The organism is Streptomyces sp. NPDC085932 (genome assembly GCF_044540525.1).
Classification (GTDB): Bacteria; Actinomycetota; Actinomycetes; order Streptomycetales; family Streptomycetaceae; genus Streptomyces; species Streptomyces levis.
The window spans coordinates 346450-574209 of record NZ_JBITSJ010000005.1; the positions used below are offsets into that span (position 1 = coordinate 346450).

At 74.0% G+C, this 227760-nt stretch carries 198 protein-coding genes and 2 pseudogenes (2 of these 200 cut by a window edge); 94 read left to right on the plus strand and 106 right to left on the minus strand.

From position 1 onward, the window contains the following. Positions 1-678: the 3' end of a glutamate--cysteine ligase gene (locus ACIGAQ_RS25670; protein ID WP_399786516.1), read on the plus strand. 801 nt of this gene lie to the left of the window's left edge; only the last 678 of its 1479 coding nucleotides appear in the window; its start codon lies beyond the left edge, outside the window; the stop codon is at positions 676-678. Between the two features lie 5 nt (positions 679-683). Here ACIGAQ_RS25670 and ACIGAQ_RS25675 read toward each other — a convergent pair whose 3' ends face one another. The 3 genes from ACIGAQ_RS25675 to ACIGAQ_RS25685 are packed head-to-tail and all read right to left on the minus strand — an operon-like array spanning position 684 to position 3379. Next, positions 684-1796, minus strand: a complete 1113-nt coding sequence (locus ACIGAQ_RS25675; RefSeq protein ID WP_399786519.1) for a Gfo/Idh/MocA family protein — start codon at positions 1794-1796, stop codon at positions 684-686. Further along, positions 1766-2476, minus strand: a complete 711-nt coding sequence (locus ACIGAQ_RS25680) for a ThuA domain-containing protein (RefSeq protein WP_399786522.1) — start codon at positions 2474-2476, stop codon at positions 1766-1768. The genes ACIGAQ_RS25675 and ACIGAQ_RS25680 overlap by 31 nt, the downstream gene beginning before the upstream one ends. Positions 2477-2527: 51 nt before the next feature. Then, a complete protein-coding gene (locus ACIGAQ_RS25685; protein WP_399786525.1) occupies positions 2528-3379 on the minus strand; it encodes a class I SAM-dependent methyltransferase in 852 nt (283 codons plus the stop codon). 77 nt (positions 3380-3456) lie between these two features. Here ACIGAQ_RS25685 and ACIGAQ_RS25690 point away from each other — a divergent pair, with 77 nt between their 5' ends. Both ACIGAQ_RS25690 and ACIGAQ_RS25695 read left to right on the plus strand, forming a co-directional pair. Continuing rightward, on the plus strand, positions 3457-3870 hold the full coding sequence (locus tag ACIGAQ_RS25690; RefSeq protein ID WP_399786528.1) for a helix-turn-helix domain-containing protein: 414 nt from the start codon (positions 3457-3459) through the stop codon (positions 3868-3870). Positions 3871-3955: 85 nt separating this feature from the next. Continuing rightward, positions 3956-4978: a LacI family DNA-binding transcriptional regulator gene (locus ACIGAQ_RS25695; RefSeq protein ID WP_399786531.1), complete on the plus strand. Its 1023-nt coding sequence runs from the start codon at positions 3956-3958 to the stop codon at positions 4976-4978. On the opposite strand, the gene ACIGAQ_RS25700 is transcribed toward ACIGAQ_RS25695, so the two are convergent. Beyond that, entirely contained in the window at positions 4975-9147 is a 4173-nt protein-coding gene (locus tag ACIGAQ_RS25700; RefSeq protein ID WP_399786534.1) for a glycosyl hydrolase, read from the minus strand. The two genes, ACIGAQ_RS25695 and ACIGAQ_RS25700, sit on opposite strands and share 4 nt — an antisense overlap. A 219-nt stretch (positions 9148-9366) precedes the next feature. On the opposite strand from ACIGAQ_RS25700, the gene ACIGAQ_RS25705 reads away from it, so the two are divergent. The 4 genes from ACIGAQ_RS25705 to ACIGAQ_RS25720 all read left to right on the plus strand — a co-directional run bounded on the left by ACIGAQ_RS25705 (position 9367) and on the right by ACIGAQ_RS25720 (position 14468). After that, positions 9367-10629, plus strand: a complete 1263-nt coding sequence (locus tag ACIGAQ_RS25705) for an MFS transporter (RefSeq protein ID WP_362278906.1) — start codon at positions 9367-9369, stop codon at positions 10627-10629. A 34-nt stretch (positions 10630-10663) separates the two neighbouring features. Next, on the plus strand, positions 10664-12127 hold the full coding sequence (locus ACIGAQ_RS25710; protein ID WP_399786537.1) for an arabinose isomerase: 1464 nt from the start codon (positions 10664-10666) through the stop codon (positions 12125-12127). A 391-nt stretch (positions 12128-12518) separates the two neighbouring features. Next, positions 12519-13793 carry a cation:proton antiporter gene (locus ACIGAQ_RS25715; RefSeq protein WP_399786540.1) on the plus strand — a complete coding sequence of 425 codons (1275 nt, stop codon included), beginning with the start codon at positions 12519-12521 and terminating at the stop codon, positions 13791-13793. A gap of 393 nt (positions 13794-14186) precedes the next feature. Beyond that, positions 14187-14468 carry a DUF3040 domain-containing protein gene (locus tag ACIGAQ_RS25720; RefSeq protein WP_311681876.1) on the plus strand — a complete coding sequence of 94 codons (282 nt, stop codon included), beginning with the start codon at positions 14187-14189 and terminating at the stop codon, positions 14466-14468. A 17-nt stretch (positions 14469-14485) separates the two neighbouring features. On the opposite strand, the gene ACIGAQ_RS25725 is transcribed toward ACIGAQ_RS25720, so the two are convergent. Then, positions 14486-14986, minus strand: a complete 501-nt coding sequence (locus ACIGAQ_RS25725; protein ID WP_399786544.1) for a hypothetical protein — start codon at positions 14984-14986, stop codon at positions 14486-14488. Positions 14987-15248: 262 nt separating this feature from the next. On the opposite strand from ACIGAQ_RS25725, the gene ACIGAQ_RS25730 reads away from it, so the two are divergent. The 3 genes from ACIGAQ_RS25730 (at position 15249) to htpG (ending at position 18895) form a co-directional block, all read left to right on the plus strand. Beyond that, complete coding sequence (locus ACIGAQ_RS25730; RefSeq protein WP_399786547.1) at positions 15249-16073, plus strand: hypothetical protein; 825 nt, start codon at positions 15249-15251, stop codon at positions 16071-16073. 131 nt (positions 16074-16204) lie between these two features. Beyond that, positions 16205-16912 carry a class F sortase gene (locus ACIGAQ_RS25735; RefSeq protein ID WP_399786550.1) on the plus strand — a complete coding sequence of 236 codons (708 nt, stop codon included), beginning with the start codon at positions 16205-16207 and terminating at the stop codon, positions 16910-16912. A gap of 87 nt (positions 16913-16999) precedes the next feature. Next, positions 17000-18895, plus strand: coding sequence for a molecular chaperone HtpG (htpG, locus tag ACIGAQ_RS25740; RefSeq protein WP_399786553.1), 1896 nt, complete (start codon positions 17000-17002; stop codon positions 18893-18895). Between the two features lie 84 nt (positions 18896-18979). Here the strand turns inward: htpG and ACIGAQ_RS25745 are convergent, their stop codons facing one another. The 3 genes from ACIGAQ_RS25745 to ACIGAQ_RS25755 all read right to left on the minus strand — a co-directional run bounded on the left by ACIGAQ_RS25745 (position 18980) and on the right by ACIGAQ_RS25755 (position 20543). Then, positions 18980-19231 carry a twin-arginine translocase TatA/TatE family subunit gene (locus ACIGAQ_RS25745; protein WP_311681866.1) on the minus strand — a complete coding sequence of 84 codons (252 nt, stop codon included), beginning with the start codon at positions 19229-19231 and terminating at the stop codon, positions 18980-18982. Next, on the minus strand, positions 19219-19881 hold the full coding sequence (locus ACIGAQ_RS25750; protein ID WP_399786556.1) for a hypothetical protein: 663 nt from the start codon (positions 19879-19881) through the stop codon (positions 19219-19221). The genes ACIGAQ_RS25745 and ACIGAQ_RS25750 overlap by 13 nt, the downstream gene beginning before the upstream one ends. Before the next feature lie 86 nt (positions 19882-19967). Continuing rightward, entirely contained in the window at positions 19968-20543 is a 576-nt protein-coding gene (locus tag ACIGAQ_RS25755) for a TerD family protein (protein WP_399786559.1), read from the minus strand. Positions 20544-20703: 160 nt separating this feature from the next. Between ACIGAQ_RS25755 and ACIGAQ_RS25760 the strand changes: the two genes are divergently transcribed. Together ACIGAQ_RS25760 and ACIGAQ_RS25765 are read left to right on the plus strand one after the other, a co-directional pair. Continuing rightward, entirely contained in the window at positions 20704-21090 is a 387-nt protein-coding gene (locus ACIGAQ_RS25760; protein ID WP_311681862.1) for a BlaI/MecI/CopY family transcriptional regulator, read from the plus strand. Positions 21091-21096: 6 nt separating this feature from the next. Then, entirely contained in the window at positions 21097-22044 is a 948-nt protein-coding gene (locus tag ACIGAQ_RS25765) for a M56 family metallopeptidase (protein ID WP_399786562.1), read from the plus strand. A gap of 13 nt (positions 22045-22057) precedes the next feature. Here the strand turns inward: ACIGAQ_RS25765 and ACIGAQ_RS25770 are convergent, their stop codons facing one another. Then, the gene (locus ACIGAQ_RS25770; protein ID WP_399786565.1) at positions 22058-23050 is read right to left on the minus strand and encodes a sporulation protein; all 993 of its coding nucleotides are present in this window, start codon (positions 23048-23050) and stop codon (positions 22058-22060) included. A gap of 198 nt (positions 23051-23248) precedes the next feature. Between ACIGAQ_RS25770 and ACIGAQ_RS25775 the strand changes: the two genes are divergently transcribed. Then, positions 23249-24487 carry a PP2C family protein-serine/threonine phosphatase gene (locus ACIGAQ_RS25775; protein WP_399786568.1) on the plus strand — a complete coding sequence of 413 codons (1239 nt, stop codon included), beginning with the start codon at positions 23249-23251 and terminating at the stop codon, positions 24485-24487. Here the strand turns inward: ACIGAQ_RS25775 and ACIGAQ_RS25780 are convergent. The 5 genes from ACIGAQ_RS25780 to ACIGAQ_RS25800 all read right to left on the minus strand — a co-directional run bounded on the left by ACIGAQ_RS25780 (position 24474) and on the right by ACIGAQ_RS25800 (position 31152). After that, positions 24474-25628, minus strand: coding sequence for an acyltransferase family protein (locus ACIGAQ_RS25780; protein ID WP_399786570.1), 1155 nt, complete (start codon positions 25626-25628; stop codon positions 24474-24476). The genes ACIGAQ_RS25775 and ACIGAQ_RS25780 overlap by 14 nt on opposite strands. A 284-nt stretch (positions 25629-25912) precedes the next feature. Further along, a complete protein-coding gene (locus ACIGAQ_RS25785; RefSeq protein ID WP_362287327.1) occupies positions 25913-27406 on the minus strand; it encodes a tripartite tricarboxylate transporter permease in 1494 nt (497 codons plus the stop codon). Position 27407: 1 nt separating this feature from the next. After that, positions 27408-27947, minus strand: coding sequence for a tripartite tricarboxylate transporter TctB family protein (locus ACIGAQ_RS25790; RefSeq protein ID WP_399786573.1), 540 nt, complete (start codon positions 27945-27947; stop codon positions 27408-27410). Continuing rightward, entirely contained in the window at positions 27944-28927 is a 984-nt protein-coding gene (locus ACIGAQ_RS25795; protein WP_311682302.1) for a tripartite tricarboxylate transporter substrate binding protein, read from the minus strand. The genes ACIGAQ_RS25790 and ACIGAQ_RS25795 overlap by 4 nt, the downstream gene beginning before the upstream one ends. Before the next feature lie 224 nt (positions 28928-29151). After that, positions 29152-31152, minus strand: a complete 2001-nt coding sequence (locus ACIGAQ_RS25800; RefSeq protein WP_399786576.1) for a flavin monoamine oxidase family protein — start codon at positions 31150-31152, stop codon at positions 29152-29154. Positions 31153-31441: 289 nt separating this feature from the next. Between ACIGAQ_RS25800 and ACIGAQ_RS25805 the strand changes: the two genes are divergently transcribed. From ACIGAQ_RS25805 to ACIGAQ_RS25815, 3 genes are all read left to right on the plus strand, one after another. Beyond that, positions 31442-33340 (plus strand): NAD-binding lipoprotein, encoded by a 1899-nt coding sequence (locus ACIGAQ_RS25805; RefSeq protein ID WP_399786579.1) that lies wholly within the window; start codon positions 31442-31444, stop codon positions 33338-33340. 118 nt (positions 33341-33458) lie between these two features. Next, positions 33459-33629, plus strand: a complete 171-nt coding sequence (locus ACIGAQ_RS25810; protein ID WP_031106884.1) for a hypothetical protein — start codon at positions 33459-33461, stop codon at positions 33627-33629. Between the two features lie 79 nt (positions 33630-33708). Then, entirely contained in the window at positions 33709-34200 is a 492-nt protein-coding gene (locus ACIGAQ_RS25815) for a hemerythrin domain-containing protein (RefSeq protein WP_311679249.1), read from the plus strand. 57 nt (positions 34201-34257) lie between these two features. Here ACIGAQ_RS25815 and ACIGAQ_RS25820 read toward each other — a convergent pair whose 3' ends face one another. Further along, a complete protein-coding gene (locus ACIGAQ_RS25820; RefSeq protein ID WP_399786583.1) occupies positions 34258-35808 on the minus strand; it encodes an alpha/beta hydrolase in 1551 nt (516 codons plus the stop codon). Positions 35809-36151: 343 nt separating this feature from the next. Here ACIGAQ_RS25820 and ACIGAQ_RS25825 point away from each other — a divergent pair, with 343 nt between their 5' ends. From ACIGAQ_RS25825 to ACIGAQ_RS25840, 4 genes are all read left to right on the plus strand, one after another. Then, positions 36152-37276, plus strand: coding sequence for a Gfo/Idh/MocA family protein (locus ACIGAQ_RS25825; RefSeq protein ID WP_399786586.1), 1125 nt, complete (start codon positions 36152-36154; stop codon positions 37274-37276). Continuing rightward, positions 37273-38199: a PmoA family protein gene (locus ACIGAQ_RS25830; RefSeq protein WP_399786589.1), complete on the plus strand. Its 927-nt coding sequence runs from the start codon at positions 37273-37275 to the stop codon at positions 38197-38199. Before ACIGAQ_RS25825 ends, ACIGAQ_RS25830 begins: the two co-directional genes overlap by 4 nt. After that, entirely contained in the window at positions 38196-38954 is a 759-nt protein-coding gene (locus ACIGAQ_RS25835; protein ID WP_399786592.1) for a cupin, read from the plus strand. The genes ACIGAQ_RS25830 and ACIGAQ_RS25835 overlap by 4 nt, the downstream gene beginning before the upstream one ends. Positions 38955-39152: 198 nt before the next feature. After that, complete coding sequence (locus ACIGAQ_RS25840) at positions 39153-39605, plus strand: phospholipase (RefSeq protein ID WP_399786594.1); 453 nt, start codon at positions 39153-39155, stop codon at positions 39603-39605. Positions 39606-39693: 88 nt separating this feature from the next. Here ACIGAQ_RS25840 and ACIGAQ_RS25845 read toward each other — a convergent pair whose 3' ends face one another. The 4 genes from ACIGAQ_RS25845 to ACIGAQ_RS25860 form a co-directional block, all read right to left on the minus strand. Then, the gene (locus ACIGAQ_RS25845) at positions 39694-40395 is read right to left on the minus strand and encodes a phosphatase PAP2 family protein (RefSeq protein WP_311679243.1); all 702 of its coding nucleotides are present in this window, start codon (positions 40393-40395) and stop codon (positions 39694-39696) included. A gap of 157 nt (positions 40396-40552) precedes the next feature. Next, positions 40553-41626, minus strand: a complete 1074-nt coding sequence (locus ACIGAQ_RS25850; RefSeq protein ID WP_399786598.1) for a FecCD family ABC transporter permease — start codon at positions 41624-41626, stop codon at positions 40553-40555. Beyond that, on the minus strand, positions 41623-42681 hold the full coding sequence (locus tag ACIGAQ_RS25855) for a FecCD family ABC transporter permease (RefSeq protein WP_399786601.1): 1059 nt from the start codon (positions 42679-42681) through the stop codon (positions 41623-41625). The genes ACIGAQ_RS25850 and ACIGAQ_RS25855 overlap by 4 nt, the downstream gene beginning before the upstream one ends. After that, positions 42671-44305, minus strand: coding sequence for a (2,3-dihydroxybenzoyl)adenylate synthase (locus ACIGAQ_RS25860; RefSeq protein WP_399786604.1), 1635 nt, complete (start codon positions 44303-44305; stop codon positions 42671-42673). Before ACIGAQ_RS25860 ends, ACIGAQ_RS25855 begins: the two co-directional genes overlap by 11 nt. A gap of 133 nt (positions 44306-44438) precedes the next feature. On the opposite strand from ACIGAQ_RS25860, the gene ACIGAQ_RS25865 reads away from it, so the two are divergent. The 9 genes from ACIGAQ_RS25865 (at position 44439) to ACIGAQ_RS25905 (ending at position 68250) form a co-directional block, all read left to right on the plus strand. Beyond that, positions 44439-45782, plus strand: a complete 1344-nt coding sequence (locus ACIGAQ_RS25865; RefSeq protein WP_399786607.1) for a salicylate synthase — start codon at positions 44439-44441, stop codon at positions 45780-45782. Between the two features lie 8 nt (positions 45783-45790). Further along, positions 45791-47080 (plus strand): enterobactin transporter EntS, encoded by a 1290-nt coding sequence (gene entS, locus ACIGAQ_RS25870; RefSeq protein ID WP_399786610.1) that lies wholly within the window; start codon positions 45791-45793, stop codon positions 47078-47080. A gap of 22 nt (positions 47081-47102) precedes the next feature. Then, positions 47103-47915 carry an alpha/beta fold hydrolase gene (locus ACIGAQ_RS25875; RefSeq protein ID WP_399786613.1) on the plus strand — a complete coding sequence of 271 codons (813 nt, stop codon included), beginning with the start codon at positions 47103-47105 and terminating at the stop codon, positions 47913-47915. Positions 47916-47982: 67 nt separating this feature from the next. After that, the gene (gene panD / locus ACIGAQ_RS25880) at positions 47983-48414 is read left to right on the plus strand and encodes an aspartate 1-decarboxylase (protein WP_399786616.1); all 432 of its coding nucleotides are present in this window, start codon (positions 47983-47985) and stop codon (positions 48412-48414) included. Between the two features lie 3 nt (positions 48415-48417). Further along, the gene (locus ACIGAQ_RS25885) at positions 48418-48636 is read left to right on the plus strand and encodes an MbtH family protein (protein WP_311679236.1); all 219 of its coding nucleotides are present in this window, start codon (positions 48418-48420) and stop codon (positions 48634-48636) included. After that, on the plus strand, positions 48636-52205 hold the full coding sequence (locus tag ACIGAQ_RS25890) for a condensation domain-containing protein (RefSeq protein WP_399786619.1): 3570 nt from the start codon (positions 48636-48638) through the stop codon (positions 52203-52205). Before ACIGAQ_RS25885 ends, ACIGAQ_RS25890 begins: the two co-directional genes overlap by 1 nt. After that, the gene (locus ACIGAQ_RS25895) at positions 52202-56749 is read left to right on the plus strand and encodes an amino acid adenylation domain-containing protein (protein WP_399786622.1); all 4548 of its coding nucleotides are present in this window, start codon (positions 52202-52204) and stop codon (positions 56747-56749) included. Before ACIGAQ_RS25890 ends, ACIGAQ_RS25895 begins: the two co-directional genes overlap by 4 nt. Then, positions 56746-64713 (plus strand): amino acid adenylation domain-containing protein, encoded by a 7968-nt coding sequence (locus ACIGAQ_RS25900; protein WP_399786625.1) that lies wholly within the window; start codon positions 56746-56748, stop codon positions 64711-64713. Before ACIGAQ_RS25895 ends, ACIGAQ_RS25900 begins: the two co-directional genes overlap by 4 nt. Positions 64714-64731: 18 nt before the next feature. Next, positions 64732-68250 (plus strand): amino acid adenylation domain-containing protein, encoded by a 3519-nt coding sequence (locus ACIGAQ_RS25905; protein WP_399786628.1) that lies wholly within the window; start codon positions 64732-64734, stop codon positions 68248-68250. Between the two features lie 68 nt (positions 68251-68318). On the opposite strand, the gene ACIGAQ_RS25910 is transcribed toward ACIGAQ_RS25905, so the two are convergent. Both ACIGAQ_RS25910 and ACIGAQ_RS25915 read right to left on the minus strand, forming a co-directional pair. Beyond that, positions 68319-69329 (minus strand): iron-siderophore ABC transporter substrate-binding protein, encoded by a 1011-nt coding sequence (locus tag ACIGAQ_RS25910; RefSeq protein WP_399786631.1) that lies wholly within the window; start codon positions 69327-69329, stop codon positions 68319-68321. 125 nt (positions 69330-69454) lie between these two features. Further along, on the minus strand, positions 69455-70408 hold the full coding sequence (locus ACIGAQ_RS25915; RefSeq protein ID WP_399786634.1) for a methionyl-tRNA formyltransferase: 954 nt from the start codon (positions 70406-70408) through the stop codon (positions 69455-69457). An 84-nt stretch (positions 70409-70492) separates the two neighbouring features. Here ACIGAQ_RS25915 and ACIGAQ_RS25920 point away from each other — a divergent pair, with 84 nt between their 5' ends. Next, on the plus strand, positions 70493-71836 hold the full coding sequence (locus ACIGAQ_RS25920) for a SidA/IucD/PvdA family monooxygenase (RefSeq protein WP_362281555.1): 1344 nt from the start codon (positions 70493-70495) through the stop codon (positions 71834-71836). Positions 71837-71908: 72 nt separating this feature from the next. On the opposite strand, the gene ACIGAQ_RS25925 is transcribed toward ACIGAQ_RS25920, so the two are convergent. Next, positions 71909-74167 carry a heavy metal translocating P-type ATPase gene (locus tag ACIGAQ_RS25925; RefSeq protein ID WP_399786637.1) on the minus strand — a complete coding sequence of 753 codons (2259 nt, stop codon included), beginning with the start codon at positions 74165-74167 and terminating at the stop codon, positions 71909-71911. Positions 74168-74170: 3 nt separating this feature from the next. Continuing rightward, positions 74171-74380 (minus strand): heavy-metal-associated domain-containing protein, encoded by a 210-nt coding sequence (locus ACIGAQ_RS25930; protein WP_311679227.1) that lies wholly within the window; start codon positions 74378-74380, stop codon positions 74171-74173. Positions 74381-74568: 188 nt separating this feature from the next. Here ACIGAQ_RS25930 and ACIGAQ_RS25935 point away from each other — a divergent pair, with 188 nt between their 5' ends. Further along, complete coding sequence (locus tag ACIGAQ_RS25935; RefSeq protein WP_399786640.1) at positions 74569-75528, plus strand: hypothetical protein; 960 nt, start codon at positions 74569-74571, stop codon at positions 75526-75528. Positions 75529-75531: 3 nt separating this feature from the next. Here ACIGAQ_RS25935 and ACIGAQ_RS25940 read toward each other — a convergent pair whose 3' ends face one another. Both ACIGAQ_RS25940 and ACIGAQ_RS25945 read right to left on the minus strand, forming a co-directional pair. Beyond that, the gene (locus ACIGAQ_RS25940; protein WP_399786643.1) at positions 75532-77367 is read right to left on the minus strand and encodes a glycoside hydrolase family 15 protein; all 1836 of its coding nucleotides are present in this window, start codon (positions 77365-77367) and stop codon (positions 75532-75534) included. 64 nt (positions 77368-77431) lie between these two features. Then, entirely contained in the window at positions 77432-78211 is a 780-nt protein-coding gene (locus ACIGAQ_RS25945) for a DeoR/GlpR family DNA-binding transcription regulator (RefSeq protein WP_311679224.1), read from the minus strand. A gap of 151 nt (positions 78212-78362) precedes the next feature. Here ACIGAQ_RS25945 and ACIGAQ_RS25950 point away from each other — a divergent pair, with 151 nt between their 5' ends. After that, entirely contained in the window at positions 78363-79244 is an 882-nt protein-coding gene (locus ACIGAQ_RS25950) for an SIS domain-containing protein (RefSeq protein WP_399786646.1), read from the plus strand. A gap of 13 nt (positions 79245-79257) precedes the next feature. After that, positions 79258-80118 (plus strand): class II fructose-bisphosphate aldolase, encoded by an 861-nt coding sequence (locus tag ACIGAQ_RS25955; RefSeq protein ID WP_362281540.1) that lies wholly within the window; start codon positions 79258-79260, stop codon positions 80116-80118. Here ACIGAQ_RS25955 and ACIGAQ_RS25960 read toward each other — a convergent pair. Then, positions 80108-81238, minus strand: a complete 1131-nt coding sequence (locus ACIGAQ_RS25960) for a methyltransferase (RefSeq protein ID WP_311679295.1) — start codon at positions 81236-81238, stop codon at positions 80108-80110. The two genes, ACIGAQ_RS25955 and ACIGAQ_RS25960, sit on opposite strands and share 11 nt — an antisense overlap. 68 nt (positions 81239-81306) lie before the next feature. On the opposite strand from ACIGAQ_RS25960, the gene ACIGAQ_RS25965 reads away from it, so the two are divergent. The 4 genes from ACIGAQ_RS25965 to ACIGAQ_RS25980 all read left to right on the plus strand — a co-directional run bounded on the left by ACIGAQ_RS25965 (position 81307) and on the right by ACIGAQ_RS25980 (position 84717). Further along, a complete protein-coding gene (locus tag ACIGAQ_RS25965; protein WP_399786649.1) occupies positions 81307-81948 on the plus strand; it encodes an alpha-ketoglutarate-dependent dioxygenase AlkB family protein in 642 nt (213 codons plus the stop codon). Between the two features lie 36 nt (positions 81949-81984). Continuing rightward, a complete protein-coding gene (locus tag ACIGAQ_RS25970; RefSeq protein ID WP_311679220.1) occupies positions 81985-83229 on the plus strand; it encodes an ROK family protein in 1245 nt (414 codons plus the stop codon). 155 nt (positions 83230-83384) lie between these two features. Then, a complete protein-coding gene (locus tag ACIGAQ_RS25975; protein ID WP_362281531.1) occupies positions 83385-84275 on the plus strand; it encodes an NAD(P)-dependent oxidoreductase in 891 nt (296 codons plus the stop codon). Positions 84276-84294: 19 nt separating this feature from the next. Then, a complete protein-coding gene (locus ACIGAQ_RS25980) occupies positions 84295-84717 on the plus strand; it encodes a PPOX class F420-dependent oxidoreductase (protein WP_311679218.1) in 423 nt (140 codons plus the stop codon). A gap of 2 nt (positions 84718-84719) precedes the next feature. Here the strand turns inward: ACIGAQ_RS25980 and ACIGAQ_RS25985 are convergent, their stop codons facing one another. Genes ACIGAQ_RS25985 through ACIGAQ_RS25995 form a run of 3 tightly spaced genes read right to left on the minus strand, consistent with a single transcriptional unit; the run spans position 84720 to position 86781 of the window. After that, on the minus strand, positions 84720-85631 hold the full coding sequence (locus ACIGAQ_RS25985) for a phosphotriesterase (RefSeq protein ID WP_399786653.1): 912 nt from the start codon (positions 85629-85631) through the stop codon (positions 84720-84722). Next, positions 85628-86206, minus strand: coding sequence for a DUF4865 family protein (locus tag ACIGAQ_RS25990; protein ID WP_399786656.1), 579 nt, complete (start codon positions 86204-86206; stop codon positions 85628-85630). Before ACIGAQ_RS25990 ends, ACIGAQ_RS25985 begins: the two co-directional genes overlap by 4 nt. Positions 86207-86217: 11 nt before the next feature. Then, the gene (locus ACIGAQ_RS25995) at positions 86218-86781 is read right to left on the minus strand and encodes a TetR/AcrR family transcriptional regulator (RefSeq protein ID WP_399786659.1); all 564 of its coding nucleotides are present in this window, start codon (positions 86779-86781) and stop codon (positions 86218-86220) included. A 180-nt stretch (positions 86782-86961) separates the two neighbouring features. Between ACIGAQ_RS25995 and ACIGAQ_RS26000 the strand changes: the two genes are divergently transcribed. Next, positions 86962-87240 (plus strand): SHOCT domain-containing protein, encoded by a 279-nt coding sequence (locus ACIGAQ_RS26000; RefSeq protein ID WP_311679213.1) that lies wholly within the window; start codon positions 86962-86964, stop codon positions 87238-87240. 470 nt (positions 87241-87710) lie between these two features. Here the strand turns inward: ACIGAQ_RS26000 and ACIGAQ_RS26005 are convergent, their stop codons facing one another. Both ACIGAQ_RS26005 and ACIGAQ_RS26010 read right to left on the minus strand, forming a co-directional pair. Beyond that, on the minus strand, positions 87711-88241 hold the full coding sequence (locus ACIGAQ_RS26005) for an ATP-binding protein (RefSeq protein ID WP_394814177.1): 531 nt from the start codon (positions 88239-88241) through the stop codon (positions 87711-87713). Positions 88242-88424: 183 nt separating this feature from the next. Further along, complete coding sequence (locus ACIGAQ_RS26010; RefSeq protein ID WP_399786662.1) at positions 88425-88748, minus strand: hypothetical protein; 324 nt, start codon at positions 88746-88748, stop codon at positions 88425-88427. A 452-nt stretch (positions 88749-89200) separates the two neighbouring features. On the opposite strand from ACIGAQ_RS26010, the gene ACIGAQ_RS26015 reads away from it, so the two are divergent. Then, positions 89201-90325 (plus strand): PLP-dependent cysteine synthase family protein, encoded by a 1125-nt coding sequence (locus tag ACIGAQ_RS26015; protein WP_311679211.1) that lies wholly within the window; start codon positions 89201-89203, stop codon positions 90323-90325. A 9-nt stretch (positions 90326-90334) separates the two neighbouring features. Here the strand turns inward: ACIGAQ_RS26015 and ACIGAQ_RS26020 are convergent, their stop codons facing one another. Then, positions 90335-90802, minus strand: a complete 468-nt coding sequence (locus ACIGAQ_RS26020) for an SRPBCC family protein (protein ID WP_399786665.1) — start codon at positions 90800-90802, stop codon at positions 90335-90337. Between the two features lie 66 nt (positions 90803-90868). Then, a complete protein-coding gene (locus ACIGAQ_RS26025) occupies positions 90869-91705 on the minus strand; it encodes a DeoR/GlpR family DNA-binding transcription regulator (protein ID WP_362281514.1) in 837 nt (278 codons plus the stop codon). A gap of 291 nt (positions 91706-91996) precedes the next feature. On the opposite strand from ACIGAQ_RS26025, the gene ACIGAQ_RS26030 reads away from it, so the two are divergent. After that, complete coding sequence (locus ACIGAQ_RS26030; protein WP_399786668.1) at positions 91997-94336, plus strand: hypothetical protein; 2340 nt, start codon at positions 91997-91999, stop codon at positions 94334-94336. A 7-nt stretch (positions 94337-94343) separates the two neighbouring features. Here the strand turns inward: ACIGAQ_RS26030 and ACIGAQ_RS26035 are convergent, their stop codons facing one another. From ACIGAQ_RS26035 to ACIGAQ_RS26050, 4 genes are all read right to left on the minus strand, one after another. After that, on the minus strand, positions 94344-96785 hold the full coding sequence (locus tag ACIGAQ_RS26035) for a right-handed parallel beta-helix repeat-containing protein (protein WP_362281508.1): 2442 nt from the start codon (positions 96783-96785) through the stop codon (positions 94344-94346). 225 nt (positions 96786-97010) lie between these two features. Continuing rightward, on the minus strand, positions 97011-97616 hold the full coding sequence (locus ACIGAQ_RS26040) for a hypothetical protein (RefSeq protein ID WP_311679206.1): 606 nt from the start codon (positions 97614-97616) through the stop codon (positions 97011-97013). A gap of 171 nt (positions 97617-97787) precedes the next feature. Beyond that, a complete protein-coding gene (locus tag ACIGAQ_RS26045) occupies positions 97788-98615 on the minus strand; it encodes an MOSC domain-containing protein (RefSeq protein ID WP_399786672.1) in 828 nt (275 codons plus the stop codon). Positions 98616-98658: 43 nt separating this feature from the next. Then, the gene (locus ACIGAQ_RS26050; protein WP_311679204.1) at positions 98659-99090 is read right to left on the minus strand and encodes a DUF6643 family protein; all 432 of its coding nucleotides are present in this window, start codon (positions 99088-99090) and stop codon (positions 98659-98661) included. A 316-nt stretch (positions 99091-99406) separates the two neighbouring features. Here ACIGAQ_RS26050 and ACIGAQ_RS26055 point away from each other — a divergent pair, with 316 nt between their 5' ends. Then, the gene (locus tag ACIGAQ_RS26055; protein ID WP_399787152.1) at positions 99407-100696 is read left to right on the plus strand and encodes a TerD family protein; all 1290 of its coding nucleotides are present in this window, start codon (positions 99407-99409) and stop codon (positions 100694-100696) included. Between the two features lie 16 nt (positions 100697-100712). Here ACIGAQ_RS26055 and ACIGAQ_RS26060 read toward each other — a convergent pair whose 3' ends face one another. Further along, complete coding sequence (locus ACIGAQ_RS26060; RefSeq protein ID WP_399786674.1) at positions 100713-101906, minus strand: glycosyltransferase; 1194 nt, start codon at positions 101904-101906, stop codon at positions 100713-100715. Positions 101907-101945: 39 nt separating this feature from the next. Between ACIGAQ_RS26060 and ACIGAQ_RS26065 the strand changes: the two genes are divergently transcribed. After that, positions 101946-102731 carry a glutamate racemase gene (locus ACIGAQ_RS26065; protein ID WP_399786677.1) on the plus strand — a complete coding sequence of 262 codons (786 nt, stop codon included), beginning with the start codon at positions 101946-101948 and terminating at the stop codon, positions 102729-102731. A gap of 100 nt (positions 102732-102831) precedes the next feature. Beyond that, positions 102832-103386 (plus strand): hypothetical protein, encoded by a 555-nt coding sequence (locus ACIGAQ_RS26070; protein WP_311679201.1) that lies wholly within the window; start codon positions 102832-102834, stop codon positions 103384-103386. Between the two features lie 229 nt (positions 103387-103615). Here ACIGAQ_RS26070 and ACIGAQ_RS26075 read toward each other — a convergent pair whose 3' ends face one another. Beyond that, positions 103616-104680 (minus strand): O-antigen ligase family protein, encoded by a 1065-nt coding sequence (locus tag ACIGAQ_RS26075; protein WP_399786680.1) that lies wholly within the window; start codon positions 104678-104680, stop codon positions 103616-103618. A 253-nt stretch (positions 104681-104933) separates the two neighbouring features. On the opposite strand from ACIGAQ_RS26075, the gene lnt reads away from it, so the two are divergent. The 4 genes from lnt (at position 104934) to ACIGAQ_RS26095 (ending at position 109957) form a co-directional block, all read left to right on the plus strand. Then, a complete protein-coding gene (gene lnt / locus ACIGAQ_RS26080; protein ID WP_399786683.1) occupies positions 104934-106541 on the plus strand; it encodes an apolipoprotein N-acyltransferase in 1608 nt (535 codons plus the stop codon). A 68-nt stretch (positions 106542-106609) separates the two neighbouring features. Next, positions 106610-107089, plus strand: coding sequence for an NUDIX hydrolase (locus tag ACIGAQ_RS26085; RefSeq protein WP_399786686.1), 480 nt, complete (start codon positions 106610-106612; stop codon positions 107087-107089). Between the two features lie 55 nt (positions 107090-107144). Further along, a complete protein-coding gene (locus ACIGAQ_RS26090; protein WP_399786689.1) occupies positions 107145-107945 on the plus strand; it encodes a 3-hydroxybutyrate dehydrogenase in 801 nt (266 codons plus the stop codon). A 68-nt stretch (positions 107946-108013) separates the two neighbouring features. Continuing rightward, positions 108014-109957 carry a helix-turn-helix domain-containing protein gene (locus tag ACIGAQ_RS26095; RefSeq protein WP_399786692.1) on the plus strand — a complete coding sequence of 648 codons (1944 nt, stop codon included), beginning with the start codon at positions 108014-108016 and terminating at the stop codon, positions 109955-109957. A 182-nt stretch (positions 109958-110139) separates the two neighbouring features. Here ACIGAQ_RS26095 and ACIGAQ_RS26100 read toward each other — a convergent pair whose 3' ends face one another. The 6 genes from ACIGAQ_RS26100 to ACIGAQ_RS26125 all read right to left on the minus strand — a co-directional run bounded on the left by ACIGAQ_RS26100 (position 110140) and on the right by ACIGAQ_RS26125 (position 115927). Further along, positions 110140-111525 carry an MFS transporter gene (locus ACIGAQ_RS26100; protein WP_399786695.1) on the minus strand — a complete coding sequence of 462 codons (1386 nt, stop codon included), beginning with the start codon at positions 111523-111525 and terminating at the stop codon, positions 110140-110142. Between the two features lie 203 nt (positions 111526-111728). Beyond that, the gene (locus ACIGAQ_RS26105; RefSeq protein WP_362281487.1) at positions 111729-112847 is read right to left on the minus strand and encodes an ABC transporter ATP-binding protein; all 1119 of its coding nucleotides are present in this window, start codon (positions 112845-112847) and stop codon (positions 111729-111731) included. A gap of 20 nt (positions 112848-112867) precedes the next feature. Next, positions 112868-113719, minus strand: a complete 852-nt coding sequence (gene modB, locus ACIGAQ_RS26110) for a molybdate ABC transporter permease subunit (RefSeq protein ID WP_399786698.1) — start codon at positions 113717-113719, stop codon at positions 112868-112870. Then, entirely contained in the window at positions 113716-114528 is an 813-nt protein-coding gene (gene modA / locus ACIGAQ_RS26115; protein WP_399786701.1) for a molybdate ABC transporter substrate-binding protein, read from the minus strand. Before modA ends, modB begins: the two co-directional genes overlap by 4 nt. Positions 114529-114701: 173 nt before the next feature. After that, positions 114702-115100, minus strand: a complete 399-nt coding sequence (locus ACIGAQ_RS26120; protein ID WP_311679191.1) for a helix-turn-helix transcriptional regulator — start codon at positions 115098-115100, stop codon at positions 114702-114704. Between the two features lie 32 nt (positions 115101-115132). Continuing rightward, positions 115133-115927, minus strand: a complete 795-nt coding sequence (locus ACIGAQ_RS26125; protein ID WP_399787154.1) for a ribonuclease BN — start codon at positions 115925-115927, stop codon at positions 115133-115135. A 338-nt stretch (positions 115928-116265) separates the two neighbouring features. On the opposite strand from ACIGAQ_RS26125, the gene ACIGAQ_RS26130 reads away from it, so the two are divergent. Further along, positions 116266-117489, plus strand: a complete 1224-nt coding sequence (locus ACIGAQ_RS26130; protein WP_399786704.1) for a glycoside hydrolase family 88 protein — start codon at positions 116266-116268, stop codon at positions 117487-117489. Positions 117490-117564: 75 nt separating this feature from the next. Here ACIGAQ_RS26130 and ACIGAQ_RS26135 read toward each other — a convergent pair whose 3' ends face one another. Next, on the minus strand, positions 117565-118842 hold the full coding sequence (locus tag ACIGAQ_RS26135) for an alginate lyase family protein (protein WP_399786707.1): 1278 nt from the start codon (positions 118840-118842) through the stop codon (positions 117565-117567). A gap of 176 nt (positions 118843-119018) precedes the next feature. Between ACIGAQ_RS26135 and ACIGAQ_RS26140 the strand changes: the two genes are divergently transcribed. After that, positions 119019-119756 carry an NAD(P)H-binding protein gene (locus ACIGAQ_RS26140; protein WP_311679188.1) on the plus strand — a complete coding sequence of 246 codons (738 nt, stop codon included), beginning with the start codon at positions 119019-119021 and terminating at the stop codon, positions 119754-119756. 8 nt (positions 119757-119764) lie between these two features. On the opposite strand, the gene sigJ is transcribed toward ACIGAQ_RS26140, so the two are convergent. Together sigJ and ACIGAQ_RS26150 are read right to left on the minus strand one after the other, a co-directional pair. Then, positions 119765-120679 (minus strand): RNA polymerase sigma factor SigJ, encoded by a 915-nt coding sequence (gene sigJ, locus ACIGAQ_RS26145; RefSeq protein ID WP_399786710.1) that lies wholly within the window; start codon positions 120677-120679, stop codon positions 119765-119767. A gap of 73 nt (positions 120680-120752) precedes the next feature. Continuing rightward, positions 120753-122423, minus strand: coding sequence for an NAD-dependent malic enzyme (locus tag ACIGAQ_RS26150; RefSeq protein ID WP_399786713.1), 1671 nt, complete (start codon positions 122421-122423; stop codon positions 120753-120755). A gap of 175 nt (positions 122424-122598) precedes the next feature. Here ACIGAQ_RS26150 and ACIGAQ_RS26155 point away from each other — a divergent pair, with 175 nt between their 5' ends. Further along, a complete protein-coding gene (locus ACIGAQ_RS26155; RefSeq protein ID WP_399786716.1) occupies positions 122599-123093 on the plus strand; it encodes a DUF6069 family protein in 495 nt (164 codons plus the stop codon). A gap of 68 nt (positions 123094-123161) precedes the next feature. On the opposite strand, the gene ACIGAQ_RS26160 is transcribed toward ACIGAQ_RS26155, so the two are convergent. The 3 genes from ACIGAQ_RS26160 to paaI all read right to left on the minus strand — a co-directional run bounded on the left by ACIGAQ_RS26160 (position 123162) and on the right by paaI (position 126823). Beyond that, positions 123162-124907 carry an enoyl-CoA hydratase-related protein gene (locus ACIGAQ_RS26160; RefSeq protein ID WP_399786719.1) on the minus strand — a complete coding sequence of 582 codons (1746 nt, stop codon included), beginning with the start codon at positions 124905-124907 and terminating at the stop codon, positions 123162-123164. Positions 124908-125078: 171 nt separating this feature from the next. Beyond that, entirely contained in the window at positions 125079-126437 is a 1359-nt protein-coding gene (paaK, locus tag ACIGAQ_RS26165; RefSeq protein ID WP_399786722.1) for a phenylacetate--CoA ligase PaaK, read from the minus strand. Then, on the minus strand, positions 126434-126823 hold the full coding sequence (paaI, locus tag ACIGAQ_RS26170; RefSeq protein WP_399787157.1) for a hydroxyphenylacetyl-CoA thioesterase PaaI: 390 nt from the start codon (positions 126821-126823) through the stop codon (positions 126434-126436). Before paaI ends, paaK begins: the two co-directional genes overlap by 4 nt. Positions 126824-127022: 199 nt before the next feature. Here paaI and paaA point away from each other — a divergent pair, with 199 nt between their 5' ends. Genes paaA through paaE form a run of 5 tightly spaced genes read left to right on the plus strand, consistent with a single transcriptional unit; the run spans position 127023 to position 130761 of the window. Beyond that, positions 127023-128009 (plus strand): 1,2-phenylacetyl-CoA epoxidase subunit PaaA, encoded by a 987-nt coding sequence (gene paaA / locus ACIGAQ_RS26175; RefSeq protein ID WP_383342779.1) that lies wholly within the window; start codon positions 127023-127025, stop codon positions 128007-128009. Further along, complete coding sequence (paaB, locus tag ACIGAQ_RS26180) at positions 128006-128299, plus strand: 1,2-phenylacetyl-CoA epoxidase subunit PaaB (RefSeq protein ID WP_311679177.1); 294 nt, start codon at positions 128006-128008, stop codon at positions 128297-128299. The genes paaA and paaB overlap by 4 nt, the downstream gene beginning before the upstream one ends. Before the next feature lie 10 nt (positions 128300-128309). Then, complete coding sequence (gene paaC, locus ACIGAQ_RS26185) at positions 128310-129137, plus strand: 1,2-phenylacetyl-CoA epoxidase subunit PaaC (RefSeq protein WP_399786726.1); 828 nt, start codon at positions 128310-128312, stop codon at positions 129135-129137. Next, positions 129131-129646 (plus strand): 1,2-phenylacetyl-CoA epoxidase subunit PaaD, encoded by a 516-nt coding sequence (paaD, locus tag ACIGAQ_RS26190; RefSeq protein ID WP_399786729.1) that lies wholly within the window; start codon positions 129131-129133, stop codon positions 129644-129646. The genes paaC and paaD overlap by 7 nt, the downstream gene beginning before the upstream one ends. Continuing rightward, the gene (gene paaE / locus ACIGAQ_RS26195; protein WP_394814175.1) at positions 129646-130761 is read left to right on the plus strand and encodes a 1,2-phenylacetyl-CoA epoxidase subunit PaaE; all 1116 of its coding nucleotides are present in this window, start codon (positions 129646-129648) and stop codon (positions 130759-130761) included. The genes paaD and paaE overlap by 1 nt, the downstream gene beginning before the upstream one ends. Before the next feature lie 37 nt (positions 130762-130798). On the opposite strand, the gene ACIGAQ_RS26200 is transcribed toward paaE, so the two are convergent. After that, positions 130799-132409 (minus strand): PucR family transcriptional regulator, encoded by a 1611-nt coding sequence (locus ACIGAQ_RS26200; protein ID WP_399786732.1) that lies wholly within the window; start codon positions 132407-132409, stop codon positions 130799-130801. 265 nt (positions 132410-132674) lie between these two features. Between ACIGAQ_RS26200 and ACIGAQ_RS26205 the strand changes: the two genes are divergently transcribed. The 4 genes from ACIGAQ_RS26205 (at position 132675) to ACIGAQ_RS26220 (ending at position 138297) form a co-directional block, all read left to right on the plus strand. Then, positions 132675-133928 carry an aspartate aminotransferase family protein gene (locus ACIGAQ_RS26205; RefSeq protein WP_399786735.1) on the plus strand — a complete coding sequence of 418 codons (1254 nt, stop codon included), beginning with the start codon at positions 132675-132677 and terminating at the stop codon, positions 133926-133928. Positions 133929-134022: 94 nt separating this feature from the next. Then, a complete protein-coding gene (locus tag ACIGAQ_RS26210) occupies positions 134023-135462 on the plus strand; it encodes an NAD-dependent succinate-semialdehyde dehydrogenase (RefSeq protein WP_399786738.1) in 1440 nt (479 codons plus the stop codon). Positions 135463-135566: 104 nt separating this feature from the next. Continuing rightward, positions 135567-137534: a heavy metal translocating P-type ATPase gene (locus ACIGAQ_RS26215; RefSeq protein ID WP_399786741.1), complete on the plus strand. Its 1968-nt coding sequence runs from the start codon at positions 135567-135569 to the stop codon at positions 137532-137534. Positions 137535-137895: 361 nt separating this feature from the next. Next, entirely contained in the window at positions 137896-138297 is a 402-nt protein-coding gene (locus ACIGAQ_RS26220; RefSeq protein ID WP_311679165.1) for an SseB family protein, read from the plus strand. A gap of 30 nt (positions 138298-138327) precedes the next feature. Here the strand turns inward: ACIGAQ_RS26220 and ACIGAQ_RS26225 are convergent, their stop codons facing one another. The 5 genes from ACIGAQ_RS26225 to ACIGAQ_RS26245 all read right to left on the minus strand — a co-directional run bounded on the left by ACIGAQ_RS26225 (position 138328) and on the right by ACIGAQ_RS26245 (position 143036). Continuing rightward, a complete protein-coding gene (locus ACIGAQ_RS26225; protein WP_311679163.1) occupies positions 138328-138717 on the minus strand; it encodes a MarR family transcriptional regulator in 390 nt (129 codons plus the stop codon). A 143-nt stretch (positions 138718-138860) separates the two neighbouring features. After that, entirely contained in the window at positions 138861-139892 is a 1032-nt protein-coding gene (locus ACIGAQ_RS26230) for a LacI family DNA-binding transcriptional regulator (RefSeq protein ID WP_311679161.1), read from the minus strand. Next, on the minus strand, positions 139889-140797 hold the full coding sequence (locus ACIGAQ_RS26235; protein ID WP_399786745.1) for a carbohydrate ABC transporter permease: 909 nt from the start codon (positions 140795-140797) through the stop codon (positions 139889-139891). Before ACIGAQ_RS26235 ends, ACIGAQ_RS26230 begins: the two co-directional genes overlap by 4 nt. Next, positions 140794-141720, minus strand: coding sequence for a sugar ABC transporter permease (locus tag ACIGAQ_RS26240; RefSeq protein ID WP_362281442.1), 927 nt, complete (start codon positions 141718-141720; stop codon positions 140794-140796). Before ACIGAQ_RS26240 ends, ACIGAQ_RS26235 begins: the two co-directional genes overlap by 4 nt. Further along, on the minus strand, positions 141717-143036 hold the full coding sequence (locus ACIGAQ_RS26245; RefSeq protein ID WP_399786748.1) for an ABC transporter substrate-binding protein: 1320 nt from the start codon (positions 143034-143036) through the stop codon (positions 141717-141719). The genes ACIGAQ_RS26240 and ACIGAQ_RS26245 overlap by 4 nt, the downstream gene beginning before the upstream one ends. 184 nt (positions 143037-143220) lie before the next feature. On the opposite strand from ACIGAQ_RS26245, the gene ACIGAQ_RS26250 reads away from it, so the two are divergent. The 8 genes from ACIGAQ_RS26250 (at position 143221) to aspA (ending at position 153316) form a co-directional block, all read left to right on the plus strand. After that, complete coding sequence (locus tag ACIGAQ_RS26250) at positions 143221-145242, plus strand: beta-galactosidase (protein WP_399786751.1); 2022 nt, start codon at positions 143221-143223, stop codon at positions 145240-145242. Positions 145243-145356: 114 nt separating this feature from the next. Further along, on the plus strand, positions 145357-146916 hold the full coding sequence (locus ACIGAQ_RS26255; RefSeq protein WP_399786754.1) for an arabinogalactan endo-beta-1,4-galactanase: 1560 nt from the start codon (positions 145357-145359) through the stop codon (positions 146914-146916). A gap of 202 nt (positions 146917-147118) precedes the next feature. Next, positions 147119-147376, plus strand: a complete 258-nt coding sequence (locus ACIGAQ_RS26260) for a winged helix-turn-helix domain-containing protein (protein WP_311679154.1) — start codon at positions 147119-147121, stop codon at positions 147374-147376. Positions 147377-147587: 211 nt separating this feature from the next. Beyond that, positions 147588-148424, plus strand: coding sequence for an undecaprenyl-diphosphate phosphatase (locus ACIGAQ_RS26265; RefSeq protein WP_399786757.1), 837 nt, complete (start codon positions 147588-147590; stop codon positions 148422-148424). Positions 148425-148597: 173 nt separating this feature from the next. Further along, on the plus strand, positions 148598-149299 hold the full coding sequence (locus tag ACIGAQ_RS26270) for a FadR/GntR family transcriptional regulator (RefSeq protein WP_311679289.1): 702 nt from the start codon (positions 148598-148600) through the stop codon (positions 149297-149299). Continuing rightward, positions 149296-150738 (plus strand): amino acid permease, encoded by a 1443-nt coding sequence (locus ACIGAQ_RS26275; protein ID WP_399786760.1) that lies wholly within the window; start codon positions 149296-149298, stop codon positions 150736-150738. Before ACIGAQ_RS26270 ends, ACIGAQ_RS26275 begins: the two co-directional genes overlap by 4 nt. A 32-nt stretch (positions 150739-150770) precedes the next feature. Further along, positions 150771-151790, plus strand: a complete 1020-nt coding sequence (locus ACIGAQ_RS26280; RefSeq protein WP_399786763.1) for an asparaginase — start codon at positions 150771-150773, stop codon at positions 151788-151790. Between the two features lie 113 nt (positions 151791-151903). Next, positions 151904-153316 (plus strand): aspartate ammonia-lyase, encoded by a 1413-nt coding sequence (gene aspA, locus ACIGAQ_RS26285; protein WP_399786765.1) that lies wholly within the window; start codon positions 151904-151906, stop codon positions 153314-153316. A 62-nt stretch (positions 153317-153378) separates the two neighbouring features. Here the strand turns inward: aspA and ACIGAQ_RS26290 are convergent, their stop codons facing one another. Further along, complete coding sequence (locus tag ACIGAQ_RS26290) at positions 153379-154635, minus strand: MFS transporter (RefSeq protein WP_399787160.1); 1257 nt, start codon at positions 154633-154635, stop codon at positions 153379-153381. 447 nt (positions 154636-155082) lie between these two features. Here ACIGAQ_RS26290 and ACIGAQ_RS26295 point away from each other — a divergent pair, with 447 nt between their 5' ends. The 3 genes from ACIGAQ_RS26295 (at position 155083) to ACIGAQ_RS26305 (ending at position 158972) form a co-directional block, all read left to right on the plus strand. Further along, on the plus strand, positions 155083-156015 hold the full coding sequence (locus ACIGAQ_RS26295) for a glutaminase (RefSeq protein WP_399786768.1): 933 nt from the start codon (positions 155083-155085) through the stop codon (positions 156013-156015). Between the two features lie 204 nt (positions 156016-156219). After that, positions 156220-157614 (plus strand): polyprenol phosphomannose-dependent alpha 1,6 mannosyltransferase MptB, encoded by a 1395-nt coding sequence (gene mptB / locus ACIGAQ_RS26300; protein ID WP_362281422.1) that lies wholly within the window; start codon positions 156220-156222, stop codon positions 157612-157614. Continuing rightward, on the plus strand, positions 157611-158972 hold the full coding sequence (locus ACIGAQ_RS26305) for a glycosyltransferase 87 family protein (RefSeq protein ID WP_399786771.1): 1362 nt from the start codon (positions 157611-157613) through the stop codon (positions 158970-158972). Before mptB ends, ACIGAQ_RS26305 begins: the two co-directional genes overlap by 4 nt. Positions 158973-159055: 83 nt before the next feature. On the opposite strand, the pseudogene ACIGAQ_RS26310 reads toward ACIGAQ_RS26305, so the two are convergent. The 4 genes and pseudogenes from ACIGAQ_RS26310 to ACIGAQ_RS26325 all read right to left on the minus strand — a co-directional run. Further along, positions 159056-159892 (minus strand): annotated as a pseudogene (locus ACIGAQ_RS26310) (D-alanyl-D-alanine carboxypeptidase family protein); the annotation flags it as partial. Between the two features lie 87 nt (positions 159893-159979). Continuing rightward, positions 159980-161161 (minus strand): transcription termination factor Rho, encoded by a 1182-nt coding sequence (gene rho, locus ACIGAQ_RS26315; RefSeq protein WP_399786774.1) that lies wholly within the window; start codon positions 161159-161161, stop codon positions 159980-159982. A gap of 215 nt (positions 161162-161376) precedes the next feature. After that, positions 161377-162204 carry a class I SAM-dependent methyltransferase gene (locus ACIGAQ_RS26320; protein ID WP_311679136.1) on the minus strand — a complete coding sequence of 276 codons (828 nt, stop codon included), beginning with the start codon at positions 162202-162204 and terminating at the stop codon, positions 161377-161379. A 278-nt stretch (positions 162205-162482) separates the two neighbouring features. Then, complete coding sequence (locus ACIGAQ_RS26325) at positions 162483-162881, minus strand: nuclear transport factor 2 family protein (protein WP_399786777.1); 399 nt, start codon at positions 162879-162881, stop codon at positions 162483-162485. 69 nt (positions 162882-162950) lie between these two features. Between ACIGAQ_RS26325 and ACIGAQ_RS26330 the strand changes: the two genes are divergently transcribed. After that, complete coding sequence (locus ACIGAQ_RS26330; protein ID WP_399786780.1) at positions 162951-163550, plus strand: PadR family transcriptional regulator; 600 nt, start codon at positions 162951-162953, stop codon at positions 163548-163550. On the opposite strand, the gene ACIGAQ_RS26335 is transcribed toward ACIGAQ_RS26330, so the two are convergent. Then, complete coding sequence (locus tag ACIGAQ_RS26335; protein ID WP_399786782.1) at positions 163532-164152, minus strand: dihydrofolate reductase family protein; 621 nt, start codon at positions 164150-164152, stop codon at positions 163532-163534. The genes ACIGAQ_RS26330 and ACIGAQ_RS26335 overlap by 19 nt on opposite strands. A gap of 79 nt (positions 164153-164231) precedes the next feature. Between ACIGAQ_RS26335 and ACIGAQ_RS26340 the strand changes: the two genes are divergently transcribed. Then, entirely contained in the window at positions 164232-165014 is a 783-nt protein-coding gene (locus tag ACIGAQ_RS26340) for a class I SAM-dependent methyltransferase (protein WP_399786785.1), read from the plus strand. Here ACIGAQ_RS26340 and ACIGAQ_RS26345 read toward each other — a convergent pair. Next, positions 164980-165801, minus strand: coding sequence for an alpha/beta hydrolase (locus ACIGAQ_RS26345; RefSeq protein WP_311679287.1), 822 nt, complete (start codon positions 165799-165801; stop codon positions 164980-164982). The genes ACIGAQ_RS26340 and ACIGAQ_RS26345 overlap by 35 nt on opposite strands. 99 nt (positions 165802-165900) lie before the next feature. Then, positions 165901-166515: pseudogene (locus ACIGAQ_RS26350) on the minus strand (alpha/beta fold hydrolase); the annotation flags it as partial. On the opposite strand from ACIGAQ_RS26350, the gene ACIGAQ_RS26355 reads away from it, so the two are divergent. Beyond that, a complete protein-coding gene (locus ACIGAQ_RS26355) occupies positions 166492-166812 on the plus strand; it encodes a helix-turn-helix domain-containing protein (RefSeq protein ID WP_399786788.1) in 321 nt (106 codons plus the stop codon). The pseudogene ACIGAQ_RS26350 and the gene ACIGAQ_RS26355 sit on opposite strands and share 24 nt — an antisense overlap. On the opposite strand, the gene ACIGAQ_RS26360 is transcribed toward ACIGAQ_RS26355, so the two are convergent. The 7 genes from ACIGAQ_RS26360 to ACIGAQ_RS26390 form a co-directional block, all read right to left on the minus strand. Then, a complete protein-coding gene (locus tag ACIGAQ_RS26360; protein WP_399786791.1) occupies positions 166748-167533 on the minus strand; it encodes a GntR family transcriptional regulator in 786 nt (261 codons plus the stop codon). The two genes, ACIGAQ_RS26355 and ACIGAQ_RS26360, sit on opposite strands and share 65 nt — an antisense overlap. 273 nt (positions 167534-167806) lie before the next feature. Further along, positions 167807-168919, minus strand: a complete 1113-nt coding sequence (locus ACIGAQ_RS26365) for a serine hydrolase domain-containing protein (RefSeq protein WP_399786794.1) — start codon at positions 168917-168919, stop codon at positions 167807-167809. A 249-nt stretch (positions 168920-169168) separates the two neighbouring features. Next, positions 169169-170137, minus strand: coding sequence for an acetylxylan esterase (locus tag ACIGAQ_RS26370; RefSeq protein ID WP_399786797.1), 969 nt, complete (start codon positions 170135-170137; stop codon positions 169169-169171). 230 nt (positions 170138-170367) lie between these two features. Next, a complete protein-coding gene (locus ACIGAQ_RS26375) occupies positions 170368-170955 on the minus strand; it encodes a hypothetical protein (RefSeq protein WP_399786800.1) in 588 nt (195 codons plus the stop codon). A gap of 246 nt (positions 170956-171201) precedes the next feature. After that, positions 171202-171957: a ferredoxin reductase gene (locus ACIGAQ_RS26380; protein ID WP_399786803.1), complete on the minus strand. Its 756-nt coding sequence runs from the start codon at positions 171955-171957 to the stop codon at positions 171202-171204. Continuing rightward, positions 171950-172555, minus strand: a complete 606-nt coding sequence (locus tag ACIGAQ_RS26385) for a sulfite oxidase-like oxidoreductase (protein ID WP_311679118.1) — start codon at positions 172553-172555, stop codon at positions 171950-171952. Before ACIGAQ_RS26385 ends, ACIGAQ_RS26380 begins: the two co-directional genes overlap by 8 nt. Positions 172556-172668: 113 nt before the next feature. Then, complete coding sequence (locus ACIGAQ_RS26390; protein WP_399786806.1) at positions 172669-173106, minus strand: MarR family winged helix-turn-helix transcriptional regulator; 438 nt, start codon at positions 173104-173106, stop codon at positions 172669-172671. A 290-nt stretch (positions 173107-173396) separates the two neighbouring features. Between ACIGAQ_RS26390 and ACIGAQ_RS26395 the strand changes: the two genes are divergently transcribed. Next, positions 173397-174200, plus strand: a complete 804-nt coding sequence (locus ACIGAQ_RS26395; protein WP_399786809.1) for a putative protein N(5)-glutamine methyltransferase — start codon at positions 173397-173399, stop codon at positions 174198-174200. A gap of 51 nt (positions 174201-174251) precedes the next feature. Here the strand turns inward: ACIGAQ_RS26395 and ACIGAQ_RS26400 are convergent, their stop codons facing one another. After that, positions 174252-176330, minus strand: a complete 2079-nt coding sequence (locus ACIGAQ_RS26400; RefSeq protein WP_362281387.1) for a SpoIIE family protein phosphatase — start codon at positions 176328-176330, stop codon at positions 174252-174254. Between the two features lie 237 nt (positions 176331-176567). Between ACIGAQ_RS26400 and ACIGAQ_RS26405 the strand changes: the two genes are divergently transcribed. Further along, positions 176568-176939 (plus strand): hypothetical protein, encoded by a 372-nt coding sequence (locus tag ACIGAQ_RS26405; protein ID WP_311679286.1) that lies wholly within the window; start codon positions 176568-176570, stop codon positions 176937-176939. Between the two features lie 7 nt (positions 176940-176946). On the opposite strand, the gene ACIGAQ_RS26410 is transcribed toward ACIGAQ_RS26405, so the two are convergent. Beyond that, the gene (locus ACIGAQ_RS26410) at positions 176947-178116 is read right to left on the minus strand and encodes a M20 family metallopeptidase (protein WP_399786812.1); all 1170 of its coding nucleotides are present in this window, start codon (positions 178114-178116) and stop codon (positions 176947-176949) included. A gap of 97 nt (positions 178117-178213) precedes the next feature. Here ACIGAQ_RS26410 and ACIGAQ_RS26415 point away from each other — a divergent pair, with 97 nt between their 5' ends. Further along, positions 178214-180229: an NADPH-dependent 2,4-dienoyl-CoA reductase gene (locus tag ACIGAQ_RS26415; RefSeq protein ID WP_362281382.1), complete on the plus strand. Its 2016-nt coding sequence runs from the start codon at positions 178214-178216 to the stop codon at positions 180227-180229. 28 nt (positions 180230-180257) lie between these two features. Next, positions 180258-180812, plus strand: a complete 555-nt coding sequence (locus ACIGAQ_RS26420) for a PadR family transcriptional regulator (RefSeq protein WP_311679109.1) — start codon at positions 180258-180260, stop codon at positions 180810-180812. Positions 180813-181061: 249 nt separating this feature from the next. Here the strand turns inward: ACIGAQ_RS26420 and ACIGAQ_RS26425 are convergent, their stop codons facing one another. Further along, positions 181062-181601 (minus strand): hypothetical protein, encoded by a 540-nt coding sequence (locus ACIGAQ_RS26425; protein ID WP_311679107.1) that lies wholly within the window; start codon positions 181599-181601, stop codon positions 181062-181064. Between the two features lie 191 nt (positions 181602-181792). Further along, the gene (locus ACIGAQ_RS26430) at positions 181793-182770 is read right to left on the minus strand and encodes a fibronectin type III domain-containing protein (protein WP_399786817.1); all 978 of its coding nucleotides are present in this window, start codon (positions 182768-182770) and stop codon (positions 181793-181795) included. A gap of 387 nt (positions 182771-183157) precedes the next feature. Here ACIGAQ_RS26430 and ACIGAQ_RS26435 point away from each other — a divergent pair, with 387 nt between their 5' ends. Continuing rightward, complete coding sequence (locus ACIGAQ_RS26435) at positions 183158-183853, plus strand: glycoside hydrolase family 75 protein (RefSeq protein WP_399786820.1); 696 nt, start codon at positions 183158-183160, stop codon at positions 183851-183853. A gap of 280 nt (positions 183854-184133) precedes the next feature. On the opposite strand, the gene ACIGAQ_RS26440 is transcribed toward ACIGAQ_RS26435, so the two are convergent. The 4 genes from ACIGAQ_RS26440 to ACIGAQ_RS26455 all read right to left on the minus strand — a co-directional run bounded on the left by ACIGAQ_RS26440 (position 184134) and on the right by ACIGAQ_RS26455 (position 187470). Beyond that, positions 184134-184544, minus strand: coding sequence for a PTS fructose transporter subunit IIA (locus ACIGAQ_RS26440; RefSeq protein WP_362281372.1), 411 nt, complete (start codon positions 184542-184544; stop codon positions 184134-184136). Next, a complete protein-coding gene (dhaL, locus tag ACIGAQ_RS26445; RefSeq protein ID WP_311679101.1) occupies positions 184537-185136 on the minus strand; it encodes a dihydroxyacetone kinase subunit DhaL in 600 nt (199 codons plus the stop codon). The genes ACIGAQ_RS26440 and dhaL overlap by 8 nt, the downstream gene beginning before the upstream one ends. Positions 185137-185185: 49 nt before the next feature. Next, complete coding sequence (dhaK, locus tag ACIGAQ_RS26450) at positions 185186-186178, minus strand: dihydroxyacetone kinase subunit DhaK (protein WP_311679100.1); 993 nt, start codon at positions 186176-186178, stop codon at positions 185186-185188. Positions 186179-186444: 266 nt separating this feature from the next. Then, positions 186445-187470 carry a hypothetical protein gene (locus tag ACIGAQ_RS26455; protein WP_399786824.1) on the minus strand — a complete coding sequence of 342 codons (1026 nt, stop codon included), beginning with the start codon at positions 187468-187470 and terminating at the stop codon, positions 186445-186447. Between the two features lie 173 nt (positions 187471-187643). On the opposite strand from ACIGAQ_RS26455, the gene ACIGAQ_RS26460 reads away from it, so the two are divergent. After that, entirely contained in the window at positions 187644-188552 is a 909-nt protein-coding gene (locus ACIGAQ_RS26460; RefSeq protein WP_399786827.1) for a GNAT family N-acetyltransferase, read from the plus strand. Between the two features lie 30 nt (positions 188553-188582). On the opposite strand, the gene ACIGAQ_RS26465 is transcribed toward ACIGAQ_RS26460, so the two are convergent. After that, positions 188583-190034 carry a hypothetical protein gene (locus tag ACIGAQ_RS26465; protein ID WP_399786830.1) on the minus strand — a complete coding sequence of 484 codons (1452 nt, stop codon included), beginning with the start codon at positions 190032-190034 and terminating at the stop codon, positions 188583-188585. A 173-nt stretch (positions 190035-190207) separates the two neighbouring features. On the opposite strand from ACIGAQ_RS26465, the gene ACIGAQ_RS26470 reads away from it, so the two are divergent. After that, the gene (locus ACIGAQ_RS26470; protein ID WP_399786833.1) at positions 190208-191446 is read left to right on the plus strand and encodes a molybdopterin-dependent oxidoreductase; all 1239 of its coding nucleotides are present in this window, start codon (positions 190208-190210) and stop codon (positions 191444-191446) included. Between the two features lie 316 nt (positions 191447-191762). Here ACIGAQ_RS26470 and ACIGAQ_RS26475 read toward each other — a convergent pair whose 3' ends face one another. The 3 genes from ACIGAQ_RS26475 to ACIGAQ_RS26485 are packed head-to-tail and all read right to left on the minus strand — an operon-like array spanning position 191763 to position 193890. Continuing rightward, positions 191763-192539 carry a methyltransferase domain-containing protein gene (locus ACIGAQ_RS26475; protein WP_362281359.1) on the minus strand — a complete coding sequence of 259 codons (777 nt, stop codon included), beginning with the start codon at positions 192537-192539 and terminating at the stop codon, positions 191763-191765. 20 nt (positions 192540-192559) lie between these two features. After that, positions 192560-193198 carry a DUF2064 domain-containing protein gene (locus ACIGAQ_RS26480; protein WP_362281357.1) on the minus strand — a complete coding sequence of 213 codons (639 nt, stop codon included), beginning with the start codon at positions 193196-193198 and terminating at the stop codon, positions 192560-192562. Further along, positions 193195-193890 (minus strand): glycosyltransferase family 2 protein, encoded by a 696-nt coding sequence (locus ACIGAQ_RS26485; RefSeq protein ID WP_311679093.1) that lies wholly within the window; start codon positions 193888-193890, stop codon positions 193195-193197. The genes ACIGAQ_RS26480 and ACIGAQ_RS26485 overlap by 4 nt, the downstream gene beginning before the upstream one ends. A gap of 122 nt (positions 193891-194012) precedes the next feature. Between ACIGAQ_RS26485 and ACIGAQ_RS26490 the strand changes: the two genes are divergently transcribed. Beyond that, complete coding sequence (locus ACIGAQ_RS26490) at positions 194013-194744, plus strand: response regulator transcription factor (RefSeq protein ID WP_311679092.1); 732 nt, start codon at positions 194013-194015, stop codon at positions 194742-194744. Next, entirely contained in the window at positions 194741-195853 is a 1113-nt protein-coding gene (locus ACIGAQ_RS26495) for a HAMP domain-containing sensor histidine kinase (RefSeq protein ID WP_311679089.1), read from the plus strand. Before ACIGAQ_RS26490 ends, ACIGAQ_RS26495 begins: the two co-directional genes overlap by 4 nt. Before the next feature lie 83 nt (positions 195854-195936). Here ACIGAQ_RS26495 and ACIGAQ_RS26500 read toward each other — a convergent pair whose 3' ends face one another. Continuing rightward, positions 195937-196938, minus strand: coding sequence for an NAD-dependent epimerase/dehydratase family protein (locus ACIGAQ_RS26500; RefSeq protein ID WP_399786838.1), 1002 nt, complete (start codon positions 196936-196938; stop codon positions 195937-195939). 201 nt (positions 196939-197139) lie between these two features. Between ACIGAQ_RS26500 and ACIGAQ_RS26505 the strand changes: the two genes are divergently transcribed. Beyond that, the gene (locus ACIGAQ_RS26505) at positions 197140-197703 is read left to right on the plus strand and encodes a DM13 domain-containing protein (RefSeq protein ID WP_399786841.1); all 564 of its coding nucleotides are present in this window, start codon (positions 197140-197142) and stop codon (positions 197701-197703) included. A gap of 31 nt (positions 197704-197734) precedes the next feature. Here the strand turns inward: ACIGAQ_RS26505 and ACIGAQ_RS26510 are convergent, their stop codons facing one another. The 3 genes from ACIGAQ_RS26510 to ACIGAQ_RS26520 form a co-directional block, all read right to left on the minus strand. Further along, on the minus strand, positions 197735-198109 hold the full coding sequence (locus tag ACIGAQ_RS26510; RefSeq protein ID WP_399786844.1) for a fluoride efflux transporter FluC: 375 nt from the start codon (positions 198107-198109) through the stop codon (positions 197735-197737). Continuing rightward, on the minus strand, positions 198106-198636 hold the full coding sequence (gene crcB / locus ACIGAQ_RS26515) for a fluoride efflux transporter CrcB (protein WP_399786847.1): 531 nt from the start codon (positions 198634-198636) through the stop codon (positions 198106-198108). The genes ACIGAQ_RS26510 and crcB overlap by 4 nt, the downstream gene beginning before the upstream one ends. 180 nt (positions 198637-198816) lie before the next feature. Beyond that, positions 198817-199836: a 2-hydroxyacid dehydrogenase gene (locus ACIGAQ_RS26520; RefSeq protein ID WP_399786850.1), complete on the minus strand. Its 1020-nt coding sequence runs from the start codon at positions 199834-199836 to the stop codon at positions 198817-198819. Between the two features lie 389 nt (positions 199837-200225). Here ACIGAQ_RS26520 and ACIGAQ_RS26525 point away from each other — a divergent pair, with 389 nt between their 5' ends. Further along, positions 200226-201104, plus strand: a complete 879-nt coding sequence (locus ACIGAQ_RS26525; protein ID WP_399786853.1) for a universal stress protein — start codon at positions 200226-200228, stop codon at positions 201102-201104. 97 nt (positions 201105-201201) lie between these two features. Here the strand turns inward: ACIGAQ_RS26525 and ACIGAQ_RS26530 are convergent, their stop codons facing one another. Then, positions 201202-201798, minus strand: a complete 597-nt coding sequence (locus ACIGAQ_RS26530) for a hypothetical protein (protein ID WP_399786856.1) — start codon at positions 201796-201798, stop codon at positions 201202-201204. A 116-nt stretch (positions 201799-201914) separates the two neighbouring features. Here ACIGAQ_RS26530 and ACIGAQ_RS26535 point away from each other — a divergent pair, with 116 nt between their 5' ends. Further along, positions 201915-202505 (plus strand): TetR/AcrR family transcriptional regulator, encoded by a 591-nt coding sequence (locus ACIGAQ_RS26535; RefSeq protein ID WP_311679078.1) that lies wholly within the window; start codon positions 201915-201917, stop codon positions 202503-202505. Between the two features lie 80 nt (positions 202506-202585). Here the strand turns inward: ACIGAQ_RS26535 and ACIGAQ_RS26540 are convergent, their stop codons facing one another. After that, the gene (locus ACIGAQ_RS26540; protein ID WP_399786860.1) at positions 202586-202972 is read right to left on the minus strand and encodes an STAS domain-containing protein; all 387 of its coding nucleotides are present in this window, start codon (positions 202970-202972) and stop codon (positions 202586-202588) included. A gap of 154 nt (positions 202973-203126) precedes the next feature. Between ACIGAQ_RS26540 and ACIGAQ_RS26545 the strand changes: the two genes are divergently transcribed. After that, positions 203127-203726, plus strand: a complete 600-nt coding sequence (locus tag ACIGAQ_RS26545) for a hypothetical protein (RefSeq protein WP_399786863.1) — start codon at positions 203127-203129, stop codon at positions 203724-203726. Between the two features lie 326 nt (positions 203727-204052). On the opposite strand, the gene ACIGAQ_RS26550 is transcribed toward ACIGAQ_RS26545, so the two are convergent. Continuing rightward, positions 204053-204511, minus strand: coding sequence for a cyclic nucleotide-binding domain-containing protein (locus ACIGAQ_RS26550; RefSeq protein WP_399786866.1), 459 nt, complete (start codon positions 204509-204511; stop codon positions 204053-204055). A gap of 277 nt (positions 204512-204788) precedes the next feature. On the opposite strand from ACIGAQ_RS26550, the gene ACIGAQ_RS26555 reads away from it, so the two are divergent. Continuing rightward, on the plus strand, positions 204789-205670 hold the full coding sequence (locus ACIGAQ_RS26555; protein ID WP_399787165.1) for a universal stress protein: 882 nt from the start codon (positions 204789-204791) through the stop codon (positions 205668-205670). A 13-nt stretch (positions 205671-205683) separates the two neighbouring features. After that, entirely contained in the window at positions 205684-208065 is a 2382-nt protein-coding gene (locus tag ACIGAQ_RS26560) for a glycoside hydrolase family 65 protein (protein WP_399786869.1), read from the plus strand. Between the two features lie 88 nt (positions 208066-208153). Here ACIGAQ_RS26560 and ACIGAQ_RS26565 read toward each other — a convergent pair whose 3' ends face one another. The 3 genes from ACIGAQ_RS26565 to ctaD form a co-directional block, all read right to left on the minus strand. Further along, positions 208154-208879 (minus strand): SDR family NAD(P)-dependent oxidoreductase, encoded by a 726-nt coding sequence (locus ACIGAQ_RS26565; protein WP_362281329.1) that lies wholly within the window; start codon positions 208877-208879, stop codon positions 208154-208156. Positions 208880-208943: 64 nt separating this feature from the next. Then, positions 208944-209318, minus strand: a complete 375-nt coding sequence (locus tag ACIGAQ_RS26570) for a hypothetical protein (RefSeq protein WP_311679068.1) — start codon at positions 209316-209318, stop codon at positions 208944-208946. Further along, positions 209315-211027, minus strand: coding sequence for a cytochrome c oxidase subunit I (gene ctaD, locus ACIGAQ_RS26575; RefSeq protein ID WP_311679067.1), 1713 nt, complete (start codon positions 211025-211027; stop codon positions 209315-209317). The genes ACIGAQ_RS26570 and ctaD overlap by 4 nt, the downstream gene beginning before the upstream one ends. Positions 211028-211271: 244 nt before the next feature. Between ctaD and ACIGAQ_RS26580 the strand changes: the two genes are divergently transcribed. Continuing rightward, positions 211272-212366 carry a glutamate--cysteine ligase gene (locus tag ACIGAQ_RS26580; RefSeq protein WP_399786873.1) on the plus strand — a complete coding sequence of 365 codons (1095 nt, stop codon included), beginning with the start codon at positions 211272-211274 and terminating at the stop codon, positions 212364-212366. A gap of 21 nt (positions 212367-212387) precedes the next feature. On the opposite strand, the gene ACIGAQ_RS26585 is transcribed toward ACIGAQ_RS26580, so the two are convergent. Next, the gene (locus tag ACIGAQ_RS26585) at positions 212388-212738 is read right to left on the minus strand and encodes a hypothetical protein (protein ID WP_399787168.1); all 351 of its coding nucleotides are present in this window, start codon (positions 212736-212738) and stop codon (positions 212388-212390) included. Positions 212739-212936: 198 nt separating this feature from the next. Between ACIGAQ_RS26585 and ACIGAQ_RS26590 the strand changes: the two genes are divergently transcribed. Beyond that, positions 212937-214223, plus strand: coding sequence for a PP2C family protein-serine/threonine phosphatase (locus tag ACIGAQ_RS26590; protein ID WP_399786875.1), 1287 nt, complete (start codon positions 212937-212939; stop codon positions 214221-214223). A 100-nt stretch (positions 214224-214323) separates the two neighbouring features. Here the strand turns inward: ACIGAQ_RS26590 and ACIGAQ_RS26595 are convergent, their stop codons facing one another. Then, positions 214324-215553: an acyl-CoA dehydrogenase family protein gene (locus tag ACIGAQ_RS26595; RefSeq protein ID WP_399786878.1), complete on the minus strand. Its 1230-nt coding sequence runs from the start codon at positions 215551-215553 to the stop codon at positions 214324-214326. A 344-nt stretch (positions 215554-215897) separates the two neighbouring features. Here ACIGAQ_RS26595 and ACIGAQ_RS26600 point away from each other — a divergent pair, with 344 nt between their 5' ends. From ACIGAQ_RS26600 to ACIGAQ_RS26610, 3 genes are all read left to right on the plus strand, one after another. Beyond that, positions 215898-217004, plus strand: coding sequence for a winged helix DNA-binding domain-containing protein (locus tag ACIGAQ_RS26600; RefSeq protein WP_362281318.1), 1107 nt, complete (start codon positions 215898-215900; stop codon positions 217002-217004). Positions 217005-217111: 107 nt separating this feature from the next. After that, positions 217112-218809, plus strand: a complete 1698-nt coding sequence (locus tag ACIGAQ_RS26605; protein ID WP_399786881.1) for a RecQ family ATP-dependent DNA helicase — start codon at positions 217112-217114, stop codon at positions 218807-218809. Between the two features lie 101 nt (positions 218810-218910). Then, complete coding sequence (locus ACIGAQ_RS26610) at positions 218911-219492, plus strand: hypothetical protein (RefSeq protein WP_399786884.1); 582 nt, start codon at positions 218911-218913, stop codon at positions 219490-219492. 373 nt (positions 219493-219865) lie between these two features. Here the strand turns inward: ACIGAQ_RS26610 and ACIGAQ_RS26615 are convergent, their stop codons facing one another. The 10 genes from ACIGAQ_RS26615 to ACIGAQ_RS26660 all read right to left on the minus strand — a co-directional run bounded on the left by ACIGAQ_RS26615 (position 219866) and on the right by ACIGAQ_RS26660 (position 227449). After that, positions 219866-221113: a cation:proton antiporter gene (locus ACIGAQ_RS26615; protein WP_399786887.1), complete on the minus strand. Its 1248-nt coding sequence runs from the start codon at positions 221111-221113 to the stop codon at positions 219866-219868. 6 nt (positions 221114-221119) lie between these two features. After that, positions 221120-221605, minus strand: coding sequence for a TrkA C-terminal domain-containing protein (locus tag ACIGAQ_RS26620; RefSeq protein ID WP_311679053.1), 486 nt, complete (start codon positions 221603-221605; stop codon positions 221120-221122). A 132-nt stretch (positions 221606-221737) separates the two neighbouring features. Beyond that, positions 221738-222193, minus strand: a complete 456-nt coding sequence (locus tag ACIGAQ_RS26625; RefSeq protein WP_399786890.1) for a hypothetical protein — start codon at positions 222191-222193, stop codon at positions 221738-221740. Positions 222194-222280: 87 nt separating this feature from the next. Then, positions 222281-223543 carry a hypothetical protein gene (locus tag ACIGAQ_RS26630; RefSeq protein WP_399786893.1) on the minus strand — a complete coding sequence of 421 codons (1263 nt, stop codon included), beginning with the start codon at positions 223541-223543 and terminating at the stop codon, positions 222281-222283. Further along, positions 223540-224820: a glycosyltransferase gene (locus ACIGAQ_RS26635; protein ID WP_399786896.1), complete on the minus strand. Its 1281-nt coding sequence runs from the start codon at positions 224818-224820 to the stop codon at positions 223540-223542. The genes ACIGAQ_RS26630 and ACIGAQ_RS26635 overlap by 4 nt, the downstream gene beginning before the upstream one ends. A gap of 156 nt (positions 224821-224976) precedes the next feature. Beyond that, positions 224977-225495, minus strand: a complete 519-nt coding sequence (locus tag ACIGAQ_RS26640; protein ID WP_399786899.1) for a cellulase — start codon at positions 225493-225495, stop codon at positions 224977-224979. Between the two features lie 11 nt (positions 225496-225506). Beyond that, positions 225507-226016, minus strand: a complete 510-nt coding sequence (locus ACIGAQ_RS26645) for a SigE family RNA polymerase sigma factor (protein WP_399786903.1) — start codon at positions 226014-226016, stop codon at positions 225507-225509. A gap of 184 nt (positions 226017-226200) precedes the next feature. Then, positions 226201-226554 carry a hypothetical protein gene (locus ACIGAQ_RS26650; RefSeq protein ID WP_311679043.1) on the minus strand — a complete coding sequence of 118 codons (354 nt, stop codon included), beginning with the start codon at positions 226552-226554 and terminating at the stop codon, positions 226201-226203. A 75-nt stretch (positions 226555-226629) separates the two neighbouring features. Continuing rightward, positions 226630-226995, minus strand: coding sequence for a DUF6479 family protein (locus tag ACIGAQ_RS26655; RefSeq protein WP_311679042.1), 366 nt, complete (start codon positions 226993-226995; stop codon positions 226630-226632). A gap of 37 nt (positions 226996-227032) precedes the next feature. Further along, positions 227033-227449, minus strand: coding sequence for a ChaB family protein (locus ACIGAQ_RS26660; RefSeq protein WP_311679040.1), 417 nt, complete (start codon positions 227447-227449; stop codon positions 227033-227035). A 125-nt stretch (positions 227450-227574) separates the two neighbouring features. Here ACIGAQ_RS26660 and ACIGAQ_RS26665 point away from each other — a divergent pair, with 125 nt between their 5' ends. Further along, a protein-coding gene (locus tag ACIGAQ_RS26665) for a ferredoxin (protein ID WP_094051890.1) crosses the window boundary here: on the plus strand, positions 227575-227760 show its start. Its footprint extends 189 nt past the window's final position; only the first 186 of its 375 coding nucleotides appear in the window; the start codon lies at positions 227575-227577; its stop codon lies beyond the right edge, outside the window.

Here is a 227760-nt window from a genome sequence, read left to right on the forward strand (position 1 = left end):
AGCGTCTTCGACCTCTTCGAGGAGAACGTCCGCTACTTCCCGGCCCTGCTGCCGCTGTGCGAGGACGAGGACCCGCAACGGGAACTCGACAACGGCCGGGTCCCGCAGCTGGGCGAACTCACCCTCCACAACGGCACGATCTACCGCTGGAACCGCCCCATCTACGCGGTCACCGACAGCGGTCCGCACCTGCGCATCGAGAACCGGGTGCTGCCGGCCGGGCCCACGGTGGCGGACATCATCGCCAACGGCGCCTTCTACTACGGCCTGACCCGCGCCCTGGTCGACGAGGACCGGCCGGTGTGGACCCGGATGTCCTTCTCGGTCGCCGAGGAGAACCTGCACACCGCGGCCCGCGACGGCATCGACGCCCGCCTGTACTGGCCCGGGGTGGGCGAAGTGCCCGTCACGGAACTGGTGTTGCGCCGCCTGCTGCCCCTGGCCCACCGGGGCCTGGAACTGGCCGGCATGGACGCCGAGTGGCGCGAACCGCTGCTCGGCATCATCGAACAGCGCTGCGTCACCGCCCGCAACGGTGCGCTGTGGCAGGCGGAGACGGTGCACCACCTGGAGAAGGCAGGTATCTCCGACCGGCGTGAGGCACTGCGGCAGATGACCAGGACGTACATGGACTACATGCACATGAACGCGCCCGCGCACACCTGGCCGGTGGACTGACGGGATCACACGGGGCTGGGAGCGGACCGGCCCCGCCACTCCGCGGCCGCCGTCAGCGGCACGGGCGCGGGCACCACCGCCGACGTCGTCAGCTCCACGCGCCGCCCCTGCGCCGCGGAACGGAGCAGGGCGGTCATCGTCTCCAGGACGTGCAGGGCGACCTCGCCGTTCGCCCGCCGCCCGTCGGCGGAGAGGAAGTCCAGCAGGCCGACGCCGCGCGCCCCGTCCTCGTAGCCGGCCGACACCGGCAGAGCGCGCCACTGGGTGTCGCCGAGGGCATGGACCCGCACCTCCCCGTCGAAGCGGTTCGGATCCGGGACCGAGAGGCTGCCCTGCTCGCCGTGCACCTCGATCGGGGCGGCCGTGGTCGCGACCCCGTCGAAGCTCGTCGTCAGGGTCGTCAGCGTCCCGTTCACGTGCTCCAGCACACCCGAGACATGGCTGTCCACCTCGACCGGTATCCGCTCGCCCGTGCGCGGCCCGGAACCGATGACGCGCTCGTCGCGCAACCGGCCGGCCGCCCCGATCACGGCACGCACCGGGCCCAGCAGATGGACGAGGGACGTGAGGTAGTACGGGCCCATGTCCAGCAGTGGACCGCCGCCGGCCGTGTAGTAGAAGTCCGGGTGGGGGTGCCAGCGTTCGTGGCCCGGGGTGACCATCACGGCCGAGGCGAACTGGGGGCGGCCGATGCTGCCCGCCTCCACGGCCGCGCGGGCCGTCTGCACGCCCGTCCCCAGCACGGTGTCCGGCGCACAACCCACCCGGACACCCGTGCGCGCGGCGGCCGCCATGACGGCCCGGGCCTCCTCCAGGCCCGCCGCCAGGGGCTTCTCCCCGTAGACGTGCTTGCCGTGGGCGATCGCCCCGAGGGCGATCCCGGCGTGGGCGGCCGGCGTGGTGAGGTTCAGGACCGTGTCGACGTCCGGGCTGTGCAGCAGCTCCTCGACGGTCATCGCCCGGGCGTCCGGCAGCGCGGCGGCGGCAGCGGCCGACCGGGCCGCGTCGAGGTCGGCGACCGCGGTGACACGTACGGCGGGATGGCCGGCGAGCGTGTCCAGATAGGCACCCGAGATGACCCCGAGCCCTACGACGCCGACACGGTGCGCGTCGCCCACAGCATGCCCCTCTCGATGATGGTGCGGACGTGGGGGTGCTCCAGCACGTCGAGGCTGTGCCCGGGGGTCGTCACCACGATCCGCCCGGCACCCCAGCGGCGCGTCCAGACCGCCGGTGAGGTGACCGGCCGGTGCCAGGGCTCCCACGCCCGGACCGGGTGCGTGGTGGTCGCCAGGACGTCGACGAGGTCGTCGTGCAGCACCCAGTACTGCTCGGTGTGCAGCGCGAAGTCCTCGATGCCCGCGGTGACCGGATGGGCGCGGCCGGCCTCGGTGAAGGTGATGGTGTGCGGCAGGAAGTTGTCCGCCGCCTCGCCGCGCCGCTCGCACGGCTCCTTGCCGGGGTGGGTGGCGAACTGGCCGCCCACCAGGTGCAGATACTCGGCCGACGCGCGGAACGAGTCGGCGATGCCGCCGTGCCAGCCGGTGAAGCCGGTGCCGGCGACGACCGCCGAACTCAGTCCCGCCAGCTGCTCGGGCGTGATCTGCGACATCGTCACGCACTGCACCACGAGGTCGGTGCCGGCCATCGCGGCTCTGTCGGCGTAGACGTCGGTCGACTCCTCGACCCGGACGGCGTATCCGTGGTCCCGGAGGAAGGGCAGGAACAGCTCCGTCGCCTTGACCGGCTCGTGGCCTTCCCAACCGCCCCGGACCACCAGCGCTCTCTTCTGCGTCATCGTGATCTCACTATGCGCACCGCGCCCGCCTTTCGAAAAGAGGGCGGAGTGTCACGAAAGTTTCGCGGGAGCGGCCTGCGCGGAGACCGTCCAACAGGCCGCCGTGAAACGGACGTCCGGTCCCTGCACGAAGGGCTCGAACGCCGGGCGGACCGCGTCGACGATGCGCGCGCGGGTCGCCTCGTCCACCCCGGGCAGGACCGTGCCGAGGGGCCCGAGCCGGGTGAAGTACCGGACGAGTTCCCTCTCGGGCAGGGTGCAGACCGCGTCGACCGGCCGCAGGTCGATCCCGGCCCATCCGCTCTCCGCGAGGATGCGGTGGACCCGCTGCGGATCGGCGAAGGCGAACTGCCCCGGCTGGTCGGGCCGGCGCGGCGGGAGGTCCGGCACGAAGGGGGCCGCGGCGCGCTCGGCCGTCGTCATGAACGGGTTCTCCTCGGGACCGCGCCACACCACCAGCCGCAGGGCGCCCTCGTCCTTGACCGCACCGCGCAGATTCGTGAACGCCCGGACGGGATCGCCGAAGAACATGACACCGAAGCGTGAGACGACGGCGTCGAAGCCGGCCGGCTCGAACGCGTACTCCTGGGCGTCGCCCCGGACGAAGGACGCCGGCACGCCCTCCCGCTCCGCGTACCCGCGGGCGGCGTCGATCATCGGCTCGGACAGGTCGATGCCGACGCAGTGACCGGCCCGTCGTGCGACGGCCCGGGTCACCGCGCCCGTGCCGCACCCGACGTCGAGCACGCTGCCCGCGTGCCGAGCCGCCACGGCCTCGACGAGCAGCTCCTCGAAGGGCCGGAACATGCCGTCCAGCACCTCGTGGAGGTCCACCCAGGCGTGTCCGGCGGGACCGTTCCAGCGGGCCGTCTGGTCGTCGTCGTTTCTGCGCGGGGCGTTCATCGTCGTCTCTCCTCCTGCTTGCCTACGTCCGGCGGGGATGACAGCGTTCTACTTCAAGCCGACTTGAGGTCAAGGGAATGACGGAGCTGGACATCGCCGAAGTGGCGCAGCGCGCCGGGCTGCCCGCGTCGACCCTGCGCTTCTACGAGGAGAAGGGGCTGATCGCCCCGACCGGCCGGCGGGGCCTGCGCCGCCAGTACGACCCGGGGGTGCTGGAGCGGCTGGCGCTGATCGCGCTGGGCCGCACGGCCGGCTTCTCGCTCGACGAGATCGCCCGCATGTTCGCCCCCGACGGCCGGCCCCGCATCGACCGGCAGATGCTCACGGACAAGGCGGAGGAGCTGGACCGCAGGATCCGCGAACTGGGGGCGCTGCGCGACTCCCTGCGGCACGCCGCCGCGTGCCCAGCGCCCAGCCACCTGCAATGCCCCACCTTCCGCCGCCTCCTCGCCGAGGCGACGGCGCCCGGACGGCGCGTGCCCGGACGCTGACCGGCGAAAAACGTTCCACGTTATACTTGCGGCGCTCCGGGAAGGCCACCGTCGTGCCTGGTCGCACGGCCGCAACAGCGAGGGGGTGGACGCCATTCCGGCTCGCCCCGCCCGCATCCAGGACGTCGCGGCCGCCGCCGGCGTCTCGGTGTCCACGGTGTCCAACGTCCTCAACCGGCCCGAGCGCGTCAACGCCCGTACCGCCGAGCGCGTGCGCGTCGCCGTCGCCGAACTCGACTACGTCCCGCACCCCGGAGCCGCCGCCCTGCGCACCGGACGGGCCGGCGCGATCGGCCTGGTGCTGCCCGACGTCACCAACTCCTTCTACGCGCGCATCGCCCGCGGCGCGGCCGACGCCGCCTACGACCACGGCCACGCACTCGTCCTGTGCCACAGCGGCGACGACCCCGAGCGCGAGCAGGGCTACTTCGGCATGCTCGTCGGGCAACGGGCCGTCGGCGTGGTCGTCGTGCCGCTCGGTGCCGACCCGGGCCGGCTGGCCCGGCTGCGCGAACGGGGCATCCCGCTGGTCCTCGCCGACCGTGCCATGCCCGACCGGGACGGCTGCTCGGTCTCCGTCGACGACATCGCCGGCGGCCGCATCGCCGTGCAGCACCTCTTCGACAGCGGGGCGCGCGACATCCTCGTCGTCAACGGCGAGCGCGGCATCCGCCAGTGCGCCGACCGCTACCAGGGAGCCCGGCAGGCCGTGCGCAGCCGCCGCGAGGCGCGACTGGACCAGGTCGTCGCCGAGCGGATGACCGTCGCCTACGGCACGGACATCGCGCACGGCCTGAAGGACCTGCCCGACGGGGTGTTCTGCACCAACGACTTCCTCGCCGCCGGCCTGTGCCGGGGGCTGACCGAACGCGGCGTGCGCGTCCCGGAGGACGTCCGGGTCGTCGGCTACGGCGACCTCGACATCGCGGACTTCGGCGCGACGACCCTGACCACGGTCCGGCAGCCGGTCGAGGACCTCGGCCGGGCGGCCGTGGAGATGCTGCTCGACGAGATCGAGGCCCGCGCCGACCACGTCCACGAGACCCGCGTGTTCGCCCCGCGCCTGGTCCTGCGCGACTCGACCCGCCCACCCGGCGACCGGCCCTAGGACGTGTCCGCACAGCGCCTCCTGCCTCGCGGCGTCCGGGCGGACGAGGGGGACTTCGCGGACACGACCCAGGACGGGATCCGCAGCGTCACGGGCCCGAACAGACCCGTCGCCAGCTGGGAGTCGAAGGCCCACTGCGTCGGGGTGGCCTCCGCGAGGTACGGCGCCAGCGTCCCCCGCACGGTCACCTCCAGCCGGACGGTCCGCCCGGCCGCACCGCGCAGCGGGAACCGGTACGGCGCGCAGAACGCCTCCCCGGCGAACTCCCCGTCCACCGCCACCTCCACGCTGCCCCGCACCCGCCCGAGGTCGAGCACCGGATCGGGCCCGGGCGGCACCCGGACCTTGCGCGCCCAGGTCACGCCCCCGCTCCAGCTGCCCAGCCCCAGCTCGCGCAAGTCGCCCAGCGGCAGCGGCGCCGGCACGGTCCGCACCCGCACCGGTCCGCGCCAGGCGGAGCCGCCGCGCAGGAACGCCGTCGGCTCCGTGACGACCTCGACCCGGGTCGGCGCCGTCAACGGCTGATCGAGCGTCAGACGCTCGCCCGCCAAGGGGAGCTCCGCGCCGTCACCGACCCGCACGCGCGCGTGCAGCGCCGACGGCAGGCGGAGCGACACCGTTCCCGGGGGCACGGTGAACCGGAAGCGCTGGGGCGAGGCCCGGACGTCGTCGGTGGCCCGTGACGGCCACACGGCACCGCCGAGCACCGGACGACCCGTGAGCCACGCGGTGTCCGGCAGCGGGTGCGGCCGCACGGCGGCGTGGCAGTGCCGCAGCTCCCCGCGCCTGCGCTCGTCCTCGACGGTCCGGCCCCGCCACGCCCCCGCCACGGCCTCCCAGCCGGCGCCGCTGACCAGGGCCCCCACCGCGTCGCCGCTCCCCGCCACCAGGTCGACGAACACCGCGTCCGCGGAGCCGGAGACGACCTCCAGCGTGTGCTCACCCGCCCCGAGCACCGGCGCGTGCCGGAAGAACATGGGCACGGCGCCCCAGTCCGCCTCGTAGTACTCCACCTTCTCCTGCCGGGCCACCACCTCCCCGTCGATCAGCACGGTGACCGCCGACGCGGCCCCCACGACCAGCACCGCCGGGGCGTCGCCGTCCGGGGCCCGGAACTGCGCGCGGTAGGTCACCGGACCGTCCGGCCGCACACCGTCGGGCGGGCGCATGAACCGCGGCCGGGTCCCGGACCCGCCCGGCTCGGACAGGCAGAAGAAGCTGCCGAGCGGCGTGCCGCCGGTTGCGGAGATCGTCGTCGGCCGGTCCTCGGCGCCGGACAGTTCGTACTCCAGGACGTTCCGTGCGCGCACCACGGTCACCGGGGCGCAGGCCACGTACCCGCGTTCCCGCCGGACCAGCAACTCGCCGTTCCACCACACGCGCTTGACCGCCTCCGCGCCCACGTGCAGCTCGGCAGGACCCCGCCGCTCGGTCTCCACGACCGCCCGGACCCGGGCGATCGCCCCGCCGGCCGGCACGGGGACCCGTACGAACTCCTCGTTCACCAGCCCCTTGGTGCCCAGCAGCCCGCCCTGGTCCGGCAGGCCACGGCTCGACGAGTACACCGCGAGGTCCCAGCCCGACTCCGGCGGCGCGAGCGGCAGTTCGCCCGCCAGGACGCGCTCCGCGCCCGCGGCGTCCAGTGGCTCGGGGGCCTCGGCGGCCGGGACCGGGGGCAGGACCCGGACGCGGTTGCCGTACGTGGCCCGGGTCCGTCGCCACTCCGTGTCCTCGGTCCACTCCGTGTCCTCGGTCCCCGCCCTGTCCTCGGTCCACTCCATGGTCCAGATCTGCGGTTCGTCCACGGGCGAGCCCGGGGGCAGGGCGAGGTCGCCCCAGGTGTTGTCCAAGGTGGGGACCAGCCGCCCCTGCCAGCCGGACGACAGGTCGACGACCCCCTCGCACGGCCGTCCCTCGATGGGCATCTCCTCCGCCGAGTACGCGTTCGCGTCCTCGCTCGGCCGCGCCTCGGTCGCTCGGCCCTCGCCCGGTCGGTCCTGGTCCGGCTGCGACAGCCCGGTCGGCGGGGCCGATTCCGGGCGGGTGGCAGGCCCGTGCGGCCCGGGTGTCTCCCGGTCCTCGCGCCAGACGACCAGCACCGCGGGCGCGCCCTCCAGCGGCACCTCGACGTGCGAGAGGCTGCCGTCGCCGGAGACCGTCACGCGCGCGGTGTGGCGTGAGCCGTTCGCCGGGTTCCACACCTCGGCCTCGGCGACCCGGGCCCGTACGGTCACCGTCGACGTGCGGACGACGGCCGGGGCCGTGCCCGGCCGCAGCGGGTGCGGCCCGATCTCCGGGAAGGCCGCCGTCACCAGCGCCACCCCCTCACCGTCCCGCCGCCGCACCAGCAGCGGCACCTCACCCGTCGCGTACCCGGCCACATCGGCCAGCACGGCCGCCGCGGCCTCCGGGTCGGGCACGCGTTCCAGTCGTGGGTGGGCGGTCAGGGAGGCGACGACGGAGTCGTCCCCGTCACGGCCCGCCGCCGTGGCGGGCGGCCGCCCGACGACCACGACCCGGCCGCCCGCGTCGAGCAGTTCGGCCAGCCGCCGCGCCGTCCCCTCCTCCAGCACGCTCGCCGACGGCAGCAGCACCGCGCGGTACGCCAGGTCCCTGATCCGCAGGGCGCCCCCGCGGAGCCCGGCACGCCGCACCGAGTCGTCGTCGATCACGTCGAAGGAGATCCCGTGCCGGTCCAGGGAACCGGCGTGCGGGGCCAGCCAGTTGTTCGTGCCGCACAGGTCCAGGTAGTGCCGCTGCGTCTCGTCGGCGGCGGCGTGGCCCGCACCCAGCCGGCCGTCGCCGAAGTGCCGCACGGGGGCGTCCAGCGGCAGCAGCGCCTGCATGGTCGCGGTGGGGTGCAGCACCGCCACCTCGGCCGCGTAGCCACCCCACGACATGATCGAGCAGATCCGCGCCACGGCCCGGGAGAACGCCGGGTACTGCTTCCAGTACGGCTGGCGCCAGTCCGTCGACGGCGGCGCCCACTCGAACCAGCCGCCCGCGGTGCCGAAGTAACTGGCGTGCGGGTTGTACAGATTGGCGCCGCTGCGCAGGAAGGGCAGCAGCCAGGCGTACGTCTCCTCCAGCGTGCCGCCCCAGCCGGAGGAGTGGAACGCCTCGATCCACACCCGCTCGTGGCCGTAGAGGTGCGCCATGGAGGAGTGCACCTTCGCGTCGCCGTGGTGGTCGCTGCCCGCCGCGCCGTACCAGCGGTGGGTGCGGAAGTAGTCGGTGTAGATCTGTGTCGCCTGGGCCGGGTGGCCCGCGCGGGCCGGATGGCTCTGGTCGCTGCCCAGCAGCAGGCCCCGCTCCCGGTGCCAGTCGGCGAGCGGCCGGAACAGCGCCTCCTCGGTGAGCTGCGCCCGCACGGCGTAGTAGTCGGCGCGGACCTTTCCCTCCGGCACCCCGGCGTCCGTCCCGAACAACGCCGGCAGATGGTCCAGCAGGTCGTAGCCCCGCCGCGTGCGGAACTCCTCGGCGAAGCGGTGGCTCCAGGCGTTCGTGCCGGGCAGCTCGTCCTGGAAGCTGCCCGCGACCACCGTGCCCAGGTACCGGGGCACACGGCGGTCGTACTCGTGGTGCACCGCGTCCATCAACAGGCCGACCGCGTACGGGGCCAGGTAGTCGAACGCGGTCGGGACAGCCGTGACGAGCCGCACCTGCGTTCCGTCGCCGGCTGCGACAGCCCCGTCCGCGTCGACGCCGAGGCGCCGGCCCCGCGCACCGTACGCGGCCAGGAGTGTCTCGGCCTCCCGCAGGGCGACACCGCCCCGGACGACCCGCGCCGCGCGGCAGCGCAAGGCGAGCCCGGCCGCCTTCGGGTGACGCCGCGTCACCTGCCCCTGCACGTTGGCGCCCGAGAAGCCGATCTGGTCGTAGAACCACAGCCGCGTGCCCAGGCCGGCGGCGATCTCGCAGGCGTCGGTGAAGCGCGCCCACCACTCCTCGCTGAACCAGGCGGGGTCGTCCGCCCGGGCGCCGAAGGCCGGACCGGCCGGGGCCAGGTTGATCACCACGAGGTTGTGGACACCGCCCCGCGCGAACGCCCGCAGCTGCCAGGCGAGTCGGTCGCGGGTGACCTTGGCGCCCGACCACCACCACAGGGGAGTGGGGCCGAACGCCCGGGGCGGGTCGTCGAACAGCTGCCGGAGAGCGGGGGAGAGCACGGAGGCGGTCCTTCCCCTGAAACGTTTTCCGTCCGATCTCGGTCCGTCCTCACCGTAGGCGAGCTGGAGAAGTCACGCCAGAGCGCGGGAACGGGAGGACGGTGCCGATGCCGTCCCACGCATCCGTGCGCGACACCTTGTTGCAACGTTTTTACCGCCCTATATTCGCTGCGACCAGGCCCCAGGAACCGCGCTGTCACCGGACGACGGAGTCGCCTCATGGCCGGTACCCGCCCCATCCCGAAACCGCTCTGGAAGGCCGCCGCGCTGTCGGGCATGGCCTCCTACCTCGACGCCGGGCTGATCGTGAGCATCTCCGTCAACCTGGCCATCTACCGCGACAGTTACGACATGGGCGTGTGGACGGCCGGGGCGGTCAGCGCGCTGGTCACCGGCTGCATCGCCGTCGGGTCCCTGGTCGGCGGACGGCTGGCCGACCTGTTCGGCCGCCGCCGCGTCTACAACTGGGACATCTTCTGCTTCGCGCTCGGCGCCCTCGTCATCACGCTGGCACCGGACGACGTCACCCTGCTCGTCGGCGTCTTCGTCGCGGGGCTCGCGGCGGGCGCCGACCTGCCGACCTCCCTGGCGGTGGTGTCGGACGCCGCGCCGTCCTGGGCCCGGGGCAGACTCGTGGCGTTCACCCAGGTCATGTGGATGCTGGGCATCACCGTCGCCGTCTTCCTCGGCTTCGTGCTGTCCACCACCGGGATGACCGGCGCCCGGCTCATCACCGGGCAACTGGCCGTCGCCGCGCTCGTCACCTGGGCCCTGCGCTCCCGGCTGAAACTGCCCGGAGCGCACGAGCCGGACGCTGCGCAGCCGCAGGACGCCCCGCGGGGCATCTCGCTGAAGAACGTGTGGACCCGCGCCGCCCTGCTGCCGATGACCGCGACCTTCGTCTTCTACGTCACGTGGGGCCTGGGCGCCAACACCTTCGGCCAGTTCGGCACCTACCTCCTCGTCACCGTCAGCGACGCCTCCCAGAGCCTGGCCACCGGCATCAACCTGGCCTTCATCCCCATCGGCGTGCTGCTGACCTTCGCATTCGTCCGGGTCGCCGACAGCCCCTGGCGCGACCGGCTCTTCCACGTGGCCGCGGTCGTGCAGATCCTGGCCTTCGTCATCGCCTCCCTCACCGCCGGCGCGCTCGCCGGCATGCTCGTCTTCTTCGTGCTCTACCAGCTCTCCAACCCCTTCGCGGGCGAGGCCAACTACAAGGTGTGGTCGCAGCTCACGCTGCCCGCCGACACCCGCGGCACCACCCAGGGCCTCACCTACGCCCTGTCCCGCGGGGTGTTCGCGATCGCCGCGTTCTTCACGCCCGCCCTCGCCGACCACAGCCCGGCCGTCCTGCTCTGGACGATCACCGCCTGCATGACGGCCGCGGCGTTCGCGGGCGTGTTCATCATCCGCGTCCTGGTCCCGCGTGCCCCCGGTGCGGTGCCCGGCAGAGCGGGACTGCGCGTCCCCAGCACCTGAGTCGCAGCCGACCGACCGACAAGGAGCACCGACCATGGCAACGTCCGCGGACCGCACGGCCGTACGGGCCGCCGCCCTGCACGACCTGCTGCCCCCGGTCACCCGGCGCCGCACCCGCGTCGGGCTGGTCGCCGGCGGACTGGGCACCTACTGGCCACAGTTCCCCGGCCTCCTGCCGCAGCTGCGGGAGTCCGCCGCCCACGTCGCCGAGCGCCTGCGGGCCATGGACACCGAGGTGACCGACGCCGGGTTCGTCTCCGACGCGCAGGAAGGAGCGCGCGCGGCCGAGCAGTTGCGCCGCGCCGACTGCGACCTGATCGTGCTGTTCCTGACCACGTACCTCACCTCCTCGATGGTGCTGCCGATCGCCCAGCGCGCGCACACGCCCGTGCTGGTCGTCGACCTCCAGCCGACCGAGCGGATGGACCACGCCTCCTTCGACACCGGCGCCTGGCTGGCCTACTGCGGGCAGTGCCCGGTCCCCGAGGTCGGCAACGTCTTCCGGCGCGCCGGCATCCCCTTCCGGTCGGTGTCGGGCTGGCTGCGGCAGGAGTCCGCGTGGCGGCGCATCGAGCGGTGGATCCGGGCCGCGCACGTCCGCGCGGCGCTCCGGCACGCCCGGCACGGCCTCATGGGGCACGTGTATCCCGGCATGCTGGACGTGCAGACCGACCCGACCCTGCTGTCCGCGACGTTCGGCTCGCACGTGGAGGTGCTGGAGTTCGACGACCTGCGGCACCGCGTGGAGCGGGTGACCGAGACCGAGACACGGGAGCGGATGGCGCTCGCCCGGCAGGTCTTCACCCTGGACGACAGCGTCGACGAGGAGGACTTCGCCTGGGGCGCGACCGTCTCGGTCGCCCTGGACCGGCTCGTGGCGGACTTCGGACTCGACAGCCTCGCGTACTACCACCGCGGCCTCGACGGCGAACTGCACGAGCGGCTCGGCGCCGGCATGATCCTCGGCGCCTCCCTGCTCACCGCCCGGGGCGTGCCCGCGGCCGGCGAGTACGAACTGCGCACCTCCGTCGCCCAGCTGGCCTCCCAGAGTGCCGGCACCGGCGGGTCCTTCACGGAGATCCAGGCCCTGAACTTCGAGGACGGCGTGGTGGAGATGGGCCACGACGGCCCCGCCCACCTAGCCGTCGCCTCCCGCGACCCGCTGCTGCGCGGCCTCGGCGTCTACCACGGCAAACGGGGCTGGGGCGTCAGCGTCGAGTTCGACGTCCGGCACGGGCCCGTCACCCTGCTCGGACTGGGCCAGGACGCGGATGGCAGCCTGTCGTTCGTCACCTCCGAGGGCACCGTCGTCCCCGGACCGCTGCTGGAGATCGGCAACACCACCAGCCGCGTCGACTTCGGCCGCGATCCCGGCGAATGGGTCGACGCGTGGAGCGCCACGGGCGTGGGCCACCACTGGTCCCTCGCCCTCGGCCACCACGCCGCGGACTTCTCGGCGGCGGCCGGTCTGCTGGGCATCGGACACCGGCACGTGTGACGGGACCACAGGGCCGGATGGGTGTCGTCTCCGCCCGGATATGGGTGCGGCCACCGATGGTGACGCCACCGGCACCCGTGTGAGGCTGGCAACGTCACCCGAGCCGACCTCGCACGGGCCGACCGCGTGTTTCGAGCGAGCAAGTCTCGGCTGCACATGTATCGACCGCACACGTGGCGACAGCCATGTGGCGAGAGCACATGCGGCAACAGCGCATGTGGCGATGACGCACGTGGTGACCCGGCACGTGTGGATTGCCCCTGAGCCGACCGTGTCCGAGCCGCGCGGCGCACGACGCCGCCCGCCGGACCGCCCCACCAAGGAGGAGCCCTTATCCGTCCCCGCACGATGAAACGATCCGCCCGTCGCGCGTCCACGAAGGCGGTGACCCGTGGGACACGCTGACAGCCTGCTCGCCATGGGCGGCGCCTTCCTCGCCGCCGCCCTCCTCGCCCGCCTCGGCGGCAGGATCGGCCTGCCGACGATCCCGCTGTTCATGCTCGCCGGCATCCTGCTCGGACCGCACACCCCGGGCCTGGTCATCGTCGAGGACGCGCACGACTTCGAGATGCTCTCCGCGCTCGGACTGGTGCTGCTGCTGTTCTACCTGGGTCTGGAGTTCCACCTCGACGACCTCAAGAGCGGCGGCCGGCGCCTGCTGACCGCGGGCGGCATCTACCTGCTGCTCAACGTCGGTGCGGGCCTGGCCTTCGGTTTCGCCCTGGGCTGGGGCGTCCGGGAGGCCCTCGTCCTGGCCGGCGTCCTCGGGATCTCCTCGTCCGCCATCGTCACCAAGATCCTCATCGACCTGGGCCGCATCGGCCGCCCCGAGACGCGGCTCATCCTCGGCGTCATCGTCGTGGAGGACATCTTCCTCGCCCTGTACCTCGCCGCGCTCCAGCCGGTCGTCAGCGGCGCCCAGGGCGTGGGCGACACGGTCCTTCAGGGCGCCAAGGCCTTCGGGTTCCTGCTGGTGCTGGCCGCCGCGGCCCGCTACGGCACCCGGCTGGTCGGACGGCTGATCGCCACCCGCGACAACGAACTGCTCGTCATCAGCTTCCTCGGCGCGGCCGTCCTGGTGGCCGGGGTGTCCGAGGTCCTCGGAGTCGCCGACGCCATCGGCGCGTTCATGGTCGGCCTGATCCTCGCCGGCACGCCCTCCGGCCCGCGCATCCGCGACCTGGTGCACCCGCTGCGCGACGCCTTCGCGGCCATCTTCTTCTTCGCCTTCGGCCTGTCCATCGACCCCGGTGACATCCTGTCCGTCGCCGGCCCGGTCGCCGCGGCGGCCGCGCTGACCGTCGTCATGAACGTCGTCGCGGGCCTCCTGGTCGCCCGGGTGTACCGCTACGGCACCGAGACCGCCGCCGAGATCGCCACCACCCTGGTCGCCCGCGGGGAGTTCGCGCTGATCCTCGCCGCCATGGCCGCCACCGCCGGACTGGACCCCCGTCTCGCGCCGTTCATCGCGGGGTACGTCCTCGTCCTCGCGGTCCTCGGCCCCATCGCCGCCGGCCGCGCGCAGCTGCTCGCCCGCGCGCTGCGGGCCGGCCGGGACCTGCTGCCCGGCCGCACGGCCTACGACCGGTCCGCCCCGGATCCGGTGGACGCCACCCCGGCCGACGCCCCGCCCTCCGTGCCGGAACCCGCCGAGGCCGAGCGCTAGCGGCACCCGGGACACCCGGTGTGTCAGGCGCGGTCTGCCCACCGGGTTCCCCGGGGTGTCGCGGTGCCCCACCGGGGGCAGGGCACCGCGCGTCGCCTCCTCGGAGCGTTCCCGTTCAGCGTGTCCTGGTCCGGCCCCCGGCGCCATCCGTGACACGACCCACTTCCGGACCGAACAGCCGCCCCACCGCCCGGCGTTCGTGGGGTGCGGCCACCGGGAAGGATGGGGGCAGGGCCTGATGGCGGACGCCTCTGGAGGGGAGAGACGCTGAAGCCCCGGTGGGACAGCGGCGGCAGGCTGTCTCCCGCATCACAGGGCCCGGCCCCCCAGGACGAGTCATGGCCTCGGCCGTGCCCTGCCCCCCAGCGCTGCCGGGTTCCGGAAGGAGACGCCGTGCCCCCGTCCGAAGACGAACGTCTGGTCGATCTCGCAGCGCGCCTGGAGCGTGAGGACCCCCGGTTCGCCCGCGCCCTGCGGTCCGGCCGCCCGGTCCGGCCCCGGGAGTACCGGCGCACCGGTGCCTGGTGGGGCCTCGCCCTCGGCGTGGCCGTGCTCGGGGCGGGCATCGCCCTGTCCCAGGGCCTGCTCATCGCGTGCGGACTGGTCCTCGTCGGCCTGGCGGCGCAGCTGGTCGACCCGGAGCAGGCCCGCCCGGGCCACCGAGGGCCCGGATAGCCGGCCGGGGCCGCGGGCTACAGGCCGGCCCACTTGCGCAGCAGCGCCTCGCGCTCCTCGCGTGCGGGAGTGCCCTCGGCCGCGTGCTCCCGGCCCCACGCGAGGAGATCGGCGACGTGGGCACCTCCGTCGGCCAGCCGCCGGAGGAGAGCGGTGGACAGTTCGTATTCGGAGGGCAGGTAGATCCCTCCGGTGACGGCCGCGTGCGCGTCGGTCAGGACCGTCTCCCCGGCCGCCGCCACCTCCACGGTGAAGGCCGGGGGCAGCTCGCCGTCCCCCGTGACGGCGACGAGCGCCGCGTCGAACGCCATGGATGCCAGCCTGCGCACCCCCGACCGCACGGGCACGTCGTGCGTCTCGATGCGGTCGACCTCGTCCCAGGCCCAGAACCTGCCCCCGTCGACGCCGACCACCGCGACGCCGCCCTCGGTCAGCCGCACCCCGGAGGCCGCCCCCACGGGCTCGGCCCCCAGGTGCACCGAGTCCTCGCCGATCCAGAACAGGCCGACCATGGCCATGAGCGCCTCCCGCTGCGGTCCGGGGGCCTGCGGATTCACCCCCGTGTCGCCGTAGGAGACGGTGCGCGGGGGCAGGAGGTTGCGGATCTCGCGGAGCGGCCCGGCGAGGGCCGGGGTGCCGCCGTCAGGGTGGGGACGTAACCCGTGTGAACGCCCCGGATGGTGGGACCGTCCGGCATGACTGACGGTGGTTCACGTCGAGACCGGGTCTCGTGAGCTGGCGCGGCGTCAGCTGCCCGGTCGGCGACGGAAGGACTCACCGATGCGCTCTGCCCGCATGCTGCTCGCGACGGCCACGGCCACGGCCGCCCTCGCGATCGCCGCACCCACCGCCTGCGCCGAGGCGATGGGTGACCGGGACCACGACACCACTTCGTACAGCAAGGAGCACCACAAGGACGGGAAGCACCACGAGCCGCGCGGCGGGATGCACACGGGCGGCGGAGCGCTGACCGGGCTGACCGCGGACGACGACTGGAGTCGCGACGAGGACGGCTACGGCGACCACCGCGACGACGAGGGCAAGCACGACGACCACGGCAAGGACGACCACGGCAAGGACTCCTGGAACGGCAAGCACGACCGGCACGACGAGCACGGCAAGGACGGCAAGCACGACAAGCCGCGCGGCGGGATGCACACCGGCGGCGGAGCCCTGGCCGCGGTGAACGCGGACGACGACTGGGACAACGCCGACGGCGAGGACGCCTGGGTCGACAAGCAGGAAGAGGACGCCTACGGCGACAAGCAGGACGAGAACGGCAAGCACGAGGAGAACGGCAAGGAGGAGGAGAACGGCAAGCACGAGGAGGGCAAGCACGACGAGAACGGCAAGCACGACGAGAACGGCAAGCACGACGAGAACGGCAAGCACGAGGAGCACGGCAAGGACGACCACGACAAGGACGACCACGACAAGGGCTCCTGGCACGGCAAGCACGACAAGCCGCACGGTGGCATGCACACCGGTGGCGGCGGGCTGGCCGGCACGCCGGGCGTGACCGCCGGCGGCCTGGCTGTCCTGGCGGTGGCCGGCACCGGCCTGTACGCGCTGCGCCGCCAGCGGGCGTCGCAGGGTGCCGCATGACGGACGCCTGACGCATCAGCCGCCGCGGCCGCCGCACGCCTCTCGCGTCGCGGCGGCCCGGCTCGTCCTCCGCGGGTCGCGCCCGCTGCCGCGCCCGACCCGCCGCCGTGCCCGAATGAGGTGGTATCCGCATGGCAGCCAGCCCTCCCTCCCCGGCCCAGCCTGCCCCCGCACCGAAGCGACGGCGTCTGCGCACCGCCGTGACGGCGATCTGGATCGCGGCCGCGCTCCTGCTCACCGCGCACCTGGTCGCAGGCCGCGGCACCGCGCCGGACGCCGGCGGCCCGCCGCACGCCCCGCCGGCCGTCCCGGCCACCGCACCCGCCGTGCCGGACGTGCCTGCCACCCCGGCGGCGCGGCCGTCCGCCGCGTCCCCGGCCGCCGGCCTGCCGCGTTCCGCGCCGGTCCGCCTGCTCATCCCGAAGATCGCCGTCGACGCGCCCTTCACCGACCTGGCCATCGGCCGGACGGGTCAGCTCGACCCGCCCCCGCCCGACGACACGAACCTGGTCGGCTGGTACGCCAAGGGCCACTCGCCCGGCGAGGCCGGCACCGCGATCATCGCCGGGCACGTGGACACCACCACCTCACCGGCGGTGTTCGCCCGGCTCGGCGAGCTGAAGAAGGGCGACAGGTTCCACGTGAAGCGGGCGGACGGCAGCAGGGCGACCTTCGCCGTCGACCACAAGGAGTCGTTCCGCAAGGACGCCTTCCCCAGCGAGCGCGTCTACGGCGACACCCCCGACGCCCAGGTCCGCCTCATCACCTGCGCCGGCGCCTACGACCACCGGGCCCGGGACTACACCGAGAACCTCGTGGTCTTCGCCCACCTCGTCTGACGTCCGGTCCTCCGCGCCTGACTTGGTGTTTTACAGTGACTGCCACCAGTTCAGGCGACTGTGCGACCTGTGAGGGATGCGCGAACCATGACGACCGAAACGTTTGAGTTCCAGGTAGAGGCCCGTCAGCTGCTGCAGCTGATGATCCACTCGGTCTACTCGAACAAGGATGTCTTCCTGCGCGAGCTCGTCTCCAACGCCTCCGACGCGCTCGACAAACTGCGTCTGGAGAAGCTGCGGGACGACGCGCTCGACGCCGACGTGTCGGACCTGCACATCGAGATCGACGTCGACAGGGAGGCCCGTACCCTCACGGTGCGGGACAACGGCATCGGCATGTCGTACGACGAGGTCGGGCAGCTCATCGGCACCATCGCCAAGTCGGGCACGGCGAGCCTGCTGAAGGAGCTGCGCGAGGCCCAGGACGCGGCCGGGGCCGAAGGGCTGATCGGCCAGTTCGGCGTCGGGTTCTACTCCGGCTTCATGGTGGCGGACGAGGTCACGCTGGTCACCCGCAGGGCCGGGGAGAGCCAGGGCACCCGCTGGAGCTCGCGCGGCGAGGCCACCTACACCCTGGAGCGTGTCGACGACGCCCCGCAGGGCACCTCCGTGACCCTCCACCTCAAGCCCGCCGACCCGGAGAACCAGCTCCACGACTACACCTCCGAGTGGAAGATCCGGGAGATCGTCAAGCGCTACTCGGACTTCATCACCTGGCCGATCCGGATGGTCCCGGCGGCCGGTGAGAAGGACGAGACGCCCGAGCCCGAGACGCTGAACTCGATGAAGGCCCTGTGGGCCCGCTCGCGCGAGGAGGTGTCCGACGACGAGTACCACGAGCTGTACAAGCACATCAGCCACGACTGGCGCGAGCCGCTGGAGACGATCCGGCTCCAGGCGGAGGGCACCTTCGAGTACCAGTCGCTGCTGTTCATCCCCGCGCACGCGCCGCACGACCTGTTCACGCGGGACTTCAAGCGCGGCGTCCAGCTGTACGTGAAGCGCGTCTTCATCATGGACGACTGCGAGGCGCTGCTGCCGCCCTACCTGCGGTTCGTCAAGGGTGTGGTGGACGCTCAGGACCTCTCGCTGAACGTCTCGCGCGAGATCCTCCAGCAGGACCGGCACATCCGGATGATGCAGCGCCGGCTGACGAAGAAGGTGCTGTCCACGGTCAAGGAGATCATGGCCAGGGACGCCGACCGCTACGCCACCCTCTGGCGTGAGTTCGGCACGGTCCTGAAGGAGGGCCTGGTCACCGACTCCGACAACCGCGACGCCCTGCTGGCCGTCGCGTCGTTCACGACCACGCACGGGGACGAGCCGACCACGCTCGCCCGGTACGTGGAGCGGATGAAGGACGGCCAGGAGGACATCTACTACCTCACCGGCGAGTCCCGGCAGAGCATCGAGAACTCCCCGCACATGGAGGCGTTCCGCGCCAAGGGCATCGAGGTCCTGCTGCTCACCGACGCCGTCGACGAGGTGTGGGTCGACGCCGTCGGCGAGTACGAGGGCAAGAAGCTGCGGTCCGTGGCCAAGGGCGAGATCGACCTGGACGCCGAAGGCGCGGAGCAGGCCGGTGAGGAGCGGGAGAAGCAGGCCGAGGAGTACTCCGGTCTGCTCGGCTGGATGCGCGAGCAGCTGGACGAGGAGATCAAGGAGGTGCGCCTGTCGACGCGGCTCACCGTCTCCCCGGCCTGCGTCGTCTCCGACGCGCACGACCTGACCCCGGCCCTGGAGAACATGTACCGGGCCATGGGCCAGGAGGTGCCGCGCACCAAGCGGATCCTGGAGCTCAACCCGGGCCACCCGCTGGTGAAGGGCCTGAACCAGGCCTACCAGGAGAACGCGGACCGCACGGAGCTGGCCGAGTCCGCGGAACTGCTGCACACCCTCGCGGTGCTCGCCGAGGGCGGCCAGCCGAAGGACCCGGCGAAGTTCGTGAAGCTGGTGGCGGACCGCCTGGAGCGCACGCTCTAGCCGTCACGCCGTCACGCCGTCACGCCGTCACGCCGTCTGCCGGGGCGCCGTCGTGGTGTCACGGTAAGGCTGTCCGGGGACGGATCAGTGGTGGTCCGGGGCGTCCGCCGCGCGGGTGCCGGGCGGGGGCGTGCCGGCGCCCGGTGGGACGACCTCGCCCTGGACCACTCGCGGAGCGGGGGCCGTTCCGGCCTCCTCGTCCTTCGCGGCCCGGGCCTCGGCCTTGAGGATGCGGGCCGCCTTGCCGGCCGAGCGCGTCAGCTCGGGGAGCTTCTTGATCCCGATGACGGCTATGACGACGATGAGGATGATCGCGAGCTCGCTCAGTCCGAACATGGTGTCGTGTCCTTTCTCGCCCGGGCCGGGCACGGCGTGAGCGTATCGGCCGGGGAGCGCGGGGTGATCGCCGCCTCGGGACGCGAGGCGAGCAGCTGGCGCAGGTGGGGCAGCACGCCGTGGTCGAGCAGCGCCTGACGCCAGACCCGGCGGGCGTGCTCCACCTGGTCCGGGGCCGGGGGAACCGCGTCGCGGCGCAGGGCCGTGCGCAGCAGGGCGGCCAGGGCGACCAGCCCGGACAGCGCCGCGACGAGCGCCAGGGTCCAGCCGGCCGCGGCGAGGGAGCCGGGCAGCGGGCCGGGTGCGCGGGCCGCCCGCAGGACGCCGCCGACCAGGAGCAGCGCCGCGGCCGAGGTGCCCGCCACGAGCGGGGTGAGCACCGCGAGGGCGGGCAGCAGGCCGCCCGCGCCGCCCGGTGGGGTCTCCCTCCGGGCCGCCCCGCGCAGGGAGAGGTAGACGCGGTACGGCTCGGCGGCGGCCGCCGCGAGGGCGTCGGCCCGGGCGAGGGCGTCGGCGCGCAGGTCCGCAGTGGTCAGACCGCCCGGATCCGCCGCGAGGGCGTCGCGGATGTCCGCGGTGCCGAGCGCCAGGTCCACCGCCGCCGCGAAGTCCGCGCGGTCCTCCGGACGGAGCCGGGGCGGGTGGGTCACAGGGTCTCCTGGTGGGTCGTCGGGCAGGGCACGTGGGGAGGCCGGGCCCCGGCACGTGCCGGGGCCCGGCGGCGCGGGCGTCCGGGTCAGACGCCGACGCCGAAGTCGGAGGCGATCCCGGCCAGCCCGGAGGCGTAGCCCTGGCCGACGGCCCGGAACTTCCACTCGGCGCCGTGCCGGTAGAGCTCGCCGAAGACCATGGCGGTCTCGGTGGAGGCGTCCTCGGACAGGTCGTAGCGGGCGATCTCCTGACCGCCCGCCTGGTTGACCACCCGGATGAAGGCGTTGCGGACCTGCCCGAAGCTCTGGCCCCGGCTCTCGGCGTCGTGGATGGACACGGGGAAGACGATCCGGTCGATGCCGGCCGGCACGGCGGCGAGGTCCACCTTGACGCTCTCGTCGTCGCCCTCGCCCTCGCCGGTGAGGTTGTCACCGGTGTGCTCGACCGAGCCGTCCGGGCTCCTGAGGTTGTTGTAGAAGACGAAGTGCTGGTCCGAGGGGACCTTGCCGGAGGCGTCCAGGAGCAGTGCGGAGGCGTCGAGGTCGTAGTCGGTCCCGGTGGTCGTGCGCACGTCCCAGCCCAGGCCGACCAGGACGGCGGTGAGGCCGGGGGCCTCCTTGCTGAGCGAGACGTTGCCGCCCTTGGACAGGGAAACTCCCACGGGATACTCCTTGTTGCGTGTCGGTGGTGTGCGCCGGGTGAGGTGCGCCCAGCGGTGTGCCTCTGAAATCTACAGCACTGTAGAAGATGGCGGGGCGGGTCCGGCGGATCTATACGATGTCCGCACGGGCAACGCAGGGCGGCGGAAGGGAGGCAGGGCGGTGACGGATCCCCGGCAGCGTCCCAGGCGGGGGCAGGGCGAGCTGGAGGCGCTGGTGCTGTCGGCGCTGCGGGAGGCGGACGGTCCGGCGACGGCCGGCTGGGTACAGGAACGCCTCGGCGGCGACCTCGCGTACACGACGGTGATCACCATCCTGACCCGGCTGCTGGGCAAGGGCGCGGTCACCCGGGAGCGGGTGGGCCGGTCCTTCGCCTGGACGCCCGCCGCCGATCAGGCCGGTCTGGCCGCGCGGAAGATGCGCAAGGTGCTGGACGCCGAGAGCGACCGGGAGGCCGTGCTGGCCAGCTTCCTCACCGGACTCGGGCCGGACGACGAGCGGCTGCTGCGCGAGCTGCTGGAGCAGGCCCACGGCGAGGGGGAAGACTGAAGCCTCATGGGGGTCTTCGTCTTTCTGCCGCTGGTCCTGCCGCTCACGGCCTGGCCGGTCGCGCGCCTCGCCGAGCAGCACCTGCATCCGCGCACCGCGACCCGGCTGCTGACCGCGCTGGCCGTGGTGCTGGCCGTGTGCAGCACGGTGTGCCTCGGGCTGGTGATGGTGGTGGGCACCGCCCAGCTGCCCGGCAACCCGCTGCCCGACGGCTGGTCCGACCCCGAGGTGCGGGCGGCGGTGCCGTACGACGAGGTCGTCGGCAAGGCCGCCATCCCCGCCCTGTGCGCCGTACTGGTGGCCTGCGCCCGGACGCTGGGCCGGCACGCCAGGGTGCGCCGCCGGGCCCACCGCGCGCTGGACGGGCTGCCGGACACGGAGGTGGCCGTCCTGCCCGACGCCGCCCCTTACGCCTATGCGCTGCCGGGCCGGCGGGCCCGCGGGGCGCGGGCCGGCCGTGTCGTGGTGACCACCGCCCTGCTGGACCGGCTGGCGCCGGGCGAGCGCCGGGCCCTGTTCGCCCACGAGCGGGCGCATCTGGCCGGCCGGCACGACCGCTTCCTGCTCGCCGTGCGGCTCGCCGCCCGGGCCAACCCGTTCCTGCGGCCGCTGGGCACCGCCGTGGCGTACACGGCGGAGCGGTGGGCCGACGAGGAGGCGGCCGGGGCGATCGGCAGCCGCCGCACGGTGGCCCGCGCCATCGGCACCGCCGCGCTCGTCTCCCGGGGCACCCCGGCGCCCACGCTCGCGGGCCTCGCCGCACCCGGCCCGGTGCCGCGCCGGGTGGCCGCGCTGCTCGGCCCGGCCCCGGCCGCGCGCACCTGGCCCCCGGTCTTCACCTCGGTCGGGCTGGCGGCGTGGGGCGCGGCGGCCGGGACGGCGGTGTCGGCGCTGTCGTCAGCGAACTCGGCGGTGACGATGGTCTTCATCCTGCACGCGGCGACGCCGCTGTGAGCGTGCTCCGGGGTCAGCCCTCCTCTTCCTCCTCCTCGCCCTCGAAGAAGTCCCCGATCTCGTCGACGACCTCGCCCGCCACCATGCCGCCGGCCACTCCGACGGCCAGTCCGGCCGCGCCCGCGGCGACGGCGGTGCCCACGCCGGGTCGCGATCGGTGGCCGTCGTGGTGGTGTCCCCCGGAGCCGCGGCCGTGGCCGGCCGGGCCGCAGGCGGCGGGGGTGCCGTAGGACGCCCGGTGTTCGACCGACTGGCGGATCCAGCCGTCGACGAGCGCGGGCCAGTCCTGGTGCTCGACCCGGTCGTGGGAGACCGTGAAGCGGGAGAGCGTGTCGTGGCCGGGCGACAGGAAGCCACCGCGCCGGTCCGCCTCCAGCACCACCTCCATGCCGCCGGGGCCGGCCAGGAAGGTCAGCTCGATCTCGTCCACCTGGTGCGCGTACCGGGGTGACGGAACGAGCTCGATCTCCTGGTGGAAAGGCAGCCGCTGGCCCGTGCCGCCGATGCGGCCGTACTCCAGGTCGGCCGAGCGGAAGCCGAACCCGAGCCCGCCGAGCGCCTCCAGGACCGCCTCCTGTGCGGGCAGCGGCGCGACGTTCAGCGGATCCAGGTCGCCCTTGTCCCTGGCGCCCGCCACCGACAGTTCGGTGCGCACACCCAGAAGGACGCCCAGGCTCTGGCCGTGCAGTTCGGTGATCGGTGTCTCCCACGGCACCGTCACGCCGAACGGCACCTCGCGCTCCTCGCCCTCGGCGAGCCGGAAGCCACCGCCGAGGGTGCAGCGGTCGAAGGCGACCACGCCCTCGCTCTCCCCGCCCTCGTGCTCGGCCTCGACGCGGGCCACCAGCTCCAGCGTGATGTGTTCGATCTCGAAGTCGGCGTTGCCGCCCTTGAGCCGGACCCGGCCGGTGAGCGTCCCGCCGGGCCGGACGGGTGCCGGGTCGAGAACCGTGTCGACCGTGGGGCCGCCCACACCGAGCGCGCCGAGCAGTCGTTTGAACACCATGGTGGCGTCCACTCCTTCACAGGGGAGAGCTGTCACAGGGAGGGCCTGCTTTCTTCTACAGGCGTGTAGAAGTCTACCTCTCCCCATGACCCCGTGACCCGGCTCGGCCGAGGACACGGTGGGTGGGCTCATCGGCGGGCGGGCTCGTAGATTGGGGGGAGCGGGCGTCCCGCCCGCGGACCCGAGGAAGCGCCCCTCATGGCAGCGGACATCGACTTCACGGCGTTCTTCGACGCCACCCCGAGCCCGTACCTGGTGCTGGACACGGACCTGGTGATCCACTACGCGAACCAGGCGTATCTGACGGCCACGAACCGCACCAGAGGGCACCTGGTGGGCCGGTACCTCTTCGACGCCCTGCCGGCCAACCCGGGCGCCGGCGGCGACGCGGAACGGAACCTGGAGGAGTCCCTGCGCCGCGTGCTCGCCACCGGCGCCCCGGACATCCTGGTGCTGCAGCGCTACGACATCGCCGCCCCCGGACGGCCCGGCGGCTTCGAGGAGCGCTGGTGGTCCAACACCCACACTCCGATCCCCGCCGCGGACGGCTCGGTGGCGTGGATCGTCCAGCGGTCCGAGGACGTCACCGCCTTCGTCCACTCCAGCCGGGTGCGCCGCCTCACGGAGGAGTTCTCCGAACGGGAGCAGGGCATGGCGGCCGAGCTCTACGTACGGGCCCGTGAGCTGCACCGGCTCAACCGGGAACTGGGCGAGGCCCACGAGCGCGAACGCCGGATCGCCGTCGCCCTCCAGGAAGCGATGCTCCAGGACCGTGACCTGACCCGGCACGACGACAACATCGCCGTGCGCTACCTGCCCGCCACACGGTCGCTCAACGTCTGCGGCGACTGGTACGACGTCGTCGACCTGCCCCCCGACCGCTACGCAGCGGCGGTCGGGGACGTCGTCGGCCACGGTCTGGAGGCCGCGGCCGTGATGGGGATGCTCCGCAGCGCGCTGAGCGCGGCCATCCGGGCCGTCCCGAGCCCCGCCCAGGCCCTGGAGGTGCTCGGCCTGTACGCCCGCTCCGTCGACGGGGCGATGGCGGCCACCGCGGTCAAGGTGCTCGTCGACACCCGCAGCCGGCTGATCGTCTACAGCAACGCGGGACACGTGCCGCCCGTCCTGCTCCACGCCGACGGGACCAGCGAGCTGCTGGACCAGGCCACCGACCCGCCGCTCGGCGCCCGCCCCTACCACGTCCCGCGCCCACAGGCCGGCCTGCCCTACACGCCGGGCGACACCCTCGTGCTCTACACCGACGGGCTCGTCGAACGCCGCGACGAGGACATCGACACCGGCCTGGACCGCCTGGCCACGGCCCTCGCCCGCAACGTCGCCCTCGCTCCCGACCGGCTGGCGGACGCCGTGCTCACCCATCTCGGCGTCACCGGCGGAGCGCCCGACGACATCGCCCTCGTGGTCATCCGGCTGTGACGCCGCCGGCGCTCCGTCGGCCCGCGTCCGGGCGGAACGCCCACGCCATCCCGGGCTCCACCACCCAGCGGAACAGTGGCCGCACCGGCGGGGTGCACAGTGCCGTCACCAGCACAGCGGCGGCGGCCGTCACGACGACCGCGCCCAGCGGACGGTGCACCCACGCCGGGTCGTACCAGCCCCAGAACTTCGATCCCTGGGCCACGAAGCCGTGCAGCAGATAGCCGTACAACGTGCCCGCGCCCAGCGCGGTGAACCATGCGCGGCGCCCCGGCACCCACGCCAGGAAGCACGCCACCAGCACCAGGGAGCAGCCGAAGGTCACCAGGGTCATGACCGGCCCGTACCAGGCGGGCGCGGCCAGTTCCGGGGCGCTGTCCCGGTGGTAGAACCAGGCGCCGCTCATCCGCGGGACCGCCCAGTACGCCACGGCGCCCGCGCAGACGGACACCGGCACGGCGAGGATCCGCACCGCTCGGCGGCGAACCCACCGGAAGTGCTCCGGCCGCAGGAGCAGGCCGAGGACGAAGTACGGCAGGAACTGCAAGGTGCGCTGCAGATCGAGATCGTCACCGATCGACGGCGAGAGTGTCGCGAGCATCGCGACGGCCAGGGCGAGCGGCAGCGGCCACCGCACCCGCTGCCAGAGCGGCGTGGTCAGCCGCCAGATGAACAGGGCCGCCAGGAACCAGGTCAGATACAGGGGGTCCAGCAGGCTGACCGGCCGGTCCGGCTCCTGGTCGGTCCACCGGGTGAACAGGGTGTACGCCGTCTCGAACACGACATAGGGCACCGCGAGGCCGGTCACCAGACGCCGGACGCGCCCCGGGGCGGCGTCGAAGGAGCGCGAGAAGCAGCCGGAGACGACGATGAACGCCGGCATGTGGAAGGCGTACACGAGCAGGTAGAGGGCGCTGACCGTCCGGCTGCCGTCGCGCAGCGGCTCCCAGGCGTGCCCCACGGCCACCAGCACGATGGCCAGGTACTTGGCGTTGTCGAAGTACGCGTCCCGCTGCCCGCCCGGCCGTGCCGCGGGCCGTTCCTCGCGCGCGGTTGCGCCGGTCGGGACCGCACGCAGGCGCAGGGTGTCCTCGCTCACCGGGGCCCCCGCCGGACGTGCGGGAGCCCCGGAGGGGCGCATACGCGTCGTGCCGGGGGTACGGCCCGGGGGTGCCGGTGGGACATCCCCGCCGCCTGACCACTGCGCAGCGGTGTAAACCGCCGGCCCTCGCGGGTGTGGCGCGGATCACGCCGCTCGGGGCGCAGTCAGCGGACATGCTCCCCCGGCTGGAAGCGATCGCCGAAGGGCGTGGACCTCCTTTTCGGCTGACCGCCCGGCCGGAAACGAGCGGCGACCCGTACGCGCGGTGTTCAGGTCCGTGCGTACGGGTCGTCCCGACCGATGGGAAGGCGGTGGTGGCCCGGTCAGGCCGTGGTGCGGCCGCGTGTCAGCGCCTTGCGCAGCAGCGGCCAGGCCAGCAGGACCAGGATCACCGCGTACACGGTCACCGCGAACGGCGTGTCGACCAGCCCCGTGACACTGCCGTCGCTGATCTGCAGGGCGCGGCGCAGCTGTTGCTCGGCGTTCGGGCCGAGGATCACGCCGATGACGGCGGGCAGTACGGGCAGTCCGTAGCGGCGCATGCCGAAGCCGATCAGGCCGATGATCAGCAGGATCACCAGGTCGATCACCTCGCCGCCGACCGCGTACGCGCCGACCGCCGCGAAGAACAGGATCCCGGCGTACAGGTACGGCCGCGGGATGCGCAGCAGCTTCGCCCACACCGGCGCCAGCGGCAGGTTGAGCGCGAGCAGCAGCACCATGCCGACGAAGAGCGAGGCGATCAGGCCCCAGACCAGGTCGGGCTCGCGCTCGAACAGGAGCGGGCCGGGCTGGATGCCGTACTGCTGGAACGCGGCCAGCATCACGGCCGCGACCGCCGTGGTCGGCAGGCCCAGGGTCAGCATCGACACCAGCGTGCCCGCCGCCGAGGCCGACGCCGCCGATTCCGGGCCCGCGACGCCCTCGATGGCGCCCTTGCCCCACTCGTCCTTGTGCTTCGACAGGCGCTTCTCCGTCACGTACGACAGGAAGGTCGGGATCTCCGCGCCGCCCGCCGGGATCGCGCCGAACGGGAACCCGATGAAGGGGCCGCGCAGCCACGACTTCCAGGTGCGCCGGACATCACCGCGCCCCAGCCACGGCCGGCCCACCGGAATCGGTTCGGGCGGCCTGCGCCGCAGGTGCGCCGCGACCCACAGGGCCTCACCGATCGCGAAGAGGCCGACCGCGACGATGACGACGTCGATGCCGTCGGCGAGTTGCAGTGAGCCGAAGGTGAGGCGCTGCTGGCCGGTCATCTGGTCCAGGCCCACCAGCCCCAGCGTGAGGCCGATGAGCAGGGAGGCCATGCCCCGGACCCGGGACGAGCCCAGCACGGACGTCACCGCGATGAACGCCAGCACCATGATGGCGAAGTAGTCCGGCGCGCCGATGTCCACGGCCAGGTCGGCGACCGTCGGCGCGAGCGCCACCAGCAGCAGCGTGCCGACCATGCCGCCCGCGAAGTGCCCGATCGCGGCGGCCGCGAGGGCCTGCGCACCGCGCCCGGACTTCGCCATGGGGTTGCCCTCCATGGCCGCCACCACCGCCGCGCTCTCGCCGGGGGTGTTGAGCAGGATGGACGTGGTCGAGCCGCCGAACATCGCGCCGTAGTAGATGCCGGCGAACATGATGAACGCGCCGGTGGGGTCGAGCCCGTACGTCACCGGCAGCAGCAGCGCGACCGCCATCGCCGGGCCGATGCCCGGCAGCACGCCGATCGCCGTGCCGAGCAGGACGCCGATCGCCGCCCAGAGCAGGTTGATCGGCGTCAGGGCCGTGCCGAAGCCGTCCAGCAGGGAGTTGAGGGCGTTCATGTCACAGCACTCCCATCAGCGGACCACCGGGCAGGGGCACTCCGAGCAGGTTGTTGAAGACGGTGTAGGTGACGAGGGAGAGCCCGGCCGCGATGAGCGGATCGCGGTCGACGCGGCGGCTGCCCAGCGCGAACGCCGCGCCCCAGAAGAGCAGCGCGCCCGCGACGGGGAAACCGAGCGGCTCGATCAGCACGGCCGACCCGAGGAACACCCCGGTCAGCAGCAGCACGGTGCGCCAGTCGGCGGGCTCGGACAGGTCGATGTCCTCGCCGCCCTCGGCCTGGCCCCGGCCGCCGCGCAGCACGTCCACGGCGAGCAGCGCCGCGATCAGCAGCAGGCCGGCCCCGACCACGATCGGCACGGTCCGCGGCCCGACCGGGCCGCGCTGGGCGATGTCGACGTCCATGGTGAGCGCGTCCGTCAGAACGAGCGCGCCGAGCGCCAGCAGCAGGGCGCACACGCCGAGTTCGGAGTGCTCCTTGAGCCACGAGCGCCGGTCGCCGTCCCGCGCGGCGGCAGTGTCGGTGGTCTGCGTCGTCACAGTCCCAGCTCCTTCAGCACCGAAACCACGCGCTTGTCCTCGGCGTCGAGGAACGCGCCGAACTCCTCGCCCGTGAGGAAGGCGTCGTCCCAGCCGTTCTGCTCCATGGCCTTGCGCCACTCGTCGGAGTCGTGGAGTTCCTCGATCAGCCGCACGAGCTTGTCCCGCTCGCCGTCCGTCAGGCCGGGCGGGGCGACGATGCCGCGCCAGTTGGTGAAGTTCACGTCGTACCCCGCCTCCTTCAGCGTGGGCGCGTCCAGCCCCTCCACGCGCTCGGGGCCGGTGACCGCGAGGAGGCGCAGCTCGCCCGCCTTGATCTGGTCGAGGTACTCGCCGACGCCGGAGACGCCGAAGGCCACCTTGCTGCCGAGGATGGAGGCGAGCAGCTCGCCGCCGCCGTCGAAGGGGATGTAGTTGACCTGCTTCGGGGGGATCCCGGCGGCCCGCGCCATCAGCATCGGCGCGAGGTGGTCGGGCCCGCCGGGCGAGGAGCCGCCGCCCACCGGCAGCTTGCCCGGGTTCTCCTTCCAGGCGCCGATCAGGTCGCCGATCGTCTTGTACGGCGAGTCCTTCGCGACCACGACGACGTCCTGCTCCTCGGTGAGCCGGGCGATGGGCGTGGTGTCGCCGAGCGTCTTCGGGGCGTCGTTGGAGCGGACGGCGCCCACGACTCCGAGGCCCATGGACATGGCGAGCTTGCCGTTGCCGTGCTCGCTCACCAGCCGGCTCAGGCCCACGGTGCCGCCGGCGCCGGGCAGGTTGAACACCTCGATGCCGTGGGTCAGTCCGGCGTCCTCGGCGTTCTTCGCGGCGGTGCGGGCGGTGATGTCGTAACCGCCGCCGGGCGTGTTGGGGACCATGAAACGCAGGCCCGGGATCTGTGTGCCGGTCTCGGAGCCGCTGCCGGAGGTCAGCAGCGGCGGTCCGACGAGCACGAGCACGGCGGCCCCGAGCAGGGCGAGGGGGGTGCGCAGGCGCACGAGTGCCACCACCTGTCGGTACGTCGTTGCGGGTAGGTCGATGCCCTGTGGGGGAGGGTGATGCGGGCCACATGGTGCCCGGACGCCGACGAGGTGTCTCGCTTGCGGAATCAACGGAGGTTGTGGTCATTACGGTCACGAGGGGGGCGGCCGCCCCCGTGCGTCGTCGCAAAGACGGCGGAGCCCCGGCGCGCACGCGCCGGGGCTCCGCCAGTCCGCGCCGGCTAATCCGTGTGGACCTCCAGGGCGGCCCGCACGGCGGACTCCAGGGCCCCCTCGATCCACGCCGGCTTGACCGACGTGTGGTCCCCGGCGAAGTGCAACGGCCCCTCGGCCGCCGGGATCGCGGGCAGCAGTTCCGTGTGCTGTCCGGGCAGCAGCACGGACGCCTCCCCGTAGGCGTACGGGTCGCGCAGCCAGCTCTGGGTGCGGCCCGCGCCGGTGTAGAACACCTCGATGCGGTTGCCGTAGACCTGCTGCAGGCCGCACAGCGCGTGCGGGTAGCGTGCCTCGTCGTCCAGGGAGTCCCAGCGCAGGGCGTCGTCCGCCCAGCTGTAGGAGGCCAGGAGTACGCCCCCCGCGCTGCCCGGGACCGGGTGCGAGGGGTTGAACATGAAGCGGTTGGCGTTGTCCGACACCGAGCCGCCGCCCACCACACCGGCCGCCTCCGGCTGGTCGCGGCCGATCGCGCGGTTGGCCGCGTAGTGGGTGCGCTGGGCCGCCGTGATGTGCCCGTCCGGCACGGAGGGATGGCTGCCGAGCAGGCTGCCGTCCGCCGGGGCCCGGCCGGTGCGGTACGCCTCGTACAGGCCCGGCTTCACGGCGTTCAGTTCGCGCTTCCAGTCGTCCTCGTCGAACTCCCACCAGCGGCGGCTGAATTCGAGCAGCACCTTGGTCGCGCTGTCGTAGTGCAGCTCCCAGACCGCGCGGCGCTTGCGGTACGACAGGGGCGGGTCGATCTGCACATGGCGCAGTCCGGAGAACGGCACCGTGACCACGGCGACGTCGGCGGTGAACTGTTCGCGGACGACCGGGCCGTCGCGGCCCTCGGACACGGTGTCCACCCACACGTGCGGGCCCTTGCGCCGTACGTGCCCGCCCTCCGGCGAGGGGCGGTCGGGGTGGTGGTACTGGATGCGTGTCACCCGGCGGTCGAACCGCACCTCCTCGCGCACCCGTTCCAGCAGCGCGTCCGGCAGGACGGCCGTGCCGCCCTCCAGTTCGTAGAAGGGCGTGTCGGGGCTGATGAGGGAGGAGCCGATGAAGCTGTGGATGAAGGACAGGGGCAGGCGCGAGGTGAGGTTCTCCAGGGTGCCGATCAGGTCGACGGTGCGCTCGTCGAGACCGGCGTGCTCGGTGAGGAAGCGGAACATCGACCAGTCGCCGAACCGCTGCACCACGCGGGCCCAGCCCCGCAGTTGTTCGGGCAGGGGCTTGCCGACGCGCTTGCCGTCCGGGCCGACGCGGCTGAACTCGTCGCGCACCGGGTCGAGGGCGGCGCGCAGGATGGCGGCCGCCGGGGTGTCCCAGTGGGCCTTGGGTACGCCGAAGGAGCGGTTCACGCGCCGGGGCGAGCGGGCGTAGTCGGCGCGCCGCACCCGGATGCCGTTGACGTGGATCCAGGTGCGCGCGGCGGGGCGTCCCTCCTCGTCCACGTCGACGTAGTGGAAGCGCCGCTTCTTCAGGTCGAGCTGGTCGATGAGCTGCATGACCAGCGGGTGGCTGCCGGGAATGCGCATCGCGCCCGCCTCGGCGTACTGACGGGGGTCGGCGAACGGCTGCGCGGCGCCTTCGTGCCCGCCCTTGCGGAAGGTCTTGACGCGCCCGCCCGCCCGGTTGCCGTTGGCCTCCAGGACCGTCACCCGGTGCCCGGCACGCTTCAGCAGCCAGGCGGCGACCAGCCCCGCCGGGCCGGCGCCGACGACGAGGACGTCCTTGGGGCGGGTCCTGCGGGCCGGCAGCCCGTCCCGCAGGACGCGCCGGTAACGCGGCACGAGGGGGCGGTCGTCGGAGTCGAGGACGAGCAGGGCGCGGGCGACGTCGAGGCACCGGTCGAGGTCGGCGCCGCGGGCGCCACCGGGGGCGGGTGGCGCGGCAGGCGCGGGAAGCGCCGTGGCGGTGCCGCCGGTCAGGGCCGTCGCGACGGTGGCCGTGCCGGCCACCGTCGCGAAACTCCGCCGGGACAAGCCGCCGTCGGGACGCACCACCGCGTGATCATCAGTCATGGCGATCTTTGTAGCGGCCGCCGCGACGGGGCGCCGCGCTTCGCCCACAGCTTGCCTCCAAGGAGCGAATCCGGGGCAAAACCCGCACGTCACGGGAGACACCGCGTTCTCGGTGGCTCGGTGAACCCGAAGGAATGAATGCGCGACGGAACCGCGCTCACCACCCGGCACCGGCCCCCAGACTTCGACATGCGTACTCACACCCGCGCTCTTTGCCCATCCGCGCGCCGCACGCGCACGGCGGCGCCGACCGGCGCACGGGGAGGGCCGGGGCGACGGAGGGGGAAGAGTGGCGCAGCGGCGCACTTCGTTCGGTGACCGGGCCCGCTACTGGTTCGACAGCACGCTGGCCCGCGGTGCCTCCGCCCTCGTCGGGTGGATGGCGCTGCTGTGCCTGGCCGTCGTCGTCCCGGCCAGCGCGGTGGTGGTGTGGACCGACCCGCACGCGCCCCGGTCCCTGCCGGACCGGCTGGCGCAGGTGTGGCACCTGACGGGCGAGACGCTGCGGCTGGGCGGCGCCACCGGCACGCCGCTGCGCGTGACGATGTCGGTGTTGCTCGCCCTGGTGGCCCTGCTGTACGTCTCGACGCTGGTCGGCCTGATCACCACCGCCCTCACGGAACGGCTCACCGCGTTGCGGCGGGGCCGCTCGACCGTGCTCGAACAGGGCCACGTCGTGGTCCTGGGATGGTCGGAGCAGGTCTTCACGGTGGTCGGGGAACTGGTCGCGGCCAACGCCAACCAGCGGCGCGCGGCGGTGGTGGTGCTGGCCGACCGCGACAAGACCGCCATGGAGGAGGCCCTCGGCACCAAGGTCGGGCCCGTCGGCCGTACCCGGCTGATCTGCCGCAGCGGCCCCACCACCGACCCGGCCGTACTGACCCTCACCAGTCCCGCGACGGCCGGTGTCGTGCTCGTGCTGCCCCGGGACGAGCCCGACGCCGACGCCGAGGTCGTCAAGACGCTGCTGGCGCTCCGGGCGGCGCTGGCCGGTACGCAGAGCCGGCCGCCCGTCGTCGCGGCCGTCCGGGACGACCGGTACCGGCTGGCCGCGTGCCTTGCCGCCGGGCCGGGCGGAGTCGTCCTGGAGAGCGACACCGTCACGGCCCGGCTGATCGTGCAGGCGGCCCGGCGTCCCGGCCTGTCCCTGGTCCACCGGGAGCTCCTCGACTTCGCCGGCGACGAGTTCTACCTGGTCGGCGAAGCGTCCCTGGCCGGCCGCACGTTCGGCGAGGCACTGCTGTCCTATCCGACGTCCAGCGTGGTCGGACTGGTGCGCGGCGACACCCCGCTGCTCGCCCCACCGTCGCACACCACCATCACCGCGGACGACCTGCTCATCGTCGTCTCCCGGGACGACGACACGGCCTGGCCGGGCCCGTGCGGGCAGTGGGTCGAGAAGGCGGTGACGGTGTCCGGGCCGCCCACGCCGGCGCGGCCGGAGCGGGTCCTGGTGCTGGGCTGGAACCGCAGGGCGCCGCTCATGGTCGACCAGCTGCGCCGCCGCGCCCTGCCCGGGTCGGTCGTCGACGTGGTCGCCGACCGCGGCGAGGAGACGGCCCGTCAGGTGCGCGAGTCCGGCTCGCGCCACGGCCCCGGGCCGGTCCTGACCTTCCACCCGGGGGACGTCACCCGCCCCGAGACCCTGGAGCGTCTGGACGTGCACTCCTACGACAGCGTCATCGTCCTCGGTCAGGACCCCGCCCCCGGACAGCCGGAGGACCACCCCGACAACCGCACGCTCGTCACGCTCCTGCTGCTGCGCCGGCTGGAGGAGACCACCGGGCGGGAACTGCCGGTCGTCACCGAGCTGGTCGACGACCGCAACCGGGCCCTGGCTCCCATCAGCCCGGGCGCCGACGTCATCATCAGCGGCAAGCTCATCGGCCTGCTCATGGCGCAGATCTCCCAGAACCGGCACCTGGCAGCGGTCTTCGAGGAACTGTTCTCCGCCGACGGCACGGGCATCCGCCTGCGGCCCGCGGGCGACTACGTGCTGCCCGGGTGCGAGACGGCCTTCGCCACCGTCGTGGCGGCGGCACGAGAACGAGGCGAGTGCGCCATCGGCTACCGCAGCCGGGACGAGGCGTCGGCGGGCCCCGGCCACGGCGTGCGCATCAACCCGCCCAAGGCCGAGCGGCGCCGCTGGACGGACGGCGACGAGGTCGTCGTCGTCGGCCGGGACTGACCTCCCGCGCGCACGGCCGAATCGGCCCTTGTGCCCGCCATCCGCCTGGAAAAACAAAGCAATTTCGCTGTGTGGGGCGAAAAAGCCCGGGCATCAGGAGCTCTGGAGGTAGATAACAATGGTTCCTTTGCTTCTCGTTCTTCTGCTGGCCCTGATCCTTTTCGGCGCCGGCTTCGCACTGAAGGCGCTGTGGTGGATCGCGGTGATCGTGCTGGTGGTCTGGCTGCTCGGCTTCGTGCTGCGCAGCGCGGACACCGGTGGCCGCAAGGGCCGCTGGTACCGCTGGTAGACCCGGTCGGCCCCGTTCCCCGCGCAGGGAACGGGGTAAATGAAAGGCCTGATTCTCCGTACGAAAGGGGTTCCTGCTCATGGCCGATACGCAGGACGTCGTCGATCTCATTCTTCAGGACCATCGGCGCATGGAAGACCTCTTCCGTCAGATGCGCAGCGTCGAGGCCGACCGCGAGAGTGCGCTGCGGGAATTCTCGGACCTGCTGATCGCGCACGCGCTGGCCGAGGAGGCCAAGGTCTACCCGGCGCTCAAGCGGTACAAGAACATCGACGACGAAGAGGTCGAGCACGGCGAGGACGAGCACGACGAGGGCAACAAGGCCCTCCTGGACCTCCTCCAGGTGGAGGAGGTCGGCTCCGACGAGTGGGACGAGAAGCTCGAGGAGCTCGTGCAGGCCGTCACGCACCACGCCGACGAGGAGGAGCGCACCATCCTCAACGGCGCGCGCGAGAACGTGGCCATGGAGCGTCGTGAGGAGCTCGGCCGGGCGTTCTGGCAGGAGCGCGAGCGGCAGCTGGAGGCCGGCTGCGGTTCCGTCGACAACGTGCGCAAGATCGTCGAGTCCTGAGAGCGCCGCTCACTGCTCGGGAGCCCGGACCGGGAACGGTCCGGGCTCCCGCGTGCGCTACCCCCGCTCAGGCGCCTCGCAGTCCACGTCCCGCGCCGGCAGCCGCCCCGTGGCCAGGTACGCGTTGACCGTGTCGTCCACGCACGGCACCCCGTACACGCCGTACACCGCGTGCTGGTCCGCGCCGCGCAGGGTGACCAGGCGCGAGGACGACCACCGGGCGCGCACCGCCCGGGCGCCGTCGTAGCCGGTGCGCGGGTCGCCGGTGGCGTTGACGAGCAGCGCGGGCAGGTCGGCGCGGACCGGGGTCGGGCGTTCGCGCGGCCGGTCCCAGAAGGCGCACGGGTTGATGTTGTGCGTCACGGGAGCGAAGAGCGGGTCCAGGGCGCGGGTGCGCTGCACGTCACGCCAGTAGACCTCCGGGTCGCGGGGTGCGGCACCGTCGGCGCAGAGGATCGCCGTCTGGGCGCTGCCGTACGTGGAGTCGGTCCCGGTGAGCACGAAGTCGAGCACTCCGGCGAGCCACGGGGACGGCGTGACCCGCTGCCCCTCGGCCGCCCGCAGCATGTCCCGCACGCCTCGCGCGAAGTCACCGTAGGCGACGTCGTGGTGCTGCGACAGTCCGTTGAAGACGACGACGGGCAGTACGTGCTCGTCCACGCGGTGGCCGCCGAGCCGCAACGGGGAACGGGCGGCGGCCCGGCGCACCCGCTCCACGGCCGCCAGCACCTCGCCCCGCGTCCGGCCCAGCCCGTGGACCTCGTCGCGGGCGGCGGCCCAGGAGGCCCATCCCTCCAGCGCGCGGCGGTTGGCCCGCTCGGTGCCGCGCAGCAGCCGGGGGCCGTAGCGCTCGGGGTCGATCACCCCGTCCAGGACGACCCGGTCGGTGCGGCCGGGGAACATCGTGGCGTACACCTCGCCCAGGTAACTGCCGTAGGAGTAGCCCAGATAGGAGATCCGGCGCTCGCCCAGCGCGGCCCGGACGACGTCCAGGTCGCGTGCGGTGTTGCGGGTGGTCGCGTGCGGGAGCATGTCTCCGGCGTGGGTCCGGCAGCGCTCGGCGAGGTCCTGCGCGAGGGCGGTCATGCGGTCGAAGCCGGCCCGGTCCCCTCCCGCGGAGCGGAAGGCGGAGCCGGTGGGCCAGCGGCAGTCCAGCGGCGTGCTGCGGCCCACGAAGCGGGGATCCACCCCCACCACGTCGTAGCGTGCCCCGACGTTTTTCATGGCCTTGCGCACCCAGGGCGGGTCGCCGAGCGTGCGCCCGCCCGGTCCGCCGCCGTTGAGCAGCAGCGGGCCGACGCGGCGGCCGGTGTCGGCGGCACGGATCCGGGAGAGGGCGACGGTGATCGTCCGGCCGCCGGGGTCGGAGTAGTCCAGCGGTACGGTCACGTCGGCGCAGCGGGCGCCGGCCTGTTCCAGTTCCCTGCCGGTGGTGTCGTCCGGGCCGAGCACGCAGCTCTTCCAGGTGAGCCGCTGCTGGTGGTAGCGGGCCAGCGGGTCGGGGCCGGAGGCGGCGCCGGCCGTGGCGGGGAGCGCCGTGAGGGCCAGAGCGGCGGTCGTCAGGGCGAGGGCGGCTCGGCGCGGGGTTCCCGGGAAGCGGGATGACACGGGTGGGTGTCCTCTCTGTCGGCGGTGCCCCCTCGGCGGCCGGGCGGGGGCGGGCGCGGCAAGGGGTGCGGTGCGACAGAACGCTAGGGACGGGCCGCCTGCCGGACACTCCGGGCGGCATCCGGTTCCACGGTGGGGTCAGCCCCAGCGCCCAGGCGGGGGAACACCGTTTCCATGGCAGGGGCAACAACCGGAAACTCCCGCCCAAGCTGGGAAAATGCGCCGGCGGGTGGTGCGCAGGTCACTGCAGGGGGGTTGTCCAGACATTCTCGCGCGCCTAGGGTCCCTTCCGAGTGCAAGCGCTTTCCAAGCGTGTGTCCGCCGGCCGTCCGAGGAGCGCCGCATGTCCGTGTCCCCAGGGCCCCCCGCCCGCCGCCGTGTGGCCGTCGTCGGCACCGGGGCCATCGTCGGAGACAGTCATCTGCCCGCGCTGCGCGCCCACTCCGACCGGGTGGAGCTGGTGGCCGCCGTCGACGTGGACCGGGAACGCCTGGACGCCTTCCGCGCGTCGGCCGGCGAACGGGTCGCCGGCTACACCTCGGTGGACGCCATGCTGGACGCCGAACGCCCCGACCTCGTCCTGATCGGCACCCCGCCCTCCCTGCACCGGGACCAGACGGTGGCCGCGCTCAAGGCCGGCGCCTGGGTGCTGTGCGAGAAGCCGCTCACCCTGTCGCTCGCCGAGTACGACGCCATCGCCGCCGCCGAGGAGGCCTCCGGCGCGTACGCGGCGGTCGTCTTCCAGCACCGCTACGGCTCCGGCGCGGTGCACGCCCGGCAGCTGATCACCAGCGGTGAGCTCGGCGCCCCGCTGGTCGCGCACTGCCAGACGACCTGGCACCGCGACGCCGCCTACTACGCGGTGCCCTGGCGCGGGAAGTGGGCCAGTGAGGGCGGCGGCCCGACCATGGGCCACGGCATCCACCAGTACGACCTGATGCTGCACCTGCTCGGCGAGTGGGAGGAGATCCGGGCCATGGCCGCGCGCCTGGTCCACGACACCGAGAGCGAGGACGTCTCCACCGCCCTGGTGCGGTTCCGCAGTGGCGCCCTCGCCACGGTCGTCAACAGCGTGCTGTCCCCGCACGAGGTGAGCCGCATCCGCGTCGACTGCGCGGACGCCACGGTCGAGCTCACGCACCTGTACGGCCACGCCAACGACAGCTGGGTCTACACCCCCGCCCCGCACGTGGCCTGCGAACGCGCCACCGCCTGGCGCACCCCCGCCGAGGACGTGCCCAGCTCCCACACGGCCCAGCTCGGCGCACTCCTCGACGCCTACGACACCGGCACCCGGCCCCCGGGCAGCGGCCCGGACGCCCGCGCCACCCTGGAGTTCGCCGCCGCCCTGTACAAGGCGGCGTTCACCGGCCGGTCGGTGCGCGCGGGGGAGATCGGCCCCGGCGACCCCTTCTACGAGGCCATGCACGGCGAGCACCCCGACTGGGCCCCCAAGGAGCGCGCATGACCATCCGCGTCACCCACACGCACGGCGAGGCCGTCGCCGTCACGGCGGCGAACGGCACGGAGATCCTCCGCTACGTCTACCGGCCCGACCCCGATCCGTTCGAGGCCGGCAAGCCGTACGCCCACCCCCTGCGCACCCTGTCCGGCCGCACGGTCACCGGCTACCGCCCCCGCGACCACCGCTGGCACAAGGGCCTGCAGATGACCGCGAGCCATCTGTCCGGCCAGAACTTCTGGGGCGGCAACTCGTACGTGCACGGGGAGGGTTATCTGCGGCTGCCCGAGCGGGTCGGCTCCATGCGGCACGACGGCTTCCCGGAGTTCACGGCCGGGGAGGACCGGCTCGCGCTCACCGAGAACCTCACCTGGATCGAGAACGGCGGTGAGGAGTGGGCCCGCGAAGTGCGTGGTCTGACCGTCCACTCGGTCGACGAGGAGGCCGGCGCCTGGGCCCTGGACTGGTCGATCCGCCTCACCAACACCCGCTCCGCACCCCTGGTGTTCGGCTCGCCCACCACCGCGGGCCGGGAGATGGCCGGGTACACCGGACTCCAGTGGCGCGGCCCGCGCGACTTCACCGGCGGTACGGTCTTCGCGCCGGACACCGACGCCGGCGCGGACAAGCTGATGGGCAGCCAGGGCCCGTGGCTCGCCTTCACCACCGAGCACGACGACGTCGACGGCCACTCGACCCTCGTCTTCGCGCACGCGCCCGAGAACCTGGACGGCGCGTCTGCGATCCACGACTCGCACTGGTTCGTCCGCGCGGAGCCCTTCCCGACCGTTGCCTTCTCCTGGGCGTTCTTCGAGGAGTTCGCGCTCCCGCCGGGCGAGTCCTTCGCCTACCGCTACCGGCTGGTGATCGCCGACGGCGCCTGGGACCGCGACCGGGTCGGCACCCACCTGGACGACCTGCCGTGGTGAGCGCGCCGAAGCCGGGCCCCGCCCACCCGCTCCCCGGCGCGATCGGCCTGTCCCACATCGGCGCCTACGACTGGGAGGCCGCCGACGGGGTCTGCGGCGGCAGTCCGCACCTGCACCTGGTGTGCACGGAGGCGTACGTCGTCACAGGCGGCCGGGGCGCGGTGCAGACGCTGAGCCCCGACGGCTACCGGGACATCCCCCTGGAGGCCGGCTCCCTGGCCTGGTTCACGCCGGGCACCGTGCACCGCATGGTGCAGGGCGGCGATCTGCGCGTCACCGTGCTGATGGAGAACAGCGACCTGCCCGAGGCCGGGGACGCGGTCTTCACCTTCCCGCCCGAGGTGCTCGCCGACCCCGACGCGTACGCGGCCGCCGCGAGCCTGCCGCCGGGCACGGGGCCGGAGGCCGAGGCGGCCGCCCGGCGCCGCCGGGACCTGGCCGTCGAGGGCTACCTCGGCCTGCGTGAGGCCCTGGTCGCCGGGGACGACGGCCCGTACCGCGAGTTCCAGCGGGCCGCCGCGCGGCTCGTGCGGGACAAGGTGCCCACCTGGCGCGCCCTGTGGCGGACGGGCGCCCTGGCCACCGCCGAACGCACCGGCGCGCGGCTCGACGCGCTGGCCGACGGTGAACCCGCCTACCTCGCCGGTGCCACCGCTCACGAGGCCGCGCCGGCCCGGCGCGGCGGCTTCGGCATGTGCGGCCGCCGCGACGCGTACGCGCTGCCCGGCACCACGCTGCCCCACCGGGCCGAGTAGCCGGGGCCGGCATCCGAGGGACCCGAGGCGGCTGAGGGAGGCTCAGCGTGCCTGAGGGTCCGTTGCCGTTCTCCTTGAACAGCCGAGAGTTAAGGGGCTGTTGGGGCACGGAGGGTGTGAACACCCCGGAGGGACGGACATCCTCTTGTCATGAACCTGCGGCACGATGGACGGGCCGCAGCCTCATGGAGGTGTGGGATGCACCGAAAGACCGCCACGGGTCTCGCCGCCTCGGCCCTGGCCCTCGTCACCGTCGCCGCCACCGCCACGACCGCGAGCGCCGCTCCCGCCGACAAGCCCCAGGTGCTCGCCAGTTGGACGCAGACCAGCGCGTCCAGCCACAACGCCTGGGCCGCCGCCCGGGCGAACCAGGCCGCCTGGTCCGCGTACGCCTTCGACTGGTCGACCGACTACTGCTCCTCCTCACCGGACAACCCCTTCGGCTTCCCGTTCTCCCTGTCCTGTGCCCGGCACGACTTCGGCTACCGCAACTACAAGGCCGCGGGCACCTTCGACGCCAACAAGTCCCGTAGGGACAGCGCCTTCTACGAGGACCTGAAGCGGGTGTGCAACGCCTACAGCGGAGCCACCAAGACCTCCTGCAACGGCACGGCGTGGACGTACTACCAGGCCGTGCGCGCCTTCGGCTGACCGCCGGGACGCACCGGGAGGCCGGGCGCCGGGCGGTGGCCGCGCGCCCGGCCTCCCCGTGGTCCCGGTGGCCGGCGTGCCGTGCCGCTCAGTCGCGCACCAGGCCGGCGACGCGGACGCGCGGCCACGAGCGGGCCGCGGCGAGGAGCGCCTGGGTACGGGCCGAGGGCGTGGTCGCTGCCGCCGCCAGGGCCGCGGCGGCGCTGGCGATGCCGAGGACGGCGCCCGCGGCCACGTCACCCGGATAGTGCACACCCGTGTGGATGCGGGAGTAGCCGACGGCGCCGGCCAGCGCCCCGAGCGGGACCGCGGCCGGAGGCAGGACCACGCCGACCGCGGTGGCGAACGCCACGGCCGACGCGGTGTGCCCCGACGGGAAGGAGGCCGAGGTCGGCATCGGGACGTGCCGGTCCACCGTCACCCGGGCGGCCTCGCGGTCCGGGCGGGCCCGGCGCACCAGGCGCTTGCCGAGCAGGTTCGCCGAGGCCGACGCCACGGCGATCGCCCCGACCCCGGCGAGCGCGGCCCGGCGCGGCCGCTTCCCGGCGAGGGCCAGCGCGGCGGCGATGGCGAACGAGATCTTCGAGTGGTCCGCCGCGTGGGACAGATGGCGCAGCGTCCGGTCGAGGGTGGGGGTCGGGGTGGCGGCCACCGCCGCGTACAGGGCGCCGTCCACAGCCCTGAGATCGCCCATGACGGCGCCCAGGAGCCGGATCGGGCCGCCCGAGGGCCTGCCGTCCCCGGCAAGCGGACGGAGGGCGTTCTCGTCTGTGGTCGTCGGATCGCTCATGTGTCGTTCTCCCCGCAGTGGCCTTCCCAGCACGGTACCGGCTCGCGCCGGGCGCACGCTCGGCACCCCCGCGCGCCGGTACCTCCCGGGTGCCCGGGCAGCGGCGGGTCATCCGGTGGACCGGGCACGCCGCCCTCCCCGCAGGCTCCGGCGGCTGTCAGATCCGCCCGGCGCGTCGCTGACGGCGCAGCAGCAGGGCCAGGTACAGGCCGCCGGCGACCGCGGTGACCACCCCGACGGGCAGCTGGGCCGACTCGTGCAGATGCTGCGAACCGAAGTCCGCGGTGACCACGAGGAGCGCGCCGGTGCAGGTGGCGGCGAGGAGGTTCGGCCCGGGCTGCCGGGTCAGGCGCCGGCCCAGCTGGGGGGCGATCAGGGCGACGAACGGGATCGGCCCGGCCGCGGCGGTGGCCACCGCGCAGGCCGCCGTGGCCAGGACCAGCATCACCAGCCGCGTGCGCTGCACCGGCACCCCGAGCCCGCCCGCGACGTCGTCGCCCATCTCCAGGATCTTCAGCCGGCCCGCGACGCACACGATCAGCGGCAGCACCACGAGCAGGCCCAGCGCGGCCGGCCGCACGTCGGCCCAGCCCCGGCCGTTCAGGCTGCCGTTGAGCCACACCATGGCCTGCGCCGCCTCGGTGAAGCGGGCCTTGGCGAGCAGATAGGCGTTCACGCCCTGGAGCAGGGCGCTGACGCCGATGCCGACGAGGACCAGCCGGAAACCGTGAATGCCCTGCCGCCAGGCGAGGACGTAGACCAGGACGGCGGTGGCGAGGCCGCCGCCCACCGCCCCGAGCGCCACCTGGCCGCCGGTGCCGCCCGCGACGAGAACGACCAGCAGGCCCCCGGTGGCCGAACCGTAGGTGAAGCCGACGATGTCGGGACTGCCCAGCGGGTTGCGGGACAGGCTCTGGAACAGCGCGCCGCTCACCCCGAGGGCGGCCCCGGCCAGGATGCCCGTCAGCAGCCGCGGCAGCCGCAGTTCGTTGACCACGAAGTCGGTGCGGGGGCTGCCGTTGCCCAGCAGGGTGCGCACGACGTCGGCGGGGGAGATCGGGTACTCCCCGGTGCCCAGGGCGAGCACGCCCACCCCGGCCGTGACGGCGAGCACCAGCAGACAGACCGTCAGGGCGCGGACGTCCAGCCGCAAGGACAGCCGGTGGCGGCCGCTGCGGACGACATGGGTGCGGGCCGCGAGCCGCGTGGGGGCGGGCGTGCCCGTGCTCATGACGCCACCACCCTGCGGTGCCGCACCAGCGCGATGAACACCGGTGCCCCGACGACCGCCGTGACCACCCCGGCGTCGAGTTCGTCCGGGCGTACGGCGACGCGGCCGAGGACGTCTGCGAACAGCAGCAGGGCGGGGGCCAGCAGCAGGGACAGCGGCAGGGTCCAGCGCTGGTCGGCGCCGACGATCATGCGGGCCATGTGCGGGACGGCGAGCCCGACGAACACCAGCGGGCCGACCGCCGAGGTCGCCGCCCCGCACAGCAGGGTCACGGCGAGCAGGCCGAGGAAGCGGGTGCGGTGCAGATGGGCGCCGAGCGAGCGCGCGGCGTCGTCGCCGAGGGCCATCGCGTTGAGGGGCCGGACCAGGGCGAGGGCCAGCACCAGGCCCACCACGACGAACGGTGTGATGGTCGTCAGCGTGCCGCTGTCGGCCCGGGCGAGCGAGCCCACGCTCCAGAACCGCAGCTGGTCCAGGGCCTGGGCGTCGAGCAGCATCAGCGTCTGGCCGACGCCGGTGAAGACCGCGGCGATCACCGCGCCGCCGAGCGCGAGCCGTTCGGGCGTGGCGCCGCCGCGTCCGCCGGAGGCCAGCGAGTACACCAGCAGGCCCGCCACGACCGCGCCCGCCATCGCGAACCACACCGAGGCCCACAGGCTCGTCACACCCAGCACGGTGAGGGACAGCACGACGCCGGTGGCGGCACCGGCGTTGACGCCGAGCAGCCCGGGGTCGGCCAGCGGGTTGCGGGTGAGCGCCTGGATCAGCGCGCCCGCGACACCGAGGGCGGCGCCCGCCGCGATGCCCGCGAGGGTGCGGGGCACCCGCACGTCCCAGACGACGGACGCGGCGGTCGAGCCGTCGTCGTGCCGCAGCGCGTCCACGACGACGGACACCGGCAGCGACCGCGACCCGACGGCCAGGCTGAGCAGGACGGCCGCGAGGAGCAGCAGCAGGGCGCCGAGGACGGCCAGGGCGCGGGTGGAGGTCCGGCGGCGGGGCGGCGCGGCGGACGGCTTCTCCGGTCGGACCGGAGCGGTGGTGTCAGCCGGCACCGCTGCCCTCCGCGCGCAGCAGAGCGGCGATCCTGCGCCCCAGTTCCTTCTTGTCGATCTTGCCGACGGAGGTGCGGGGGAAGACGTCGGTCACCTCCACCCGGTCGGGCAGCTTGTACGCGGCGACGCCCCGCTCGGTGAGGAAGGCCGCCAGTTCCCGCTGGGTGGGCGGGACCGCCCGGCCGCGCGGCACGAGGTAGGCGCAGGTGCGCTCGCCCATGGTCGCGTCGGGCATGCCGACGACGGCCGCGTCGTGCACGGCGGGGTGGGCGAGGAGGTGGTTCTCCAGCTCCTCGGCGGAGATCTTGTCGCCGCCCCGGTTGATCTGGTCCTTGGCCCGGCCCTCGACGACCAGGTGCCCTGAGGGCAGGACGCGCACCAGGTCGCCGGTGCGGTAGTAGCCGTCGCCGGTGAAGGAGCGGGCGTTGTGCGCGGGCGCGCGGTAGTAGCCGCGCAGGGTGTAGGGGCCGCGGGTGAGCAGCTCGCCGGTCGCGCCGGGCGGCACGTCCTGCCCGTCCTCGTCGACGACCCGGATCTCGTCGGCCGGGGACATCGGGCGTCCCTGGGTCCGGGCGACCAGCTCCGGCGGGTCGTCCAGACGTGTGTAGTTGAGCAGGCCCTCGGCCATGCCGAACACCTGCTGGAGGGCGCAGCCGAGGGCGGGGGAGACCCGGGCCGCGGGCTCGGCGCCCAGTTTGGAGCCGCCGACCTGGAGCAGCCGCAGCGACGACAGGTCGGCCTCCTCCCACTCCACGGCGTCCAGCCACAGCAGGGCGATCGGCGGGACCACGGCGGTGACGGTGACCCGTTCGCGCTCGATCAGCGCGAAGGCGTCCTCCGGGCTCGGTGTCGGGGAGAGCACGACGGTGCCGCCCACGAGCAGCGTGCCGAGCAGGCCCGGGCAGGCGAGGGCGAAGTTGTGCGCGGTGGGCAGCACCACGAGATAGACGGTGGAGCTGTCGAAGCCGCAGATCTCGGCGCTGGCACGGACGTTGTAGGCGTAGTCGTCGTGGGTGCGGGGGATGAGCTTGGGCTTGCCGGTGGTGCCGCCGGACAGCAGCAGCACCGCCACGTCCGCGGGGTCGGGCACCGGCAGCGGGACGGGGTCGGCGTCGACCCCGTCCAGGGCGGTGAACTCGGCGGCGTCACCGGCCACCAGGACGTGTTCCACGGACGGCACGGCCTTGCGGAGGGCCCGGGCGAGGGTCCGGTGGTCGAAGTGGTCGTGGGTGTCGGGGATGGCGTAGGCCCGGGCACCGGAGGTCTCGGCCACGTGGACGATCTCGCTCTCCCGGTGCGCGGGAAGGGTGAGCACCGGCACGGCGCCGGCCCGCAGCAGGGCGAAGAACAGCACCACGAAGGCGTCGGTGTTGGGGAGTTGGACCACCACCCGGTCCCCGGCCGCGATGCCGAGCCGGCGCAGTCCCGCGGCCTGCCGGTCGGCGCGGGCGTCGAGCTCGGCATAGGTCCACCGGGCCCCCGCGCCGTCCACCAGCGCGACCCGCTCCGGGTCCCGTTCGGCCCGGTCCCGCAGCAGCCGGTCCAGCGGCCGGCCCGCCCAGAACCCCTCGGCCCGATACCTCTGCGCGGCCTCTTCCGGCCAGGGCACCCAACCGTCGAGCATCCTCAACTCCCGCCTGCAGTTTAGGAAAGGCTTGCCTAATGGAAGATCGGGGTCAAGCCTGGACGAGACTTCGATGCGGAGGCTAGGGTCTTCCTTAGGTTAGGTTAACCTAAGCTAGCTCGGGAGGTAGTCGTTGCTGCGGTACCGGAGCGCGCGGACGGAACTGCCGGGAGACCCCGTCCTGCTGGCCGCCAGGCTGGCCGAGTCGGGACTGTTCGACCAGTACGTGGTCTACGAGAGGGACGGCGAGTGGTGGTTCGCCGGAGGCGCGCTCGGTGAGGTCGTGGCCGACCGCTCCGCCGTCCGCCGCCGCTGGCTCACCGAGGAGCACGCGGACCCGGTCGGGCCGCACCCTCTGCGCCAAGTCCAGGAAAAACTCGCGGAGATGGCCGTCGAGGGCTGGCACGCCTACGGCTGGATGGCCTACGAGTTCTCGCAGCTGCACACCGGCCGCCCCGACCGTGCCGGAGACCGGCGCCTGCTCCATCTGGTCGTCCCGCACAGTGAGGTGAGGCTCCGTCAGGGCGGCGCGGAGGTGCGCAGCACCGACGCGGAGACCCTCGAGGCGTTACTCCGGCTGCTGGCCGAGCCCGCCACCCGCGCCCCCGTCGAGGCCCGGCCGATCGACGTCGCCGACACCGACGGCACCTACCCCGAACTCGTGGCCCGGGCGATCGAGGAGATCCGGGCCGGCACGCTGCAGAAGGTCATCCTCTCGCGCACCGTCCCGGTGCCGTTCCCGGTCGACTTCGTCGCCACCTACGTGCACGGCCGCTCCCACAACACGCCGGCCCGTTCCTACCTGATGCACCTCGGCGGACGCCGGGTCGTCGGCTTCAGCCCCGAGACCGTCGCCGAGGTCGGCGCGGACGGACAGGCCCTCACCCAGCCGCTCGCCGGAACGCGCGCCCGGGGCCTCGGCGAGCAGGAGGACGAACGGCTGCGCGCCGAACTCCTCGCCGACCCCAAGGAGATCTCCGAGCACGTGCTCTCCGTGAAGCTGGCGGAGGAGGAGATGGCCACCGTGTGCCGCCCGGGCACGGTGTCGGTGCGCGACCTGCTGAGCGTGCGCCGGCGCGGCTCCGTCCAGCACCTCGGCTCCACGGTCCACGGACAGCTCGCCGAGAACACCACGGCCTGGGACGTGCTGGGCGCCGTCTTCCCGGCCGTGACAGCCTCCGGCATCCCCAAGGAGCCGGCCTACGACTGCATCGCCCGGCTGGAGAAGGAGCCGCGCGGCGTCTACAGCGGCGCGGCCCTCATGGCCGGCAGCGACGGCTCGCTCGACGCCGCCCTCGTCCTGCGCAGCCTCTTCGAGGAGGACGGCCGCACCTGGCTGCGGGCCGGCGCCGGTATCCTCGCCGGGTCGACGCCCGCCCGGGAGCTGGAGGAGACCTGCGAGAAGCTCCGCAGCGTCGCCCCCTACGTCGTCCCCGCGCAACCGGCGCCGCTCACCGCGCCGTCCCTGAGGAGTTAGGTGCGAAGGTGCGACTGGGAGAAGTCGTCGTCGACGTCACACCCCTGCGGACCAGTAGGGACTTCCGGCTGCTGTTCGCCACTCAGGCGATCTCCATGCTGGGCACCCACCTCACCTCGGTCGCGGCCGGCCTCCAGGTCTACGCGCTGACCGGTTCCTCGGTCCAAGTGGGCCTGATGAGCCTGTCGTTGGGGCTGTCGCTGCTGGTCGGGCTGGTCGCGGGCGGGGTGCTCGCCGACCGGGTGGACCGGCGCCGGATCGTGCTCGTCACCCGGGCCGCGACCGCCGTGGTGATCGCCGGCCTGGCGGTGAACGCGGCCCTGCCCGACCCGCGGCTGTGGTTCGTCTTCGTGGCCGCCGTCCTGGCGGGCGGCGCCGCCGGGCTGGGCGGACCGGCCCTGATGGCCGCGACGCCCGCCCTGGTGGCGCCCGGCCAACTGGCCGCCGCCGGGGCCCTGATGACTCTGACCGCCCAGCTCGGCGCCATGGCCGGCCCCTCCCTCGCGGGGGTCATCGCCGCCGGGCCGGGCATCGCGCTGTGCTTCGCGATCGACGCGCTCATCTACGTCGTCGGTCTCGCCCTGCTGGCCCCGCTGCCAAGCCTCGCGCCCGAAGGGGGCGGGGAGTCGCAGCACCCGCTCCAGGCCATGGGGGAGGGGCTGCGGTTCCTGCGGGGCAACCAGGTCGTGGCCGGGCTGCTGCTCATCGACGTGTGCGCGGTGGTCTTCGCGATGCCCTACGCGCTGTTCCCGGAGCTCGGCACCGAGCACTTCGGCGGCGGCCCGTCCACCGTCGGCCTGCTCTACGCCGCCCCCGCCGTCGGCTCCTTCTTCGGGGCGCTGACCAGCGGCTGGACGGGCCGTATCCACCACACCGGGCGGGCCCTGATCGGCGCGGTCGCCCTGTGGGGCGTGGCGATCACCTGCTTCGGCCTGAGCCCGGGCCTGTGGACCGCGCTGGCCTTCCTGGCGCTGGCGGGCCTCGGTGACACCGTCTCCGAGATCCTGCGCCGGGCCCTGCTGCAGCACTACACGCCCGACCGCCTCCAGGGCCGCGTCGGCAGCCTGTGGCTGGCCCAGGCCACCGCAGGCCCCTCCGTCGGCAACGTGGAGGCCGGTCTGGTCGCACGGGGCCTCGGCTCCGCGGCCGGAGCCGCCGCTGTCGGCGGACTGGTCTGCCTGGCCGGTGTGGCGGCGGTCGCCCTCGCCCTGCCGGGGCTGCGCAAGGCGACCTTGCAGGGACCGCCCGCCGGCGAGGGGCGGCCGGCGCCCGTCGAGCCGTCACCGGCCGCCGACTGACCGTGCGCCCGCGAGGAGAGCCATGCCCAGCGCGATCGTCAACGGAGTGCGGATCCACTACGAGGACACCGGCCGGGGCGAGCCCGTGGTCCTGGTCATGGGCCGGGGTGCCCGCGGCCGCGCCTGGCATCTCCACCAGGTGCCGGCGCTGGTCGAGGCGGGGTACCGCGTGGTCACCTTCGACAACCGGGGTGTCCCGCCGAGCGAGGAGTGCCCCGGTGGGTTCACCGTCGACGACCTCGTCGGCGACACCGCCGGACTCGTCGAGCACCTCGGCCTCGCGCCCTGCCGGCTGGTCGGGGTCTCCATGGGGGCCCACGTCGTCCAGGAGGTGATGCTGCGTCACCCCCGGCTCGTGCGGCAGGGCGTGCTGATGGCCACCCGGGGCCGCACCGACCACCTGCGCTCCGCCATGACCGCGGCCGAACGCGCCCTGTACGACGGCGCGGTCACGCTGCCGCCGGCCTACGCGGCGTGGGTGCGGGCCCTGACCAACCTCTCGCCCGCCACTCTCGACGACGAGCGGCGGGTGCGCGACTGGCTGGAGCTCTTCGAGCTGTCACCCGAGCCCGCCGGGCCGGGCGTGCGCGCCCAGCTCGACCTGGAGCTCCCGGAGGGGCGGTTGCGGGCCTACCGGGCGATCGACGTGCCCTGCCTCGTGATCGGCTTCGCGGACGACGTCGTACTGCCGCCGCACCTGGGACGCGAGGTCGCCGAGGCCGTCCCGGGCGCCCTCTACCAGGAGATCGAGGGCTGCGGCCACTACGGCTACCTGGAGCGCCCGGACGAAGTGAACCGCGTGCTGCTGGAGTTCTTCCGCAACTGTTCCGCGTAGCCGTTCTTCCGGACACGGCGAAGTTGATTTAGGTTAGCCTCACCTAAGTGCTACTCCTCAGGGGGTCATGGTGCAGCGCACCTTGCTCAACGGCAAGATCCACCGAGCCACCGTCACCCAGGCCGATCTGCACTACGTAGGGTCCCTGACGATCGATCAGGACCTCATGGACGCCGCCGACATCACCGAGGGCGAGCAGGTCCACGTGGTCGACATCGACAACGGCGCCCGGCTCACCACCTACGCCATCACCGGAGCACGCGGCACCGGCGTCATCGGCGTCAACGGGGCCGCCGCCCACCTCGTCCACCCCGGCCACCTCGTGATCATCATGTCGTTCGCCGCGCTCGACGAGGCCGAACGGGCCGTCCACCGGCCCCGGGTCGTCCACGTCGACAAGGCCAACCGGATCGTCGCGCTCGGCGCGGACCCGGCCGAGCCGGTGCCCGGGGCGCCGGACCAGTACTCCGGAGCCTTCACCCAGCAGGAGGGGAACTGAGCCATGGCCAACCCGTTCGACGACGACAGCGGCGTCTTCCGCGTGCTGGTGAACGACGAGGGCCAGTACTCGCTGTGGCCCGACTTCGCGCCCGTACCGGCCGGCTGGGACAGCGTGCACGGCCCGGACACCCGGGCCGCCTGCCTGGAGCACATCGAGCGGCACTGGACGGACATGCGCCCGCGCAGTCTGGCCGAGGCCATGGGCGGAGCCGGCGACTGATGGCGCCCCGCCCGGTGGTGGAGGACGTCCTGCCCCTGTCCCCGACGCAGGAGGGCATGGTCTTCCACGCCCTGTACGACGACAGCGTCCCGGACGTCTACACCGGCCGGCTCGTCCTCCGGCTGGAAGGGCCCCTGGACCCGGGCCGGTTGCGCACCGCCGCCGACGCCCTGCTGGCCCGGCACGCCAACCTCCGGGCCGCCTTCCGCACCCAGCGGTCGGGCCGGCGGGTCCAGGTGATCGCCGGCGGGATCCGCACGCCCTGGCGCGAGACGGACCTGTCCGGCCTGCCGCCGGCCGAGCGGCAGGAGGCGTTCGAGAAACTGCTCGCCCGGGACGCGGCAGCCCGCTTCGACCTGGCCCGGCCGCCGCTGCTGCGCCTGCGGCTGGTGGCCTTCGGGGAACGGGACCACCGGCTGCTCATCTCCTCCCACCACCTGCTCTGGGACGGCTGGTCCGCACCCGTCCTGGTCCGTGAGCTCTTCCGCCTCTACACCGCGGGCGGCGACCCGGCCGCCCTGCCCCCGGTGCGGCCCTACCGCGACTACCTCGCGTGGCTGTCCCGCCAGGACCGCCGAGCCGCCGAACAGGCGTGGCGGGACGCCCTCCAGGACCTCGACGAGCCCTGCCTGCTCGCCCCCGGGGCCCGCGACCTGCCCGCCGAACAGCCGGGACGGCACGTCGTGGAACTGTCCGAGCGGGAGACCGGGGCCCTCACCGCCACCGCCCGCGCGCACGGCGTGACCGTCAGCACGGTGCTCCAGGGCCTGTGGGCGGTGCTGCTCGCCCGGCACACCGGCCGGCTCGACGTGGTCCTCGGCGCCACGGTGTCCGGCCGCGACGCCGACGTACCCGGCATCGAGTCGATGGTCGGCCTGTTCATCAACACCCTGCCGGTCCGCGTGCGGTTACGCCCCGCCGAGCCGGTCGGCGGACTGCTCCGGCGGATCCAGTCCGAGCGGTCGGCCCTGCTCGGCCACGAGCACCTCGGCCTGGCCGGCATCCAGCGCGCCGCCGGGCACGACCTGCTCTTCGACACGCTGCTGGTGTTCGAGAGCTACCCCATCGACGACGAGGGCATCGCCGACGCCCTGGGCCCCGACGGCCCCCGCATGACCGAGGTGTCGGTCCGCGACGCCACGCACTACCCGCTCACCCTCACCGCCCTGCCCGGCGACCGGCTCACCCTGACCTTCAGCCACCGGCCCACGGCCCTCGACGAGGCGACGGTGACGGACATCGCGGCCGGTCTGCACCGGCTCGTCCGGGCGTTCACGCAGGACCCCGACCGGCCGGTGGGACGGCTGGACGCGGCACCGGCCGACGCGAGCCGTGACACCACCCCGAACGAGCAGCGGCACACCACGGTCCGTGAACTCCTCGAAGAACAGGCCGCCCGCACGCCGGACGCCCCCGCCGTCCACCACGGGGACACCACCGTCTCCTTCGCCGAACTCGACGCGGCCGCCGACGGGTTGGCCGCCGCCCTGCTCGCCCGCGGTGCCGGGCCCGAGACCGTCGTGGCGGTCGCCCTGCCGCGCGGACCGGACCTCGTCACCGCCCTGCTCGCCGTCCTCAAGGCGGGGGCGGCCTGCATGCCCCTCGACCCGGCCTACCCGCCCGAGCGCATCGCCCTCATGCTCGGGGACGCCCGGCCCCGGCTCGTGGTGAGCGACCGGGAGACGGCCCGGCTGCTCGCCCTCGACCCGGAGTCGGTGTGCGACCCCGGCGCGACGGCCACCGCGGCGGCACGCCCGGCCCTCTCACCCGACCACCCCGCGTACGTCGTGTTCACCTCCGGCTCCACCGGCCGCCCCAAGGGCGTGCTCGGCACGCAGCGGGCGCTGGCCAACCGGCTCGCCTGGGGCAGGGAGCTGACGGACGGTCCGGGCGGGGCCCGCGTCGCCAAGAGCCCGATCAGCTTCATCGACGGCCTGACCGAACTGCTCGGCGCGCTGGTCGCGGGCGAGGCGGTGGCCCTCGCCGACGACGAGTCGGCCGGTGACCCGGCCGCGCTGGCGGCGCTGGCCGGCCGGCACGGTGCCACGATGCTCACCGCCGTGCCCAGCCTCCACACCACCTTGGTCGAGTCCACGCCGCCGGGCGGCTTCGCCTCGGTGCGCACCTGGATCTCCAGCGGCGAGCCCCTGACCACCGACCTGGCCCACCGGCTCACCACCCGCTGGCCCGGCTCACGCCTCGTCAACCTCTACGGCTGCTCGGAAGCGGCGGGCGACAGCCTGGCCCACGTGTACGCCCCGGACGACGACACCCCCGCGGGGGCCGACCGAGAGGCCACGAGGCCGACCGCCGTCCCGGCCCCCGCCAGCACGCCGCCCGACAGGCAACTCACCGATGATGCCGTCCCGGGCCGTCCGGCCCCGGGCAGCGTTCCGCCCGGCAGGCAGCTCACCCATGCGCCCCCGCCCGTCGCGCCCGGCACGGATGCCGCTCCGCCTGTCGGGTCCGGCGCCGATGCGCCTCCGCCCGTCGGGTCCGGCACGGATGCCGCTCCGCCTGTCGGGTCCGGCACGGATGCCGCTCCGCCTGTCGGGTCCGGCACGGATGCCGCTCCGCCTGTCGGGTTCGGCACGGATGCCGCTCCGCCCGTCGGCCCCGGCACCGGTGCCGGCATGCCGGGGCGTCCGGTCATCGGCGGCATCGTCCCCCTGGGCCGGCCCGTCGCCGGGACCCGCGTGTACGTCCTGGACCCGTTCCTGCGCCCCGCGCCGGTCGGTGCCGCCGGGGAGTTGTACCTCGCGGGGGACGGGCTCGCCCGGGGGTACCTCGGTCAGCCGGGGCTGACCGCCGAGCGGTTCGTCGCCGACCCCTTCGGGCCGCCCGGCGGACGCCTCTACCGCACCGGCGACCTCGCCCGGCTCCGCCGCGACGGCACGGTCGAGTTCCTCGGCAGGGCCGACCAGCAGGTCAAGATCCGGGGGGTCCGGGTCGAGCCCGGTGAGGTCGAGGCGGCGGCCCGTGCCCTGCCGGGCGTGCGCCGCGCCGCGGTCGTGGCCCGCCAGGACGGCACGGCGCCGCGACGGCTCGTGGCGTACGTGGAACCGGAGTCCGACGGCGACGGCGTACCCGATCCGGCCGCCCTGCGGCACGCGCTCGCCGAGCGGCTCCCGGCCCCTTGCGTGCCGGCCGCCGTGGTGGTCCTGCCGGCGCTGCCGCTCACCCCCAGCGGCAAACTCGACCGCCGCGCCCTGCCCGCCCCCGACTTCACCGGGTCGAGCACCGTCGACCCCCCGCGCACCGAGCCGGAGAAGGCGCTGTGCGCTCTGTTCGCCGAGGTCCTCGGCGTCGAACGTGTCGGCATCCACGACGACTTCTTCGCCCTCGGCGGCGACAGCATCGTCTCGGTCCGGCTGGCCGACCGGGCCCGCAGGGCGGGACTCGGACTCTCCCCCCGGGACGTGTTCACCCACCGCACCCCGGCCGGTCTCGCCCGCGCCCTGCCGGACGGCACCACCCCCCGGGAGGAGTTCACCGCGCCCGCTGCGCCCCTGGTGTCGCTCAGCCCGGCGCAGCTCGACAACGTCAAGGCGAGGTGGAGGAGCCGATGAGCACAGAACCCGCCGGGGCGGCGGACGACGGGACCCTGGTCGAGGACGTCCTGCCCCTGTCCCCGCTGCAGCAGGGCCTGCTCTTCCACGCCCTGTTCGACGAGGCCGCCCAGGACGTCTACACCATGCAGTCCCTCGTGGAGATCGAGGGCCCGCTGCACCCCGGGCCGCTGCGCGCCGCCGCCGAGGAACTCGTGGCCCGGCACGCCGTGCTGCGCAGCGCCTTCCTGCACGAGGACGACATGGACGAGCCGGTGCAGGTCGTCCTCAAGGAGGTCCCCGTCGACTGGCGGGAGGCCACCGCTGCGGGCGACGCGGACGTGGCGCGGCTCGTCGCCGCCGACGCCGCCGCCCGCTTCGACCCGACCGACCCGCCGCTGCTGCGCCTGACCCTCATCGACCGGGGCGGGGACCGCCGGCTGCTCGTCCTCACCAACCACCACCTGCTCCTGGACGGCTGGTCGATCCCGCTGCTCGTCCGCGAACTCCTCCAGCTGTACGCCCACCGGCTCGCCCCCGGCCGCTGCGCCCCGCCGCCCGCCGTGCGGCCGTACCGGGACTTCCTCGCCTGGCTGGCGAGCCGCGACCGGGAGGCGTCCGGCCGGGCCTGGCGCCAGGCACTCGCCGACGCGGCACCGACTCTGCTGGCCCCCTCGGCCGCCGGCCTCGTCCCCGTCCCGCCCGAACTGCACACCCTGCGGCTGACCGAGGACCTCACCGCCGGCCTGCAGCGGCTCGCCCGCTCCCGGGGCGTCACCGTCAACACCGTCGTCCAGGGCCTGTGGGCCCTGCTGCTGGCGCGCCTGACCGGCAGGGACGACGTGGTCTTCGGCGCGACCGTGGCGGGACGGCCCGCGGAGCTCGCCGGTGCCGAGTCGATGATCGGTCTGTTCATCAACACCGTGCCCGTACGGGTGGTCCTGCCGCCGGGGGAGCCGGCCGCCGCCTACCTGCGCCGGCTGCAGGACGAGCAGTCCCGGCTGATGGACCACCAGTACCTCGGGCTCACCGAGATCCAGCGCCTCGCCGGGGCCGGCGACCTCTTCGACACCCTGCTGGTCTTCGAGAACTACCCGGTCGACCAGGAGGCGGTGGCCTGCGCGGAGGAGGCGGCCGGGCTGCGGATCCTCGGTGTCGAGGGCTCCGGCGCCACGCACTACCCGCTGACCCTCGCCGTCCTCACCGGACGACGCCTCGGTGTCGTCTTCGAGTTCCGGCCCGACTGCTACGACCGCCCGGCCGTGGAACGGCTCGCCGGACGCTTCGAACGGCTGGTCCGCGCGGTCGTCACGGCACCCGGCACGCCCCTGGCGGCCCTGGACGTCCTCGCCCCCGAGGAACGCACCGCGCTGCTGGCCCGCGGCAGGACCGAACGGCCGCCCGCCCCGCACGCCACCCTGCCGGAGATCTTCCGGGACCGGGCCGCCCGGACACCGGACGCGGTGGCCGTCGCCGGTGACGGGAGGCGGCTCACCTTCGCGGAGGCCGACACCGAGGCCAACCGGCTCGCCCGGGTCCTGGCCGAGGCCGGTGCCGGGCCGGAGCGGATCGTCGCCCTCTCCCTGCCGCCGGCACCCGACACGATCACCGCGCTGCTCGCCGTGCAGAAGGCAGGCGCCGCCTATCTGCCCCTCGACCCCGCCTGGCCCGAGGACCGGATCGCCGGGATGCTCGCCGACGCCCGGCCCGTCGCCCTCGTCGCCACCACCGCCACCGCCCCCGGACCGGCCGCCCTCGACGGCGTCCCCGCCCTCCTCCTCGACGACCCCGGCACCCGGCGGCGCGTGGCGGAGACGGACGGCACCGACCTCACGGACGCCGACCGCACCGGACCGCTGCTGCCCGAACACCCCGCGTACGTCATCTACACCTCCGGCTCCACCGGCCGCCCCAAGGCCGTCGTCGTGCCGCACCGGGCGATCGTCAACCTGTACGCCGCCCACCACGCCGCCCTGCACGCACCGGCCGCGGCGGCGGCCGGCGGCCGGGCGCTGCGCGTCGGACACGCCTGGCCGACGGCCTTCGACGCCTCCTGGCAGCCCATGCTGTGGATGTTCGCCGGGCACGAACTGCACCTGGTGCCCGAGGACGTCCGCCGCGACCCCGACGCGTTGCGCGCCTTCCTCGCCGAGCACCGCATCGAGTTCATCGAGCTGTCCCCGTCCCTGCTCGCCGAGGTCGTCGCGCGCGGCGGCGACTGGCGCGGCGAGCTGAAGGTGCTGGGCGTCGGCGGCGAGGCCGTACCGCCCGATCTGTGGCGCACCCTCAGGGAGACCGGCGGACTGGCCGCGCACAACCTGTACGGGCCCACCGAGTGCACCGTCGACTCGGCCGACTGCGACCTCGCGCTCAGCGACCGGCCCGCCGTCGGCCGGCCCGTCGCGGGCGCCACCCTGTACATCCTCGACGGGCACCTCAACCCCGTGCCCGCCGGTGTCGACGGCGAGCTGTACATCGCCGGCGAGGGGCTGGCCCGGGGCTATCTGGGCCGCCCCGGGGCCACCGCGAGCCGCTTCGTCGCCGACCCGTTCGCCCTGCGGCCCGGCGCTCGCATGTACCGCACCGGGGACATCGCCCGATGGACCCCGCACGGCCTGGTGGAGTGCCTCGGCCGGGTCGACGACCAGGTCAAGATCCGGGGCTACCGCATCGAACCCGGGGAGATCGAGGCGGTCCTGCTCGGCCACGCGCTCGTCGAACGCGCCGCGGTCGTCGTCCGCGAGGACACCCCGGGCGTACGCCGCCTCGTCGCCTACGTCGTCACCGCCCCGGCCGCCCCGCCCGCCGAGGAGACGGCGGAACTGCTGCGCCGCGCCGCCGCCGCCGTCCTGCCCGACTACATGGTGCCCTCGGCGTTCGTCCCGGTCGACGCGTTCCCGCTGACCCTCAACGGCAAGCTCGACACCGCCGCGCTCCCGGCCCCCTCCCGCACCGCCGGGCCCGCCGCGCAACCCCCGCGCACCGCCGCCGAGAAGCAGCTCGCCGATCTCTTCGCACAGGTCCTCGGGCTGGACTCGGTGGGCGTGCACGACAGCTTCTTCGCGCTCGGCGGCGACAGCATCGTCTCCATGCGGCTGGTCGGCCGGGCCCGGGCCGCCGGTCTGGCACTCTCGCCGCGCGACGTGTTCGAGCACCCGACCGTCGCGGCACTCGCGGCCACCGCCGGTGACGCCCGGCGCCCGGGCACGGACCCCGAGGCGGGCATCGGCGACATCCCCCTGACCCCGGTGCTCGCCTCGCTCGTCGAACAGGGCGCCCCCTTCGGCACCCTCAGCCAGGCCCGCTTCCTGCGCACCCCGCCCGGCACGGACCTCGACGGCCTGCACCGCACGGTCCAGACCGTCCTGGACCGCCACGACCTGCTGCGCGCCACCTTCGCGCCCGACGAACGAGGCACCTGGCGCCTGCGCACCGCCCCGCCGGGCACCGTGCGCGCCGCCGGTCTCGTGTGGCGCGCCGACGCCGCCGGACTGGACCACGCCGCGATCGGCGCACTCGTGCCCGGCGCCTTCGCGGAACTGGCCGCCGAACTCGACCCGGCCGCCGGGGCGGTGGCGCGGTTCCTGTGGTTCGACACCGGGCCGGACCGCGAAGGACGCCTGCTGGCCGTCCTGCACCACCTGGCGACCGACGCCGCCTCCTGGGGCGTCCTCACCGCCGATCTCGCCGCGGCCTGGCACGGCACCCCGCTCCCACCGCCGGGCACCTCCTTCCGGGCATGGGCCCGGGCCCTGCGGGCCGAGGCCGTCGCCCCACGCCGTACGGCCGAACTCGCCCACTGGACAGCGGTGTCGGGCCGGCCCGAACCCGACCTGGGCGCCGGTCCCCTGGACCCGGCCCGGGACACCCTGGCCACCGTGCTCCGCCACGAGACGACCCTCGGCCCGGACCTCACCGCACGTCTCCTCGCCCACCCCGTGCGGGACGTCCTGCTGACCGCGCTGGCCCTGGCCGTCCCGGTCTGGCGGCGGGAGCTGGGCCGCCCCGCGCCGGACGATTCCGTCCTGATCGCCCTGGAGGGGCACGGCCGCGAGGAGCACCTCCTGCCGGACGCCGACCTGTCCGGCACCCTCGGCTGGTTCACCACCGTCTTCCCCGTCCGCCTCGACCCCGGCGACGGACCCCCCGCCGACCTGCTGCGGCGCGTGCGCGACCAGCTGGCCGCCCCGCCCGACCAGGGCATCGGCCACGGCCTGCTGCGCCACCTCAACCCGGACACCGCCCCCGTCCTCGCCGGGCTCCCGCAGCCCTCGATCCTGGTCGACTACCTCGGCCGGATGAGCCTCGGCGAACGGCCCGGGGACGCCGCGTTCACCAGCGCCCCCGAGACCGGCGCCGTCGGCGGCCTGGCCGACCCCACGACACCGGTCCGCCACCCGCTCGTCCTCGACGCGGTGATCAGCGACGGAACGGACCCGGCCGGCCCGGTCCTCACGGCCTGCTGGCACTGGCCGGAACGCCTCTTCACCCGGGCGCAGACCGAACGGCTCGGCCAGCTGTGGACCGCTTCCCTCGAACGGCTCCTGAAAGGCGGAGAGCAGTGACCGACACCCACGGGGCCCCGCCCGCCGACCTCGCGGCCCGCAAGCGGGAACTGCTGCGCCGCAGACTGCAGAACGCCGGACTGGCCGACACCCCCGCCCGGGCCGAACGGATACCGCCCCGCCCCGAGGGCACGGGCCCGCTGCCCCTGTCGTACGCCCAGTCCCGGATGTGGCTGCTCCAGCAGCTCGACCCGGCGAGCCCCGCCTACAACGTCTGCCTGGCCATCCGGCTGCGCGGCCCGCTCGACGCCCACGCCCTGCGCACCGCCCTGGCCGGCCTGCTCGCCCGGCACGAGGTGCTGCGCACCCGCTACCCCGCCGCCGACGACGGCACCCCTCAGCAAATCGTGGACGACAAGGCGGAGTTGTGCTTCGAGGCGGTCGACCTCGACGGGCTGCCCGGGGACGAGCGGGACCGGCGCACCGCGGAGCTGGCCCGCACCGCCTCCGCGACCCCCTTCGACCTCGCCACCGACCACCCCCTGCGGGCCCTGCTCGTACGGCGGGACGGTCACGACCACACCCTCGTGCTGACGGTGCACCACATCGCCTGGGACGGCGGCACCTTCAACGCCCTGTCCCGCGACCTGAGCGCCCTCTACCGGGCCGCACGCACGGGCGAGGACGATCAGCTCGCGCAACTCCCCGTCCAGTACGCCGACTTCTCCCTCTGGCAGCGCACCACCTTCACCGACGAACGGCTGGCCGGGCACCTCGACCACTGGCGCACCGCACTGGTCCCGCCGCCCCGCCCCCTGGACCTGCCCGTCGACGCGCCCCGCACGCCCCGGCCCGCCGCGCACGGCGGCCGCCGCTTCCACACCTTCGCGCCCGAGGTCACCGACCGCCTCACCGCCTTCGCCCGCACGGCAGGCGCCACCCCGTTCATGGTCCTGCTCGCGGGCCTGACCGCCCTGCTCCACCGCCTGACCGGCGCCACCGACGTCCCCGTCGGCTCCGCCGTCATGAACCGCGACCTGCCCGGACTCGACCGCCTCGTCGGCAACTTCGGCAACACCCTGGCCCTGCGCGCCGACCTCGAAGGCGACCCCGGAACCGGCGAACTCGTCGAGCGGGTCCGCCGGCTGTGCACCGAGGCGTACGCCCACCAGGACATGCCGTTCGACCTGCTGGTGGAGCGGCTGCGGCCGGAACGCCACCCGGGCCGGGCCGTCTGGTTCGACGTCATGCTGCTGTTCCTCACCCAAGGACTCCAGGGGCCCGAACTGCCCGGGGTGAACGCCGAGTGGGAGACCGTCCACAACGACACCACCCAGTTCGACCTGTCCCTGGAGGCCTTCCTCACCGGCGGGCGGCTGCGCATCGAGGCCACCTACCGCAGCGCCCTGTTCACCCCCGAGACCGTCGACCGGCTGCTGCACCGGCTGGAGACGCTCCTGGCCGCCGGACTGGCCGACCCCGAACGGCCCGTCTCCCGGCTGCCGTTGATGCCCGCCGCGGAGGAACAGCAGGTCCTGGAGGAGTGGAACGCCACCGCCCGGACCGTCCCGGGCACCACCCTGACCGCGCTGCTCGCCGAACAGGCCGCGCGCACCCCCGACGCACCCGCGCTCACCCACGCCGACGGCACCCTCGGCCACGCCGCGCTCCACGCCCGCGCCGACCGCCTGGCCCGCGTGCTGATCGACCACGGCGTCGGACCCGAACACCGTGTCGCCGTGGCCCTCGACCGCGGACCCGACCTGGTCGTGGCGCTCCTCGCCACACTCCAGGCGGGAGCCGCCTACGTCCCCCTGGACACCGGCTACCCCGCCGCACGCCTCGCCGTGATGATCGAGGACGCCGCCCCGGCACTCGTCCTGACGTCGAGCGACGCCGCGGGGCGGGTGCCCGCCGGTGCGGCACCCACCCTGCTGCTCGACGACCCCGGCCTGCGCGAGCGCGTGGCCGCCCAGGCCCCCGGGCCCGTCACCGACGCGGAACGGCTCGCACCCCTGCGGCCCGAGCACCCCGCGTACGTCATCTTCACCTCCGGCTCCACGGGCCGCCCCAAGGGCGTCGTCGTCCCGCACGCCGCGATCGTCAACCGGCTGCTGTGGATGCAGGACACCTACCGCCTCGGCCCCGAGGACCGGGTCCTGCAGAAGACCCCGGCCGGCTTCGACGTCTCGGTCTGGGAGTTCTTCTGGCCGCTGATCACCGGAGCTTCGCTGGTCCTCGCCCGCCCCGGCGACCACCGCGACCCCGCCCACCTCGCCGACCTGATCCGCGAACACGGCGTCACCACCGCCCACTTCGTCCCGTCGATGCTGCGGGTCTTCCTCGACGACCCCGCCGCCGCGCAGGCCCGGGGCGTGCTGCGCCGCATCGTGTGCAGCGGCGAGGCCCTGCCGTCGGACCTTGCCGAACGCTGCACCCGCCTGCTGGCCGGCACCGCCCTGCACAACCTCTACGGCCCGACGGAGGCGGCCGTCGACGTCACCGCCTGGCCCTGCGCCGACGGCACCCGCTCCGCCTCGGGCTCGGTGCCCGTCGGACGCCCGGTGTGGAACACCCGCACCCTCGTCCTGGACGCCGCCCTGCGCCCGGTACCGCCCGGCGTGGCGGGCGAGCTGTACCTGGCCGGGACCCAGCTCGCCCGGGGCTACGTCGGCCGCCCCGCCCTGACCGCCGCCCGCTTCGTCGCCGACCCCTACGGCCCGCCCGGCAGCCGCCTGTACCGCACCGGCGACCTGGTCCGCTGGACCGCCCAGGGCGCCCTGGAGTTCCTCGGCCGCACCGACGACCAGGTCAAGATCCGCGGCTTCCGGGTCGAGCCGGGCGAGACGGAGGCCGCCCTCGCCGCCCTGCCGGACGTGTCCCAGGCGGCGGTCACCGTACGCCGGGACGTGCCCGGCGAACCCCGCCTGGTCGCCTACGCCGTCCCCCGGCCCGGCACCCGGCCGCAACCGCCGGCCCTGCGCCGCGAGCTCGCCGGTGCCCTGCCGGACCACCAGGTGCCCTCCGCCGTGGTCGTGCTGGACGCCCTGCCGCTCACCCCCAACGGCAAACTCGACCGCGCCGCCCTGCCCGCCCCCGACCTGGCCGCGCTCACCACCGCCACGGCACCCCGCACCGAGGCCGAGGCGGCCCTGTGCCGCCTCTTCGCCGACCTGCTCGGGCTGCCCTCGGTCGGCGTCCACGACGAGTTCTTCGCCCTCGGCGGCCACTCCCTGCTCGCCACCCGGCTCGTCGCCCGGGTCCGCGCCGAGCGGGGTGTCACCCTGCCGCTGCGGGCCGTCTTCGACACCCCCACCGCGGCCGCCCTGGCACCCCTGCTGGACGCGCCCGGCGAGCGGCGGCCCGCCCTGCGCCCCGCCGTCCGCCGCCCGGAACCGCTGCCGCTGTCCTTCGCGCAGTCCCGGCTGTGGTTCCTGTACCGGCTGGAGGGGCCGGCCCCCACCTACAACATCCCCACCGCCGTCCGGCTCCGCGGCCCGCTCGACCCCGCTGCCCTGCGCGCGGCCCTCCAGGACGTCGTGGACCGCCACGAGGCCCTGCGCACGGTCTTCCCCGACCACGACGGCGTGCCCCGGCAGGAGATCCGCACCGACGCGACCGTGTCCTTCGACGTGGTGAGCGCACGGGCCGGTGAGGTCGACGCGCTGCTCGCCAGGGCCGCCGCCCACCCCTTCGCCCTCGACCGCGAACTCCCCGTGCGCGCCACCCTGGTGAGCGTCGCCCCCGACGACCACGTGCTGCTCCTGCTCGTCCACCACATCGCCACCGACGGCTGGTCGGACGAGCCCCTGCTGCGGGACCTGGCCACCGCCTACGCCGCCCGCCGCAGCGGCGCGCCTCCGGCCTGGCCGCCGCTCGCCGTCCAGTACGCCGACCACACCCTGTGGCAACGCGACCTGCTCGACGAGGAGTTCACCGCCCGCGAGGTCCGCTCCTGGGCGCGGCGCCTGGACGGGCTCCCGGAGGAACTCCAGCTGCCCGTCGACCGGCCGCGCCCGGCCGTGCCCGGACACCGGGCCGGCGCCGTCGACTTCACCCTCGACGCGGCCACCCACCGGGCGCTGCGCGACCTGTCCGCCGAGTCCGGCGGCACCGTCTTCATGGCGCTCCAGGCCGCCCTCGCCGTGCTGCTCGCGCGGCTGGGCGCCGGGGACGACATCCCGCTCGGCACCCCGGTCGCCGGCCGCGCCGACCCCGCCCTGGACGACCTGGTGGGCCTGTTCGTCAACACCCTCGTGCTGCGCACCGACGTCTCCGGCGACCCGGCGTTCCGCACGCTCCTCACCCGGGTCCGCGAGGCCGACGTGGACGCCTACGCCGGCCAGGACCTGCCCTTCGAGCGGCTGGTGGACGCGCTCGCGCCGACCCGCACGACGGGCCGCCACCCGCTCTTCCAGGTCATGCTCGCCCACCAGCAGGCCCCGCCCGCCGTCCGGGACTTCGCCGGCCTCACCCTGAGCGAGCGACGCGTCCCCTTCCACACCGCCAAGACCGACCTGGCCTTCCACGTCTTCGAGCACCCCGACGGGGGCGGCATCGACGGCTCCCTCGTCTACAGCGAGGACCTCTACGACCGGGACACGGCACGGGAGCTGACCGAACGGTTCGTCCGCCTGGCCGGTGAACTGGCCCGGCACCCCGACCGCCCGGTGGGCGCCGCCGACGTCCTCACCCCGCGCGAACGGCACCAGCTGCTGACGGAGTGGAACGACACCGCGCGGCCCATGCCGGCCACCACCCTCACCGCCCTGGTGGAGGAGCAGGTCGCCAGGACCCCGCAGCTCGTGGCGGTCGAGTACGGTGTCCCCGGCGGTCCCGCCCTCACCTACGCCGAACTCGACGCCCTGGCGGGCGGCCTGGCGCGGCGGCTCGGCTCCCTGGGCGTGGGCCCCGAGTGCCGGGTCGGCATCCACCTGGAACGGTCCGTGGAGATGGTCGTCGCGCTGCTGGCCGTGCTGAAGGCGGGCGGCGCCTTCGTCCCGCTGGAACCGTCCTGGCCGGCCCGCCGCATCGCCGAGGTGTCCCGCGGCGCGGCCCTGACCGCCGTGCTCGGCCGTCCCGGCGACGACCGCGTCCTCGGCCGTGACACGCTCGGGCCGGACGCGCCGCCCGTCGTCGAGGTCGCCCTCGACGGACCCACGGCCGACCATCCGTCGGTCCCCGTCGACCCCGAGGGCCTCGCCTACGTCATCCACACCTCCGGCTCGACCGGCACCCCCAAGGGCGCCATGATCCGGCACCGGGCCATCGCGCACCGGCTGCTGTGGCAGCGCGGCCTGCTGGGCTTCGGCACGGACGACGCGGCCCTGTTCAAGGCGCCGCTCGGCTTCGACATCTCCATCAACGAGATCTTCCTGCCCCTGGTCAACGGCGGCCGCGTGGTGATCGCCGAACCCGGCGGCGAACGGGACACCGACTACCTCCTCGACACCGTCGAACGGCACCGGGTGACCTTCACCTACCTGGTGTCCTCGATGCTCGACCTGCTCCTCGAACTCGACGGCTTCGCCCGCCGCGCCGCCTCGCTGAAACACGTGTGGTGCGGCGGCGAGGTGCTCACGCCCGAACTGTTCGCCCGCTTCCGGGCCGCCAGCGGGGCCGTGATGTACCACGGCTACGGCCCGGCCGAGGCCACCATCGGCGTCAGCCACGTCGTGTACCGCACCGGCGCCGTCCGCAGCGCCGTCTCCATCGGCAGGCCCAACTCCAACACCCGCCTGTACGTCCTGGACGAACGGCTCCGGCCCGTCCCGGTGGGCGTGCCGGGGGAGTTGTACGCGGGCGGCGTCTACCTCGGCCGGGGCTACGTCAACGACCCGCGCCGCACCGCCGACCACTTCGTCGCCGACCCGTACGGCCCGCCGGGCGAACGCCTGTACCGCACCGGCGACCTGGTCCGGTGGCAGCGGGACGGGACGCTGGAGTTCCTGGGCCGCGCCGACAACCAGGTGAAGATCCGCGGCATGCGCGTCGAACTGGAGGAGATCGAGGCGGTCCTCGAACAGCACCCGGGCGTCCGGCGCGGCGTGGTGGTGATCCGCGAGGACGCCCCGGGCGTCACACAGCTCGCCGGCTACTGCCTGGCCGACCCCGGCGTCCTGCCCGCACTGCGCGACTGGCTCCGGGAGCGGCTGCCCGAGCACATGGTGCCGCGCACGCTCACCTCGCTGGACGCCTTCCCGCTGCTGCCCTCCGGCAAGGTGAACCGGGCCGGCCTGCCCGCCCCCGAGTCCGCCGCCGGCACGGGCACCTCGCGGGAGCCCGCGACCGCACGCGAACGGCGGCTGTGCGGCCTCTTCGCCACCGTCCTCGGCCTCGAACAGGTGGGTGCCGACGACGACTTCTTCCAGCTGGGCGGTGACAGCATCGTCTCCATCCGGCTGGTGACCCTCGCCCGCAAGGCCGGCCTGGTCCTCAGCCCCCGGCAGGTCTTCCAGTCGCCGACCCCGGCCGGTCTCGCCGCGGCCGCGGCCGCCGCCGAGACCGGTCACGCGAGCACCGCCGGGACCCCGGACGATCCGGTGGGCGAGGCCGGACTCACCCCGGTCATGCGGTGGGCGGCCGGCCCCGACGGCTCCTGCGGCGGCCTCGCCCAGGCCGTGCTGCTGGTGACGCCCGCCGGCCTGACCGAGGACGACACCGTCACCGTCCTCCAGGCCCTGGTGGACCGGCACGACATGCTCCGCGCCCGGCTGGCCGGCGACGGCAGCCGCCTGACGGTCCCCGCCGAGGGCACCCTGCGCGCGGGCGACCTGCTGACCCGGGCCGAGGACACCGACCTCGAACGGCAGCTGGCCGGGGCGGCGGCCCGGCTGGACCCCCGGGCCGGGCGGATGCTCCAGGCGGTGCTGCTCGGCACGGACCGGCTGCTCCTGGTCGCCCACCACCTGGTCGTCGACGGCGTGTCCTGGCGGATCATCACCGCCGAGCTGGCCGACGCCTGGCAGGCGCTGCGCTCCGGGACGCCCCCGCGCCCGGTCCGGACCGGCACCTCCTTCCGCCGCTGGAGCGGCCTCCTGGCCGAGGAGGCCCGCACGCCCGAACGGATGCGCGAACTGTCTTTCTGGTCCGGGACGCTGGAGCGGGCCCGGCCCCTGCTGGACCAGGTCCTCGACCCCGACCGGGACACCGCGGAGACGGTGCGGGAGGAGCGGCTCGTCCTTCCCGCCGACCTGAGCGGGCCGCTCCTGACGACGGTTCCCGCCGCCCACCGGGCCGGCGTCCCGGACGTGCTGCTGGGCGCCCTCGCGGTGGCGGCGGCCGCCTGGCGGGAGGAGCGCGGCGACCTCGCCGGCCGCTCGCTCCTCGTGGGCCTCGAAGGCCACGGGCGCGAGGAGCACCTCTTCGCGGGCGTCGACCTGTCGGCCACGGTGGGCTGGTTCACCACCCTCCACCCCGTCGCCCTCGACCCGGGCCCGCTCGACCTCGACGAGGCCCTCTCCGGCGGCACGGCCGCGGGCACGGCCCTGAAGCGGATCAAGGAGCAGCTGCGCGCCGTACCGGACCACGGCATCGGCTACGGCCTGCTGCGCCACCTCAACCCCGCCACCGCCGCCGAACTGGCCGAACGCCCGCACCCGCAGATCGTCTTCAACTACCTCGGCCGGTTCACCGCGTCCGCCCCCGGCACCGCACCCTGGGAGCTCGCCCCCGAGGCGCCGCTGCTCGCCGTGCCGCGGGACGGCGGGCGGCCCGTCGCCGCCGGACTGGAGATCAACGCGGTCGCCGTCGAACAGGCCGACGGGGTCCGGCTGCACGTCTCCGCCGCCGCCCCGCACGCGTTCCTCGCCCCTTCCCGGACGCGTGCCCTGCTGAGGCTGTGGGAGCGGGCGCTGCGCGGTCTCGTGCGGCACGCCGAGGACGCCCCGGCGGGCGGGCTCACCCCGTCGGACCTGCCCTTGGTGGCCGTGACCCAGGAGGACATCGAGGACTTCGAGAACGGTTTCGACCACGACAGCGACCACTTCGGCTTCGACGACTCCGACGACAACGACGGCTTCTGAGGGACAGCGGAGGAACCGGTGACGCAGCACCCCCCGACCGCGGACGAGCTGCTCCGTACGGTCACCGACACATTGGGCCCGGACACCCCGCCGGGCGACGACGACAGCCTCATCGCCTGGGGCCTGGACTCCATCACCCTGATGCGGATCGCCGGCTCCTGGCGCAAGCGGGGCGTCAAGGTCGGCTTCGCCGAACTCGCCCGTGAACCCACCCTGCGGGCCTGGCGCGCCCTCCTCGCGGCCAGGGCCCCGGCCGAACCGGCCGAACCGGCGCAACCGACCGAGCCGGTCGGACAGGTCGCACCGGCCGAACCGGCCGTGGAGGCCCCGGCCCCCGAGCCCGGCGAGCCCTTCCCGCTCGCCGTGATGCAGCACGCCTACTGGATCGGCCGCGGCGACGACACCACCCTCGGCTCCGTCGCCGCCCACCTCTACGTCGAGTTCGACGGCTCCGGTGTCGACCCGGAACGGCTCGACACCGCCGTACGGGCCCTGGTCCGCCGGCACGGCATGCTCCGGGCCCGCTTCACCGACGACGGCCGCCAGCAGATTCTGCCCGGCCTCACCCGCCCGGCGACGGCCGTCAACGACCTGCGGGCGCTGGATCCCGGGACGGCCGCGGCCAAACTGGAGGACATCCGGCACTCCTCCTCGCACGCCCGGCTGGACGTCGCCGCCGGCGAGGTGTTCTCCGTGCAGCTCTCCCTGCTGCCCGAGGGACGCAGCCGGCTGCACGTGGACGTCGACATGCTCGCCGCGGACGCCCTCAGCTACCGCGTCCTGCTCTCCGACCTCGCCCGGTTCTACCGCGACCCCGACGCCGCGCTGCCGCCCATCCGCACCAGTTACCCGGCCTATCTGGCGGAGCGGGCCGAGGTGCGGCGGCTGAGCCGGGAGCAGGCACAGCAGTGGTGGCGCAGGCGGGTGCCCGAGCTGCCCAGCGCGCCGGACCTGCCGCTCGTGCCCGAGGCCGAGCGCGCCGACCCGACCCGGGTGACGCGGCGGCACCACTGGCTTCCGCCGGAGGAGAAACGGCGGCTGGCCGCCCGTGCCCACCAGCACGGGCTGACCCCGGCGATGGCCGTCGCGACCGCCTTCTCGGAGGTGCTGGCCGCCCACAGCGGTCAGCCGCGCTTCCTGCTGAACGTCCCCATGTTCGACCGCCGGGGTTCCCACCCCGACACCGACCTGCTCGTCGGCGACTTCACCAGTTCGGTCCTGCTCGACGTCGACCTGACCGAGGCGGCGCCGTTCACCGAGCACGCCCGGCGGCTGCAGGACCGGATGCACACCGACGCCGCCCACGCCGACTACTCCGGCGTGGAGGTGCTGCGGGACCTGACCCGGCAGCGCGGCGAACAGGTCCTCGCACCCGTGGTGTTCACCAGCGCCCTCAACCTCGGGGAGTTGTTCGACGCGGAGGTGCGCGACTCCTTCGGACAGCCGGTGTGGATCATCTCGCAGGGTCCGCAGGTGCTGCTGGACGCCCAGGTCACCGAGGTCGACGGCGGACTGCTCGTCAACTGGGACGTGCGCGAGGACGCCTTCCCCGCCGGGCTGGTCGACGCGATGTTCGCCGCGTTCCACGGGCTGGTCACCCGGCTCGGCACCGAGGACGGCGTCTGGGACCGGCCGGTCGGTGCCCTGCTGCCGGAGGAGCAGTCGGCCGTGCGCAGGGCGGTGAACGCCACCGGCGCCCCGCGCAGCCATCGCCTGCTGCACGAGGGTTTCTTCATCCGCGCGGCCGAGCGGCCCGAGGCGCCCGCCCTGCTGTGGGGGACGGAAGGCGCCCTGACCTACGGGGAGCTGGCGGACCGGGCCCTGCGCTGCGCCGCCGCCCTCGCGGAGCGGGGAGTCGGGCCGGGCGACACCGTCGCGGTCGGTCTGCCCAAGGGCCCCGACCAGGTCACCGCCGTCCTCGGCGTGCTGGCCGCCGGCGCCGCGTACGTACCGGTCGGCGCCGACCAGCCACCCGCCCGCCGCGACCGCATCCGCGCCACCGCGGGCTTCCACCTCACCCTCACGGACGGGACCGGCGGAACCGCCCACGGTCCCGCGGCCGGTGACCGCCTGGCGGTCCGGGACGCGCTCCGCCACGACCCGTTGCCCGCGCCCGTCCCGGTGGACGAGGAACAGGTCGCCTACGTCCTGTTCACCTCCGGCTCCACCGGCGAGCCCAAGGGCGTCGAGGTACCGCACCGGGCGGCCATGAACACCGTCGACGACCTCGACGCGCGCTTCGCCGTGGGCCCCTCGGACCGCTGCCTCGCCCTGTCCGCCCTCGACTTCGACCTCTCCGTCTTCGACCTGTTCGGTCTGCTGAGCGCGGGCGGCGCAGTGGTGCTGATCGACGAGGCCGACCGCCGCGAGGCCCGGCCGTGGGCCGAGCTGGTGCGCCGGCACCGGGTCACCCTCCTCAACTGCGTCCCGCCGCTGCTGGACATGCTGCTGCTCGCCACCGGCCCCGGTGAACTGGCCGGCCTGCGGGCCGTGCTGCTCGGCGGGGACCGGGTGGGCACCGACCTGCCCGGGCGGCTCGCCGAGCGGGCGCCCGGCTGCCGGTTCACCGGCCTCGGCGGCACCACGGAGACGGCGATCCACTCCACCGTCTGCGAGGTCGTGGACGCCCGCGTGCCCGCGCACTGGCGGGCCGTGCCCTACGGCACCCCGCTGCGCAACGTCCGCTGCCGGGTCGTCGACCCGCGGGGCCGGGACTGCCCCGACTGGGTGCCGGGCGAGCTGTGGATCGGCGGGGACGGCGTGGCGCTCGGCTACCGGGGCGACCCGGAGCGCACGGCCGGGAAGTTCACCGAGGCCGACGGGGTGCGCTGGTACCGCACCGGTGACCTCGCCCGCTACTGGCCCGACGGCACACTGGAGTTCCTCGGCCGGCGCGACCACCAGGTGAAGCTGCGCGGCTTCCGTGTCGAACTCGGCGAGGTGGAGGCGGGGCTGGCCGGGCATCCGGCGGTGCGGCGCGCCGTCGCCGGTCTGACGCGGGGGCCCGGCGTCCAGCTGGCGGCCGCGGTGGCCGCCGACGCCGGCACGAGCGAGGAGGACCTGCGGCGGTGGGCCCGGGAGGTCCTGCCGCCGCACATGGTCCCGGCCCGGATCGCCGTCGCCGCGGAGCTGCCGCTGACCGCCAACGGCAAACTCGACCGCCGCGCCGTCCGGACGCTGTGGGAGACGCGAGGGCCGGGGGAGCACCAGGTACCCGGCACCGCCCTGGAGACGGTCGTCGCCCGCGTGTGGGCCGACGTCCTCGGCGCCGGATCCGTGGGCCTGGACGACGGGTTCTTCGCCCTCGGTGGCGACTCGGTGCTGGCCACCGTCATCGTGAGCCGGCTGCGGGAGGCCCTGGACAGCTCCGAGGTGTCGGTGCGGGCGCTGTTCGCGACCCTCACGCCGGGCGGCATGGCCAAGCGGCTCGCCGCGGAGGAGCACACCCCGGGGCGGCTGGAACAGGTCGCCGCGCTCCACCTGGAGATCGAGGCCATGTCGGCGGAGGAGGTCGACTCGGCGCTGGACGAGACCTGACGGACGCCGGAGCGGCGGGGCGTGCCGCACGCCCCGCCGCTCCGATCCCCCTCGGGGGTCTGCCCGGACTACTCGTCCAGCTTGGCGAATCCGGGTTCCAGGTTGTCCAGCGCCCACGGGATGCCGAGCACGGACGGGCTGCGGAGCTGGCTGATGGTCGCCACGTCGGTCACGACGTAGCGGTCCTTCTCCACCGCGGACATGTTCTTCACCAGCGCGCTGGACTCGAAGGCCTTCTTCAGCTCCGGTGTGGTGAAGGCGATGACGACCAGGTCCGCGTCGAGCTTGTCGAGCTGCTCGAAGGACAGCTCGCCGGTGGGGCTGCCGCTGACCGTCTTGATGTTCTTCACCGACGGGGTGAGGCTCAGCCCGACCTCGCTCATCAGCTTCGCCGCGAAGTCGTCCTCGGAGGCGATGGTGTAGATCTTGGCCGGGGTGTTGCCGATGGACAGGCTGTAGGTCCTGCCCTGCAGCCCGGGGTGCTTCACCTTCACCTCGGCGATGCTGCCCTCGGTCTCCGCGATGGCTTTCCCGGCCTCGTCCTGCCTGCCGACGGCCTTCGCCACCACCCGGACGTGTTCCTGCCAGGTCTGCTTGCCCCACGCCGTCTCGTAGCCGATGGTCGGGGCCACCGCGGAGAGCTTCTTGTAGTTCTTCTCCAGGGTGAAGTCGGAGGTGGCGAGGATCAGGTCCGGCCGGAGCGCCGCGACCTCCTCGAAGTCCACCCCGTTCATGGTGTTCAGGAGCTTGGTCTTCTTGGTGTCGACCCGGTCCTTCAGCCAGGGGTGCACCCCGTCGGCGGCGAAGGCGTCCTTGGAGACGGCGATCGGCGTGACCCCGAGGGCGTACAGGGCGTCGACGTCGTCGGTGCCGCCGTCGCCGATCACGACGATCCGCTCGGGCTCCTCGGCGATCTTCGTGCTGCCGAACTTGTGCTTGATGGTGACGGGGAAGGCGGACGAGGCGTCCGCTCCGGCGTCGCCGGAGGAGGGGGCGGAGTCGTCCTTGACGGAGCCGCAGGCTGCCAACCCGGCGGCCAGGGTGACGGTGAGAAGGGTGGTGCGGAACTTTCTCGGCATGTGCGTCCCTTGTCGCCGGGTACTGGCAGGAGTCATACGGCCGTCAGTAAAGCAAGGTAAGCCTTACCTCAGCAACGGTTTCCGGGCAATCCCCGCCCCTCCGCGGTGATGTGATGGAGCGTCAGTCACGGACGCGCCGTCAGGTAGCCCCCCATCGTGCGGAAGTAGTCGGTCGCCGCGTACTCCGTGCCGTCCTCCGTGCGCAGCCGCCGGACGGCGAGACCGGGGCAGCGGCCGGTGTGCGCCTCGGGCCCCGCCACGATGACCACGCCGTCGCCCTCGCGGATGAAGATCCGCCCGGGCGTGCCGCCGTAACAACCCTCGGACACGGCGGCCGAGGTGATCCTGAGCCGCTTCCCGCGATGGAAGGTGTACGCGTTCGGATAGGGGTCCGACTGGGCGCGCACCAGCCGTTCCAGCCGCTCGGCGGGCCAGGTCCAGTCGATGCGGCTGTCCTCCTCGGAGCGCTTGTGGAAGAAGCTGGCCCGGCCGCGGTCCTGCGGCAGCCAGCGGCCGGCGTCCCGTCCGGTGGAGATCAGGTCGAGCGACTCGCGCACGATCGGGGCGATCAGGTCGACGGTGCGGTGGAACAGGTCGGTCGCGGTGTCGGCCGGGCCGACGGGCACGGCACGCTGCACCAGGATGTCACCGGCGTCGAGTTCGCCGTTCATGCGGTGTGCCGTCACCCCGACGCGCTCCTCGCCGTTCAGGAGCGCCCAGATGATCGGTGAGAAGCCGGCGTACGACGGCAGCAGCGAGTCGTGGATGTTGAGGGTGCCGTGCGGCGGGAGGTCGAACACCTCCGGGGGCAGCCAGGTGCGCCAGTTGTTGGCCACGATGAGGTCCGGGCGGGCCGCGCGCAGTGCGTCGAGGAGTTCGGGGTCGTCGGGGCGGTTGCGCAGGAGGACGGGGACGTCGTGCTTGGCGGCGAGTTCGGCGACGGAGTCGTCCCAGATCTTCTCGTAGGCGTGGTCGCTCTTGGGGTGGGTGACGACGAGGGCGACCTCGTGGTCGGAGTCCAGCAGGGCCTGGAGCGTGCGGTGACCCCAGGTCTGATAGCCGAACATGGCGACGCGCATGCGGTTCTCCCTCTCCGGCGGCTCCATTGCAAGGTAAGGCTAACCTTATCTAACATGTGGCTGCCTGAGGGAGGCGATGCCACGGTGAACTCACCGCTCACGGGATCGGACACCACGGACACCACCTACGACGTCCTCGGAATAGGCTTCGGGCCGTCAAATCTCGCCCTGGCCATAGCGATCGAGGAACACAACGCGGGGGTCCCGCCGGAGCGCCGGCTCAACGCCCTCTTCCTGGAACGCCAACCGCGCTTCGGCTGGCACCGGGGCATGCTCATCGACGACGCCACGATGCAGGTCTCCTTCCTCAAGGACCTCGTCACCCTGCGCGATCCGGCCAGCGACTACAGCTTCCTGTGCTTCCTGCGCGAACGCGGCCGGCTCATCGACTTCCTGAACCAGAAGACGCTCTTCCCGCTGCGGGTGGAGTTCCACGAGTACTTCGAGTGGGCCGCCGCGCGCGTACGGCACCTGGTGGCCTACGACCGCGAGGTGACCGCCGTCGACCCGGTGCGTGACGCGTCGGGCGCCGTCACCGGGTTCGACGTGGTCTGCGCCGGCTCCGGCGTGACGTACCGGACCGGCGACCTCAGCGTCGCCGTCGGCCTGGAGCCGCACCTGCCGCCCGGGGTGGAGTTGTCCGAACGGGTGTGGCACAACAGCCAGTTACTGCCCCGGGTGGCCGAACTGCGCGACCGGCGCACGCCGGTGCGCCGCGCCGTCGTCCTGGGCGCGGGGCAGAGCGCCGCCGAGACGGTCGACTACCTGCACCGCTCCTTCCCCGAGGCCGAGGTGTGCTCGGTCTTCGCCAAGTACGGCTACACCCCGGCCGACGACAGCCCGTTCGCCAACCGCATCTTCGACCCGGAGGCGGTGGACGTGTACTTCGGCGCACCCTCCGAGGTCAAACAGTCCCTCTTCGACTACCACCGCTCCACCAACTACTCCGTCGTCGACATGGACCTCATCGAGGCCCTGTACGCGACCTCCTACCAGGAGAAGGTCGCCGGCCGCGAGCGGCTGCGCTTCCTCAACGTCTCCCGGATCCGGGATGTGCGCTCGCGTGGCGACGGCTCCCTGGACGTGGTCGTGGAGTTCCTGCCGACCGGGGAGCAGCGGGTGCTGGAGGCCGACGTCCTCGTGCACGCGACCGGCTACCGTCCCCGGGACCTCACCACGCTGCTGGGCGAGGCGGCCAAGGTCTGCCTGCGCGACGACGAGGACGCCATCCGGGTCTCCCGCGACCACCGCGCCGAGACCGCCCCGGACGTGACGGCCGGCATCTACCTCCAGGGCGGCACGGAACACACCCACGGTCTGACCTCGACGCTGCTGTCGACCACGGCGATCCGCGCGGGGGAGATCCACCGCTCCCTGCTGAGCCGCCGGGCCGAGCACCTGCGCCCCTCGGCCGGACTGGGGGCGTGACCCCCGCAAGGGGGCGCGCACCGTCCCGCCCGGTGCGCGCCCGTGCGGCACTGACGGAGACCGGCCGGCGTGTCAGCCGGTGGCGCGGAAGGTGCGCAGGCGCAGCGAGTTGACGACCACGAAGACCGAGGAGAAGGCCATGGCCGCCCCGGCGATCATCGGGGTGAGCAGCCCGGCCGCGGCCAGCGGCAGGGCCGCCACGTTGTAGGCGAAGGCCCAGAACAGGTTCGAGCGGATGGTGCCGAGGGTGCGCCGGGCGAGCCGGATGGCGTCCGCCGCGGCCCGCAGGTCGCCCCGGACGAGGGTCAGGTCCCCGGCCTCGATCGCGGCGTCCGTGCCCGTGCCCATCGCGAGACCCAGGTCGGCCCGGGCGAGGGCCGCCGCGTCGTTGACGCCGTCGCCGACCATGGCGACCGAACGGCCCTCGGCCTGCAGCCGCTCGACGACCTCCACCTTGTCCTGCGGCAGCACCTCGGCGATGACCTCCTCGATGCCCACCTCACGGGCCACGGACTCGGCGACGGCCCGGTTGTCACCGGTCAGCAGCAGGGGCGTGAGCCCGAGCGCGCGCAGCCGCCGGACCGCCTCCGCACTCGTCTCCTTCACCGCGTCGGCGACTTCCAGCACGGCCCGCGCCTCGCCGTCCCAGGCGACCGCGACGGTGGTGCGCCCGGCGTCCTCGGCCGCCGCCCGGGCCCGGGCCAGTTCCGCGGGCAGTTGCATCGACCGGTCGGCCAGCAGTCGCTCCCGCCCGACCAGCACCGCGCGGCCCTCGACGACACCCTGGACGCCCAGCCCGGGAACGTTCGCGAAGTCCTCGGGCACCGGCAGCGCGCCCAGCTTCCGCAGCGCCCCGTCGGCGACGGCCCGGGCGACCGGGTGCTCGGAGGAGTGCTCCAGCGCTCCGGCCAGCCGCAGCACCTCGGCCTCGTCGGTGCCGTCGGCGGCGTGCACGGCCAGCAGGGTCATCCGGCCGGTGGTGACGGTGCCGGTCTTGTCGAGGACGACGGTGTCGACGCGGCGGGTGGACTCCAGCACCTCCGGGCCCTTGATGAGGATGCCGAGCTGGGCGCCGCGTCCGGTGCCGACCAGCAGCGCGGTCGGGGTGGCGAGACCCAGGGCACACGGGCAGGCGATGACGAGGACCGCCACCGCGGCGGTGAAGGCGGCCGTGAGCCCGACCCCGTTGCCGAGCCAGAAGCCCAGCGTCCCCAGCGCCAGGGCGATCACGACCGGCACGAACACGGCCGAGATCCGGTCCGCCAGGCGCTGCGCGGCGGCCTTGCCGTTCTGCGCGTCCTCCACCAGCCGGGCCATCCGGGCGAGTTGAGTGTCGGCTCCGACGCGCGTGGCGCGCACGACGAGTCGTCCGCCGGCGTTCAGCGTGGCGCCCGTGACCGGGTCCCCGGCACCCACCTCCACCGGCACGGACTCACCGGTGAGCATGGACGCGTCCACGGCCGACGACCCCTCGACCACGGTTCCGTCGGTGGCGATCTTCTCCCCGGGGCGCACCAGGAACCGGTCCCCGACGCGCAACTCGCCCACCGGCACGGTCCGTTCCCGGCCGCCCTCGCGCACCACGGTGACGTCCTTCGCGCCCAGCTCCAGCAGCGCCCGCAGCGCCGCCCCCGCCTTGCGCTTGGCCCGGGCCTCGAAGTACCGCCCCGCCAGGATGAGGGCGGTCACGCCCGCGGCGGCCTCCAGGTAGATGTTGCCCGCGCCGTCGGTGCGCTCGATGGTCAGCTCGAACGGGTGCGTCATGCCCGGTGTGCCCGCGGTGCCGAGGAACAGGGCCCACAGCGACCACAGGAACGCGGCCGACGTGCCGACCGAGATCAGGGTGTCCATGGTGGCCGCGCCGTGCCGGGCGTTGACGAAGGCCGCCTTGTGGAAGGGCCATGCCGCGTAGGTCACGACGGGCGCGGCCAGCGTGAGGGACAGCCACTGCCAGTACGTGAACTGCAGGGCCGGAATCATGGCCATGGCCACGACGGGCACCGACAGGACCACGGCCGTGATCAGCCGCTCGCGCAGCGGCCGGAGGGCGTCGGGCTCGTCGGCCGGTTCGCCGGGCTCCGAGCCGGGCGCCGGCTCGGGGGCGGGCTCCCGGGCCGTGTACCCGGTCGCCTCGACCGTGGCGATCAGATCGCCGACGGCCACGTCACCCCGGTAGCTGACCTTCGCCTTCTCGGTGGCGTAGTTGACGGTGGCGCTGACCCCCTCCATGCGGTTGAGCTTCTTCTCGATGCGTGCCGCGCAGGAGGCGCACGTCATGCCGCCGATGGCGAGTTCCACCTCGGCGGCGGTGCCGGTCGTGCCGGTGCTCATGGCTCAGGCCCTCCCCGTGAGCGTGTAGCCGGCCTCGTCGACGACCTCGGCGATCGCGGCGTCGTCGGGCTCGCCGGCCGTGGTGACGGTGACGTGCCCGCCACCGAGGTCGACGTCGACGCCGCTGACGCCGTCCAGCTCGCCGATGACCTCGGTGAGCGTGGCCTTGCAGTGACCGCAGGACATTCCGGCGACGGCGTAGGTGGTGACCATCGGTGCCTCCTCGGGTGATCCACATATACGGACGGGGGGTATGCCCGGCCTCCTTTCCTGTATACCCCTGAGGGGTATACGATGCAAGCGCCGGAACGACTTGACTAGGTACCCCCTAGGGGTATGGTGAAGTGCTAGAAGGCCCCGCATTCGAGCGGGAGGCCCGGTACCTGAAGGAGCCGAAGGTCATGAACACCGCACTGAAGATCAGCGCCTTCGCCGCCGCCCTGGCCGCCACGTTCGGCACGGCCTACGGGGTCGGCCAGGGCATCGGCCCGGTCGTCGCCGACGACCCGCCGAAGCACCGGGAGGAGCACACCCGGCCCGCGCCCCGGCCCGGCCAGGGCGACGGACACGCGGGACACGACACGCCCCCCGCGGGAGGGCTGCAGATCTCCGAGGGCGGCTACACGCTCGACCTCGCCACGCCGCGGGTCACCGCGGGACAGCGCACCGACCTGCGCTTCACGGTCCGGGACGCCGACGGCCGCGCGGTCACCTCCTACCGGCGCGAACACGACAAGGAACTCCACCTCATCGTGGCCTCACGCGACCTGCTCACCTACCGCCACCTGCACCCCACCCGCGCCGCCGACGGCACCTGGAGCATCCCCGTCGACCTGCCCCGTGCGGGCGGCTACCGCGTCTTCGCCGACTTCACCCCGGCGCGGCAGGGCGCGAAGAACCTCACCCTCGGCGCCGACCTCGCCGCCTCCGGCCCGTTCCGGCCGAAGGAACTCCCCGCCCCGAGCGGCACGTCCGAGACCAACGGCTACGAGGTCGAGCTGGCCGGCGCCCTGCACCCCGGCAAGGCGAGCGAACTGAAGCTGAAGGTCTCCCGCGACGGCAGGCCCGTCACCGACCTCCAGCCCTACCTCGGCGCCTACGGCCACCTGGTCGCCCTGCGCTCCGGCGACCTCGCCTACCTGCACGTCCACCCGAACGGCGAACCGGGCGACGGCACCACCAGGCCCGGTCCGGACCTGTCGTTCACGGCCACGGCACCCAGCGCGGGCTCCTACCGCCTGTTCCTCGACTTCCGCCACGACGGCGAGGTCCACACGGCCGCCTTCACCGTCCGCGCCGGTTCCGGCGGGGCCGCACCCGCCACCCCCGAGGGTCACACGGACGACGGCCACGGCCACTGAGCCTCAGCCCAGGGCCCGGTCCAGGTTGAAGGCCGCGCTGATCAGCGCCAGATGCGTGAACGCCTGCGGGAAGTTGCCCTGCTGCTCCCCGGTGTGGCTGATCTCCTCGGCGTACAGGCCGAGATGGTTGGCGTAGGTGAGCATCTTCTCGAAGGCCAGGCGCGCCTCGTCGATCCGGCCGGCGTGCACCATCGCCTCGACGTACCAGAACGAGCAGATGGAGAACGTGCCCTCGTCGCCGCGCAGCCCGTCGGGGCTGGAGCGCGGGTCGTAGCGGTAGACGAGAGAGTCGGACACCAGTTCCTCGGTCAGCGCGTCCAGCGTCGACAGCCACTTCGGGTCGGTCGGGGCGATGAACTTCGTCAGCGGCATCATCAGCACGGCCGCGTCCAGCACGTCGCCGTCCTCGTGCTGCACGAACGCCCGGCGCCGCTCGGACCAGCCCCGGCTCATGATCCGCCGGTAGATCGTGTCGCGGCACTCCCGCCAGCGGGGCAGGTCGGCGGGCAGCCCGCGCCGGTTGGCCATCCGGACGGCCCGTTCGATCGCCACCCAGCACATCAGCCGGGAGTACAGGAAGTTCTTCCGCCCGCCCCGGGTCTCCCAGACGCCCTCGTCGGGCTGGTCCCAGTGTGCGCAGACCCAGTCCACCAGCGCGCACACGTCGTCCCACTGGCCGCTGGAGATGGGCTGCGCCCACTTGTCGTAGAGGTAGATGGAGTCGATCAGCGCACCGTAGATGTCCAGCTGGAGCTGGTCGGCCGCCGCGTTGCCCACCCGGACCGGCGCCGAGCCGTGGTGGCCCTCCAGGTGGTCCAGCTCCCGCTCGGGCAGCTCGGTGCGCCCGTCGATGCCGTACATGATCTGCAGCGGGCCGGAGTGCGTGCCGTCCCCGGGGCTGACGTGCCGGGTCACGAACCGCATGAAGGCCTCGGCCTCGCCGGTGAACCCCAGCCTGAGCAGGGCGTACACGCAGAAGGCCGCGTCCCGCACCCACACGTACCGGTAGTCCCAGTTGCGTTCGCCGCCGAGCCGCTCCGGCAGGCTCGTCGTGGGCGCGGCGACGATCGCCCCGGTCGGCGCGTAGGTGAGCAGTTTCAGGGTCAGGGCCGAGCGGTGCACCATCTCCCGCCAGCGGCCCTTGTACCGGGACGCGGACAGCCAGCGCCGCCAGTACGCCACGGTCGCCGCGAACTGCTCCTCGGCCTCCGTGTGCGCACACCGGCGGGGCGCCACGTCGCCGCCGACCTTGTCCAGCGCGAACACCGCCGTCTCGCCCTCGGAGAGCTTGAAGTCCCCGCACACGTCCGGCCCGTCTGCCTCCAGCGGCACAGTCGCGGTCAGCGCCAGCGCCATTCCCTCGGTCTCGAAGACCACCACCCCGCCGGCCGGCCGGACCGTGTGCGACCGGCTGCCGTAGTCGAACCGCGGTGCCACGCGCGTACGGAACGGGATCGAGCCGCGCACGCACACCACCCGCCGGATCAGCCGGTGCCGCTCGGCCTCGACCGACTCGCCGTCGACCGGCATGAAGTCCTGCACCTCGCCCACGCCGTCCTCGGTGAAGAACCGCGTGATCAGCACGTTCGTGTCGGGGAAGTAGAACTGCTTGGTGCGGGCCGGCACGGCCGCCGCCAGCTCGAAGCAGCCGCCGCGTTCCGCGTCCAGGATCGAGGCGAAGACACTCGGCGCGTCGAAGGCCGGGCAGCAGTACCAGTCGATCGTGCCGTCGGTGCCCACGAGGGCCACGCTGCGCAGATCCCCGATCAGGCCGTGCTCCGCGATCGGCACGTACCGCCGTCCGCCCGGCACGCCCCGGTCCTGCGCCGTTCCGCCCATGACTGCCTCCCTGCCGGGTGCGTCTCAGCCCCAGCCTAGGACGGCCGGCGGCCCGGCGCCGCCGTCACACCGTGCGCACCCGCAGCCCGGCCTCCTCGAAGGCCCGTACCGTCCCCGCGTCGGCCGCCGTGTCCGTGACCAGCGTGTCCACCGCCTCCGCCGCGCAGATCCGGGCGAACGCCCGCTGCCCCAGCTTGCTGGAGTCGGCCGCCACGATCACCCGCTCCGCCCGCTCGCACAGCAGCCGGTTGATCGCCGCCTCCGCCTCGTCGTGCGCCGCGGCACCGTGCGTGACGTCGAAGGCGACGACGCCGAGCACCGCCACGTCGACGGTGATCTGCCCGAGCACCCCGTCCGCCAGCGGCCCGACCAGCTCGTACGACTGGGCCCGCGCGACCCCGCCGGTCAGCACGATCTTGAACTGGGGCCGCACGGCCAGCTCGCTGGCGATGTTCAGCGCGTTCGTCACCACGGTCAGCGCGGGCGAGCCGGTCCCCAGGTCCCCGCGCACGGCCAGGGCCCGCGCCACCTCCGTCGTGGTCGTGCCGCCGGTCAGCCCGACCGCCTCCCCGGGCGCGACCAGGTCCGCGACGGCCTTGGCGATGCGCTGCTTCTCCGAGGCGTGCCGGGCCGTCTTGTAGCGCAGCGGCAGCTCGTAGGACACGCCGTGCACGACCGCGCCGCCCCGGGTGCGCACCAGCATCTGCTGCTCGGCCAGCCCGTCGAAGTCGCGGCGGATCGTCGCCGCCGACACCCCGAGCTCCCCGGCCGCCTCCTCGACGTCCAGCCGGCCGCGCTCCACGAGCAGTTCCAGCAGCGCCTTCCAGCGGGCGTCCCGCGACATCCGCACCTCCACGTCTCGATCTCGGGCGACCTTAACGCAACCGATGCCACCGCATGCTTGATGATGCTCGAAAGATGAAGATATCTTGCAACAACGATCAGTCTGGCATCAATGACCAGCACCGGGTCGAGACCACCGCGGAGGGTGCGGCATGACACATGTCGAGGACGAGCTGACCAGTCAGCCCGAGTGCTGGGCCCGGGCCGCCGCGCAGGCGGCGGAGCTCGCGCCCGTGCTGCCGGCACCGGGCGAGCGCGTGGCCGTCGTCGGCTGCGGCACCTCGTACTTCATGGCGCAGGCCGCCGCCGCCCTGCGCGAGAGCACGGGCCAGGGCGAGACCGACGCGTTCGCCGCCTCGGAGTTCCCGCACGGCCGCGCCTACGACCGGGTCGTCGCCCTCACCCGATCCGGCACCACGACCGAGGTCCTCGACCTGCTCGGCCGGCTCAAGGGCCGCACCCGCACGACCGCCGTCACCGCGGACCCCGACACCCCCGTGCGGGCGGCCGCCGACGACCTCGCCGTCCTCGCCTACGCGGACGAACGGTCCGTCGTCCAGACCCGGTTCGCCACCACCGCCCTCACCCTGCTGCGCGCGCACCTCGGCCTGCACCCCCCGGCCGCCGTCACCGACGCCCGGACCGCGCTGGCGGAGCCCCTGCCCGAAGGGCTCGTGGAGTGCGGCCAGTTCACGTTCCTCGGGCGCGGCTGGACCGTCGGCCTGGCGAACGAGGCCGGACTGAAGATGCGCGAGGCCGCCCTGGCCTGGGCGGAGGCGTACCCGGCGATGGAGTACCGGCACGGCCCCATCAGCGTCAGCACCACGGGCACGGCGGCCTGGATGCTCGGCGACGCGCCGGACGGGCTCGCCGAACAGGTGCGCGCCACCGGGGCGTTGTGGATCGCCGGCGACCTGGACCCGCTCGCCGAACTCGTCCGGGCGCAGCGCCTCGCGGTCGCCCTCGCCGCGTCCCGCGGACTGGACCCCGACCGCCCCCGCCACCTCACCCGCTCGGTGATCCTCGCGCCCTGACCCTGGAGACCCCGTGCCCCTCACCACCACCGGCGACCTCGTCACCCGGGCCGCCGCCGCCCGCTCCGCCGTCGCCTCCTTCAACATCATCACGCTGGAGCACGTCGAGGCCGTCATCGCGGGCGCCGAGTCCGCACACGCCCCCGTCGTCCTCCAGGTCAGCGAGAACGCGGTCAGGTTCCGCGGCGGACGGCTGCTGCCGCTCGCCCGGGCCGCCGCCGCGGCCGCCGAGGACGCCGCCGTACCCGTCGCCCTGCACCTCGACCACGTCCAGAACGACGCCCTGCTGTACCAGGCGGTGGACGCCGGCTTCAGCTCCGTGATGTACGACGCGGCCCGCCTGCCCTACGCGGAGAACCTCGCCGCGACCCGGGCGGCGGTCGACTGGGCGCACGCCCACGGCCTGTGGATCGAGGCCGAGTTGGGCCAGATCGGGGGCAAGAACGGCAGACCCCCGCTGGACGCCCACGCCCCGGGCGCCCGCACCGACCCCGAGGAGGCCAGGGCCTTCGTCGCGGACTCGGGCGTGGACGCCCTGGCCGTCGCCGTCGGCAGCGCCCACGCCATGACCACCCGCACCGCGGCTCTCGACCACGCGCTCCTCAAGCGCCTGTCGGCCGCCCTGGACGTCCCCTTGGTACTGCACGGCTCGTCCGGCGTCCCCGACGGCGAACTCACGGCCGCGATCGCCGGCGGCATCACCAAGGTCAACATCGGCACGGCCCTGAACATCGCCCTGACAGGCGCGATCCGCGACTTCCTCGCCGACCGTCCGGAGGCGGTCGACCCGCGCGGCTACCTCACGGTCGCCCGCGACGCGATGACCCGGGCGGTGGCCCGCACCCTCAGGACGCTGGGCGCGCCTACCGTTTGACGGCCTTCAGCACCACGAACTTCGGATCGCTCGCCACGACCCGGCTGTTGCCGAAGAGCTTGCGCAGCTTCACGTGGTAGCCCAGGTGCCGGTTGCCGATCACCCACAGCTCCCCGCCGGGCCGCAGCGCGCGCCGTGCCCCGCTGAACATCCGCCGGGCCGTGGCGTCGGTGGTCGCCTGGTGGGAGTGGAACGGCGGATTGTTCAGCACCAGGTCGACACTGCCGGACGGCACCCCCGCCAGCCCGTCGCCCACCCGGAACTCCGCCCGTCCCGGCACTCCGTTGGCCCGGTACGTGGCCTCCGCCGACGCCACGGCCTGGAACGACTCGTCCACGAACAGCACCTCGGCGCCCGGGTCGGCCAGCGCCACGGCCGTCCCCACGATCCCGTTGCCGCACCCGAGGTCCACCACCCGGCCGCCCCTGCCCTCCGGCAGGTGGCGCAGGAAGAACCGGGTGCCGATGTCGAGCCGGTCCGCGCAGAACACGCCCGCGTGGTTGACCACCGTGCGCCCGGAGACGGCACCGATCCCGTCCGGCAGCGTGTAGACGTACGGCCACGGACCGGCCGGCCGCTCCAGGGCCGGATCCGGTGTGCAGAAGATCAGCCGGGCCTTCTTCTCGGCCAGGGAGGTACGGGTCGGACCGAGGATCCGCTCGAACAGCCGGAGCGTCGAGGTGTGGATCTCCTTCACCATCCCCGTGCCCACGACCACCGTCCCCGCGTGCACGGCCGGCGCCAGCCGCAGCAACTGGTCCTCCAGCAGCGCCAGGCTCTTCGGCACCCGCACCAGCAGCACGTCGACCCGCTCGGGCGGCGGGTCCTGGGTGGTGAGCAGCCGAACCGCGTCCGGCTCCACCCCGGCCCGCGCCAGGTTCGCGCGCGTCGCCTCCTGTGTCAGGTACGAGTCGGTGATCTGCACCGGCCGGTGCTCCGCGAGCGCCGTGACCAGCGCGCCCCAGCGGTCCCCGACCACCACGACCGTGCCGGACAGCGGGACCTCTTCACGCTCCAGGTGCCGCAGCAGGTACTCGTCGGAGGCGTCCCAGGCGCGCAGCGTCTCGCGCGGGTCCTCGGGGAAACGGGTCAGCGCGAGCGCGCCCCACGGCGTCGTCATACGGTCGTTCATCGTGCCTCCAGGCTAGCCGAGCAGCAGCTCAGCCCCGGTCGGGCAGGATGGAGGGCATGGACGGCGAGCTCTTCCCCAGGTCCCGCGGCGAGATCGCGCCCGGTGCGGTGCACGTGCCGGACTGGCTGGACGCCGAGGAGCAGCGCTCCCTGCTCGACGCCTGCCGCGTCTGGGCCCGGCCGCCCGCCGGACTGCGCATGGTCCGCACCCCCGGCGGCGGCACCATGACCGCCCGGCAGGTCTGCCTGGGATGGCACCCGTACCCCTACGGCTACGCCCGCACGGTCACCGACGGGGACGGCGCCCCGGTCAAGCCCTTCCCGGACCGGCTCGGCGACCTGGGCCGCCGGGCGGTGCGCGACACCCTCGGCGGGCCGGCGCCCGCCTACGACATCGCGCTGATCAACTTCTACGGAGCCGACGCCCGCATGGGCATGCACCGCGACAGCGACGAGAAGTCGGACGCACCGGTGGTGTCACTGAGCCTGGGCGACACCTGCGTCTTCCGCTTCGGCAACACCGAGACCCGCACCCGGCCCTGGACCGACGTCGAGTTGCGCAGCGGCGACCTGTTCGTCTTCGGCGGCCCCTCCCGTCTCGCCCACCACGGGGTGCCCCGGGTGCACGCCGGCACGGCACCGCCCGGGCTCGGTCTGACCGGACGGCTCAACATCACGCTCCGGGTCAGCGGCCTGTAGGCCGCCGCTGCGGCGGATCATGACAGACTCGCCCTCATGAGCGGGAAGGCGGACCCCCGGCCGGGGGATGGGAGCACGTCGAGGACACGGCTGGACCGGGGTCGCGGGGCCCTCGGACCCGCGCTGGAGCTCGTGCACACCGGACGCGCCCCGACCCGGGCCGTGCTCACCGCCGAACTCGGCGTGACCCGGGCGACGGCCGGCGCGGTCGCCGCCGAGCTGGAGGCGCTCGGACTGATCCGGGTCGACGCCCGGCCCGGCGCGGCGGCCGGCTCCCAGGGCCGGCCCTCGCACCGGCTGGCCGTCGCCGAGGACGGGCCCGTCGCCCTCGCCGCGCAGGTCCACGCCGACGGGTTCCGGGCGGCGCTGGTCGGGCTGGGCGGCCGTATCGTCGCCACGGCGCCCGGCTGCGAGACCGTCGACGCCGACCCGGCGAAGGTGCTCGCCTCCGTCGTCGCGGCGGGCGCCGAGCTGCTCCGCGAGACCGGACGCCGGTGCGTCGGCGCGGGCCTCGCCGTGCCGTCCGCCGTCGCCGAACCCGAGGGCCTCGCCCTCAACCCCCTGCACCTGGCCTGGCCCGCGGGCGCGCCCGTGCGGGACATCTTCGCCGAGCAGGTGCGCGCGGCCGGCCTCGACGGGCCCGCCTTCGCCGCGAACGACGTCAACCTCGCCGCGCTCGCCGAGCACCGGCACGGCGCCGGACGCGGCTCCCGCGACCTGTTGTGCGTGGCCACCGGCCACCGGGGCGTCGGCGGCGCCCTCGTCCTCGACGGCCGCCTGCACCGGGGCAGTTCGGGTCTCGCGCTGGAGGTCGGGCACCTCACCGTGCACCCGGAGGGCCGGCCCTGCCACTGCGGCAGCCGCGGCTGCCTCGACGTCGAGACCGACCCGCTGGCCTTCCTCACCGAGGCGGGCCGTGACCCGGGCCCCGAGGTGTCCCTGCTCCAGCAGTCCATCGACCTGATCCGTCACCACTACGACGATCCGGGAGTGCGCACCGCCGCCGAGGCCCTCATCGACCGGCTCGGCCTGGGACTCGCCGGTCTGGTCAACATCCTCAACCCGGACCGGATCATCCTCGGCGGCCTGCACCGCACGCTCCTGGACGCCGACCCGGCCCGCCTCCGCGCGGTCGTCGCCGACCGCAGCCTGTGGGGCCAGAGCGGCGGCGTCCCCATCCTGGCGTGCACCCTCGACCACAACAGCCTGGTCGGCGCGGCCGAACTGGCCTGGCAGCCGGTCCTGGACGATCCGCTGGGAGCCCTCACGGGCCGCCCCTGACCCGGCGTCACCGCATGCGGGACTCCGCGGGCGGCGGCAGCCTGACCCCACTGGTATCAGGCTTGGCGCCGCCGCTTCCGGGAAGGCGAGCCGCCGAGGGGGCAGGCTGGTGCCACAGAGCACGCCCGCACCGCACCACCGAGGAAGTTGACGCAATGACCGACCAGCTCACCGTGAGCGTCCTGGGCACCGGCATCATGGGCGCCGCGATGGCCCGCAACCTCGCCCGGGCCGGGCACACCGTCCGCGCCTGGAACCGCACCCGCGCCAAGGCCGAACCCCTGGCCGCCGAGGGCGCCCACATCGCCGGCACGCCCGCCGAGGCGGTCCGTGGCGCCGACGTCGTCCTGACCGTGCTCCACGACGGCCCCGCCGCCCTGCGGACGCTGCGCGAGGCCGCCTCCGCCCTGCGCCCCGGCACCGCGTGGGTGCAGTCCAGCACCGCCGGCCTCGACGACGTCGCCGCGCTGGCCGCCTTCGCCCGCGCCCACGACCTGGTCTTCTACGACGCTCCCGTCCTGGGCACCCGGCAGCCCGCCGAGGCCGGGAAGCTGACCGTGCTCGCCGCCGGGCCCGCCGAGGGCAGGGAACGGGTGACGCCGGTCTTCGACGCCGTCGGCACACGCACCGTCTGGACCGGCGAGGACGGGGCCACGGCCGCCGCCACCCGGCTGAAGCTGGTCGCCAACAGCTGGGTCCTCGCCGTCACGGCCGCCGCCGGCGAGGCACTCGCCCTGGCCAAGGCCCTCGACGTGGACCCGCGCGACTTCTTCGACCTCGTCGCGGGCGGCCCGCTCGACATGGGCTACCTGCGCGCCAAGTCCGACCTGGTCCTCGACGACCGGCTCACCCCGCCCCAGTTCGCGGTGAGCACCGCCGCCAAGGACGCCCGCCTGATCGTCCGGGCGGGCACGGAGCACGGCGTCCGCCTGGACGTGGCCGAGGCCGCGGCCGCCCGCATGGAGCGCGCCGCAGCCCGGGGCCACGGCGACGAGGACATGGTCGCCGCCTACTTCGCCAGCTTCGACGACAACCCGTCCGCCTGAACACCCCGGAGGCCCCCCCATGTCCAAGCCGCCGCTGCCGCCCGAGGCCGAGGCCCTGCTGAGCCGGCCCAACCCGTGCGTCATGGCCACACTGCGCTCCGACGGAGCCCCGGTCTCCACCGCCACCTGGTACGTGTGGAAGAACGGCCGGGTGCTGATCAACCTCGACGCGGGCCGCGTCCGCCTGAAGCACCTGCGCCGCGACCCGCGCGTGACGCTCACCGTCCTCGCCGGCGACGACTGGTACACCCACGTCACCCTCATCGGCCGCGTCACCGAGATGTACGACGACGAGGGCCTGGCCGACATCGACACGCTCGCCCGGCACTACACCGGCAAGCCCTACCCGGAGCGGGCCCGGCCCCGGGTCAGCGCCTGGGTCGAGGTCGACCGCTGGCACGGCTGGGGCGCGATGAAGGACAGCGACCAGGCCTCCACCTGAGGTCAGCGCCGCCACTCGGTCCCGAACGCCCGCCCCGGGTTCTCCGTGAGGATCCGCCGCACCAGGTCCTCGCCCACCGCCTGGACGAGGCGCGGGCGCACCCGGCGCAGCAGATACGGCATCCCGGGGCCGCCGTTCACCGAGCGGGCGGCGGCCGTGGTGGTGTCCGCGCCCAGCAGCAGCCGGTCGCCGAACCCGGCGTCGGCCAGGGCCCGTACGGCGTCCGGCATCCGCCAGTCCGTGGCGTGGTGCGCGCGGGACGGGCCGTCGAACGCCACATAGCAGCCGGTCCCGGCGGCCTGCCGGTGGGTGACGAGGTCGGGGGAGCGGTTCAGGTGCCCGAGCACCACCCGGTGCGGCGGCACCTCCCGCTCCCCGCACAGCACGTCCAGGACGTCCAGGGCGCCGGTGCCCAGCTCCAGGTGCACCGCGATCGGCGCGCCCGTCGCGTGATGGGCCTCGGCGGCCGCAGCCAGCGTCCACCGGGCGTGCGCGTCCAGGGCGTGGAACCCGCCGGCGACCTTCACCAGTCCGGCCCGCACCCCCGACGTCCCGATGCCGTCGGTGAGTTCGGCGACGAAGACGTCGGCGAGCCGGCCGCGCAGCCGGGTGAGCGTGTCCTCGTCGTAGTGCGCCGCCTGGTGCAGTCCGGTCGCCGCCACCACGTGCACGCCGGTCTCCCGGGACAGGGCCGGCAGATCCGCGGCCCGCCGCCCGAGCCCGTACGGCGTCCACTGCACCACGGCCCCGCCGCCCTGCTCCCGGAACGCCGTCAGCTCCGCCCGCGCCGCCGCCGCGCCGCGCAGTTCCTGGCCGGGCAGCAAGGGGCTGCCGAAGAACAGGTGGTCGTGGGCGTCGCACACGCCCAGGTCCCCGGGGCGGACGTCCCCCAGCACCGTGCGGACCGCGCTCACCACCTGCGCCCCCGGCGTATCCGGTCCCGTCCCGGCGCCGACAGGTGCAGCACCTCGAAGACGTCCCCCTCGGCACCGGCCGGCTCATGGTCCCAGAGGGAGAACGTCACCAGCTCCCAGCGGCTGGTGTCGACGGCGGCCGCGGCCAGCAGGGCCCCGTCCCGTGCCGCGGACCGCCGTGCCCCGTCCGCCGCGTCCGCCGCGAGGTCGGCCAGCAGCCCGTCGTCCGGCAGCTGTTGCCGCTCCCGCACCGCGAACCTCGCCTGCCCGCCCGCCCCTTCCTCGTACGCCAGACCGGTCCACTGCCGTGCGGACGGGCGCCCGAAGTCGTCGACGATGCCCTGGAAGCCGCCGCCCCAGAGGAAGGCGTTCATGCCGTCGACGGTGTTCCAGAGGTAGAAGGGCGCGTACGCGTTGACCGGTGAGCCGCGCAGGCCGCGTTCGCGGATCAGGTAGGCCTTGAGGCCGAGCCCCTCCCAGTCGTCCAGCAGACGGCCCCGGCGGGCCACCCGGTCGCGGATGACGCTCATGTCGTAGTCGGCGGGCAGGGTGATCTCGTACTGCAGGGCGTGCATCCGAGGTCTCCTCAGGGGGTCCGGGGTGCCAGCAGGGAGAGCAGGCCCCGCACACCCGCGTCGAACACGGCGGGGGAGCCGGAGGCGCGGGCCAGGACGTAACCGCCCTGGACGGTCGCGACGACGGCCGCGGCGATCTCCTCGCCGTCCAGCTCGGGCCCGAACTGCCCCTGCTCCCGGCCCTCTTCGACGAGCGCGGCGATCCGCCCGCGCAGCCAGCCGAGCGTCTCGTCGACGGGCGCGCGCAGCTCGGCGCTGGCGATCACGTCCGGGTCCATGGTCAGCCGGCCCACCGGGCAGCCCCGCAGCACGTCCCGCTCGCGCCGCAGATACGCCTCGATGCGCTCGTACGGCGTCCCCGGCCCGTCGAGCACGGCCGCGGCGGTGGCGCGCATCTCCTCCGCGGTCCGCCGGATCGCGGCCAGCGCGAGGTCGGGCTTGCCCTTGAAGTGGTGGTACATGCTGCCCTGCCCGGCGCCCGAGCGCTCCAGGATCGCCTTCGGGCTGGTGCCCACGTAGCCGCGCTCCCACAGCAGGGCGCGGGTCGACTCGATCAGCCGCTCCGAGGTGTTCATGACCGCACTGTACATACCAGTAGTTACAGAAGTCGAGACCGGCCGGAGCACGCGGGACCGGCCCGCCTGCTCCCGGCGAGGTACGCGCACGGCCGCCGGCCGTACGACGACCGCGGGCCCCGTCCGGGGCGAGGCTCGAAGCACCACGCATTCCGGTACGCGAAAGAGGAGAGGGACGACATGCAGACCCTGGCGCACTTCGGCGACGGCGGGCCCGGCCCGTGGATCCTGTTCTTCCCGGTCATCTGGGCGCTGGTGATCGGCGGCGGCATCGCACTGCTGCGCCGCACGGGGTGGCGCGGCCGCGGCGGACCCGCGCGCCGGTCACCCGTCGACGAGCACTCACCCATCGCGGTACTCGGCCACCGCTTCGCCTCCGGCGAGATCGACGAGGACGAGTACTGGCGCCGCCTCTCGGTCCTGACCGAGGAATTCGGCCCCACGAAACGCAACCCCTGACCCCGACGACTCACGACCGGCACGGCGATGCCCCACCCCCCCCCACGCCCCGCAAGCCGCCAACGGCGATCAAGGCCCACGGGCGACCTCGGCACCTCAACCGGCCGTTACGGGCGGCGCGTGGGTGGGCAAAGGCCCGCGCAGCGGCCCGCAGCCGCCGACCGCGATCTCCGCCCACGGGTGACCCCGGCGCCTCAACTGACCGTTACGGGCGGCGCGTGGGTGGGTAACGACCCGCGAAGCGGCCCGCAGCCGCCGACGGTGATCTCCGCCCACGGGTGACCCCGGCGCCTCAACCGGCCGTTACGGGCGGCGCGTGGGTGGGCAAAGGCCCGCGAAGCGGCCCGCAGCCGCCGACGGCGATCTCCGCCCACGGGCGACCTCGACACCTCAACCGGCCGTTACGGGCGGCGCGTGGGTGGGCAAAGGCCCGCGCAGCCCACCCGCAGGGAACGGTGGTCACCGCCCGGTCAGCCGGCAACGGCGGACCGGGCGGGAGCATGTTCGGGCCGGAGCACATCGGCGGCGTGCCCGACCTCGGCGAACCGGCGCGCGGGTTTCTCCTGGACCGCGCGCCGCCGGCGCGTCGGCGCCGCGACCGCCGGAGCGGCCGTCGGCAGGGTGAACCACACGACCTTGCCCGACTCGCCGTCCGGCCGGACGCCCCAGCTCTCGCTCATGGCGGCCACCATCGCCAGCCCGCGACCGCAGGTCGCCAACGGCTCGGCGTCGTCGACCACGGGCATCCGCGGATCGCCGTCGCGCACGGAGACGGTGAGCCGGTCGAGCAGCAGCTCTATCTCCACGGTGCATGTCTTGTCGGGCTGGGCGTGCCGGTGGACGTTGGACAACAGCTCCGTCACGCCGAGCGAGGCCCGGTCGATCAGAGCGTCCAGATGCCAGTAGCGCAATTGCGCAGATACGATTCTGCGGACCTGGCCGATCCGCGACGGCAGGGCTTGGAGCTCCACCGTGCAGTGCCTGCTTGGGTAGCTGATCACGGCTGCGACTCCCCGACGTGAGGTCCGGAAGAACACGGAGTTCGGATCCAGCAGGGCGCCTTCGTGACACTGCCGCCCGCTGTCGTGGCCGGCGGGCTGGTTCGCAGCGTTATCGCCGGTAAACCCAGAGTGACGTGAGACCAGAGTGACGCAGGGGGTGAGGGAGCGCAACTCGCGGACATCTCAGTCGCCACGCCCCGCCGCCCGGCGCACGGCCTCGATGAAGCGCCGCGCGGCCGGCGGGCCCGGCTCCCCCGGGGCGGGATCGTGCTCGCCCAGGGTGAGCAGGTACCGGTTGCCGTTGAGGTCGGCCGTCGCCCGGTCCTCGGGTCCGAACCAGGGCTTGGACGCCCGCACGGCCTGCACCGGGGCGCTGTCGATCTCGCTGCCGTAGCTGGTCAGCAGTTCGACCCGGCCGCCGCTGATCCGGACCTGCCCGGCCCGGGTGAGCGAACGCAGCCGCTTCCCGATCCGCACGCCCGTGGCCGTGAACTCCGGCTCCGCCATGCCACCCGCCCCCTTGTGCGCGTCGGTGTACCGGCCCGCTCCCCGCGGCGCCCGGTACGGGCTCGTGTCCTGGTCCAGTGTGCCCCGTCCGGGAACCGCTCCTTCCCGGTGGCGCCCCCCGCGTCCGCGGTGGCGCGCCGCGCCGGTGCTGCGTCGTGCCCTGCCGGGAGCCTCGGCCCGAAACCGTCCCGAACCTCGGCCCCGCGGTGCAGTCTGCCCCCACCCGGCGCCGAGCACCAGTACGTGCGAGCCCCTCGGCCGGGGGCGCCCGCAGCACACTCGCGGATGCGCCCCCGGGACCGCGCGCCCCCTTGCACCGGCCTCTGCCCCAGGGGGCGCTTTGGGGGGCTCAAAGGTGCGTTTATGCAGGTGAGAAGCGTGCGCCGGGTGCTTATGATCGGGGGGTCGGCCGCGCGATCCGTCGTCGGCGCGCAGCGTTAGGAGCCCCCCTCGTGAGCACTCCCCAGCAGACCCGCACCGGCGTGACCCTGGACGTCGACCACAGTGACACCGGCTACCGCGCGTGGCTGAAAGAGGCCGTCCGCAGGGTCCAGGCCGACGCCAACCGCTCGGCCGACACGCACCTGCTCCCGTTCCCGCTGCCGGAGCGCTGGGGCATCGACCTGTACCTCAAGGACGAGTCGACCCACCCCACCGGCAGCCTCAAGCACCGGCTCGCCCGCTCGCTGTTCCTGTACGGCCTGTGCAATGGCTGGATCCGGCCGGGCAGACCGGTGATCGAGGCCTCCAGCGGTTCGACGGCGGTCTCGGAGGCGTACTTCGCGAAGCTGATCGGCGTCCCCTTCATCGCCGTCATGCCGCGCACGACGAGCGCCGAGAAGATCCGCCTCATCGAGTTCCACTCCGGCCGCTGCCATTTCGTGGACGACCCGCGCACCATGTACGAGGAGTCCGCCCGCCTCGCGGCCGAGACGGGCGGCCACTACATGGACCAGTTCACCTACGCCGAACGCGCCACGGACTGGCGCGGGAACAACAACATCGCCGAATCCATCTTCCGCCAGCTCCGGATGGAGCGGTTCCCCGAGCCGGCGTGGATCGTCGCCACGGCGGGCACCGGCGGCACCTCCGCGACCCTCGCGCGCTACGTCCACTACATGCAGTACGACACCCGCGTCTGCGTGGCCGACCCCGAGAACTCCTGCTTCTTCGACGGCTGGACCACCGGCGATCCGGACGTCACGTGCGACTGCGGCTCGCGCATCGAGGGCATCGGCCGGCCCCGGATGGAACCGAGCTTCGTGCCCGGCGCGATCGACCGCATGATGAAGGTGCCCGACGCGGCGAGCGTGGCCGCCGTCCGGGCCCTGGAACGCGCCATCGGCCGCAAGGCGGGCGGTTCGACGGGCACGGGCCTGTGGAGCGCACTGAAGATCGTCGCGGAGATGGTGTCCGAGGGACGGCAGGGGAGTGTCGTGACCCTGCTGTGCGACCCCGGGGACCGCTATCTCGACAAGTACTACTCGGACGACTGGCTCGCCGGGCAGGGTCTGGACATCGCGCCCTACACCGCCGCCATCGACGCCTTCCTGGAGACGGGCACCTGGCCCGGCTGAGGCTCGGGCTCAGGCCGTGAGCCGCCGTTCCAGCGCCGTCACGGCGTCCCGGAACGCGCGCGCCTGACCCGCCCGGACCGCCCTCATGAACAGCCGGTACGCCGCCGTCCCGTCCGTCGCGAAGGTCCACCGCACCCGCGTGCCGCTGCCGGCGGGCGTGAGCCGCCACTCCTCGACGATCGCCCGCGCCCCGGGCGCGTTGGTGACGTCGACGCGGTAGGCGTACACCTCGGGTGCCTCGGCGGCGAGGACCGTCTCCCGGAACCGCACGCCCCCGCCGAGGGTGATGTCGCGCCCGGCCCCGGCGTCGACCGCCCGGGCGGCCTTCACCTGCGGGAACCAGTCGGCCCAGCCGGGCACGTCCGTCAGCGCGCCGTGGACCGCCTCGGGGGACGCCGCCAGCTCCCGGGTGAAGACGTGCCGTACGGGCGCGGTCCCGACGAAGCCGAGATCGACCGGGCGCAATCGGTGAGCCATGGACGAAGGCCTCCTCGCACAGCCGGACGGTGAGCGACCGAGGCCGTCACCCTAGCTGGCGCCCCGTCAGATGTCTGCACCCTCGTCGGGCTCCGGCTCCCCGGCCACCACCAGCCGCCGCAGGTGCTCCGCGACCACCCCGCGCGCCTCGTCCGGCAGGCCGGCGTCGGTCACGAGCGTGTCGATCCGCTCCAGCGAGGCGAACGAACTCAGACCGACCTTGCCCCACTTGGTGTGGTCGGCGACGACCACGACCCGCCGCGCCGACTGCACGAGCCGCCGGTTGGTCTCGGCCTCGGCGAGGTTCGGCGTCGACAGGCCCGCCTCGACCGATATGCCGTGCACGCCGAGGAACAGCAGGTCGAAGTGGAGTGCCGCGATCGCCTGGTCGGCCACCGGCCCCACCAGCGAGTCGGACGGCGTGCGCACGCCCCCGGTGAGCACGACCGTGGCGGCACCCTGCCGGGGGCCCGAGCTGCGCTGGGCGGCGTGGAAGACGTCGGCGACCCGCACCGAGTTGGTGACCACCGTGAGGTCGGGGACGTCCAGCAACTGGTGCGCCAGCGCGTACGTCGTCGTGCCACCGGACAGGGCGATCGCCGCGCCCGGCGCGACCAGCTTGGCCGCCGCCCGGGCGATGTCCTCCTTGGCCGTCAGCTCCAGGCCCGACTTGGCCTCGAATCCCGGCTCGTGCGTGCTCGCCTCGACCACCGGGACCGCGCCGCCGTGCACCTTCTCCAGCACGCCCTGGCGGGCGAGCGCGTCGAGGTCGCGGCGGACCGTCATGTCCGACACGCCGAGCTTGCGCGTCAGCTCGTTGACCCGGACCCCGCCCCGGCGGCGGACCTCGTCGAGGATCAGGGAGCGCCGCTGCTCCGCGAGGAGGTTCTGATTCTCGCTCACGTACGCTCCGGTCCTTTCGCCTCAATGCCGTCCGACACGCCCGGCGCACCCACCCCGACCGGGGCATTCTCCCCGGGCTCCGGTGCGCGGACGTCCCATCCTCGCATGACGTGCCGCGGAGGGCTCCACCACCCGCTCGTCGCGCTCATGCCACAAAGGCCTCGACTCGCGCACGGCTTCGTCACGGAACGGGGAGATTCCGTGACAGCAGGTGTGCGGCGCCCCCGAAGTGGAGATCCTTGTGCCCGCACAGGCAGAGCCGACGGCGCGTCACGGGGGAAGTGCGAAGCAGTGGAACGTGCGCAGGAACAAGCGGCGACCGGCGGACCGGACGGTGGCGCAGCGCGGGCGGGTGAGACCGCCCTGGAACTCCTGGTCCACGGCGTGGGCGGCACCACGCCCCAGGAGATGCTGGGCGATCCGCGGACGGAACGGATCACCGGCGACGACACCGCGGCCGTCTTCCGGCGCGCCGACGACGTCGACGCCGAGCACAGCCCCGACGCAGCGCGCCGCGACGGGCCGGTGCCCGAGGCCTACGTCTGGTGCAACCTCACCTCCGGCAACGGCACCCGGGCCCTGTGGCTGCTGCTGTTGCCGTTCATGGTCGTCAACCTCGCCCACTGGATGCGGCCCAGCGCCCGCGACCGCCGCCGGACCGTGCGCCTGTACGGCCTGCTGGTCCGGCTCGCCGGGCTCACCCTGACGGTGCTGCTCGTCGCCGCCGCCTGCGAGGTCGCCCTCGACCTGACGGCCTGGCAGTGCGCCGGCACGACCGCCTGCGCCGACCGCCACTCCTGGCTGGGCTTCCTCTCGCCCACCGTCTCCGACGGCGGCTGGTGGAGCGCCCCGGGCCGCAGGCTCGCCCTCGCCGCCGTCGTCCCCACCGCCCTGACCGGCCTGCTGTGGTACCTGTCCCGGCGCACCTGGAGCGACTACGAGTCGCAGCAGCCGATCGCCCGCGACCCCGAACCCGACGAGGACCCGGGGCCGACCGCGCTCGGCCGCCCCGGGTTCTGGTACGGACGCCGGCTGGTGGCCCGGCTGCGCGCCGCGCACACCGCCGCCGGACTGCTCACCGTCGCCGCCGCGGTCGGCAGCGCCGCCGTCCGCCAGGACCGCGCGCCCGGCGGCCCGGCACTGCTGCACACCCTCGGCCTGGTCCTGGTGGCGGCCCTCGCAGCCTGCGCGGTCGCCGTCGTCTGGGTGGTGTGCCGCAGGGGCCGCAGCGAGAACCGTCTCGACCGGAAACTCGACGAACGCTCCGTCCGGCGCCTGCCACTGGTCGCGCTCGTCCTGCTCGCCCTCACCCTGCTGTACGCGGGGTGGGACCGCCCCGGGTGGCGGTCGGACGGCCGGCTGCCGGGTGACCCGGCCTTCGGGGCGATTGCCCTGGTCCAGGGCCTGCTCGTGGTGCTCCTCGCGGTCGTCGCCCACACCCTGCACCGCACCGACCCCGACCGGCGGGCCGTGCTGCGGGGTCTGGGCGGACCGGCCGTCGCCCTGCTGGCCTGCGCTCTCGGCGGGGTGATGTCCGGCGGCGTCTCGCAGCGGGTCTCCGACTGGCTGGACGGCACCGGGGCGTCGATCGACGGACCTCCGGTCCTGCTGACCTGGCAGGCGTCCGTGATCCCGCCCCTGCTGCTGGTGCTGCTGGGCCTCTTCGGCTGGCTGGCCCACCGCGCCTGGACCCTCGCCCGCGCCGAGCGCGACGCGGTGGCCCGCGACTACCCGGACGAGAACCTGGACCGCGCCCGCACCCGCCGTATCGCCTCCACCCGGGCGATGGCCTCCCTCACCGACCGGGGGCCCCGGATCGTCGCCGTGACCTCCGGCGTCACCCTGCTGCTGGGCGCCGGAGCCCTCGTCGGCGCCCTCGCCACCGACGAGACACCGGGCGAGGCCGCCCGGGGCACCACCCCCGTCGTACACGGCGCCGCCGAGACCGCCCAGGCCCTCGGCTCCTGGCTGATCGGCCTCGGCTTCATACTCTTCGTCACCTGGGGCCGCCGCGCCTACAAGGACGCCGCCGCCCGCCGCACCATCGGCATCCTGTGGGACGTCGGCACCTTCTGGCCCCGCGCCGCCCACCCCTTCGCACCGCCCTGCTACGCCGAGCGCGCCGTACCCGACCTGACCTGGCGGATGGCGACCTGGACCCGCGCCACCGGCGGACGGCTGGTCATCTCCGGGCACTCCCAGGGCAGCGTCCTCGCCGCCGCCGCGGCCTGGCAACTCGCCCCGTCGGCCCGCAGACGCGTCGCCCTGCTCACCTACGGCTCCCCGCTGGAGCGCCTCTACGGCCGCTGGTTCCCGGCGCACTTCGGCCCGGCCGCGCTGAGCTCCCTGCACCGGGACGTCGACTGCTGGCGCAACCTGTACCGGCTCACCGACCCCATCGGCGGCCCGATGCGCCTGCCCGGCGACCACGGCCCGCAGGTCGACCACCCGCCCCTGAAGGACCCCCTCGCCTACGGCCGCACCGAGCTGCTGCCGCTGCCCGCGCCGATCCTCGGCCACTCCGACTACCAGGCGGACCCGGCCTTCGCCGAGGAACGCCGCCTGCTGCTGGCCCGGCTGCGGCCCGGGGTGCCCGCACCCCGCGACACACCCGAGCCGCCCGCCGCGTAGCCGGAGCTCAGACCAACTCGGGGAGGTCCTCGGCGTAGAGCAGTGTCAGGTCGTCCGTGCTGGGCTCCGCGAGCTGGGCGACCCGGCTCGCGTGCCGCTCCACCATCGCCTCGAACGTCTGCCGCGCGGTACGGCCGTTGCCGAACGCCGGGCCCTTCGGGAGCCGCGTGAAGTACGTCCGCAACGCCTCGGCCGCGCCCGGCGCCAACCGGTACTCGTGCTCCTCGGCCTGCTGCTCCACGATCCGCAGCAGGTCCTCGGGGCCGTAGTCGCTGAAGGTGATGGTCCGCGAGAAGCGGGACGCCACACCGGGGTTGACCGACAGGAAGCGCTCCATCTCGGCGGTGTAGCCCGCGACGATCACCACGACCGCGTCCCGGTGGTCCTCCATCAGCTTCACCAGCGTGTCGATGGCCTCCTTGCCGAAGTCCCGGCCCGCGTCCTCCGGCGACAGCGCGTACGCCTCGTCGATGAACAGCACGCCGCCGCGCGCCTTCTCGAACGCCTCCTGCGTGCGGATCGCGGTCGAGCCGATGTGCTCACCGACCAGGTCGACCCGGGACACCTCCACCAGGTGGCCCTTCTCCAGCACCCCCAGGGAGGCGAGGATCTCGCCGTACAGCCGCGCCACCGTCGTCTTGCCGGTGCCGGGCGAGCCGGTGAAGACCAGGTGCCGCTTGACCGACGCCGCCTTCAGACCCGCCTGCTGCCGCCGCCGGCCCACCTCGATCATGTCGGTGAGGGCGCGCACCTCCCGCTTGACGCTCTCCAGGCCCACCAGCGCGTCCAGTTCACCGAGGACGTCCTTGGAGCTGCGGGCCGGCGGCGCGGACTCCGCGACCGGGGCCGGTGCGGGGGACTCCGGTTCGGCGCGCTGCCCCGGGACCGCGCCCAGCAGCCCGGGGGAGTGGCCCGCCGTCTGCACGGCCGGCTCCGGCGCCGCCGCGGGCGCCCGCAGTCCCGCGCTCTCGTCGCTGGTGCAGTCCTCCACGACCGGCCCCGTCCCGGACGCCGCGTCCGCGCCGTCCGCGAACTCGTACCCCCCGCGCGCGCACCGCTCCGTGCGGCACTTGCGCAGCGTCGTGCGGCTGCCGTCGATCACGTGGAAGCCGTAGCCGCCGCTGCCGGTCACCCGGCAGTTCAGGAAGCTGCCGCGGCCCCCGGCCGAGACGTAGACACCGGCCTCCGCGGGGGAGTCGACCGTGCAGCGCTCCACGGTCGGGTCGGCGCCCTTGGTGACGATCACGCCGGTCTGGGTGCCGTCGATGGTGCAGTTGGCGAGCGTGCCGCCGCTGCCGTGGTCGCGGAACCAGGCGCCCGTCGCCGCGTCCCGGATCCGGCAGTCGTCGAGCTGCGCGGTCGCGCCGTCGCTCACCGACACGGCCGTGTTGCGCACCTGCGACAGGTCGCTGTCCACCACGTCGGCCCGTGAGCCCCGGTCCAGCACGAACAGGGCGTCCGGCACGTCGTGCACCCGGCAGGAGTCCAGGACGGCGGTGGCGCCGTCGCTGACCCACACCGCCGGATAGTCGCCCGTGCTGTCGAAGATCTCGCACTGGTTGGCGTCCACGCGCGTGCCCGGGTCCCACACCGACAGGCCGTTGCGCCCGAACTGCCGCACGGTGGTGCGCGTCAGCGTGAGGACCGAGCGGGAGCGCAGGTCGACCGCGTTCTCCGGGATGTCGTGGATACGGCAGTCGGCGAGCGTCAGCACCGCGTCCGTGTCGAGCGTGACCCCGTCGGCCGTCGTGCGGTGCACATCGCAGTCGGTGAGGTGCGCCGTGGCCCGGCCGGTGATGTGCACGCCGCTGCCCCGCACCTCATAGATCTCGCAGCCCACCGCCTCCAGCGCCGAGTTCTCCCCGGTCGCCGACAGGCCCGAGCCCGAGGCGTGGTGCACCTTGCAGCGCTCCAGCCGGGGGTGGGCACCGCCGCGCACCGCCACGCCCGCCTGGCCGGCCGCGACGACCTCGCACTCCTCGAACACCCCGCCCGCGCCGTCCAGTACGGCGATGCCGACGCCCGCCGGATTGTCGACCGCGCAGCGCCGGACCGTGGGCCGGGCACTGCCGCGCACCTCGATCCCGGCCGCGGACCGGGTCACCACCCGCACGTCCCGCAGCTCCGGGGTGCCCTCCTCCACCAGCACGGCCGGGGAGGCCGCGTCCTGGCCCTCCACGTGCAGGTCCTGGACCACCGCCGAGGCGCGCACGGTCAGCGGCACTCCGTCCACGGGCGCGATCCGCACCGAGCCCGGCGCGTTCTCCGGACCGCGCAGGGTCACCGCCCGCTGCACGACGAGGTTCTCCCGGTAGGTGCCGGGGGCGACGGTGAGGACGTCGCCGTCGGCCGCGGCCTCCAGGGCGGCGGCGAGCGATGCGTACTCACCCGTGCGGCGCCGCCACCGCGACGTGCCGGTGTGCGTCACCTGGACCGTGCCCTGTGCCATGGTGTAGCTGTGCCCCCACCTCGGTCGTACTGATGGCTCGTTCGCCCTCGGGGCGGCCGGGCGGTGCCGGGACCGCGGCGGGTTCCGGCCCGGCGGGCCGGTCGCGCGCGGCGTCGACACCCGGCGCGCTCCTCCTGCTCGCTCGCACGCGGGTTGTGCCGAACGGTTCGGCCGGACCACCGTAGCGTGCGCGCGGCTGGTGGGTTGACCAGAGCCGGAAGGCTGTCAGCTGCCGGTGCCCGTCCTGCCCCAGTCCGGGCCCGCCTTGTCCCATGCCTGGTCCCAACGGGCGTACCGGCGGCGGACCATGCGCCAGACGATCAGCCGTCTGCCGCCCTCGACGAGGCCGCCGGCGACCAGGGCCGCGCCGAAGCCGGCCAGGACCGCGTGCGTCGACGCCGTCGCCGAGTCCAGCGGGCGGGCCACCATCCGGCCGTGCCGGTCGGTCCATATGCGGAACGCGTCGCCCGGCCGCGGGTCCTTCAGACCCGCCAGCACGGGGCCCTGACGGGTGGTGCCGTCCGGGGCGGTCCAGGTGGCGAGCACGCGGGTGCGCAGGTCCCGGCCGGTCGACGTCTCGGGGTCGGCGTCCAGCGGGGAGCGGTCCAGCGGGCGGACCACGGTGGCCGTCACCAGCTGCCGCGCCCGGTGCTGCTCACGGACGGAGTGCTGCAGGGCGTCCTGCGCGGCGCCGCCGGCGAGGGCGCCGGCCAGCGGGGCGGCCAGCAGGACGAGCAGCAGGGCGGCCAGCGCCACCCAGGCCTCGGCCAGATCGGTCGCGCGGCACAGCGGATTGCGCCGCCAGCGCCAGAGCCCGCTGATCGCTCGCACCGCCCGCACCCCCTTCCCGCTCCGTGATAACCCCCGGCGGAGCCGTCCACGAGCGGAACCTGCCGAGAGAGAGCGAGATCACCCTTTCCGGCTTCTCATGAACGTCTCACACCACGCCAACGCCCGGTCCGGCGACGCGGTTCCCGCCGGGCGGCGGTGGTGGTGCCCGCGCTATTCGAGGAGGGTGACGGGGTCCCCGAGCCGGATCGTGCCCCGGGACTGCGGCACCAGGTTCTGCCCGAAGACCAGCTTCCCGTCCAGCCGCCGGTGCCGTCCCAGGCTGTGCAGGGGTTCCCGGCCGCGCTCGCTCGTGCCCTGGTCGGTGGTGGTCACCACGCACCGCCCGCACGGCTTGACGACGCGGAAGGCCACCTCCCCGACGACGATGAGCGACCAGTGGTCCTCGGCCCAGGCGTCGGTGCCCGCCACGACGACGTTGGGCCGGAAGCGGTCCATGGGCAGCGGCCCCTCGTGCGCGTGATCCCCTTGCGCGATCAGGGCGTTGAGGGCGTCGAGCGAGGCCGTCGTGGTGAGCAGCAGGGGGAAGCCGTCGGCGAAGGAGACCGTCTCGCCGGGACGGGCGTACCGGGGGTCGACCGGCCGGCGTGTGGCGGGGTCGTCCAGGTACGCAAGGCGCGCGCCGATGCCCAGGTAGCGGCTCCACCAGGCGTGCGCCGCCTCGCCCTCGGCCGGCACCGCGTCGACCTTGTCGTCGAAGATCTGCACCGGCACCGTGCCGACCGGCCGGGGGACGGGCACCGTCAGCGGTTCCATGCCGGGCGCGGACAGCCGGACGCCGCCGTCCGGCAGGAGCTCGGCGGCGGCCAGCGCGAGGCGCGGTTGCCGACGCTGCGTGACGACCTTTCCCCCGTCGTCGACGAGCAGCCAGCGCCGGTCTCCGGCCAGCCCCCAGGGCTCCACGGCGGCCTCCCGGGGCGCGAGGCCCCGGACCGCCTTGACCGGATGGACGTGAATCGCGTGCAGGTGTGCGTTCCCCATGGGGCCATCGTGCCAGCCGGCACGGACAGCCCCCGGGGGCGGCTCAGTACCCGCGGTACTGCTGGTTGTTGTACGGATCCTGGTAAGGAGCCGGGGCCGGCCGGGGAGCCGCGGGGCGCATCGCCTCGTAGCCCGCGGGGGCCGCCGGGCGGGGCTGCTGCTGGTACTGGGGGCCGGGGTAGCCGCGCGGAGCGGTCGCCTGCTGCGGGATGTACGCCGCGGGCGCCTGCTGGAGCGGGGCCGGCTGCTGGGCCTGCGGGTAGCCGTAGGAGGGCTGGGCGGGAGCCGCCGGCAGCGCGGGCAGCGCCGACGGGAGGGCGGGCAGGTGACTGCCCGGCATGTCGTACTGCGCGGGGACCCGGATCGGGGCGATCTGCGGGGTGCCCCGCTCGGCGACGAGCTTGTCGTAGATCGGGGTGTCCGGGAAGGAGGCGGAGTAGTAGCCGCCGCCATAGGTGGAGCGGGGGGAGGTCATGGCACATAAGTTAAGCCCACGATGTGCTGGTTGGGGAGACCGATAAGAGGGTTGTTTTCCGTGTCCGCAGTGACCCGGGATCCCCAATACGAGCGAATTCGGCAAAAAGGGGCACCGAACCGGTCGCTGATCGTGTAAAGCCCGAGTTCCGGGCGGGTTACCAGCGGTTGGCCACCGATCTTCGGCGGCCGGGTGCATGGGAGTTCCGGGCCGGGAGGAATAGGTTGTGCCGACACGACACGACACGACACGACCCGACTCGACGGACGGCCGGGGCGGTCCCGGCGCGTGCCACACCATGGGGGCGGCGATGCACATGCTGAAAGGCTCGAACACTCCGGTGCCCACCGCGGCCCTCCGCGTGGAAGTGGGCTGGCGCGGCGGACCGGGCGTGCCGGACGCCGACGCCTCCGCCCTGCTGCTGGTCGCCGGGAAGGTCCGCTCCGACGCGGACTTCGTCTTCTACAACCAGCCCGCCCACTCCTCCGGAGCGATCCGGCACGAGGGCAAACGCGACGCCGGCGGCCGCACCACGGACACGATCCTGGTCGACCTCGCGCGCGTGGAGCCCGCCGTCGAGACCGTCGTCCTCGCCGCCTCCGCCGACGGCGGCACGTTCGGACAGGTCCCCGACCTGTACGTCGAGGTCCGGGACGCCGCCCAGGGCACACCGGTGGCACGCTTCGAGAACCCCGGCGCCACCACCGAAACCGCCTTCGTGCTCGGTGAGTTCTACCGCCGCCAGGGCGCCTGGAAGTTCCGCGCCGTCGGCCAGGGCTACAGCAGCGGCCTCGAAGGGCTGGCCACGGACTACGGCATCACGGTCGACGAACCGCAGCAGGCCACGCCCGCGACCGCGACCGCGACCGCCCCGACGCCTCCCCCCGCCGCCCCGTCGTACACCCGCCCACCGGCGACGCGGCCGGTGGCCCCGCCCGCACCCGCCACGCCCCCCGCCGCCGAACCCGTCCGCCTCACGAAGGTGACGCTCACCAAGGCGGCCCCCTCCGTCTCGCTCACCAAGCAGGGCGGCACCTCCGGCGCGCTGCACGTGAACCTCAACTGGGAGGTCCGCAAGCAGTTCTCGGGGTGGAGCAGCAAGTTCGGGCGCCCGACCGCGCTGCACTCCGACCTCGACCTCGACCTGTGCGCACTGTATGAACTCACCGACGGCAGCAAGGGCGTCGTCCAGGCCCTCGGCAACGCCTTCGGGGCGCTGCACCAGCCCCCGTACATCCACCTCGACGGCGACGACCGCACCGGAGCCGTGGCGTCCGGCGAGAACCTCACCGTCAACCTGGACCACAAGCACGTGTTCCGGCGCATCCTCGTCTTCGTCACCATCTACGAAGGCGCCCGGTCCTTCGCGGACCTGAACGCGACGGTCACGCTCCGGCCGCAGCACGGCGCGCCGATCGAGTTCTCCCTCGACGAGTGCACGGTCCCCTCGCTGGTGTGCGCCCTGGCGCTGATCACCAACACGGGCGGCGACCTGGTCGTCCAGCGCGAGGCACGCTATCTGGTGCCCGAGCGCGGCGTGAGCCCCCAGCGCACCGTCGACCACGCCTACGGGTGGGGCATGAACTGGACCCCCGGCAGGAAGTGATCGCCCGGGGCGCCCGTCAGCCCTCGTCGGGCACGGTCTCCGGGCGTGCGTAGGTGCGGCCCTTCCAGGCCGCACCGCGTCCCCGGTAGTGCTGCACCGCCGAGTCGACCGTCATCAGCAGGTACAGGAACGCGGTGAACGGCAGCAGCGGGGCGAGCCACAGGGGCTGCCCGTAGTAGCGGAGCATCGGGACGTACGTCCCCGCCATGACGAGCCAGGCGAGCCCGCCGGTGACCGCTGCCGCCGCACTGCCCGCGACCGGACCGGCGAGCACGGCCGCGGGCGGCACCAGATAGACCAGCACCAGCCCGGCCACCGTCCCCGCCAGCAGCAGCGGGTGGTGCCGCAACTGGGCGTAGGCACTGCGCGAGACCATCCGCCACAGGTCACCCAGCCGCGGATACGGCCGCACGCTGTCGACCCGGTCCGCGAGCCCCAGCCAGACGCGGCCGCCGGCGCCCTTGACGGCCCGCGCCAGGGCCACGTCGTCGATCACGGCGTGCCGGATGGCGTCCGGGATCCGCGCCCGCCCGGCGGTCTCGGCCCGCAGCAGGACGCAGCCCCCGGCGGCGGCCGCCGTCCGCGTCCCGTCGCGGGCGATCCGGCGGAAGGGGTAGAGCTGCGCGAAGAAGTAGACGAAGGCCGGCACCACGAAGCGCTCCCACACGCTCTCCACCCGCAGCCGGGCCATCTGGGAGACGACGTCGAACCCTCCCGTGCGGGCCGCCGCCACCAGCTCCCGCAGGCTGTCCGGCGCGTGCGCGATGTCGGCGTCCGTCAGCAGCAGGTACTCCGGGCCACGCGCGCGTGCCAGGCCGACACCGTGGCGCACCGCCCACAGCTTGCCGGTCCAGCCCGCCGGCGGCTCGCCCGGCGTGGACACGGTCAGCGGCAGTCCGCCGTGCCGGTCCGCCAGTTCCCGCGCGAGATCACCGGTGCCGTCGGTGCTGCCGTCGTCGACCAGGAAGACCTCCGCCCGGCCGGGATAGTCCTGCAGCAGCAGGGAGGGCAGCGCGAGGGGCAGCACCGCCGCCTCGTCGCGGCCCGGGACGACGACGCACACCGGCGGCCAGGCGTCCGGCTCCCGGCGCGGCGGCAGGCGCACGTCGGTGCGCCAGAAGAAGCCCTGGCAGAGCAGCAGCCACAGCCAGGCGAGAAGCGATCCAGCGGCAGTCCAGACAAGGGCGCTCACGCGCGCAGTCTGCCCCACGGGACCGGCCGCGGACCGCTCATCGTCTATCGTGATCGGGTGAAGATCGCGCTCATGGACTCCGGTATCGGTCTGCTGGCGGCCACCGCAGCGGTACGGCGGCTGCGCCCCGACGCCGATCTCGTGCTCTCCCTGGACCCCGACGGCATGCCGTGGGGACCGCGCACTCCGCAGGACCTGACCGAGCGCGCCCTGGCCGTCGCCGAGGCGGCCGCCGCGCGCCGCCCCGACGCCCTGATCGTCGGCTGCAACACCGCGACCGTGCACGCCCTCACCGCCCTGCGCGCCCGCCTCGAACCGGCGCTCCCGGTCATCGGGACCGTCCCGGCGATCAAGCCCGCCGCGGCCGGGGGCGGCCACCTCGCCATCTGGGCCACCCCCGCCACCACCGGCAGCCCGTACCAGCGGGCCCTGATCAGCGACTTCGCCGGTGGCGTGCCCGTCACGGAGGTGCCCTGCTGGGGGCTGGCCGAGGCCGTGGAGCACGCCGACGAGGCGGCGATCGACGCCGCCGTGGCCGCGGCCGCCGCGCTGACCCCCGAGGACGTGACCACCGTCGTCCTGGGCTGCACCCACTACGAGCTGGTCGCCGAGCGCATCCGGGCCGCCGTGCAGCGCCCCGGCCGCCCGCCCCTCGTGCTGCACGGCTCCGCGGGCGCCGTGGCCGCCCAGGCCCTGCGCCGGCTCGGCGAGCGGCCCGCGCCGGGGGCCACGTTCCACGGCACCCTGACGGTGCTGCTCAGCGGACGTGAGGGCACCCTGCCGGCGCCCGCCCTCGCCTATGAGGAGGGGCGGCTGCTGCAGGCGGTCACCCCGGCGGGCTGACGCCCCGCACGGCACACCAGGGCCGGGGGACCGCCCACCCGGCCCAGTCACGCTCCGCCACCGGGTACCAGCGCAGCGAAAGCTGAGTACCCTCAAAGGCATGAGGGACCACCGCCACGGCGAGAACGCCTCCCACGTGCCTGCAGGGGTCTGGACCGGCCGGGCCACCAACCGGGTCCAGTGGCTGCTGGCGCTCGTCGGCGCCGCCTGCATGGCGCTCGGCATCGAACTGGCCGTCGACTCGGCGTGGACCTCCGGCGCGGCCCCGCTCGTCATGGCCGTCGTCGGCTGCATCGCCGCCGGGCTGCTGGTCCTCTTCGGGACCCTCGCCTTCGTCCACGTCGCCCTGCGGGTCGACGAGGACCACCTGGAGGTGCGCTGCGGCCACATCGGCGTCCCCCGCCGCCGTATCCCCCTCTCCCATGTGGCGGGCGCCACCTACATCTCCCACGTCACGCCCCGCCACTGGGGCGGCTGGGGCTACCGGTGGCGGCCCGAGAAGGGCACGGCGGTGGTGGTGCGGCGGGGCGAGGGCGTCGTGCTGGAACTGTGGGACGGACACACCTTCACCGTCACCGTGGACGACGCGGAGGCGGCCGTGCAGGTGATCAAGGCGCGGCTGCGGCCCGGCAAGCCAGGGGCACCGGCGCACTGAGGAGCCGGTCCGCGGGCCCGTGCGCCGGTCATGCGGGCAGGGGCGCGTCCGCCGTGCCGTGTCTCGCGGGTCACCGGGCGGATGCGCGGACGCGTACGGGAGCGCCGAAGCCATCCCGCGCCATGCAGGTCACCGGGCGGATGCGCGGACGCGTGCAGGAGCGCTGAAGCCGTCCCGTGTCTCGCGGGTCACCTGGCAGGGGCGCATCTGCCGTCCCGCGCCCGGCCGGTCACCAGGCGGGAGCGCGTCCGCCGTCCCGGGCGTGCGGGTCCGTGGTGCGGCTCGGTGGCTCCTCGGACAGCGGGCGGGCCGTGGCCAGGCCCGCCAGGAGTCCGGCCCCCACCGACACCGCCGTGAAGCTCAGCGCGTTGCCGATCCCGGCGATGGCGGCGAGCGCCGTCAGGGCCGCGCCCGCGGTCAGGGCCACCGGGGTCGGGCGCGGACCCCGCCACAGCGCGTACATCATCCAGCCGAACGCCGACACCAGCAGCGCCAGCCCGACGAGGCCCTGCTCGGCCGCCTGCTGCAAGGGCGCCGAGTGCGGCTTGCCGTCGGACAGCAGGGACGGGGCCGACGCCGGACTCAGCTCCCCGAAGCGGCCCGGGCCCGCCCCCAGGGCGCTGTTGTCGCGCAGCAGGTGCCAGGCGTCCTGCCACAGCTGCACCCGGTGCGCCGTCAGACGTCCTTCCAGGGCCGCGGCGAGGCCGCCCGGCACGGTTCCCGACGCCACCGCCCAGGTCAGACCCGTCACCACCGCCGCCACTCCGGCCAGCACGGCGAGGCCGGCGCCGCGGTACCGGGTGCGGCCGGCGGCCAGCGAGCACAGCAGCACCGCGACACAGGTGACACATCCCGTGGCCGAACCGAGCACCGCCGCCAGCACCGCGGTCCCGGCGGCCAGCAGACGCAGCGCGAAGCGCGCGACCGGTCCGGGAGCGGCCCAGGCCGCACAGCACGCGGCACCCGCCGACAGCGTCAGCACGGCCGCGGTGGCCCCCGCGTGACCCAGGGGCGCGGAGATCTGCGGGCCCGGAGCCAGATGCGGAACGGCCAGCGTCAGCCCGACGCCGGCCAGCGCACCGGCGCACGGGGCGCCCACCGGCAGCAGGGCCCCGCCGATCCGGCCCGCCGCGTACCCGGCCGCCACCGCCAGCACCGCGAGAAGCACGCCCTCCGGCCGGCCGTCGTGCGCCGCCGCCGTGATCAGGGACCAGCCGGCACAGGCCCCCAGCACCACGACACCCGTCGCGTCGGAAACGATTCTTCTCTCGCCGTCCGCGTCCGGCCCGGACACGGACGACACCCCGCCTCGACCCACCCCGCCCCCCGCACCCGTCGCCCGCACCAGTCGCCCCCGACCTGTGAAGACCCCGGTCACCGGGGCCGCTACCGGCCGCGGGACTGAGGCTTCGGCACACCGTAACGGCTGGTGGACATTTTGGGGATGTGTCGTGACGAAATGAGCGGGAGGCCACGGCGCCCGCGGGGCCCGGTGGTGCCGCGGACCGCGCTGTCGGCGCCACGGCCGCTCGACTTAGACTCCGGGAGTGACCGTCACCGCAACCTCCGTCGACGAGTCGGACCGGCTGGAGCCGCGGACCGCGCCCCGGGCGCGCGTCTGGGCCCGGCGGCTCGTCCCGGCCGCCGCAGCCGCGCTCTCCGGCCTGCTCCTCTACGTCAGCTTCCCGCCCCGCACCCTGTGGTGGCTGGCCCCGCCGGCCTTCGCCGTCCTCGGCTGGGTGCTGCGCGGCCGCGGCTGGAAGGCGGGGCTCGGCCTGGGATACCTCTTCGGCCTCGGCTTCCTGCTGCCGTTGCTGGTGTGGACGGGAGTGGAGGTGGGGCCGGGTCCCTGGCTCGCCCTGGTGGCCATCGAGGCGCTCTTCGTCGCGCTCGTCGGCGCGGGGATCGCGGCCGTGTCGAAGCTGCCCGGCGCGCCCGTGTGGGCGGCCGCCGTGTGGATCGCCGGCGAGGCGGCACGCGCGCGTGCGCCCTTCAACGGCTTTCCCTGGGGCAAGGTCGCGTTCGGGCAGGCGGACGGTGTGTTCCTGCCGCTCGCCGCGGTGGGCGGCACCCCGGTGCTCGGCTTCGCCGTCGTCCTGTGCGGCTTCGGCCTCTTCGAAGTCGTGCGTCTGCTCCTCGCGAGGCGGACCACCGGGATCGTGCGGCCCGCGGCGGCCGCCGTCGCCGTGCTGAGCCTGGCGGTCCCGGTCCTCGGGGCGTTCGCCGCCCGCCCCCTGGTCAGCGACAAGGCCGAGGACGGCACCGTCACCGTCGCGGTGATCCAGGGCAACGTGCCGCGCGCGGGCCTCGACTTCAACGCCCAGCGGCGGGCCGTCCTCGACTACCACGCGCGCGAGACCGAGCGCCTGGCCGCCGAGGTCGACGCCGGCAAGGCCGCCCGGCCCGACTTCGTGCTCTGGCCGGAGAACTCCTCCGACATCGACCCCTTCGCCAACCCCGACGCCCGCACGGTGATCGACGCGGCGGCCCGGGCCGTCGGCGTGCCCATCTCCGTCGGCGGCGTCGTCGAGCGCGACGGCAAGCTGTACAACGAGCAGATCCTGTGGGATCCGGCCAAGGGCCCCGTCGACACCTACGACAAGCGCCAGATCCAGCCGTTCGGCGAGTACCTCCCGCTGCGCTCGCTCATCGGCGCGATCAACCCGGCCTGGACGGCCATGGTCCGCCAGGACTTCAGCCGGGGCACGGAGCCGGGCGTGTTCACCATGGACGGCGCCGAGGTCGGCCTGGTCACCTGCTACGAGGCCGCCTTCGACTGGGCCGTGCGCTCCGAGGTCACCGACGGCGCCCAGATGATCTCCGTGCCGAGCAACAACGCCACCTTCGACCGCAGCGAGATGACGTACCAGCAGCTCGCCATGTCCCGCGTCCGCGCCGTCGAGCACAGCCGGACCGTCGCCGTGCCGGTGACCAGCGGGGTCAGCGCCTTCATCATGCCGGACGGGAGGATCACGCAGCGGACCGGCATGTTCGTGGCCGACTCGCTGGTGCAGGAGGTGCCGCTGCGCTCCTCGCAGACCCCGGCCACCCGGCTCGGCGTCCTGCCGGAGATCGCGCTCGTGCTCGTCGCGGCCGGCGGACTGGGCTGGGCGGTGGGCGCCGGTCTGCGCGGGCGACGCGCCGGTGACGTGTAGCCGTACGCCGGCCGCACGCCGCCCGAATCCGGCCAGGGCGCCCGGACCGGCCCTTTAGGGTCGTGACCATGGCTACTCCTGACTTCATCCGCACGCTCCGCACCTCCGCGGGTCACCAGCTGCTCTGGCTCCCCGGGGTCACCGCCCTCGTCTTCGACGACGAGGGCAGAGTGCTGCTGAACCGCCGGGCCGACACGCGCAGGTGGTCGGTGCTCGGCGGCATCCCGGACCCGGGGGAGCAGCCGGCAGCCTGCGCCGTGCGCGAGGTCTACGAGGAGACGGCCGTGCGCTGCGTCGCCGAACGGGTCGTCCTCGTCCAGGCCCTGGAACCCGTGACGTACGGGAACGGCGACGTCTGCCAGTACATGGACATCACCTTCCGCTGCCGGGCCGTCGGCGGCGAGGCCCGGGTCAACGACGACGAGTCGCTGGACGTGGCCTGGTTCGACGTCGACGCCCTGCCCGAGCTGAACGAGTTCGGACTGCTGCGGATCAAGCAGGCCCTGTCGGACGCCCCCACATGGTTCGACCCCACTGGTCCCAGCTGAACTGTGGGGTGTGACCACATGGGTCGGGGCTGTGGCCGTGCCTAGGGTCGGTTGCATGACCGCGCCCCGTGCCCTCCCGGCTCCCCACGCCAGCCCGCTCGACCTCGGCGGCCGCACCGCGCTCGTCACCGGTGCCGCCGGCGGCATCGGCCGCGCCTGCGCGCTGCGGCTCGCCGCCGCCGGCGCCAAGGTCAGAGCCGTCGACCGGGACGCCGCGGGCCTGGAGGCGCTCGCCGCGCGGGGCACCGGCCTCGCGGGCACCGTGGAACCGCACGTCCTCGACCTCACCGACCTGGACGCCGCCGAGCTCGCCGCCGCGGGCACCGACGTCCTCGTCAACAACGCCGGACTGCAGCTCGTGCGCCCCATCGAGCAGTTCCCGCCCGACGTCTTCCACACCGTGCTCACCGTCATGCTGGAGGCGCCGTTCCGGCTCATCCGCGGCGCCCTGCCCCACATGTACGGGCAGGGGTGGGGCCGCATCGTGAACGTGTCGTCCGTCCACGGGCTGCGCGCCTCGGCCTACAAGTCGGCCTATGTGGCCGCCAAACACGGCCTGGAGGGACTGTCCAAAACCACCGCCCTCGAAGGCGCGCCCCACGGTGTCACCTCGAACTGTGTGAACCCCGCCTATGTGCGCACCCCCCTGGTCGAGACGCAGATCGCCGACCAGGCGCGGGCCCACGGCATCCCCGAGGAGCGCGTCCTGTCCGAGGTGCTGCTCCAGGACAGCGCCCTCAAGCGGCTCATCGAACCGGAGGAGGTCGCCGAGGCCGTGGCCTACCTGTGCTCCCCGCAGGCCTCCTACATGACCGGCGCCTCGCTCGTGCTCGACGGCGGCTGGACCGCCCACTGAGCGCCGGGCCGCCCGGCAGTTGTCCACAGGCCTGACGGGACGGCCGGGTCATGGTGAATCCTGTGAGCATGTCCAGCGATCACGTGCAGCAAGCCGAGCGCTCCGCCGGCCCCGGGGAACGGCCGGCGAGCGCCGAGACGCCCTACCTGGAGCTCCTGGCCCGGGGCGCGTCCGCCGACGCCTACGAGCAGCCGGTGCTGCTCGCCCGCGCCGAGGGCCGGCCGCCGGAGTGGATCGCCGCGCTCCAGCGGGCCAAGCCGCTCGCCCTGCGCGTCCGCGCGGAGCTGGAGGGGAGGCGCCGCCGTGAGGCCGAGCTGTCCGCGCTGTTCGAGACCGCCCACGACCTCGCCGGACTGCGCGACCTCGACGCCGTCCTGCACGCGATCGTCCAGCGCGCCCGTTCCCTGCTGGGCACGGACATCGCCTACCTCAGCCTGAACGACCCGGCGCGGGGCGACACCTACATGCGCGTCACCGAGGGCTCGGTCTCGGCCCGCTTCCAGCAGCTGCGGCTCGGCATGGGGGAGGGCCTCGGCGGCCTGGTCGCCCAGACGGCACGCCCCTACGTCACCGACGACTACTTCAAGGACGACCGCTTCCAGCACACCCTCACCATCGACGCGGGCGTGCGTGACGAGGGACTCGTGGCGATCCTGGGCGTGCCGCTGACGCTGGGGCACCACGTCATCGGCGTGCTGTTCGCGGCGGACCGCCGGGCCCGGGTCTTCGAGCGGGAGCAGATCGCCCTGCTGGGTTCCTTCGCCGCCCTGGCCGCGGCCGCCATCGACACCGCCAACCTGCTCGCCGAGACCCGCTCCGCCCTCGCCGGTCTGGAGCGGGCCAACGAGATCATCCGGGACCGCAGCGGCGTCATCGAGCGCGCCTCCGACGTGCACGACCGGCTCGCCGAACTGGTCCTGCGCGGCGGCGGGGTGCACGACGTGGCCGCCGCGGTCTCCCAGGTCCTCGACGGCACGGTCGAGTTCGCGGAGGCCGCCGCGGCACCGGCCGAGGCCCTGGAGGCGTCCCGCGCGGACGGGCACGCGGTACGCCACGAGGACGACTGGATCGCGGCCGTCGCGGCCGGCGGCGAACTGCTCGGCGCGCTCGTGCTGCGCGGCCACCCGGGCCTCGACCCCGTCGACCAGCGCACGCTGGAGCGGGCCGCCATGGTCACGTCCCTGCTGCTCCTGGCCCGCCGGTCCGCCGCCGAGGCCGAGCAGCGCGTGCGCGGGGAGCTGCTGGACGACCTGCTGGACGCGCGCGACCACGACCCGCGTGTGCTGCGGGAGCGCGCGGCCCGCCTCGACGCCGACCTCGACGCCGTGCACGTGGTGCTGGCCGCACGGCTGGAGGGCGGCGCCGCCGACGCCGACGAGGAGGCCGACGTGCGCAGACGCCTCGCGGCGGCGGCGTCCCACCTCGCCGCGACCCGGCACGGCCTCGCCGCCGCCCGTGACGGCGGCACGGTCCTGCTGCTGCCCCTCGGCCCGGGCGGCAGCGCCACCGAGCTGGCCCGCGCCGTCGCCCGGCAGCTGGGCACCGCGGTCCACGCACCGGTCACCGTCGGCGCCTCCGCGCCCGCCGACGGCCTCGTCACCGGCCCGGACGCGGTGGCCACGGCCTACGGCGAGGCCCGGCGCTGTCTCGACGCGCTGCGCCTGCTCGGCCGTACCGGGGACGGGGCGGCCGCCGAGGACTTCGGCTTCCTGGGGCTGCTGCTGGCCGGCGACCGGGACATCCCGGGCTTCGTCGAGCGCACCGTCGGCCGGGTCGTGGAGTACGACCGGCGCCGCGGCACCGAGCTGCTGCGCACGCTGGACGCGTACTTCGCCTGCGGCATGAGCCCGGCGCGCACCAAGGACGCACTGCACGTCCATGTGAACACGGTCGCCCAGCGCTTGGAGCGCGTCGGCCGCCTCCTCGGCGACGACTGGCAGAGCCCGGCCCGCGCCCTGGAGATCCAGCTGGCGCTGCGCCTGCACCGGCTGTCGGCACCCGCAGGGCACTGACGTGAAGGCGCTGCTTCCGAGGCGGTGATCCCCAGGACACCGACCCCCGGGACACCGACCTCAGGGGCACCGACCAAGGGCAGTAACCGCAGGGCGCTGCGCCCGACGCCAAGAACCCCGCACGCTCGCGCCACGGCCCCCGCACGCCTGGGGCGTACGGGGGCCGGAGGCGGCTGCGCGTCTCAGAGGGCCCGGGCGTCCCGCGGCGCGGTCGCGGCCGGCTCCGCCTCGGCGACCGGGGCGACATCGGCCAGGTCCCGGTGGCGGGTCTCCTTGGCCGCGGCCACCGCGACGACCGTGAGCACCGCGGCGCCGATGACGTACAGGGCGATCGGAGTGGAGCTGCCGTAGTCGGACAGCAGCGCCGTGGCGATCAGCGGCGCCGGCGCACCCGCCGCGACGGAGGCGAACTGGGCACCGATGGACGCCCCGGAGTACCGCATCCGTGTCGCGAACATCTCCGAGAAGAACGCGGCCTGCGGCGCGTACATCGCCCCGTGCAGCACCAGTCCGACGGTCACGGCCAGGAGCAGACTGCCGAAGCCGCCGGTGTCGATCAGCGCGAAGAAGGGGAACATCCACAGCCCGACTCCGACCGCGCCCATCAGGTACACGGGCCGGCGGCCGATCCGGTCGGAGAGCGCGCCCCACGCCGGGATGACCGCGAAGTGCACGGCCGAGGCGATCAGCACCGCGTTGAGCGCGGTCTGCTTGGAGACGCCGGCCGAGGTGGTGGCGTAGACGAGGATGAACGCGGTGATCACGTAGTAACTGATGTTCTCCGCCATGCGCGCGCCCATCGCGACCAGGACGTCACGCCAGTGGTGGCGCAGCACGGCGACGAGCGGAAGCTTCTCGGCCGTCGCGTCCTGGGCCGCGCTGCGGGCCTCGGCCTGCGCCAAGGCCTGCTTGAACACCGGTGATTCATCGACAGACAGACGAATCCACAAACCGACGATCACCAGCACGCCGGAGAGCAGGAACGGGATCCGCCAGCCCCAGCTGGTGAACGCGGCATCCGACAGCACGGCGGTCAGCAGGGACAGCACACCGGTGGCGAGGAGCTGCCCCGCCGGTGCGCCGGTCTGCGGCCACGAGGCCCAGAACCCGCGCCGTCGCGCGTCCCCGTGCTCCGACACGAGCAGCACCGCGCCGCCCCACTCGCCGCCGAGCGCGAACCCCTGCACCAGCCGGAGCACGGTGAGCAGGACCGGCGCGGCGGTACCGATGGTGGCGTGTGTGGGCAGCAGGCCGATCGCGAAGGTCGCCCCGCCCATCAGCAGCAGACTGAGCACCAGCAGCTTCTTGCGCCCGAGCCGGTCGCCGTAGTGCCCGAACACCAGGGCGCCCAGGGGTCGGGCGGCGAAACCGACGGCGTACGTCAGGAACGACAGCAGGGTGCCGACGAGCGGGTCGGAGTCGGGGAAGAACAGCTTGTTGAAGACGAGCGCGGCGGCGGAGCCGTAGAGGAAGAAGTCGTACCACTCGATGGTGGTGCCGATGAGGGACGCGGCGACGATGCGCTTGAGGTTGTTCGGCGTCGGTGGAGCGGATGCTGCGGAGGCCATGTGCGCCACTTCCTCGTGTGCGGTGGGGACGGGTACGTGTCGGCACACCGTAGAAACCCGCAGGTCAAGCGCACATGTGGTGAGACACCATAGTTACGGGCATAGCTATGCGTCAGACCGCCATGCCCGTCGGCGGTCTCCCTGGTCAGGGTGTCCCACCGGGGCTGCCGCTGCCCCGCCGGAGCACGGGCAGCGAGCGCACCTCAGACGGGGTAGGCATGGGTCTGGGTCGCCTTCAGTGTGGCCCAGACCTCCGCGCCCGGGTGCAGGTCGAGTTCGGCGGCGGCGGCCGTCGTGAGGTCGGCGGCGAGGGGGAGTTCGCCGGTGAGGTCCGCGCGGATCTGGTCGCCGTGCGTCTCCAGGCCGGCGACCTCGCAGCGCCAGAGGTTGCGGGCGCTGGAGCCGGTGGGACGCGTGCGGTGGAGTGTCACCGCGGCGGGCGGGAACGCCACGAAGACCGGGCCGGACAGGTGCTCGGTGGTGGTGACGGACGGGCCGTCGGCGAGCCGGACGGTGTGCCCGTCGGCCTCTCCGCGGTACAGGTTGAGGCCGACCAGTCGGGCGATGTAGTCGGTGCGCGGGTGGCGGGCGATGCCGGACGGGGTGCCCTCCTGGACGACCCGGCCGTGCTCGACGACGACCAGGCGGTCGGCGAGCACCATGGCGTCCAGCGGGTCGTGCGTGACCAGGACGGCGACGGCCTCGAAGTCGGCCAGGTGGCGCCGGAGCCGGGCTCGCACCTCCAGCCGCGTCCGGGCGTCCAGGGCGGCCAGGGGCTCGTCCAGGAGCAGCAGGCGGGGGTGGGTGGCCAGGGCACGGGCCAGGGCGACGCGCTGGGCCTGGCCGCCGGAGAGCCTGCGGGGTTTGGCGCCCGCGTGCTCGGCGAGACCCAGCCGGTCGAGCCATGCGGCGGCCTGCGCGCGGGCCTGCGCCTTCGTCGCGCCGTGGCAGCGGGGACCGAAGGCCACGTTGTCGAGGGCCGTGAGGTGCGGGAAGAGCAGATAGTCCTGGAAGACGACCCCGACCGGGCGTGACTCCGGCGGCCGGCGCTCCAGGTCCGTGCCGTCCAGACGCAAGTGGCCGCCGGTGAGCGGGGTCAGGCCGGCGAGGGCCCGCAGGGCGGTGGTCTTGCCGGCGCCGTTCGGCCCGAGCAGGGCGACCACCTCGCCGGGCGCGACCGTCAGAGCCACGTCCAGGCGGAAGCCGCCACGCTGCACGACGAGGCGGGCGTCCAGCCCTGCCGTAGCGGATCCGGCACGGACGTCGTGGTGCCGGGCTCCGAGTGCGGGGCCCTCGTCCGTTCCGCCGCGCCGACTTTTCATGCGGTTCTCCCTCATGCCGGTCACCCCGCGCTCATCCAGCGGTCCCGCAGCCCGGCCAGCACCGCGATCGACACCGCCAGCAGCACCAGGCTCAGGGCGATCGCGGCCTCCGGGTCGCTCTGCAGGGCCAGGTAGACGGCCAGCGGCATGGTCTGGGTGCGGCCGGGGAAGTTGCCGGCGAAGGTGATGGTCGCGCCGAACTCGCCCAGTGCCCGGGCCCAGGCGAGCACCGCCCCGGCCGCGATGCCCGGGGCGATCAGCGGCAGCGTGACCCGGCGGAACGCCGTGAAACGGGAGGCGCCCAGGGTCGTGGCCGCCTCCTCGTAGCGCGGGTCGGCGGCCCGCAGCGTGCCCTCCACGCTGATGACGAGGAACGGCATCGCCACGAACGCCTCCGCGACGACGACCCCGGCCGTCGTGAAGGGCAGCGTGATGCCGAACCACGCGTCCAGCCACTGCCCGACGATGCCGTTGCGCCCGAGGGCCATCAGCAGGGCCACGCCCCCGACGACCGGCGGGAGGACGAGGGGCAGCGTGACGAGGGCCCGTACGACACCGCGGCCGGGGAAGTCGACCCGGGCCAGCAGCCAGGCCAGCGGCACGCCGATCACCAGGCTCACGGCGGTCGCCGCCGTCGCGCAGAGCAGGGACAGCTTGAGCGCCTGCCACACGGCGGCGCTGGTGAGCTGCTCGGGCAGGCTCTCCCAGGGAGTCCGTACGAGCAGCGCGATCAGCGGGACGGTCAGGAAGGCCACGCCGAGCAGCGCGGGAAGGAGCAGCGCCAGGGGCACGCCGGTCCGCACGCGCCGGGCCCGCGGCCCGCCCCGGAGGCGCTCGGCCGTGCCGCCGGGCCGGTCGGTCGGGGCGGTCACGGGGTGAGGAACCCGGCCCGGCCCAGCACCCGCTCGCCCTCGGCGGACCGTACGAGCGCGATGAACGCCTTGGCGGCCTCGGCGTTGGGCGCGTCCTTGAGCAGGGCGATCGGGTAGGCGTTGACGGCGTCGGCGGACTCGGGGAATTCCACGCCCTCCACCTTGTCACCCGCGGCGCGCACATCCGTCCTGTAGACGACGGCCGCGTCGGCCTCCTTCAGTTCGACCTTCGTCAGGGCGGCCTTCACGTCCTGCTCGTACGAGACCGGGGTGAGCTGCAGCCCGCCGGCGTCGAGGGCCTTTCGGGCCGCGGCCCCGCACGGCACCTCCCGGGCGCAGAGCACGACCTTCAGGCCCTTCGCGGTGAGGTCCTTCAGGGAGGAGATCCGGTCGGGGTTGCCCGGCAGGGTGGCGATCTCCAGCTCGTTGCGGACGAAGGTGGCGGGCGTGCCGGAGGCGTCACCGGCGTCCGTGACGATCTTCATGGTCTTGGGGCTGGCCGCGGCGAAGACGTCCGCGGGGGCGCCGCCGGTGATGCTCGCGGCGAGCGAGTCGCTGCCGCCGAAGCTGAAGGTGACCTTCGTGCCGGGGTGCTCCTCCTCGAAGCGCTTGCCGAGCGCCGTGAAGCTGTCCTGCAACGAGGCGGCGGCGAAGACGGTCACCTCACCGCTCACCTGACCCGGCGAGGAACCGGAGGCGGAGGAGCCCGAAGGGCCCGACTCGGACGACGAGCACGCGCTCAGGACCAGCAGGGCGGCGGCTCCCGCCACCGCGATGCGGAACGGACGGCGGCGCGCGGTACGGGTCATCTGGGGGCACTCCCTCTACGGACTCTCGGGTGACGCGGCCGCACCCCCGGGTGTGGTGGGCGTGCTTGCGTACGTCGATGATAGTGCCGCAGATGCGAGGGTGAAGTCTGCAGTGCGTTCGCACAAGCAGGGGGTGTCCGGCGGGAGGGTGGCATGTGCGTTCACATGAGGTCTCACGCCCTGTCGATGTGCACGTTCGTCGACTTCACCCGGGCCGTGGCCTCCATGCCGACCTCCAGCCCCAGCTCCTCCACGGCCTCCCGGGTCAGCAGGGACACCAGGCGGTGCGGCCCGGCCTGGATCTCCACCTGCGCGGCGACATCGCCCAGTTTCACGGCGGTGACGATGCCGGGGAACGCGTTGCGGGCGGAGGTGTACGGGGCGGCGTCCTCCTCGGCGCCGCCGCTCCGGGCCAGTTCCACGGAGAAGGCGGCCAGGTCACGGCCGTCGATCAGGCGCCGTCCGCCCTCGTCCCGGTGGGTCGCCACCCGGCCGGCGTCCGCCCAGCGGCGCGCGGTGTCGGGGCTCACGCCGAGGAGCCGTGCGGCCTGGCCGATCGTGTAGGACTGCATGGGCGCCAAGATAGGCGATCCGGCCGGGCACCTCACCGCTGTGCCGTACGCCCGAGCCCGTGGTGGTCGAGGAGCCAGCGGCCCAGCAGGGCCCCGCCGAAGAACACGTATCCCACGCCGATGAGCCACGACTCCACGACCAGGACGACGCCGACCGCTCCGTAGCTGATCGCGTTGGTGACGATGAGCGGCGTGAAGACGAAGTGGGAGAACGTGCGCAGGCCGACCAGGCCGGCCATGGTGGCCACCGCCCCGGGGAGCAGCTCACTCCAGCGGACCTGCCCGCCCAGCAGGAAGCGCTGCCCCCACCAGAAGAACAGCACACCGGAGGCCGCGCTCAGCACGATCCGCTCCGGCCCGGACACCAGGGTGCGCGTCTGCACCTCCTGGTACAGGTACAGCGTCATGGCGATCATCCACACGGCCTGGCGCCAGACGCGGTGCCACGGCCCGGCCGCCAGACCCCAGATGCGCTCGTAGCCGTTCTGCACACTTCCCGCGAAGGCCACGCCGAAGACGGCGAGCGCGACGCCGCCGAGCACGCTGGTGGTGCCGATGACCTCCCGCGGCGGGCTGATGATGTCGGTCAGTACCCGAGCGGACCGTCCGGACAGGCCCATGCCGTCGGCCAGCCACGAGGCGAAGCCGCCGCGCCCCAGCGGGTCGGCGGCGGCCACCACGATCAGCAGGGGTGCCAGCGTGACCAGCGCGAGGGTGGCGAACCCCATGGCCCGGTGCATCAACTCCACCTGACGGCCCCGCCGGACGAGGGTGTGCGCCCCCAGCCGGTGCCACCCGTCGTGCACCCCGCGCCCCAGCCGCCGCACGGCGGGTCGGTTCACGCCCGGGGCCCTGGCGGGGGCGGGGGCGGGGGTGGGGCCGGCCGCCGGCCCCCACGGGCGTCCGCCGTCCGCGATGGTCTGGTGGGGCTCATCCCGCGTCCGCCTCCGGATGCGCTCGCTCTCCGCTCGGTCCCGGAGATCGTTGACCGTTCCGAAGCGGAGCAAACGCGGCGAAACGGTCGCACCCGCGCCGGGTGGGCGGGGATCGCCCCGGGGCGGGCGTTCATCATCATGAACATTGCTCACGTGGGTGTACATCGCCGCCCTCACCGTGCGACGCTCGGGCAACTCCGTTCCCCCGCCCACCTGTTGGAGGGATCTGCATGAGTGTTTCCCGGCGTACCGTGCTGGCGACGGCGGCCGGTGCCGCGGCGGCGGTGACGGCGGCGGCACCGGCCGCTGCCGCCGCCACCCCGGCACCGGTACCCACCCAGCGGACGCTGCGCGCCGCCGCCGACTACGCCGTCGAGAAACTGCGCGCCGTCGCACCGGCCGTGACGGCCTTCCCGGTCGGCACCAAGTTCGAGAAATGGGTCCACTCGCAGAACGGCGACTGGGTCGGCGGCTTCTGGCCGGGCACGCTGTGGATGGCGTGGCTGCACAGCGGGGACGACACCTTCCGCGCCCAGGCCCTCGCCTCCGCGCGCAAGCTCGCCCCGCGCCAGTACGACACCGGCACGCACGACCTCGGCTTCCTCTTCTACCCGTCCTGGGTCACGGCCTGGCGCCTGACGGGCGACGAGTCGTGGCGCGCGGGCGCCCTGCGGGCGGCCGACTCCCTGATCCAGCGGTACAACCCGCGCGGCCGGTTCATCAGGGCCTGGGGCGCGCTCGGCGATCCCGGCAACGCCGGCCGTGTCATCGTGGACACGATGATGAACCTGGACCTGCTCGCCTTCGCGAGCAGCCAGACCGGCGACGGCAAGTACCTCGACATCGCCGTGGAGCACGCGCGGACCACCCAGCGGGTCTTCCCGCGCGCGGACGGATCGACCCCGCACGTCTACGACTTCGACCCCGCGACCGGGGCGCCGATCGGCCCGAACACCGTGCAGGGGTACAGCCCCGCGTCGTGCTGGTCGCGCGGGCAGGCGTGGGGCCTGTACGGGTTCACCACCATGTACCGCAGGACCGGCGACCCCGCGTTCCTGGCCACCGCCCGGAAACTCGCCGACTTCGCCGTCGGGGCGCTGACGCCGGACCACGTCCCGGTGTGGGACTACCGCGCCCCGCAGCAGCCGCACGACATCAAGGACGCGTCGGCCGGCGCGATCACCGCGTGCGGCCTGCTCGACCTGGCGGCGGCCACCGGCAGACCCGCCTACCGCGAGGTGGCGCTGCGGATGCTCACCGCGCTGGCGGAGACGTGCCTGACGAGGAACTCGGCCCGCGCGGAGGCGGTGGTGGCCCGCTGCACCCGCAATCGCCCGGCCGAGGACGGCGTCGAGATCTCCCTCCCGTACGCCGACTACTACCTGCTCGAAGGCATCCTGCGGGTGCTGCGGCCGCGGGACGTCGACCGCGCGATCGACCTCTCCACGGTCTGACGGAACGGCCCGACCGCACCGCCTGACCGAACGGCCTGAGCGCACCGGCTGACCGAACGGCCTGCCCGGGTGCGGTCAGCCCGCGATGGAGTCCAGCTGTTCCGCCGCCGGGCGCAGGGCCCACAGGTCGCCGCCCGGCGGCTCCTGGAGCAGCGGCACGGCACGCCGCGCCCGCCGGTCACCGGCGTCGGCGGCCGCGTGGACGACATCCGTCGCCGCGAACCGCCGGAAGTCGAGCTCCGGATGCGGCCAGGCGCTCGCTCCCGTGGCCGCGGGCAGCAGGTAGTCCACGGCCTCGGACAGGTTCTGCCCGTCCGGGCCCGTGTAGGCCCACAGGTCCACGCCGACCTTGCGGCCGATGGCGGCCAGCCGCGTGTGGGCGACCAGCGTGAACACCGAGTAGTGCCAGCTCCGGGTGCGGGCCAGCTCCTGGGGCTGGCTGCCGTCCGGCGCGATCTGCGCCGCGATGCGCTTGCCCCGGGCCTCCAGGACCGTCCGGCGGGCCAGTTCCTCGTCGCCCGTCGCGTAGGCGAGGCCGGCGACCTGCAGATCGTGGAAGGTCCCGTGGTTGTTGGTGGCGGCGGCTTCCTGCCTGCCGAAGTCGCTGGTGCGGAGCCAGTCGAGGAAGGCGGTGTTCCAGGCCGTCATGCCGGCGCGGTCGCGCGCGGTCCAGCCCGGTGCGCCCGTCTCCAGCAGGGCGAGCGCGTCCAGGACGGCGGTGTACGACTGGGAGAAGTCGATGATGCCGATGGCCCGGCCGTCGTACTTGCAGGGGATGAACTGCGCGTGCCGCAGGTGCGGGTTCATCCGCGTCGCCGGGTCGAGGAACCAGGTCCGCAGCACCTGCCCGGCCTTCAGCGCGTAGCGCCGGTCGCCCGTGTAGTACCAGGCCAGCGAGAGGTCGTAGGCCGAGTCGAAGGTCTTCTCCACGTCCTGGCGGTCGGTGCCGGTGTCGACCTCGGGGTTGCGCTCCCCGTCGCGCTGCACGTACGGGCAGCCCCACGGGTTCCCGGCGGACGGGGTGGTGCTGGGCCACCAGTACGGCGCCTGGCTCAGATAGTCGTGCACGTCGCCGCTGGGGGCGGGCCGTGGCTTGTCGACGACGGTCCAGGGGCCCTGGTGGAGCCATCGGTCGGCGCGTGTCCGCAACGCCTGGACGGCGCGCCGCAGCGCGGGGTCGCCGTGCTCCAGACGCAGCTTCGTCCGCTGCAGCCGGGCGCCGTCCAGAACGGCGGTGTCGGGAACGCGGGGTGCGTGCCGTGTCTCCCCGTGCGCCGAGGCCACGGGGAGAACCCCTGCCAGCAGCGCGGTGAGGGTCAGCAGCACGACGACGGGACGGGATCGTGCCTTCATGGTCCGCCACTCCTCGGTGAGTCAGATATATGAACGACGTTCAGTGATGTGAGAGCTGACGTGAGCATGACATGAGGCGACCGGAGGGGGAAGGGCGCAGGGGACGGCAGGCTGTCACAGATCCCGGCCCCGCCCTGTCTCTCTGATGAGTCAGCAACTCGATGAAGGAGACAGACATGAAGATCGTGGTCGTCGGCGGTACGGGGCTCATCGGCTCGCAGGTGGTGGCGCGGCTGCGCGACAGGGGCCACGAGGCGCGGGCCGCCGCCCCCTCCACGGGGGTGGACACCCTCACGGGCGAGGGCCTGGAAGAGGCCCTGCGGGGCGCGGACGTGGTCGTGGACGTGTCGAACTCGCCGTCCTTCGACACCGAACCGGCCCTGGACTTCTTCACCCGCTCGGCCCGCAACCTGTTCGCCGCGGAACGGGAAGCGGGCGTCCGCCACCACGTGGCGCTGTCCATCGTGGGCGTCGACCAGGTGCCGGGCTACGGCTACTACGAGGCCAAGGTCGCCCAGGAGAACGCTGTCCGCGCCAGTGGCGTGCCGTACAGCATCGTGCGCGCCACGCAGTTCTTCGAGTTCATCGCGCCGGTGATGAACATGTCCACCGAAGGCACCGAGGTGCGGCTGCCGTCGACGCGGCTGCGGCCCATCGCCTCCGCCGACGTCGCGGCGGCCGTCGCCGAGGCCGCGCAGGGCGAGCCGTCGAACACCGTCCGCGACATCGCGGGCCCGGAGGTGTACGGGCTCGACCGGCTCGGTGAGATCACCCTGGCGGTGAAGCCGGACGGCCGCACGGTCGTCACCGACGACGGCGCCGGACTGTTCGCGGGCATGCCCGACGTGCTCACCGGCGACGGCGTCGCCCACCTGTCCGCCACCCGCTACGAGGAGTGGCTGAAGCAGAACTGACGCACCGGCTACGGGCGGCCGGCGCCCCGCCGCGCCGACCGCTCGTACGCCCGCAGCTTCTCCGGTGCCAGGACCCAGTAGAGCCCGTCGATCCCGTCGGGCCCCACGGTGGCGCTCACCAGCGCGACGGCGGCCCCGTCCCGCACGAGCAGCAGGCAGGGCTGCCCGTTGGCGTCGACGACCCCGTACTCGGCGCCGGGGAAGAACTTCTGCGCGAAGGCGGTGACCCGGGCCACCCGGCCGGCGCCCGTGATCTCCAGGCGGGCCACGCCGCGCATGCCGTTGCCGTCCGCGTAGGCGACGACGTCGGCCGACAGCACCTGCTCCAGCGCGGCCACGTCACCGTGCCGCGCGGCGGCGACGAAGGCCTCCAGCAGGCGCCGGTGCCGGGACGGGTCGACCGGCTCGCGGCGCTCGGCCGACAGCCGCCTGCGCGCCCGGCTGACGACCTGCCGCGTGTTGGCCTGGCTCAGCTGCAGCATGTCCGCGATCTCGTCGTACCCGTAGTCGAACGCCTCCCGCAGCACGTACGCCGCCCGCTCCACCGGGTTCAGCCGCTCCAGGACCAGCAGCACGGCCAGCTCCAGCGCCTCGCCGCGCTCGGCGCCGACCTGTGGATCGACACCGGTGTCCACGGGCTCCGGCAGCCACGGCCCGACATAGGCCTCACGGCGGACCCGGGCCGAACCGGCCACGTTGATCGCCAGGCGGGTGGCGATCCTCGCGAGGAACGCCCCGTGGTCGCGGACCGCGCTCCGGTCGCTGTCCTGCCACCGCACCCACACGTCCTGCACCACGTCCTCCGCCTCGGACACGCTGCCCAGGACGCGGTAGGCGATGCCGAACAGCCGCGGACGCAGCCGTTCGAACGTGTCCGCGGCCGCGTCCAGCGCGCCGTCGGTGAGGGGGTGCCGCTGGTCCATGCTGCCGATGCCTCCGCGGGTCGACCGTCGTGCTCAGACAGTACGTGCCCCGGGGCGGGCGCGCCGCGCGTGCTCAGTCCGCGTAGCGGGGTGTCCACTGGGCCCGCGCGATCGCCTCGCGCAGCTCCCCCTGCGTCGCGTGGGGGGCCACCCCGTCCTCCACGGCGGCGAGGGCCGCGGCCAGGGCGATCTCGCGGGCGGAGTCGCGCATCCCCGACAGCGGAGGCAACAGCGGCACGGGCCCCTCGACGCCGTCGGCGGCCCGCACCGCGCACCGCGCGACGGCCCGGGCGGCGGCCACGAGCATCCGGTCGGTGACGCGTGCGGCCCGGCACGCCGTCACCGCGAGACCCATGGCCGGGAAGACGTACACGTTGTTCGACTGCGCCACCGGCACCCGGTGCCCGTCCACGGTGAGCGGCGGGAAGGGCGAGCCGGTCGCGATCAGCGCCCGGTCGTCCGTCCAGCGGGTGAGGTCGGCGGGCTCGGCCTCGGAGTGGGACGTGGGGTTGGACAGCGGGAAGATCACGGGCCGTTCGCAGGTGCCGGCCATCCGCCGCACGATCTCCTCGGTGAAGGCGCCGTGTGCCGTCGACAGGCCGATCAGCGCGGTCGGTTCGACCCGGCGCACCACCTCGGCGAGTCCGGTGCCGTCCCAGCCGGCGACCTCGCCGTCGTCCCGCGCGAACGCCCGCTGCTGCGGGGAGAGTCCGGAACGGGACGACACCAGCAGGCCGTCCACGTCGAGGATCCAGAACCGCGCCGTCGCCTCGTCCTCGGTCAGCCCCTCGTCCACCATGGCCGTCCGGATCATCCCGGCGACGCCGATCGCCGCCGACCCCGCCCCGAGGATCACCAGCCGCTGCTCGGGCAGGGGCGTGCCGGCCACGTCCGCTGCGGTGGACAGGGCGCCGAGCGTGACGGCCGCCGTGCCCTGGATGTCGTCGTTGAACGTGAGCAGCCGGTCCCGGTAGCGCTCCAGGATCGGGTACGCGTGGGCCGTGGCGAAGTCCTCCCACTGCAGCAGCGTCCCGGGCAGTTCCGCCTCCACCGCCGCCACGAACGCCTCGATCATCTCGTCGTACTCCGCGCCCGTCAGCCGGCGGTCCCGGCGGCCCAGGTAGCGGGGGTTGCCCAGCAGGTCCTCGTTGTCCGTCCCGACGTCCAGCAGGATCGGCAGGGTGCGGGCCGGATGGATGCCGCCGATCGCCGTGTAGAGGCTGAGCTTGCCGATGGGGATGCCCATGCCGCCGACGCCCTGGTCGCCGAGCCCGAGGATGCGCTGCCCGTCGGTGACGACGATGACGTCCACGTCCTGGTTGCCGTGCGGGCGGTTGCGCAGGATGTCACGGAACCGGTGCCGGTCCTCCCACGTCAGGAAGAGCCCGCGCGGCCGCCGGTAGATCTCGCTGAACCGGCGGCAGGCCTCGCCCACCGTCGGCGTGTAGACCACCGGCAGCAGCTCCTCCAGGTGCTCGGTGACCAGACGGTGGAAGAGCACCTCGTTGGTGTCCTGCAACTGCCGCAGGTAGATGTGCCGGTTGAGGGGCTTGTCGTAGCCGCGGAACGCCTCGTAGGCGCGGGCGACCTGCTCGTCCAGGGTCTCCACGGCGGGCGGGAGCAGCCCGTCGAGACCGAGTGCCTCGCGCTCGTCGCGGGTGAAGGCGGTGCCCTTGTTGACCAGCGGGTCGGCCAGGGTCGTGACGGCGGGGCTCGTGGTGGGGCGGTTCGTCGGCTGGTCCATGGTGTGACGCCTTCCCGCGACGCGCGGGTTCGTGCGGGTGACGTGTGCCATCCGGTCCAACGGCCGAACCGTTCGTGGAAAGTCCCCGGGACACCGATGAGTTCCGCCGCGCCGCGCCGTCCACCTCTCCGCAAGGCGCGCTCCGCGCCCCCGACTCACCCCAGGAGACAGCGACATGAGTGCGACGACCCCCCGGACCCCGGCCCCCGGGACCCCGACCGCCCCGGCTGCCCCGGCCGCCTCCCGGACCGTCACCGGCTTCCTCTCCGCCCGTCCCGTCTGGCTCGTCGGCGTCCTGGCGACCCTGGCCGGCGCCGTCGTGACCGAGGTCTTCGCACTGGCCGCACGGGCGGCGGGCGTCCCCATGGAGGCGGCCAGTCCCGGGGCCACCGAGGCCGCGGAGATCCCGGTCGGCGGTTTCTTCGGCGGGGTGGTGTTCTGGTCGGTCGCCGGGATCGTCCTCGCGGTCGTGCTCGCCCGCTGGGCCCGCAGGCCCGCCCGCACCTTCACGGTGACGACCGTCGCCCTCACCGCGCTGTCCCTCGCCGGTCCCGCCGTCGCCCCGCACACGGCCGTGTCCACCCAGGTCGTGCTGGCCGTGTCCCACCTGGTGGCCGCCGCGGTGATCATCCCGCTGCTGGCCCGCCGGCTTCCCGGCACCCGGCGGTGACCCGCCCGGCGGCACCCTCGGCCGGCGGCACCCCGCGGCCGGCGGCCCCGCTTGTCGGCGGCCGTTCGCTAGGCCGTGCCGGTTGCCGCCAGCGGGCGGGCGGAGCCGTGCGGGAGCCCGCGGACGAAGGCGGAGCGCAGCGCGTGGTACGGGGCCTGCGGGTCGAAGAACGCGGCGCGCATCCGGGCGAGTTCGGTCCGCCGGTACTCGGCGAGGGGCTGCTGGAGCTCGTCCGCGTGACGTGCCGTGGTCTTGGTGGTGATCCGGCGCGGGAGGTCCGGGTCGGTGGCCACGTCGGCGGCCAGACGCGCCACCTCCGCGGCGAACTCCCCGGGAGACGCCGGGACCAGGCGGTCCACGAGACCGAGCCGCTCCGCCGCCGCCGCGCTCACCGGCCGCGCCTCGCTCGTCAGCCGCTCGGCCGTCTCGGCGCCCACCCGGCGCGGCAGCGAGTACGTCCAGAACTGCGAGCCGTACAGGCCCAGGTTCCGGTGGTGCGGATTGAGGACGCCGCCCGCGCGGCACCAGACCTCGTCGGCGGCCAGGGCGAGCATCACCCCGCCGGCCGCCGCGTTGCCGCCGAGGGCCGCGACCACCACCCGGTCGGTGGTGCGCAGCACGGCCTCGACCAGGTCGTTCATGGCGAGCAGATTGGACCAGGACTCGCCCGCCGGGTCGGCGGAGGCCTCGATGACATGCAGGTGGCCGCCGGTGGAGAAGACGTCGCGGGCACCGCCGAGCACCAGCACCGAGGTCGGGCGGGTGAGCGCGTACCGGTAGGCGGCGAGCAGCCGGCGGCAGTGCGTGGTGCTCATCGCCCCGCCCGGGAACGAGAAGGACAGGAAGCCGACGGAGCCCTGCTGCCGGTAGCGGATGTCGGCCCATGTGGTGCGGCTCGGAGGCAGTTCCAGCGGGACGGCGATCTCCGGCAGCCAGTAGGGGCGGTCCTGCGAACCGGGCATGCCCGGGCCGCTGCCGGGCGGCGCAGGGAAGCGCGCGAGCACCGAGGCCGCCGGGCGGCGGAACGGGGCCGGGTCGCCCGAACTCCTGCGGGGGCGCAGTTCCGGGATCCACACCGCGCCGTCCCGGGTGGCGCGGCAGAGCGCGCCGGACCGGGTCGCCAGCAACTCCCCGGGCTCTCCGCGCAGCCGGTCCTCCGGATGGCCGCCGTGCAGGTAGACCTCCCGGCCGCAGAGCTCGTCCAGGACGCCCGGCCGCGAATCGCCCCCGCGCAGCTTGCGCAGCACGGTCTCCGTATCGTCGTTCTCCCAGTCGATCCGCCGCTGCTCCTGGCGGAAGGCGTCGCGCCAGACCACGCGGATCCCGGGGTCGCTCTGCGGCCGGGGCTTGAACGAACCCTCCGTGAAGCGCCGCACCGCCAGCAGTACCGCGGCGGTGGCGGCGTCCGCCAGCTCGTTGCGGTAGACGTCGCTCTTGCCGGCCGGCGGCAGCGTGAAGGACCCGTCCGCCCAGATGTCCCCGGCGTCCGGCGCCGATTCGGCCTGAAGCACCGTCACGCCCCACTCGGACGCGCCCTCCTCGATCGCCCAGTCCAGCGGGGACGGACCCCGGTCACCGGCGGGCCCCGGGCGCACGATCAGACAGGTGTGCTCCCGCCACACGTCCTCGGGCAGGGCTGACGTCAGCATCGGCGCGACGATCAGGCCCGGACGCACCTCGCGCACGGCGGCGCGGACCGCGTCGTCCCCGTGCGAGGCGAGGACGACGTCCACCCGGTGTCCCTCGTCCGACAGTTCGGCGTAGACGCGCTGGGACAGGCTGTTGAACGCGCTGGTGACGAGCAAGATGTCCATGACACGGCATGGTCGTCGCTCGGGGGAGGGCCGCGAAGGACCACGTCGGCGTTTCGCCCCGGATGTCCGCTTACGGCCGGTAGGGCATCGTCGTGGTCACCTCGGTCCGCCCGGCTCTCCCCGTCCTGTCGCTCCGCTCGGCTCTCCCCGCCCTTGTTCCTCTCGGCCCGCTCAGTCCTCGCGCAGGTCCTTCACCCGGCGGAGCTTGCCCAGTGAACGCTCCAGGGTCTCCGGTTCCACGATCGCCACCTCGGCGGAGACCCCGACCCCGTCCTTGACGGCCTGTGCGATCGACCGGGCCGCCGCCTCCCGCGCGTCCGGGCCGGTGCCGGGACGGGTCTCGACCCGCACGGTCATGTGGTCCAGCCGTCCCCGGCGGGTCAGCTGGATCTGGAAGTGCGGCGCGACTCCGGGGGTGCGCAGCACGATCTCCTCGATCTGGCTGGGGAAGACGTTCACCCCGCGCAGGATGATCATGTCGTCGCAGCGGCCGGTGATCTTCTGGATGCGGCGGAACGCGGGCCGGGCCGTGCCGGGCAGCAGCCGGGTCAGGTCCCGGGTGCGGTAGCGGACGACCGGCAGCGCCTCCTTGGTCAGGGAGGTGAAGACCAGCTCGCCCTCCTCGCCCTCGGGCCGCACCTCGCCCGTGATCGGGTCGACGACCTCGGGATAGAAGTGGTCCTCCCACACGTGCAGCCCGTCCTTGGTCTCCACGCACTCCTGCGCCACGCCCGGGCCGATCACCTCCGACAGGCCGTATATGTCGACGGCGTGGAGGTCCATCCGGTCCTCGATCTCGCGGCGCATCTCCTCCGTCCACGGCTCCGCCCCGAAGATGCCCACTCGCAGACTGCTCGTGCGCGGGTCGACGCCCTGCCGTTCGAACTCGTCGAGCAGCGTGAGCATGTACGACGGGGTGACCATGATGATCTCGGGCCGGAAGTCCTGGATGATCTGCACCTGCCGGGCCGTCATGCCGCCGGAGGCGGGGATCACCGTGCAACCGGCCCGCTCCGCGCCGTAGTGCGCGCCGAGGCCGCCGGTGAACAGGCCGTAGCCGTAGGAGATGTGCACCTTGTGGCCCGGGCGTCCGCCGGCCGCCCGGATCGAGCGGGCCACCAGGTCCGACCACATCGACAGGTCGTTCTCCGTGTAGCCGACCACCGTGGGGCGCCCGGTGGTGCCGCTGGAGGCGTGCACCCGGCGCACCCGGTCCATGGGGACCGCGAACATGCCGAACGGGTAGGTGTCCCTCAGGTCGGCCTTCGTGGTGAACGGGAAACGGGCCAGGTCCTCCAGGGAGCGGCAGTCCTCGGGCGTGATCCCCGCGGCGTCGAACTTCTTCCGGTACGTCTCCACGTGGTCGTAGGCGTGCCGCAGGCTCCGGCGCAGCCGGTCGAGCTGCAGCTCGCGCAGCTGCTCGCGGCTCAGGCGCTCGGCGTCGTCCAGCAGGTCGTGGGGGAGTGGCTCGCCCCGGCTCCGGCCGGCTCCGGCCGCGATGTCCGTCCCGGTCCCCGTCTCGCTGGTCATGCCGGCTCCTTCGACGTCGTGCTCCTGATGCTGCGGCTGCGGCCCCGGAACTCCGCCATCACCTCGTCACCCCGCCGGACGGTCACGTCGTAGAGGCCGCTGCGGCCGTACCGGGTGCGCTCCTCGGCGCTCGCCACGAGGACGTCGCCCTCGTGCGCCGGGGCCGCGAAGGTGATGTCGGCGCCGGCCGCGACCGTCGTCGGGCCGTGGCTGTTGCAGGCGCACGCGAAGGCGCTGTCGGCGAGCAGGAAGACGTACCCGCCGTGGGCGATGCCGTGCCCGTTCACCATCGACCGGGTCACGGTCATGCGCAGCACGGCCGTCCCCTCGCCCTGCTCCAGCAGCTCGATGCCGAGTCCGCGGGAGGCCTCGTCCGCGGCGAACATGGCCTCCGCGGCCGGTGTCGCGTCAGCGGTATGACTCACTTCTCGCACCACCTTGTAGCCCGACCGAACATTCGGTTAGCTTCGGTGCCGCCAAGTAATCAATTCGCCGAGGGGCCTGTCAAGGGGCCGGGGTCTTACCAAGGCGCGGCGCCTTGTCATACCATGGACCGAACGAATGGTCGGTTGGGAAGTGGGACGGATGGACACGACACACTCCAGCCCCCCGGGGGCGGACGGCACCGAGCCGGTTCTCCAGCGGCACTTCGACGCGACGATCGCGCGGGACCAGCGGATCGAGCCGCGCGACTGGATGCCCGAGGGCTACCGGAAGACACTGATCCGCCAGATCGCGCAGCACGCGCACTCGGAGATCATCGGCATGCAGCCGGAGGGCGAGTGGATCACGCGCGCCCCGTCGCTGCGCCGCAAGGCCATCCTCTTCGCGAAGGTCCAGGACGAGGCCGGGCACGGGCTGTATCTGTACTCGGCGGCGGAGACCCTGGGCGCCGACCGCGCCGATCTGACCGAGCGGCTCATCGAGGGCCGCCAGAAGTACTCGTCGATCTTCAACTACCCGACGCTCAGCTTCGCGGACGTCGGCGTGATCGGCTGGTTCGTGGACGGGGCCGCGATCTGCAACCAGGTGCCGCTGTGCCGCTCCTCCTACGGGCCGTACGCGCGCGCCATGGTGCGGATCTGCAAGGAGGAGTCCTTCCACCAGCGCCAGGGCTACGAGCTGCTGATGACGATGATGCGCGGCACCCCCGAACAGCGCGAGATGGTGCAGGACGCGGTGAACCGCTGGTGGTGGCCGTCGCTGATGATGTTCGGCCCGCCCGACGACGCCTCGCCCAACTCCGCGCAGTCCATGGCCTGGAAGATCAAGCGGCACAGCAACGACGAACTGCGCCAGCGCTTCGTCGACATGACCGTCCCGCAGGCCGAGAAGCTCGGCGTGACGCTCCCCGACCCGGAGCTGCGCTGGAACGAGGAGCGGGGCCACCACGACTTCGGCACGCCCGACTGGGACGAGCTGATGCGGGTCATCAAAGGTGACGGACCGTGCAACGACCAGCGCGTGACCCGGCGCCGCACGGCCCACGAGGAGGGCGCCTGGGTGCGTGAGGCGGCCACCGCCCACGCCGCCAAGCAGGCGCGTCGCGAGCGGAAGGGAGCGGTGGCATGACCGCCGGCAAGCAGGACTGGCCGCTGTACGAGGTGTTCGTGCGCGGCAAGCGCGGCCTGAACCACGTCCACGTGGGCTCGCTGCACGCGGCCGACGACCGCATGGCGCTCACCCACGCCCGCGACCTCTACACCCGCCGCAACGAGGGCGTGTCCATCTGGGTCGTGCGCTCCGAGCACATCGCCGCCTCCACGCGCGACGAGAAGGACCCCTTCTTCGAGCCCAGCGCCGACAAGGTCTACCGCCACCCGACCTTCTACGACATCCCCGCCGACGTCCCGCACATCTGAAGGAGAGGGCATGAGTGACGACCACGTCTACCTGACCCTCGCCGAGGGACACGAGGACGACACCCGCTGGGCCTACGGCACCGGCTTCGAGGACCCCCTGCACGGCGTCGACACCACCGTCCCGGACGGTGTCGACCCCGGCGGACTGGCCCTTCTCTGCGTCACGCTGGCCGACGACGCCCTGGTGGCGGCCCAGCGGCTCGCCGAGTGGACCACCCGGGCCCCCGAGCTGGAGGAGGAGGTGGCGCTGGCCAACATCGGGCTCGACCTGCTCGGCCAGGCGCGCCTGCTCTACTCCCGCGCGGGCCAGGTCGACGGCACCGGCCGCGACGAGGACGCCTACGCCTACTTCCGCGACGCCGGCGACTTCCGCAACGTACGACTGGCCGAACTGCCCAACGGCGACTTCGCGTTCTCGGTCGTCCGGCTGCTGGTGTTCTCCAGCTGGCGCCTCGCCCACTTCGAACGGCTCACCGCGCACCGCGACCCGGTCCTCGCGGCGATCGCCGCCAAGGGCGTGAAGGAGCTGGCCTACCACCGCCAGTACGCGGCCGAGTGGGCCGTCCGGCTCGGCGACGGCACCGAGGAGTCGCACCGGCGGATGCGCAAGGCGCAGGAGCAGGTCGCCCCCTACCTGGGCGAGTTGTTCACGGCGTACGACGTGCGCGACGAGGTCGTCGCGGTCCTGCGCCAGGTCACCGAGGCGGCCGGGCTGCCCATGCCGGTCTACCGCCCGCTGCCCGGCTCCGGCCGCTCGGGCGAGCACACCGAGCACCTGGCGCCGCTGCTGGCCGAGTTGCAGGGCGTGGCCCGGGCACACCCGGAGGCGGCATGGTGACCACGCTCCTGGACGCGCGGCGGGCGCGGCGGATCGCCGAGCAGGTGCCCGACCCCGAACTGCCCATGCTCACCCTGGCCGACCTCGGCGTGCTGCGCGACGTGTCCCTGACGCAGGACGGGACGGTGGTCGCGAGCCTGACCCCGACCTACTCGGGCTGTCCCGCCATGGCGGAGATGCGCGCCGGCGTGGCCGCCCGGCTGCGGGACGCCGGGTACGCGCGCGTGGAGATCCGCACCGTCCTCGACCCGCCGTGGACCAGCGACTGGATCACCGCCGAGGGCCGCCGCAAGCTCGCCGAGCACGGCATCGCCCCGCCCGGAGCCGCGCCCGTACGCGCCGCCGGGCCGGTGCCGCTCGTGCTGGCGCCGACCCGCCGCTCGGTGTCCTGCCCCCGCTGCGGCAGCGCCGACACCGAGGAGACCTCCCGCTTCGCCGCCACGTCCTGCAAGGCCCTGTGGCGCTGCCTCGCCTGCCGCGAGCCGTTCGAGTACGTCAAGGAGATCTGATGGAGGACCTGATGGAGCCGGCCCCTGCCCCGGCGGCCCGCCCGCGCGCCCGCCGACGCCCGGTCTTCCACCCCCTGCGGGTCGCCGCCGTGCAGCCGCTGTGCGAGGACGCGGCAGCCGTCAGCTTCGACATCCCGGCCGAGCTGGCCGAGGAGTTCGCCTTCGCGCCCGGCCAGTCGCTCACCCTGCGGCGCGAGATCGACGGCCGCGACGAACGCCGCTCCTACTCCATCTGCTCACCCGCCGGCACGGCCCCGCGCATCGGCGTCCGGGTCGTCCCGGGCGGCCTGTTCTCCTCCTGGCTGGTGCGCGAGGTACGCCCCGGCGACACCGTCGAGGTGATGGCCCCCACCGGCGCCTTCACCCCCGACCTCACCACGCCCGGCCACCACGTCCTCGTCGCGGCCGGTTCCGGCATCACGCCCATGGTCTCCATCGCCGAGTCCGTCCTGGCCGCCGACTCCCGCTCCCGCGTCACCCTCCTCTACGGCAACCGCCGCACCGGCACGGTGATGTTCGCCGACGAGCTGGCGGACCTGAAGGACCTGTACCCGACGCGCTTCCAGCTCGCCCACGTCCTCTCCCGCGAACCCCGCGAGGCCGAGGTGCTCTCCGGCCGCCTCGACGCCGAGCGGCTCGCGGCCCTGGTCGACGCGCTGGTCGACGTGGAGTCCGCCGACCACTGGTGGCTGTGCGGCCCGCACGGCATGGTCCGCTCCGCCCAGCAGGTTCTCTCCACCCTCGGAGTCCCCGCCGACCGCGTCCACCAGGAGCTCTTCTACGCCGACGACGAGCCGGTCCGCGAGGTCCGGCACACGGAGACCGGCCCCACCGGCCCGGTCAGCCAGGTCACCATCACCCTGGACGGCCGCTCCACCACCTCCGCCCTGCCCCGCGAACGCACCCTCCTCGAAGGCGCCCAGCAGACCCGCCCCGACCTGCCCTTCGCCTGCAAGGGCGGCGTGTGCGGCACGTGCCGCGCCCTGGTCACCGACGGCAAGGCGGACATGCGCCGCAACTTCGCCCTCGAACCGTCCGAGGTGGACGCGGGCTACGTCCTCACCTGCCAGACGTATCCGGTCTCCGAGACGCTGACGGTGGACTTCGACACCTGAGGGCTCCTGCCTCACGTCATCTGCCCCGGGCGTCAGGTCAGTCGGCGTCCCGGCTTCGCAACGCCATGAGCGCCACGTGGAGTTCGGTGCGCGTCCCGCCGGACTCCAGACCGGTTCCCAGCATGCGCTCGACGGTGCGCAGGCGCTGGTACAGGGTCTCCCTGGACAGGCCGCCCCGACGGGCCGCCGCGGTCTTGTTGCCGGCGGCGTCGAGGTAGTGGCCCAGGGTGGTCACCAGGTCGGTGCCGTGCCGCATGTCGTGGTCGAGGAGCCGGCCCAGGCGGCGTTCCGCGTAGCCCTGGACGCGGGGGTCCTCGCGCAGGGCGTACAGCAGGCGGCGCAGTCCGACGTCCGGCAGCGCGTGGAAGGAACGGTCCGCGGGGAGGGGCTGGCCGGGCGGTGTGGCCTCCAGGACGCGCGCCGCCTCCCGGAAGGAGCGGGCCGAGTCGGCGAGGTCCGCCACCGGGGAACCGACGCCCACCGTCGCGCCGGGGAGCAGCTTCAGCGCGCTGCGGGCCACGCGGTCGGCCACCGGGCGCCAGGGGAGGGCGGGGCGCAGGGCCAGCAGGATGCCGAGCCGGCCGGGCGCGAGCTCCCCGACGAGCGCCTCGACGCCCGCCGAGCGCAGTTCCCGGTGCAGTCGTGTCTCCGGCTCGGTGCCCGCGCCGCCGGGCCCCGGGTCCACGAGGACGGCCAGGAAGACACCGTCCTCGGTGGGCAGGCCCAGCGCGGCGCAGCGGGCGCGGGCGTCCTCGGGGGAGGTGTGGCGCTGTTCCGCCAGGTCCCGCAGGGCGCCACGGTGGGCCGTGTGTTCCCAGGGCGTGGCGTGGATGAGGCGGGCCACGGTCAGGGCCATCGCCGTCCGCTCCAGGACCGTGACGTGCTCCGGTGCGAAGGCCGGCCCGTCACCGGGGAGCATGACCAGCCGGCCCCAGCGTTCGCCCTGGTAGGAGACGGGCGCGGTGAGCCAGCCCGCCGGCCGGCCCGTCGCGGTGCGGTCGTCGGCCCCGCCGGCCCGGGAGCGCTGTTCCCATCCGGTGAGCGCCTCCTGCAGGGTGCTTCCCGAGGGCTCGCAGACCAGCGCCTGGTGCATCAGGTTCTCCAGGACCACCGTCCGCCCGCTCATCTCAGCGGCCGCCCGCACCACGTCCTCCGCTCCGGCGCCGCGCAGCGTCAGCGCCGTGAACGCCTCGTGGATCCGCTGGGTCCGGCGCATCGCGTCGGCCTGGCTGCCGAGGAGCAGGGCGTGGACGACCTGGGTGACCTCCAGGAAGTTGACGTCCCGGGCGAGGGTGACCAGCGGCAGGCCCCGGGCGCGGCAGGCCTGCACGAGCGCGTCGGGCGGGCGGTGGTAGCGCCGTACGAGTTCGATGACCAGGGCGGCCGCGCCCACCTCGGTCAGTTCGTCGACGTAGCGGCGGACACCGGTGGTGTCGTCCGGCAGGGGCATGCCCGTGGTCAGTACCAGCTCGCCGCCCTTGAGGAACGAGGCCGGGTCGGTCAGTTCGGTGATGTGCACCCAGCGCACCGGCCGGTCCAGCCGGTCCGGTCCGGTGACGACCCGGGGCTGTCCGGCGGCCAGGACGGGCAGGGCGAGGACGTCGGCGACGGTGGGCGCGCGACCGGCCGTCGGCGCGTGTTCGTTCACGGTGCCTCCCTGGGTCCCGGCCACTCTGACAAGCGGCTTCCGGCGGGCGCAACTGCCGCCCGTGCGAGGCGCGGTCGGGGATGCGGACGCGGGACGGACGGCAGCCGCAGGTCCCGAACCTGACACATCGTCCGGACCGCGCACCGCGATCGGACGGTCGGGGCGTTGCCGCCGCCCGCGACGGCCCGGATGCTCGGTCACCGGAGCCGATCCGGCACCCGAGCCGGTCCGGGCGACCAGACCTCGACGTACGCCGGGAGTCCACATGACCGCACTGTCGCCGCACCTCCGTCAGGCCACGCCCGTCATGGCGGCAAGGGGCGAGGGCGTCCACCTCTACGACGAGGACGGCCGCCGCTACCTCGACTTCACCGCCGGCATCGGCGTCACCAGCACCGGGCACTGCCACCCCAGGGTCGTCGCCGCGGCGCAGGAGCAGGCGGGCACGCTGATCCACGGTCAGTACACGACCGTCCTGCACCGGCCGCTGCGCAGGCTCGTCGACAAACTCGGCGAGGTGCTCCCGGCCGCACTGGACAGCCTGTTCTTCACCAACTCCGGCAGCGAGGCCGTCGAGGCGGCGCTGCGACTGGCCCGCCAGGCCACCGGCCGGCCCAACGTCCTGGTCTGCCACGGCGGTTTCCACGGCCGTACGGTCGCCGCCGCCTCCATGACGACCTCCGGCATCCGCTTCCGGTCCGGCTTCTCGCCGCTGATGAGCGGCGTGGTCGTCACCCCGTTCCCGACGGCCTTCCGCTACGGCTGGGACGAGGAGACGGCGACCCGCTTCGCGCTGAAGGAGCTCGACCACACCCTGCAGACGATCTCGTCGCCCGCCGACACGGCCGCGGTCATCGTCGAGCCGGTGCTGGGCGAGGGCGGCTATGTGCCCGCCGGCCGGGCCTTCATGGAGGGGCTGCGGGAGCGGGCGGACCGGCACGGCTTCCTGCTGATCCTCGACGAGGTGCAGACGGGTGTCGGCCGCACGGGCCGCTTCTGGGGCCACGACCACTTCGGCGTCACGCCGGACATCCTCGTCACCGCCAAGGGCCTGGCCAGCGGCTTCCCGCTGTCCGGCATCGCCGCTCCCGGGGAACTGATGGCGAAGGCATGGCCCGGTTCGCAGGGCGGCACGTACGGGGCCAACGCCGTGGCCTGCGCCGCCGCGTGCGCGACCCTGGACGTCGTACGGGACGAGAAGCTCGTCGCCAACGCCGAGGCGATGGGGGAGCGGCTGCGCCGGGGCCTGACGGCCGTGGCCGACCGGACCCCGGGCATCGGAGACGTCCGCGGCCTCGGCCTGATGCTCGCCACGGAGTTCGTCACCGAGGACGGCGACCCCGACCCCGGCACCGCCGCCCGGGTGCAGCGCGCCGCCGTGGACGAGGGGTTGCTCCTGCTGCTGTGCGGCGCCTGGAACCAGGTCGTCCGTATGATCCCGGCGCTCGTGATCGACGAGGCCGCCGTGGACGAGGGCCTGCGGGCCTGGGTGAAAGCCGTCGCGTCCGGCACGGCGTGACCCGAGGCGCGCCGGGACGCCCGCCCGGTCCGGCCCCCGGCTCCGCCTCCCGCCCCCGCTCCGCCTCCCGCCGCCATCGACCAGGAGGGACACCATGACCGAGGTGCGCCGGCAGTTGTTCATCGGTGGTGCCTGGGCGGACGCCGCCCACGGTGCCACCCTGCCCGTCGACGACCCCGCCACCGGCGAGGTCATCGCCCACGTCGCCGACGCGGGCCCCGAGGACGCCCGGCTCGCCGAGGAGGCCGCCGTGTCGGCCCAGCCGGGCTGGGCCCGCACCGCACCCCGCGCCCGCAGCGAGATCCTGCGCCGCGCCTACGAGCTCATCCTGGAGCGGACCGACGAACTCGCGCGCCTGATGACGTCGGAGATGGGCAAGCCGCTCGCCGAGGCCAGGGGAGAGGCGGCCTACGCGGCCGAGTTCCTCCGCTGGTTCTCCGAGGAGGCCGTCCGGATCGACGGCGGCCTGGGCCTGCTGCCCGACGGCCGTACCCGCATGCTCCTCTCCCGCCGCTCCGTCGGCCCCAGCCTGCTGATCACCCCGTGGAACTTCCCACTGGCCATGGCGACCCGCAAGATCGGCCCGGCGGTCGCGGCGGGCTGCACGACGATCCTCAAGCCGGCCCCGCAGACCCCGTTGTCCGCCCTCGCCCTCGCCGGGATCCTGCACGAGGCGGGTCTGCCCGACGGCGTGCTGAACGTCGTCCCCACCTCCCGTGCCCAGGCGGTCTGTGAACCGCTGCTGCGCGGCGGCCGCATCCGCAAACTGTCCTTCACCGGCTCCACGGCCGTCGGACGCCTGCTCCTCGCGCAGTGCGCCGGGACCGTCGTCCGCACGTCGATGGAGCTCGGCGGCAACGCCCCGTTCATCGTCTTCGAGGACGCCGACCTCGACGCGGCCGTGGACGGCGCGATGGTCGCCAAGATGCGCAACATGGGCGAGGCCTGCACCGCCGCGAACCGCTTCTTCGTCCACCGGTCCGTGGCCGGCGCGTTCGGCCGGCGGCTCGCCGCACGGATGGCCGCGCTGGAGGTGGGCCCCGGGACGCGCGACGGCGTCGACGTCGGGCCCCTCATCGACGCGGCCGGCCGTGCCAAGGTCGAGGAGCTCGTCGCCGACGCGGTGGAGCGCGGCGCCCGCGTCCTCACCGGCGGCCGGACGCCCGGCGGCCCGGGCTGCTTCTACCCGCCCACCGTCCTCGCCGACGTCGCCCCCGGAAGCCGGCTGCTGGAGACCGAGATCTTCGGCCCCGTCGCCGCGATCCTCACCTTCGACGACGAGGACGAGGTCCTGGGCCGGGCCAACGACACGCCCTGGGGCCTGGTCGGTTACGTCTTCACCCAGGGCCTGGACCGCGGACTGCGCGTCAGCGAGGGCCTGGAGGTCGGCATGGTGGGCCTCAACACCGGCCTCGTCTCCGACCCGGCCGCGCCCTTCGGGGGCGTCAAGCAGTCCGGACTGGGCCGGGAGGGCGGCCGGGCCGGGATCGAGGAGTTCCTGGAGTACCAGTACGTGGCCGTACCGGTGCGGTGACGCGCAAGGCCACCGCACGCGACGCCACATGAAGGTATGAATGAGTCTTCATGTGTTCCTGTATGGTGAGGGGCGCCGACGCGCCCCCGCCAGAAGGACCCCCGATGACCTCCACCCTCACGCCGCAGCCGGTCCACCGGGCCGAACCCGCCCGCGCCGGAGCCGTGCCGCGGCGCCGCACCCGGGTACTCGCGCTCCCCGAGGCGCGCTGGGCCACCGCGGCCACCGTCTCCTTCCTGCTCGCGCTGCCCCTGCAACTGACCGGCGCCCCCGCCTGGACCTGGGGCCCGCTGTACGCGCTGGCGTACGTCACGGGCGGCTGGGAGCCGGGCTGGGAAGGGCTGAAGGCGCTGCGCGAACGCACCCTCGACGTCGACCTGCTGATGGTCGTCGCCGCCCTGGGCGCGGCCGCGATCGGGCAGGTGATGGACGGCGCGCTGCTCATCGTCATCTTCGCCACCTCCGGCGCGCTGGAGGCCCTGGCCACCGCCCGTACCGCCGACTCCGTGCGCGGCCTGCTCGACCTGGCCCCCGCCACCGCCACCCGGCTGGCCCCCGACGGCAGCGAGCAGACCGTGCCCGTCGAGGAACTGGCGGTCGGCGACACCGTCCTGGTGCGCCCCGGGGAGCGGGTCGGTGCCGACGGCCTGGTCCTGGACGGGACGAGCGAGGCCGACCAGGCCACCATCACCGGCGAACCGCTCCCCGTGCCGAAGACGCGCGGCGACGAGGTCTTCGCGGGCACCCTCAACGGCACCGGCGCCCTGCGCGTCCGGGTCGAACGCGACGCGTCCGACTCGGTGATCGCCCGGATCGTGCGCATGGTGCAGGAGGCGTCCGAGACCAAGGCGCCCACCCAGTTGTTCATCGAGAAGGTCGAACAGCGCTACTCGCTGGGCATGGTGGCCGCCACCCTGGCCGTCTTCCTGGTGCCGCTCGCCTTCGGCGCGCAGCTCACCGACGCGCTGCTGCGCGCCATGACCTTCATGATCGTGGCGTCGCCGTGCGCGGTCGTGCTGGCCACCATGCCGCCCCTGCTGTCCGCCATCGCCAACGCCGGCCGGCACGGGGTGCTGGTCAAGTCGGCCGTGGTGATGGAGCGGATCGGCCAGGTGGACGCGGTCGCGCTGGACAAGACCGGCACGCTGACCGAGGGCACCCCGCGCGTCACCGACGTCCGGCCCCTGCCGGGGCCGGGCCTGTCCGAGGACGAGGTGCTGACCCTCGCGGCGGCGGCCGAGCGGCCGAGCGAACATCCGCTGGCCCGGGCCGTCGTGGACGCCGCCCGCGAGCGTGGCCTCACCCTGCCCGAGGCGGCGGACTTCACGTCCGCGCCCGGCGTCGGCGTGAGCGCCGTCGTCGCCGGCCGGACCGTCGCGGTGGGCGCCCCGGCCCGGCTGGCCGACGGCACCCCGGGCCCGGCCGCCGAACTGGAGGCGTCGGGCCGTACCGCCGTCCTGGTCGTCGTCGACGGTGTGCCCGCCGGGCTGCTCGGCATCGCCGACCGGCTGCGCCCGGACGCGGCCGGGACGGTCGCCTCTCTCGCCCGGCTCACCGGGGCGGCCCCCGTACTGCTCACCGGCGACAACGAGCGGGCCGCCGCGCGCCTGGCCGCCGAGGCCGGTGTCGCGGAGGTGCGCGCCGGGCTGCTGCCGCAGGACAAGCTGGCCGCCGTCCAGGAGATGACGGACGCGGGCCGCAAGGTGCTGGTCGTCGGGGACGGCGTCAACGACGCGCCCGCCCTGGCCGCCGCCCACACCGGGATCGCCATGGGCCGGGCCGGCTCCGACCTCGCCCTGGAGACCGCCGACGCCGTGATCGTGCGTGACGAACTCGCCGCGGTGCCCGCCACCGTCGCCCTCTCCCGCCGCGCCCGCAGGCTGGTCGTGCAGAACCTGGTCATCGCCGGGGTGTTCATCACGGGCCTCGTGGTGTGGGACCTGGCCGGCGACCTGCCGCTGCCGCTGGGCGTCGCGGGCCACGAGGGCTCCACGGTCCTCGTCGGCCTGAACGGCCTGCGGCTGCTGCGGGAATCGGCCTGGCGGCGCGCCACCGCGGAGGGAAGCGGCTGAGCCCCGCCGACGCAGCGGCGGCGGGCCGACTCCGCCGCCACGGACGATCACGACGGCATCCTGCTGACCTGTCCGCACGGCCCGGTGCTGCGCCTCACCGGGTCGTGGAGCCCGCCCCGGACGGCGCACCCGCCCCCGGCGCCGAAGTGACGGGCCACCTCACCGGTTCCTGGACGCTGCCGGACGGCACACGGGTGCGAGGGCTGCTCGCCGTGCTCCACGGGTGGTCCCCGAACCCTCCGGAGAACCTCCGGGAGCCACGAGGGTTGCCCCGGGTCCGTTCGGGTACGCGACCAGGACCGCACCCGGGGCGGATCATGCCCGGGTGGGCCGCACTACCGCCGCTACCAGGGAATCTGCCATGGAGACACCCGCAAACGACCCCACGCCCACGCCCGCCCAGCGGGCTCTGGACGTCCTCGCCGAGAACACGGAGGACGCGGCGGCTCTGGACGCGCTCGCCAACAGCGACGTGCTCATCCCCGTGCCCGACGACGCCAACGACGGCGACGCCGCCAACCCCTCGGCGGTGGCGCTGCCCGTGCTGGAGCAGCCGGGCGGCGAACCGGTGGTGCCCGTGTTCACCTCGGAGGTGGAGATGGCCGGGCTGCTGCCGTTCGTCTCCCGCTACCGTCTGGTGCCCCTCGGCGCCCTCGCCGCGCAGTGGCCGGCCGACGACCTGTCGCTCACCATCGACGGCAGCTCCGAGCACCGGCTCACCCTCACCTCGGAGGGAGTCCGCACCCTGCTGGCACGCCCGTAGGACGACCCGCCCGGTCCGGGCTCCGGGCGACTACTCGCCCAGGGTCCGGGCCAGCGCGGCCCGCTGCAGGGGCAGCACCTCGGCGTGCAGGTCACGGCCCTTGGCGGTGAGGGCGACCCAGACACCGCGCCGGTCCTCCTCGCACACCGACCGCGTCACCAGCCCGTCCTTCTCCAGCCGGGCGATCAGCCGCGACAGCGCGCTCTGGCTGAGGTGCACCCGGCCCACCAGGTTCTGCACACGGCACTGGTCGCCCTCCTCGGGCCCGGCCGTCACCAGCATGTCGAGGACCTCGAAGTCGGAGGCGCCCAGACCGTGCGGATGCAGGGCCCGGTCGATCTCGCACATCGTGCGCGCGTGCGCCGACAGGATGTCCCGCCACCGCTCCTCGAGCCGCGCACCAGCCGTTTTCGCTGCCATATGGGAACGGTAACACCGGCGCGAGGTTCCATGAGCATGCATGCAGCAGGGCGGTGCGCCCGGCCCCGGGAGACCAGGGTCTGTCGTGCGGATCAGCAGCACCGTCACCACCCTGCGACCTGATCCGATCCGAACGACAGGACCTAAGTCGATTCCCGCTTCACCAGCTCCGTCGGCAGGATCACCGCCGCCGGATCCTCGCCCCCGATCTGCGCCAGCAGCACCCGGACCATCTCGGCGCTGATCCGGTCCCACGGCTGCCTGATGGTGGTCAGCTCCGGGCTGGAGGCGAGCGCGGCGGGGGAGTCGTCGAAGCCGCCCACCGCGACGTCCTGCGGCACCCGCCGCCCCGCCCGCTGCAGCGCCGCGAGCACGCCCTGCGCCATGAGGTCCGAGGCGACGAACACCGCGTCCATGTCCGGAGCCTGCGCCAGCAGCCGCTCGGCACCCGACTCGCCGCTGGCCCGGCTGTAGTCGCCGGAGACCACGAGCCCCTCGTCGAACTCCAGCCCCGCCTCGGCGAGCACCTCCCGGTACCCGGCGAGGCGCTCGACACCGCCGGGCGTGTCCGGCGGGCCGGTCACCATGCCCACCCGGCGCCGGCCGAGCGACAGCAGGTGACGCACCATGTCCCGAGCGCCGTCCCGGTCGTCGGCGGCCACGTAACTCACCTTCGAGCCCAGCCCGATCGGCTTCCCGCACGCGACCAGCGGCACCCCCGCCCCGCGCAGCTCCTCGGCGACCGGATCGCCGGAGTGGCTGGAGACCAGCAGCACCCCGTCGACGTGCCCGGCGGTGATGTACCGGGTGATGCGCCGCCGTTCGTCCTCGGTGCCCGCCAGCATCAGCAGCAGCGGGATGTCGTGCGCGGCCAGCGCCTGGGTGCAGCCGCGCAGCAGGACGTTGAAGTTCGGATCCTCGAAGAACCGCTCCTGCGGCTCGGTGAGCAGGAAGCCGACCGAGTCCGACCGGCCGGTGATCAGCGAGCGGGCGTGCCGGTTGACGACGTAACCCGTCCTGCGGATGGCCGCGTTGACCGCCTCCTGCGCGGCGGGGCTGACGTAGTGGCCGCCGTTGAGCACACGTGAGACGGTGCCGCGCGAGACCCCCGCCTCGCGCGCCACGTCGTGGATCGTGGGCGGCCTGCGCCTGCCCCCCGCAGCGTTCATGGTCACGACTTTACGGCTCCGGAGAGCAGATCCAGGCTCCAGAACCGCTGGACGACCAGGAAGAGGGCGACCAGCGGCAGCACCGCCAGGAACGCGCCCGTGATCACCAGCGTGTACAGCGCCGGGGAGTTGGCGCCCTGCTCCAGCAACGTGAACAGTCCCAGCGTGATCGGGAACTTCTCGTCGTCGCTGAGCATGATGTACGGCAGCAGGAAGTTGTTCCAGATCGCCACGAACTGGAAGAGGAACACCGTCACCATGCCGGGGACCATCATCGGCAGCGCGACCCGGGTGAAGATCCGCCACTCGCCCGCCCCGTCGATCCGCCCGGCCTCCACCACGTCGGCCGGCACCGCCGCAGCGGCGTAGATCCGTGCCAGGTAGACGCCGTACGGCGAGAGGACCTGCGGCAGCAGGACCGACAGGTACGAGTCCGTGAGGTCCGCCTGCGCCAGCAGCAGGTACTGCGGGACGGTGAGGATCACCGGTGGCATCAGCACGCCCGCGAGCAGCACGTTGAAGAGCGTCTCGCGGCCGCGGAAGCGGTAGACCGCCAGCGCGTAGCCGCTGACCGCCGAGACGCACGTCGACAGCAGGGCGCCGAGGCCGGCGTACAGGGCGGAGTTGCCCATCCACTGCCAGTACACGCCGTCGCGATAGGCATCGAGGTCCCGGACGTTGTCCGCGAAGCCCGTGCCGGGCAGGAACGTGAACGTGGAGAACAGCTCACGGCCGGACTTGGTCGCCGCGACGACCACCCAGGCCACGGGCAGCAGGCAGTAGAGGGCACCCAGCAACAGCGTGATCGTGGGGACCAGGGCGATCCGGCGGCGCAGCGGCGGGCGGGCCCGGTCCGTACCGGGCGTGCTGCCCGCCACCGGCTCGGCCTGGGGGACGGCGAGGGAGCTCATCGGGCTGCCTCCTGCTTCTGACGACGGTTCGCGGCCCGCAGGAAACCGAAGGACAGCAGCAGGGTGACGCAGGCGATGATCACGGCCTGCGCCGCGGCGCCGTGGATGTCACCGTCGCCGAAGGCGTCCCGGTACACCTTCATCAGCGGACTCCACGTCGTGGACACGGAGTTGGTGAGCGGCTTGAGGGTGGTGGGCTCGTTGTACACCTGGAGCGTGGCGATGATCGAGAAGAAGAAGGTCAGCACCAGCGACGGGGCCACCATCGGGATCTTGATGCGCAGGGCGGTCTGCAGCGGGGTGGCGCCGTCCAGCCTGGCCGCCTCGTACACCTCCGCGGGGATCGCGCGCAGCGAGGTGTAGATGACGATCATGTTGAAGCCGGTGCCGCCCCACACCGCGATGTTCGACAGGGCCAGGTACAGCGGCCCCCCGTCCAGCAGGTCCGGCTGCGGCAGCCCCAGCCGGTCGAGCACGAAGTGGAAGGGGCTGACGTCGGGCAGGTACAGGAAGCCCCACAGCAGCGCCGCCACCACGCCCGGGACGGCGTACGGCAGGAAGATGGCGAGCCGGGTGAAGGGCGCGAGCCGCACTCTCTCCGAGTCGAGCATCAGTGCGAAGAGCAGGGCCAGCCCCAGCATCACCGGGACGACGATGCAGCCGTAGCCCAGCACGCGCAGGGTGCCGTCGAGCAGTTCGCTGTCGGAGAGGGCGTCGGTGTAGTTCTGCAGTCCGGCCCAGACCTCGGTGCGGGCGCCGGAGCCCAGGCCGAGGCCGGAGACCTTCACCTTGCGGAAGCTGAGCCAGAGCGCGTAGCCGATCGGCAGGGCGAAGAACAGCGCGAACAGGACCGTCGCGGGGAGGAGGAAGGCGTACGGGGCCCCCTTGCCCCCGTACGGCCGCCGGCGTGGCGTGCTGTTCACTCTGCGACCTCGAAGCCCTGCTTCTTCAGGTCGGCGACGGTGTCGGCCTGCATCGTGGCCAGCGCGGCGCCGAAGTCCGACTTGTTCCTGGCGGCGGCGCCGAACGCGTCCTTGAAGCTGGTGTAGGCGACGTTCACGTTCGGCCCCCAGGCGGAGGGCGCCGTGGTCTCGGCGATGTCGGCGGCCTTGGTGTAGAAGTCGGCCTGGTTCGAGAAGTAGGCCGGCGGCTTGAGGAAGGCGCCGCTGGTCTGGGCGCCGGTGGCGGCCGGGTAGATGCCGCTCTCCTTGGCCAGCGCGTTCAGGGCGGCCCGGTCGGTGTTCAGCCAGGTGGCGAACTTCGCGGCGGCCCGCTGGTGTTCGGAGTCCGTGGTGACGGCGGTGGAGGAACCGCCCCAGCTGCCGGTGCGGTTCTCACCGGCCGACCACTGGGGGAGGGGGGCCATGGCCCACTTGCCCTGGGTGTCGGGGGCGGCGGTGGTGAGGGTGCCCGGCGCCCAGACCGCGCTGACCCAGGCGATCTGCTTGCCGGTGTTGAGCGCCTTGTTCCAGGACGGGGTGTACATCGGCTGGTTGTCGATGGCGCCCTCCTCGACGAGGCCGCCCCAGAACTTCGCGACCTTCCGCGTCGCCGGGTCGTCGATCGCGACCTTCCACCGGTCGCCGGAGGTCGTCCACCACTTCGCGCCCGCCTGCTGGGCCAGGCCCGCGAAGAGGCCGGAGTCGTTGGCGGAGAAGGTGGTGAGGTCCTTGTCGGGGGCCGCCTTCTTGAGCTTGCGGGCCGTCTCGGCGAACTCGTCCCAGGTCGCCGGCACGCTCAGGCCGTACTTCTCGAACAGGTCCTCGCGGTAGTAGAACATCATCGGCCCGATGTCCTGCGGGACCGCGTAGACCGCGTCCGTGCCCAAAGTCGTCTGCTGCCAGACGCCGTCGGCGAAGCTCTCCTTCGCCCCGTCCACACTGTCGGAGATGTCCGCCAGCGCGTCGTTGCTGACGAGCGTGGGCAGCGCCTGGTACTCGGCCTGCACCAGGTCGGGCGCCTTGCCGGCCTTGTGCGCGGTGAGGATCTTGGTGACCAGGGTGTCACCGGAGGCCTGCTTCTTCACCGTGACGGTGATCCGGTCCTTTCTGCCCGGCCCCTCGTTCCACAGGTCCACGACCTTGTCCATGCCCGGCGTCCAGGTCCAGTACGTCAGCGAGACCGGCCCCGACGCGGTCCCGCCGTCCCCGGAGTCCGTGCCGCAGGCGGCGAGGGCGGTGGTGCCGAGCGCGAGGGCGACGGCGGATGTCACGAGGCGGCGGCGCGTCGTGTACGGCATGGATCTCTCCCCTGACCCGGGGCCCTCGCCTGTCGCGAGAACCTGCCCAGCTTCTGTGAGCGTTCACAGTAGAGAAACATCCGGGACACTTGTCAATGGTTGATGCTGTGCGGTTATGTGGGCCTCCGCACCGCACTGCTGTGTGTGCACGTTCCCAACTGATCGATCAAATGGGAGACCATCCATGCCGGACACCACCCCCAGGGGCCTCGCCAGGCTCGCCTTCGGCGGGGACTACAACCCCGAGCAGTGGCCGGAAAGCGTCTGGCAGGAGGACGTCCGGCTGATGCGCGAGGCCGGCGTCACCATGGTGAGCGTCGGGATCTTCTCCTGGGCCCTGCTGGAACCCTCACCCGGCACCTACGACTTCGGCTGGCTCGACCGGCTCCTGGACCTGCTCCACGAGCACGGCATCCGCGTCGACCTCGGCACCCCCACGGTCGTCCCGCCCGTGTGGTTCTACCGGGCCCACCCCGAGGCGCTGCCCGTCACCGCCGAGGGCGCGCGCTACGAGTTCGGCTCCCGCGCGGCCATCTGCCACAGCAACGCCGACTACCGCGCCGCCGCCGCGAGCATCACCACCGCGCTCGCCGAGCGGTACGGGAACCACCCCGCCCTGGCGCTGTGGCACGTCCACAACGAGTACGGCGTCCCCGTCTCGGCCTGCTACTGCGACTCCTGTGCCGCCCACTTCCGCCGCTGGCTGGCGGCCGGGTACGGCACGGTCGACGCGGTCAACGAGGCCTGGGGCACGGCCTTCTGGGGCCAGCGCTACACCGGCTTCGAGCAGATCAACCCGCCCCGGCTCACCCCGGCGGTCGTCAACCCGGCCCAGGCGCTGGACTACAAGCGGTTCGCCGACGCCACCATGCGCGAGAACTTCGTGGCGGAGCGGGACATCCTGCACCGGCTCTCCCCGGGCGTCCCGGTCACCACCAACTTCATGACGGCCCTGAGCCAGTGCGACTCCGTCGACTACTGGGCCTGGGGCCGCGAGGTCGACCTCGTCACCAACGACCACTACCTGATCACCGACGGCCGCCGCACCCACGTCAACCTCGCGATGGCCGCCGACCTCACCCGCTCCGTCGCGGGCGGTGCCCCCTGGCTGCTGCTGGAGCACTCCACCTCGGGCGTCAACTGGCAGCCCCGCAACCCCGCCAAGGCCCCCGGGCAGATGGCCCGCAACTCCCTCGCCCACGTGGCACGCGGTTCCGAGGGCGCCATGTTCTTCCAGTGGCGCCAGTCCCGGCGGGGCGCCGAGAAGTTCCACTCGGCGATGGTCCCGCACGGCGGCACCGACACCCGCGTGTGGCGCGAGGTCGTCGAACTCGGCTCCTTCGTCGACGCCTTGGGCGACATCCGCGGTACGCGCACCGAGGCCGACGTGGCCGTGCTGTGGGACTGGCACTCCTGGTGGGCGCAGACCCTCGACTGGCGCCCCAGCGTCGACCACGACGCCCGCGAACGCGCCGACGCCTTCTACGAGGTCCTCTACGACCGGCACCTCACCGTCGACTTCGCCCACCCGGAAGCCGACTTGTCGAGGTATCCCCTTGTCGTCGTTCCGGCCCTGTACCTCATGACCGAGGCGGCCGGACGCAACCTGACCACCTACGTGGAGGGCGGCGGTACGCTGGTCGTCTCGTACTTCTCCGGCATCGTGGACGAACACGACGCCGTCCACGAGGGCGCCTACCCGGGCCCCCTGCGGGACGTCCTCGGCCTGACGATCGAGGAGTTCTCCCCGCTGCTGCCCGGCCAACGCGTACGGGTCACCGGCCCCGACGGGACCGGACCGGACGCCGACGTGTGGACCGAGTTCGTGGTGCCCCGCGGCGCCGACACGGTCCTGACCTACGCCGACGGGCCGGCCGCGGGTCTGCCCGCCGTCACCCTGCACCGCCTCGGCGAGGGCACCGCCTGGTACGTCTCCACCCGGCTCGGCGCCGACGGCCTGGACACGCTGCTCGGCATGGCCTGCGAGGACGCCCGGATCGCCCCGCGCGCCGACCTGCCCCGGGACGTCGAAGTGGTCCGCCGCACCGGCGGGTCCGGCACCTTCCTGTTCGCCGTCAACCACACCGGCGCGGACGCCAAGGTGCCGCTGGAGGCGCCGGGCACCGAACTGCTCACCGGTGAACGCGCCGCGGGCCGCCTCGTGGTCCCGGCCGGTGCCGTCCGGGTGGTCCGGCTCGACGGCTGAACCGACTCCCCTCCGCCCGCGCGTGCCACGAGCCGCGGGCGGAGGGGCTCTCCCGGCCCGGCCGCGGGCGGGAGGCACTGACCGACCCCCACGTCGAAGGGACGACGGACGACGATGCTCCATCCCAGACGCACCCTGAGAGCCCTGCTGCTGCCGCTCACCGCCGGGCTCGCCCTCACCTCCCTGCCCGCCACCTCCGCCCAGGCCGCGAGCACCCTGGCCAACGGCGGCTTCGAAGCCGACGGCGCGGGCGCGGCCGCACCGGCCGGCTGGTCCGAGTACGGCGACACCGGCGCCTCGTTCACCGAGGCCGGCGGCCACGGTGGCAGTCACCGCCTGAGCCACTGGGCCGCCGGCGCCTACAAGGTCGAGACGTACCAGTACCTGTCCGGGCTGACCAACGGCTCCTACAAACTCACCGCCTGGGTGCGTTCGGGCGGCGGGCAGAAGTCGGCCTACATCGCGCTGAAGAACTGCGGAGGCGCCGAGCAGCGCACCGACCTGCCGGTCTCGGCCGGCGGGTGGATCCGCATCGTCGTGCCGGTCAAGGTGACGAGCAACCAGTGCACGATCAGCGTCAACAGTGACGCGAACGCGGGCAACTGGATCAATGTGGACGACCTGACGTTCGCGCCGGGCACGTCCGGCACGTCGATCAAGGGTGCCGACATCTCCTCCCTGGCCAAGAGCGAGGCCAGGGGCGGCGTCTACCGCAACGCCTCCGGCACCGCCGGCGACGCCCTGTCCCTCCTGAAGTCGAACGGCATGAACTACGCCCGCCTCAAGGTGTGGGTCGACCCGGCCGACGGCTTCAACGACAAGGCCCGCGTCCTCGCCACGGCCAAGCGCGTCAAGGCCCAGGGCATGAAGCTGCTGGTCGACTTCCACTACTCCGACTTCTGGGCCGACCCGGGCCGTCAGGACAAGCCCGCGGCCTGGGCGGGCCACTCGTACGGTCAACTGAGGACGGATGTGTACCGCCACACGTACGACGTGCTGAGCGCGTTGAAGGCGCAGGGCACCACCGCCGACATGGTCCAGGTCGGCAACGAGATCAACGGCGGCATGCTGTGGAACGAGGGGTCCACCGCGAACTGGACGCAGCTCGCCGGTCTGCTCGACTCCGGCTACGACGCCGTCAAGGCGGTCGACTCCGCCACCACCGTGGCCCTGCACCTCGCCGAGGGCGGTGACCTGGAGGGCACCCGCTGGTGGTTCGACAGCGCGCGCTCCCACGGCGTGCGGTTCGACGCGATCGGCCTGTCGTACTACGGCTACTGGCACGGCACCCTGGCCGACTTCCAGACGACCCTGGACGACGCGGCCACCCGCTACGGCAAGCCGGTGTTCGTCGCCGAGACGGCCTACCCGTTCCGCCTGGACAGCGACGACGCCCACGAGAACATCATCGACACCGCCGACGAGCTGGTCCCGGGCTATCCGGCGAGCGTGGCGGGCCAGACCCGGTGGATGAACGACGTGGCGAGCATCGTGGAGGCCGTGCCGAACGGACGTGGCCTCGGCGTCTTCCACTGGGAGGCCACCTGGACCGCGGTCTCGGGCAACGGCTGGGACCCGACGGACCCGTCCTCCGGCAACGCCTGGGAGAACCAGGCCCTGTTCGGCTACGACGACCGGGCGCTCACGTCGATGTCCTGGTTCCGTCACCGCTGAACCGGCGGGGGAGGGGCACGGGCCGTTCCGCCGGGCCCGCCACCCTCTCCCTGCCCGCGCCGAACTGCATTGCGCTGTACGGCAGTTCGGTGCGGGCGGCGTGTATCGGTCAAGCCTGCCGAGTCCCGGACACGGCCGCATCGAGTGCGGGACAGTGGGAAGACGCGGTGCAGAGGACGACGCCGCGAGGCAGGGGCACGCCATGCTGAGGACTCCCACGGACGAGACGAGGCTGCACATCCTGGCCTGGCTGAGGGAACCCGGTCCCGCCGCGGGCGGGGTCACCGCGGACGCCGTCGCCGAGCGCTTCGCGCTGCCGCGCCCGGTCGCCGCCACCCACCTGCGGCTGCTGGAGGCCACCGGCATGCTGCGCAGCAGCCGGTCCGGCGGTCGCGTGTGCTACCACCGCGACGACATGCGGATCGCCGAGGTCGCCCGGATGTTCGAGAAAGGCTGGTAGGAGACCCGAGCTCCGGGACGGCTGACGGGTAAGGAGTGGGTGTGAACCCCTCGGGTGGTGACGCCCCGGCCGGCACCGCGCCGCGGCGGGAAGGGCCGGTGAAGAGGGCGTTCGCCGGGTGCGCGCGCACGCGCGGATGAGATCCGTTCTCGCCCGCGTGTAGTACGACTGGCTCCTCCGCTCCCCGCCCTCCCGAGCAGAACTGGATCCCATGAGCGTCATCTCCGTCGGTCAGGCCGTCGTCCTCGGAGCCGTCGAGGGGGTGACCGAGTTCCTGCCCGTCTCCTCCACCGGCCATCTGAAGATCGCCGAAGGGCTCATGGGCATCCCCGTGGACGACCGTGCCGTGGTCGGGTTCTCGGCCGTCGTCCAGGTCGGCGCGATCGCCGCGGTGCTCGTCTACTTCCTCCGGGACATCGTGCGGATCGTCTCGGCCTGGGGGCGCGGGCTGCGCCACCCCGAGGAGCGCCACCGGCACGACTACCGGTTCGCCTGGTGGGTCATCTGCGCCACCGTCCCGATCGTCGCCGTGGGACTCGCCGCCGCGCCGCTCATCGAGGGCCCGCTCGCCTCGCTGTGGGTGGTGGCCGGCTCGCTGATCGTGGGCAGTGGCGTGATGTGGGCGGCGGATCAGATGGGCCGGCACAAGCGCGGCGAGGACGACACCTCCTTCACGGACGCCATGCTGGTCGGCAGCTCGCAGATCCTCGCCCTGCTCTTCCCGGGCTTCTCCCGCTCCGGCGCCACCATGTCGACGGCCCTGATCCTCGACCTGGACCGCGTCGCCGCCACCCGGCTCTCCTTCTTCCTCGGCATCCCCGCGCTCACCGGTGCCGGCCTGTACGAGCTCAAGGACGCCCTGGGCACCGGGGTGGGCGCGGCGCCACTCGCCGCCGGCACGGTCGTCTCCTTCGTCGTGGCGTACGCCTCCATCGCGTGGCTGTTGAGGTTCGTCGCCAAGCACTCGTTCAACGCGTTCGTCATCTACCGGGTCGTGGTGGGTGTGCTGCTGTTCGGGCTGCTCGGGGCGGGAGTGCTGCACGGCTGAGTGTCTGGGGAGAGGCGGCGTCGTCCGTCTGCGGCGCCGTCGTGGCTCGTCGCGCGGTTCCCCGCGCCCCTCGGAGGCGCCCCTTGACAGCGTGAGCCGCCGGCCGGAGTATCTCTCCCGTGAACCTGTCAGACAGCCGGACAGCCGGACAGCCCGTGCGGCGCGTCAGTGCCATGGAAGCGGTACTGGCGTACCTGCGCGGAGCCATCGAACGGGGCGAGTACGCCATCGGCGACAAGCTCCCCTCCGAGGCGGAGCTCTGCCGCACCCTGGAGGTCTCCCGGCCCGTGCTGCGCGAGGCGTTGCGCGCGCTGCAGACCATGGGCCTGACGGTGTCCCGGACCGGCAAGGGCACCTTCGTCGTCGCCAGCACCGTCGAAGACCCCACCTTCGGCGACTACGCGGCCAGCGACCTGCTGGAGGTCCGCCGCCACGTGGAGATCCCGGTCGCCGGGTACGCGGCCCTGCGTCGCACCCCGGAGAACCTCGACCACCTGGCCCACCTGCTGGACCGGATGGAGCGGGAGACCGACACCACGGCCTGGGTCGCCATGGACACGCTGTTCCACCTCGCGGTGGCCGAAGCCGCCCAGAACCCGGTCTTCCGCCGGGTCATCGAGGAGATCCGGGACGCCCTGGCCCGTCAGTCGGCCTTCCTCAACGAGCTCGGCGGCCGCCGCGAGCAGTCCAACCGCGAGCACCGGGCGATCGTCGAGGCGCTGATCGACGGTTCCGAGAACGACGCGGTGGAGGCCATGGCCCACCACCTCGACCGCGTCGAGACGACCCTCACCGACATCGTGCGCTCCCCGCGCACGGACACCCCCACGGACACCGGCACGGAAAACCCCACGGAAGGCGGACCCGAGGCGTGAGCGAGCAGTCCCTGCACGACGGAGTGCAGAAACGTTCCGGCCATGTCGACGCCGGAGACGCGGGCTACAGCAAGTCCCTGAAGTCCCGGCACGTCAACATGATCGCCATCGGCGGCGCCATCGGCACCGGTCTCTTCCTCGGCGCGGGCGGACGCCTCGCCGACGCCGGGCCCTCCCTCTTCATCGCCTACGCGGTCTGCGGCCTCTTCGCCTTCCTCGTCGTCCGCGCCCTCGGCGAACTCGTGCTCTACCGGCCGTCCTCCGGCGCCTTCGTGTCGTACGCCCGTGAGTTCATGGGGGAGAAGGGCGCCTACACCGCCGGCTGGATGTACTTCCTGAACTGGGCGACCACCGGCATCGCCGACATCACCGCCGTGGCCACCTACACCCACTACTGGGGCATGTTCTCCGACGTCCCGCAGTGGGTGATCGCCCTGATCGCCCTGGCGGTCGTCCTCACCGTGAACCTGATCTCGGTGAAGATCTTCGGCGAGCTGGAGTTCTGGTTCGCGATCGTCAAGGTCGGCGCGCTCGTCGTCTTCATGTGCATCGGCATCTTCCTGCTGGTCACCCAGCACCCCGTCGACGGCCACAGCCCCGGCCCGTCCCTGATCGGCGACAACGGCGGCGTCTTCCCGCACGGCCTGCTGCCCATGCTGCTGATCATCCAGGGTGTCGTCTTCGCCTACGCCTCCGTGGAGCTGGTCGGCGTCGCGGCCGGCGAGACCGAGAATCCCGAGAAGATCATGCCCAAGGCGATCAACTCGATCATGTGGCGCGTCGGCCTGTTCTACGTCGGCTCGGTCGTCCTGCTGTCGATGCTGCTGCCCTGGAACAAGTACACGGCCGGGGAGAGCCCCTTCGTGACGGTGCTGTCCAACATCGGCGTCCCCGCCGCCGGCGGCGTGATGAACCTCGTCGTCCTCACCGCCGCGATGTCCTCGCTCAACTCCGGCCTCTACTCCACCGGCCGCATCCTGCGCTCCATGGCCATGGCCGGATCCGCGCCCCGCTTCACCTCCGTGATGAGCCGCAGCCAGGTCCCCTACGGCGGCATCCTGCTCACCAGCGGCATCTGCGTGCTGGGCGTCGGCCTCAACTTCGTCGTGCCCGCCGAGGCGTTCGAGATCGTGCTGAACTTCGCCGCGATCGGCATCCTCGCCACCTGGGGCATGATCATGGTCTGTCACCTCCTCTTCTGGCAGAAGACCCAGCAGGGCGAGCTGACCCGCCCGGCATACCGACTGCCGGGCTCCCCCTGGACCGAGATCGTGACGCTGGCGTTCCTCGCCTCCGTCCTGGTCCTCATGTACGCCGACGGCGGCGCGGGACGCACCACCGTGCTGTGCCTGCCGCTGATCGTCGCAGCCCTGGTCGCGGGATGGTTCGCCATCCGCGGCCGTATCGCGCGCACAACCACCACCGGAGCCGACGCGTGAACCACGCGCCCCTCCCAGAGAAGCAGGCAGTGATGCACAGCAGTTCCCTCGCGGCCGCACCCCTGGTCCGTGAACCCGTCCACGCCCCCGTCGCCCACCTCATACGCGGCGGAATCGTCGAAGGCACGCACTACGGCTCCGTCGTCGTCCTCGGCGCCGACGGGGAGGTCCAGCTCCAGATCGGAGACATCGAGGCCGCCTTCTACCCCCGCTCCGCGCTCAAGCCCGTCCAGGCCGTGGCCATGGCCCGGGCCGGACTCCCGCTCCACGGCGAGCTGCTGTCGCTGGCCGCGGCCAGCCACTCCGGCGAGGAACGCCACCTCGCCGGCGCCCGGCGCATCCTCGAACTCGCCGGCCTCACCGAGGAGCACCTGCGCAACGTCCCCGACATGCCGTTCGACCCGGCCGTCCGGGACGCCTGGGTCCGCGAGGGCCGGGCGCCCTCCCGGCTCGCCCAGAACTGCTCCGGCAAGCACGCGGCCATGCTCTACACCTGCGCCCTCAACGGCTGGCCGCTGGAGGACTACCTCGACCCGGACCACCCGCTCCAGCAGGCCATCGCCGAGATCGTCGAGGACCTCACGGGGCAGCGGATCGCCCGGGTCACCGTCGACGGCTGCGGCGCGCCCCTGTTCGCCGTCTCCCTGCACGGCCTGGCCCGGGCGACCGCCCGGATCGTCTCGGCCGCGCCGGGCACTCCCGAGGCCCGGGTGGCCGACGCCATGCGCGAGCACCCGGAGATGGCCTCCGGCTCCGGCCGGGACGTGGCCGCGCTGATGCGGGCCGTGCCGGGGCTGCTGTCCAAGGACGGATTCGAGGGCGTGCAGGTCGCCGCGCAGGCCGACGGGCGGGCCGTCGCGGTGAAGATCGCGGACGGTGCGAACCGGGCGCGTGTGCCGGTGACCGCCGCCGCGCTGGCCCGGGCGGGTGTCGATCCGGAGCTGCTCACCCGGTTCCAGGGCGAGCCGCTGCTGGGCGGTGGCCGGGAGGTCGGGCGGGTGCGGCCCGTGCGGGCGCTGGAGCCGCTTGCCGGGGCCACCGCCCGTACTTGAGCGCGTGCCGGATCTCGCCGTCCGGCGGCTGCGGACTCTCCGTGGTCGCTCGCGCAGTTCCCCGCGCCCCTGACGGGGCGCTCTCCCCTCTCAGTTCCAGAAAAGGCCCCCTGATGACCACCGCCACCCGCTCCGAGCACGACCTGCTCGGTGACCGTGACGTTCCCGCCGACGCCTACTGGGGTGTGCACACCCTGCGGGCCACGGAGAACTTCCCCATCACCGGGACGCCGATCTCCGCCTACCCGCACCTCGTCGACGCCCTGGCCGCCGTGAAGGAGGCCGCGGCCCTCGCCAACGAGGAACTCGGGCTGCTCGCGCCGAAGAAGGCCGCCGCGATCGTCGCGGCCTGCCGGGAGATCCGCGCGGGCAAGCTGCACGACCAGTTCGTGGTCGACGTCGTCCAGGGCGGCGCCGGCACCTCCACCAACATGAACGCCAACGAGGTCGTGGCCAACCGGGCGCTGGAACTGCTGGGCCACGCCAAGGGCGAGTACCGGTACCTGCATCCGAACGAGGACGTCAACCTCGGCCAGTCCACCAACGACGTCTATCCCACCGCGGTCAAGATCGCGACGGTGTTCGCGGTGCGCGGGCTGCTCGACGCGATGTCCGTGCTGCAGGACGCGTTCGCCCACAAGGCCGTCGAGTTCCGTGACGTGCTCAAGATGGGCCGCACCCAGCTGCAGGACGCGGTGCCGATGACGCTCGGCCAGGAGTTCTCCGCGTACGCCGTCATGCTGGACGAGGACCGCTCCCGGCTCGCCGAGGCCGTCGAACTCATCCATGAGATCAACCTCGGCGCGACGGCCATCGGCACCGGCCTCAACGCCCCCGCCGGATACGCCGAGTCGGCCCGCCGCCACCTCGCGGACCTCACCGGCCTGCCCCTGGTGACCGCGGCCAACCTGGTCGAGGCGACCCAGGACTGCGGCGCGTTCGTGCAGATGTCCGGTGTGCTCAAGCGCATCGCCGTCAAGCTCTCCAAGAGCTGCAACGACCTGCGGCTGCTGTCGTCGGGGCCGCGTGCGGGCCTCGGTGAGATCAACCTGCCGCCGGTGCAGGCCGGTTCGTCGATCATGCCGGGCAAGGTCAACCCGGTGATCCCCGAGGTCGTCAACCAGGTCGCCTTCGAGGTGATCGGCAACGACGTCACCATCACCATGGCCGCGGAGGCCGGACAGCTCCAGCTCAACGCGTTCGAGCCGATCATTCTGCACTCCCTGTCGGAGTCGATCACACACCTGCGCGCCGCCTGCCTGACGCTCGCCGAGCGCTGCGTGTGGGGCATCACCGCCAACACCGAGGCCCTGCGCGCCACGGTCGAGAACTCCATCGGCCTGGTCACCGCCCTCAACCCGCACATCGGCTACACCGCCGCGACCGACATCGCCAAGGAGGCACTGGCGACGGGCCGGGGCGTGGCCGAACTCGTGCTGGAGAAGGGACTGCTCCCCGCCGAGACCCTGGCGGCCCTGCTGCGCCCCGAGGTCCTGGCGGGCAGCGGTGGGCAGGCCGCGGTCTGAGCCGACCGCCGCGGCCGGCGGGGCTCATGCCGCCGGCCGCCTCACGGCCACCCACGCACCCTTCAGGCGGAGTCACCCCTCGCGTGTGCGTCCCGTGGCGCCGGCAGCGTCCGCCCCAGGCGGGCGAGCGGGGAGAGCGCCATCAGCGCCGGGGACAGCAGCATCCCGGCGGCCGTCACCAGGAGGCCGGTGCGCAGCCCCCACCGCTCGGCGAGCAGGCCGCCCAGCAGGGAGCCGAGCGGCGCCGTGCCCATGCCGGCGCAGGTGATCGTCGCCGCCACCCGGCCCTGCAACCCGTCGGGGGTGACGGCCTGCCGCACGGACATGGTGGTGACGTTGACCAGCTGACCGCAGGCGCCGAACAGGAAGTTGACCGCCACGAGCGCGGGAACGGTCACGGCGGCGGGGCCGTGCAGCCCGGGCAGGCACAGCATCACGCCGTCGCCGAGTGCCGCCGCCGACACGAGCACCACGCCGTGACCGCACCGGCGCGGCAGCCGGGCGGCGAGCAGCGAGCCCAGGAGCGCGCCCGGCCCCGTCGCGGCGAGCGCCAGTCCCACGGCGGTGCCCGACAGGTGCAGCTCCCGCGGCAGGAAGAGCAGATAGACGGTCATCGTGGCCGCGAAGGAGAACTGGAAGGCGGCCGAGGCGAGACCCACCGCCCGCAGGGACCGGTCGCGGACGACGAAGCGCACGCCCGCCATGATCCGCCGCCGCATCCGCGGCGGACGCCCCGCCCGCCCGGGGACCGGTTCGCCGCGGCGGATCCGCCGGATCGACAGGAACGACAGCACGAAGAACAGCGCGCCCGACGCGGCGGCGACCGGCGCCGACAGCAGGGACACCAGCGCCCCGCCCAGGGCCGGGCCGCCGATCTGGGCCACGGACCGGCTGCCCTCCAGCGCGCTGTTGCCCCGCAGCAGCTGATCGCGTCTCACCAGCCGTACCAGCGACGTCTGGTACGCCACGTCGAAGAACACGGACAGGGTCCCGACGGCGAAGGCGACCATGAGCAGGGCGGCCAGTCCGGGACCGCCGAGGAGGCCGGCCAGGGCGACCGCACCCAGCGCCACGGCCCGGCCGGCGTCCGCCACCACCATCACCGTGCGGGTCCGCCACCGGTCCACCCACGCGCCGACGAACAGCGAGAGCAACAGGACCGGCGCCTGCCCCACCGCGCGCAGGACGCCCAGCCGCCCCGCGTCGACGTGGAGGGTCAGGACGGCGATCAGCGGCAGCACCACCAGACACGCGTGCTCGCCCAGCTGGGAGACGGTCTGACCGGTCCAGAGCCTGCGGAAGTCGGCGTCCCGCCACAGGCCGGACGAGACATCGGGGACGGCGGGAGCAGTGGATCCCGCGGATACAGCGGAAGCATCGGAGCCAGTGGAGCCAGTGGAGCCAGTGGAGCCGGGGGAGCCGGCGGGGGAATCGGACGGCACAGGAACCCCTTGGGTTGCCGAGGACGAGCCCGCCGTCCGGGGCACGACAGGACGCACCGACGGATGGGGCGGGGAATGACTCGCTGTGCCACGGACCAAGGGCGGCACGCGATGACGGGCCGGGACGGCCCACGACGTCAACGCGCGCCCGGACGACCGACCATGCTCAGCTCCTCCGGGATCTCTCGCTGACCGCACGGTAGCCCCGGCGCTCCGGCGCGACAACGGATTAAGGACGTGCGCGCGGATCACGGACGTGCGCGCGGATCACGGACGTGCGCGCGGGTCAGGGACGCGTGCGCGGGTGGGCGGTGCGGAGGGACAATGACGATCGTGACGCCGTCGACCACCTTCCAGCCGGTCCTGGAGCGCATCGCCGAGGAGATCGAGCGGACCCCGGGCCGCGGCCGGGCCGCCGACTACATCCCCGCGCTCGCGGCCTGCGACCCGCGCAGTTTCGGCATGGCCGTCGCCGAACTCGACGGCACCGTCCACGGGGTCGGGGACTGGCGGCAGCCGTTCTCCGCCCAGTCCATCACCAAGGTCTTCACCCTCGCCCTGGACCTCGCCCGGGAGGGCGACGCCCTGTGGGAACACGTGGGCCGTGAGCCCTCCGGCAACCCGTTCAACTCCCTGGTCCAGCTGGAGTACGAGAACGGCATCCCGCGCAACCCGTTCATCAACGCCGGCGCCCTCGTCGTCACCGACCGGCTGCACACCCGTACCGGCGACGCCTCGGGCGAACTGCTGGGCTTCCTGCGCGCCGAGAGCGGCAACCCGGAACTGACCTTCGACAAGGAGGTCGCCGCCTCCGAGTCCGCCCACGGCGACCGCAACGCCGCGCTCGGCCACTTCATGGCCTCGTACGGCAACATCGACAACCCGGTGCCGGTCCTGCTCGAACAGTACTTCCGCCAGTGCTCCGTCACGGCGTCCTGCGCCGACCTCGCCCTCGCCACGACTTTCCTGGCCCGGCACGGCATCCGCGCCGACGGCACCCGGCTGCTCACCCGCAGCCAGGCCAAGCAGGTCAACGCGATCATGCTGACCTGCGGCACGTACGACGCGGCCGGAGACTTCGCGTACCGCGTGGGTCTGCCCGGCAAGAGCGGCGTGGGCGGCGGCATCATCGCGGTCGTCCCGGGCCGCTGCACCCTGTGCGTGTGGAGCCCGGGCCTGGACGAGCGGGGCAACTCGGTGGCGGGAGTGGCCGCCCTGGACAGATTCACGACGCTCACGGGCCTGTCGGTGTTCTGAACCCCGGTGAACGGCGGGGGAAACGGCGACCAGCCACGACGCGCCCGCGCCGGGCGAGGCACCGCACTCGACGGACGGGACGCGGACCTCCGACCGCGCCCGCCCCACCCCTGATCACCGGCCGGTCACACATCCGCTGCCCACCGGAGGGCACCGCGTCGCCCGCGCGCCACTCCGCGTTGCCACGCTGCCCCAGTGTTGGCCATAGCTTTCCCCGTCGATCTCCGCCGCTGCCAGATTCTCGGTCTGGCGGGTACCGCCTGCCTCGCCCTGGGCGGTGAGACGGCCGGGGCCCTGCCCGTGCGGGACCTCCTCCACCCGGCCTCCGCGCGTGCCGCTCTCGGGCTGGTCGGCGCGTACTTCGGCGTCGTGCTGCTGATCGCGGCCTGGGCGCTGCTGGGCCGCCTGGTCCGGGGCCCCAGACCACCCGCCCCGCGCGCCCTGCTGATCGTCCTCGCCACCTGGGCGGCGCCGCTGCTGCTGGCGCCGCCGCTGTTCAGCCGGGACGTCTACAGCTACCTCGCCCAGGGAGCCATGGTCGAAGCGCACATGGACGTGTACGCGCACGGGCCGTCCCGGCTCGGCGGCCCGCTCGCCGACGAGGTGGCTCCGCTCTGGCGGCACACGGGCGCCCCCTACGGCCCGGTCTTCCTCGCCGTGGCCGCCGCGCTGGCCGGTGTGACCCGTGGCGAACTGCCCGCCGGGCTCCTCGGGATGCGGCTGGTCGCGCTGGCCGGCGTGGCTCTGATGGCGGCCGCGCTGCCCCGTCTCGCCCGGCACAGCGGCGCCGACGCGTCGGCCGCGCTGTGGCTGGGCGCCCTCAACCCGCTCGTCCTGCTGCACCTGGTCGCCGGCGCCCACAACGACGCCGTCATGCTGGGCCTGCTGGGCGTGGGGCTGGTCGCCGCGCTCGGCCGGTGGCCGGTGCTCGGCGCCGTCCTCGTGACGCTGGCCGCGCTGGTCAAGGCGCCCGCCGTGCTCGGCCTGGCCGCCGTCGCCGTCCTGCAGATCCGCGCCGGACGCAGACCCGTGCGGGCCCTGGCGTCCACCGCCGTCGCCGCGGCCGTGACGACCGTCGCCGCCACGGCCGTCGCCGGCACCGGCTACGGCTGGATCGGTGCCCTCAACACCCCCGTGTCGCCGCAGAACTGGGCTGTGACCACCCTCCTCGGCCGTGCCACCCGCACACTCCTGGAACACCTGGACAGTGATCTCGCGCCCCTGGCGCTCCCCGCATGGCACGCCCTGGGCATCGTGGCCGCCGTCGTCGCGATCGCGGTGATCTGGCTCCGGCTGCGCCCGCGGCCGGTGTACGCGCTGGGCCTGAGCCTCGCCACCGTGGCCGCGCTCGGCCCGGCGATCCGGCCCTGGTACGCCCTGTGGGGCCTGTTCCTCATCGCCGCCGCCGCGCCCAGCGGCTCGGTGCGGCACCGCATGGCCGCCGTGACCGGGGTGCTCGCCCTGGGCGTCCTGCCCAGCGGCGGACCGGCGGACACCGGGCAGCTGCTGCTGGCCGTCTCCGGCGGGGCGCTCGCGGTCGTCGTGCTGTGGCAGGCCCGTCAGGCCCGGCTCGCCCCGGCGCTGGGACGCGCCGCGTGACCCCGCCTCTGCCGCGCACCGACCGCGGCCGGCTGCTGCTGGTGTGCGGCCTGGCCCTGGCGGTCACCGTCTTCACGGCGACCGTGCCCCTGCTGCGCGACTGGTTCGACCTGCGCGTCTACCACGGCAGCATCGCCACCTGGGTGCACCGCGGCGGCCGGATCTACGACTACCGGGTGCCGGGCACGACGTACGGCTTCACCTACCCGCCGTTCGCAGCGGTCGCCATGCTGCCCATGTCCCTGCTGGACCTGCGCACCGCGATCGTCGCCGCCCTGCTGCTCAACCTGGCCGCCCTCGCCCTGGTCCTGCGCCTGCTGGCGGGCCCGTCGTGGCGGCGGCTCGGCTGGTTCGGCTGGGCCCTGCTCGCGTGCCTGCTCGCGCTGTTCGAACCGCTGCGCGACACCTTCAGCTTCGGGCAGGTGAACGTCCTGCTGCTGGCCCTCGTCCTCGCCGACGCGGCGCTGCTGGCGAGCGGACGCGGCCGGCTCGCGGGCGTCGGCATCGGGCTCGCCGCGGCGGTCAAGCTCACCCCGGCGCTGTTCATCGGACTGCTGCTGGTGGCCCGGCGGTGGCGTGCCGCCGCGGTCGCCACGGCCGTCGCCCTCGCCGCCACGGCCCTGGCCGCCCTGGTCGACCCGGACGCCTCGCGCTTCTACTGGACCACCGCGCTGTGGGACACCGACCGGGTGGGCCGGCTCGCCTACGTCTCGAACCAGTCCGTGCAGGGCGTCCTGGCCCGGCTCGGCGAACCGGACCGGGCGGTGTGGGCGGCAGCGGTGCTGGTGGTCCTCGGCGTGTGGGCCGTGCGGGCGTGCCGTGCCGTGGCGGCGGGCGACTGGCCGGCCGCGTTCGCCCTGACCGGCCTCGCCGCCTGCCTCGTCAGCCCCGTCACCTGGGTGCACCACCTGGTCTGGCTGCTGCCGTCCTTCGCCGTACTGGTCCGGGCCGGACACGTCCGCGTGGCGGGCGCCCTGTACGCCGTGCTGTGCACCAGCGTCGTCTGGCTGTGGTTCGACGACGCGTCCGGCGTCGACGGGTTCCTCGGCGGCAACCTGTACACGTGGATCACCCTCGGCCTGCTGCTGTGGCTGCCGGCCGGTCAGCTCCGTCCCGGCCTGCGCACCGGGAGGCGCAGCACCAGCACCACGACCGAGGCGCCCACGCCGGCCGCTCCGGCGATCAGCCCCGCTTCCGTCCAGACGGACCCCGGCTCCCTCGGCACGGTCGCCGCGGCCGCGGGCACGGCCGTCACCTCCGTGCGCGCGGCCGGGCGCGGTACCGCGAGCGAGCCCACCGGTTCGACCCGCGCGGCCGACCCGAACCCCCAGTCGAGCAGCGACCGCGCCTCCTCGTAGACGGCAGAGCCACCGCCCTCCTGAGGGTTCATCACCGTCACGACGAGGGTGCGGCCGTCCCGCCGCGCCGCCGCGACGAGCGTGCTGCCGGCCTTGCTGGTGTAGCCGTTCTTGATGCCGATCAGCCCCCGGTACGGCTTCACCCCGCGGGCGCCGCTCAGCAGCCGGTTGGTGTTGCGGATCGGGTACGACCAGCGGCCGCCGCCGGGGAACCTCGCCTCGACCGTGGCGCAGTACCGCGCGAAGTCCGGGTTGCGCAGCCCCGCAGCCCCGAACACGGCCAGGTCGAACGCCGAGGACACCTGGCCCGGGGCGTCGTAGCCGTCCGGCGACACCACGCGCGTGTCGAAGGCCCCGAGGGAACGGGCCTTGACCTGCATGCGCTCGGCGGTGACCCGCCAGCCGCCGTTGAGTTCCGCCAGGACGCGCACGGCGTCGTTGCCGGAGTTGAGGAAGACACCGCGCCACAGGTCGGCGACCCGGTACGTCCGCCCCTCGGCGACCCCGACCAGGCTGCTGCCCGCGCCGATGCCCCGCAGCTCCTCCGCGCGGACCGTGTGCCGGATGCCCGCCGGCAGGGACGGCAGCACCGTGAGGGCGAACAGCGTCTTCAGGGTGCTGGCCGGCGGAAGCCTGCGGTGCGCGTTGCGGGCGGCGAGCACCTCGCCGGTGCGGGCGTCGGCCACCACCCAGGACAGTGCGGAGACCTTGGGCAGCCGGGGCGTACCGGCGCGCGGGCGCACGTGCAGGCCGGGCCGGTGCAGCAGCGAGGGGTGCGGGGCCGCCGCCCGCGGCGCGGCCGGCGCGGTGGGCTCCGCACCGCCGGGTTCGGCCGCGGCGGCGGGCATCACGACGAGGAGCCCCGCCGCACAGAGCGCCCCGGCCGACACGGCCACCCGGGAAGAGAATCCGATGATCATACGATCAACGTAGAAACGGTCGGCCCGCGCACGGCGACGACGGGGCCGAAGACACCACGCGAGCACCCGGATGCCGCACGCGCCGTGTCAGCTCGCAGGCAGTGTCGGCTGGACCCGGCGCAGGAACGTCGCGTTGTCCGGTGTGTCGCGCAGGCGTTCCAGGAGGGTCTCCAGGGCGCCCTGGCCGTCGCGGTGGTGCAGGACCCGGCGCAGGCCGTGCAGCGTCGTCAACTCGGCGGGAGGAAGCAGGAGTTCCTCGCGTCGGGTGCCTGAGGGGGTGATGTCGACGGCCGGGAAGACCCGGCGGGAGGCCGGCTCGCGGCTCAGACGGAGTTCCATGTTGCCGGTGCTCTTCAGCTCTTCGAAGTAGTAGTCGTCGGCCCGGGAGCCGGTCTCCACCAGGGCGGTCGCGAGGATGGTGAGCGAGCCGCCCTCCTCGGCCGCGCGGGCGGCGCCGAAGAACCGCTTGGGCCCGGTCAGCGCCGAGGCGTCGACGCCGCCGGTGAGGGTGCGGCCACCGGATGCGGCGGCGTTGTTGTGCGCCCGGCAGAGCCGGGTCAGCGAGTCGAGGAGGAGGACGACGTCCTCACCGGCCTCGACGCGCCGCTTGGCCCGCTCGACGACGAGTTCGGCGAGCGCGATGTGTTGCCGGGCGCTCCGGTCGAAGGTGGAGGCGTACACCTCGCCGCGCACGGAGCGCCGCATGTCGGTGACCTCCTCGGGCCGCTCGTCGAGCAGCAGCACCATCAGCCGGCACTCGGGATGGTTGCCGGCCACGGCCGCAGCGAGCTGCTGGAGGAGGACGGTCTTGCCGGTCTTGGGCGGGGCCACGAGGAGCCCGCGCTGGCCTTTGCCGACGGGTGCGATCAGGTCGACGACGCGTCCGGCCGTTCCGGCCGCCGGGTGTTCGAGGCGCAGCCGCTCGTGCGGGTGCAGCGGTGTCAGGTCCCGGAAGTGGCGCCGCCCCGGCAGCGTGTCGGGGCCGGCGCCGTCGACCCGTTCGACCTCGGTGAGGCCGCCCCGCTCGCCGCGTACGCCTTCGACGAGGTCGCCCTTGCGCAGGCCGTGGCGGCGGATCAGCGCGGGGGAGACGGCGACGTCGGCGGGCGTCGGCAGGAGGTCGGCGCCGCGCAGGTGCCCCTTCCCGTTCGCGTCGATGTCGAGGACGCCGACGGCGGTCCGGGGGGTGGCCCGCCGCTGTTCGGGCGGGGTTTTGAGTGTGGTTGTCATGGGGGTGTGTCCTTTCGGGGACGGGACGGCATGAGACATGCGAAGGGGAGGGAGAGAGCCGCGAGGGGAGGGCCTTGAGGCACGCCTCCGTGCGGCGGGAACGGCACCTCGAACACGACGGAACACGTCGTGGTGCCGGAGAACGAAGAGGTGTTGCGAGAGAGAACTGGCACCGGCGCCCACAAGAGGGGGCAAGCACACGTGCTGTTGCGTACGCTACCACGCCGGGTGGCGCGAGGAGAACGGAATACGTCTCAGCGCGTGGCCAGCAGCCCGTACAGCAGGGGGATCCGCGGCTCGGGGAGCCGCCACCAGCCGGACTCCGTGCGGACCATCCGCGACCAGCGCGGCCAGGGGAGTTCGTCGCCTTCGCGCAGGCGGCGCACGGTGAGTCCCGCATGCGTCAACGCGTTGACGACCTCGCCCATTCCGTGCATCCACTCGTAACTGTCCGTGGCGCCCTCGACGGCCGGACCGTCCGTGTACGTGTGGGTCGCGTCGCGGTGCACGGGACCGCCGCCGCCCAGGTAGTCGTGGCGCAGCAACAGCTCGTCGCCTTCGCCCGGGGCCGGTTTGGGCCCGAGGGAGTTGAGCAGCGGGTGGAACTCGACGACGTACAGGGCGCCGCCCGGGTGCAGGAGCCGGCCCACGGTCCGTGCCCAACGGTCCAGGTCCGGCAGGTAGCACAGGGCGCCCTTGCCGGTGTACACGACGTCGAACCGCCGTCCGTCCAGGGCCTCGACGGCGTCGTAGACGTTGGCCCTGACGTATGTCACGTCCGCCCCGGCCCTCTCCGCGATGCCGGTCGCGGCGGCCACGGACGCCGCGGAGAAGTCGAGCCCCACGGCCCGTGCCCCTCGCCGGGCGAAGGCGATCGTCTCCGTGCCGAGATGGCACTGCAGATGGAGCACGTCACGGCCGGCCAGGTCGCCGAGGTCCTCCCACTCGAACGGGGCGAACCAGCGCTCGGGGTCGAGGTCCTGGTCGAGGCCGTAGAACCGGCTGGCGAGGTGGACGGGCGTGCGGGCGTCCCAGTTGGCCTGGTTGGCCCGCATCAGCCGGTCGTGCTCGGCGGACGTCATGGGGACATCCAACCGCGAACGGGCCGCCGGCGGCAGGGGAACGCGGAAACGACCCGCGTGGTGTCCCGCGTGCCGCCGCCGTACGCGCGGGGAACGCCCCCGCGTGGTGCCCCGCGGCTCCGCCATGCGCGCGGGGAACGCCCCCGCGTGGTGCCCCACGCGCCCGGCCGGACGCGCGTAAACGGCCACGGCGCGCGCCGCCGCATGCCGGGAGCGACCACCGCGTGGTGTCCCGCGCCCGTCCCCGGGCGCGGGAGACAGGCCTCGTGGGCCCGCCGTCACACCGCCCGGACCCTGGCCTCCTCCGCGATCCGCTCGAACTGCGCGCCCATGGCCGCCGCCAGCGCCTGCGCGGCCGACAGGGGACGCACCATGACCGTGAACTCGTCGATGAGCCCGTCGTCGTCGACGTGGATGAAGTCGCAGCCGTTGATCTCCCGGTCGCCCACCCGCGCGGTGAAGACCAGCGCGTGGTCCCGCCCGCCCGCGTCGTTGATCTCGCGCACGTAGCGGAAGTCCTCGAAGACACCGGAGACGGCGCGCAGGATGGCTCCCGTGATCGCCTTGCCGGTGTACGGCTTGAACACCACCGGGCTGGTGAAGACGACGTCCGGAGCCAGCAGCGCCTCGGCGGCGTCCAGGTCGAGCGCCTCGACCGCCTCACGGAATGCACGCATCAGGACCGCCTTAGTCAATTAGTTGAGTAGGTGCGGAGTAGATTAGTCAACCGTTGATACGGTGTCCACATGTCTCTCAAGTACGCCGTCCTGGCCGCTCTCCTGGAGGGCGAGGCGTCGGGCTACGAGCTGTCGAAACTGTTCGACGTGTCGCTCGCCAACTTCTGGGCGGCGACCCCGCAGCAGCTCTACCGGGAGCTGGAGCGCCTCGCGGGGGAGGGCCTGATCGAGGCGCGCGTCGTACGACAGGAGCGGCGGCCCGACAAGCGCATGTTCACGCTGACCGAGGCGGGCCGCCGGGACCTGGACACGTTCGCCGCGACACCGCCCCGGCGGCCCACCGCCATCCGCGACGAACTGCTCATCAAGATCCAGGCGATGGACGGCGCCGATCCCGGGGCGACCCGGGCGCTGGTCGAGGAGCGCGCGGCCTGGGCGCAGGGCAAACTGGCCCGCTATCTGCGCGTCCGCGACCGCCTCCTGGCCGGCCGCGGCGAGGAGGAGTACCTGCGCGAGGCCGACCGCGTCGGCCCGTACCTCACCCTGCTGGCGGGCATCGCCCTGGAGGAGCAGAACCTGCGCTGGTGCGCGCGCGTGCGCGAGGTGCTGGACCGGCGTGCTCCCCGGGCCGAACGGCAGCGCCCTTCGGCTCAGGACAGCACGCGATAGGTCACGTGCGTGACCTGGGCCGCGGCGCGGGAGCGCACCTGTTCGAGGTCCAGCGGCGGGACGCCGTCGAACAGCCGCGTGCCGGCGCCGAGGGTGTACGGCACGAGATGCAGCCGCAGCTCGTCGACCAGGCCGGCGGCGAGGTACTGGTTGACCGTGGTCGCCCCGCCGAGCACACAGACCTCGCCGTCTCCGGCCGCCTCGCGGGCCCGGGCCAGCGCCGCCGCGATGCCGTCGGTGACGAAGTGGAACGTGGTGCCGCCGTCCATCGGCTGCGGTGCGCGCGCGTGGTGCGTGAGCACGAAGACCGGCGCGTGGAACGGCGGGTTCTGCCCCCACCAGCCGTTCCAGGGCCGGTCCCAGGCGCCGCGCACCGGGCCGAACATGTTGCGGCCCATGAGGAACGCCGCGGCGCTGTTCAGCCGGTCGATCTCGGTCCGGTTCTCCTCGGGCGTGTCGAACATCCAGGCGTGCAGCCTGCTGCCCGTGCCGTCCCCGCCGTCGTCGCCGAAGGGGCGTTCCTCGCTCTGGTGCGGCCCGGCCGCGTACCCGTCCGCCGAGATGGTGAGGTCGCAGCTCACCCGGCCCGTGCGTGCGGTCATCTCCCTCTCCTTCCGTGACCGCCCAGGTCTGTCCGCGCAGTGCCGCAGCACGACGCGGGGCAGCCCGTAGGCTGAGCCGATGTTCAGCCCCGAAGGTCCCAATGTGCGCGAGCTCGCCGTCCAGGCCCTGTCGTCCGTCGAACGCGGCTACGACCTCCTCGCGCCGAAGTTCGACCACACCCCCTTCCGGACCCCGGACCCGGTGCTGGCGGCCGTCGAGTCGGCGCTGCGGCCGATGGGACCCTTCGGCACGGGGCTCGACCTGTGCTGCGGCACCGGGGCGGGCACCGGCGTGCTGTCGCGCCTGTGCCGGGAGCACGTCACCGGGACCGACTTCAGCGCGGGCATGCTCGATGTCGCGCGGGAGCGGGTCCGGCCCGACGGGCCGCCGGTCTCCTGGGTCCGGGCCGACGCCCGCGCCCTGCCGTTCGCGCCCGCCTTCGACCTGGTGGTGAGCTTCGGGGCCTTCGGCCACTTCCTGCCCCGCGAACTGCCCGGGCTGTTCGCGCAGGTCCGCTCCGTGCTCCGGCCGGGCGGCCGGTTCGCGTTCCCGCTGGTCGCCCCGCCCCGGCCGGGCACGCGCGGCTACTGGGCACTGCTCGGCTTCGACACGGTGATGCGGGTGCGCAACGCGCTGTGGCGGCCGCCGTTCGTCATGTACTACCGCGCGTTCCGGCTCGGCGACGTACGGCGCGAACTCGACCGGGCCGGCTTCCGGGTGCAGCTGTACGCCCTGCCGGAGTTCGGGCGGCGACACGACGGCAGCCCGCGCGTGCGTCTCGTCGTGGCCCGAACCCCGGACGGGCCGGCGGCGCCGGACGGGCCGGTCAGCCGCGGACGAAGGCGAGCAGGTCCTCGTTGAACGCCTTCTCGAAGTCGCCCACCAGGCCGTGCGGGGCGCCCTCGTAGACCTTCAGCGTCGCGTCCTTCACGAGCTGCGCGGTCCGCTTCGCCGAGGCGGCGATCGGCACGATCTGGTCGTCGTCCCCGTGCGCCACCAGCGTCGGTACGTCGATCCGGGCGAGATCCTCGGTGAAGTCGGTCTCCGAGAACTGCGCGACGCAGTCGTAGGCGCCCTTCAGGCCGACCTGCATGCTCCACATCCAGAACGCCCGCCGCACGCCCTCCGACACCGCGGCGCCGGGCCGGTTGAAGCCGTAGAAGCTCTCGCTCAGCTCCCAGTAGAACTGCGAGCGGTCCGCCTCCACGGCAGCACGGATCCCGTCGAAGGCCTCCTTGGGCGTGCCCTCGGGGTTGTCGTCGGTGCGCAGCATCAGCGGCGGCACCGCGCCCAGCAGCACGGCCTTGGCGACCCGGGCGGTGCCGTGCCGCCCGATGTAGCGGGCCACCTCGCCGCCGCCGGTCGAGTGACCCACCAGCACCGCGTCGTCGAGGTTCAGCGACTCGATCAGCTCGGCCAAGTCGTCGGCGTACCGGTCCATGTGGTTGCCCTGCCACGGCTGGCCGGAGCGGCCGTGGCCGCGGCGGTCGTGGGCGATCGCGCGGAAACCGTGCTCGGCGACCAGACGCGCCTGCCGGTCCCAGGCGTCCGCGTTGAGCGGCCAGCCGTGGCTGAACACCACGGGCCTGCCCTCACCCCAGTCCTTGTAGTAGATCTCGGTTCCGTCGGACGTGGTGAACCTGCTCATGGGGATTCCTCTCTCCGGGGAAGCGGCGTGAGATCGGACGAAGCGCCGGACGAACGTCAGCGCGGTGTCCGCGACCTCCTGCCGGCCGTGGTCGATGGTCAGGGAGTGGCCCCTGTCCTCGATCTCGATGATCTCCGTGATCCCGGGATTGCGCCGCCGACGCGTGCAGGAGGCGTTCGACAGCGCCCACGGCACGGTGTGGTCCTTCTCGCCGGAGATGATCAGCAGCGGGCCGCGCCCGGGGTTGCCGGTGTCGGCCTTCGCCTCGGTCCACGGGTCGATGTTCGCCGTCGCCGCCTGGAACAGCGGCGCGCCCGGGGCGGGCACGGCGACGGTGCCGTAGAGCTCCCGCGCCTCCTCCTCGCTCACGGCGTTGACGAAGGAGTGCCGGAACTGGTCGTGGGTGAGCGGCACGGCCCGGTTGCGGTCGGCCGGGTCGGTGAGCACCGGGGCCGCCGCGCGCAGCGACGACACCGGCAGCGGCAGCCCGCCCCGGAAGGGCGCGGGACCGATGGCCACCGACGCCGCGGACACGCCCCGCCCGGCGAGAATCTGGGCGAGCAGTCCGCCGAACGAGTGACCGATGATCGCCGGCTTGCGCTTCAGCCCGCCGATCAGGCCCGCCAGATGGTCCGCGACCTGCCCGATCGACACGCCCGGCCGGCGCTGGCCGAGTCCCTGCTTCCGCGCGTGCCGGCCCATGCCCGGGCCCATCTGACGGAGCCGGACCTCACGCCCGCCCGGATCGCCCACGCCCACAGCATCTCCGTGCGTGCGCTGTACCGCCTGCGCACGCGGGCGGGGCTGAGTCCGGAGCAGTGGATCATCGAGCAGCGGCTGGATGGCGCCCGCTCCACGCTGCTCTCCCCGGCGGGGCGCTCCCGGACCGTGGCGTCGGTGGCCCGCGCCTGGGGCTTCACCGATCCCGGCCACTTCACCCTCCGCTTCAGGGCCGCGTACGGCGTGACGCCCCGGCGGCTGCGGGCTGCTCCGCCCGGCCCGGCAGCGTGAACTCGTAGACCAGGGCGTCCTGCTGGGCGTCCACCACGAGGTCGGTGATCTCCAGCGGGCGCGCGTACTGGTCGTGCACCCGCCGGGTGACCCGCACCGACGGCGTGCTCGCCAGCGGGGTGATGGCGTCGCGGTGGTGCAGGGTCAGACCGGCCCGGCGCATCCAGTCGTAGGCACGGCGCAGCTGGGCGGCGGCCGTGCCGTCGGCGCGGTCGCGGTAGCGGGCCAGTTCCTCCACCTCCGCGAGGGCCACGGCGGAGAACGAGGTGACGGCGGTCCGCAGACCGCGCCCGTCGGCGCTCGCGTACCGGTAGTGGTGGACGAGGGTCGGGCGGCCGGGGGCCAGCCCCAGGGCCTCGGCGTGCTCCGGCGGGGGCGGCTCCCAGGTGACGGTGGCGCGGGCGACGGTGCCCGGCGTGGTGGACCGGGCGCCGACCGGGAAGGTGAGCGCCGCCGGGTCGCGGGTCGGCGCGCCGGGCAGGGTGGCGTGGCTGCCGCGCCGGTCGGTGGCGACGAGACCCTCGTGGCGCAGCAGTTCCAGCGCCTGCCGTACGGTCTCCCGGCTGACGCCGAAGTGCCCGGCCAGCCGCCGTTCGCCGGGCAGTCGTTCGCCGGGCGGGATCGTGCCGTCGCGCAGTTCGCCGAGCAGCTCCGTCGCGATCCGCCGGTACAGGGGTTCTCCTTCGGTCGCCGGGTGGTCGGGCGGGGTGGTGCGGGCCATGCCGCGCCTCCTGTTGGTGACGTGCGGTAGCCGTACGGGCTCGGTGCGCCACCAGATCTAGCATTGGTCTAAACCAGTAGGGAAGAGCGGCCGGGCGGTTCGGCCGAAACCGACTGCCGCCGCGGCGGCGGGAACGGCGACCCCATCGCGCCGCCGCCGTAGCGCCCCGTACGGCCTGACGGCGGGGCACGGGCACCGGGCCCGGGCCGCCCGAGGGGAGCGGGCGTGCGTCCTCCCGGTCCGCCGTCCCGGAACAGGAGGACGCGATACGCCCTACAGGGCGCTGTACACGGCCTCGACCAACGCCATCTTGCGCGGGTCGTCGGCGATGTGAGGACCCATCCGGTTCATCACGTATCCGAGGGACACCTCCGCCTCCGGGTCGGCGAGTCCGCAGGAGCCGCCGAAGCCGTCGTGTCCGAAAGCGCGCGGGTTCGGCCCGTAGGAGCCGTTGGTGCCGCTCAGCCAGAGTCCGAGCCCCACCTCCGTCTCGCCCGGGAACCCGGCGCCGAGCACCAGGTCCCGGCAGCCGCCCTGCCCCTCGCGCACCCGCTCGGCAGCCTTCGGGGACAGCAGCCGCCGACCGCCGTACGCACCGCGCCCGGCGAAGACGCCGTACAGCTCGGCCACCGCCCGTGCGGTGCCGTGCCCGTTCGCCGCCGGGATCTCCGCGGCCCGCCAGCCCGGAGTGTTGGCCGCGGCCGCCCCCACGGGCGGATTGGTCAGCGCGGCGATCGCCGCCGGCGCCAGCTGCGCGAAGACCGCGGTCTGTCCGCCGGACTCCGCGGCCGGCGGCTGGACCAGCTCCGCCACCCGGCCCGCCTCCCGCTCCGGCAGGCCGATGCGGAAGTCGATGCCGAGCGGCCGGGTCACCTCCCGCTCCAGGAACGCTCCCGGGCGCAGGCCCGACACCCGTCGCACGACCTCACCGACCAGATGGCCGTAGGTCAGCGCGTGATAGCCGGACCGCGTGCCCGGCTCCCACCAGGGCTCCGTCGCCGCGAGCCGCTGGGTCGTCAGCTCCCAGTCGCACAGCTGCTCCAGCGAGTGCGGCTCCCGGAGGCCGGCCAGTCCGGCCCGGTGGGACAGCAAGTGCCGTACCAGGACCTTCTCCTTGCCCGCTGCGGCGAACTCGGGCCAGTACACGGCCACCGGCGCGTCCAGGTCCAGCAGCCCCCGGTCGGCGAGGAGATGCGCGCAGAGCGCCACCGGGCCCTTGGTCGTGGACCACACGTTGACCAGCGTGTCCCGCTCCCAGGGCCGGCCGCGCGCCCCGTCGGCCCAGCCGCCCCACAGGTCGACCACGACCCGGCCGCCGACGGTCACGGCCACCGCGGCGCCCAGTTCGTCGCGCTCCCGGAAGTTCTCCTCGAAAGCCTCGCGCACCGCCGAGAAACGCGGGTCGCACCGACCGTGCACCCGCGCCCGTTCGGCGCGTCCCCCAGCGCCAGGTGCCGTGTCCCCGCGTGGTGCCGCACCGTGTGCCGCCCGCTCGGATGCCTCGTGCTCGGACATGGGCCCCACCCCTTCGCCGGTCGTGTCCAGGCCCGGGCCACGACGTCGCGCGGCCCGGGCGGGAAGAACGTACCGACTGGTCGGACCAGAACGGAAGGCCGCCGGAGGGGAACGGCCGGATCAGATGTGCGTGCGCATCCAGCGCAGCTTGGCCGCCTCCTGGAAGGGACCGCCGCCCTCGTGGTCGTTGAAGTCGTACACCTCGATCCCCTTGTCCTCGTGGCCCCAGGCGTTGAACGCCGCGAAGACGGTCGACGGCGGGCAGGTCTGGTCCTCCAGGGCGGCCGAGAAGAGGGCGGGGGACCGGCCGCGGGCGGCGAAGTGGACGGCGTCGAAGTAGGAGAGCGTGCGCAGGGCCTCCTCGCTCCGGCCGCGGTGCGTCTTGAGGTAGAGGCCGATCTCCCGGTACGGGTGCCGGTCCGTGAGGGTCGCCGCGCGCGGGAAGTCGCACAGGAACGGCACGTCCGGCGCGATGCCCGCGAGGTCGGGCACCAGGCCGCCGACGGCGATCGTGATGCCGCCGCCCTGGCTCGCGCCCACCGCGACGGTGCGCGCGGCGTCCGTCAGCGGATGCGAACGGGCCGCCTCGACGGCACGCACGGCGTCCGTGTAGACGCGGCGGTAGTAGTAGTTCTCCGGCGCGTCGATGCCGCGGGTCAGGAAACCGGGGTAGGCGGGAGCGCCGCCCACGGGGTCGGCCGTGCCGCCGCCCCCGCCCCAGGCGCTGCCCTGGCCGCGGGTGTCCATCACGAAGTGCGCCCGGCCCGTGGACGCCCACAGCAGATGCTCGTGCGGCAGTCCGCGTCCGCCGCCGTAGCCGATGAACTCGACGACCAGGGGCAACGGGCCGTCGGCACCGGCCGGCAGGGTCAGCCAGCCCTTGACCGGATGCCCGCCGAAACCGGCGAACGTCACGTCGAGGGCCCGCACGGTGGACAGGCCCGTGTCGACCGGTTCGAAGCGGGCGTCCAGATCGTGCTCGCGCGCCTCCTGGAGCGTCTTGGACCAGAACGCGTCGAAGTCCTCCGGCTCCGTGGAAGCGCTGCGATACGCGCGGAGTTCGTCGAGTGGAAGGTCGAACAGGGCCATGCAGGACCGCCTTCGAGGAGGGACCGGTGCGGGGACAGCGCGGATCACCTTACGGCGGTGGTCGGAGGACTGACCAGGCGTCGGCCGGACGCGCCGGGCGGGGAGAAGGCCGGCGGTGCGGGCACCTGCTGCTCAGGGGCATGAGGGAGGGAGCGTGCGGTCAGGAGGGACGCGAGGGCGCCGGCAGGTGGTCGGGTCACCGAGCGGTCGGGCCGTCGCATGACGCCGCGTCACGTCATGCGGCGGTGCGTCCACTGCGGTTCCGTCAGGGCCCAGGCGCGCTCCCACTCGGCCAGCCGACGGCGCAGCGCGACCCGGCGCACCGCGCCGAGCCCGAGCAGGACGAGCAGCACCACACCGCCCGCGGCGCACGTGCCCATGGTCAGGCTGTGCTGCCGGACGGCACTGCCGTCCACGGGAGGTGCCACACTCCGCCCGTGTGCGTCGAACCAGACCTCCACGACGTCGCCCCGCCGGGCGCCCGCGGGAACCCGGGCCGTCGCCGTGCGGGTCCCCTCGCCCGGCTCCGACCAGCGCACGGTCGTGCGGTGGGCGTGCCGCCCGCCTCCCTGCATCGTCGGCAGGGAGCGGCTCCGCTCGCCGATCACCTCCGCCCGCACCGCGTGCCGCTCCGCGCGCTGCTGCAGGGAGACGGTGCGTGCCTCGCCGTGGGCCCACGAGGCGGCCGCCGCTCCCACCAGGGGCGCGCCCACGAGGATCAGGACGGCGGCCACCAGAACCGTCCAGGCCTCGACGACATCGGAGCGGCGCCGCAGCGGACTGCGCCGCCAGCGCCAGCCGCGCACCCGGGTTCGCATCCCGACCTCCTCGCCGTCACCGGGGAGCAGGGCCGGTCGTCCGCTCCGTGGGCGCCGGTGCGGGCGCGGAGGAGGAACGGTGACACGCCGCGTCGCGTGCCCCGGCCCTCGGGCTGGGTGCCCGGCCCTCCGGGGGCGAAACACCGGGCCCCGCGGGGGAGTCGGGGCTGTCCCGGGAGGACCGGGTCGGCACCGGGGAGAGCGGACCCCTGCCCTCTCCGCGAGGCGAGGCCGACGCCGTTGCCGTCAGCCGAAACGCTCGATCCGGATGCGGTCCACCGGCTGACCCGCCGTCACCAGCAGGCGCGAGGCGTGCTCGGCGAAGGAGTTGGAGCCGCACACATAGGCCTCCCACCCACCAGGGGGCGAGGCGGCCAGGAGCGGGACCACATGTGCGGCCGACATACGTCCCACCGGCACACCCTTCGGCGCGCTCCGGGTGAACACGGGCGTCGTCTCGGCGCCCAGCTCCCGGGCGTAGACGAGCTCCTCGGGGCTGCGCGCGGACACCAGCATGCGCAGCGGCACGCTCAGCTTCCGTGCCCGGTGGTGCCGCACCATCGACATCAGCGGCACCACGCCGGAGCCGGCGCCGAGCAGCAGCGCGGGCCGGTCGCCCGGCCAGGCGAAGAAGCCGCTCACCGGGCCCCGCACCGCGACGCGGTCACCGACCCGGGCGACGGTGTGGAACCAGCCGGAGACCTCGCCGCCGGCGACGTGGTCCAGGGTCAGCTCGACGTGCCCGGAGTCGTCCGGCGCCGACGCGATCGAGTAGTGCCGCTGGGCCGCATAGCCGTCCGCGGCGGTCAGCCGCACCATCAGGTGCTGCCCGGGCAGATGCCCCGGCCAGCCGGGCACGGCGAACCGGAACGTCGCCGTGCGGGGCGTCTCGCGGCGGATCTCGGTGAGCGTGGCGGTCTGCCACACGGAGGCGGCATGCTCGGGCACGGCGATGCGCCCGGGCACGGCGAACCGCGTGGGCGGCACGAAGGTCTCAGTCACCGGCGTACCTCTGCTCCTCCCACGGGTTGCCCCGCTGGTGGTAGCCGTTCTGCTCCCAGAAGCCCGGCTCGTCGTGGTCGAGGATCCGCAGGCCCGCGATCCACTTGGCGCTCTTCCAGAAGTACAGGTGCGGCACCAGCAGCCGCGCGGGACCGCCGTGCTCCGGCGCGAGCGGCTGCCCGTCGTACTCCCAGGCGATCCAGGCGCGCCCGCCGGTCAGGTCGGCGAGCGGGAGGCTCGTGGTGTAGCCGGTGTGCGCGTAGGCCACGGCATGGGTCGCCGACCCATGGGGGCGGACCACATCCAGGAAGGCGTCCAGGGACACGCCCGAGAACCGCACCCCGAACTTCGACCAGCTCGTCACACAGTGGATGGCGCCTTCGTACGCGGACGGCGGCAGCCGGTGCGCCTCTTCCCAGTCCCAGGTGCGGGGCTCGTCGACCAGTCCGTCGACGCGGAAGGTCCAGTCGGCGGGCGCGAGGTCCGGGGTGACCTCGGCGGACAGGACGGGCCAGTCGTCGCGGGCGTCGTACTGCCCGGGCGGGAGCCCCGGGTCGGCGCCGCGCGGGCGCCCGGTGAAGCCTCGGGTGATGTGCATCGGGTGGTGCCTCCGGGCCGGCCGGCGGTGCTCCGTCCGGTCCGGCGTGATCAGTGATTGCCTATTCAACCGTACGTGGCCCGGCGAGGCGGATCGCGTACGTGTGGTGCGCCTCAGCCCCGGAGCCCGGGGCCCGATTCCGTGTTGTACCGCACGAGGTAGTCGGCGAACCGCGACAGATCCTCCTCGGGCCAGTGCGCCAGCCGTTCCCGGAAGACCGCCCGGCGGCTCTCGGTGACCCGGGCCAGGATGCGCCGGCCGGCCCGGGTCGGCTCCAGCAACTGGACGCGGTGGTCGTGCGGATCCGGGCGGCGCGCCACGAGCCCGGCGCGTTCCAGCGCGGACACCTGGCGGCTGACGGTGGACTTGTCCAGGGCGTAGTGGGCGGCCAGGTCGGTGGCCCGGCACCCGCCGCTCTCCTCCAGATGCCCCAGCAGCGTGTACGACACCAGGGACAGCTCGGGGTGCATCCGCCCGGCCGCGGCACGCGCCCGTCGGGCGAAGACCGTCAGCTCCCGCTGGATGGTCTCCACGGCGTCGGCTGTCTGCACGGGACCTCCCTCGGGGCGCTCGGCCGCCTGCGCCTCCCATGGTCGCACGACGGTTGCATGCCCCAACCACTTGCCCCGGCCCGGTTCCCGCCCGTGACCCGTACCGGGCGACCGGCCCGTCGGGTAGGGTTGCCGTCCGGCTCGGGACGGACCCGGCCGTCGAGGAACCGGGGAGGTGAGACCCATTACCGCTGTGTCAGCTCGGGTGCTCTCCCCACGACGTGGCGCGGATCGCTGGCCCTGGGCGACCGCCGGAGCGCCCTTCGGTTCTCGAAAGGCTCTGGGCTTCCATGCCGTCTGTGTCCGCTGTACCGCCCTCCCCGCCGTCGTCCCGTGACGCCCTCGTCGCCGTCCTGCGCGCGGCGGGCTGCGTCTTCGCCGAGGACGAGGCCGATCTGATCCTCGCCGGCTCCCGCACCCCGGCCGAGGCCGCCGCCATGGCCGCTCGCCGCGCCGCCGGGCTGCCCCTCGAACTCGTCGTCGGCTGGGCCGAGTTCCGGGGTCTGCGCATCGACGTCGTGCCGGGCGTGTTCGTGCCGCGCCGCCGCACCGAGTTCCTCGTGGAGCAGGCCCTCGGCCGGGCGCCCGGTGCGCGCGTCGTCGTGGACCTGTGCTGCGGCTCGGGCGCGGTCGGTGCGGCGCTGGCCGCCGGGCTCGGCCGCGTGGAACTGCACGCCGCCGACATCGACCCGGCCGCCGTGCGCTGTGCCCGCGCGAACGTCGCCGCCGCCGGCGGGCACGTCCACCGAGGCGACCTGTTCGAGGCACTGCCCGGCGGGCTGCGCGGCCGCGTCGACATCCTCGCGGCCAACGTGCCGTACGTCCCGAGCGACGAGATCGGCCTGCTGCCGCAGGAGGCCCGGGACCACGAGCCGCTGGTCGCCCTCGACGGCGGCACGGACGGGCTGGACGTCCTGCGCAGGGTCGCGGCCGGGGCGCCCGGCTGGCTCGCCCCGGGCGGCTGCGTGCTGGTGGAGACGAGCCGGCACCAGGCACCGGACGCCGTCGCCGCGTTCGAACGCAGCGGCCTCACCGCCCACCTGGCCGTCTCGGAGGAGCTGTACGCCCACGTGGTGATCGGCGTGCGGCCCTAGGTCGGACACGGCCTGGCACCCCCGGCCCGGGCTCCGGATCGCCGGGACCCCTCAGTCCGGGGTCGTCGCGCGGGCGATCAGGAGCGCCACGTCGTCGAAGTTGTCCGGCTCGTGCAGGGTCCGCAGCAGCACCTCGCAGACCTCCTCCAACGGCCGGTCCGGCCCCTCCAGCAGCGACAGGAGCGTGCCGAGCCGGTCGTCGAGCGGGTCGCGCCGGGTCTCGACCAGTCCGTCGGTGTAGAACACCAGCCGGTCGCCGGGCTCCAGGTCGACGGTGGTGGTCGCGAAGGCGACCCCGCCGACGCCGAGCGGCACCCCCGTCGGCAGGTCGAGCAGCTCCGGAGGACGGCCGGCCCGGACCCGGACGGGCGGCAGGTGACCGGCGTTGGCGATGCGGCACTCCCGCCGGCGCGGGTCGTGGACGGCGTACACGCACGTGGCGATGGCCTGGTCCAGCCCGGCGGTGATCTTGTCGAGGTGCTCCAGCAGCACGTTCGGGTCGAGGTCCAGCGAGGCCAGCGTGTTGGTCGCGGTCCGCAGCCGCCCCATGGCGGCCGCCGCGGGGATGCCGCTGCCCATCACGTCGCCGACGACCAGCGCGGTCTTGTCGCCCTCCAGTGGGATCACGTCGAACCAGTCGCCGCCGACCTCGCTCGTGGCACCGGCCGGCTGGTAGCGGGAGGCCACCTCCAGGCCGCCCGTGACCGCGGGGTGGCTGGGCAGCAGGCTGCGCTGCAGCGTGAGCGCGGTGTCGCGCGCGCTCTGGTACCAGCGCGCGTTGTCGATCTGCACGGCGGCCCGGGCGGCCAGTTCGCGGGCCAGCAGCAGGTCGTCCTCGGTGAACGGCAGGGGATTGCGGGTGCGTTTGAGGTCCAGGGCGCCCAGCACCTGGCCGCGGGCGATCAGCGGCACCGCCAGGTACGAGTGCACCCCGGCCCGGCCCAGCAGCTCGGCCGCCTCGGGGGAGCGGGCGATGCGCGCCAGGTCCTCGTCCTTGACCTCGGGGAGCATCACGGGGCTCGCCGTGCGCACGCACTGCGTGACGAGCCGGTCGGGGGCGTACCGGGCCACCTGTCCGGGCGGATCGGCCGCCTCCAGTGCCTCGGCGGAGTCGTACCCCTGGACCGCGAGCGCGCGGATCACCGCCGACTCGGTGGGGCCGAGGCTGGACTGCCGGCCCTGCACCACCGCGTCCAGGAGGTCCACGGCCGCGATGTCGGCGAGTTCCGGCACGGCGACCTCGGTGAGTTCGCGGGCCGTGCGGTCGAGGTCCAGCGTGGTGCCGATCCGCCCCGAGGCGTCGGCGATCAGCGCCAGCCGCCGCCGGGCCGCCTCGGCCTCGATCCCGGCCCGGTACTGCTCGGTGACGTCGACGATCGAGACGGCCACGCCCAGCACGGTCCCGAAGGCGTTCTCCAGCCGGTACAGCGAGACCGACCAGGCGTGGTCCTGGTGCGGATCGGCCGGGGTGCGGCCGATCGTGGACTGGTCGACGACCGGCGTACCCGTCTCCAGCACCCGGCGCGTCGCCGTCTCCAGGGCGTCGACGTCCATCCCGGGCACGACCTCGCGGGGCGTGCGGCCCAGGTGCTCGTCGGCCGGGAGGCCGTTGATCTCCTCCAGGGCCTTGTTCACGGAGACGTAGCGCAGCTCGGTGTCCAGCACGGCCAGCCCGATCGGGGACTGCGCGATCATCCGCGTCGACAGCGCCACCTCCCGCTCCAGCCGGTGCACGGTCGACTGGTCGGCGCACAGGCCCAGCGCGTAGACGTCGCCCCGGTCGTCCAGCAGCCGCATGTTGCGGAACTCCACCAGCCGGGTGGTGCCGTCCTTGCGGCGGACGGGGAACGCCCCCGCCCAGCTCTGCCCGGTGCCCATGACGTCCGCGAACAGCTTGACCACGAGGTCGACGTGCTGCTCGTGGACCATGATCCGCGCGGCGAACTGCCCGAGCGCCTCCCGCGCCTCGTACCCGAACAGCTCCTCGGCCTGCGGGCTCCACAGCACGATGCGGCCCTCGGTGTCCAGGACCACCGAGGCCACACGCAGGACGTCGAGCAGTCCGCTCGGCCGCGCGGAACCGCGCACCGGCTCCTCGCCCCCGGCTTCGGGAGACCCGGCTGCACTCATCCCACGCCCCGCCTTCGCCGTTCTCGCGGCACGCCGTCACGGTGCCGACACCCCAGTTCTACCGCGCGGAGCCGTCGGTGCGAGGCCCCTTCCGCCACCTTCCACCATCTCCCACCGGGGCGCGTGCCGCCCCGCAGAAGCCTCCTCGCCGCCGGTAGTGCTCGGCGGAAGGTGGTGCTTTGCTGGGGGAGGGGCGGAAACGGCGGCGTGGCCACGTAAGGAGCGATCACGATGGCGATGAACCACGAGCGACCGCACCCCCACTCGGTCTCGGTGGAGATCAGCGGGTGCAGCAAGCACGACGCCCGGATCGTGTTCGACACGCTGTGCGCCTGCTTCGAGTCCGACCGGTGCGCCGACGACGTCCCGGAGGAACTGCACGAGACCCGCCCCACCGTCTGGCTCGGCACCTTCGACGTCGCCGACACGCACGAGGGGACACACCCCGAGGCCCGGCTGTCGTCCTCGGTCGAAGCCGACCTGCACGGCGGGTACTGGGCGATCGAGCGGCTGCGCACGACCCTGGACTCCCTGTTCGACGTGCACGACCTGAGCACGGTCTCCGGCGACCAGGAGAAGGAACTGCACGTGCGCCTGCAGAGCCGGTGAGCGCCGCTCACGCCCCCAGCAGGCCGAGGACGGCCCTCCGGTAGACGGCGTACACCACGGGCAGGTCCGCCAGCCGCACCTGCTCGTCCACGCCGTGCAGGCCGCTGTGGGGCAGGCCGAAGCCGGCCGTGGCCGGGATGCCCTCGGCGGCGAGCAGATTGCCGATGTTCGACGGGCCCGCGGTCTTGGCCCGCACCCGCAGCCCCTCCTCGGCGGCGGCGCCGAGGAGCGCGGCGGCGGGCTGTTCGTGGGCGTCCAGCCGGTACGGGGGCCAGGCGGCCACCGGGGCGACCTCGGTCGGCCGCGGCCCGGGCAGCAGCGCGTCGAGTTCGCCCGCCGCCGACCGGACCAGGTGCTCGGCGGCGGGGGCGCCGAAGTGCGGTGTGGTGCGGACGTCCACGCCCACCTCGCAGCGGTCCGGGACGACGGAGAACCCCTCACCGCCGTGGCAGTACGTCACCGTCAGCTTCGGCGGCAGCGGGAACTCCCCGTGCGCGCCGGGCAGCGGAGCCTCGTCCAGCAGCCGGACCAGACGCGCCGCCCGCGACACCGCCCCGACCGCCGGCCGGCTCGACCCGGAGTGCCCGGCCGCCCCGTGCACGGTGATCGCGGCCCGCCACAGCCCGCGCCCGCCGACCACGACCTCGTCCAGGCCCGGGTAGCCGATCATCACTCCGGCCGGCCGGACGGCCCGGGGATCGGCGAGGTAGGCCCGGGCGCCCCCGAAGCCGCCGGTGTGCTCGTCGGCGTCGAGCAGCACCGCGAGCCCGCCGCGCAGTTCACCGGCCCGGCCGTGCAGCTCCGCCGCGAGGTGGCAGAACAGGGACGCGGCGAGCTTGGAGTCGGCCGCGCCCCTGCCGCGCAGCCGGCCGTCCACCACGTCCCCGGCGTCGGGAGGGAACGACCAGGCCGACTCGTCGCCGTACGGCGCGGTGTCCACGCAGGCGTCCAGCGTCCACCAGGGGCCGGGCCGCCCGCCGGCGATCTCCACCAGCAGGGCGACCGCGCGGCCGGTGCCGTCGCGCAGCCGGCGGTGCGGCAGCCCGCGGCCGGAGAGCCACTCCTCCAGCACGTCCAGCACGGGCCCGTGGTCGTCCAGGCCGGCCCGGCTGGGGCGGCGGATCAGCTCACCGGCGAGGTCCACCACCGCGGACAGCGCTCCAAGGTCCCTGGTCATGGCCCTACTGTGCCCTCCATCACCTTGTGCAACTAGTTGCATAAACCGTCGGTAGTCCTCTACAACTACAGGCACGACACCGCGCACGGAGGGCCCGATGAGCCGTTACCCGCACCTGCTGAGCCCCCTCGACCTGGGCTTCACCACCCTGCCCAACCGGGTCCTCATGGGCTCCATGCACGTGGGCCTGGAAGAGGCCGAGGGCGGCTTCGCGCGCATGGCCGCCTTCTACGCCGCCCGCGCCCGCGGCGGGGTGGGCCTGATCGTCACCGGCGGTATCGCCCCCAACGACGAGGGACGTCCCTACGAGGGCGGCGCCAAGCTCACCACCGAGGCGGAGGCCGAGCAGCACCGGGTCATCACCGACGCCGTGCACCGCGAGGGCGGGCGGATCGCGATGCAGATCCTGCACTTCGGCCGCTACGCCTACCACCGCGACCTGGTCGCGCCCAGCCCGCTGCAGGCGCCCATCAGCCCCTTCCCGCCGCGCGAGCTCACCGACGCCGACATCGAGCGGACGATCGACGACTACGCGCGCGCCGCCCGCCTCGCCCGGCAGGCCGGCTACGACGGCGTCGAGATCATGGGCTCCGAGGGTTACCTCATCAACGAGTTCATCGCCCGGCAGACCAACCGGCGCACCGACCGCTGGGGCGGCTCGTACGAGAACCGCACCCGCTTCCCGCTGGAGATCGTGCGCCGGGTGCGCGAGGCGGTCGGCGAGGACTTCATCGTCATCTACCGCCTCTCCATGCTCGACCTCGTGCCGGGCGGCTCCACGCTCGACGAGGTGATCACCCTCGCCAAGGCGGTCGAGGACGCCGGGGCGACGATCATCAACACCGGCATCGGCTGGCACGAGGCCCGCATCCCCACCATCGCCACCTCCGTGCCGCGCGGCGCCTACACGTGGGTGACCCGGCGGCTGATGGGCGAGGTGTCCGTCCCGCTCGTCACCACCAACCGCATCAACACCCCCGAACTCGCCGAGGAACTCCTCGCCGAGGGCGCGGCCGACATGGTGTCGATGGCCCGCCCGATGCTCGCCGACCCCGACTTCGTCACCAAGGCGCAGGCCGGCCGTCCCGAGGCGATCAACACCTGCATCGGCTGCAATCAGGCCTGCCTCGACCACACCTTCAGCGGCCTGATCACGTCCTGCCTGGTCAACCCGCGCGCCTGTCACGAGACCGAGCTCGTGCTCTCCCCGACCCGGCTGCGCAAGCGCGTCGCGGTCGTCGGCGCGGGCCCGGCCGGACTCGCCTGCGCGGTCTCGGCCGCGGAGCGCGGGCACGAGGTGACGCTGTTCGACGCGGCGAGCGAGATCGGCGGGCAGCTCAACGTCGCCCGCAAGGTGCCCGGGAAGCAGGAGTTCGACGAGACGCTGCGCTACTTCCGCACCCAGCTCGACTGGCACGGCGTCGACGTCCGGCTGAACACCCGGGTCACCTCCGCCGACGTCGACGGCTTCGACGAGGTCGTCGTCGCCACCGGCGTCACCCCGCGCACGCCCGACATCCCGGGCGTCGACCACCCGAGCGTCCTCGGCTACCTCGACGTCCTGCGCGACGGCGCCCCCGTCGGCGACCGGGTGGCGATCCTCGGCGCGGGCGGCATCGGCTTCGACGTCGCCGAGTACCTCACCGACACCGGCGACAAGGCCCACGAGAACCCCCGGACGTACTTCCGCCAGTGGGGCGTCGACCTGGACTACCGCGCCCCCGGCGGTCTCGCCGCGCCCGAGCGGCCCGTCCCCCCGCGCACGGTCCACCTGCTGCAGCGCAAGACGTCCAAGGTGGGCGCCGGACTGGGCAAGACCACCGGCTGGATCCACCGCACGGAACTCAAGCACCGCGGCGTCACGATGGTGCCGGGCGTGCGCTACGACCGGATCGACGACGCCGGACTGCACATCACCGTCGGCGAGGAGAGCACGGTGCTCCCGGTCGACACCATCGTGCTGTGCACGGGCCAGGAGCCGCGCCGCGGCCTGTACGAGGAGCTGATCGCGGCCGGGCGCAGCGCGCACCTCATCGGCGGCGCCGACGTCGCCGCGGAACTGGACGCCAAGCGCGCCATCAAGCAGGGCACCGAGCTGGCGGCCGCCCTGTAGCGCGGTGCCGCGTCCCTAGGATGAGGCCATGTCACTCCCGCACGCGATCCTGACCGCCCTGCTCGAGAAGCCGTCGTCCGGGCTGGAGCTGACCCGCCGCTTCGACCGGTCGATCGGCTACTTCTGGTCGGCGACGCACCAGCAGATCTATCGCGAACTCGGGAAACTGGAGGCCGACGGCCTCATCAGGGCCCTGCCGTCACAGCAGCCGGCCCGCGGGCAGAAGAAGAGCTACGAGGTGCTGCCGGCGGGCCGGGCCGAACTGGCCCGCTGGACCGCCGCCTCGCAGGACCCCAAGCCCCACCGCGACACGCTGCTGCTGCGGCTCAGGGCGGCGGCCGTGGTCGGCACCGCGGGTCTGGAGGCCGATCTGCGCCGCCATCTGGAGCTCCACGAGCGGCAGCTGGCGGAGTACCGGGAGATCGAGAAGCGGGACTTCCCGCCCGGCCGGGACGGCACCGAGGACCGGCTGCGGCACCTGGTGCTCCGGGCCGGGATCGACCTGGAGACCTTCTGGACCCAGTGGCTCAGGCGGGCCGTCGCGGACGTCGCCGAACTGCCGGGCCCCGAGCCGACCCGGTAGGTCTGACGCACACCGGCGATGGTCTCACGACGGCGGCGACGGTCACGGACGGCGGCGATGATGCCGACGGGCACCGGCGACGGTCCGACGGGCACCGGCGACGGTCCGACGGACGCCTGCGACGCTCTGACGGACACCCGCGACGGACAGCGGCGACGGTCTGACCGGGACCGGCACGCGGCGAGCGGACGTGACGGCGGCCCGCCCGGCCGGAGCGCTTCGACCGGGCGGGCCGCCATCCGCACCGGATCAGAGCCGGTGCGGCCTGTTGCGCCGGCGCAGGTACCAGGCCGTCGCGAGGACGCCCGAACCGACCAGCGTGCCGCCCGCGACCAGCGTGACGGTCCCGTAGTCCGTCGACGATCCGCCGACCCCGCCCATGACGCCGCGGGACGGCGAGACCGACGGTGACGCGGTCCGCGTGGGGGTGGGGGCGGGGGAGACCACGACGGACTGCGTGCCCGCGGTGGTGCCGTCCGAGCAGATGACGATGACGGTGTACGTGCCCGCGGTGACGCTCGACCAGGCGGCGGACTGACTGGTCGACGTGCCCGACAGGGTCACCTGCCGCCCCTGGGCGAAGCTGCCCTGACTGCTGGTGAGGAGCGAGGCGGTGCCCCAGCTGCCGTTGATCTGGGTGCACGCGCTGGTCGTGACCGACACCGTGGAGCCCGTGGTGCTCACGGAGATGCCCGGGCCCGCGGCCGCGGGCACCGCCGCCAGAGCGAGGGGCAGCGCGGCGGCGGCCGTCGTCAGGCCGGAGCGGAGAACTATCGATGAGTTGCGCATGTGGACTGCCCTCCGGCGGCACGGTTGGCGGTACATCCCTAGCGCCGCCGAGGGTCGGGAACGCCCGTGCTGCCTCAGGGTCAGCCAAGGCGCCCCCGGTCCGGGCCGCACGCCGGACGCCGCCGTGCAGGTGACGCCGCCCCGCCCGGCGGCCGGTGCCGCGGGTGTGGATCAGAGGCCCGCGCGCGTCGTCACCGCCCCGCGCCCGTGGTCACCGCCCGCTCCGCCGAGAAGCCTCCCCAGGTGCCGTCCGGCAGCATCGCCCGGATGCGGACGCGGTGGGTGACACCGCTGTCCCGCCCGACGTAGAAGCTGTACGTCGCCCGTCCGCGCGGCGGGTTCCCGCCGAACACGAGGGACGTGGCAGCCCGTCCGTCCAGCTGGATCTGGTACTCGGTGATCACGCCGTCCACCCGGGGCGGGATCCAGCTGAGGTCGAGGTGGTAGGCCCCGTCCGCTCGGTGGCTCGTGGCCCGGAAGCCGGTGGGCGCGGTGGCACGGCCGTCGTCCCTGCCCGGTGTGGTGAGGCGGACGGCGGCACTGGCGGGGGAGACGTTGCCGGCCGCGTCCCGGGCACGGACGGTGAACGCGTAGGCCGAGCCGGGCCGCAGCCCCGTGACCACGGTGGCGGTCTGGCCGCCGCCCACACTGTGGATCTTCGTGTCCCCCTGGTGGATGTCGTACGACACCACGCCCTGGTCGTCCGTCGAGGCGGACCAGGACAGCTGGACGGCCCGGCTCCCGGCGGGGCGTCCGCGGGCCGCCGTGGGCCGGGTGGGCGCCGAGCGGTCGTCCGCGGCGGCCGCGGGTGTCCTCGCCCGGACCTCCCGGCTGCGCGGCCCGAGCCGCCCGTCGGCGTCCCGTGCCCGCACGGTGAAGGCGTACAGCGTGGACGGCCGCAGCCTGGTGACGTCCACCATGTGCTCAGAGCCCGGCACTTCCTTGACCTTCGTAGTGCCGCGATACACCTCGTAGCGGTGGGCCCGCTCGGTCGCGTTCCACATGACGTGCACGCTCGTGGCGCTGCCCGCGGCCGCCGTGACGCCGGTCGGCGCGCCGGGCGGGGAGCCTTGGCCGCTCTCGCCCGTTCCCGCCCGGCCGCAGGAGGTGGCGAGGGCGGCCGTCGCGCAGAGCACGGCGCACCGTCGGAGCAGGGCAACACGTCGCACGGGACTGCCTCCCGGGGTGGGGCTCGGGAATGGTCCGGACCAATATGACGTGACTGACGCGATCACATCAAGAGGGTGGGGTCGGAGCCCGACGTCACCCCGCCGTGCGCGACCACCCGGACGGGTTACGTATGCTGAAGTTCCTCACGGCCGAACACCCGGCGGACACCGGGGAGTTCGGGCCTGTCACGCGGACCGCTGTCGTCGCAGATGCCGCGTTGGCGCGGGTGGCCGGGCGGCCCGGGTCTCACACGGACTCAGGCCCCCGGCCCCTTTCGGTGGTTGGGGTGCGTGCACCGTCCGGCCCCCCAGCGGTGGCCCGCCGTTCACGCCGGGGCCAGATTGGGCTGAGTGCCCGTCAGGTCCCCGAGGAGAGGCATTCGTATCGTGCGTGTCCAGTCGCTCTCACTGGCCGCGGCCAGCGCCGCCCTGCTCGCCCCGACGACCGCCCCCACCCCGCCGCCCTCGTACGGCGACCGGCCCGTGGCGTGGCGCGCGGGCACGGTGTCCGCCGCCGACCTGCTGGCCGAGGTGCGCGACTGCACCCCCGTCTCGCGCGGCAACTACCGCAGCGACCACGGCGCCCCCGCCACGATCCCGGTGTGTGGCACGCGTGACGCCGTGTACTGGAAGGCGGACATGGACATCGACTGCGACGGCCGTCCGGGCCCCCGCTGCAACCGCCGCACCGACCCCTACTTCGCCCCCAGCACGGCCTTCGCGCAGTCCGACGGGCGTCCCCTGAGCGCCGAGCGCCTGCCCTTCATCGTCGTGCCCGCCCCGGGACCCGTCTGGGACTACCGGGACCACGGCGTCCGCGGGGGATCGGTCGTGGCCGTCATCCACCGGGACCGGGTGCAGTACGCGGTCGTCGGCGACACGGGTCCGCGGCACATCATCGGGGAGGCGTCCTACGCGACGGCCAAGGCCCTCGGCATCCGCCCGGACCCGCACGGCGGCGGCGTGCCCTCGGGCGTCACCTACATCGTCTTCAAGAACACCCGCGTGTCCCCCATCGAGGACCACGCGGCCGCCGTGGCGGCGGGCGAACGCGCGGCGAAACGCTTCATCGGCGCCCACTGAGGCGCGGCCCGGGTCGCGAACCTGCCAGGTCGGCTCCTTCCTGCCGGTGCCGGTGCCGGTGCCGGTGCGGTGGCGGCGGCGAGACGCGGTCCGACGGCGAACCGGCCCTCGAACGATGCCGCCGACTGGCCGCGCGGACGCCCGCAGCGCCGACCCCGCCCGGCGCTGGTCCCGCGGCGGCAGCCGGATGCCGCAGGTGAAGGCGGACGAGGCCGGGAGGGCCCGGTGGCCGGGACCGCCGTCTTCCGGCGGGCCCGGGCCCCGGGGCCGGGTGCGGGTCTCAGGTCTTCCGGTACGTGTACGCCTCCGCGGCGGCCGCCTCCACCGCCGCCAGATCGGCCCCGGTGGAGGCCGTGACCACCGCGGCCACGGCTCCCTCCACGAACGGGGCGTCCACCAGCCGGGTCCCCTCGGGGAGTTCGTCGCCCTCCGCGAGCAGCGCCTTCACGGTCAGCACCGCGCTGCCCAGGTCCGTCAGGACGGCGACGCCGGCCCCGCGGTCCACGGACGCGGCCGCCGCGGCGATCAGCTCGGCGCTCGTGCCGAGTCCGCCGCCCTCGGTACCGCCCGCCGGGGCGACCGGCACCTCCGTGCCGCCGCCCGCGAGCCCCTTCGCCAGCGCGGCGACCGAGGAGGCCACCTCCGCGCTGTGCGACACCAGCACGATGCCCACCAGCCGCTCGTCACTCACCGGCGGCCTCCGCGAGAGCCGCGATCAGCAGCGCCGAGGACGTGGCACCGGGGTCCTGGTGCCCGATGCTGCGCTCGCCCAGATAGCTCGCCCGGCCCTTGCGGGCCTGCAAGGGCGTCGTCGCGACGGCACCCTCCTCCGCGGCGGCGCGGGCGGCCGCGAACGACTCGCCGAGCGCGTCCACCGCGGGCACCAGCGCGTCGATCATGGTCTTGTCGCCCGGCGCGGCCCCGCCGAGCGTCATGACCGCGTCCACCCCGGTCCGCAGCGCCTCGGCCAGCTGCTCCGGTCCGACCTCGGCCGCGTCCCCGAGCGCCTTGCCCGCCCGGCGCAGCAGCGTGCCGTAGAGCGGCCCGGAGGCGCCGCCGACCGTGGAGATGAGCTGGCGTCCGGCCAGCGTGAGGACCTCGCCGGGTGTCGCGGGGGGCTCCTTGTCCAGGGCGGCCTTGACCGCGTGGAAGCCGCGCTGGAGATTGCTGCCGTGGTCGGCGTCCCCGATGGGGGAGTCGAGGGCGGTGAGCCGTTCCGCCTCACGGTCGACGGACGCGGCGGTCGCCGTCATCCAACGGCGGAAGAAATCGGCGTCGAGCACTGGATCTCCTTGCCTGGTAGGTACGTGGTGATCCTCTACCCCCTGTCTCTCACACGCCCCAGCGCAGGCCGGGCGTCTTCACCGGCGCGTCCCACAGCCGCAGCAGCTCCTCGTCGACCTGGCACAGGGTGAGCGAGGCGCCGGCCATGTCGAGGGAGGTGACGTAGTTGCCGACCAGGACGCGGGCCACGGCGATGCCGCGCTCCGCGAGCACCCGGTGCACCTCGGCGTTGAATCCGTACAGCTCCAGCAGCGGCGTCGCCCCCATGCCGTTGACGAGGACCAGCACCGGGTTGCGCGGCCGCAGGTCCTCCACCACGGCCTCGACGGCGGCCTCGGCGATCTCGCCCGAGGTCATCATCGGACGCCGCTCCCGGCCGGGCTCGCCGTGGATGCCGATGCCCAACTCCAGCTCACCCGGCGGCAGATCGAAGGTGGGGCTGCCCTTGGCCGGGGTGCTGCAGGCGCTCAGCGCGACACCGAAGCTGCGGGAGTTCTCGTTGACCTGCCGGGCGATGGCCTCCACCCGCTCCAGCGGCATGCCCTCGTCGGCGGCGGCGCCCGCGATCTTCTCCACGAAGAGGGTCGCGCCGGTGCCGCGCCGGCCCGCCGTGTAGAGACTGTCGGTCACGGCCACGTCGTCGTTGACCAGGACCTTCGCGACCTGGATGCCCTCGTCCTCGGCCAGCTCGGCGGCCATGTCGAAGTTGAGGACGTCACCGGTGTAGTTCTTCACGATGAACAGCACGCCGGCCCCGCTGTCCACGGCCGCCGCCGCGCGCAGCATCTGGTCGGGCACGGGGGAGGTGAACACCTCGCCCGGGCAGGCCGCCGACAGCATGCCGGGGCCGACGAATCCGCCGTGCAGCGGCTCGTGCCCCGAGCCTCCGCCCGAGACCAGCCCGACCTTCCCGGCGACGGGGGCGTCCCGCCGCACGATGACCCGGTTCTCCACGTCCACGGTCAGGTCCGGGTGGGCTGCCGCCAGACCACGCAGCGCGTCCGCGACCACGGTCTCGGGGACGTTGATCAGCATCTTCACTGGTATCTCCCAAAGGATCAGCAGGTCCGTCACCGGCCTGCGTCGTCGCTGGTCAGAGGTGGTTCTTCAGTTCTCGATCTCGTTGGTCCGGGGCGATGGAGCGGATGAATGACGGTCTGTCAGGTGGCGTGCACCTCATGTCAGCAGTATCGACCTTGCGGATGCCCAGGTCACGTCGGGGCATGAATCAAGATCCCCGCCGTGCGATCGTGCGCACAGAACGGTCGCCCTCCGGTACCCGGAGGGCGACATGTGCATGGTGTCTCTCAGGGGGCTCCCGCCGCCTGTGCCGCGACCAGCGTCTCCACCCGGCTGCGGTACGTCTGCGCCAGGTCGCCGCCGTCCGGGCCGCGCAGTCCCTCCCCGCCGGTCCCGATCGAGTGCAGGACCGCGTCCGCCCGGGTCTGCAGGTCCGCCAACTCGTGGGCCGTGTGCGGGTACAGCAGCTGGAGGCCGCGCCGGTCACCGGCCGACAGGTGCTGCCCGTCACCGGTCGGCGCGCAGCTGCTGGGGGCGGACTTGCAGAAGAACGACGGGAACCGGTACAGCATCACCGACTGCGGGTCGAACGGCCCGGCCACGACATCCGGGTCGTCCTCGGTGCGCAGGTTGTGATCCACCTTCGCGCGCGGCCAGCGGTTGGGCTCGCCCGCCAGGTAGGTGTAGATGCCGGGGCGCCGGCCCTCGGCGTCCGCCACGAAGACGCCGTCCTGGTCCCGCGTGGGAACGTATCCGGCGTCGTCGTCCCAGCGGAACTCCTCCTCGCAGGTGCCGCGCATGTTCTGGTGGGAGTGGTGGAAGCCGATCGCGTGCAGGAACTCGTGGCGCACGGTGCCCTCCCGGCGGGCGGGCCGGTTCACCGCGTAGCGCCCGAGGTTCAGGCTGCGCTGGCCGGGGTTTCCCCCGACCGGGCCGCCTCCCGCGCCGACGGTGCGGTCCGTGCTGTCGGTACCGACCAGGGAGAAGAAGCCCTCCAGGTCGAAACCGCCCCGGATCTCCGCGGCGTAGGCGGTGTCGGACGTGGTCCATCGGCGGAAGGTCCCGGTCGCGGGATCGTGGCCGAAGTCGAGTCTCAGATTGCAGGCGTCGGTGATCTGCTCCGTCGCCCCCGCGATGTCGGCGTGCAGTTGATCGTCCCCGTCGAGAAACGCGACCCGTACGGTCGAACCGGGGGTCCACCGCGCGATGTCGGTGACGAGGAACTCCAGTCCGCCGCCGGCCGATGCGCGCCTCCAGCGATCCCGGACCTCGATCGACGCGACGACGTCGTCCGGGAGAGATTCGAGTTGCATGGCGGATCCTTTCCATCGCCTTCGAAGCGGTCCCCCCGGCCGTTCCGACGATGGAAGATCCAGCTCCGGTATCGTCCCGAACGGGGTGTTCTGCGACTCGGTCGCGGCGCCGAGTGGTTCGACATTCACCGGAGTTGACGGCGAGTGAGACATTCTCTGACTAAGGTCAGAGAATGACGGCGGAACAAGTCGAACAGGTACGGCGCTTCAACCGCACGGTCGCCGAGCGCGTCGGAGTGCTGCACGACCACTACCTGAGCGCCGCGCGCCCCTACGGCCAGGCCCGGCTGCTGTGGCAGATCGGCGACGGCGCCACCCATGACGTCCGCAGCGTCCGGGACCGGCTCGGTCTCGACTCAGGCTACGTCAGCCGGCTGCTGCGGGCCCTCGAACGCGACGGGCTCGTCGTCGTCGAGCCCCACCCCCGCGACCGGCGGGTGCGCACCGTGCGCCTGACCGCTGCCGGACGCACGGAACGCGCCCTCCTCGACGAACGCAGCGACGCCCTCGCCGCCTCGCTCCTCGGCCCGCTCGACGCCCGGCAGCGGGACCGGCTGACCTCGGCCATGGCGACCGTCGAACGGCTGCTGACGGCCGCTGTCGTCTCCCTGGAGGTCCTCGACCCCGATCACCCGGACGCCGCGTACTGCCTGCGCGCCTACGCCACCGAACTCGCCCGGCTCTTCGACGGCGGCTTCGACCCCGCCCGGAGTCTGCTGCCCGACCCGGGCGAACTGCGGGCGCCACGCGGTCTGTTCCTCGTGGCCCGGCTGCACGGCGAGCCGGTGGGCTGCGCCGGGCTGAAGCTGCCCGCCGGAGCCCCCGCCGAGATCAAGCGGGTGTGGGTACGCCCCGGCACCCGGGGCCTCGGCCTCGCCCGGCGCCTGCTGGCCGAGCTGGAGGAGCGCGCCGCCCGGCACGGCAGCGAGCTGGTACGACTCGACACCAACAAGGCCCTGGAAGCGGCCACACGCCTCTACCGCGACAGCGGGTACACCGAGGTCCCCGCCTTCAACGACGAGCCGTACGCCCACCACTGGTTCGAGAAACGGCTCACCCCCCACACCCGGCGGGACCGGTGAGAGCGCCGCTCGCGGCACCGCCCGCGCGCCTCACCACCCGGTGCGCAGCAGATGGTTCAGGGCCAGCGCGAGCAGCGCCTGGGCGACGAGCCAGGCCCGGGGGCGGGGCAGGAGCGCGCAGGCCGGGAGCAGCCACACCGCGAAGGGCAGCCAGATGCGTTCCGTCTCCGCCTTGCTCATGCCGGACAGGTCCGCCACCAGCAGCGCGAGGACAGCGGCGGACACCAGGACGGCGAGCCGTGTCGTCGCACCATGGGTCCGGCCGGGCCCTCGGCGCGACGTGCCGCGAGCCCGGCCGGACCGCGCGCCCCCGTGCGCGAGCAGCGCGACGGCCGTGCGCCGCAGGCCCGCCGCCGTCGCCAGGCCCATGACGAGCATCGTGCAGGCCAGGTTGGCCCACACCCAGTAGCCGTACGGGCGGATGCCGCCCGCGCCCTGGTGGTACCGCGTGACCAGCAGCCGGTAGCCCTCCCACCAGTCGAACCCGGCGAGGGTGAACGCGACGGGCACCACGGCGAGCCCGGCGGCCAGCGGCAGCAGCAGGACGGGACGCTCCCGGATCCCGGCCCGGCCGAGCACGAGGACCGCCGCCGCGATCGCCGCGACGAGCGTGAGGCCGTACGACAGGTAGCAGGTCAGCCCGAACAGCAGCCCGGACGCCCCCGCCCACCCCGGTGACCGGCCGGTGACCGCCAGCGCCAGCAGCGCCACCGCCCACGCGGCGACGGCCGCGAACCAGGCGTCGGCCGAGGTGCCCATCCACACGGCCGCCGGGGCCAGCACGAGGAAGGGTGCCGCCCGGCGGGCGAGGGCCTCGCCGGCCAGGGCGCGGACGGTCACCAGCACGGCCACGCAGGCCGTCGCCCCGAGGACGACGCACCACGTCCCGGCCCAGCCCCCGCCCCGCAGCCCGATCCGGTCGAGCAGCACGAAGGTGAGCGTCGCGGCCGGTGGATGACCGACCACGTGGGCGGGCCAGTGGTCGGGGGAGTCGAGCAGGATGTGCCCCGTGAAGCCGCGCAGGGCGGCGGGGATGTCGTGGAAGCGGTCGATGACCTGGAGGTACTCGTACCGTGTGGTGAGCCGGACGGCGACGCCCCGGTGCCAGCCGTCGATCAGGGCGAGGGAGAAGATCCACGCCGTCGAGGCGCCCCAGGCCAGCGCGAGCAGGGCCCGCCAGGGCAGCCGGGCCGCGAGGGAGGGGCCGTGGGCGACCACGGCGACGGTCACCAGGACGGCCGCCGGGGTGCCGGGGCCCGCATGCGGCCCCCAGGACGCCAGCAGCGGGGGCCAGTCGACGAACAGGGTGTGGCTGGTCTCCTCGATGCGGCGGCCGGCCAGCACGGCCGCCGCCACGAGCAGGACGGCGGCCGCGGCGGCGTACAGGTCCCGGCGCGTGCCTCGGGACGGCGCCGGAGAGGGCGGGACCGCAGAGGGCGGGACCGGAAGGGGCGGGACCGGAGGGGGCGGGGTGCGGATCACACCGGAACGCTAGGCCGCGCGGCCGCCCGTCCGCCGCCGTCCGGGCTCGACGTCAGCGTTTCGTCATGGGTTCCGCACCCTTCCGGCCGTCCGCCGCCGTCCGGGTCCGACGTCAGCGTTTCGTCATGGTTTCCGCACCCGGCCGGAGGCCTGTCCGGGCCTACCGTCGGCTCATGCGAGACGATCCACACGCCCCCCTGCTCCCCACGTCGCCCGGCTTCTGGCGCAGCCCCCTGCGCGGCCCCCGGTTCACCTCCGTGCTGGGCCTCGTCCTGCTCGTCGGCGTCACCGTGATGTTCGTGACCGGCCTGCTCTCGTACGCGGCCTACAACCCGGACCTGTCGCCGGTGAACGACAAGACCCCGGACAAGGGGATCCTCGGCTTCTACCTCTTCGCCTGGCCGACCCACCCGCACTGGCTGTACCGACTCACCCAGGGCGTCCACGTCACCCTCGGCATCACGCTGATCCCCGTGCTGCTCGCGAAGCTGTGGTCGGTGGTGCCGAGGCTGTTCGCGCTCCCGCCCGCCCGGTCGCTCACCCACGCCCTGGAGCGGCTCTCGCTGCTGCTGCTGGTCGGCGGCGGACTCTTCGAGTTCGTGACCGGCGTCCTCAACGTCCAGCTCGACTACGTCTTCCCGGGTTCCTTCTACCCGCTGCACTTCTACGGGGCCTGGGTGTTCTTCGCCGCGTTCGTGGCGCACGCGGTGCTGAAGACGCCCGCGGCCCTGCGCAATCTGCGCCGGCTGCGCGAGGAGCCCCGTGACCTGGTGTCCCCGCGGCCCGCCGAGCCGACCGTCTCCCGCCGCGGCGCCCTGTGGTTCGTCGGGGGCGCCTCGCTGCTGCTGTTCGCGACCACGGTGGGGCAGAGCCTCGGCGGCGCACTGCGGCGCACCGCCCTGCTGGCCCCGCACGGCGGAGGCGACCCCGGCGTCGGCCCGAACGGCTTCCAGATCAACAAGACCGCCGCCCACGCCGGGATCGACAGGGCCGAGACGGGCGCCGACGCCTGGCGGCTCGTCGTCACCGGCCGCACCGGAACCGTCCGCCTCAGCCGTGCCCAGCTCGCCGAACTGCCGCAGTACAGCGCCGCGTTGCCGATCGCCTGCGTGGAGGGCTGGTCCACCCCGGACCAGTGGTGGCGCGGGGTGCGGCTGCGCGACCTCGCGGCACTCGTCGGCCACGACGACCCGCCGGACCTGTTCGTCGAGTCGCTCCAGCGGCACGGCGCCTTCCGCAAGGCCGCCCTGCGCGCCAACCAGGTGGCCGACCCGCGTTCCCTGCTCGCCCTGTACGTCAACGGCGAGGAGCTGTCCCCCGACCACGGCCACCCGGCGCGGATCATCGTGCCCGAGGCGCCCGGTGTCCTGAACACCAAGTGGGTGGCCCGCCTGACCTTCGGAGACCTCTGATGCGCCGGCCCCGGATCCCCCTCGGAAGCCCCTTCCAGCTCCTGCTGCTCGTCTGCTCGTTCGCCCTCGCCGCCTACGCGGGCGTGCGCCTCCTGGCCGGCGACTGGTTCGGCGTCGTGCTGTGGGTCGTGGGTGCGGCACTGCTGCACGACCTCGTGCTGCTGCCGCTGTACGCGGTCGCCGACCGGGCCCTCGTGCGAGGCCTCGACGGCGTGGGCCGCCGGGATCTGACCCTGTACGTGCGGGTCCCGGCGGCCCTGTCCGGGCTGCTGCTCCTCGTGTGGTTCCCGCTGATCGCCGGACTGGTCGAACAGCGCTACCGGTCCGCCACCGGGCTGCCCGCCGACGTGTTCCTCGGCCGCTGGCTGCTGATCACCGCGGTCCTCTTCGGCGGGTCGGCACTGCTGGCGGCGCTGCGGGCGCCGCGGCTGCGCAGGGCGGCGAACCGCCGTCCGCCGGCCGTCCACTGACCGGCCGGCTCCCAGTCCCGGGCGTACCGCAGCAGCGCGCGCGTGCCCAGCCGCGCCCAGGGGAAGGGGGAGCCGTCGGCGGCCCGGGCGTCGGTGATGCGGACGCGCACCCGCTCGTCGACGTCGACCGGGGCGGTCTCCGCGAGGAGCAGACCGCCGGGGCGCAGCAGCCGGGCGACCCGCTCCAGCAGGGCGCGCGGGTCGCCGCCGATGCCGAGGTTGCCGTCCATGAGCAGCACGGTGTCCCAGCGGCCCTCGCCGGGCAGCGGCTCGAAGACCGACCGCCGCAGCGCCCGGCCGCCGAGCCGCAGGGTGTGCTCGACGGCGGCCTCGCTGACGTCGATGCCGAGCACGGGCCGGCCCCGCCCGGCGAGTTCCGCCACCAGCCGCCCGGGCCCGCACCCCACGTCCAGCACCGTCCCCTCGCACCGGTCGAGGACGTCCCGGTCGACCGCGTCGGCCCGGGCGCACCAGCGCTCCACCTCCAGGGGCAGCAGCCAGCCGTCCGCGCGCCGCAGGAACAGCGGGCCGTGACCGGCGCGCAGGGCCGCGTCGTACGGGTCGGCTCCCGCCCAGGGGGAGAGGGGAGCCGCGGCGGAGGGCCCCGGGAGCCGGCCCGGCACGGACGTGCCGGACGGGGCGCTCACCGGGCGGCGCCCGGGCCGGAGGCGGGCGCCGCGGCCGTGCAGCCGGCCAGGCGCGCCGCGAAACGGCCGTGGGGGACGAGAGCCGCGACCGCGTGGGCGTCCGCCGCCGTGTCGACGTCGCGCAGGCGTGGCAGGTCGCGCACGCGCAGGCCCGCGTCGACCAGCCGCCGCCGCTGCACCGCCCCCGTCACGGCCGTGGACATGGGCACGCCCCGCAGCAGACCGGGATCCGGCTCGGCCAGGCCGAGTGCCCAGAAACCGCCGTCCTCCGCCGGGCCGAACCAGGCGTCGACGCCGGAGAAGTCCACGGTGAGCAGCTCCGGCGTCACCTGCGGGGTGTCCATGCCGACGAGGAGAGCCGGGCCGGTGCAGCGCGCGAAGGCCGCCGCCAGCCGTTCGTCGAGTCCGCCCGCGCCCTGCGGTACCACGTCGAATCCGGGCGGCAGCCAGGCGCCGGGCCTGCCGTCGAGGACGAGCACGCGCCGGGCGGCGGGAGCGGCCGCGACGGCGCGCAGGGTGTCCGCGAGCGCCGCCTCGGCCAGCTCGGCGGCCTGCCGCGGCGTGAACGGCGGAGTGAGCCGGGTCTTGACCCGCCCCGGGCGCGGTTCCTTGGCGATGACGAGCAGCGTGGTCAACGGACGGTTCCCCCTTCACGCGCGGGCGTCTCGGCCAGCACGCGGCTCATGTCCCGGACGGCCTGCCACGTCCCGCGCCAGGTGCCCGTCACCTTGGAGGCACCGGTGCGCGGCAGGTACGGCACGTCGTGCTCGGCGATCCGCCAGCCGGCGTCGGCCGCGCGGACGACCATCTGGAGCGGATAGCCGCTGCGCCGGTCGGTGAGACCGAGGGCGAGCAGCGGCTCGCGCCGGGCGGCGCGCAGCGGACCGAGGTCGTGCAGCCGCACCCCCGTACGGCGGCGCAGCATCCGCGCGAGGGCGAGATTCCCGGCGCGGGCGTGCGCGGGCCAGGCCCCGCGGCCCCGTGGCCGTCGCCGCCCGAGCACCAGATCCGCCCCGCCGTCGCGCACTTCGCGCACGAAGGGGACGAGGAGCGCCGGATCGAGCGAGGCGTCGCAGTCGCAGAAGCACACCACCTCGGCGGTGGCGGCGGTCAGTCCCGCGTGGCAGGCGGCGCCGAAGCCGCGGCGGGGCTCGCGCACGACGGTCGCGCCGAGCGCGCGGGCGACCTCTGCCGAGCCGTCGGTGGAACCGTTGTCGACGACGAGTGCGCGCCAGCCCGGCGGGATCCGGCCGAGCACCCAGGGCAGGGCATCGGCCTCGTTCAGGCAGGGCAGCACCACGTCGACGTCCGAAGGTGTCGTCGTCACGGTTTCACCCTACGAACGCGAATCGGGCATAACGGACCACCGCTCCTTACGAAACCCGGACGTCACGGGCCGCAGGGCGGCCCGGCCCCCCGTCCGTGGCGGCGCGGTGCCACGCTGGGGGCATGCAGCAGCCGAACGAGCCCGCCGGAGCGGGCGAGGAACCGTCGCGGATCCTCGTCGTGGACGACGATCCGACCGTCGCCGAGGTCGTCGCCGGATACCTGGACCGCGCCGGCTACGCCGTCGACCGCGCCGACGACGGTCCGGCCGCCCTCGCCCGCGCCGCCGCGCACCGGCCGGACCTGATCGTGCTCGATCTGATGCTGCCGGGCATGGACGGCCTGGAGGTGTGCCGGCGGATCCGCGGACAGGGCCCCGTGCCGGTCATCATGCTCACCGCCCGCGGCGACGAGGACGACCGCATCCTCGGTCTGGAGGTCGGCGCCGACGACTACGTCACCAAACCCTTCAGCCCCCGTGAGCTCGTCCTGCGCGTGGAGTCGGTGCTGCGCCGCAGCAGGCCCGCCGCCCCGGCGCAGCGGCTCGCGGCGGGCGGCCTGACCGTGGAGCCGGCGGCCCGCCGCGCCACCAAGAACGGTGACGAACTCTCCCTCACGCTCAGGGAGTTCGACCTGCTGTCCTTCTTCCTGCGGCACCCGGGACGGGCGTTCGGACGCGAGGACCTGATGCGCGAGGTGTGGGGCTGGGACTTCGGCGACCTGTCGACCGTCACGGTCCACGTCCGCCGGCTGCGCGGCAAGGTCGAGGACGACCCCGCCCGGCCCCGGCTGATCCAGACCGTGTGGGGCGTGGGTTACCGCTTCGACCCCGCGGGCGGGGAGGACCCGTCGTGAACGACACGCTGCTGATCGCCCTGTACGCCTTCGCCGGCGCCGCCGTCAGCGGGCTGGCCGGTGCGGGAGTGCTGCGCCTGATCCGGCGCCGCTCGCTGACCGCCTCGCTCGCCGTGGTCGCGGCGGTCGGGGTGGTCGCCATGCTCGCCGGCACGCTCGCCGTCGCCTGGGCGATGTTCCTCTCCCCGCACGACCTGACGGTCGTCACCACCGTGGTGGCCATGGCGGCCGTCGTCTCCCTGGCCACCGCGCTGCTGCTGGGCCGCTGGGTCGTCGCCCGCAGCCGCGCCCTCGCGGTGGCCGCACGGTCCTTCGGCGACGGCGGGGACTTCACCGCGCCGGACGGCCCGGCGACCGCCGAACTGGAGTCGCTCAGCCGCGAACTGGCCGCCACCAGCGCCCGGCTCGCCGAGTCCCGGCAGCGCGAGCGCGCGCTGGAGACCTCCCGGCGCGAGCTCGTCGCCTGGATCTCGCACGACCTGCGCACCCCGCTGGCCGGGCTGCGCGCCATGTCGGAGGCGCTGGAGGACGGCGTCGCCGCCGACCCCGACCGCTATCTGCGGCAGATGCGCACCGAGGTCGAACGCCTCAACGACATGGTCGGCGACCTCTTCGAGCTGTCCCGCATCCACGCCGGCACCCTGCCCCTCGCCCCCACCCGGATGTCGCTGTACGACCTGGTCGGCGACGCGCTGGCGGGAGCCGACCCGCTGGCCCGGGAGCACGGCGTGCGGCTGGTGGGCGGCAGGATCGAGCCCGTCCCGGTGGAGGTGGACGGCAAGGAGATGAGCCGCGTCCTGGGCAATCTGCTGGTCAACGCCATCCGTCGCACCCCGGCCGACGGCACGGTCGCGATCGCCGCCGAGCGGTCCGCCGACGGTGTCGTGGTGTCGGTGACGGACGGCTGCGGCGGCATCCCCGAGGAGGACCTGCCGCGCGTCTTCGACACCGGCTGGCGCGGCACCCACGCCCGTACGCCCCCGGCGGGCGCGGGCCTCGGCCTCGCCATCGTCCGGGGGATCGTGGAGGCCCACCAGGGCCGGGCCACCGTGCGCAACATCCCCGGCGGCTGCCGCTTCGAAGTGGTGCTGCCCACCGCCGCGTCCTGACGCGGGCGGCACCACCGGCCCCCCAGGCCGTGTCCGCGCGGTCCCTCCTGCCCGACGCCCGGGAGGGACCTTGCGAACACGCCCTACACCCCCCGCATCCCGGCCCGGGCGAACTCCGCCATGCCGGCCCCGAATCCCACCTCCGCACGCCACCCGAGCTCGCGCCGCAGCCGCGTGGAGTCCGCGGTGATGTGCCGGACGTCGCCGAGCCGGAACTCACCGGTGACGGACGGCTCGGGGCCCCCGTACGCGGCGGCCAGGGCCGCTGCCATCTCGCCGACGGTGTGCGCCTCGCCGCTGCCGGTGTTGTACGCCGTGAGCACCCCCGGGGCGGCCCCGGCCTCCAGCGCCACCGCGTTGGCCGCCGCCACGTCCCGCACGTGCACGAAGTCCCGCCGCTGCCGGCCGTCCTCGAAGACGCGCGGTGCCTCGCCCCGGGCGAGCGCCGAGCGGAAGAACGAGGCGACACCGGCGTACGGGGTGTCGCGGGGCATCCCCGGCCCGTACACGTTGTGGTAGCGCAGCGACACGGCCGAACCGCCGGTGCAGCGGGCCCAGGCGGCGGCCAGGTGCTCCTGGGCGAGTTTGGTCGTGGCGTAGACGTTCCGGGGATCGGCCGGGGCGTTCTCGGCGACCAGACCGGGCAGCAGGTCCTGCCCGCACACCGGGCAGGCGGGCTCGAACCGCCCCGCCTCCAGATCGGCGACGGCCCGCGGCCCGGGCCGTACGGCCCCGTGGCGCGGACAGGTGTACCGCCCCTCGCCGTAGACGACCATCGACCCGGCCAGCACCAGGTGCCCGACGCCGGTCTCCGCCATGGCGGACAGCAGCACGGCCGTCCCCAGGTCGTTGCGCGAGACGTATTCGGCCGCGTCCGCGACCCCGTCGCCGAGCCCGACCATCGCGGCCTGATGACACACGGCGTCCACCCCGGCCAGGGCGCCCCGGACGGCGTGCGGATCCCGCACGTCGGCGCCGGGATCCTCCCGCACGTCGAAGACGACCGCCTCGTGCCCGCGTTCCCGCAGGACGGAGACCACTTGGGATCCGATGAACCCGGCACCGCCGGTGACCAGTACACGCATACGGCCACGCTAGGGCCGTACCGCCGCCGCGCCCCGGGACGGCGCCCGTACGTCACGACTCCGTAAGGCGACGGGCGCGCCGGTCAGGCGGACGCAACGATTCCGGCGGACGTAAGGGTTTCGTCATCCCCCGAACCGCCCCGGACGCCCGCCTCCTGCGTTGAATGGGGGCAGGACGACGGACTGTCAGAAGGTGGTGGCATGGGACGGGTGTGGAGCGCGCTGGTCAGGCCGTGGGTGATCGGCGTGCTGGCCGTGGCGGTCGCCGGGGCCGGTTTCGGGCTGTACTGGTTCCAGCCGTGGAAGCTCTGGCAGGACGAGACCGTGCGGGAGGCGCTGCCCGGGGGCGCCGCGCGCCCCCCGGCTGCCGCACCGCCGTCCGGGGCGTCGCCCACCCCCGCCCCGGCCGGTCCCGAGGCGCTCGCGAGCGGCGAGCTGATCAGCCACGAGCACGCCACCTCCGGCACCGTGAGGCTCCTGCGGCTGGCCGACGGCAGCCATGTGGTCCGCCTGGAACGGCTCGACACCAGCAACGGCCCCGACCTGCGCGTGTGGCTCACCGACGCGCCGGTGAAGGAAGGCCGGGCCGGCTGGCACGTGTTCGACGACGGCGACCATGTCAGCCTCGGCAAGCTGAAGGGCAACAAGGGCAGCCAGAACTACGCCGTGCCCGACAACGTCGACGTGAGCCGCTTCAGCAGCGTCAGCATCTGGTGCGACCGCTTCGACGTGTCGTTCGGGGCGGCGCGGCTCGCCCGGGTCTGACGCGGGCCCGGGGCGGTTCGGCCGGGAGCGGCTACCCCAGCAGGAACTGTGCGGCCGCGCCCCCGAGGAAGGCCGCCCCGAGCCCCGCGACGACGCTGAGGACGACGTTGGCCACGGCGGACGGCTTCGCGCCCGTCTCGGCCAGGCGGAGGGTCTCGAAGGAGAACGTGGAGTAGGTGCTCAGCGTCGCGCACAGCCCGGGCCCGACCAGGTGCTGAAGCGCGGGCGGTACGGCCGTGGCCGTGGCGGCGCCGGTGAGGAAGCCGAGCACGGTGCAGGCGGCGAGGTTCACCGCGACGGTCCCCCAGGGGAAGACGCCGCCGTGCCGGGCCTGGACGGCGCGATCGACGAGATAGCGCAGGGGCGCGCCGACCGCCGCCCCCACGACGACCATCAGCCAGTTCACGCCTCGCCCTCCGTCCTCGCGGCCCGCGGCAGGGCGAGCAGCCGGGTGAGCCCGGCCCCGGCCCACACGGCGAACAGCGCGGCCGCGAGCGTGGCGGCGAGGTAGAGCAACGCGGTTCCGGCACGGCCGTCCCCGAACAGGGCGCGGGCGTCCACGGCGTAGGTGGAGAACGTGGTGTAGCCGCCCAGGACGCCCGTGCCGAGGAAGGGCCGCACGAGGGGGTGCGCGGTGGTGCGCTCGGTGATCAGCACCATGAGCACGCCCATGGCGGCGCTGCCGCTGACGTTGATCCAGAACGTGGTCCACGGGAAGGCGCCCGGGACGGTGGGCCACAGCAGGGTGGCGCCGTAGCGGGCGCAGGCGCCGAGGACGCCGCCGGCCACGACGGCGGCGAGGATCTCGGCCTGACGCCGCCGGGGCCCGGGGGCCTTGCGCGGGGGCCAGGGGTCGACGGCCGTGTCGGGGTCGACGGGCCGGGTCCGCCGGCCGTCGGCCGGGGCACTGTCGTCGGGGCGGTCGGGTCGCACGGCGTTCAGGCTCCTACCTGATCGGCTCGGACCGCGTGCGGGCACGCGGAGGGGTCAGGCAGGGACCGTTGGCGGCCGGCACGACCGCGGTTGGGTACGGCGGGCCCCACCGCCGCACTGCCACTCGGCTCGGGGCGGCAGTACGACCAGGTTACCGGCTGCGCCGAGAGCGGCCTGCGCCTACTGTCCCCGGCCGTCCGGGACGGTCAGGGTGTTGTCGCTCGTGCGGCCGGCGGCGTGGTCCTCGACGTTGCGCGCGGTGCTCTCGGCGATCTGGCCCACGGCGTCCCGGGTGAAGTACGCCTGGTGCGAGGTGACCAGCACGTTGGGGAAGGTCATCAGCCGGGCGAGGCGTTCGTCGGTCATCACCTCCAGGGACTTGTCCAGGAAGAACACCCCCGCCTCCTCCTCGTACACGTCCAGGCCGACGCCGGCGAGCCGGCCGGCGCGCAGGGTGGCCAGCAGGGCGTCCGTGTCGACCAGTCCGCCGCGACTGGAGTTGACCAGGACGGAGTCCGCCTTCATCAGGTCCAGCATCGCGGCGTCCACCAGGTGGTGCGTCTCCGGCAGCAGCGGTACGTGCAGGCTGACCAGGTCGGACTCGGAGAAGAGCCGCTCGCGCGGGACGTACTCCATGCCGAGCGCCAGGCACTCGGGGTTCTCGGCGACGTCCCAGCCCAGCAGGCGCATGCCGAAGCCGTGCGCGATGCGCGTGAACGCCGTGCCGATCTTGCCCGTCCCCACCACGCCCACGGTCCGGCCGTGCAGATCACGGCCGAGCAGGCCGTCGAGGCGGAAGTCGAACTCGCGCGTGCGGTGCGCGGCCCGGACGACGCGGCGGCCCACGGCCAGGGCCAGCGCCCAGGCGAACTCCGCGACCGAGTAGGGCGAGTAGGACGAGACCCGCGCGACGGTCAGGCCGAGTTCCCCGGCCGCGTCCAGATCGATGTTGTTGTGACCGGTGGCCCGCTGGGCGATCATCTCGACGCCGGCCCCGGCCAGGCTCCGCAGCACCTCCGCGTCCAGGACGTCGTTGACGCTGCTGAGGACGATCCGGTGACCCGCGGCGGTGGGCGCGGTGTCCCGGTCGAGGAACGGCTCCAGGCAGCGCAGTTCGTGCCGGTCGCCGAACCTCCGGTCGAAGGCCTCCCGCAGCAGGGGCCGCTCGTCGGTGAGGACTCCGTACGCGATGATCTTCACGTCATTCCGCTCCCGCCTCGGTGACTTCGTCCCAGCTGCGACCCTAGGCCGCCCCCGGCGTTCGCGCCCGGGCCGTCCGGCCCCGCCACGGGGCCGGACGGCCCGTCCCGGCGGTGGCCGCGCATCCCGTTCGGCCCGGCTCCTGCCTCCCGCCCGGCCGTGCGGACGCCCTCACCCGGGCCGGTCGGTCCCCACGGGGGACCTGCGGCCCCTCCACGGGACCCACCCGTCGGCGCGACGCTGGGACCGGCGAGACGATGCTGCCGTGACGCGAGAAGCGTTCGTGCGGGAAGCCGGGAAGCCGGGAAGCCGGGAAGCCGGGAAGCCGGGAAGCCGGGAAGCCGGGAAGCCTGGAGGGCGGGGGCAGCACGGGCGGAAGGGTGTGGACGATGGACCTGCCGATCGTCGTCGGCGTGGACGGCTCCGAGTCCAGCCTGCGGGCCGTGGACTGGGCGGCCGACGAGGCCGCGCTGCGCGAGGTCCCGCTGCACGTGCTGTACGCGTCCCTGTGGGAGCGCTACGAACAGGCCGTCTTCCCCATGGCCCCGGAACGGTCGGAGCGGCTGCTCACCGACGTCCTCGTGACCGCCGCCGCCCGACGCGCCCGGCGGCGCGTACCCGGCATGCGGGTCACCACCGAGGTCGTGGCGGCGGGGCCCGTGCCCGTACTGCGCCGGGCGGCGGGCAAGGCCTCCGCGCTGATCGTGGGCGACCGAGGTCGGGGCGGCGCCGGCGAGCTGCTGCTGGGCTCCGTCGGCCTGGCCGTGGCCGGGCGCGCCGACGGGCCGGTGGTCGTGGTGCGCGGCGACGCCGGCCGGCAGGGTGCTCCACGCGGGCAGGGCAGGCGGGTCGTCCTGGGCGTCCCCGGCGAACCCGACTCGACGCGGGCGGCGCGCTTCGCCCTCCGGGAGGCGGCCCGGCGCCGGGTGCCGCTGGAGGCCGTGCGCGCCTGGCACCGGCCGGCGCCCGAGGCCACCGACTTCCCCCTGTTCACCGGCGAACCCGCCGACGCGTACCGGCAGCGCGCCGCCGAGACGCTCGATGCCGTGCTGCGCGGCCCGGCCGGGGAGCATCCGGAGGTCGAGGTGCACCGGCGGATCGTCGAGGGCCACGCCCGCATCGCGCTGCTCGGCGCCTCGGCCGACGCCGATCTCCTCGTCATCGGGGCCCGTCACCCCCATGGGCGCTTCGGCCTGCACATCGGCAGGGTCACCCACGGCGTGCTGCACCACGCCGGGTGTCCCGTGGCGGTCGTCCCCGAGCCGTGACGGACCCGGCCCGTGCGGGCCGAGGAGGATGACGCACCGGAGCGCGCCGCGGGATGCGGCGCGCTCCCTCCGAGTGGGGCACGTGGGGGGCACGTGGTCACACGGCCGCGCGGTCCGCCGGTCCGCCGGACCGCTCCAGGCGCAGCAACCGGAGCGCGGAGACGAGGAAGAACACCCCGCCGAGGAAGGCGTAGCCGGCCAGCGAGGTCAGCGAGGCGCCGTCCCGGCCCGCCTGGACGACGAACGAGCCTCCGGCCAGGGTGGACAGGGCGCCGCTGGCGATCATCGGCCACTGTCCCGCCATGCCGCGCCGCAGCAGGGCGACGACCAGCTGGGCGAGGCCCGCGGTGATCGCCCAGGCGCCCCAGACGCGCAGGACGGCCGGGATGCCGGAGAAGCAGGCGGCGGCCAGGGCCGCGGCGGTGAGCGTGCTGAGCACGATGTTGGCCTGCAGACCGCGCACCGGCCCGCCGTCCGGCCTGGCGGACCGCAGGTCGACTACCGCGCAGGCCACGTCGAACAGGGGGTAGATCACCAGCAGCGTCGCACTGAGGGGCCCCAGGGAGCGCGCGGAGCCGAAGAGCAGGGCGGCCCACACCGCGGCGAACGCGAAGCGCAGGACGTACAGGCGGCGCAGTGCCGCGGACGAGCCGGCGACGGGGGCGGGGGCGGGGGTGACGACGGAGCCGCGCATGGAGGGCCCCTTTCTCGGATGAGGGAGAACGTTCGGTCTTGCTGAGCATCCAAGGCTCCCGGACCCCTAGTTGTCAAGACCGAACGTTCTCCCTCGTCGGCTGGTACGGTGACGCCATGAGCGCGCGCACAGAAGGCGGAAGCACGTCCGAGGCACGGTCGCGGCTGCTCGGCACGGCGACCCGGATCTTCTACGCCGAGGGGATCCACTCCGTCGGCGTGGACCGGATCATCGCCGAGGCCCAGGTCACCCGCGCCACGCTGTACCGGCACTTCAAGGGCAAGGAGGACCTGGTCCTCGCCTACCTCGCACTGGCCGACCAGGGCATCCGCGGGCAGGTCGAGGCCGTCCGGGCACAGGGGCTGCCGGCGGCCGACACGGTCCGCGGCGTCGGCCGGACCATCACCGAGGGGATCCGGTCCGACGGTTTCCGCGGGTGCGCCTTCCTGAACGCGGCGGCGGAGTACCCCGATGCCGCGCACCCGGTCCATCAGGCCGTGCTGGCCCATCGGCAGTGGTTTCTGGAGACGGCCACGGAACTGCTGGCGCAGGCCGGCTGCGCGCCCGCCGACGAGGCAGGGCGTCACTTCGTGATGCTCCGGGACGGTGCCATGGCGGCAGGGTGCCTCTTCGACCCCGCGCTGATCTCGGAGACCTTCCTGCGCGGCGTCGAGGACCTCCTGCGCACGCGCACGGCCCCGGCCTGAGGCGACCCCTGAGGGGCACCAGGGGAGCCTTGGCGGCCCCGCCCGTCCCGTACCCGGGCGACGGGCTGCCGGCGGCGGTGTCAGCCCCCGGCCTCGCCCGCGGAACGGGCGCTCATCGCGTCGGCGGCGGCGGTCGGCGGCAGGCCCGGCAGTACCTCGAAGGCCCCGGCCACACCGGTGTACCGGAACAGGCGCCGCAGGAAGGCCCCGCCACCGACCAGGCGCAGCCGGCCCCGGCGTGCGAGCACGCGGTTGCGGGCCCGGCACAGGACGCCGAGCCCCGTGCAGTCGATGAAGGAGACGGCCCGCAGGTCCAGGACCAGGTCGGGGCACGGGCCGGCGGTCAGCTGGTCCAGCCGGTCCCGCAGGGCCGGCGCCGTGAGCAGGTCCATCTCGCCGCGCACCGTCACGACGCGGGCCGTGCTCTCGGCCGGCCGGGGGGTGGACCTGCGGGTGCTCTCGGACATGGTCCGAGCAAAGCCCGCGAGCGGCGCGCGCGGTAGGGCCGGTCGGCCCATGTCCGACAGGGCCGTAGGAACCCATCGCGGCGACCGGTCGTACGGGAGGCGCCGGCCGGGCCGGGCGGCGCAGACTGGAAGCACTCCCGTGAGGGGAGGCGCGATGACGCAGAGGCCACGCAGGAACGCGGCACCGGTGCGGCTGTGGCGGTGGCGGAGCAATCCGCTCCGCCGGCGCAGCGACCGCGTCGAGGCCTGGATCCTGCTCGCCTGCTGGGTCCTCGCCGTGCTGTGCGGGGCTGTCGCCGCCCTCGCGGCGGCCACGGCGGTGGACGGTGCCCTCTCCGCGCAGCGCGCGCAGACACGTGCCGTACCCGCCGTCCTCACCGAGCGGGCGCCGAGGACCCCGCCGGTGACGACGGACGGCTCGGGCGGCGACACCGTGTGGGCCACGGTGCGCTGGACGGCACCCGACGGCTCACCGCACACCGGACGCACCGAGGTCGAGCCGGACGCCGCGGCGGGAACACGCGTGACGGTGTGGACGGACCGCGCCGGCGATCTCGCCGAGGCGCCCCTCGGCCCGACGGAGTCGATGTTCCAGGCCGTCGGCACCGGAGTCCTCGCGGGGGCCGGCGCGGCAGCGGCCGTCTGGGCGTGCGGGCGGCTGGCGCGCCTGCGGCTGGACCGGCGGAGGCTGGAGCGGTGGGACGCGGAGTGGGCACGGGTCGGACCGCAGTGGAGAAGACGGATGACCGGCTGACCCACACCGCCCCACCCCGCAGCAGACCGAGCGGGCGACCGCCCACCCCACGGCAGACCGAGCCGGGCGGCGACCGCCCCATCCCACGGCAGACCGAGCCGGGCGACAACCACCCCACCCCGCAGCAGACCGAGCCGGACGGCGACCACCCCACCCAGCAGCAGACCGAGCCGGGCGGCGACCACCCCACCCAGCAGCAGACGGGGCCGGGGCGGCCGCCCCAGCCCGCAGCAGGCCGAGCCTCACGAACGCCACGCCCGCAGCAGACCGAGCCCCACGGCGCCACACGCGAGCGGATTTGGCCGGACAAGGGGGCCCGGGTCCGCTCAGATCCGGCTGCCGCTGCCGTACAGGGCGTACAGGTCGAGCAGCCGGACGCGTGAGGCGTGCAGCCGGTCGGCGATCACCCGGCCGACCCACTCCGCGACCGCACGGCCGAACTCGGCGTCCTGGGCGCACATCGCCCGCACGGCCTCCGCGTCGAACTCCCAGGCCCGCACCGGGCTCGCCGCCTCCGCACCCAGGTGCCACACGTACGGCGCGAAGTGCCACGACCAGCCGACCAGTTCCCCGTGTCCCAGGGACTGGACGACGGCGGCCCGCCGGCCCGGCACCCGCAGGTCGAGTTCGACCGCCCCGGTGCGCACGATCCAGAACCGGTCGGCACGTCGGCCTTCCTCGAACAGGCGGGTGCCCACGTCGAAGGACACCTCGCGCGCGAGGCGCATCAGCCGCTCGCGGTGCCCGGCGGTGAGACCCGCGGACAGGTTGGTGGTGGCAGTCATGGCTCCCTCTCCCTTCCGCCGCCCCGCAGCACCGCGCGGCACGTGCGGGGTGTGCCCGCGGCCCTCCCGGGCTGCCCGGGCCGGGTCCGCTGACCTCAGCCTGGGCCCGGCGCCCGCCGCGCACCAAGGGCCGAACGGCCCCGGCGGGGGGCCGACCGCCCCTCGCACGCGGCCGCTCCGGGTGCGACGGTGGGAGTGGACCCGAGGACGTGCATCCGTGGACGTGCATCCGTGGACATGGATCCGTGGACTGCCCGAGTACGAGGCGGTGGGAACGATGACGACGGAACTGCCCCTGGTCGTGGGCGTCGACGGTTCGGACGGCAGCCTGCCGGCGATCGACTGGGCGGTGGACGAGGCCGCCCGGCACGGACTCCCGCTGCGGCTCGTCCACGGCTCCCTCTGGGAGCGCTACGAGGGACTCGCCCCGTCCGTCGGGCTGGCCCGCCCCCCGGGCCGTCTGATGGCCGAGCACATCGTCGCCTCCGCGGCGGAACGCGCCGGGCGGCGCAACCCCGACGTGAAGGTCACCACCGACGTGCTCCTCGCCGACGCGGCGGACGCCCTCCTGCACGAGGGCAACAACGCCACCGCCCTGATCACCGGATCGCGCGGCCGAGGCGAACTGAAAGGGCTGCTGCTCGGTTCCGTCGGGCTGGCCGTCGCGGCCCGCGCGCACTGCCCCGTGATCGTGGTGCGCGGCGATGGCGCCGGGCCGACCGGCCCCCACGAGCGGATCCTGCTCGGCGTCGGCGGCCCCGCCACCGGCGCGGAAGCGGTGCGCTTCGCCTGCCACGAGGCCGAGGCCCGCGGCTGCGTCCTGGACGCCGTACGCGCCTGGCGCTGCCCCGCGCGCGAGGCCGCCGACGAGGACCCGCTCGCCGAGGCACCCGGACGCGGGCACGAGGAGCGGGCCCGCGCCGAACTCGACGCGCTGCTGCGCGACGCCACGGCCCGGCACCCCGGGATCCGGGTGCGCCGCACGACCGTGGAGGGCCCGGCGGGCAAGGTGCTCGTGCACCGTTCGGCCGCGGCCGACCTGGTGATCGTCGGGGCCCGGCGCCGGCAGGGGCAGTTCGGGCTCCAGCTCGGCAGGGTGGCCCACACCCTGCTGCACCACGCCGAGTGCCCGGTGGCCGTCGTTCCGCAGCGCGTCTAGGAGGATACGGCCCGTGACGGACCGGATCTGGGAGTACGAGGGGTACCTGCCCGCCGAGGAGCGGCTGCGGGAGTCGCTGTGCACGCTGGGCAACGGCTGCTTCGCCACCCGCGGCGCGCTGCCCGAGTGCGCGGCCGACGACGTCCACTACCCGGGCACCTACGCGGCCGGCTGCTACAACCGGCTGGTGTCCGAGGTCGCCGGACGCCGCGTGGAGAACGAGGACCTCGTCAACCTGCCCAACTGGCTGCCCCTGCGCTTCCGCATCCCGGGCGGGGAGTGGCTCTCCCCGGACACGGCGACCGTCCTGGACCACCGGCAGACCCTCCACCTCGACGAGGGCGTGCTGGAGCGCCGCACCCGCTACGGCCTCGGCGGCGGGCGGGTCCTGGCGGTACGGCAGTGGCGGCTGGTGCACATGGCCGATCCCCATCTCGCGGCGCTGCGCAGCGAGTTCACCGCCGAGGGCTTCTCCGGTGAGCTGGACGTCGAGGCCACCCTCGACGGGACCGTGCGCAATGCCGGGGTGCCGCGCTACCGCGACCTGGACGGCCGCCACCTCACCCACGTGCACACCGGGGCCGCGGGGCCGGACACGGTGTGGCTGCGCTGCCGGACGCGCACGTCGGACATCCGGATCGGCATGGCCGCCCGGCTGACCGCCACGGAGCCCGTCGCGGACCTCCCCGCACCCGCGCGCGCCGTCCAGCGCGTCACCCTGACGCTGGTCCCCGACCGCACCGCCACCGTCGACAAGACCGTCGCCCTGCACACCTCGCACGACCCGGCGATCAGCGACCCGCTGCAGGCCGCCGTCGACCGGGTCGGCGCGGCACCGGCGTTCGACCGGCTGCTCGCCACCCACCGCACCGCCTGGGCCCAGCTGTGGCGCCGCGCCGAACTGGACGTGCCGGGGGAGTCCGGTCACATCCTGCGTCTGCACCTCTTCCACGTGCTGCAGACCCTCTCCCCGCACACCGCCGAACTGGACGTGGGCGTACCGGCCCGGGGACTGCACGGCGAGGCCTACCGCGGGCACGTGTTCTGGGACGAGCTGTTCGTCCTGCCGTACCTCAACCTGCACTTCCCCGAGGTGTCCCGGGCCCTGCTCCGCTACCGCCACCGGCGACTGGAACGGGCGTGCGCCGCGGCCCGGGCCGCAGGCCGGCGCGGCGCGCTGTATCCGTGGCAGAGCGGCAGCGACGGACGCGAGGAGACCCAGCAGCTGCACCTCAACCCCCGCTCGGGCCGCTGGCTGCCCGACCACACGCATCTGCAGCACCACGTCGGCTCGGCGATCGCGTACAACGTCTGGCAGTACTGCGAGGCCGGTGGCGACGCGGAGTTCCTGCACACCAAGGGCGCCGAGATGCTGCTGCAGATCGCGCGCTTCTGGGCGGACTCGGCCACCTGGGACGCGCACCTGGGGCGCCACCGCATCCGCGGGGTGGTCGGGCCCGACGAGTACCACGAGGCCTACCCGGACGCCGAACGGCCCGGCCTGGACGACAACGCCTACACCAACGTCACGGCGGCCTGGGTGCTCACCCGCGCCCTGGACGTGCTGCGCACCCTGCCCGAGCCCCGCCGCCGCGAACTCGTGGAGCGCATCGCCCTGGACGCCGGCGAACCGGACCACTGGGAGGACGTCTCCCGCACCCTGCACGTACCCTTCCACGACGGGGTCATCAGCCAGTTCGAGGGCTACGGCGACCTCGCGGAACTCGACTGGGACGACTACCGCAAGCGCTACGACGACATCCGCCGCCTCGACCGGATCCTGGAGGCCGAGGGCGACACCGTCAACCGCTACAAGGCGTCCAAACAGGCCGACGTGCTGATGCTCGGCTACCTCTTCTCACCGGCCGAACTGCAGAAACTCTTCCGGCACTTGGGGTACCGGCTGGACGAGCGGACCTGGCAGCGCACCGTCGACCACTACCTGGCCCGCACCAGCCACGGCTCCACCCTCAGCGGCCTGGTCCACGGCTGGGTCCTGGCCCGGTGCCGGCGGGCCGAGGCGTGGACGTTCTGCCAGGAGGCCCTGCGCGGCGACATCGCCGACCTCCAGGGCGGCACCACCGGCGAGGGCATCCACCTGGGCGCCATGGCCGGCACCCTCGACCTGGTCCAGCGGGGACTGACCGGCCTGGAGACCCGGGCCGGGGCCCTGTGGCTGGACCCGGTGCCGCTGCCGGAGCTGTCGTCGTACGGGTTCTCCATCGCCTACCAGGGCCACTGGGGCATCCGCCTGCGCCTCACGAGCGGGCAACTGGAGATCGCCGTACCGCCGTCCGACCTGCCGCCCATCGACGTCGAACTGCCCGACCGGGCGATCGGCGTCCAGGCCGGGGAGACGGCCCGTCTGCTCCTCACGGACGGCCACGAGGGATGACCCGACTGCCCCGACCCCCTTGCCGGCCCCCGTGTTCCGGCGAGCGACGGGTTCGACTGCGAGCCGCTCGACCACGCGGAGGTCCGGCTCAGAGGGCGGTGCCCGTCTCCTCGGCCAGCGTGCGCAGGAGACGGTCCTGGAACGCCCGGTCGTGGACCGCGGCATGCGGCTCCCGCCGCTCGCCGTGGTACCAGTAGCCGCCGGTCGTCAGGGCCCCGGGCTCGTCGCTCACCGCCAGCCACTCCTGGGTGCGGTGGCCGAGTTCGAGGTCGTCCGGCGCGCCGGGACCGCCCATCTTCGTCGGCACCCAGCCGGGATCCACCGCGTTGCTCGGCACGCCGGGACGCAGTCGGGCCACGGCGGCCGCGAGAGTCGTGACGAACAGCTTGCTGTCGGCGTACGAACCCGCGCTGCCACCCCGCCAGTCCACCCCGTCCAGGACGGGACGCCCGCCGTAGTGCGAGCCGCTGCTCAGGTACACCAGCCGGCCCACCCCGCGCAGTAGCGCCGTGAGCAGATACGGCGCGATGACGTTCACCGGCATGACCGCCGGCCCCCGCCACACCCCGGCGTTGTGGACGACCGCGTCCAGCGGGGGCACCTCGTCGAGCTCCCCGGCGACGCGCCGTACGGCGTCCCGGTCGGTGAAGTCGCCGACGACGAGCCGCGCCCCCCGCTCGACGAGCGCGTCGAGCTCCTTCGCGCGCTCCTGGTTCCGGGCGTGCACCACCACGTCGTGCCCGGCCGCGAGCAGCGTGCCGGCCGCCGCCCGGCCGAGCCCGTCCGCGGAACCGGTCACCAGGATCCGACTCACGACCACACCACCCTTACGAGACCGGGACTCCTTCCCACTGTGCACCACCCTGCGGCCCGGCCGGTCAGCGGGTGAGCACCTCGGCCAGGGAACCGACCCCGGCACCGCACGTCAGGACCGCGCAGGCGGCCGCCGCGTGCCGGCGGAGCAGAACGCGGCGCAGGGCGGCGTAGCGGGCCTCGTACTCCTCGCGCAGCTCCCCGGCCCGGCGGACCGTGCTCTGCAGCAGCCGGCGGGTGACGTCCAGCCGCAGCCGGACGTAGTGGCCGGTGAGTTCCTCGGCCTGAGCCGTGGTCAGCCACGGCAGCCGCGACCGCAGTTCCTCGGCCTCGCGGCGGATCTGCTCGTGATGGGCGTGCGCGAGCAGATAGCCCTCGGCCTCCGCGGCCAGTACGCCGGGCCGTTCCCCGTCCAGCGCGTCGTGGCCGCCGGGCGTCACGGCCGGTCGCCCTTGTGCCCCTCGGCGTCCACGACGTCACGCCGCCCGGTGTTCTCCGCCTCGTCCAGGACGGCCACGTCCGGATGGCGCAGGTCGAACGCGGGGGACTCCGAGCGGATCTTGGGCAGGGTCAGGAAGTTGTGGCGGGGCGGTGGGCAGGAGGTGGCCCACTCCAGGGAACGGCCGTACCCCCAGGGGTCGTCGACCTCGACCCGCTCGCCCCTCTGCGCGGTGCGCCACACGTTGTAGAGGAAGGGCAGCGTCGACAGGCCGAGGAGGAAGGCGCCGATCGAGGAGACGGTGTTGAGGGCGGTGAAGCCGTCGGCGGCCAGATAGTCGGCGTAGCGGCGGGGCATGCCCTCGGCGCCCAGCCAGTGCTGCACCAGGAACGTGGTGTGGAAGCCGACGAACAGCGTCCAGAAGTGCACCTTCTCCAGGCGTTCGTTCAGCATGGTGCCGGTCATCTTCGGCCACCAGAAGCTGAATCCGCCGAACATCGCGAAGACGATCGTGCCGAAGAGCACGTAGTGGAAGTGCGCGACGACGAAGTAGCTGTCGGTGACGTGCCAGTCGAGCGGCGGGGAGCCGAGGATGACCCCGGTCAGGCCGCCGAAGAGGAAGGTCACCAGGAAGCCGGCCGCCCACAGCATGGGTGGCTCGAACGACAGCGACCCCTTCCACATGGTGCCGATCCAGTTGAAGAACTTCACGCCCGTCGGCACCGCGATCAGATACGTCATGAACGCGAAGAACGGCAGCAGCACCGCGCCCGTGGCGAACATGTGGTGCGCCCACACCGTCACCGACAGCCCGGCGATGGCGATCGTGGCACCGATCAGACCCGTGTACCCGAAGATCGGCTTGCGCGCGAAGACGGGGATGATCTCGCTGATCACGCCGAAGAACGGCAGGGCCAGGATGTAGACCTCGGGGTGGCCGAAGAACCAGAACAGGTGCTGCCAGAGGATCGCGCCGCCGTTCTCGGGGTTGAACACCTGCGCTCCGAACCGCCGGTCCGCCTCCAGCACGAGCAGCGCGGCGGCCAGGACCGGGAAGGCCAGCAGCACCAGCACCGAGGTGAGCAGCACGTTCCAGGTGAAGATCGGCATCCGGAACATCGTCATGCCCGGGGCGCGCATGCAGATGATGGTGGTGATGAAGTTGACCGAGCCCAGGATGGTGCCGAAGCCGGACAGCGCGAGCCCCATGATCCACAGATCCCCGCCCACGTAGGTGGTGCGTTCGCCGCCGCTGAGCGGGGTGTACGCGGTCCAGCCGAAGTCGGCCGCGCCCTGCGGGGTGAGGAAGCTGCCCAGCACGATCAGGCCGCCGAGGAGGAACAGCCAGTACGAGAGCATGTTCAGGCGCGGGAACGCCACGTCGGGCGAGCCGATCTGCAACGGCATGATCGCGTTGGCGAAGCCCGCGAAGGTGGGCGTCGCGAACAGCAACAGCATGATCGTGCCGTGCATCGTGAACGCCTGGTTGTACTGCTCGTTGGAGAGGATCTGCAGTCCCGGCCGGGCCAGTTCCGCCCTGATCGCCATCGCCAGCGCACCGGCGATCAGGAAGAACAGGAACGATGTGATCAGGTACAGATGCCCGATCTTCTTGTGGTCGGTGGTCGTCACCCAGGAGACGATCACCATGCCCCTGCCGCGGCGGCCCGCCGCGGGTACTGGCGCAACCGGTTCAGTGTGTGTCGCCATCAGTTCCTCGATCGGCAGCGGTTTTCTCGACGGGCGCAGCGGGGAGTGCCCAGCCCGGAGGAACCTAGCCCCGCCGATTGGGCCGATCACCGTGCGTCGCGGTCCGATGGGCCGAACGACCCCCTGAACCACCCCTACGGGTGATGCCGGGCCTGTCATGGTTTGCCCCGGACCGGTCGCGGCACTCGGTACTCCCACGGGTGGGACCCGACCCGGCTCCAGCCGGGCGAACAAAGGGTGATCGATGACGACGATCGGCGTGGAAGAGGAGTACCTGCTGGTCGACCCGGTCACGGGCCTGCCGGTGCCGCACGCGGACAAGGTGCGCGCCTCCGCGGGCCTGGGGCGTCTCGTGGCGGACCAGGAGGTGCAGTACGAGCTGCTCCAGGCTCAGGTCGAGGTTGCCACCCCGGTGTGCGCCACGCTGGAGGAGGCCGGCGGACACCTGCTGCGCCTGCGGCACGCGGTCGGTGTGGCCGCGGAGGAGCACGGCTGCCGGATCGCGGTGTGCGGCACCCCGCCGGTACGTCACGGGCGCCCCGTGGCCGTCACCGACCAGGCCCGGTACCGGGCCATGGTCACGCAGGCGCCGCAGCTGGTGGCGGAACAACTGGTCAACGGCACGCACGTGCACGTCGGCGTGCCCGACCGGGAGGCCGGGGTGCAGGTCCTGAACCGGATCCGGCCCTGGCTGCCGGTGCTGACGGCCATGTCGGCGAACTCCCCGCTGTGGGACGGGCACGACACCGGGTTCGCCAGCTGGCGCACCGTGATCTTCGGCCGCTGGCCGGTCAGCGGGATCCCGCCGTACTTCCGTGACGCCGAGGACTACGACCGGCGCACGGCGCGGCTGCAGGAAGCGGGTCTGATCTCCGACACCGGCCAGCTCTACTGGCAGGCCCGTCTGTCGTCCACGTACCCGACCGTCGAGGTGCGGTGCCTGGACGTCCAGCTGCGGGCGGACGAGGCCGTGCTGCTCGCCGCCGTCATCCGGGCCCTGGTGGAGACCGCCCTGGCCGAGGCGGCGGACGGGGTGCCCGCCCCCGACCTCGCCCCGGAACTGCTCCAGGCCGCCATGTGGCACGCCGCCCGGCACGGTCTGGAGGACACCCTGATCGCCCGGGACGGCACACCGCAGCGGGCCGGCGACATGCTGTACGAGCTGCTGCGGTACGTCGCTCCCGCCCTGGACGCCTCGGGGGACGCCCGTCAGGTGACGTCCCTGGTGCACCGGCTGCTGCAGGACGGCACCGGCGCGGACCGACAGCGCGCCGCGCTCGCCCAGGGAGGCCTGCGCGCGGTCACCGAGCTGATCAGCGCCCAGAGCACCATGCCCTGACGGACCACCCCGGGAGCCGGCTCAGGCCGCGGCGGCGTACGCGGCGGCGACGGCGGTGTCGGTCCGGGCGTGGACGACCAGCCGGGTGCCGGCCGTGTCGGCGTTCGCCTCCAGCACGCGGCGGGTGGGCGCGCTGGCGGTGGCCACCGCCATCAGCATGCCCAGCCGGCTGCACAGACGATGGACGCGCAGGACGACGCTGACGGCGGCGCCCTGGGTGGCCGGCTCGTCCAGGACGACCACCACGGGAGCGGGCCGATAGGCCTCGACCAGGGCGCTGATCTGCGTCAGGAGCGAGGCACGCCCCCCGATGCCGGGGTCTTCGTGGACCGTGATGACGAGTACTCCGTGATCTAGCGAATGCGACAGCAGCACGGCCCTCGCGCCTCCGTTTCCTCCTTCGACGGGTCGTTCCACCATGGAAGTACCCGGAGGCGGCCCCCTGAAGCCTCGGTATGGCCCCGGTATGCGGAATCGGCCGGGCCGGCTCTCCCCGTGCACCGGGCCGTGCCACACGCCGTTTCGCGGGTAGCCGTCCAGTGCGGTGAACGGATGGGACGGAGGTGGCCGATGGAGCACGGTGGAGAGGGCGGACGGCGCATGCTGGCCGACCTGCTGGCGGCCAGCCACCTCATGCCCGTGGAACTGCTCCCTGCCAAGACGAACGCGTGCGCCCGCGCCGCCTCCTTCCGCCGGGTACTGATCTACCTCGCCGATCTGCGGCGCCGGACCCTGTGCCTCCTCCCCGGGGACGAGGCGGCCGGGGAGGGCCACGAGAAGGAGCTGCCCGTCGAGGGGACGGTGGCCGGGCGGGCCTTCCAGTACGGCGACGTGCTGCCCGCCGCGCCCCCGGGCGGTGACGTGTTCGAGTGGTGGGTGCCGCTGCTGGACGGCACGGAACGCATCGGCCTGCTGCGGGTGAGCGCCGAGCGCAACGACGCCGAGGCCCGCTACGACATGGAGTCGCTGGCGGGGCTCGTCGCGCTGATCCTGGTCAGCAAGCGGGGCACCAGCGACGCGCTCGCCAAGCTGACGCGCGCCCGGCCGATGAGCCTGGCCGCCGAGATGCAGTGGAACCTCCTGCCGCCCCGGACGTACGCGGACGGCCGGGTGACCATCTCCGCTGCGCTGGAACCGGCCTACGACATCAGCGGCGACGTCTTCGAGTACGCCGTCGACGGACCCGTCGTCCACTTGACGATCTTCGACGCCATGGGTCACGACACCGCCGCCGGCCTGTCCGGGGCGCTCGCGCTGGGGTCGTGCCGCAACGCCCGCCGTCAGGGCGCCGGTCTCCTCGCCAAGGCGGAGGCCGTCGAGGCCGCCCTGATCGAGCAGTACGGCCTCCGGCGCTACGTCACCGGCATCCTGGCGACCCTGGACACCCGCAACGGGATGCTGTCGTGGGTCAATCGTGGCCACCATCCGCCGATCGTCATCCGGGACAACCGCTGGACCACCCACCTCAAATGCCGTCCGGCCCACCCCATGGGCACCGCACTCGGCCTGCCCGGCACCGTGTGCCGGGAGCACCTCCAGCCCGGCGACCGCATCGTGCTGTACACCGACGGCATCACCGAGGCGCGCCGCGCCGGGGGCCGGGAGTTCGGCCTGGACCGCTTCGCCGACTTCCTCATCCGTCACCACGCCGACGGGCTGCCCGTGCCCGAGACCTTGCGCCGGCTGATCCAGGCCGTCCTCGACTATCACGACGGAGAACTCCAGGACGACGCCACGGTCCTGATGTGCGAATGGATCGGCCCCCACCTGGAGCCGGCCCGCACGGCGGCGGAACTGACCGGCCTGACGTCCGACGGGCCCCGCGACGAGGATCAGGCCGGGCCGGCCGGTATGTAGCCGCTGATGTCGTGGCGGCCTCGTCGTCGACCGTGTGCGCCGCGATGACGCCCGGCGCCGGAGCGACGCTCGCGCGGCGGCCGGACGCGCGGGCCGTGGCTCAGACCGGGAGGACGAACGGCGGATGCGAGCCGTTGAGGAAGTAGTCACCGACGTCCCGCAGCCGGTGCGTGACGGGCTCGTACAGCGTGTGGGTCCGGGCGTTGCGCCAGAAGCGGTCGAAGCCCAGCCGCGCGGACGCCGAGCGGGCGCCGATGACGTCCAGGGCGCGGGCGGTGGACTCCTGCACGGCTCTGGACGCGGCGGCCTCGGCCATGGCGACGAGCACGGAGATCTCCGCGTACTCCTCGTAGGAGAGGTCCTCACCGCGTGCCAGCCCGGCCTGCACGGCGTCCCGAGCCTGCTCGGCGAGGGCGGACGCCGAGCGGGTCAGCACGGTCAGCTCCCCGTACGCGGTCAGCACCTGCGGGTCCCGGGGCGACCCGGCCGGCCAGTCGGGATGCCAGGGCGCGCGGCCGGCCCTGGTGTACTCGCGGGCCTCGGCGAGCACCCCCTCCGCCATGCCGAGCCGGATCTGCACCGACAGCAGCCGCCCCACCGGTGACACCAGAGCGGTCGGCGGGGACAGGACGTCCTCGTCCGCGGACAGGGACCCCAGGACGTCGTCGGCGCTGACCGGCACGGCGTCGAACTCCACACTGCCGCCGGCCGCGAGCCGCTGCCCGAACGGGTCGGCGTCACCGTCGACCGCCACGCCCTGCCGGGCCGGATCGACCACCACGGCGAACGGCTCGCCGGTGTCGGCCCGCACGGCCCGCACGGCGAGCCGGTCGGCCACCAGCACCCCCGCCGCATAGCTCTGACGGCCGTTCAGCACCCGCCCCTGCGGGGTCCTGACGAGGGCCAGTGCCGGTTCCTGACGCGCCAGGCCACCGCCCCAGCACCACTGCTCCGCGGCGGTCCGCCGCTCCAGCGCGGCGGCGCGGGCCGGGTCGGTGAGGTGCCGGGCGCTCCACGACACGAAGTAGTGGCTGCCGAGGAGTTGGGCGATCGCGCCGTCGGCCGTGGCGATCTCCCGGACCACCGCGTAGGCGGTCGGCCAGTCGGCTCCGCCGCCGCCGAGTCCGGCCGGTACGAGGAGGGCCGGCAGCCCCGACTCGCGCAGCCGGGCCACCTCGTCGAAGGGCGGTTTGCCCGCCTGGTCCCTGGCCACCGCGTCCGTGGCCAGGTCCTCCGCCGTCTCGCGGGCGACCCTCAGCCAGTGGGCCGGACCGGGCCCGGCCGGTGCGGACTCCGCGTCGGCTCCGGGCAGCGCGGGGGCAGCGCCCATGGCAGGGGTCTCCTCGACTTCGGTGACACGGTGGGGGATCGGGGCTCACCGGCAGCGCGTACACCGGAAAGATGTGCGGACCATGCGCATCATCCTGCGCAGTGCCGTCAGGCGCCGTCAATACTTCCCTAGTAATTCGATAGGGAATATAGGGAAAGGAGGGATGTGGTGGCCGAAGGTGGCGCACGGTGGCCGGAATCCCCACAGCCGTACAGGCGACGGCGACCCGATGGCGCCCCGTCGCGGTCAGCCCCTGACCGCAAGGCCTGCCACGGTGAGCGGGAGAAAGCCGTCCCGGCGCCCGGCCCCGGGGCCGGCCCCGAACCGAAGGCACAGGTGAACCGATGACCGTTCTCGACGCCCGGGCGCTCAACCGCGCCACCCTCGCCCGGCAGTTGCTCCTCGACCGCGCCGAGCTGCCCGTCCTCGACGCCGTCGCCCACCTCGGCGGACTCCAGGCCCAGGAGCCGCAGGAGCCGTTCACCGGGCTCTGGTCGCGGCTGCGGGCGTTCGACCCGGCGGTGCTGTCGGAGCTGCTGACCGGGCGCCGCGTGGTGCGGGCCCACCTGATGCGCCGCACGGTCCATCTCGTCACCGCCGACGACCTCCTGGCCTGGCGGGCCCGGCACGACGACATGCTGCGCCGGAAAGTGCTGGGGGTGTACCGCCGTGAGCTCGAAGCGGTCGACCTCGGCGCACTCGCGGCGGCCGGCCGGGAGGTCATGGCCGACGGCGAGCCCCGTTCGATGTCCGCCCTCGCCCGGGCCGTCGCCGACCGCTGGCCGGCGGTGGGACCGCGGCCGCTCGGCGAGATGCTGGCCGCCGGGCTCCTGCCGACGGTGCAGCTGCCGCCGCGCGGGGTGTGGCGGACCAAGGCGGGCGCCCGGTACGGACTGGTCTCCCGCTGGCTCGGACGCGACATCGACCCGCTGGACCCGGACCCCTCCGACCCCGTGGGACAGACCCTGCTGCGGCGCTACCTCGCCGCCTACGGCCCCGCCGCCTCGGCCGACCTGCGGGCCTGGTGCGGCCTGACCGGACTCCCGGCAGCGGTCTCCGCCCTGCGCGGGGAACTCGTCCGCTTCCGCGACGAGCGCGGCCGCGAACTGCTCGACCTGCCCGGCGCGCCACGCCCCGACCCCGGCACACCGGCCCCGGTGCGGTTCCTGCCCGCCTTCGACAACGCCGTCCTCGGCTACCACGACCGCGGCCGGATCATCGACGACGCCCATCGCGGCCTGTCCGTCGCCGGGGCCCGCTTCGTCCTGGTCGACGGCCGGGTCGCCGCGACCTGGACCGTCGAGGACGGCACCGTCCTGGTCACCCCGCTGCGCCGCCTCACCCGGGCCGACCGGGCAGCCGTCACCGAGGAAGGAGCGGCGCTGGCCTCCTTCCTCTGCGGCGACGGCGACGGCGCCGGCCCGGTGCGCATCGCCCCGTCCCCCGGGTGACGCCGTCACCGGTCACCGGCTGGTACGCCGACGGACCCGCGGGTACCCAGAGGGCGCCACGGGCGCGCCATCCGGACGCGACCGCACGGAACAGCGAGGAGCCCGGCATGGGACGCGAGGAGCCGCGGACGGACCGCGCCGGACTGCTGCGGGAGACGGCCGCCGAGGTGTTCGGCTGGGACACCCTCCTGCCGGAACAGCTCACCGCCATGGAGTGGGTGCTCGACGGCCGGGACACCCTCGTCGTGATGCCCACCGGCTCCGGCAAGTCCGCCGTCTACCAGGTGCCCGCCGTGCTGCTGCCCGGGCCGGTCGTGGTCGTCTCCCCGCTGCTGGCCCTGCAGCGCGACCAGATCGCGGGCCTGCCCGACGGCGATCGCGCGCCCGGTGCCGTCGCGGTCAACTCCGACCTCGGCGCGGCCGCGACCGAGGAGGCGTGGGCCGCTGTGGGCCGCGGCGAGGCCCGGCTGCTGTACCTGTCGCCCGAGCAACTGGCCAAGGACGAGGTGCTGGAGCGGCTGGCCGCGGTGCGCCCCGCCCTGTTCGTGGTCGACGAGGCGCAGTGCGTGTCCTCCTGGGGTCACGACTTCCGGCCCGACTACCTGCGCCTGGAGCAGGCCGTCCGGCGCGTGGGCGGACCGCCCGTGCTGGCCCTGACCGCCACCGCTGCCGCGCCCGTGCGCCGGGAGATCGCCGAACGCCTCGGGATGCGCAGGCCGCGGCTGCTGGTCACCGGCTTCGACCGGCCGAACATCACCCTCAGGGTCCGCCGCTTCCTGAACGAGGACGAGCGGCGCCTCGCGGTCGTCGAACGGGCCGCCGCCGAGCCCAAACCGGGCATCGTCTACGCCGGGACCCGCAAGGAGAGCGAGCACTACGCCCGGGAACTGGCCGCCCTGGGACTGTCCGCCGAGGCCTATCACGCGGGGCTGCGCGCCTCCGAACGCGAGCGGATCCACGACGCGTTCCTCTCCGGCACGGCCGACGTGGTGGTGGCGACCTCGGCGTTCGGCATGGGCATCGACAAGGAGGACGTGCGGTTCGTCCTGCACGCGTCGCTGCCCGGTTCCCTCGACGCCTACTACCAGGAGATCGGCCGCTGCGGCAGGGACGGCCGCCCGGCCCTCGCCGTGCTGCACTACCGGTCCGAGGACACCGGCATGCGCGCGTACTTCGCGGGGCGCGCCCCCGGCCCGGAGGCCCTCACGGACGTGGCGCAGGCCGTGCACGAGCACCGCTCGGACCCGGCGGACCTCGACGGACTGCGCGAGGACACGGGCCTGTCCAGGAACCGCGTCACCGCCGCGGTGAACCTGCTGGAGGAGGCCGACGCCGTCGCCACGGGCGACGACGGCGAGGTGCGCCCCGCGTCCGGCCTGTCCCCGGAGGAGGCGGCCGAGGAGGCCGCGCGCACGGCCCGGGCACACCGCCGGACCGAGCGGAGCCGGGTCGAGATGGCCCGGGCGTACGCCGAGACCACCGGCTGCCGGCGGCGCTTCCTGCTGGGCTACTTCGGCGAGGACCACCCGGGCCGGTGCGGGAACTGCGACCTGTGCGACGGACGGCAGGAGGAGGACGGGAGCGAGGAGCGGCCCGTCCACCCGGCCGCCGCGGACTACCCCGTCGGCACCGAGGTACGGCACGAGCAGTGGGGTGAGGGCACCGTGCTCAGCGAGGACCAGGACCGCATCACCGTCTTCTTCGGGCAGGCCGGCTACCGCACGCTGGCCCTGGAGGCGGTGGCCGGCCACGACGACCTGCTGTCCGTGCTGCGCAGGCCGGGCGAGGACCGCTGGGCCGGCTGACACACCGGCGTCGTGGTGTTCCGCCGCTCGACGGGCCCGGGCGGTGGTGCCGGGAGCACACTGGAAGGGTGCTGCCGGTGCTCACGAGGGGGTGTCGGCCCATGACAGCGTTTGAGCGCACGACCGTGCGGTGGTGGCGGTGGCGGCGCAACGCGCTGAGGCGCCGCGTCGACGTCGTCGAGGCCTGGGTCGTGCTCGCCGGCTGGGTGTGCGCGCTGCTCGGCGGGGTGGCGGGCGGGCTGCTGGCGGCGGCCGCGGTCGAGCGGGCCGTCGAACGTCAGCGCGCGGAGAGCAGCCGGGTCTCCGCGGTCCTCGTCGAGGACGCCCCCGGCCCCTCTCCGGCCCGGGCGGCGAGCGATCACCGCGTCTGGGGCACGGTGCGGTGGACCGCGCCGGACGGCTCGGCCCACCGGGACGAGGCGCGCGTCCCGCCGAGGTCTCCCGCCGGGAGCACGATCCCCGTCTGGGTGGACCGGCGCGGTGACCTGACCCCGGCGCCGGTGTCGGACGGCGAGGCCTGGCTCCACACCGCCTTGGGCGGCACCCTGGCCGGCTCCTTCGCGGCCGGCACCCTGCTGGGTGCCGCCTGGCTGACCCGGCTCTCCCTGGACCGCCGGCGCATGGCCGCGTGGGACGCGGACTGGGAGCGCCTGGACACGAGGCGCGGGTGGAAGACGGGCTGAACCCGAACCTCAGGGGTCGGGCGGCCCGGCGGCTGGACGATCGCCACGCGACGATCCGGCGGCCCGGCCCGGCCCGGCCCGGCCCGGCGCGGCGAACTGGCGGCCTGGCAGCGTGGCGTTCTGACGACCGGCCGCTGTGCCCCAGCGCTCGGGCGGCCCGGCCCGGTGGCCAGGCGATCGGGCGACACGCGCTGTCTGGCGGCGCGGCGTTCTGGCGACCGGCGGCGGTCTCCCAGCGCTCTGGGCTGCCCGGCCGGGCGGCTAGGCGATCGGGCGACACGGCGTGTCGGCGGTCTGGCGCTCTGGCGACCGGCGGTGCGGCGGCTCGGACGGCCCGGCGGCGCGGCCGCTCTGCGAACTGGCGGCGCGGCCGTCAGGTGCGGCCGATCGCGTCCTGGCCCTCGATCGTCTCGTGGCCGCCGGGCGGAGCGGGGGCCGAGGGGCCGCTGCCCCTGCGATGGCGGCGCAGGCCGGTCATGCGGGTGGCCAGGGGTTCGGTCCAGCGTGCCGTCAGGGGACCGAGGAGGACCAGGATGAGCACGTAGGCCGTGGTGAGGGGGCCGAGGGAGGGTTCGATGCCGGCCGTGACGGCGAGACCGGCGATGACGATGGAGAACTCGCCCCGGGCGACGAGCGTGCCCCCGGCGCGCCAGCGCCCCCGCGGCCCGATGCCGGCCCGGCGCGCCGCCCAGTAACCGGTGGCGATCTTCGTCGCGGTGGTGACGGCGGCCAGGGCGAGCGCCGGCAGCAGGACGGGCGGGATGCTCGCGGGGTCCGTGTGCAGGCCGAAGAAGACGAAGAACACCGCGGCGAACAGGTCCCGCAGCGGCGCCAGCAGGCTCGCCGCCCCTTCGGCCACCTCCCCGGACAGCGCGATGCCGACCAGGAACGCCCCCACGGCCGCGGACACCTGCAGCTCCTGGGCGACCCCGGCGACCACGAGGGTCACGCCGAGCACGACGAGAAGCAGCTTCTCGGGGTCGTCGCTGGAGACGAAGCGCGAGACGTGACGGCCGAAACGCACCGCGAGGACGAGCACGAGCGCGGTCACACCGAGGGCGATCGCCAGCGTGAGACCGCCCGCGGCCAGACCCACCCCGGCGAGCAGGGCGGTGACGATGGGCAGGTACACGGCCATGGAGAGGTCCTCCAGGACCAGGATGCTCAGCACGGCCGGGGTCTCGCGGTTGCCGAGCCGCCCCAGCTCGCCCAGCACCTTGGCGATGACACCCGAGGAGGACACCCAGGTCACACCCGCCAGCACCACGGCGGCGACCGGGCCCCAGCCGAGCAGCAGGGCCAGGACCGCACCGGGCACGGCGTTGAGGACCGCGTCGACGAGCCCGGCGGGGTAATGGGTGCGCAGGTTCGAGACGAGGTCGGTGGCCGTGTACTCCAGGCCCAGCATGAGCAGCAGCAGGATCACGCCGATCTCGGCGCCGATGGCGACGAAGTCCTCGCTGGCGCCCAGCGGCAGCAGGCCGCCCTCCCCGAAGGCCAGCCCCGCCAGTAGATAGAGGGGGATGGGGGAGAAGCGGAAGCGTCCGGCGAGCCGGCCGAGCAGTCCGAGCCCGAGGATGAGGCAGCCGAACTCGATCAGGAAGAGCGCGGAGTCGTGCATGGCGGGTCACTCCCGCCCGAGTATCGCGGCGGCCGCCTCCACGCCCTCGCGGGTTCCGATCACGATGAGGACGTCACCGCCGGCGAGCCGGAAGTCCGGCGCGGGGGAGGGGATCGCGTCGGCCCGGCGCAGCACCGCGACGACGGACGCGCCGGTGTCGGTGCGGATCCGGGACTCGCCCAGCACCCGCCCGTTCCAGTGCGAGGAGCCGGGCAGTTCGATCCGCTCGGCGACGAGCCCCAGATCGGTGGTGGACAGCAGGTTCGGTGTGTGGTGAGCGGGCATCAGCGCGTCGATGAGGGTGGCCGCCTCGTCCGCCGTGAGCCGCACGGAGAGGTCGCAGGCGTCCGGGTCGTCCTCGCGGTAGGCGCTGATCGTCCGTTGGCCGTCGCGGTGGGCGACCACCGACAGACGGCGGTGGTCCCGGGTCGTCAGGTCGTAGCGGACGCCGATGCCCGGCAACGGCGTACTGCTGAGGCGGGGCGCGCTCATGACTGTCCCCCTTCGGTCGGCGTGCGCGTACCGGTGGACTCGTCGGCGGGGGCCGTGTCCGGACCGGCGTCCGGATCCGGCCTGTGGGGCTCATCGTAGGCGGCCGCGCGGGAGGGGTCTCGTCCGCGTGTGCTATCCGGAGGGCTCCGGGGACGGCGATCCGGACGGGCCGGGAGTGGCCGTGGGCAGTCCCACTGTGGCGCCCTCGACCTGCCGCACGGTGGCGTCCCCGGGGCGGTCGCCCGTGCCGGGGCCGGTGGTCAGCCGGGACCAGGCGCCCAGGGCCAGGGCCACCGCGGCGGCGGTGGCGACGACCCGGCCCACGCGCCGGGCCCTGGCCCGGCGGTCCAGGTCCCGCCAGGCCACCCGGACCCACAGCTCCTCGGGCTGCCACAGGTCGCCGACGCTCTGCGCGGGCTGGGGCTGCCGGCCGCCGGCCCGCTCCCGCGCGGAGGGTTCCCTGGGGGCGGAGGCGCGTATGGCGGACTCGCTGTCCATGAGGAAGCGCAGCCACACCTCGTCCGGCACCGGGGGGACGCCGTCCGGCCCGCCGGGCGTTCCCCGTCCGTCCGATCCTCCGGTGGTCACGTTCCGTCCTCCCCTCTCCGGCCCTCGCGACCGATCGCCTGTCGTGCAAGATCAGTATGCCGCCCGGGCTCCGGGGCCGCACGAGGGCTAGGGCACGCCGAGTTCGAACAGGACGTATCCCGCGTACGAGCCGGAGGCCAGGGCCGCCGTGCCGAGAACAGCGGTCAGGGAAGGCCCGCGCAGGCGGCGCATCGCGAGGGCCAGGGGGATGAACAGCGGGAAGAGCGGCAGCAGATAGCGGGAGACGTTGCCGAAGATCTGCTGGGTCGTCATCACCATCAGGTACGACAGCACTGTGTAGACGACGAGCACGGCGGGCGGCCGCAGCCGCAGCAGCAGCACCGTCAGCACCGGCACCGCCAGCACCACGCAGACTCCGATGACGTCCTCGAAGGGCATGGCGAAGAGATAGTCGAAGTGCCCGACGGGGACGGAGGTCAGGACGGTGAGCGTGTGGGCGCCCCAGTCGAACTTGTGGGCCCAGGCGCCGTCCTGGAGCTTGGAGTAGCCGTTGAGGTCGCCCATGCGGTGGTTGACCCAGGCGAGATAGCCGAACAGGCCCAGCGGGGCGATCGCCACGGCGGCCAGCGGACGGCGCGGTCCGTCCTCCCGCCGGCGCAGGGACAGCACGGCGGCGAGGGTCAGTGCGGCGACCAGCGCCACGGCGGTGGGCCGGCAGAGACCGGCCGCGCAGGTCAGCAGGCCCGCGGTGAGCCAGCGTCGGGACATGACGGCGTGACAGGTCCAGGCGGCGAGGGCCGTGTAGAGGGACTCCGAGTACCCCGACCACTCCGTCCCCGAGCCGGGCCAGACCGCCCACAGTCCGGCGGCCACCAGACCGGCCCGGTGGCCGCCCAGGCGGTGCGTGACGGTGTAGATGCCGAGCGCGGCGACGAAGGAGGCCACGACGGAGACCGTCAGGCCGGCGCCGTACAGCCCGAGCCCGGTGCACTCCGAGACCAGACGCATCAGCGCCGGGTACAGCGGGAAGAACGCCGCCGAGTTGCCTTCGAGGGTGATCAGGCCCTTCGCACCCGGGACCGGTACCAGCGCGGGGTCGTACCCGTGCGCGGCGATCTGCTGGTACCACCAGCCGTCCCAGCTGGCCAGGACGTCCCAGGGGTGTTCGCCGCCGCCGAAGCGCGGGTTCTTCCCCCGGAAGTCGCCCGCGGAGTCCAGCAGGTACATGAAGACGGCGAAGCCGGCCAGCTTCAGCAGACCGTACGTCAGCAGCACGGGCCCGTAACGCCCGGCGGTCCCGCGCAGCCTTCGCCGGAACTTCCCGGACCGGCGCGGGACGCGGGGGTGGCCGGGACCGGCCGGCGGCCGGAGCAGCTCGGCGGTGCTCATGCGGGTCCTGTCGTGCGGCGGGCGGGGCGGGCGGGGAACACCCAGGCCCGGAAGAGGAGGAAGCGCAGCAGCGTCGCGGCCAGGTTGGCGGTGATCAGCGTCGCGAGCTCGACCCGGTGACCGGCCCCGGGCGCGCCGTGGTGGAGGGCGGCCAGCGAACCGCTGGTCAGGGACAGCCCGATCAGGAACGCCGCGAGCCCCTTGAGATGGTGGCGCAGCGCCCCGCCGCGGCCCCGGACCCCGAAGGTGAGCCGCCGGTTGGCGGCGGTGTTGGCGACCGCGCTGGCGAGCAGGGCGAGCGCGTTGGCGGCCTGGGCCCCCGCCGCCGGTCTGAACGCCGTGTAGAGCAGGAGGTGGAACAGCGTGCTCGCGGCGCCCACGGCGGCGAACCGGACCGCCTGCCGGGCCAGGCCCGCGGGCAGTTCCCCGGCGAGTTCGGCGTCGGTGCGGTGCAGCCCGGTCAGCGGCAGCCGGCCGCCGGCCAGGGCCCGGCCGAGCCGGGCCATGCCGCGCAGGTCGGCCAGCGCCGTGGACAGCAGGTGCACCCGGCTGTCGGGGTCGTCCACCCAGTCCACCGGAACCTCGTGTATCCGCAGCCCCGCCCGCTCGGCGATGACGAGCATCTCGGTGTCGAAGAACCACGCGCGGTCCTGCACCAGCGGCAGCAGCCGCTCGGCGACGTCCCGCCGCACCGCCTTGAACCCGCACTGCGCGTCGGAGAACCCCACGTGGAGCGTGGAGCGCAGCAGCCCGTTGTAGCAGCGCGAGATGAGTTCCCGCTTCGGTCCGCGCACCACCCGTGCCCCCCGCGCCAGACGGGTGCCGATGGCGATGTCGGAGTGCCCCGAGATCAGTGGCGCGACCAGCGGCAGCAGGGCCGCCAGGTCGGTGGACAGGTCCACGTCCAGATACGCAAGGACCGGCGCCCGGGACCGCGACCAGGCCGCGTGCAGTGCGCGGCCGCGGCCCTTCTCGGCCAGCCGGAGCCACCGGGTGCCGGGCAGTTCGGCGGCCAGCCGCGCGGCGATGACCGGGGTCCGGTCGGTGCTGGCGTTGTCGGCGACGGTGATCCGGAAGGAGTACGGGAAGGTCTCCGCGAGGTGCGCGTGCAGGCGCCGGACGCAGGGTTCCAGGTCGTGTTCCTCGTTGTACACCGGGACCACCACGTCCAGGACCGGATCCGGGTGGTGCGCGGACAGCGGTGCGCGGCGCGGCAGCGCGGCCGGGTCGCTCGGTGCCGGGCGGTCGGTCAGCGGCGACCGCCGAAGGGTTCTCATGGCTGTGTCACGGTCTCTTTCTGGCGCGGGCGGGTCCGGGCGCCGGTCGCGGGCATGCCGAAGGCGCCCGTGGGGGTGTTGGGTGAGCGGTGGTGCGGTGACGGATTCCGGGATGCCGGCCGGGGCGGGGTCCGCCGGCCGACCGGTCCGGGGCGGCTACTCGACGGACGCCGAGGCGGAAGGCTCCTCCGACTCCAGGACGGACGGCGGCACCGACGTGGGCGTGGGGGAGGGCGGGGGTGTGGGCGGCGCCGAGGTGCTCCGGCTCGTGGAGGGCGTGATGCCGGGCGTGGGGTCGCTCGGCCCGCTCGTGGTCCCGGACGGTGTGACGCCGCTCGTGGTCGTGGGCGCCGTCGACTCCGGCCGGGTCGGGGTGAGGCTCGGTTCCGGCGCGTCGGTGGTCGGGGTGGTGTCGACCGACACGGTCGGGCTGGTCGACGGCTGCGGCCGGTGATCGGCCGGGGGCTGGGCGCGGGTGAACATGCCGGGCAGCAGGGCCAGTCCGACACTGATCCCGGCCACCGCGACGGCGGAGCCACCCGCCTTCCACAGCATCCGGGTCCGGCGCCGGGCCCGGATGCCAGCGTGCAGCCGCTGCCGGTGCTCGGCCTCGTACGGGGTGTGCTGCCGGGTGTCGCGCATCAGGCGCGACAGGTCCCGCTCGAAGTCGTCCATCGCTTCTCCCTTCACCCCACGGGCCTGACGGCGTCGGACAGGAGCCGGCGGAGCCGGGCGACTCCGCGTGACGCGTGGGACCGTGCCGTGCCCACCGGGCAGCCCAGCGCCTGGGCGACCTGGGCCTCGGGCAGGTCCTCGCAGTAGCGCAGCACCACCGCGGCCCGCTGCTTCGGCGACAGCAGCGCCAGGGCCGCCTCCAGCCGGGAGCGTTCCGCGACGGCGGACGACATGTCGCCCGGGTCGGCACGGTCGGGCAGCTGCTCCACCGGCCGCTCGCCCCACCAGCGGCGCCGCGCCGAGCGGGCCGCCAGTCGCACGAGGACGGTGCGGACGTAGGCCTCCGGTGCCTGCTCGGCCACCTTGGGCCAGGCGAACCACAGCTTGACCAGGGCCTCCTGCACCAGGTCCTCGGCGCGCTGCCGGTCGCCCCCCGTGAGCAGGCGCGCGACATGGAGCAGCGCCGACCAACGGGCGGCCGCGAACTCGTCGAAGCCGTCCGCCCCCCGAACCTGCTCCATCCTCACCGTCCTGCGTCTCAGTGGCCTCCTACACCTCTCGAAAGACGCTGGACCCCCCACCACGCTGCACTCTAAACCTGTGATCCAGCTCACTCGGACGGAGGCAGGGCAGCGAAAAGGGCCCGTGCGCTGGCACGGGCCCTGTCGTCGAGTCACCGGTTCGGCTGGTCCCGGTCCGGTTCGGCTAGGTGCGGTTGGCCTTGGGCTGGGCCGGCTGGTCCGGCGTGCCGTGCGGCGGCGCGCTGTGCGGCTGGGGCGACGTCGCCGGTGTCACGCGCGAGCCGCCCCGGCCGCCGTGGCCCGTCTCGGGCCGCAGGGCGTTCGGGTCGCCGGACGTCGGCTCGGCGCCCGCGCGCAGCTGCTCCAGCCGGGAGCCGAGCAGCTCGGTCACCGGCAGCCGGTCGGCGTGCGACCGCTCGTACGCCAGCAGTGCCTCGACCTCGTCCGCGGACAGCGACCGCACACGGCTCTCCAGGCCGCCGATCGGCAGATGGTCGTAGTCGGGCAGCGGCAGGGTGGTGCGGGCGGGATCGGCCATGGTTCTCACTTCCCTGTGTACGACGTGATGTACGACCGGGGTGGGGTGACTGAGGGGGGTGGGGCGGGGAGCAGGTCAGCGGGCGCCCGGTCCGCCGCTGCCGAACCCGCCGCTGCTGCCCTCGTTCCAGCGCGGGCGCTCCTGCGAGGCGCTCGTCCGGTCGCTCTGACGGCCGTTCGTCTTCAGCTCGTGCGGCGTCAGACGCTCCTCGCTTCTCGGCATCTCGTCGGGTTCCCGGCGCTCGCGCGTCTCGCGGACCGGCCCGCCGGCGGGCATCTGCGGCTGTTCCTCCGGTCGCGGCGTGGGCAGTTCCTTGCGCTTGGTGCGAAAGCCGAGGACGAAGGCCCCCAGCAGCAGGGCCACGACCACCACGCCCGCCACACCCAGCCCGATGCCGAGGGCGCCTCGGCCCGCGGCCAGCTCCATCCATGCGGTATTCATGGCACGCGAGTACCCCTGGACCTCGTCATGAACCGGGTCACCTCGATCGGGCCGACGGCTGCGAGGAGCGGGTCCGGGAGCGGTTCGCCCGGCGAACGGCGTCCAGCAGCTCCGCCTTCGACATGCGCGAACGCCCCTCGACGCCCAGTCGCTGGGCGAGTTCGTACAGGTGCGCCTTCGTGGCCTGCTCGTCGACGCCCTCGCCGCTGCGGCCGCCCCGCTGCCGGGGACGGGCCGACCGCGGGTCCGAGGGGCCCTTGCGGCCGCCCTCCTTGCGCTCCCAGTGGTCGCCGACCTTCTCGTGCGTGTGCTTCAGCGCGCCGAAGGCGGTGCGGTGCGCGCGTTCGCCCTCGCCGTAACTCTCCACGGCCGAGTCGTGCGCCTTGATCCAGGTGCGCTGCGCCTCCTTCGAGGAGCGCTCCAGGGTCGACGGGAGCTCCTCTCGCCCGGGCATGTGACTCACCTCCGTGCGTCGTCGTTCCGGTCCGGCCGGGTGCCCGGCGGGCCCGTGCGGAAAACCGGCCGGAACCCGTGGCGGGACCGGGTTTGACCGGCCTCGACCGGGGCTACCCGCGCCCTGTGACTTCGACGACATCCCAGCAGGAGCTGTTCCGGTTCCTGGAGGACCGCTTCGCCTGTGCCCAGGCATGCACCGAGTGCGCCCGGGCGTGCGCGTTGCGCGCCAGCCTCGTGGATCCCGACGGCACCGAGAACCAGGAACTCGTACGGCGCAAGGGCATCATGTGCGCGGAGGTCTGCGACGCG

Coding starts and splice junctions, on each gene's coding strand:
- ACIGAQ_RS25680 (WP_399786522.1), bottom strand. CDS start 2,476: ATGACGCAGAAGAGAGCGCTGGTGGTCCGGGGCGGTTGGGAAGGCCAC.
- ACIGAQ_RS25685 (WP_399786525.1), bottom strand. CDS start 3,379: ATGAACGCCCCGCGCAGAAACGACGACGACCAGACGGCCCGCTGGAAC.
- ACIGAQ_RS25690 (WP_399786528.1), top strand. CDS start 3,457: ATGACGGAGCTGGACATCGCCGAAGTGGCGCAGCGCGCCGGGCTGCCC.
- ACIGAQ_RS25705 (WP_362278906.1), top strand. CDS start 9,367: ATGGCCGGTACCCGCCCCATCCCGAAACCGCTCTGGAAGGCCGCCGCG.
- ACIGAQ_RS25710 (WP_399786537.1), top strand. CDS start 10,664: ATGGCAACGTCCGCGGACCGCACGGCCGTACGGGCCGCCGCCCTGCAC.
- ACIGAQ_RS25725 (WP_399786544.1), bottom strand. CDS start 14,986: ATGGCCATGGTCGGCCTGTTCTGGATCGGCGAGGACTCGGTGCACCTG.
- ACIGAQ_RS25730 (WP_399786547.1), top strand. CDS start 15,249: ATGCGCTCTGCCCGCATGCTGCTCGCGACGGCCACGGCCACGGCCGCC.
- ACIGAQ_RS25735 (WP_399786550.1), top strand. CDS start 16,205: ATGGCAGCCAGCCCTCCCTCCCCGGCCCAGCCTGCCCCCGCACCGAAG.
- htpG (WP_399786553.1), top strand. CDS start 17,000: ATGACGACCGAAACGTTTGAGTTCCAGGTAGAGGCCCGTCAGCTGCTG.
- ACIGAQ_RS25745 (WP_311681866.1), bottom strand. CDS start 19,231: ATGTTCGGACTGAGCGAGCTCGCGATCATCCTCATCGTCGTCATAGCC.
- ACIGAQ_RS25765 (WP_399786562.1), top strand. CDS start 21,097: ATGGGGGTCTTCGTCTTTCTGCCGCTGGTCCTGCCGCTCACGGCCTGG.
- ACIGAQ_RS25770 (WP_399786565.1), bottom strand. CDS start 23,050: ATGGTGTTCAAACGACTGCTCGGCGCGCTCGGTGTGGGCGGCCCCACG.
- ACIGAQ_RS25775 (WP_399786568.1), top strand. CDS start 23,249: ATGGCAGCGGACATCGACTTCACGGCGTTCTTCGACGCCACCCCGAGC.
- ACIGAQ_RS25780 (WP_399786570.1), bottom strand. CDS start 25,628: ATGCGCCCCTCCGGGGCTCCCGCACGTCCGGCGGGGGCCCCGGTGAGC.
- ACIGAQ_RS25785 (WP_362287327.1), bottom strand. CDS start 27,406: ATGAACGCCCTCAACTCCCTGCTGGACGGCTTCGGCACGGCCCTGACG.
- ACIGAQ_RS25800 (WP_399786576.1), bottom strand. CDS start 31,152: ATGACTGATGATCACGCGGTGGTGCGTCCCGACGGCGGCTTGTCCCGG.
- ACIGAQ_RS25810 (WP_031106884.1), top strand. CDS start 33,459: ATGGTTCCTTTGCTTCTCGTTCTTCTGCTGGCCCTGATCCTTTTCGGC.
- ACIGAQ_RS25815 (WP_311679249.1), top strand. CDS start 33,709: ATGGCCGATACGCAGGACGTCGTCGATCTCATTCTTCAGGACCATCGG.
- ACIGAQ_RS25825 (WP_399786586.1), top strand. CDS start 36,152: ATGTCCGTGTCCCCAGGGCCCCCCGCCCGCCGCCGTGTGGCCGTCGTC.
- ACIGAQ_RS25830 (WP_399786589.1), top strand. CDS start 37,273: ATGACCATCCGCGTCACCCACACGCACGGCGAGGCCGTCGCCGTCACG.
- ACIGAQ_RS25840 (WP_399786594.1), top strand. CDS start 39,153: ATGCACCGAAAGACCGCCACGGGTCTCGCCGCCTCGGCCCTGGCCCTC.
- ACIGAQ_RS25845 (WP_311679243.1), bottom strand. CDS start 40,395: ATGAGCGATCCGACGACCACAGACGAGAACGCCCTCCGTCCGCTTGCC.
- ACIGAQ_RS25850 (WP_399786598.1), bottom strand. CDS start 41,626: ATGAGCACGGGCACGCCCGCCCCCACGCGGCTCGCGGCCCGCACCCAT.
- ACIGAQ_RS25860 (WP_399786604.1), bottom strand. CDS start 44,305: ATGCTCGACGGTTGGGTGCCCTGGCCGGAAGAGGCCGCGCAGAGGTAT.
- ACIGAQ_RS25875 (WP_399786613.1), top strand. CDS start 47,103: ATGCCCAGCGCGATCGTCAACGGAGTGCGGATCCACTACGAGGACACC.
- panD (WP_399786616.1), top strand. CDS start 47,983: ATGGTGCAGCGCACCTTGCTCAACGGCAAGATCCACCGAGCCACCGTC.
- ACIGAQ_RS25885 (WP_311679236.1), top strand. CDS start 48,418: ATGGCCAACCCGTTCGACGACGACAGCGGCGTCTTCCGCGTGCTGGTG.
- ACIGAQ_RS25890 (WP_399786619.1), top strand. CDS start 48,636: ATGGCGCCCCGCCCGGTGGTGGAGGACGTCCTGCCCCTGTCCCCGACG.
- ACIGAQ_RS25895 (WP_399786622.1), top strand. CDS start 52,202: ATGAGCACAGAACCCGCCGGGGCGGCGGACGACGGGACCCTGGTCGAG.
- ACIGAQ_RS25910 (WP_399786631.1), bottom strand. CDS start 69,329: ATGCCGAGAAAGTTCCGCACCACCCTTCTCACCGTCACCCTGGCCGCC.
- ACIGAQ_RS25915 (WP_399786634.1), bottom strand. CDS start 70,408: ATGCGCGTCGCCATGTTCGGCTATCAGACCTGGGGTCACCGCACGCTC.
- ACIGAQ_RS25925 (WP_399786637.1), bottom strand. CDS start 74,167: ATGAGCACCGGCACGACCGGCACCGCCGCCGAGGTGGAACTCGCCATC.
- ACIGAQ_RS25930 (WP_311679227.1), bottom strand. CDS start 74,380: ATGGTCACCACCTACGCCGTCGCCGGAATGTCCTGCGGTCACTGCAAG.
- ACIGAQ_RS25935 (WP_399786640.1), top strand. CDS start 74,569: ATGAACACCGCACTGAAGATCAGCGCCTTCGCCGCCGCCCTGGCCGCC.
- ACIGAQ_RS25940 (WP_399786643.1), bottom strand. CDS start 77,367: ATGGGCGGAACGGCGCAGGACCGGGGCGTGCCGGGCGGACGGCGGTAC.
- ACIGAQ_RS25945 (WP_311679224.1), bottom strand. CDS start 78,211: ATGTCGCGGGACGCCCGCTGGAAGGCGCTGCTGGAACTGCTCGTGGAG.
- ACIGAQ_RS25950 (WP_399786646.1), top strand. CDS start 78,363: ATGACACATGTCGAGGACGAGCTGACCAGTCAGCCCGAGTGCTGGGCC.
- ACIGAQ_RS25960 (WP_311679295.1), bottom strand. CDS start 81,238: ATGACGACGCCGTGGGGCGCGCTCGCGCTGACCCGTTTCCCCGAGGAC.
- ACIGAQ_RS25965 (WP_399786649.1), top strand. CDS start 81,307: ATGGACGGCGAGCTCTTCCCCAGGTCCCGCGGCGAGATCGCGCCCGGT.
- ACIGAQ_RS25970 (WP_311679220.1), top strand. CDS start 81,985: ATGAGCGGGAAGGCGGACCCCCGGCCGGGGGATGGGAGCACGTCGAGG.
- ACIGAQ_RS25975 (WP_362281531.1), top strand. CDS start 83,385: ATGACCGACCAGCTCACCGTGAGCGTCCTGGGCACCGGCATCATGGGC.
- ACIGAQ_RS25980 (WP_311679218.1), top strand. CDS start 84,295: ATGTCCAAGCCGCCGCTGCCGCCCGAGGCCGAGGCCCTGCTGAGCCGG.
- ACIGAQ_RS25990 (WP_399786656.1), bottom strand. CDS start 86,206: ATGCACGCCCTGCAGTACGAGATCACCCTGCCCGCCGACTACGACATG.
- ACIGAQ_RS25995 (WP_399786659.1), bottom strand. CDS start 86,781: ATGAACACCTCGGAGCGGCTGATCGAGTCGACCCGCGCCCTGCTGTGG.
- ACIGAQ_RS26000 (WP_311679213.1), top strand. CDS start 86,962: ATGCAGACCCTGGCGCACTTCGGCGACGGCGGGCCCGGCCCGTGGATC.
- ACIGAQ_RS26010 (WP_399786662.1), bottom strand. CDS start 88,748: ATGGCGGAGCCGGAGTTCACGGCCACGGGCGTGCGGATCGGGAAGCGG.
- ACIGAQ_RS26020 (WP_399786665.1), bottom strand. CDS start 90,802: ATGGCTCACCGATTGCGCCCGGTCGATCTCGGCTTCGTCGGGACCGCG.
- ACIGAQ_RS26035 (WP_362281508.1), bottom strand. CDS start 96,785: ATGGCACAGGGCACGGTCCAGGTGACGCACACCGGCACGTCGCGGTGG.
- ACIGAQ_RS26045 (WP_399786672.1), bottom strand. CDS start 98,615: ATGGGGAACGCACACCTGCACGCGATTCACGTCCATCCGGTCAAGGCG.
- ACIGAQ_RS26050 (WP_311679204.1), bottom strand. CDS start 99,090: ATGACCTCCCCCCGCTCCACCTATGGCGGCGGCTACTACTCCGCCTCC.
- ACIGAQ_RS26055 (WP_399787152.1), top strand. CDS start 99,407: ATGCTGAAAGGCTCGAACACTCCGGTGCCCACCGCGGCCCTCCGCGTG.
- ACIGAQ_RS26070 (WP_311679201.1), top strand. CDS start 102,832: ATGAGGGACCACCGCCACGGCGAGAACGCCTCCCACGTGCCTGCAGGG.
- ACIGAQ_RS26085 (WP_399786686.1), top strand. CDS start 106,610: ATGGCTACTCCTGACTTCATCCGCACGCTCCGCACCTCCGCGGGTCAC.
- ACIGAQ_RS26090 (WP_399786689.1), top strand. CDS start 107,145: ATGACCGCGCCCCGTGCCCTCCCGGCTCCCCACGCCAGCCCGCTCGAC.
- ACIGAQ_RS26095 (WP_399786692.1), top strand. CDS start 108,014: ATGTCCAGCGATCACGTGCAGCAAGCCGAGCGCTCCGCCGGCCCCGGG.
- ACIGAQ_RS26100 (WP_399786695.1), bottom strand. CDS start 111,525: ATGGCCTCCGCAGCATCCGCTCCACCGACGCCGAACAACCTCAAGCGC.
- ACIGAQ_RS26105 (WP_362281487.1), bottom strand. CDS start 112,847: ATGAAAAGTCGGCGCGGCGGAACGGACGAGGGCCCCGCACTCGGAGCC.
- modA (WP_399786701.1), bottom strand. CDS start 114,528: ATGACCCGTACCGCGCGCCGCCGTCCGTTCCGCATCGCGGTGGCGGGA.
- ACIGAQ_RS26120 (WP_311679191.1), bottom strand. CDS start 115,100: ATGCAGTCCTACACGATCGGCCAGGCCGCACGGCTCCTCGGCGTGAGC.
- ACIGAQ_RS26130 (WP_399786704.1), top strand. CDS start 116,266: ATGAGTGTTTCCCGGCGTACCGTGCTGGCGACGGCGGCCGGTGCCGCG.
- ACIGAQ_RS26135 (WP_399786707.1), bottom strand. CDS start 118,842: ATGAAGGCACGATCCCGTCCCGTCGTCGTGCTGCTGACCCTCACCGCG.
- ACIGAQ_RS26140 (WP_311679188.1), top strand. CDS start 119,019: ATGAAGATCGTGGTCGTCGGCGGTACGGGGCTCATCGGCTCGCAGGTG.
- sigJ (WP_399786710.1), bottom strand. CDS start 120,679: ATGGACCAGCGGCACCCCCTCACCGACGGCGCGCTGGACGCGGCCGCG.
- ACIGAQ_RS26150 (WP_399786713.1), bottom strand. CDS start 122,423: ATGGACCAGCCGACGAACCGCCCCACCACGAGCCCCGCCGTCACGACC.
- ACIGAQ_RS26155 (WP_399786716.1), top strand. CDS start 122,599: ATGAGTGCGACGACCCCCCGGACCCCGGCCCCCGGGACCCCGACCGCC.
- ACIGAQ_RS26160 (WP_399786719.1), bottom strand. CDS start 124,907: ATGGACATCTTGCTCGTCACCAGCGCGTTCAACAGCCTGTCCCAGCGC.
- paaK (WP_399786722.1), bottom strand. CDS start 126,437: ATGACCAGCGAGACGGGGACCGGGACGGACATCGCGGCCGGAGCCGGC.
- paaI (WP_399787157.1), bottom strand. CDS start 126,823: ATGTTCGCCGCGGACGAGGCCTCCCGCGGACTCGGCATCGAGCTGCTG.
- paaA (WP_383342779.1), top strand. CDS start 127,023: ATGGACACGACACACTCCAGCCCCCCGGGGGCGGACGGCACCGAGCCG.
- paaB (WP_311679177.1), top strand. CDS start 128,006: ATGACCGCCGGCAAGCAGGACTGGCCGCTGTACGAGGTGTTCGTGCGC.
- paaC (WP_399786726.1), top strand. CDS start 128,310: ATGAGTGACGACCACGTCTACCTGACCCTCGCCGAGGGACACGAGGAC.
- paaD (WP_399786729.1), top strand. CDS start 129,131: ATGGTGACCACGCTCCTGGACGCGCGGCGGGCGCGGCGGATCGCCGAG.
- paaE (WP_394814175.1), top strand. CDS start 129,646: ATGGAGGACCTGATGGAGCCGGCCCCTGCCCCGGCGGCCCGCCCGCGC.
- ACIGAQ_RS26205 (WP_399786735.1), top strand. CDS start 132,675: ATGACCGCACTGTCGCCGCACCTCCGTCAGGCCACGCCCGTCATGGCG.
- ACIGAQ_RS26210 (WP_399786738.1), top strand. CDS start 134,023: ATGACCGAGGTGCGCCGGCAGTTGTTCATCGGTGGTGCCTGGGCGGAC.
- ACIGAQ_RS26215 (WP_399786741.1), top strand. CDS start 135,567: ATGACCTCCACCCTCACGCCGCAGCCGGTCCACCGGGCCGAACCCGCC.
- ACIGAQ_RS26220 (WP_311679165.1), top strand. CDS start 137,896: ATGGAGACACCCGCAAACGACCCCACGCCCACGCCCGCCCAGCGGGCT.
- ACIGAQ_RS26225 (WP_311679163.1), bottom strand. CDS start 138,717: ATGGCAGCGAAAACGGCTGGTGCGCGGCTCGAGGAGCGGTGGCGGGAC.
- ACIGAQ_RS26235 (WP_399786745.1), bottom strand. CDS start 140,797: ATGAGCTCCCTCGCCGTCCCCCAGGCCGAGCCGGTGGCGGGCAGCACG.
- ACIGAQ_RS26245 (WP_399786748.1), bottom strand. CDS start 143,036: ATGCCGTACACGACGCGCCGCCGCCTCGTGACATCCGCCGTCGCCCTC.
- ACIGAQ_RS26250 (WP_399786751.1), top strand. CDS start 143,221: ATGCCGGACACCACCCCCAGGGGCCTCGCCAGGCTCGCCTTCGGCGGG.
- ACIGAQ_RS26255 (WP_399786754.1), top strand. CDS start 145,357: ATGCTCCATCCCAGACGCACCCTGAGAGCCCTGCTGCTGCCGCTCACC.
- ACIGAQ_RS26260 (WP_311679154.1), top strand. CDS start 147,119: ATGCTGAGGACTCCCACGGACGAGACGAGGCTGCACATCCTGGCCTGG.
- ACIGAQ_RS26265 (WP_399786757.1), top strand. CDS start 147,588: ATGAGCGTCATCTCCGTCGGTCAGGCCGTCGTCCTCGGAGCCGTCGAG.
- ACIGAQ_RS26270 (WP_311679289.1), top strand. CDS start 148,598: ATGGAAGCGGTACTGGCGTACCTGCGCGGAGCCATCGAACGGGGCGAG.
- ACIGAQ_RS26280 (WP_399786763.1), top strand. CDS start 150,771: ATGCACAGCAGTTCCCTCGCGGCCGCACCCCTGGTCCGTGAACCCGTC.
- aspA (WP_399786765.1), top strand. CDS start 151,904: ATGACCACCGCCACCCGCTCCGAGCACGACCTGCTCGGTGACCGTGAC.
- ACIGAQ_RS26295 (WP_399786768.1), top strand. CDS start 155,083: ATGACGATCGTGACGCCGTCGACCACCTTCCAGCCGGTCCTGGAGCGC.
- rho (WP_399786774.1), bottom strand. CDS start 161,161: ATGTCTCATGCCGTCCCGTCCCCGAAAGGACACACCCCCATGACAACC.
- ACIGAQ_RS26320 (WP_311679136.1), bottom strand. CDS start 162,204: ATGACGTCCGCCGAGCACGACCGGCTGATGCGGGCCAACCAGGCCAAC.
- ACIGAQ_RS26325 (WP_399786777.1), bottom strand. CDS start 162,881: ATGCGTGCATTCCGTGAGGCGGTCGAGGCGCTCGACCTGGACGCCGCC.
- ACIGAQ_RS26330 (WP_399786780.1), top strand. CDS start 162,951: ATGTCTCTCAAGTACGCCGTCCTGGCCGCTCTCCTGGAGGGCGAGGCG.
- ACIGAQ_RS26335 (WP_399786782.1), bottom strand. CDS start 164,152: ATGACCGCACGCACGGGCCGGGTGAGCTGCGACCTCACCATCTCGGCG.
- ACIGAQ_RS26340 (WP_399786785.1), top strand. CDS start 164,232: ATGTTCAGCCCCGAAGGTCCCAATGTGCGCGAGCTCGCCGTCCAGGCC.
- ACIGAQ_RS26345 (WP_311679287.1), bottom strand. CDS start 165,801: ATGAGCAGGTTCACCACGTCCGACGGAACCGAGATCTACTACAAGGAC.
- ACIGAQ_RS26360 (WP_399786791.1), bottom strand. CDS start 167,533: ATGGCCCGCACCACCCCGCCCGACCACCCGGCGACCGAAGGAGAACCC.
- ACIGAQ_RS26370 (WP_399786797.1), bottom strand. CDS start 170,137: ATGGCCCTGTTCGACCTTCCACTCGACGAACTCCGCGCGTATCGCAGC.
- ACIGAQ_RS26375 (WP_399786800.1), bottom strand. CDS start 170,955: ATGCGAACCCGGGTGCGCGGCTGGCGCTGGCGGCGCAGTCCGCTGCGG.
- ACIGAQ_RS26385 (WP_311679118.1), bottom strand. CDS start 172,555: ATGCACATCACCCGAGGCTTCACCGGGCGCCCGCGCGGCGCCGACCCG.
- ACIGAQ_RS26395 (WP_399786809.1), top strand. CDS start 173,397: ATGCCGTCTGTGTCCGCTGTACCGCCCTCCCCGCCGTCGTCCCGTGAC.
- ACIGAQ_RS26400 (WP_362281387.1), bottom strand. CDS start 176,330: ATGAGTGCAGCCGGGTCTCCCGAAGCCGGGGGCGAGGAGCCGGTGCGC.
- ACIGAQ_RS26405 (WP_311679286.1), top strand. CDS start 176,568: ATGAACCACGAGCGACCGCACCCCCACTCGGTCTCGGTGGAGATCAGC.
- ACIGAQ_RS26410 (WP_399786812.1), bottom strand. CDS start 178,116: ATGACCAGGGACCTTGGAGCGCTGTCCGCGGTGGTGGACCTCGCCGGT.
- ACIGAQ_RS26415 (WP_362281382.1), top strand. CDS start 178,214: ATGAGCCGTTACCCGCACCTGCTGAGCCCCCTCGACCTGGGCTTCACC.
- ACIGAQ_RS26420 (WP_311679109.1), top strand. CDS start 180,258: ATGTCACTCCCGCACGCGATCCTGACCGCCCTGCTCGAGAAGCCGTCG.
- ACIGAQ_RS26425 (WP_311679107.1), bottom strand. CDS start 181,601: ATGCGCAACTCATCGATAGTTCTCCGCTCCGGCCTGACGACGGCCGCC.
- ACIGAQ_RS26455 (WP_399786824.1), bottom strand. CDS start 187,470: ATGCAACTCGAATCTCTCCCGGACGACGTCGTCGCGTCGATCGAGGTC.
- ACIGAQ_RS26460 (WP_399786827.1), top strand. CDS start 187,644: ATGACGGCGGAACAAGTCGAACAGGTACGGCGCTTCAACCGCACGGTC.
- ACIGAQ_RS26470 (WP_399786833.1), top strand. CDS start 190,208: ATGCGAGACGATCCACACGCCCCCCTGCTCCCCACGTCGCCCGGCTTC.
- ACIGAQ_RS26490 (WP_311679092.1), top strand. CDS start 194,013: ATGCAGCAGCCGAACGAGCCCGCCGGAGCGGGCGAGGAACCGTCGCGG.
- ACIGAQ_RS26500 (WP_399786838.1), bottom strand. CDS start 196,938: ATGCGTGTACTGGTCACCGGCGGTGCCGGGTTCATCGGATCCCAAGTG.
- ACIGAQ_RS26505 (WP_399786841.1), top strand. CDS start 197,140: ATGGGACGGGTGTGGAGCGCGCTGGTCAGGCCGTGGGTGATCGGCGTG.
- ACIGAQ_RS26525 (WP_399786853.1), top strand. CDS start 200,226: ATGGACCTGCCGATCGTCGTCGGCGTGGACGGCTCCGAGTCCAGCCTG.
- ACIGAQ_RS26530 (WP_399786856.1), bottom strand. CDS start 201,798: ATGCGCGGCTCCGTCGTCACCCCCGCCCCCGCCCCCGTCGCCGGCTCG.
- ACIGAQ_RS26535 (WP_311679078.1), top strand. CDS start 201,915: ATGAGCGCGCGCACAGAAGGCGGAAGCACGTCCGAGGCACGGTCGCGG.
- ACIGAQ_RS26540 (WP_399786860.1), bottom strand. CDS start 202,972: ATGTCCGAGAGCACCCGCAGGTCCACCCCCCGGCCGGCCGAGAGCACG.
- ACIGAQ_RS26545 (WP_399786863.1), top strand. CDS start 203,127: ATGACGCAGAGGCCACGCAGGAACGCGGCACCGGTGCGGCTGTGGCGG.
- ACIGAQ_RS26550 (WP_399786866.1), bottom strand. CDS start 204,511: ATGACTGCCACCACCAACCTGTCCGCGGGTCTCACCGCCGGGCACCGC.
- ACIGAQ_RS26555 (WP_399787165.1), top strand. CDS start 204,789: ATGACGACGGAACTGCCCCTGGTCGTGGGCGTCGACGGTTCGGACGGC.
- ctaD (WP_311679067.1), bottom strand. CDS start 211,027: ATGGCGACACACACTGAACCGGTTGCGCCAGTACCCGCGGCGGGCCGC.
- ACIGAQ_RS26580 (WP_399786873.1), top strand. CDS start 211,272: ATGACGACGATCGGCGTGGAAGAGGAGTACCTGCTGGTCGACCCGGTC.
- ACIGAQ_RS26590 (WP_399786875.1), top strand. CDS start 212,937: ATGGAGCACGGTGGAGAGGGCGGACGGCGCATGCTGGCCGACCTGCTG.
- ACIGAQ_RS26595 (WP_399786878.1), bottom strand. CDS start 215,553: ATGGGCGCTGCCCCCGCGCTGCCCGGAGCCGACGCGGAGTCCGCACCG.
- ACIGAQ_RS26600 (WP_362281318.1), top strand. CDS start 215,898: ATGACCGTTCTCGACGCCCGGGCGCTCAACCGCGCCACCCTCGCCCGG.
- ACIGAQ_RS26605 (WP_399786881.1), top strand. CDS start 217,112: ATGGGACGCGAGGAGCCGCGGACGGACCGCGCCGGACTGCTGCGGGAG.
- ACIGAQ_RS26610 (WP_399786884.1), top strand. CDS start 218,911: ATGACAGCGTTTGAGCGCACGACCGTGCGGTGGTGGCGGTGGCGGCGC.
- ACIGAQ_RS26615 (WP_399786887.1), bottom strand. CDS start 221,113: ATGCACGACTCCGCGCTCTTCCTGATCGAGTTCGGCTGCCTCATCCTC.
- ACIGAQ_RS26620 (WP_311679053.1), bottom strand. CDS start 221,605: ATGAGCGCGCCCCGCCTCAGCAGTACGCCGTTGCCGGGCATCGGCGTC.
- ACIGAQ_RS26630 (WP_399786893.1), bottom strand. CDS start 223,543: ATGAGCACCGCCGAGCTGCTCCGGCCGCCGGCCGGTCCCGGCCACCCC.
- ACIGAQ_RS26635 (WP_399786896.1), bottom strand. CDS start 224,820: ATGAGAACCCTTCGGCGGTCGCCGCTGACCGACCGCCCGGCACCGAGC.
- ACIGAQ_RS26640 (WP_399786899.1), bottom strand. CDS start 225,495: ATGGACGACTTCGAGCGGGACCTGTCGCGCCTGATGCGCGACACCCGG.
- ACIGAQ_RS26645 (WP_399786903.1), bottom strand. CDS start 226,016: ATGGAGCAGGTTCGGGGGGCGGACGGCTTCGACGAGTTCGCGGCCGCC.
- ACIGAQ_RS26650 (WP_311679043.1), bottom strand. CDS start 226,554: ATGGCCGATCCCGCCCGCACCACCCTGCCGCTGCCCGACTACGACCAT.
- ACIGAQ_RS26655 (WP_311679042.1), bottom strand. CDS start 226,995: ATGAATACCGCATGGATGGAGCTGGCCGCGGGCCGAGGCGCCCTCGGC.
- ACIGAQ_RS26660 (WP_311679040.1), bottom strand. CDS start 227,449: ATGCCCGGGCGAGAGGAGCTCCCGTCGACCCTGGAGCGCTCCTCGAAG.